The 226,445-nt window shown below is 60.8% G+C and carries 217 protein-coding genes, 1 other RNA gene, 2 pseudogenes and 1 riboswitch (1 of these 221 running past the window's edge); of the genes and pseudogenes, 92 read left to right on the top strand and 128 right to left on the bottom strand.

Going from position 1 to position 226,445, the window contains the following annotated elements; all coding sequences use genetic code 11:
• Positions 1–155 precede the first annotated feature (155 nt).
• The 6 genes from fba to tkt all read right to left on the bottom strand — a co-directional run bounded on the left by fba (position 156) and on the right by tkt (position 6,565).
• Entirely contained in the window at positions 156–1,220 is a 1,065-nt protein-coding gene (fba, locus tag AC3WN7_RS05360) for a class II fructose-bisphosphate aldolase (protein ID WP_007981624.1), read from the bottom strand.
• A 278-nt stretch (positions 1,221–1,498) separates the two neighbouring features.
• On the bottom strand, positions 1,499–1,840 hold the full coding sequence (locus tag AC3WN7_RS05365; RefSeq protein WP_095964164.1) for an MliC family protein: 342 nt from the start codon (positions 1,838–1,840) through the stop codon (positions 1,499–1,501).
• Between the two features lie 56 nt (positions 1,841–1,896).
• A complete protein-coding gene (locus tag AC3WN7_RS05370; RefSeq protein ID WP_102673433.1) occupies positions 1,897–2,118 on the bottom strand; it encodes a hypothetical protein in 222 nt (73 codons plus the stop codon).
• Positions 2,119–2,153: 35 nt separating this feature from the next.
• Entirely contained in the window at positions 2,154–3,317 is a 1,164-nt protein-coding gene (locus AC3WN7_RS05375) for a phosphoglycerate kinase (RefSeq protein ID WP_102673434.1), read from the bottom strand.
• A 12-nt stretch (positions 3,318–3,329) separates the two neighbouring features.
• Entirely contained in the window at positions 3,330–4,382 is a 1,053-nt protein-coding gene (gene epd, locus AC3WN7_RS05380) for an erythrose-4-phosphate dehydrogenase (protein ID WP_007975463.1), read from the bottom strand.
• A gap of 185 nt (positions 4,383–4,567) precedes the next feature.
• Positions 4,568–6,565: a transketolase gene (gene tkt, locus AC3WN7_RS05385; RefSeq protein WP_102673435.1), complete on the bottom strand. Its 1,998-nt coding sequence runs from the start codon at positions 6,563–6,565 to the stop codon at positions 4,568–4,570.
• A gap of 262 nt (positions 6,566–6,827) precedes the next feature.
• Here tkt and AC3WN7_RS05390 point away from each other — a divergent pair, with 262 nt between their 5' ends.
• The 4 genes from AC3WN7_RS05390 to AC3WN7_RS05405 all read left to right on the top strand — a co-directional run bounded on the left by AC3WN7_RS05390 (position 6,828) and on the right by AC3WN7_RS05405 (position 11,475).
• Complete coding sequence (locus AC3WN7_RS05390; RefSeq protein ID WP_095964166.1) at positions 6,828–7,823, top strand: ArsR/SmtB family transcription factor; 996 nt, start codon at positions 6,828–6,830, stop codon at positions 7,821–7,823.
• An 18-nt stretch (positions 7,824–7,841) separates the two neighbouring features.
• A complete protein-coding gene (gene metK / locus AC3WN7_RS05395; protein WP_008050251.1) occupies positions 7,842–9,032 on the top strand; it encodes a methionine adenosyltransferase in 1,191 nt (396 codons plus the stop codon).
• A 271-nt stretch (positions 9,033–9,303) separates the two neighbouring features.
• Positions 9,304–10,983 (top strand): NAD-dependent DNA ligase LigB, encoded by a 1,680-nt coding sequence (gene ligB, locus AC3WN7_RS05400; protein WP_102673436.1) that lies wholly within the window; start codon positions 9,304–9,306, stop codon positions 10,981–10,983.
• 96 nt (positions 10,984–11,079) lie between these two features.
• Positions 11,080–11,475: a DUF1090 domain-containing protein gene (locus AC3WN7_RS05405; protein ID WP_095964168.1), complete on the top strand. Its 396-nt coding sequence runs from the start codon at positions 11,080–11,082 to the stop codon at positions 11,473–11,475.
• Positions 11,476–11,634: 159 nt separating this feature from the next.
• On the opposite strand, the gene AC3WN7_RS05410 is transcribed toward AC3WN7_RS05405, so the two are convergent.
• Positions 11,635–12,084: a c-type cytochrome gene (locus AC3WN7_RS05410; protein ID WP_102673438.1), complete on the bottom strand. Its 450-nt coding sequence runs from the start codon at positions 12,082–12,084 to the stop codon at positions 11,635–11,637.
• Between the two features lie 128 nt (positions 12,085–12,212).
• Here AC3WN7_RS05410 and mltA point away from each other — a divergent pair, with 128 nt between their 5' ends.
• Positions 12,213–13,397 carry a murein transglycosylase A gene (mltA, locus tag AC3WN7_RS05415; protein WP_095964170.1) on the top strand — a complete coding sequence of 395 codons (1,185 nt, stop codon included), beginning with the start codon at positions 12,213–12,215 and terminating at the stop codon, positions 13,395–13,397.
• A 142-nt stretch (positions 13,398–13,539) separates the two neighbouring features.
• Here mltA and AC3WN7_RS05420 read toward each other — a convergent pair whose 3' ends face one another.
• Positions 13,540–13,923 carry an MAPEG family protein gene (locus tag AC3WN7_RS05420; protein WP_095964171.1) on the bottom strand — a complete coding sequence of 128 codons (384 nt, stop codon included), beginning with the start codon at positions 13,921–13,923 and terminating at the stop codon, positions 13,540–13,542.
• Positions 13,924–13,972: 49 nt separating this feature from the next.
• On the bottom strand, positions 13,973–14,806 hold the full coding sequence (locus tag AC3WN7_RS05425; protein WP_095964172.1) for an EamA family transporter: 834 nt from the start codon (positions 14,804–14,806) through the stop codon (positions 13,973–13,975).
• A 319-nt stretch (positions 14,807–15,125) separates the two neighbouring features.
• Here AC3WN7_RS05425 and AC3WN7_RS05430 point away from each other — a divergent pair, with 319 nt between their 5' ends.
• The gene (locus AC3WN7_RS05430; protein ID WP_102673440.1) at positions 15,126–16,295 is read left to right on the top strand and encodes an MFS transporter; all 1,170 of its coding nucleotides are present in this window, start codon (positions 15,126–15,128) and stop codon (positions 16,293–16,295) included.
• A 3-nt stretch (positions 16,296–16,298) separates the two neighbouring features.
• Here the strand turns inward: AC3WN7_RS05430 and AC3WN7_RS05435 are convergent, their stop codons facing one another.
• Together AC3WN7_RS05435 and AC3WN7_RS05440 are read right to left on the bottom strand one after the other, a co-directional pair.
• On the bottom strand, positions 16,299–17,195 hold the full coding sequence (locus tag AC3WN7_RS05435) for a formate/nitrite transporter family protein (RefSeq protein WP_095964174.1): 897 nt from the start codon (positions 17,193–17,195) through the stop codon (positions 16,299–16,301).
• Positions 17,196–17,371: 176 nt separating this feature from the next.
• On the bottom strand, positions 17,372–17,776 hold the full coding sequence (locus AC3WN7_RS05440) for an acyl-CoA thioesterase (protein WP_007975451.1): 405 nt from the start codon (positions 17,774–17,776) through the stop codon (positions 17,372–17,374).
• Between the two features lie 188 nt (positions 17,777–17,964).
• Positions 17,965–18,064: riboswitch (S-adenosyl-L-homocysteine riboswitch) on the top strand.
• Between the two features lie 23 nt (positions 18,065–18,087).
• Between AC3WN7_RS05440 and ahcY the strand changes: the two genes are divergently transcribed.
• From ahcY to rhlE2, 4 genes are all read left to right on the top strand, one after another.
• The gene (gene ahcY, locus AC3WN7_RS05445; protein ID WP_007975450.1) at positions 18,088–19,497 is read left to right on the top strand and encodes an adenosylhomocysteinase; all 1,410 of its coding nucleotides are present in this window, start codon (positions 18,088–18,090) and stop codon (positions 19,495–19,497) included.
• A 159-nt stretch (positions 19,498–19,656) separates the two neighbouring features.
• Complete coding sequence (gene metF / locus AC3WN7_RS05450) at positions 19,657–20,502, top strand: methylenetetrahydrofolate reductase [NAD(P)H] (RefSeq protein ID WP_095964175.1); 846 nt, start codon at positions 19,657–19,659, stop codon at positions 20,500–20,502.
• A 170-nt stretch (positions 20,503–20,672) separates the two neighbouring features.
• The gene (locus AC3WN7_RS05455; RefSeq protein ID WP_015097178.1) at positions 20,673–21,488 is read left to right on the top strand and encodes a substrate-binding periplasmic protein; all 816 of its coding nucleotides are present in this window, start codon (positions 20,673–20,675) and stop codon (positions 21,486–21,488) included.
• Between the two features lie 222 nt (positions 21,489–21,710).
• Positions 21,711–23,573 carry an RNA helicase RhlE2 gene (gene rhlE2 / locus AC3WN7_RS05460; protein ID WP_007975446.1) on the top strand — a complete coding sequence of 621 codons (1,863 nt, stop codon included), beginning with the start codon at positions 21,711–21,713 and terminating at the stop codon, positions 23,571–23,573.
• 179 nt (positions 23,574–23,752) lie between these two features.
• On the opposite strand, the gene AC3WN7_RS05465 is transcribed toward rhlE2, so the two are convergent.
• Both AC3WN7_RS05465 and AC3WN7_RS05470 read right to left on the bottom strand, forming a co-directional pair.
• The gene (locus AC3WN7_RS05465) at positions 23,753–24,340 is read right to left on the bottom strand and encodes a YceI family protein (RefSeq protein WP_015097179.1); all 588 of its coding nucleotides are present in this window, start codon (positions 24,338–24,340) and stop codon (positions 23,753–23,755) included.
• A gap of 32 nt (positions 24,341–24,372) precedes the next feature.
• The gene (locus tag AC3WN7_RS05470; protein WP_095964176.1) at positions 24,373–24,924 is read right to left on the bottom strand and encodes a cytochrome b; all 552 of its coding nucleotides are present in this window, start codon (positions 24,922–24,924) and stop codon (positions 24,373–24,375) included.
• Between the two features lie 539 nt (positions 24,925–25,463).
• Here AC3WN7_RS05470 and llpB (AC3WN7_RS05475) point away from each other — a divergent pair.
• Together llpB (AC3WN7_RS05475) and llpB (AC3WN7_RS05480) are read left to right on the top strand one after the other, a co-directional pair.
• Positions 25,464–25,970 carry a lectin-like bacteriocin LlpB gene (gene llpB / locus AC3WN7_RS05475; RefSeq protein ID WP_102673442.1) on the top strand — a complete coding sequence of 169 codons (507 nt, stop codon included), beginning with the start codon at positions 25,464–25,466 and terminating at the stop codon, positions 25,968–25,970.
• Positions 25,971–26,501: 531 nt separating this feature from the next.
• The gene (gene llpB, locus AC3WN7_RS05480; protein ID WP_095964177.1) at positions 26,502–26,990 is read left to right on the top strand and encodes a lectin-like bacteriocin LlpB; all 489 of its coding nucleotides are present in this window, start codon (positions 26,502–26,504) and stop codon (positions 26,988–26,990) included.
• Between the two features lie 416 nt (positions 26,991–27,406).
• On the opposite strand, the gene AC3WN7_RS05485 is transcribed toward llpB (AC3WN7_RS05480), so the two are convergent.
• Positions 27,407–29,170: a flavin monoamine oxidase family protein gene (locus AC3WN7_RS05485; RefSeq protein ID WP_102673443.1), complete on the bottom strand. Its 1,764-nt coding sequence runs from the start codon at positions 29,168–29,170 to the stop codon at positions 27,407–27,409.
• A 223-nt stretch (positions 29,171–29,393) separates the two neighbouring features.
• On the opposite strand from AC3WN7_RS05485, the gene AC3WN7_RS05490 reads away from it, so the two are divergent.
• Both AC3WN7_RS05490 and AC3WN7_RS05495 read left to right on the top strand, forming a co-directional pair.
• On the top strand, positions 29,394–30,800 hold the full coding sequence (locus tag AC3WN7_RS05490; protein WP_102673444.1) for an adenosylmethionine--8-amino-7-oxononanoate transaminase: 1,407 nt from the start codon (positions 29,394–29,396) through the stop codon (positions 30,798–30,800).
• Positions 30,801–30,944: 144 nt separating this feature from the next.
• Positions 30,945–31,664 (top strand): 16S rRNA (uracil(1498)-N(3))-methyltransferase, encoded by a 720-nt coding sequence (locus AC3WN7_RS05495; RefSeq protein WP_102673445.1) that lies wholly within the window; start codon positions 30,945–30,947, stop codon positions 31,662–31,664.
• A gap of 101 nt (positions 31,665–31,765) precedes the next feature.
• Here AC3WN7_RS05495 and AC3WN7_RS05500 read toward each other — a convergent pair whose 3' ends face one another.
• Genes AC3WN7_RS05500 through AC3WN7_RS05510 form a run of 3 tightly spaced genes read right to left on the bottom strand, consistent with a single transcriptional unit; the run spans position 31,766 to position 34,317 of the window.
• The gene (locus tag AC3WN7_RS05500) at positions 31,766–32,668 is read right to left on the bottom strand and encodes a transporter substrate-binding domain-containing protein (protein WP_095964182.1); all 903 of its coding nucleotides are present in this window, start codon (positions 32,666–32,668) and stop codon (positions 31,766–31,768) included.
• 29 nt (positions 32,669–32,697) lie between these two features.
• Entirely contained in the window at positions 32,698–33,048 is a 351-nt protein-coding gene (locus tag AC3WN7_RS05505) for a RidA family protein (RefSeq protein ID WP_007975437.1), read from the bottom strand.
• A gap of 27 nt (positions 33,049–33,075) precedes the next feature.
• Positions 33,076–34,317, bottom strand: coding sequence for a D-amino acid dehydrogenase (locus AC3WN7_RS05510; protein WP_102673446.1), 1,242 nt, complete (start codon positions 34,315–34,317; stop codon positions 33,076–33,078).
• 109 nt (positions 34,318–34,426) lie between these two features.
• Here AC3WN7_RS05510 and AC3WN7_RS05515 point away from each other — a divergent pair, with 109 nt between their 5' ends.
• Positions 34,427–35,344 carry a LysR family transcriptional regulator gene (locus tag AC3WN7_RS05515; protein WP_102673447.1) on the top strand — a complete coding sequence of 306 codons (918 nt, stop codon included), beginning with the start codon at positions 34,427–34,429 and terminating at the stop codon, positions 35,342–35,344.
• Here the strand turns inward: AC3WN7_RS05515 and trhA are convergent.
• Positions 35,341–35,958: a PAQR family membrane homeostasis protein TrhA gene (gene trhA / locus AC3WN7_RS05520; RefSeq protein ID WP_007975433.1), complete on the bottom strand. Its 618-nt coding sequence runs from the start codon at positions 35,956–35,958 to the stop codon at positions 35,341–35,343. The two genes, AC3WN7_RS05515 and trhA, sit on opposite strands and share 4 nt — an antisense overlap.
• Before the next feature lie 212 nt (positions 35,959–36,170).
• On the opposite strand from trhA, the gene AC3WN7_RS05525 reads away from it, so the two are divergent.
• The gene (locus tag AC3WN7_RS05525) at positions 36,171–37,085 is read left to right on the top strand and encodes a LysR family transcriptional regulator (RefSeq protein WP_015097186.1); all 915 of its coding nucleotides are present in this window, start codon (positions 36,171–36,173) and stop codon (positions 37,083–37,085) included.
• A gap of 111 nt (positions 37,086–37,196) precedes the next feature.
• Here the strand turns inward: AC3WN7_RS05525 and madM are convergent, their stop codons facing one another.
• The 15 genes from madM to pilG all read right to left on the bottom strand — a co-directional run bounded on the left by madM (position 37,197) and on the right by pilG (position 54,773).
• On the bottom strand, positions 37,197–37,961 hold the full coding sequence (gene madM, locus AC3WN7_RS05530; RefSeq protein ID WP_102673448.1) for a malonate transporter subunit MadM: 765 nt from the start codon (positions 37,959–37,961) through the stop codon (positions 37,197–37,199).
• A gap of 1 nt (position 37,962) precedes the next feature.
• Positions 37,963–38,379: a malonate transporter subunit MadL gene (gene madL / locus AC3WN7_RS05535; RefSeq protein ID WP_102673449.1), complete on the bottom strand. Its 417-nt coding sequence runs from the start codon at positions 38,377–38,379 to the stop codon at positions 37,963–37,965.
• 57 nt (positions 38,380–38,436) lie between these two features.
• The gene (gene mdcH, locus AC3WN7_RS05540) at positions 38,437–39,348 is read right to left on the bottom strand and encodes a malonate decarboxylase subunit epsilon (RefSeq protein ID WP_102673450.1); all 912 of its coding nucleotides are present in this window, start codon (positions 39,346–39,348) and stop codon (positions 38,437–38,439) included.
• Complete coding sequence (locus AC3WN7_RS05545) at positions 39,345–39,965, bottom strand: malonate decarboxylase holo-ACP synthase (protein ID WP_102673451.1); 621 nt, start codon at positions 39,963–39,965, stop codon at positions 39,345–39,347. The genes mdcH and AC3WN7_RS05545 overlap by 4 nt, the downstream gene beginning before the upstream one ends.
• A complete protein-coding gene (gene mdcE / locus AC3WN7_RS05550; RefSeq protein WP_102673452.1) occupies positions 39,959–40,762 on the bottom strand; it encodes a biotin-independent malonate decarboxylase subunit gamma in 804 nt (267 codons plus the stop codon). The genes AC3WN7_RS05545 and mdcE overlap by 7 nt, the downstream gene beginning before the upstream one ends.
• Complete coding sequence (locus AC3WN7_RS05555; RefSeq protein WP_102673453.1) at positions 40,759–41,610, bottom strand: biotin-independent malonate decarboxylase subunit beta; 852 nt, start codon at positions 41,608–41,610, stop codon at positions 40,759–40,761. The genes mdcE and AC3WN7_RS05555 overlap by 4 nt, the downstream gene beginning before the upstream one ends.
• Positions 41,603–41,902 carry a malonate decarboxylase subunit delta gene (locus tag AC3WN7_RS05560; protein WP_008001147.1) on the bottom strand — a complete coding sequence of 100 codons (300 nt, stop codon included), beginning with the start codon at positions 41,900–41,902 and terminating at the stop codon, positions 41,603–41,605. The genes AC3WN7_RS05555 and AC3WN7_RS05560 overlap by 8 nt, the downstream gene beginning before the upstream one ends.
• The gene (locus tag AC3WN7_RS05565) at positions 41,902–42,777 is read right to left on the bottom strand and encodes a triphosphoribosyl-dephospho-CoA synthase (RefSeq protein ID WP_102673454.1); all 876 of its coding nucleotides are present in this window, start codon (positions 42,775–42,777) and stop codon (positions 41,902–41,904) included. The genes AC3WN7_RS05560 and AC3WN7_RS05565 overlap by 1 nt, the downstream gene beginning before the upstream one ends.
• The gene (mdcA, locus tag AC3WN7_RS05570; protein ID WP_095964193.1) at positions 42,777–44,447 is read right to left on the bottom strand and encodes a malonate decarboxylase subunit alpha; all 1,671 of its coding nucleotides are present in this window, start codon (positions 44,445–44,447) and stop codon (positions 42,777–42,779) included. The genes AC3WN7_RS05565 and mdcA overlap by 1 nt, the downstream gene beginning before the upstream one ends.
• A gap of 222 nt (positions 44,448–44,669) precedes the next feature.
• The gene (locus AC3WN7_RS05575) at positions 44,670–45,131 is read right to left on the bottom strand and encodes a chemotaxis protein CheW (RefSeq protein ID WP_095964194.1); all 462 of its coding nucleotides are present in this window, start codon (positions 45,129–45,131) and stop codon (positions 44,670–44,672) included.
• Entirely contained in the window at positions 45,124–51,144 is a 6,021-nt protein-coding gene (locus AC3WN7_RS05580; protein WP_102673456.1) for an Hpt domain-containing protein, read from the bottom strand. Before AC3WN7_RS05580 ends, AC3WN7_RS05575 begins: the two co-directional genes overlap by 8 nt.
• Before the next feature lie 37 nt (positions 51,145–51,181).
• The gene (locus tag AC3WN7_RS05585) at positions 51,182–53,242 is read right to left on the bottom strand and encodes a methyl-accepting chemotaxis protein (RefSeq protein WP_102673457.1); all 2,061 of its coding nucleotides are present in this window, start codon (positions 53,240–53,242) and stop codon (positions 51,182–51,184) included.
• A 153-nt stretch (positions 53,243–53,395) separates the two neighbouring features.
• The gene (locus AC3WN7_RS05590; RefSeq protein ID WP_102673458.1) at positions 53,396–53,935 is read right to left on the bottom strand and encodes a chemotaxis protein CheW; all 540 of its coding nucleotides are present in this window, start codon (positions 53,933–53,935) and stop codon (positions 53,396–53,398) included.
• A gap of 10 nt (positions 53,936–53,945) precedes the next feature.
• Positions 53,946–54,311: a twitching motility response regulator PilH gene (pilH, locus tag AC3WN7_RS05595; RefSeq protein ID WP_007975417.1), complete on the bottom strand. Its 366-nt coding sequence runs from the start codon at positions 54,309–54,311 to the stop codon at positions 53,946–53,948.
• A gap of 57 nt (positions 54,312–54,368) precedes the next feature.
• Positions 54,369–54,773, bottom strand: a complete 405-nt coding sequence (pilG, locus tag AC3WN7_RS05600; RefSeq protein ID WP_015097198.1) for a twitching motility response regulator PilG — start codon at positions 54,771–54,773, stop codon at positions 54,369–54,371.
• A gap of 345 nt (positions 54,774–55,118) precedes the next feature.
• Here pilG and gshB point away from each other — a divergent pair, with 345 nt between their 5' ends.
• From gshB to AC3WN7_RS05645, 9 genes are all read left to right on the top strand, one after another.
• The gene (gshB, locus tag AC3WN7_RS05605; protein ID WP_102673459.1) at positions 55,119–56,090 is read left to right on the top strand and encodes a glutathione synthase; all 972 of its coding nucleotides are present in this window, start codon (positions 55,119–55,121) and stop codon (positions 56,088–56,090) included.
• A 147-nt stretch (positions 56,091–56,237) separates the two neighbouring features.
• Positions 56,238–57,137: an energy transducer TonB gene (locus AC3WN7_RS05610; protein WP_102673460.1), complete on the top strand. Its 900-nt coding sequence runs from the start codon at positions 56,238–56,240 to the stop codon at positions 57,135–57,137.
• Between the two features lie 182 nt (positions 57,138–57,319).
• Entirely contained in the window at positions 57,320–57,892 is a 573-nt protein-coding gene (locus AC3WN7_RS05615; RefSeq protein ID WP_015097200.1) for a YqgE/AlgH family protein, read from the top strand.
• The gene (gene ruvX, locus AC3WN7_RS05620; RefSeq protein WP_102673461.1) at positions 57,892–58,329 is read left to right on the top strand and encodes a Holliday junction resolvase RuvX; all 438 of its coding nucleotides are present in this window, start codon (positions 57,892–57,894) and stop codon (positions 58,327–58,329) included. Before AC3WN7_RS05615 ends, ruvX begins: the two co-directional genes overlap by 1 nt.
• A gap of 79 nt (positions 58,330–58,408) precedes the next feature.
• The gene (gene pyrR, locus AC3WN7_RS05625; RefSeq protein WP_007975411.1) at positions 58,409–58,912 is read left to right on the top strand and encodes a bifunctional pyr operon transcriptional regulator/uracil phosphoribosyltransferase PyrR; all 504 of its coding nucleotides are present in this window, start codon (positions 58,409–58,411) and stop codon (positions 58,910–58,912) included.
• 27 nt (positions 58,913–58,939) lie between these two features.
• Positions 58,940–59,959, top strand: coding sequence for an aspartate carbamoyltransferase catalytic subunit (locus tag AC3WN7_RS05630; RefSeq protein ID WP_007975410.1), 1,020 nt, complete (start codon positions 58,940–58,942; stop codon positions 59,957–59,959).
• Entirely contained in the window at positions 59,956–61,227 is a 1,272-nt protein-coding gene (locus AC3WN7_RS05635; protein WP_095964201.1) for a dihydroorotase, read from the top strand. Before AC3WN7_RS05630 ends, AC3WN7_RS05635 begins: the two co-directional genes overlap by 4 nt.
• 447 nt (positions 61,228–61,674) lie before the next feature.
• Complete coding sequence (locus AC3WN7_RS05640; RefSeq protein ID WP_146022346.1) at positions 61,675–62,664, top strand: lipid II-degrading bacteriocin; 990 nt, start codon at positions 61,675–61,677, stop codon at positions 62,662–62,664.
• A 49-nt stretch (positions 62,665–62,713) separates the two neighbouring features.
• Positions 62,714–63,118, top strand: coding sequence for a hypothetical protein (locus tag AC3WN7_RS05645; protein WP_102673462.1), 405 nt, complete (start codon positions 62,714–62,716; stop codon positions 63,116–63,118).
• 96 nt (positions 63,119–63,214) lie between these two features.
• Here the strand turns inward: AC3WN7_RS05645 and AC3WN7_RS05650 are convergent, their stop codons facing one another.
• Positions 63,215–63,634, bottom strand: coding sequence for an NINE protein (locus tag AC3WN7_RS05650; RefSeq protein WP_015097203.1), 420 nt, complete (start codon positions 63,632–63,634; stop codon positions 63,215–63,217).
• 251 nt (positions 63,635–63,885) lie between these two features.
• Here AC3WN7_RS05650 and AC3WN7_RS05655 point away from each other — a divergent pair, with 251 nt between their 5' ends.
• Positions 63,886–64,506 (top strand): C40 family peptidase, encoded by a 621-nt coding sequence (locus tag AC3WN7_RS05655; protein ID WP_095964204.1) that lies wholly within the window; start codon positions 63,886–63,888, stop codon positions 64,504–64,506.
• Between the two features lie 101 nt (positions 64,507–64,607).
• Here AC3WN7_RS05655 and AC3WN7_RS05660 read toward each other — a convergent pair whose 3' ends face one another.
• Positions 64,608–65,642 (bottom strand): type IV pilus twitching motility protein PilT, encoded by a 1,035-nt coding sequence (locus AC3WN7_RS05660; RefSeq protein WP_102673463.1) that lies wholly within the window; start codon positions 65,640–65,642, stop codon positions 64,608–64,610.
• 56 nt (positions 65,643–65,698) lie between these two features.
• Here AC3WN7_RS05660 and AC3WN7_RS05665 point away from each other — a divergent pair, with 56 nt between their 5' ends.
• From AC3WN7_RS05665 to AC3WN7_RS05710, 10 genes are all read left to right on the top strand, one after another.
• Positions 65,699–66,385: a YggS family pyridoxal phosphate-dependent enzyme gene (locus AC3WN7_RS05665; protein WP_015097206.1), complete on the top strand. Its 687-nt coding sequence runs from the start codon at positions 65,699–65,701 to the stop codon at positions 66,383–66,385.
• A 35-nt stretch (positions 66,386–66,420) separates the two neighbouring features.
• Positions 66,421–67,239, top strand: a complete 819-nt coding sequence (gene proC / locus AC3WN7_RS05670) for a pyrroline-5-carboxylate reductase (protein ID WP_102673464.1) — start codon at positions 66,421–66,423, stop codon at positions 67,237–67,239.
• A gap of 10 nt (positions 67,240–67,249) precedes the next feature.
• On the top strand, positions 67,250–67,840 hold the full coding sequence (locus tag AC3WN7_RS05675) for a YggT family protein (protein ID WP_095964207.1): 591 nt from the start codon (positions 67,250–67,252) through the stop codon (positions 67,838–67,840).
• A gap of 4 nt (positions 67,841–67,844) precedes the next feature.
• Positions 67,845–68,138, top strand: coding sequence for a DUF167 domain-containing protein (locus AC3WN7_RS05680; RefSeq protein ID WP_095964208.1), 294 nt, complete (start codon positions 67,845–67,847; stop codon positions 68,136–68,138).
• Positions 68,139–68,322: 184 nt separating this feature from the next.
• Positions 68,323–69,462 (top strand): homoserine O-succinyltransferase MetX, encoded by a 1,140-nt coding sequence (gene metX / locus AC3WN7_RS05685; protein WP_095964209.1) that lies wholly within the window; start codon positions 68,323–68,325, stop codon positions 69,460–69,462.
• A 7-nt stretch (positions 69,463–69,469) separates the two neighbouring features.
• Complete coding sequence (gene metW, locus AC3WN7_RS05690; protein ID WP_007975398.1) at positions 69,470–70,090, top strand: methionine biosynthesis protein MetW; 621 nt, start codon at positions 69,470–69,472, stop codon at positions 70,088–70,090.
• A 26-nt stretch (positions 70,091–70,116) separates the two neighbouring features.
• Complete coding sequence (locus AC3WN7_RS05695; RefSeq protein ID WP_095964210.1) at positions 70,117–70,551, top strand: DUF4426 domain-containing protein; 435 nt, start codon at positions 70,117–70,119, stop codon at positions 70,549–70,551.
• Positions 70,548–71,144, top strand: coding sequence for an RdgB/HAM1 family non-canonical purine NTP pyrophosphatase (gene rdgB / locus AC3WN7_RS05700; protein ID WP_095964211.1), 597 nt, complete (start codon positions 70,548–70,550; stop codon positions 71,142–71,144). Before AC3WN7_RS05695 ends, rdgB begins: the two co-directional genes overlap by 4 nt.
• Complete coding sequence (hemW, locus tag AC3WN7_RS05705) at positions 71,141–72,346, top strand: radical SAM family heme chaperone HemW (RefSeq protein WP_095964212.1); 1,206 nt, start codon at positions 71,141–71,143, stop codon at positions 72,344–72,346. The genes rdgB and hemW overlap by 4 nt, the downstream gene beginning before the upstream one ends.
• Positions 72,347–72,355: 9 nt before the next feature.
• Positions 72,356–72,679 carry a DUF3392 domain-containing protein gene (locus AC3WN7_RS05710; RefSeq protein WP_007987827.1) on the top strand — a complete coding sequence of 108 codons (324 nt, stop codon included), beginning with the start codon at positions 72,356–72,358 and terminating at the stop codon, positions 72,677–72,679.
• Positions 72,680–72,798: 119 nt separating this feature from the next.
• Here the strand turns inward: AC3WN7_RS05710 and trmB are convergent, their stop codons facing one another.
• The 4 genes from trmB to AC3WN7_RS05730 all read right to left on the bottom strand — a co-directional run bounded on the left by trmB (position 72,799) and on the right by AC3WN7_RS05730 (position 75,041).
• A complete protein-coding gene (gene trmB, locus AC3WN7_RS05715; RefSeq protein ID WP_057398140.1) occupies positions 72,799–73,524 on the bottom strand; it encodes a tRNA (guanosine(46)-N7)-methyltransferase TrmB in 726 nt (241 codons plus the stop codon).
• A 9-nt stretch (positions 73,525–73,533) separates the two neighbouring features.
• Positions 73,534–74,328 carry a thiazole synthase gene (locus AC3WN7_RS05720; RefSeq protein WP_102673465.1) on the bottom strand — a complete coding sequence of 265 codons (795 nt, stop codon included), beginning with the start codon at positions 74,326–74,328 and terminating at the stop codon, positions 73,534–73,536.
• Positions 74,329–74,388: 60 nt separating this feature from the next.
• Positions 74,389–74,589: a sulfur carrier protein ThiS gene (thiS, locus tag AC3WN7_RS05725; RefSeq protein WP_162130672.1), complete on the bottom strand. Its 201-nt coding sequence runs from the start codon at positions 74,587–74,589 to the stop codon at positions 74,389–74,391.
• 83 nt (positions 74,590–74,672) lie between these two features.
• Positions 74,673–75,041 (bottom strand): DUF423 domain-containing protein, encoded by a 369-nt coding sequence (locus tag AC3WN7_RS05730; protein WP_007995465.1) that lies wholly within the window; start codon positions 75,039–75,041, stop codon positions 74,673–74,675.
• 74 nt (positions 75,042–75,115) lie between these two features.
• Here AC3WN7_RS05730 and mtgA point away from each other — a divergent pair, with 74 nt between their 5' ends.
• Entirely contained in the window at positions 75,116–75,838 is a 723-nt protein-coding gene (gene mtgA, locus AC3WN7_RS05735; RefSeq protein ID WP_102673466.1) for a monofunctional biosynthetic peptidoglycan transglycosylase, read from the top strand.
• Between the two features lie 201 nt (positions 75,839–76,039).
• Here mtgA and rpoH read toward each other — a convergent pair whose 3' ends face one another.
• The 4 genes from rpoH to ftsY all read right to left on the bottom strand — a co-directional run bounded on the left by rpoH (position 76,040) and on the right by ftsY (position 80,234).
• Positions 76,040–76,894, bottom strand: coding sequence for an RNA polymerase sigma factor RpoH (gene rpoH, locus AC3WN7_RS05740; protein WP_007975386.1), 855 nt, complete (start codon positions 76,892–76,894; stop codon positions 76,040–76,042).
• Positions 76,895–77,014: 120 nt separating this feature from the next.
• The gene (ftsX, locus tag AC3WN7_RS05745) at positions 77,015–78,037 is read right to left on the bottom strand and encodes a permease-like cell division protein FtsX (RefSeq protein ID WP_095964214.1); all 1,023 of its coding nucleotides are present in this window, start codon (positions 78,035–78,037) and stop codon (positions 77,015–77,017) included.
• Positions 78,034–78,705, bottom strand: coding sequence for a cell division ATP-binding protein FtsE (ftsE, locus tag AC3WN7_RS05750; protein ID WP_007975383.1), 672 nt, complete (start codon positions 78,703–78,705; stop codon positions 78,034–78,036). Before ftsE ends, ftsX begins: the two co-directional genes overlap by 4 nt.
• Positions 78,702–80,234 carry a signal recognition particle-docking protein FtsY gene (gene ftsY, locus AC3WN7_RS05755; RefSeq protein ID WP_102673467.1) on the bottom strand — a complete coding sequence of 511 codons (1,533 nt, stop codon included), beginning with the start codon at positions 80,232–80,234 and terminating at the stop codon, positions 78,702–78,704. Before ftsY ends, ftsE begins: the two co-directional genes overlap by 4 nt.
• 343 nt (positions 80,235–80,577) lie before the next feature.
• Between ftsY and AC3WN7_RS05760 the strand changes: the two genes are divergently transcribed.
• The 5 genes from AC3WN7_RS05760 to AC3WN7_RS05780 are packed head-to-tail and all read left to right on the top strand — an operon-like array spanning position 80,578 to position 85,922.
• Positions 80,578–81,933, top strand: coding sequence for a M16 family metallopeptidase (locus AC3WN7_RS05760; protein ID WP_102673468.1), 1,356 nt, complete (start codon positions 80,578–80,580; stop codon positions 81,931–81,933).
• Positions 81,926–83,416 (top strand): M16 family metallopeptidase, encoded by a 1,491-nt coding sequence (locus AC3WN7_RS05765; RefSeq protein ID WP_102673469.1) that lies wholly within the window; start codon positions 81,926–81,928, stop codon positions 83,414–83,416. The genes AC3WN7_RS05760 and AC3WN7_RS05765 overlap by 8 nt, the downstream gene beginning before the upstream one ends.
• On the top strand, positions 83,416–84,024 hold the full coding sequence (rsmD, locus tag AC3WN7_RS05770; protein ID WP_102673470.1) for a 16S rRNA (guanine(966)-N(2))-methyltransferase RsmD: 609 nt from the start codon (positions 83,416–83,418) through the stop codon (positions 84,022–84,024). Before AC3WN7_RS05765 ends, rsmD begins: the two co-directional genes overlap by 1 nt.
• 56 nt (positions 84,025–84,080) lie before the next feature.
• A complete protein-coding gene (locus AC3WN7_RS05775) occupies positions 84,081–85,079 on the top strand; it encodes a hydrolase (protein WP_102673471.1) in 999 nt (332 codons plus the stop codon).
• A 3-nt stretch (positions 85,080–85,082) separates the two neighbouring features.
• Entirely contained in the window at positions 85,083–85,922 is an 840-nt protein-coding gene (locus AC3WN7_RS05780) for an AraC family transcriptional regulator (RefSeq protein ID WP_102673472.1), read from the top strand.
• A gap of 121 nt (positions 85,923–86,043) precedes the next feature.
• Here AC3WN7_RS05780 and AC3WN7_RS05785 read toward each other — a convergent pair whose 3' ends face one another.
• Positions 86,044–86,898 carry a sulfurtransferase gene (locus AC3WN7_RS05785; RefSeq protein WP_095964221.1) on the bottom strand — a complete coding sequence of 285 codons (855 nt, stop codon included), beginning with the start codon at positions 86,896–86,898 and terminating at the stop codon, positions 86,044–86,046.
• A gap of 34 nt (positions 86,899–86,932) precedes the next feature.
• Positions 86,933–87,604 (bottom strand): TetR/AcrR family transcriptional regulator, encoded by a 672-nt coding sequence (locus AC3WN7_RS05790; RefSeq protein WP_095964222.1) that lies wholly within the window; start codon positions 87,602–87,604, stop codon positions 86,933–86,935.
• A gap of 145 nt (positions 87,605–87,749) precedes the next feature.
• On the opposite strand from AC3WN7_RS05790, the gene AC3WN7_RS05795 reads away from it, so the two are divergent.
• The 5 genes from AC3WN7_RS05795 (at position 87,750) to AC3WN7_RS05815 (ending at position 92,529) form a co-directional block, all read left to right on the top strand.
• A complete protein-coding gene (locus tag AC3WN7_RS05795; RefSeq protein WP_102673473.1) occupies positions 87,750–89,180 on the top strand; it encodes a coniferyl aldehyde dehydrogenase in 1,431 nt (476 codons plus the stop codon).
• A gap of 28 nt (positions 89,181–89,208) precedes the next feature.
• Positions 89,209–89,754 carry a twin-arginine translocation pathway signal protein gene (locus AC3WN7_RS05800; RefSeq protein WP_102673474.1) on the top strand — a complete coding sequence of 182 codons (546 nt, stop codon included), beginning with the start codon at positions 89,209–89,211 and terminating at the stop codon, positions 89,752–89,754.
• A 127-nt stretch (positions 89,755–89,881) separates the two neighbouring features.
• Positions 89,882–91,477: a GMC family oxidoreductase gene (locus tag AC3WN7_RS05805; RefSeq protein ID WP_102673475.1), complete on the top strand. Its 1,596-nt coding sequence runs from the start codon at positions 89,882–89,884 to the stop codon at positions 91,475–91,477.
• 115 nt (positions 91,478–91,592) lie between these two features.
• Positions 91,593–92,072, top strand: a complete 480-nt coding sequence (gene coaD / locus AC3WN7_RS05810) for a pantetheine-phosphate adenylyltransferase (RefSeq protein ID WP_007975368.1) — start codon at positions 91,593–91,595, stop codon at positions 92,070–92,072.
• 205 nt (positions 92,073–92,277) lie between these two features.
• Positions 92,278–92,529, top strand: a complete 252-nt coding sequence (locus AC3WN7_RS05815; protein WP_003195146.1) for a YfhL family 4Fe-4S dicluster ferredoxin — start codon at positions 92,278–92,280, stop codon at positions 92,527–92,529.
• A 141-nt stretch (positions 92,530–92,670) separates the two neighbouring features.
• Here the strand turns inward: AC3WN7_RS05815 and mutM are convergent, their stop codons facing one another.
• Positions 92,671–93,483, bottom strand: a complete 813-nt coding sequence (gene mutM, locus AC3WN7_RS05820; RefSeq protein WP_015097228.1) for a bifunctional DNA-formamidopyrimidine glycosylase/DNA-(apurinic or apyrimidinic site) lyase — start codon at positions 93,481–93,483, stop codon at positions 92,671–92,673.
• Positions 93,484–93,525: 42 nt separating this feature from the next.
• Positions 93,526–94,395, bottom strand: a complete 870-nt coding sequence (locus AC3WN7_RS05825; RefSeq protein ID WP_095964227.1) for an HDOD domain-containing protein — start codon at positions 94,393–94,395, stop codon at positions 93,526–93,528.
• A 153-nt stretch (positions 94,396–94,548) separates the two neighbouring features.
• On the opposite strand from AC3WN7_RS05825, the gene AC3WN7_RS05830 reads away from it, so the two are divergent.
• The 4 genes from AC3WN7_RS05830 to ilvD all read left to right on the top strand — a co-directional run bounded on the left by AC3WN7_RS05830 (position 94,549) and on the right by ilvD (position 99,947).
• A complete protein-coding gene (locus AC3WN7_RS05830; protein ID WP_102673476.1) occupies positions 94,549–95,745 on the top strand; it encodes a class I SAM-dependent rRNA methyltransferase in 1,197 nt (398 codons plus the stop codon).
• Between the two features lie 170 nt (positions 95,746–95,915).
• The gene (locus tag AC3WN7_RS05835; RefSeq protein WP_102673477.1) at positions 95,916–97,133 is read left to right on the top strand and encodes an MFS transporter; all 1,218 of its coding nucleotides are present in this window, start codon (positions 95,916–95,918) and stop codon (positions 97,131–97,133) included.
• A 152-nt stretch (positions 97,134–97,285) separates the two neighbouring features.
• Complete coding sequence (locus AC3WN7_RS05840; protein ID WP_102673478.1) at positions 97,286–97,744, top strand: REP-associated tyrosine transposase; 459 nt, start codon at positions 97,286–97,288, stop codon at positions 97,742–97,744.
• A gap of 361 nt (positions 97,745–98,105) precedes the next feature.
• Complete coding sequence (gene ilvD, locus AC3WN7_RS05845; protein WP_102673479.1) at positions 98,106–99,947, top strand: dihydroxy-acid dehydratase; 1,842 nt, start codon at positions 98,106–98,108, stop codon at positions 99,945–99,947.
• 181 nt (positions 99,948–100,128) lie between these two features.
• Here the strand turns inward: ilvD and AC3WN7_RS05850 are convergent, their stop codons facing one another.
• Complete coding sequence (locus AC3WN7_RS05850; RefSeq protein ID WP_095964231.1) at positions 100,129–100,416, bottom strand: DUF6124 family protein; 288 nt, start codon at positions 100,414–100,416, stop codon at positions 100,129–100,131.
• A 474-nt stretch (positions 100,417–100,890) separates the two neighbouring features.
• Positions 100,891–101,946 carry an HAD family hydrolase gene (locus AC3WN7_RS05855; protein ID WP_015097233.1) on the bottom strand — a complete coding sequence of 352 codons (1,056 nt, stop codon included), beginning with the start codon at positions 101,944–101,946 and terminating at the stop codon, positions 100,891–100,893.
• Positions 101,947–102,188: 242 nt separating this feature from the next.
• Here AC3WN7_RS05855 and AC3WN7_RS05860 point away from each other — a divergent pair, with 242 nt between their 5' ends.
• Complete coding sequence (locus tag AC3WN7_RS05860) at positions 102,189–103,580, top strand: L-cystine transporter (RefSeq protein ID WP_095964232.1); 1,392 nt, start codon at positions 102,189–102,191, stop codon at positions 103,578–103,580.
• Between the two features lie 103 nt (positions 103,581–103,683).
• Here AC3WN7_RS05860 and AC3WN7_RS05865 read toward each other — a convergent pair whose 3' ends face one another.
• On the bottom strand, positions 103,684–104,196 hold the full coding sequence (locus tag AC3WN7_RS05865) for a dihydrofolate reductase (RefSeq protein WP_102673480.1): 513 nt from the start codon (positions 104,194–104,196) through the stop codon (positions 103,684–103,686).
• An 85-nt stretch (positions 104,197–104,281) separates the two neighbouring features.
• Between AC3WN7_RS05865 and AC3WN7_RS05870 the strand changes: the two genes are divergently transcribed.
• The gene (locus AC3WN7_RS05870) at positions 104,282–105,652 is read left to right on the top strand and encodes a DUF2868 domain-containing protein (RefSeq protein WP_102673481.1); all 1,371 of its coding nucleotides are present in this window, start codon (positions 104,282–104,284) and stop codon (positions 105,650–105,652) included.
• A complete protein-coding gene (locus AC3WN7_RS05875; protein WP_102673482.1) occupies positions 105,645–107,021 on the top strand; it encodes a GTPase/DUF3482 domain-containing protein in 1,377 nt (458 codons plus the stop codon). Before AC3WN7_RS05870 ends, AC3WN7_RS05875 begins: the two co-directional genes overlap by 8 nt.
• A 12-nt stretch (positions 107,022–107,033) precedes the next feature.
• Here the strand turns inward: AC3WN7_RS05875 and AC3WN7_RS05880 are convergent, their stop codons facing one another.
• The 7 genes from AC3WN7_RS05880 to AC3WN7_RS05910 form a co-directional block, all read right to left on the bottom strand.
• Positions 107,034–107,564: a hypothetical protein gene (locus tag AC3WN7_RS05880; protein WP_095964236.1), complete on the bottom strand. Its 531-nt coding sequence runs from the start codon at positions 107,562–107,564 to the stop codon at positions 107,034–107,036.
• 91 nt (positions 107,565–107,655) lie between these two features.
• Positions 107,656–108,222, bottom strand: a complete 567-nt coding sequence (locus AC3WN7_RS05885) for a phosphonate degradation HD-domain oxygenase (RefSeq protein WP_102673483.1) — start codon at positions 108,220–108,222, stop codon at positions 107,656–107,658.
• Between the two features lie 135 nt (positions 108,223–108,357).
• The gene (locus tag AC3WN7_RS05890) at positions 108,358–109,383 is read right to left on the bottom strand and encodes a putative 2-aminoethylphosphonate ABC transporter substrate-binding protein (RefSeq protein WP_015097240.1); all 1,026 of its coding nucleotides are present in this window, start codon (positions 109,381–109,383) and stop codon (positions 108,358–108,360) included.
• 33 nt (positions 109,384–109,416) lie between these two features.
• Positions 109,417–111,141: a putative 2-aminoethylphosphonate ABC transporter permease subunit gene (locus AC3WN7_RS05895; protein ID WP_102673484.1), complete on the bottom strand. Its 1,725-nt coding sequence runs from the start codon at positions 111,139–111,141 to the stop codon at positions 109,417–109,419.
• Positions 111,141–112,217, bottom strand: coding sequence for a putative 2-aminoethylphosphonate ABC transporter ATP-binding protein (locus AC3WN7_RS05900; protein WP_102673485.1), 1,077 nt, complete (start codon positions 112,215–112,217; stop codon positions 111,141–111,143). The genes AC3WN7_RS05895 and AC3WN7_RS05900 overlap by 1 nt, the downstream gene beginning before the upstream one ends.
• A gap of 228 nt (positions 112,218–112,445) precedes the next feature.
• A complete protein-coding gene (locus AC3WN7_RS05905; RefSeq protein ID WP_102673486.1) occupies positions 112,446–113,309 on the bottom strand; it encodes a LysR family transcriptional regulator in 864 nt (287 codons plus the stop codon).
• A gap of 9 nt (positions 113,310–113,318) precedes the next feature.
• Positions 113,319–115,586: a heavy metal translocating P-type ATPase gene (locus AC3WN7_RS05910; protein WP_102673487.1), complete on the bottom strand. Its 2,268-nt coding sequence runs from the start codon at positions 115,584–115,586 to the stop codon at positions 113,319–113,321.
• A gap of 93 nt (positions 115,587–115,679) precedes the next feature.
• Between AC3WN7_RS05910 and cadR the strand changes: the two genes are divergently transcribed.
• Positions 115,680–116,129: a Cd(II)/Pb(II)-responsive transcriptional regulator gene (gene cadR, locus AC3WN7_RS05915; protein ID WP_095964243.1), complete on the top strand. Its 450-nt coding sequence runs from the start codon at positions 115,680–115,682 to the stop codon at positions 116,127–116,129.
• 126 nt (positions 116,130–116,255) lie between these two features.
• Here the strand turns inward: cadR and AC3WN7_RS05920 are convergent, their stop codons facing one another.
• The 3 genes from AC3WN7_RS05920 to AC3WN7_RS05930 form a co-directional block, all read right to left on the bottom strand.
• Positions 116,256–117,227 carry a thymidylate synthase gene (locus AC3WN7_RS05920; protein ID WP_015097246.1) on the bottom strand — a complete coding sequence of 324 codons (972 nt, stop codon included), beginning with the start codon at positions 117,225–117,227 and terminating at the stop codon, positions 116,256–116,258.
• Between the two features lie 49 nt (positions 117,228–117,276).
• Entirely contained in the window at positions 117,277–118,083 is an 807-nt protein-coding gene (gene lgt, locus AC3WN7_RS05925) for a prolipoprotein diacylglyceryl transferase (RefSeq protein ID WP_015097247.1), read from the bottom strand.
• Between the two features lie 97 nt (positions 118,084–118,180).
• The gene (locus AC3WN7_RS05930) at positions 118,181–118,963 is read right to left on the bottom strand and encodes a sulfite exporter TauE/SafE family protein (RefSeq protein WP_033048041.1); all 783 of its coding nucleotides are present in this window, start codon (positions 118,961–118,963) and stop codon (positions 118,181–118,183) included.
• Between the two features lie 134 nt (positions 118,964–119,097).
• On the opposite strand from AC3WN7_RS05930, the gene AC3WN7_RS05935 reads away from it, so the two are divergent.
• Positions 119,098–119,844 (top strand): NRDE family protein, encoded by a 747-nt coding sequence (locus AC3WN7_RS05935; protein WP_102673488.1) that lies wholly within the window; start codon positions 119,098–119,100, stop codon positions 119,842–119,844.
• 114 nt (positions 119,845–119,958) lie between these two features.
• Here the strand turns inward: AC3WN7_RS05935 and ptsP are convergent, their stop codons facing one another.
• Positions 119,959–122,238, bottom strand: coding sequence for a phosphoenolpyruvate--protein phosphotransferase (ptsP, locus tag AC3WN7_RS05940; RefSeq protein ID WP_102673489.1), 2,280 nt, complete (start codon positions 122,236–122,238; stop codon positions 119,959–119,961).
• A 22-nt stretch (positions 122,239–122,260) separates the two neighbouring features.
• Entirely contained in the window at positions 122,261–122,740 is a 480-nt protein-coding gene (locus AC3WN7_RS05945; protein ID WP_053163553.1) for an RNA pyrophosphohydrolase, read from the bottom strand.
• A gap of 143 nt (positions 122,741–122,883) precedes the next feature.
• Here AC3WN7_RS05945 and AC3WN7_RS05950 point away from each other — a divergent pair, with 143 nt between their 5' ends.
• Positions 122,884–123,540, top strand: coding sequence for a histidinol-phosphatase (locus AC3WN7_RS05950; protein WP_102673490.1), 657 nt, complete (start codon positions 122,884–122,886; stop codon positions 123,538–123,540).
• Between the two features lie 106 nt (positions 123,541–123,646).
• On the opposite strand, the gene AC3WN7_RS05955 is transcribed toward AC3WN7_RS05950, so the two are convergent.
• Positions 123,647–124,072, bottom strand: coding sequence for a DUF2269 domain-containing protein (locus AC3WN7_RS05955; RefSeq protein WP_095964248.1), 426 nt, complete (start codon positions 124,070–124,072; stop codon positions 123,647–123,649).
• A gap of 39 nt (positions 124,073–124,111) precedes the next feature.
• The gene (ilvA, locus tag AC3WN7_RS05960; protein WP_007976404.1) at positions 124,112–125,626 is read right to left on the bottom strand and encodes a threonine ammonia-lyase, biosynthetic; all 1,515 of its coding nucleotides are present in this window, start codon (positions 125,624–125,626) and stop codon (positions 124,112–124,114) included.
• Positions 125,627–125,893: 267 nt separating this feature from the next.
• Between ilvA and rpiA the strand changes: the two genes are divergently transcribed.
• Positions 125,894–126,568: a ribose-5-phosphate isomerase RpiA gene (gene rpiA, locus AC3WN7_RS05965; protein ID WP_102673491.1), complete on the top strand. Its 675-nt coding sequence runs from the start codon at positions 125,894–125,896 to the stop codon at positions 126,566–126,568.
• A 144-nt stretch (positions 126,569–126,712) separates the two neighbouring features.
• Here the strand turns inward: rpiA and AC3WN7_RS05970 are convergent, their stop codons facing one another.
• The 4 genes from AC3WN7_RS05970 to AC3WN7_RS05985 all read right to left on the bottom strand — a co-directional run bounded on the left by AC3WN7_RS05970 (position 126,713) and on the right by AC3WN7_RS05985 (position 131,007).
• Entirely contained in the window at positions 126,713–127,627 is a 915-nt protein-coding gene (locus tag AC3WN7_RS05970) for an SdiA-regulated domain-containing protein (protein WP_095964249.1), read from the bottom strand.
• 96 nt (positions 127,628–127,723) lie between these two features.
• Positions 127,724–128,650, bottom strand: coding sequence for an SdiA-regulated domain-containing protein (locus AC3WN7_RS05975; RefSeq protein WP_102673492.1), 927 nt, complete (start codon positions 128,648–128,650; stop codon positions 127,724–127,726).
• Between the two features lie 256 nt (positions 128,651–128,906).
• Positions 128,907–129,572, bottom strand: a complete 666-nt coding sequence (locus AC3WN7_RS05980; protein WP_015097256.1) for a fumarylacetoacetate hydrolase family protein — start codon at positions 129,570–129,572, stop codon at positions 128,907–128,909.
• Between the two features lie 40 nt (positions 129,573–129,612).
• Positions 129,613–131,007: an FAD-binding oxidoreductase gene (locus AC3WN7_RS05985; RefSeq protein WP_032829505.1), complete on the bottom strand. Its 1,395-nt coding sequence runs from the start codon at positions 131,005–131,007 to the stop codon at positions 129,613–129,615.
• A gap of 206 nt (positions 131,008–131,213) precedes the next feature.
• Between AC3WN7_RS05985 and serA the strand changes: the two genes are divergently transcribed.
• Complete coding sequence (serA, locus tag AC3WN7_RS05990; RefSeq protein ID WP_007976393.1) at positions 131,214–132,443, top strand: phosphoglycerate dehydrogenase; 1,230 nt, start codon at positions 131,214–131,216, stop codon at positions 132,441–132,443.
• 122 nt (positions 132,444–132,565) lie between these two features.
• Here serA and AC3WN7_RS05995 read toward each other — a convergent pair whose 3' ends face one another.
• On the bottom strand, positions 132,566–132,991 hold the full coding sequence (locus AC3WN7_RS05995; protein WP_102673493.1) for a DUF4399 domain-containing protein: 426 nt from the start codon (positions 132,989–132,991) through the stop codon (positions 132,566–132,568).
• Positions 132,992–133,126: 135 nt separating this feature from the next.
• Here AC3WN7_RS05995 and AC3WN7_RS06000 point away from each other — a divergent pair, with 135 nt between their 5' ends.
• Positions 133,127–133,711 (top strand): transporter substrate-binding domain-containing protein, encoded by a 585-nt coding sequence (locus AC3WN7_RS06000; RefSeq protein ID WP_095964252.1) that lies wholly within the window; start codon positions 133,127–133,129, stop codon positions 133,709–133,711.
• A gap of 123 nt (positions 133,712–133,834) precedes the next feature.
• Here AC3WN7_RS06000 and AC3WN7_RS06005 read toward each other — a convergent pair whose 3' ends face one another.
• Together AC3WN7_RS06005 and AC3WN7_RS06010 are read right to left on the bottom strand one after the other, a co-directional pair.
• A complete protein-coding gene (locus tag AC3WN7_RS06005; RefSeq protein ID WP_095964253.1) occupies positions 133,835–134,320 on the bottom strand; it encodes a 2-thiouracil desulfurase family protein in 486 nt (161 codons plus the stop codon).
• A 2-nt stretch (positions 134,321–134,322) separates the two neighbouring features.
• Positions 134,323–134,955 carry a 2OG-Fe(II) oxygenase gene (locus AC3WN7_RS06010; protein ID WP_095964254.1) on the bottom strand — a complete coding sequence of 211 codons (633 nt, stop codon included), beginning with the start codon at positions 134,953–134,955 and terminating at the stop codon, positions 134,323–134,325.
• Between the two features lie 108 nt (positions 134,956–135,063).
• On the opposite strand from AC3WN7_RS06010, the gene AC3WN7_RS06015 reads away from it, so the two are divergent.
• Entirely contained in the window at positions 135,064–135,816 is a 753-nt protein-coding gene (locus AC3WN7_RS06015) for a DUF2059 domain-containing protein (protein ID WP_102673494.1), read from the top strand.
• 129 nt (positions 135,817–135,945) lie between these two features.
• On the opposite strand, the gene bipL is transcribed toward AC3WN7_RS06015, so the two are convergent.
• Positions 135,946–136,893 (bottom strand): phospholipase BipL, encoded by a 948-nt coding sequence (gene bipL, locus AC3WN7_RS06020; protein ID WP_102673495.1) that lies wholly within the window; start codon positions 136,891–136,893, stop codon positions 135,946–135,948.
• Between the two features lie 96 nt (positions 136,894–136,989).
• Here bipL and AC3WN7_RS06025 point away from each other — a divergent pair, with 96 nt between their 5' ends.
• The gene (locus tag AC3WN7_RS06025) at positions 136,990–137,571 is read left to right on the top strand and encodes a DUF6436 domain-containing protein (RefSeq protein WP_102673496.1); all 582 of its coding nucleotides are present in this window, start codon (positions 136,990–136,992) and stop codon (positions 137,569–137,571) included.
• A gap of 103 nt (positions 137,572–137,674) precedes the next feature.
• Positions 137,675–140,074: a penicillin acylase family protein gene (locus tag AC3WN7_RS06030; RefSeq protein ID WP_102673497.1), complete on the top strand. Its 2,400-nt coding sequence runs from the start codon at positions 137,675–137,677 to the stop codon at positions 140,072–140,074.
• Positions 140,075–140,190: 116 nt separating this feature from the next.
• Here AC3WN7_RS06030 and AC3WN7_RS06035 read toward each other — a convergent pair whose 3' ends face one another.
• Positions 140,191–141,156 carry a GlxA family transcriptional regulator gene (locus AC3WN7_RS06035; protein ID WP_095964259.1) on the bottom strand — a complete coding sequence of 322 codons (966 nt, stop codon included), beginning with the start codon at positions 141,154–141,156 and terminating at the stop codon, positions 140,191–140,193.
• Between the two features lie 305 nt (positions 141,157–141,461).
• On the opposite strand from AC3WN7_RS06035, the gene AC3WN7_RS06040 reads away from it, so the two are divergent.
• On the top strand, positions 141,462–142,103 hold the full coding sequence (locus AC3WN7_RS06040) for an HD domain-containing protein (RefSeq protein ID WP_095964261.1): 642 nt from the start codon (positions 141,462–141,464) through the stop codon (positions 142,101–142,103).
• A 141-nt stretch (positions 142,104–142,244) separates the two neighbouring features.
• On the opposite strand, the gene AC3WN7_RS06045 is transcribed toward AC3WN7_RS06040, so the two are convergent.
• From AC3WN7_RS06045 to AC3WN7_RS06080, 8 genes are all read right to left on the bottom strand, one after another.
• Complete coding sequence (locus AC3WN7_RS06045) at positions 142,245–143,135, bottom strand: ABC transporter permease subunit (protein ID WP_015097268.1); 891 nt, start codon at positions 143,133–143,135, stop codon at positions 142,245–142,247.
• Positions 143,132–144,013: an ABC transporter permease subunit gene (locus AC3WN7_RS06050; RefSeq protein WP_172435671.1), complete on the bottom strand. Its 882-nt coding sequence runs from the start codon at positions 144,011–144,013 to the stop codon at positions 143,132–143,134. The genes AC3WN7_RS06045 and AC3WN7_RS06050 overlap by 4 nt, the downstream gene beginning before the upstream one ends.
• A gap of 35 nt (positions 144,014–144,048) precedes the next feature.
• Entirely contained in the window at positions 144,049–145,191 is a 1,143-nt protein-coding gene (locus AC3WN7_RS06055; protein WP_095964263.1) for an ABC transporter ATP-binding protein, read from the bottom strand.
• A 72-nt stretch (positions 145,192–145,263) separates the two neighbouring features.
• Complete coding sequence (locus AC3WN7_RS06060; protein WP_095964264.1) at positions 145,264–146,361, bottom strand: polyamine ABC transporter substrate-binding protein; 1,098 nt, start codon at positions 146,359–146,361, stop codon at positions 145,264–145,266.
• A gap of 240 nt (positions 146,362–146,601) precedes the next feature.
• Complete coding sequence (locus tag AC3WN7_RS06065; RefSeq protein ID WP_095964265.1) at positions 146,602–147,714, bottom strand: polyamine ABC transporter substrate-binding protein; 1,113 nt, start codon at positions 147,712–147,714, stop codon at positions 146,602–146,604.
• Positions 147,715–147,902: 188 nt separating this feature from the next.
• Positions 147,903–149,267 (bottom strand): aspartate aminotransferase family protein, encoded by a 1,365-nt coding sequence (locus AC3WN7_RS06070; RefSeq protein WP_102673498.1) that lies wholly within the window; start codon positions 149,265–149,267, stop codon positions 147,903–147,905.
• 60 nt (positions 149,268–149,327) lie between these two features.
• Complete coding sequence (locus AC3WN7_RS06075; RefSeq protein WP_102673499.1) at positions 149,328–150,686, bottom strand: glutamine synthetase family protein; 1,359 nt, start codon at positions 150,684–150,686, stop codon at positions 149,328–149,330.
• A 38-nt stretch (positions 150,687–150,724) separates the two neighbouring features.
• Positions 150,725–151,075, bottom strand: coding sequence for a hypothetical protein (locus AC3WN7_RS06080; RefSeq protein ID WP_095964266.1), 351 nt, complete (start codon positions 151,073–151,075; stop codon positions 150,725–150,727).
• A gap of 278 nt (positions 151,076–151,353) precedes the next feature.
• Here AC3WN7_RS06080 and AC3WN7_RS06085 point away from each other — a divergent pair, with 278 nt between their 5' ends.
• The 3 genes from AC3WN7_RS06085 to AC3WN7_RS06095 all read left to right on the top strand — a co-directional run bounded on the left by AC3WN7_RS06085 (position 151,354) and on the right by AC3WN7_RS06095 (position 154,418).
• Positions 151,354–152,730 (top strand): glutamine synthetase family protein, encoded by a 1,377-nt coding sequence (locus AC3WN7_RS06085; RefSeq protein ID WP_015097275.1) that lies wholly within the window; start codon positions 151,354–151,356, stop codon positions 152,728–152,730.
• A gap of 204 nt (positions 152,731–152,934) precedes the next feature.
• Complete coding sequence (locus AC3WN7_RS06090) at positions 152,935–153,687, top strand: carbonic anhydrase (RefSeq protein ID WP_102673500.1); 753 nt, start codon at positions 152,935–152,937, stop codon at positions 153,685–153,687.
• Positions 153,688–153,779: 92 nt separating this feature from the next.
• Positions 153,780–154,418: a TetR/AcrR family transcriptional regulator gene (locus tag AC3WN7_RS06095; protein ID WP_095964267.1), complete on the top strand. Its 639-nt coding sequence runs from the start codon at positions 153,780–153,782 to the stop codon at positions 154,416–154,418.
• Between the two features lie 175 nt (positions 154,419–154,593).
• Here the strand turns inward: AC3WN7_RS06095 and AC3WN7_RS06100 are convergent, their stop codons facing one another.
• The 9 genes from AC3WN7_RS06100 to AC3WN7_RS06140 all read right to left on the bottom strand — a co-directional run bounded on the left by AC3WN7_RS06100 (position 154,594) and on the right by AC3WN7_RS06140 (position 163,593).
• Positions 154,594–154,809 (bottom strand): TOBE domain-containing protein, encoded by a 216-nt coding sequence (locus AC3WN7_RS06100; protein WP_007967989.1) that lies wholly within the window; start codon positions 154,807–154,809, stop codon positions 154,594–154,596.
• A gap of 33 nt (positions 154,810–154,842) precedes the next feature.
• Positions 154,843–155,649 (bottom strand): aliphatic sulfonates ABC transporter ATP-binding protein, encoded by an 807-nt coding sequence (ssuB, locus tag AC3WN7_RS06105; protein WP_102673501.1) that lies wholly within the window; start codon positions 155,647–155,649, stop codon positions 154,843–154,845.
• Entirely contained in the window at positions 155,646–156,428 is a 783-nt protein-coding gene (gene ssuC / locus AC3WN7_RS06110) for an aliphatic sulfonate ABC transporter permease SsuC (RefSeq protein WP_007976348.1), read from the bottom strand. The genes ssuB and ssuC overlap by 4 nt, the downstream gene beginning before the upstream one ends.
• 9 nt (positions 156,429–156,437) lie before the next feature.
• Positions 156,438–157,586 carry an FMNH2-dependent alkanesulfonate monooxygenase gene (gene ssuD, locus AC3WN7_RS06115; protein WP_102673502.1) on the bottom strand — a complete coding sequence of 383 codons (1,149 nt, stop codon included), beginning with the start codon at positions 157,584–157,586 and terminating at the stop codon, positions 156,438–156,440.
• A 25-nt stretch (positions 157,587–157,611) separates the two neighbouring features.
• Positions 157,612–158,577, bottom strand: a complete 966-nt coding sequence (locus tag AC3WN7_RS06120) for a sulfonate ABC transporter substrate-binding protein (protein WP_007976344.1) — start codon at positions 158,575–158,577, stop codon at positions 157,612–157,614.
• A 106-nt stretch (positions 158,578–158,683) separates the two neighbouring features.
• Positions 158,684–159,277 (bottom strand): NADPH-dependent FMN reductase, encoded by a 594-nt coding sequence (gene ssuE / locus AC3WN7_RS06125; protein WP_102673503.1) that lies wholly within the window; start codon positions 159,275–159,277, stop codon positions 158,684–158,686.
• A 316-nt stretch (positions 159,278–159,593) separates the two neighbouring features.
• Positions 159,594–160,232, bottom strand: coding sequence for a peroxiredoxin (locus AC3WN7_RS06130; RefSeq protein WP_015097285.1), 639 nt, complete (start codon positions 160,230–160,232; stop codon positions 159,594–159,596).
• Positions 160,233–160,523: 291 nt separating this feature from the next.
• Positions 160,524–161,864, bottom strand: coding sequence for an OprD family porin (locus AC3WN7_RS06135; protein ID WP_095964269.1), 1,341 nt, complete (start codon positions 161,862–161,864; stop codon positions 160,524–160,526).
• 397 nt (positions 161,865–162,261) lie between these two features.
• The gene (locus AC3WN7_RS06140) at positions 162,262–163,593 is read right to left on the bottom strand and encodes an OprD family porin (RefSeq protein WP_095964270.1); all 1,332 of its coding nucleotides are present in this window, start codon (positions 163,591–163,593) and stop codon (positions 162,262–162,264) included.
• Positions 163,594–163,956: 363 nt separating this feature from the next.
• Here AC3WN7_RS06140 and tauA point away from each other — a divergent pair, with 363 nt between their 5' ends.
• Positions 163,957–164,946, top strand: coding sequence for a taurine ABC transporter substrate-binding protein (tauA, locus tag AC3WN7_RS06145; RefSeq protein WP_095964272.1), 990 nt, complete (start codon positions 163,957–163,959; stop codon positions 164,944–164,946).
• Positions 164,947–165,074: 128 nt separating this feature from the next.
• Here tauA and argA read toward each other — a convergent pair whose 3' ends face one another.
• On the bottom strand, positions 165,075–166,373 hold the full coding sequence (gene argA / locus AC3WN7_RS06150) for an amino-acid N-acetyltransferase (protein ID WP_007978929.1): 1,299 nt from the start codon (positions 166,371–166,373) through the stop codon (positions 165,075–165,077).
• 261 nt (positions 166,374–166,634) lie between these two features.
• On the bottom strand, positions 166,635–167,798 hold the full coding sequence (argE, locus tag AC3WN7_RS06155; protein ID WP_102673504.1) for an acetylornithine deacetylase: 1,164 nt from the start codon (positions 167,796–167,798) through the stop codon (positions 166,635–166,637).
• Positions 167,799–167,955: 157 nt separating this feature from the next.
• Here argE and AC3WN7_RS06160 point away from each other — a divergent pair, with 157 nt between their 5' ends.
• Entirely contained in the window at positions 167,956–169,323 is a 1,368-nt protein-coding gene (locus AC3WN7_RS06160) for a CYTH domain-containing protein (RefSeq protein WP_102673505.1), read from the top strand.
• A gap of 97 nt (positions 169,324–169,420) precedes the next feature.
• Here AC3WN7_RS06160 and AC3WN7_RS06165 read toward each other — a convergent pair whose 3' ends face one another.
• On the bottom strand, positions 169,421–169,885 hold the full coding sequence (locus AC3WN7_RS06165; RefSeq protein WP_008015415.1) for an Lrp/AsnC family transcriptional regulator: 465 nt from the start codon (positions 169,883–169,885) through the stop codon (positions 169,421–169,423).
• Between the two features lie 126 nt (positions 169,886–170,011).
• Between AC3WN7_RS06165 and AC3WN7_RS06170 the strand changes: the two genes are divergently transcribed.
• The 5 genes from AC3WN7_RS06170 (at position 170,012) to AC3WN7_RS06190 (ending at position 174,074) form a co-directional block, all read left to right on the top strand.
• Positions 170,012–170,350, top strand: a complete 339-nt coding sequence (locus AC3WN7_RS06170) for an ACT-like domain-containing protein (RefSeq protein ID WP_102673506.1) — start codon at positions 170,012–170,014, stop codon at positions 170,348–170,350.
• A 90-nt stretch (positions 170,351–170,440) separates the two neighbouring features.
• Positions 170,441–172,225, top strand: coding sequence for a type IV pilus assembly ATPase TfpB (gene tfpB, locus AC3WN7_RS06175; RefSeq protein WP_095964276.1), 1,785 nt, complete (start codon positions 170,441–170,443; stop codon positions 172,223–172,225).
• Between the two features lie 84 nt (positions 172,226–172,309).
• Positions 172,310–173,230: an SPFH domain-containing protein gene (locus tag AC3WN7_RS06180; RefSeq protein WP_095964277.1), complete on the top strand. Its 921-nt coding sequence runs from the start codon at positions 172,310–172,312 to the stop codon at positions 173,228–173,230.
• An 8-nt stretch (positions 173,231–173,238) separates the two neighbouring features.
• Positions 173,239–173,688 carry an NfeD family protein gene (locus tag AC3WN7_RS06185; RefSeq protein WP_095964278.1) on the top strand — a complete coding sequence of 150 codons (450 nt, stop codon included), beginning with the start codon at positions 173,239–173,241 and terminating at the stop codon, positions 173,686–173,688.
• Positions 173,689–173,756: 68 nt separating this feature from the next.
• Positions 173,757–174,074 (top strand): DUF2388 domain-containing protein, encoded by a 318-nt coding sequence (locus tag AC3WN7_RS06190; RefSeq protein WP_085723777.1) that lies wholly within the window; start codon positions 173,757–173,759, stop codon positions 174,072–174,074.
• 187 nt (positions 174,075–174,261) lie between these two features.
• Here the strand turns inward: AC3WN7_RS06190 and gcvP are convergent, their stop codons facing one another.
• A complete protein-coding gene (gene gcvP / locus AC3WN7_RS06195; protein ID WP_102673507.1) occupies positions 174,262–177,135 on the bottom strand; it encodes an aminomethyl-transferring glycine dehydrogenase in 2,874 nt (957 codons plus the stop codon).
• A 147-nt stretch (positions 177,136–177,282) separates the two neighbouring features.
• Here gcvP and AC3WN7_RS06200 point away from each other — a divergent pair.
• Positions 177,283–177,415, top strand: a pseudogene (locus AC3WN7_RS06200) (DegT/DnrJ/EryC1/StrS aminotransferase family protein); the annotation flags it as partial.
• Positions 177,416–177,546: 131 nt separating this feature from the next.
• Here the strand turns inward: AC3WN7_RS06200 and gcvH are convergent.
• The 9 genes and pseudogenes from gcvH to AC3WN7_RS06245 form a co-directional block, all read right to left on the bottom strand.
• Positions 177,547–177,930 carry a glycine cleavage system protein GcvH gene (gene gcvH / locus AC3WN7_RS06205; protein ID WP_007978918.1) on the bottom strand — a complete coding sequence of 128 codons (384 nt, stop codon included), beginning with the start codon at positions 177,928–177,930 and terminating at the stop codon, positions 177,547–177,549.
• A gap of 49 nt (positions 177,931–177,979) precedes the next feature.
• Entirely contained in the window at positions 177,980–179,062 is a 1,083-nt protein-coding gene (gcvT, locus tag AC3WN7_RS06210; RefSeq protein ID WP_095964280.1) for a glycine cleavage system aminomethyltransferase GcvT, read from the bottom strand.
• Positions 179,063–179,218: 156 nt separating this feature from the next.
• Positions 179,219–180,835, bottom strand: coding sequence for an ABC transporter permease (locus AC3WN7_RS06215; protein ID WP_102673508.1), 1,617 nt, complete (start codon positions 180,833–180,835; stop codon positions 179,219–179,221).
• 203 nt (positions 180,836–181,038) lie between these two features.
• Complete coding sequence (locus AC3WN7_RS06220; RefSeq protein WP_015097299.1) at positions 181,039–182,043, bottom strand: extracellular solute-binding protein; 1,005 nt, start codon at positions 182,041–182,043, stop codon at positions 181,039–181,041.
• A gap of 236 nt (positions 182,044–182,279) precedes the next feature.
• Positions 182,280–183,497: a 2-octaprenyl-3-methyl-6-methoxy-1,4-benzoquinol hydroxylase gene (locus AC3WN7_RS06225; protein ID WP_172435672.1), complete on the bottom strand. Its 1,218-nt coding sequence runs from the start codon at positions 183,495–183,497 to the stop codon at positions 182,280–182,282.
• Between the two features lie 9 nt (positions 183,498–183,506).
• A pseudogene (locus tag AC3WN7_RS06230) lies at positions 183,507–183,617 on the bottom strand (tetrameric acyl-CoA thioesterase); the annotation flags it as partial.
• Positions 183,618–183,654: 37 nt separating this feature from the next.
• Positions 183,655–184,842, bottom strand: coding sequence for a 2-octaprenyl-6-methoxyphenyl hydroxylase (gene ubiH, locus AC3WN7_RS06235; RefSeq protein ID WP_102673509.1), 1,188 nt, complete (start codon positions 184,840–184,842; stop codon positions 183,655–183,657).
• Positions 184,839–186,173, bottom strand: coding sequence for a Xaa-Pro aminopeptidase (gene pepP, locus AC3WN7_RS06240; protein ID WP_095964284.1), 1,335 nt, complete (start codon positions 186,171–186,173; stop codon positions 184,839–184,841). Before pepP ends, ubiH begins: the two co-directional genes overlap by 4 nt.
• 27 nt (positions 186,174–186,200) lie before the next feature.
• Entirely contained in the window at positions 186,201–186,758 is a 558-nt protein-coding gene (locus tag AC3WN7_RS06245) for a YecA/YgfB family protein (protein WP_095964285.1), read from the bottom strand.
• Positions 186,759–186,952: 194 nt separating this feature from the next.
• On the opposite strand from AC3WN7_RS06245, the gene AC3WN7_RS06250 reads away from it, so the two are divergent.
• The 4 genes from AC3WN7_RS06250 (at position 186,953) to AC3WN7_RS06265 (ending at position 188,377) form a co-directional block, all read left to right on the top strand.
• A complete protein-coding gene (locus AC3WN7_RS06250) occupies positions 186,953–187,162 on the top strand; it encodes a TIGR02449 family protein (protein WP_007982902.1) in 210 nt (69 codons plus the stop codon).
• Positions 187,159–187,476, top strand: a complete 318-nt coding sequence (locus AC3WN7_RS06255; RefSeq protein ID WP_007978902.1) for a cell division protein ZapA — start codon at positions 187,159–187,161, stop codon at positions 187,474–187,476. The genes AC3WN7_RS06250 and AC3WN7_RS06255 overlap by 4 nt, the downstream gene beginning before the upstream one ends.
• A 30-nt stretch (positions 187,477–187,506) precedes the next feature.
• A non-coding RNA gene (ssrS, locus tag AC3WN7_RS06260) (6S RNA) lies at positions 187,507–187,685 on the top strand.
• An 86-nt stretch (positions 187,686–187,771) separates the two neighbouring features.
• Positions 187,772–188,377: a 5-formyltetrahydrofolate cyclo-ligase gene (locus AC3WN7_RS06265; protein WP_007978899.1), complete on the top strand. Its 606-nt coding sequence runs from the start codon at positions 187,772–187,774 to the stop codon at positions 188,375–188,377.
• A 35-nt stretch (positions 188,378–188,412) separates the two neighbouring features.
• Here AC3WN7_RS06265 and AC3WN7_RS06270 read toward each other — a convergent pair whose 3' ends face one another.
• Entirely contained in the window at positions 188,413–188,568 is a 156-nt protein-coding gene (locus AC3WN7_RS06270; protein WP_007978897.1) for a hypothetical protein, read from the bottom strand.
• A 195-nt stretch (positions 188,569–188,763) separates the two neighbouring features.
• On the opposite strand from AC3WN7_RS06270, the gene AC3WN7_RS06275 reads away from it, so the two are divergent.
• Positions 188,764–189,216: an EVE domain-containing protein gene (locus AC3WN7_RS06275; RefSeq protein ID WP_095964286.1), complete on the top strand. Its 453-nt coding sequence runs from the start codon at positions 188,764–188,766 to the stop codon at positions 189,214–189,216.
• Between the two features lie 157 nt (positions 189,217–189,373).
• On the opposite strand, the gene AC3WN7_RS06280 is transcribed toward AC3WN7_RS06275, so the two are convergent.
• A complete protein-coding gene (locus AC3WN7_RS06280; RefSeq protein ID WP_095964287.1) occupies positions 189,374–189,781 on the bottom strand; it encodes a flagellar basal body-associated protein FliL in 408 nt (135 codons plus the stop codon).
• Positions 189,782–189,931: 150 nt separating this feature from the next.
• Between AC3WN7_RS06280 and AC3WN7_RS06285 the strand changes: the two genes are divergently transcribed.
• Positions 189,932–190,909: an NADPH:quinone oxidoreductase family protein gene (locus AC3WN7_RS06285; RefSeq protein ID WP_095964288.1), complete on the top strand. Its 978-nt coding sequence runs from the start codon at positions 189,932–189,934 to the stop codon at positions 190,907–190,909.
• Between the two features lie 41 nt (positions 190,910–190,950).
• Here AC3WN7_RS06285 and AC3WN7_RS06290 read toward each other — a convergent pair whose 3' ends face one another.
• Positions 190,951–191,568 (bottom strand): energy transducer TonB, encoded by a 618-nt coding sequence (locus AC3WN7_RS06290; RefSeq protein WP_102673510.1) that lies wholly within the window; start codon positions 191,566–191,568, stop codon positions 190,951–190,953.
• Positions 191,569–191,895: 327 nt separating this feature from the next.
• Between AC3WN7_RS06290 and glpT the strand changes: the two genes are divergently transcribed.
• A complete protein-coding gene (gene glpT / locus AC3WN7_RS06295; protein WP_015097309.1) occupies positions 191,896–193,245 on the top strand; it encodes a glycerol-3-phosphate transporter in 1,350 nt (449 codons plus the stop codon).
• Here glpT and AC3WN7_RS06300 read toward each other — a convergent pair.
• The 6 genes from AC3WN7_RS06300 to AC3WN7_RS06325 all read right to left on the bottom strand — a co-directional run bounded on the left by AC3WN7_RS06300 (position 193,221) and on the right by AC3WN7_RS06325 (position 199,444).
• Complete coding sequence (locus AC3WN7_RS06300; protein WP_007978886.1) at positions 193,221–193,889, bottom strand: gamma-glutamylcyclotransferase; 669 nt, start codon at positions 193,887–193,889, stop codon at positions 193,221–193,223. The genes glpT and AC3WN7_RS06300 overlap by 25 nt on opposite strands.
• Before the next feature lie 314 nt (positions 193,890–194,203).
• Positions 194,204–195,172, bottom strand: coding sequence for a CDP-6-deoxy-delta-3,4-glucoseen reductase (locus AC3WN7_RS06305; RefSeq protein WP_102673511.1), 969 nt, complete (start codon positions 195,170–195,172; stop codon positions 194,204–194,206).
• Positions 195,172–196,638 (bottom strand): 4-hydroxy-3-polyprenylbenzoate decarboxylase, encoded by a 1,467-nt coding sequence (gene ubiD / locus AC3WN7_RS06310; RefSeq protein ID WP_095964291.1) that lies wholly within the window; start codon positions 196,636–196,638, stop codon positions 195,172–195,174. The genes AC3WN7_RS06305 and ubiD overlap by 1 nt, the downstream gene beginning before the upstream one ends.
• A gap of 140 nt (positions 196,639–196,778) precedes the next feature.
• Positions 196,779–198,038, bottom strand: a complete 1,260-nt coding sequence (gene rho / locus AC3WN7_RS06315; protein WP_003206716.1) for a transcription termination factor Rho — start codon at positions 198,036–198,038, stop codon at positions 196,779–196,781.
• Between the two features lie 247 nt (positions 198,039–198,285).
• The gene (gene trxA / locus AC3WN7_RS06320) at positions 198,286–198,615 is read right to left on the bottom strand and encodes a thioredoxin TrxA (RefSeq protein WP_003206727.1); all 330 of its coding nucleotides are present in this window, start codon (positions 198,613–198,615) and stop codon (positions 198,286–198,288) included.
• Between the two features lie 121 nt (positions 198,616–198,736).
• The gene (locus tag AC3WN7_RS06325; RefSeq protein ID WP_102673512.1) at positions 198,737–199,444 is read right to left on the bottom strand and encodes a FadR/GntR family transcriptional regulator; all 708 of its coding nucleotides are present in this window, start codon (positions 199,442–199,444) and stop codon (positions 198,737–198,739) included.
• Positions 199,445–199,700: 256 nt separating this feature from the next.
• On the opposite strand from AC3WN7_RS06325, the gene AC3WN7_RS06330 reads away from it, so the two are divergent.
• The 5 genes from AC3WN7_RS06330 (at position 199,701) to ppx (ending at position 204,292) form a co-directional block, all read left to right on the top strand.
• Complete coding sequence (locus AC3WN7_RS06330) at positions 199,701–200,486, top strand: transporter substrate-binding domain-containing protein (protein ID WP_007978876.1); 786 nt, start codon at positions 199,701–199,703, stop codon at positions 200,484–200,486.
• 22 nt (positions 200,487–200,508) lie between these two features.
• Positions 200,509–201,177: an amino acid ABC transporter permease gene (locus tag AC3WN7_RS06335; protein ID WP_007978873.1), complete on the top strand. Its 669-nt coding sequence runs from the start codon at positions 200,509–200,511 to the stop codon at positions 201,175–201,177.
• Positions 201,174–201,824 (top strand): amino acid ABC transporter permease, encoded by a 651-nt coding sequence (locus AC3WN7_RS06340; RefSeq protein ID WP_102673514.1) that lies wholly within the window; start codon positions 201,174–201,176, stop codon positions 201,822–201,824. Before AC3WN7_RS06335 ends, AC3WN7_RS06340 begins: the two co-directional genes overlap by 4 nt.
• Positions 201,811–202,548, top strand: a complete 738-nt coding sequence (locus tag AC3WN7_RS06345; protein ID WP_102673515.1) for an amino acid ABC transporter ATP-binding protein — start codon at positions 201,811–201,813, stop codon at positions 202,546–202,548. Before AC3WN7_RS06340 ends, AC3WN7_RS06345 begins: the two co-directional genes overlap by 14 nt.
• Before the next feature lie 241 nt (positions 202,549–202,789).
• Positions 202,790–204,292 carry an exopolyphosphatase gene (gene ppx / locus AC3WN7_RS06350; RefSeq protein WP_102673516.1) on the top strand — a complete coding sequence of 501 codons (1,503 nt, stop codon included), beginning with the start codon at positions 202,790–202,792 and terminating at the stop codon, positions 204,290–204,292.
• Between the two features lie 179 nt (positions 204,293–204,471).
• Here ppx and ppk1 read toward each other — a convergent pair whose 3' ends face one another.
• The gene (gene ppk1, locus AC3WN7_RS06355; RefSeq protein WP_095964295.1) at positions 204,472–206,694 is read right to left on the bottom strand and encodes a polyphosphate kinase 1; all 2,223 of its coding nucleotides are present in this window, start codon (positions 206,692–206,694) and stop codon (positions 204,472–204,474) included.
• Between the two features lie 18 nt (positions 206,695–206,712).
• On the bottom strand, positions 206,713–207,726 hold the full coding sequence (gene hemB / locus AC3WN7_RS06360; RefSeq protein WP_102673517.1) for a porphobilinogen synthase: 1,014 nt from the start codon (positions 207,724–207,726) through the stop codon (positions 206,713–206,715).
• Between the two features lie 207 nt (positions 207,727–207,933).
• Here hemB and AC3WN7_RS06365 point away from each other — a divergent pair, with 207 nt between their 5' ends.
• The gene (locus tag AC3WN7_RS06365; RefSeq protein ID WP_015097318.1) at positions 207,934–208,566 is read left to right on the top strand and encodes a DedA family protein; all 633 of its coding nucleotides are present in this window, start codon (positions 207,934–207,936) and stop codon (positions 208,564–208,566) included.
• Here the strand turns inward: AC3WN7_RS06365 and AC3WN7_RS06370 are convergent.
• A complete protein-coding gene (locus AC3WN7_RS06370; RefSeq protein WP_102673518.1) occupies positions 208,547–209,782 on the bottom strand; it encodes a sterol desaturase family protein in 1,236 nt (411 codons plus the stop codon). The two genes, AC3WN7_RS06365 and AC3WN7_RS06370, sit on opposite strands and share 20 nt — an antisense overlap.
• 115 nt (positions 209,783–209,897) lie before the next feature.
• Here AC3WN7_RS06370 and elbB point away from each other — a divergent pair, with 115 nt between their 5' ends.
• Positions 209,898–210,566: an isoprenoid biosynthesis glyoxalase ElbB gene (gene elbB / locus AC3WN7_RS06375; RefSeq protein WP_007978857.1), complete on the top strand. Its 669-nt coding sequence runs from the start codon at positions 209,898–209,900 to the stop codon at positions 210,564–210,566.
• A gap of 125 nt (positions 210,567–210,691) precedes the next feature.
• On the opposite strand, the gene AC3WN7_RS06380 is transcribed toward elbB, so the two are convergent.
• From AC3WN7_RS06380 to AC3WN7_RS06400, 5 genes are all read right to left on the bottom strand, one after another.
• Entirely contained in the window at positions 210,692–211,147 is a 456-nt protein-coding gene (locus tag AC3WN7_RS06380; RefSeq protein ID WP_095964297.1) for a YaiI/YqxD family protein, read from the bottom strand.
• 98 nt (positions 211,148–211,245) lie between these two features.
• Positions 211,246–213,144, bottom strand: a complete 1,899-nt coding sequence (locus tag AC3WN7_RS06385) for an FTR1 family protein (protein ID WP_095964298.1) — start codon at positions 213,142–213,144, stop codon at positions 211,246–211,248.
• A gap of 160 nt (positions 213,145–213,304) precedes the next feature.
• On the bottom strand, positions 213,305–213,937 hold the full coding sequence (rhtB, locus tag AC3WN7_RS06390) for a homoserine/homoserine lactone efflux protein (protein ID WP_015097322.1): 633 nt from the start codon (positions 213,935–213,937) through the stop codon (positions 213,305–213,307).
• A gap of 226 nt (positions 213,938–214,163) precedes the next feature.
• The gene (locus AC3WN7_RS06395) at positions 214,164–214,745 is read right to left on the bottom strand and encodes a mechanosensitive ion channel family protein (protein ID WP_095964299.1); all 582 of its coding nucleotides are present in this window, start codon (positions 214,743–214,745) and stop codon (positions 214,164–214,166) included.
• Positions 214,745–216,655, bottom strand: coding sequence for an ATP-binding cassette domain-containing protein (locus AC3WN7_RS06400; RefSeq protein ID WP_095964300.1), 1,911 nt, complete (start codon positions 216,653–216,655; stop codon positions 214,745–214,747). The genes AC3WN7_RS06395 and AC3WN7_RS06400 overlap by 1 nt, the downstream gene beginning before the upstream one ends.
• Positions 216,656–216,705: 50 nt before the next feature.
• On the opposite strand from AC3WN7_RS06400, the gene AC3WN7_RS06405 reads away from it, so the two are divergent.
• Entirely contained in the window at positions 216,706–217,170 is a 465-nt protein-coding gene (locus AC3WN7_RS06405) for a TIGR02444 family protein (protein ID WP_095964301.1), read from the top strand.
• Here AC3WN7_RS06405 and AC3WN7_RS06410 read toward each other — a convergent pair.
• Complete coding sequence (locus AC3WN7_RS06410; RefSeq protein WP_102673519.1) at positions 217,167–218,345, bottom strand: AlgP family protein; 1,179 nt, start codon at positions 218,343–218,345, stop codon at positions 217,167–217,169. The genes AC3WN7_RS06405 and AC3WN7_RS06410 overlap by 4 nt on opposite strands.
• A 192-nt stretch (positions 218,346–218,537) precedes the next feature.
• On the opposite strand from AC3WN7_RS06410, the gene AC3WN7_RS06415 reads away from it, so the two are divergent.
• Complete coding sequence (locus tag AC3WN7_RS06415; protein ID WP_095964304.1) at positions 218,538–219,203, top strand: FKBP-type peptidyl-prolyl cis-trans isomerase; 666 nt, start codon at positions 218,538–218,540, stop codon at positions 219,201–219,203.
• A 60-nt stretch (positions 219,204–219,263) separates the two neighbouring features.
• Here the strand turns inward: AC3WN7_RS06415 and AC3WN7_RS06420 are convergent, their stop codons facing one another.
• The 7 genes from AC3WN7_RS06420 to AC3WN7_RS06450 form a co-directional block, all read right to left on the bottom strand.
• A complete protein-coding gene (locus AC3WN7_RS06420) occupies positions 219,264–219,722 on the bottom strand; it encodes an Rsd/AlgQ family anti-sigma factor (RefSeq protein WP_015097328.1) in 459 nt (152 codons plus the stop codon).
• Between the two features lie 177 nt (positions 219,723–219,899).
• Positions 219,900–220,451, bottom strand: coding sequence for a disulfide bond formation protein B (locus tag AC3WN7_RS06425; RefSeq protein WP_095964305.1), 552 nt, complete (start codon positions 220,449–220,451; stop codon positions 219,900–219,902).
• Positions 220,452–220,714: 263 nt separating this feature from the next.
• The gene (locus AC3WN7_RS06430) at positions 220,715–221,953 is read right to left on the bottom strand and encodes a heme biosynthesis protein HemY (RefSeq protein WP_095964306.1); all 1,239 of its coding nucleotides are present in this window, start codon (positions 221,951–221,953) and stop codon (positions 220,715–220,717) included.
• Positions 221,950–223,113: a uroporphyrinogen-III C-methyltransferase gene (locus AC3WN7_RS06435; protein ID WP_102673520.1), complete on the bottom strand. Its 1,164-nt coding sequence runs from the start codon at positions 223,111–223,113 to the stop codon at positions 221,950–221,952. The genes AC3WN7_RS06430 and AC3WN7_RS06435 overlap by 4 nt, the downstream gene beginning before the upstream one ends.
• 16 nt (positions 223,114–223,129) lie before the next feature.
• Complete coding sequence (locus AC3WN7_RS06440; RefSeq protein ID WP_095964307.1) at positions 223,130–223,897, bottom strand: uroporphyrinogen-III synthase; 768 nt, start codon at positions 223,895–223,897, stop codon at positions 223,130–223,132.
• Positions 223,894–224,835, bottom strand: coding sequence for a hydroxymethylbilane synthase (gene hemC / locus AC3WN7_RS06445; protein ID WP_102673521.1), 942 nt, complete (start codon positions 224,833–224,835; stop codon positions 223,894–223,896). The genes AC3WN7_RS06440 and hemC overlap by 4 nt, the downstream gene beginning before the upstream one ends.
• A gap of 138 nt (positions 224,836–224,973) precedes the next feature.
• Positions 224,974–225,720, bottom strand: a complete 747-nt coding sequence (locus tag AC3WN7_RS06450) for a LytR/AlgR family response regulator transcription factor (RefSeq protein WP_015097334.1) — start codon at positions 225,718–225,720, stop codon at positions 224,974–224,976.
• A 523-nt stretch (positions 225,721–226,243) separates the two neighbouring features.
• Between AC3WN7_RS06450 and argH the strand changes: the two genes are divergently transcribed.
• Positions 226,244–226,445, top strand: the 5' portion of a protein-coding gene (argH, locus tag AC3WN7_RS06455; protein ID WP_007978825.1) for an argininosuccinate lyase. The gene runs 1,193 nt beyond the window's last position; 202 of the gene's 1,395 nt are visible here — the first part of the coding sequence; it begins with the start codon at positions 226,244–226,246; the stop codon falls past the right edge of the window.

Here is a 226,445-nt window from a genome sequence, read left to right on the forward strand (position 1 = left end):
CGCGAAGGCGTAATGTCAGGCGACATTGATGTTGAATGACACAACGCTTTCGCGAGCAAGCCCGCTCCCACACTGACCGCGTCGACGATGGATCATCGCCCACAAAAAACCCGCCTCGCGGCGGGTTCTTTATTTGTGCAGCTTAACGCCCGGTCTTAGTTGACCTTGGCGTTCAACTCACCTTTCAGGTAACGCTGATACATGCCTTCCAGCGAGATCGCCTTGATCTTCGAAGCGTTGCCGGCAGTGCCGAAGGCTTCGTAGCGAGCGATGCACACGTCGCGCATGGCGGTGACGGTGGCGCCGAAGAATTTACGTGGGTCGAACTCGCTCGGGTTGGTGGCCATCAGGCGACGCATTGCGCCGGTGGACGCCAGACGCAGGTCGGTGTCGATGTTGACCTTGCGCACGCCGTGCTTGATGCCTTCGACGATTTCTTCAACCGGTACGCCGTAGGTTTCCTTGATGTCGCCACCGTACTGGTTGATGATCGCCAGCCACTCTTGCGGAACCGAAGACGAACCGTGCATCACCAGGTGAGTGTTCGGAATGCGCTTGTGGATTTCCTTGATGCGGTCGATGGCCAGCACGTCGCCGGTAGGCGGCTTGGTGAACTTGTACGCGCCGTGGCTGGTACCGATGGCGATGGCCAGGGCATCCACCTGAGTACGTTTTACGAAGTCAGCGGCTTCTTCCGGGTCGGTCAGCATCTGGCTGTGGTCCAGAACGCCTTCGGCACCGATGCCGTCTTCTTCACCGGCCATGCCGGTTTCCAGCGAACCCAGGCAACCCAGTTCGCCTTCTACCGAAACACCGCAGGCGTGAGCCATGGCCACGGTCTGCTGGGTGACACGCACGTTGTAGTCGTAGTCGGTCGGGGTCTTGCCGTCTTCGCCCAGGGAACCGTCCATCATCACCGAGCTGAAGCCCAACTGGATGGAGCGCTGGCAGACGTCAGGGCTGGTGCCGTGGTCCTGGTGCATGCACACCGGGATGTGCGGGAATTCTTCGATTGCCGCCAGGATCAGGTGACGCAGGAACGGTGCACCGGCGTATTTGCGAGCACCGGCCGAAGCCTGGACGATCACCGGGGAGTCAGTCTTGTCAGCGGCTTCCATGATGGCGCGCATCTGCTCAAGGTTGTTGACGTTGAAGGCTGGAACGCCGTAGCCGAACTCGGCTGCGTGGTCCAGCATCTGGCGCATGCTGATAAGTGCCATTGTGTGTGTCTCTCCCGGTTGAGGGTCGTTAATCGTGCCAGCCTGCCGTAGCGGCGGCGGCTATTCAAGTTATTGCAGATCGGGGGTTGAGCCCGGGCTGCGAATTCGGGTGTTGCCAAAATTTCAACAACTGCACAGAACCCTTGTGGGAGCGGGCTTGCTCCGGGCGGCGTTCCGACGAATGCGGCTCAACATTCAACATCTATGCAAGCTGATCCACCGCTTTCGCGAGCAAGCCCGCTCCCACATTTGGATCTCTTTACGTCAAATCAATCGTGTTACCCAGCCTTACAGCCACGGCCGATCAAATCATTGGTGGCGACCCAGTAAACCAGGCCTTCCTCACCTTTTATGTGAAGCGCCAGCATGTCATTGCTGTACAGCGAACCCGATGCACCCGGTTCCTGCTTCAAGCGGTAGACCTGATCGGCACCGCCCAGGCGCACATCGACTTCGTTGCGGCTGTCGTCGGTGTAGCGCCACAGCACTTTGGCCTGGCTGTCGCAGGTCCAGGTGGTCCAGTTATCCACAGGTGCGGACGACTGGAACGGGTTCAACTGATCCATCTGAGCACAACCGGCCAACAGCGCCAGCGCCGTAACGGCGATAAAACCTTTCATCCGTGTCCCTCGACTGGCGGCGCACGCTGCCAGCCCTGAGTAATGAGTCAGACCCGTCAAGGGCAGCCATGTTCCTTGGCGGGCGTCCGGGTCTCGTATTTGTCCAGGCCTTCGGGCCCGGAACGCTTGTTGAGCACCGGGTTGGTTTCGGCCTGCCAGTCAGCCTGGTAGCAGCCTTTGTCCGACTCGGACGGCGCCGGTTCCGCAGTGGCCTTCGGGTTACTCCCGCACGCCACCAGCGAACTTGCGACGATCAACAACGCTAACGTCTTGACCATGTCAACACTCCCTTGCCTGGTCAAACGGGCGACCCTCAGGCCTTGGCCCGGCTTTCCAGGACTTCAACGGCTGGCAGCACCTTGCCTTCGACGAACTCGAGGAACGCGCCGCCACCGGTAGAAATGTAGGAGATCTGCTCGGCCACGCCATATTTGTCGATGGCAGCCAGGGTGTCGCCACCGCCGGCAATGGAGAACGCCGCGCTGTCTGCGATGGCCTGGGCCAGCACTTTGGTGCCATTGCCGAACTGGTCGAACTCGAACACGCCGACCGGACCATTCCACAGGATGGTCTTGGACGATTTCAGCAGTTCGGCGAAGTTCGCGGCGGTCTGCGGGCCGATGTCCAGGATCATGTCGTCGGCAGCGACGTCTGCGATCAGCTTGACGGTCGCAGCGGCGCTTTCAGCGAATTCCTTGGCGACCACTACGTCCACTGGCAGCGGCACGCTGACTTTGGCGGCGATGGCGCGAGCGGTGTCGAGCAGGTCCGGCTCGTACAGCGACTTGCCGACCGGGTGACCGGCAGCGGCCAGGAAGGTGTTGGCAATGCCGCCGCCGACGATCAACTGATCGCAGATCTGGCTCAGGCTGTTCAGTACGTCGAGTTTGGTCGACACCTTGGAGCCGGCGACGATGGCCGCCATCGGCTGGGCCGGGGCGCCCAGGGCCTTGCCCAGTGCGTCCAGTTCAGCGGCCAGCAGCGGGCCGGCAGCGGCGACTTTGGCGAACTTGGCCACGCCGTGGGTCGAACCCTCGGCACGGTGAGCGGTGCCGAAGGCGTCCATCACGAACACGTCGCACAGGGCAGCGTATTGCCGGGCCAGTTCATCGGCGTTCTTTTTCTCGCCTTTGTTGAAGCGCACGTTTTCGAACAGCACGATGTCGCCGGCCTTGACGTCAACACCGCCCAGGTAATCGGCCACCAGCGGCACTTCACGGCCCAGGGCACGGCTCAGGTAGTCGGCAACCGGCTTGAGGCTGTTCTCGGCCGAGAACTCGCCTTCGGTCGGACGGCCAAGGTGCGAGCAGACCATCACGGCCGCGCCTTTTTCCAGGGCCAGCTTGATGGTCGGCAGCGAGGCCAGGATACGCGCATCGCTGGTGACAACACCGTCCTTGACTGGGACGTTGAGGTCTTCGCGGATCAATACGCGCTTACCTTGCAGATCGAGGTCGGACATCTTCAACACGGTCATGGGTCGCACTTCCTACGGTTTTTTTGAAGTTGCTGTTTGCAGATAGTGTTCTGCAACGTCCAGCATTCGGTTGGCAAAACCCCATTCGTTGTCGAACCAGGCCAGGATGTTCACCAGCCGTGGGCCGGAAACGCGGGTCTGACTGGCATCGACGATCGCCGAATGTGGGTCATGGTTGAAATCACAGCTTGCGTGGGGTAACTCGGTGTAAGCCAGCAGGCCTTTGAGCGGGCCGCTGGTGGCGGCTTCGCGCAGGATCCGGTTGACCTCGGTGGCGTCGGTCGCGGTGGCGGTCTGCATCGTGATATCGAGGCAGGACACGTTGACCGTCGGCACCCGCACGGCTTTGGCCTGAATTCGTCCGGCAAGTTCCGGCAACAGGCGTTCGATACCACGCGCCAGACCGGTGGACACCGGAATCACCGACTGGAACGCCGAACGGGTGCGGCGCAGGTCTTCGTGGTGATAGGCATCGATGACCGGCTGATCGTTCATCGCCGAGTGAATGGTGGTGATCGACACGTAATCCAGGCCAATGGCCTGATTCAGCAGGCGCAACAGCGGCACGCCGCAGTTGGTGGTGCAGGATGCGTTGGACACCAGCAGTTCATCGCCGGTCAGGCAATCCTGGTTCACGCCGTAGACGATGGTCGCGTCGACGTCCGTCTCGCTGGCCATCGGCTGGGAAAACAGCACGCGCGGGGCGCCGGCGTCGAGGAAACGCTGGCCGTCTTCGCGAGTGTGATAAGCGCCGGAGCACTCCAGCACCAGATCGATGCCCAGGGATGCCCAATCGATGCCTTCGGGGGTGGCACTGCGCAGGACCTTCACGCAGTCGCCATTAATATGCAGACAATCGCCGTCGACCTTCACTTCGCCGGGGAACCGGCCATGGGTGGAGTCGAAGCGTGTCAGGTATTCGATGCTGGCCATGTCCGCCAGATCGTTGATCGCGACAATTTCAAACCCGGCCTTGTCGCCTCGCTCGAACAACGCACGCAAGACGCAACGACCAATCCGGCCGTAGCCGTTGAGTGCAACTTTGTAGGGACGCGGTTGAGGCATGGGGTTCTCGATAGGCGCAGTCAGACGAATTTTCGCTAACAACACACCCTTGTAGGAGCGAGCTTGCTCGCGATGGACTTCAGGACAACGCGTTCATCCAGACAGCCAGCGTTATCGTTAACGACCATCGCGAGCAAGCTCGCTCCTACAGGGGATCGCGGTGGCCTGGGCCACCGCGGCGTGTTTTAGTCTTCCAGCAGTTCTTCAGCCTGACCCAGGATGTTTTCCAGGGTGAAGCCGAACTCTTCGAACAAGGCCGACGCAGGTGCCGACTCGCCGTAGGTGGTCATGCCGATCACGCGGCCTTCCAGGCCCACGTACTTGTACCAGTAGTCCGCGTGAGCGGCCTCGATGGCGATACGGGCGCTGACCTGCAACGGCAGGACCGATTGCTTGTAGCCGGCGTCCTGGGCATCGAACACGCTGGTGCACGGCATGGAAACCACGCGAACCTTGCGGCCCTGCTCGGTCAGTTTGTCGAAGGCCTGAACAGCCAGGCCGACTTCCGAACCGGTAGCGATCAGGATCAGCTCAGGCTCGCCCGCGCAGTCCTTCAACACGTAACCGCCACGCGCGATCTCTTCGATCTGAATCGCATTGCGGGTTTGGTGCTGCAGGTTCTGACGGGAGAAGATCAGGGCCGAAGGACCGTCCTTGCGCTCCAGCGCGTACTTCCAGCACACCGCCGATTCAACGGCGTCGGCTGGACGCCAGGTGTCGAGGTTCGGCGTGCAGCGCAGGCTGGCCAGTTGCTCGATTGGCTGGTGAGTCGGGCCGTCTTCGCCCAGACCGATGGAGTCGTGGGTGTAGACGTGGATCACGCGCTGCTTCATCAGGGCCGACATGCGCACTGCGTTGCGGGCGTATTCCATGAACATCAGGAAGGTCGCGCCGTAAGGCACCAGGCCGCCGTGCAGGGCAACGCCGTTCATGATCGCGGTCATGCCGAACTCGCGCACGCCGTAGTACATGTAGTTGCCGCTGGCGTCTTCGGCGGTGACGCCTTTGCAACCTTTCCACAGGGTCAGGTTGGAACCGGCCAGGTCAGCCGAACCGCCGAGGAATTCGGGCAGCAGCGGGCCAAATGCGTTCAGTGCATTCTGGCTGGCTTTACGGCTGGCGATGGTTTCGCCCTTGGCAGCCACTTCGGCGATGTAGGCCGCGGCTTTTTCGCTGAAGTCAGCTGGCAGGTCACCGCTCAGGCGACGAATCAGTTCGTTGGCTTCAGTCGGGAAGGCAGCGGAGTAGGCAGCGAAACACTGGTCCCACTCGGCTTCGACAGCTTTACCTGCTTCCTTGGCGTCCCACTCGGCGTAAATGTCGGCCGGGATTTCGAACGGGCCGTGGTTCCACTTCAGCGCCGCACGGGTCAGGGCGATTTCCGCGTCACCCAGTGGGGCACCGTGGCAGTCTTCCTTGCCTTGCTTGTTCGGCGAACCGAAGCCGATGGTGGTCTTGCAGCAGATCAGGGTTGGCTGCGCGCTTTTGCGTGCAGTGTCGATTGCGGTCTTGATCTCTTCCGGATCGTGACCGTCGACGTTGCGGATCACTTGCCAGTTGTAGGATTCGAAACGCTTCGGCGTGTCGTCGGTGAACCAGCCTTCGACTTCGCCGTCGATGGAGATACCGTTGTCATCGTAGAAGGCGATCAGCTTGCCCAGGCCCAGGGTACCGGCCAGGGAAGCGACTTCGTGGGAAATGCCTTCCATCATGCAGCCATCACCCAGGAACACATAGGTGTGGTGGTCGACGATGTTGTGGCCAGGACGGTTGAACTGCGCCGCCATGACTTTTTCCGCCAGGGCAAAACCCACGGCGTTGGCCAGGCCCTGGCCCAGTGGACCGGTGGTGGTTTCTACGCCCGGGGTGTAGCCGAGTTCCGGGTGGCCCGGAGTGCGGCTGTGCAGTTGACGGAACTGCTTGAGGTCATCGATCGACAGGTCGTAGCCGGTCAGGTGCAGCAGCGAGTAGATCAGCATCGAGCCGTGGCCGTTGGACAGCACGAAGCGGTCACGGTCGGCGAACGATGGATTGCTCGGGTTGTGCTTGAGGTAGTCGCGCCAAAGTACCTCGGCGATATCCGCCATACCCATTGGGGCACCGGGATGGCCGCTGTTGGCTTTTTGCACGGCATCCATGCTGAGGGCACGAATGGCGTTGGCACGCTCACGACGGCTAGGCATCGCTGTTCTCCTGGGGGACTTGAATAAAACGAAACGGAAAAAAGGCGAGCATTTTCCCTCACCCGGACGCCTCGGGGCAATGACAGATAGTCATCTGAAGGCGTTTTTCCAATGGATAACGACGTATTCGCCTGATGAAACCTTTCCGCTGTTCGTTTGTTGACTGAAGCTAACGTCGAGAAGTGCCATCTATCGAGCAATATCAAAACTTTTTGATATTGCTCTTGCGATGCCTTCGACCCGTGACTAGACTGCCGGCCTTATGAACTTACGCGTGCCCTCCATTCAACATGACGATTGCGATGAGCTGGCGGCCCTGTGCAAGGCTGGCGGCGACCCCCTGCGGTTGAATGTTTTGCGCGCACTGGCCAACGATTCGTTTGGCGTGCTGGAACTGGCGCAGATCTTCGGCATCGGCCAGTCAGGCATGAGCCACCACCTCAAGGTCCTGGCCCAGGCCGGCCTGGTGGCAACACGCCGCGAAGGCAATGCGATTTTTTACCGTCGCGCCCTGCCCCATACCGAACTGCTGGGCGGCAAATTGCACGCAGCCCTGCTCGAAGAAGTGGACAACCTGACGCTGCCAGCCGAAGTGCAGGCGCGCATCGCCCAGGTCCACGGGCAACGAGCAGCCGCCAGCCAGGACTTTTTCTCACGGGTAGCGGAGAAGTTTCGCGCCCAGCAAGACTTGATCGCCGGCCTGCCGCAGTACCGCGAAAGCGTGGTGGCCCTGCTCGACAAGTTGAGCCTGGGCAAAGACGCCACGGCCATTGAAGTCGGCCCCGGCGATGGCGCATTCCTGCCGGAACTGGCGCGCCGCTTTTCACAGGTCACGGCGCTGGACAACAGCACCGCGATGCTCGAACTGGCGCGCCAGGTCTGCGAACGCGACAAGCTGACTAACGTCAGCCTGCAATTGGCCGATGCATTGAACGGCGTCAGCCTCAAGGCCGATTGCGTGGTACTGAACATGGTGCTGCACCATTTTGCCGCACCGGCCGATGCGCTCAAGCACATGGCCAATTTGCTGCAACCAGGCGGTAGCCTGTTGGTGACAGAGTTATGCAGCCACAACCAGAGTTGGGCCAAGGAGGCCTGCGGTGATCTCTGGCTGGGGTTTGAACAGGACGATCTGGCCCGTTGGGCCACCGCTGCGGGACTCGTTCCCGGGGAAAGCCTCTATGTAGGCTTACGTAATGGTTTCCAGATCCAGGTCCGCCACTTTCAGCGACCGGCTGGCGACACTCACCATCGGTAATTTCAGGAAAACATCGAGATGAGCGAATACTCCCTTTTCACCTCCGAGTCCGTGTCTGAAGGGCATCCGGACAAAATCGCCGACCAGATTTCTGATGCGGTGCTGGACGCCATCATTGCTGAAGACAAGTTCGCCCGTGTGGCGTGCGAGACTCTGGTGAAAACGGGCGTGGCCATCATCGCCGGCGAAGTCACCACTTCGGCCTGGGTTGACCTGGAGCAGATCGTTCGTGACGTGATCACCAACATCGGCTACACCAGCTCCGACGTCGGCTTCGACGGCGCCACCTGCGGCGTGATGAACATCATCGGCAAGCAGTCCCCTGACATCAACCAGGGTGTCGACCGTGCCAAGCCTGAAGATCAGGGTGCCGGCGACCAGGGCCTGATGTTCGGCTACGCCAGCAACGAAACAGACGTGCTGATGCCTGCGCCTATCACCTTCTCGCACCAGCTGGTGCAGCGCCAGGCCGAAGCCCGCAAATCCGGCCTGCTGCCTTGGCTGCGTCCGGACGCCAAGTCGCAAGTGACCTGCCGCTACGAAAACGGCAAGGTTGTCGGTATCGACGCGGTCGTCCTGTCGACCCAGCACAACCCGGAAGTGTCGTACAACGACCTGCGCGAAGGCGTGATGGAGTTGATCGTCAAGCACGTGCTGCCTGCCGAGCTGCTGAGCAAGGACACCCAGTTCCACATCAACCCGACCGGCCAGTTCATCATTGGCGGCCCGGTGGGTGACTGCGGCCTGACCGGTCGCAAGATCATCGTCGACAGCTACGGCGGCATGGCCCGTCACGGCGGTGGCGCGTTCTCCGGTAAGGATCCATCGAAGGTTGACCGTTCGGCGGCCTACGCCGGTCGTTACGTGGCCAAGAACATCGTTGCCGCCGGCCTGGCCGAGCGTTGCGAGATCCAGGTTTCCTACGCGATCGGTGTTGCCCAACCGACTTCGATCTCATTGAACACCTTCGGCACCGGCAAGATCAGCGACGACAAGATCGTCAAACTGGTTCGCGAAGTGTTCGACCTGCGTCCATACGCGATCACCACCATGCTCGACCTGCTGCACCCGATGTATCAGGAAACCGCTGCGTACGGCCACTTCGGTCGCACCCCGGCGACCAAGACCGTTGGTGACGACACCTTCACCACGTTCACCTGGGAGAAAACCGACCGCGCCGACGCCCTGCGTTCTGCTGCCGGCCTGTAAGACTTCCCCCGCAACACCCGAAGCCCCGCACGGTTCGCGCCTTGCGGGGCTTTTTATTGGGGATTCGCTTTACACCGCGTCGCAGCCTTCGCGAGCAAGCCCGCTCCCACAGTTGACGGCGGTGTTCCGACTAACTCATAACCCTGTGAGAGCGGGCTTGCTCGCGAAGAGGCCCGCCCAGTCACCAGAAACACTCGGTAAAAACCCCACCCGCTGCACCAACAGATACTGACCTAGCCTTCACGCACCTCACCGAGCAAGGACGCTCAAGATGCTTCCCGACCTGCGCCTGTTTTTCGCCGCCCTGCTGACCCTTGCCTGCCTGAACACCAGCGCCACCGAGTGCCCGGACTGGCCATCCGAACGCGCCCTGAAGGAAGTCGGCACACTGCAACAACAGATCGACTTATGGGACGACACCTATCACCGCCAGGGACATTCACTGGTCGCCGATGAACTCTACGACCAGTCCCGCGCGCGACTCACCCAATGGCGCCACTGCTTCAACCTGAACCCGCCCGCACACCCCTTGCGCACTGCGCGGGGCGCGCTGCCCCATCCCATCGCCCACACCGGACTGGGCAAACTGCATGATCGGCCCGCCGTCGAAAAATGGCTGCGTGACCGGGTGGACGTCTGGGCCCAGCCTAAAATCGACGGGGTGGCGGTGACCCTGGTTTACCGTAATGGTCTGCTGACCCAGGCCATCAGCCGCGGAGACGGCGAGAGCGGCCAGGACTGGACCACTCCGGCACGACAGATTCCGGCCATCCCGCAGCAGCTATCCCAGCCCCGGGATCTGCTCGTGCAAGGTGAACTGTATTGGCGCCTGACCGATCATGTGCAGGCCCGCGCTGGCAGCCTCAACGCCCGCGCCACGGTGGCGGGCCTGATGGCGCGCAAGGTCTTGAGCACCGAACAGGCCGCCGGCATCGACCTGTTTGTCTGGGACTGGCCCCAAGGGCCGACAAGCACACCCGCCCAGGCCGCAGCGCTGACGGCGCTGGGCTTCCCCAGTACCACGGCATACAGCCAGCCAATCGCCTCCGTCAGCGATGCCGAACGCTGGCGCGAACACTGGTATCGCGCCTCCCTGCCCTTTGCCAGCGACGGCATCGTCCTGCGCCAGAACCAGCGTCCGGCCGCCGAACGCTGGCAAGCCCGGCCACCCTACTGGGCCATCGCCTGGAAATATCCGTTCGCCCAGGCACTGGCCGAAGTCCGCCAGGTTCATTTCAACATCGGCCGGACCGGGCGGATCACTCCGGTGCTTGAACTGACCCCGGTGACGCTCGATGACCGGCAGATCAAACGCGTCAGCGTCAGCTCGCTGCAACGCTGGCGGGCAATGGACATACGTCCGGGCGATCAGGTCGCCATCAGCCTGGCCGGGCTGACCATTCCCAGGCTCGATGACGTCGTGTTGCGCAGCAGCGAGCGCGTCGAATTGACCGTGCCGAAGGCAGCGGACTTTCATTCATTGAGTTGCTGGCAACCGACTCCGGGTTGTGAGGGCCAATTTCTCGCACGCCTGACCTGGCTCAGCGGCAAACAGGGTCTGGCGCTGCCCTATGTCGGTCCGGGCACTTGGGAAAAACTTCTTGCAACAGGTCGCCTGAACGGTCTGCTGGATTGGTTGACCCTTGATGCCCAAGAGCTTGCTACCATTGACGGTTTCGGCGAACGCGGTGCGACTCGCCTTGCAGACAGCTTCAACCGGGCCCGGCAACGCCCGTTCGCGCACTGGCTGAAAGCCCTGGGATTGCCGCCGACAGGTCCGGTGTCTCTCGGCGATTCATGGCAGACGCTGGCGCAGCGAGACATCGAGCAATGGCGGGCCGAGGCCGGTATCGGGCCGGGACGCGCGGCGCAACTAAACGCTTTTTTCCGCAATCCGCAGGTCCTGGCCTTGAGTGAAACGTTACGTGAAACGGGGATTGACGGCTTTTAGCTGCCGGCCCTGTGCCCACCGGGAACCCCTGGGGACCGCTGGGCTCCAACAAGCCATTGCCACACCGGCCCGCTGGCCTTCTTACATGGAGCTTTTATGAAATTTCTTTCACCGCTCGCCCTCCTGGCCCTGTGCAGCATGCTGGCAACCCCGTTGATGGCGGACGAGGAAGCCCCGGGGCTGTCCGGTTGCGCCGCCAAGAAGCAAGGTATCGTCAACCAGATCGAATTGGCCAAGGTCCACGGCAACGCCGACCAGCAGGCCGGCCTGGAAAAGGCCCTGAGCGAAGTCGAAGCCAACTGCACCGACGCCTCGCTGAAGAAGGAGCGGGAAAACAAGGTGCTCGACGCCAGGCACGAAGTCAGCAAGCGCCAGGCAGACCTCGACAAGGCCATGAGCAAAGGTGACTCCGAGAAGATCAACACACGCAAAGACAAACTCGCCGATGCCCGCAAGGAATTGCAGGACGCTTTGGATGAGCTGGATAAATAAGCACTGGCAGCGAACATGGATCTTTGGTGCTACTAAAGCAGCCTTCGCGAGCAAGCCCGCTCCCACACTGGATCACCGTCGAGCACAGATTTTGTGTCCACTGAAAATCAAATGTGGGAGCGGGCTTGCTCGCGAAGGCGTCAGACCAAACAACGCCAATCAATGATCCCGAAACGCCTTATGACACGCACTGCAAGCATCTTCGACTTTCTGCACCGCCGGCCCCAGGTTGCTGGCCTTGTAGGGTTGAATCTGACTGGCAATCACCAATTCACCGGTGGCGGATTCAAGATCGCGGGCCATGCCCTGAAAGCGCGCCTGCTGCTCCCAGGCATCGCTCTTGGCGCTGGTGTGATCCTCCTCACGTGCCTGCGGAAAATGTTGCCACGGCTCACGGGACAACCCATCGAGCTTCATCGCGCCCTCGGCGAATTGCGGTCCATCGAACGGGATACGTCCGCGCAACATACCGCCCAGGTCTTCGCCGGTCTTGAGCATCTGCTTGAAAATGGCCTTGCGCTGACCGAGCGGCGAGTTGGGGTCAACACCGCCACAAGCGGACAATGTCAGGCAGGCCAGCAATACAACAGAAAGTCTTTTAAGAGTCATGGTGGCTTCAGGTCACGGGAAACGGCGGCCAGTATCCTCGCGTCATCGGCAAAGACCAATAGCCCTATTATCAATAAGGGTTGCTTGAGCGCATGGAGCGATCAGGCAACCGGCAAAGGAATCACTCCATGAACAGCCGTTTCAAGGCATGGCGTCACAGCCTGGCCTGGACCCTGCCGATGATGGCCCTGCTCGCAGGCTGCACCGGTGGCGACAAGCAACAACCGAAAACCCATGCCCTGGCCACTTACTCCAGCGCTACATGGGAAGCGCTGCCGGCGGTGTCCGACACCGACCTGGTCGCCGGTTTCGGCTCCTGGCGCAGCGCCTGCACCCGACTCAAGGCCGACCCGGTCTGGGGTGGCACCTGCGCGGCGGCGGCCAACGTGCCGCAAACCGCCAGCGACATTCGCGGCTTTCTGAAACAGAACCTCGATGTGTATGGCCTGCGCGCCGCCAACGACAACCCCAACGGCTTGATCACCGGCTACTACGAGCCGGTCTATCCGGGCAGCCTGACCCAGACCGGCATGGCCAATGTCCCGGTCTATGGCGTCCCCGAAGACATGATCATCGTCGCCCTCGACAGCATTTACCCGGAACTCAAGGGCAAACGCCTGCGCGGTCGACTTGAAGGTCGCGTGCTCAAACCGTACGACGATGCGGCAACCATCGAGAGCAAAGGGGTCAAGGCACCGGTCGTGGCCTGGCTGACCGATCCGATGAACCTGCAGTTCCTGCAAATCCAGGGTTCGGGTCGCATCCAGCTCGATAACGGCCGCCAGTTGCGCATCGCCTATGCCGACCAGAACGGCCATCCGTATCGACCGATCGGCCGCTGGCTGGTGGAACAGGGCGAGTTGAAAAAAGAAGACGTGACCATGGGCGCCATCAGCACCTGGGCCAAGGCCAATCCGTCGCGGATTCCCGAACTGCTCGGCAGCAACCCCAGCTATGTGTTCTTCACCCGTAACCCGGACAGCAACGAAGGTCCGCGCGGTTCGTTGAACGTACCCTTGACCGCCGGTTACAGCGCAGCCGTGGATCGCAAGGTGATTCCACTGGGCAGCCTGCTGTGGCTGTCCACCACCAAGCCGGACGGCACAGCCCTGGTTCGACCTGTGGCAGCTCAAGACACCGGCGGCGCGATTGCCGGTGAAGTCCGGGCGGATCTGTTCTGGGGCACCGGCGATGCGGCCGGGCAACTGGCCGGGGACATGAAACAGCAGGGGCAGATCTGGATGCTCTGGCCCAAAGGTGCGGCGTTACCGCAAGTGCCGCAGGTGGCGGATGCGGTTAAAACCAATCCTTGAGTCTCGCATCGCCTGACAGACAGCTTTCGCGAGCAAGCCCGCTCCCACACCGGATCACTGTCGAACACAGAATCTGTGTCCACTGAGGATCAAATGTGGGAGCGGGCTTGCTCGCGAAGAGGCCTTGATTAGCGCCTGAGACTCAGACGGACACCACAAAGAAACTCACGATCAGCCCCATCCCCACGAACCACATCAACGACCGCAGCGTCGCCAGGTCCGCCAGATAGAAAATGATGAAAAGCAGACGGCTGGTGATGAACAACACCGACAACACATTGATGGTCACCAATTCGGCGTTGCCCGCCAGGTGCGCCACGATCACCGCGGCTGCAAACGCCGGCGTCACTTCAAAACTGTTCAGCTGCGCCGCATTCGCCCGCTTGCCCAAACCCTCCAGGGAGTCGAGAAACCCTCGTGGATCATGATTGTCTTTCAGTCGGTACCCGCCACTGACCTTCGCGACACCCGTGCACAGATACGGCAGGAAGATCGCAATCAAAATGCACCACAGAGCAACCGTCATTACGCAGTCCCTTCTTCATGTTGTAGAAAATCGAATCCATCAACGGCGATCAAAACTTCATCACCAGTATGCCGATCAGCACCAGCCCACAGGCTAAGAGGCGTGGCCCGCCAAAAGGTTCTTTGAGGTAACGCATGCCAAACAGCACCACCAGAATGACGCTGATCTCCCGCAACGCTGCCGCTTCTGCAATCGAGCCCAATTGCATCGCCCACAGCACCAGAGCGTAGCTGAACAACACGCAAAACCCGACCGCCAGGCCCAGGCGCCACTGTTCGCGCCAGAACAGCATGAACGCGGGGCGCTTGCGCACCAATGCCAACAATGGAAACGGCCAGGCACTGAGCAAGGTGACCCAGACCAGATAATCCAGAGGATGAGACCAGCGCCGCAAGGCCTGACCGTCGATGTAGGTGTAGCAACCGATGCACAGGCCGATCAACGCCACCACCGGCAGCATCGACCACGGCAAACGCGCACCGCCACCCCCCTGCCAGAGCAGGCACAGCATGCCGACCGGGATCAGCAGGATTCCGAAAATCTGCTGATGGGTCAGCACCTCCCCGGCAAAAATCAGCGTCAGAGCCAGCACCACCAACGGTGACAGGCCGCGCATCAGCGGATAAACCAGCCCGAGGTCGCCGACCCGATAGGCCTGGATCAGCAAGTAGCGATAGAGCAACTCGAACGCTGCCGAGGCCAGGATCCACGGCCAGATCTCCAGCGGCGGCATGCTCAGGAACGGCACCATCAGCGCGACAAAGAGCAGCGCCACGCTGTCCATGCAGGCCACCACCAACAGCCGCTCCGCACTGAACTTGATCAGAGTATTCCACGCCGCGTGCAACAGCGCCGCCACCAACACCAACGCCGTCGCAAGCACGGCCCACTCCTTTTGTTGTCTACACGATCCCTGTAGGAGCGAGCTTGCTCGCGATGGACGTTAACGATAACGCGTGCTGTCTGGATAAACGCGTCGACTTGACGTCTTTCGCGAGCAAGCTCGCTCCTACAGAGAATCCGGGCAGAGAATTGATTCGCCATATGTCAGCAGCTGTTTATACTGCAAACGACCACGCCGCACTCAGTTGCGCACAGACCAATTCCAATAAAAATCCTGTCCGGCCCGCTCTCATCGAGAACGGTCGTCGGCCTGCGTATGCCTGATCACAGCGTCAAGACTACCGACAGAGACCTTGCGCATGCCACTCGCTTTGCTTGCCCTCGCTGTTGCCGCCTTCGGCATCGGCACCACCGAATTCGTCATCATGGGCCTGTTGCCCGACGTCGCCCGCGATCTCGGCGTCAGCATTCCCGATGCCGGATTGCTGATCACCGGTTACGCCCTGGGTGTGGTGTTCGGTGCGCCGATCCTCGCCGTCGGCACCGCCAACATGCCGCGCAAAGCCACCCTGCTGGGTATGACGCTGATGTTCATCCTCGGCAATATGCTCTGCGCGCTGGCACCGAATTACGCCACGCTGATGGCCGCGCGGGTGATCACGGCACTCTGCCACGGCGCATTTTTCGGCATCGGTTCGGTGGTGGCTGCAGGACTGGTTGCCCCCAACAAACGGGCCCAGGCGATTGCCATGATGTTCACCGGCCTGACCCTGGCCAACGTGCTCGGCGTGCCATTGGGTACCGCGCTCGGGCAATTCGCGGGTTGGCGCTCGACGTTCTGGGCGGTGTCGGTGATCGGTGTGCTGGCCGCGATTGCGCAATGGGTCTGGCTGCCAAAAAACATCGCGATGGATAAAGCCAACCTGGCCAGCGAGTTCAAGGTGCTGGGCAAGGCCAACGTGCTGCTGGCCCTGGGCATGAGCGTGCTGGCCTCGACCAGCCTGTTCAGTGTGTTCACTTACATCGCGCCGATCCTGCAGGACATCACTGGCGTCAGCCCCCACGGCGTCACCATCATGTTGCTGTTGTTCGGTGTTGGCTTGACCGCCGGCAGCATGCTCGGCGGTCGTCTGGCGGACAGCCGCTTGCTGCCATCGCTGGTGGGCATGGCATTGGCGGTGCTGGTGGTGCTGGCGGCATTCACACAAACCAGCCAATCGGTGATCCCGGCGGCAATCACACTGGTGCTGTGGGGGACGTTCGCCTTCGCGCTGTGCCCGATCCTGCAACTGCTGATCATCGATCAGGCCCATGAAGCACCGAACCTCGGCTCAACGCTGAACCAGAGTGCCTTCAACCTCGGCAACGCCGCCGGCGCATGGATTGGCGGCCTGGTAGTGGCCAGCGGCGCGGACCTGGCGGACTTGCCGTGGACCGGCGCACTGGTCAGCGGCTTGACCGTGCTGACCGCACTGTTCTTCATCTATCGCCAGCGTCGCGGTGCGGCTGCGCTGAATGTAGCGGGCTGAGCATCACCTTGATGGTTTTTTGATCTTCTGCGGATCAGCAGCTTCGCTCTGATCCGCTGATGCTTTCGGCGGCCCGCTTTCGCTGCGAATCTGCGCATGACTGATCAGCGCGAAAATAAAGCTGCCACCTATGATGTTCCCCACCAGCGTCGGCCCGGCGAACACCAGCCAGAAGTCCTTCCACGGCAACTCCCCGGCAAACACCAGATACGAAACCTCCAACGAGCCGACGACGATGTGGGTGAAGTCTCCCAGCGCCATGAGGTAGGTGATGAGGATGATGATCCACATCTTGGCGCTCTCCATGGACGGAATCATCCAGACCATGGTCGCGATCATCCAGCCGGAAACGATGCCCTTGGCGAACATCTGGCTGGCGTGGTTTTCCATGACCTTGCGACCGATATCGAGGAAGGCGACGTCGGTCTTGCTGTCGAAAATCGGCAGCTCCAGCATCACGTACGCCACCAGCAAGGTGCCGCAGAGGTTACCGATCAGCACCACCGTCCACAGCCGCAGCAGACGGCCGAAGTTGGCCAGGGTCGGCTTCGTCATCACCGGCAGCACGGCGGTCAGGGTGTTTTCGGTGAACAGTTGCTGACGCGCGAGGATCACCGCGAGGAAACCGGCGCAATAACCGAAACTGGCGATCACCTTGAATCCCTCGCCGTCCGGCAAACGCGAATTGAGCAGGCCCATGCCCATCAGCGACAAGCCCATGGTCAACCCCGCCGCCAGCGCCGACCACCACAAAGCGGCAATGCTGCGCTCGAGCTCCTGATCGCCCTGGGTGCGGATGATCTCGTGCAACACGGCGGCACGGGGCGGCTGGCTCTTTTCGACATCGTGCTCTTCTTGCGCCGAAAGATTCGGGGTCTTGCCGTCTTGTGCCGAGTTCATGATGTGCGCAACCAGTGGCGGGCTATTTAGCTACGACACGCGGGGTTCACGGCTGTTCAGTGCCCAGACAAATCTTCAGCGAATGCAGAACCGCTTTCGCGAGCAAGCCCGCTCCCACATTGGAATGCGTTTCAAATGTGGGAGCGGGCTTGCTCGCGAAGAAAACGACGCCGATCTTACTGAACGGCGTCATCGTCCTGGAACTGGTCTTTGACGTACTTGATCTCGGTCCGGCCGTGGGGCGCCGGCAAGCCGTCTTCACCGAGATTCACGAAGACCATTTTCTCGACCGTGAGGATGCTCTTGCGGGTGATCTTGTTGCGCACTTCGCAGGTCAGGGTGATCGAGGTACGGCCGAACTCGGTGGCGGTGATGCCCAGCTCGATGATGTCGCCCTGGCGCGAGGCGCTGACGAAGTTGATTTCGGAAATGTACTTGGTCACCACACGCTGGTTGCCCAACTGGACGATGGCGTAGATCGCCGCCTCTTCGTCGATCCAGCGCAGCAGGCTGCCGCCGAACAACGTGCCGTTAGGATTGAGGTCTTCGGGTTTTACCCATTTGCGGGTGTGGAAATTCATGGGGGGCTCCGAGGCGTTTGAACGATGGTGGTGGATGCCCCCAGCTTCAAGTCTCAAGCCACAAGCTGCAAGTAAAAACCGTCCTGCTCTCGCTTGTCGCTTGCAGCTTGCAACTTGCCGCTCAAAGAAAGCTATAATCGCCACCGTTTCAAAACGGTCATCATCACTTGATACCGTTTTCCCGCCACCTGTCCGAGGGGCGCTGCAGCAGGTTCGACCTGTCAGGCTCGGATGGGGCGTTGCCTGGCCTTAAGCCAGACACTAAACGCACAACGGCGCCCATTCGCATACATTACGAATGGAGGCTCTTCATGAGCGCTGTTATCACGCCTGCAGATTTTACCGATTACAAAGTCGCCGACATGTCCCTGGCTGCCTGGGGCCGTCGCGAAACCATCATCGCCGAATCCGAAATGCCAGCCCTGATGGGTCTGCGTCGCAAGTACTCCGAAGAGCAACCGCTCAAGGGCGCAAAGATCCTCGGCTGCATCCACATGACCATCCAGACTGCCGTGCTGATCGAAACCCTGGTTGCCCTGGGTGCCGAAGTGCGCTGGTCGTCCTGCAACATTTTCTCGACTCAGGATCAGGCCGCCGCTTCCATCGCCGCTGCCGGCATTCCGGTTTTCGCCTGGAAAGGTGAAACCGAGCAAGAGTACGAGTGGTGCCTGGAGCAAACCATCCTCAAGGATGGCCAGCCATGGGACGCCAACATGATCCTCGACGACGGCGGCGACCTGACCGAGCTGCTGCACAAGAAGTACCCACAGGTTCTGGATCGCGTCCACGGCGTGACCGAAGAAACCACCACCGGCGTTCACCGCCTGCTGGACATGCTGGCCAAGGGCGAGCTGAAAATCCCGGCCATCAACGTCAACGACTCGGTGACCAAGAGCAAGAACGACAACAAGTACGGCTGCCGTCACAGCCTGAACGATGCCATCAAGCGCGGCACCGACCACCTGCTGTCCGGCAAGCAAGCGCTGGTCATCGGCTACGGTGACGTGGGCAAGGGTTCCGCTCAGTCCCTGCGTCAGGAAGGCATGATCGTCAAGGTTTCCGAAGTTGACCCGATCTGCGCCATGCAAGCCTGCATGGACGGTTTCGAAGTGGTTTCGCCGTTCATCGACGGTATCAACAACGGTACCGAAGCCAGCATCGACAAGGCACTGCTGGGCAAGATCGACCTGATCGTGACCACCACCGGCAACGTCAATGTTTGCGATTCGAACATGCTCAAGGCTCTGAAGAAGCGCGCCGTTGTCTGCAACATCGGCCACTTCGACAACGAAATCGACACCGCTTTCATGCGCAAGAACTGGGCATGGGAAGAAGTGAAGCCACAGGTTCACAAGATCCACCGCACCGGCGCTGGCGATTTTGACCCGCAGAACGACGACTACCTGATCCTGCTGGCCGAAGGCCGCCTGGTTAACCTGGGCAACGCCACCGGCCACCCGAGCCGCATCATGGACGGTTCGTTCGCCAACCAGGTTCTGGCGCAGATCTTCCTGTTCGGCCAGAAGTACGCCGACCTGTCGCCAGCCCAGAAAGCCGAGCGCCTGACCGTTGAAGTACTGCCGAAGAAACTCGACGAAGAAGTAGCCCTGGAAATGGTCCGTGGCTTCGGCGGCGTTGTGACTCAACTGACCAAGACCCAGGCCGACTACATCGGCGTGACCGTCGAAGGTCCGTTCAAGCCGCACGCTTACCGCTACTGATACGCCCTGCTGCTCCCTTGTAGGAGCGAGCTTGCTCGCGATGGACGTCAACGATAACGCGTGCTGTCTGGATAAACGCGTTGCCTTTACGTTTTTCGCGAGCAAGCTCGCTCCTACAGGGAGCCTGCGTCCGGCTTACGTGTTTCCAAGGATATGACCATGTCCCAAGATCGTCGCTACAGCTTCGAGTTCTTCCCTACGAAGACCGATGCTGGGCAAGAAAAGCTGCTCGCCACTGCTCGCCAGCTGGCCACCTACAACCCCGATTTCTTCTCCTGCACCTACGGCGCCGGCGGTTCGACCCGTGATCGCACGCTGAACACCGTGTTGCAGCTGGAAAGCGAAGTCAAAATCCCTGCCGCTCCGCACCTGTCCTGCGTCGGCGACAGCAAGGACGACCTGCGCGGCCTGCTGGCCCAGTACAAGGCCGCCGGCATCAAGCGCATCGTTGCCCTGCGCGGTGACCTGCCTTCGGGCATGGGCATGGCCAGTGGCGAAATGCGCCACGCCAATGACCTGGTTGAGTTCATTCGTGAAGAAACCGGTGATCATTTCCACATCGAAGTTGCCGCTTACCCGGAAATGCATCCGCAAGCGCGCAATTTCGAAGACGATGTCGCCAACTTCGTGCGCAAGGCCAACGCCGGCGCCGACAGCGCGATCACCCAGTACTTCTTCAACGCCGACTGCTACTTCTACTTCGTGGAACGCGTGCGGGCATTGGGCGTGGACATCCCGATCGTGCCGGGCATCATGCCGATCACCAACTACAGCAAGCTGGCGCGCTTCTCCGATGCCTGCGGTGCGGAAATCCCGCGCTGGATCCGCAAGCAACTGGAAGCCTACGGCGATGACACCCAGAGCATTCAGCGCTTTGGCGAACAAGTCATCACCGAGATGTGCGAACAACTGCTGCAAGGTGGCGCTCCAGGGCTGCACTTCTACACGCTGAACCAGGCTGAAGCGAGCCTGGCGGTGTGGAACAACCTGAAGTTGCCGCGTTAAGCAAAGCAAAGCAAGATCAAAAGATCGCAGCCAGTGGTAGCTCCTACAGGAGCTGCCGCTGGCTGCGATCTTTTGCTTCAACGCACTATAAATGTGCAGCAATCCACGGAGTTAGAGCATCTGCGGTCAGTTTCTGGCTCTTTCCGGTTTCTCGTCGTAATCTCAAGCCCATGCCTTTGATCACGCAGTTAATCGCCGTGCTTGTCTTCACTTGCCTGAGCTTCGCCGCCCGGGGCGAGAAGTTGCGCATTGTCACCGAGCCGTGGGCGCCTTATGTGTACGAGGACAACGGCAAATCACTGGGGCTGGACTACGAAACCACCGCCATTGTCTTCAAGCGCCTGGGCATCGAAGTGGAGTGGCAGTTCCTGCCATGGAAACGCTGCCTGTCGATGCTTGAATCAGGCCAGGCCGACGGCGCGCTGGACATCTTTCACAGCGATGAGCGTGATGCGACCCTTCTCTACCCCAGCGAACCACTGTCTGAAGTGCAGTTCGTGTTGTTCTACGCCAATGAGCGGCCCCATCCGTTTCGCACCCTCGATGACTTGCGCGGCCTGACCATCGGCACCTCGCCGGGTTACCTGTACAGCAAGGACTTCAGCGACTCTACGCTGTTCACCCGCGAGCCGGCGCCCACCCACGAAGCCAACTTCGGCAAACTGCTGCGCGGGCGGATTGACCTGTTGATTACCGACCGCCGGGTCGGCCAGCATTTGCTCGATGAACTGGGCATCCGCGACAAGATCACCGAAAACCCCACGATCATCAGCCAGCAAAGCCAGTTTCTCGCGGTGCGGCGCAATGCGGGCATGGATCTGCTGGTGCAACGTTTCGGCGCCGAACTCAAACGCTTCAAGCGCGAGCCCGCCTACGCCGAACTGAGTGCCCGCTATGGCGCGGAACCGGCCGCCAGCATGAAGACTGAAAAGGCCACGGCTGCCACGGAAAAAACCGTTGAGCAGCAGGAAAGCGGCGCGCAGTGATTGCTCTGTTATACTCCGGCCTTCCCGCCAGGCTCACGCCCGGACGCCCGGAATCGTTAAAGGCATCTCAACCCCGCTACTGCGCAGCTTTCAGCCCGCGCGAGCGCTTGCAGACGAGCCTTCGAGACCCAGCAGGACCGGACGGGATTGCGTCCTCTTAAACGCCATTCGCGCCAGGCAAGACTCCCATTGGGCCAAGCCCTAACTAAAACAGGATTACTCATGTCCTTTGCTTCCCTCGGTCTCTCCGAGGCTTTAGTCCGCGCCATCGAGGCAGCGGGCTATACCGAGCCTACTCCGGTGCAACAGCGGGCCATTCCCGCCGTGTTGCAAGGTCGCGACCTGATGGTCGCGGCACAGACAGGTACTGGTAAAACCGGTGGTTTCGCCCTTCCGATCCTGGAGCGGTTGTTCCCCAACGGTCACCCGGACAAATCCCAGCGTCACGGCCCGCGCCAGCCGCGCGTGCTGGTCCTGACCCCGACTCGCGAACTCGCCGCGCAAGTGCATGAAAGCTTCAAGGTCTATGCCCGTGACCTGAAGTTCGTCAGCGCCTGCATCTTCGGTGGTGTCGGCATGAACCCGCAGGTTCAGGCCATGTCCCGTGGCGTAGACGTGCTGGTGGCCTGCCCTGGCCGCCTGCTCGACCTGGCCGGCCAAGGCAGCGTCGATCTGTCCCACGTGGAAATCCTCGTGCTGGACGAGGCCGACCGCATGCTCGACATGGGTTTCGTCCATGACGTGAAAAAGGTCCTGGCCCGCCTGCCGGCCAAACGCCAGAACCTGCTGTTCTCGGCGACCTTCTCCAAGGACATCACCGACCTCGCCGGCAAGCTGCTGCACAACCCGGAACGCATCGAAGTCACGCCGCCGAACACCACGGTCGAGCGTATCGAACAACGCGTATTCCGTCTGCCGGCCAGCCACAAGCGTGCCTTGCTGGCGCACCTGATCACCGCTGGCGCCTGGGAACAGGTGCTGGTGTTCACCCGCACCAAGCACGGCGCCAACCGCCTGGCCGAGTACCTGGACAAGCACGGCCTGAGCGCCGTCGCGATCCACGGCAACAAGAGCCAGAACGCCCGCACCAAAGCCCTGGCCGACTTCAAGGCCGGCACCGTGCGCATCCTGGTGGCCACCGACATCGCCGCCCGCGGCCTGGACATCGACCAGTTGCCACACGTGGTCAACTTCGAATTGCCGAATGTCGATGAAGACTACGTGCACCGTATCGGCCGTACCGGTCGTGCCGGTCGTTCGGGCGAGGCGATTTCGCTGGTCGCCCCGGACGAAGAAAAACTGCTCAAAAGCATCGAACGCATGACCAAACAGAAAATCGCCGACGGCGACCTGATGGGCTTCGATGCAAGCACCATCGAGGCGGAAAAGCCTGAAGTGCGCGAGCGTCCGGACATGCGCAACCCGCGCAATCCGCGTGGCCCGCGCGGCGACGGCCCGAACGGCAGCGGTGGTGGCGGCGGGCGCAAGGACAAAGGCAAGGACAAGGGCAAGGAAAAACCGGCCGGCGAACGCGGCGAGCGCCCTGCCCGTCAGCAGAAGCCACGTGAAGGCACTCCGGCTCGCGAACAGCGTCCGAGCCAACCGCCACGTGCCGCCGCTGACCGTGCCCCGGACGAGTTTCTGGACGACGATATCGATAACTTCGGTAACCGCGTCGACTACGTACCGCAGCAGAAACCCGCGCAAGGCCGTGGTCGCCGTCCGGGTGCTCCGGCACAGGGCACCGCCGCAGGCACTCCACGCTCCGGCAAGCCACAAGGTCGCCAGAATGGTCCGCGCAACAGCGATGGCGCCAGCACCGGTACCCCGCCGGCCAAGCGTAACGGTCCTCGCAGTGGCGCACCGCGCGATGGCCAGGCCCGCCGCGAAGACTCACGCAATCGCCGTCCGGCCCGTGACGACCAGCCTCGTTCGGAACCGGCTGTGCAGAACCCGCGTGGCCCGGCACCGAAGATCATGCACAAGGAATCGAAAGCCGACCGCTTCCCGACACCTGAGCAGCTGGATCAACTGCCAAGCCGTCCTCGTGGTGAGAAACCAGCGCTGCTGACCCGCAATCGCTGAGTTATCGCTGCAATAAAAAATGCCCCGGTTTGTGAGAACCGGGGCATTTTTTATGGCTGATGTAAAACCCTGTAGGAGCGAGCTTGCTCGCGATGGTCGTCAACGATAACGCTGGAAGCCTGAAACTCCGCGGCGCTCTCACGTCTATCGTGAGCAGGCTCGCTCCTACAGACTCAGCATCACTTCGCTTTGACACCTTCAAACGTCACGTACATCTCAACCGCGTCGGACGATGGGCCCAGGTCTTTCTGCTTGCCGAAATCGGAACGCTTGAGGCTGAAAGTACCCTCAAAGCCTGCACGGTAGCCGCCCCATGGATCCTTGCCTTCGCCCAGGAAAGTGGCCTTGACCACAATTGGCTTGGTCACACCGAGGATCGTCAGGTCGCCAGCCACGTCAGCAGTGTCCTTGCCAGCGGCGTTTTTGCCGGTAGGTTTGACGCTGGTGGAAACAAACGTGGCTTTGCTGGCGTTCAGGAAATCTTTGCTGGCGATGTGCTTGTCACGCTCGGCGTTGTTGGTGAACACGCTGGCGGTATTCACGTTGAACTCGATCTTGCTGTCTTCAGGCTTGGCAGCGTCGAAGCTGAACTTGCCGTCGATGTCCTTGAAAGTACCGGTGATGAAGCTGTAACCCAGGTGGCTGATCTTGAAGTCAACGAAGGCGTGCTGGCCTTCCTTGTCGACCACGTAATCAGCGGCCATTACGTTACCGGCGGACAACAGGGCCGAACCGATTGCCAGAGCGGCCAGAGTCTTTTTCAACATGCTTTGTTTTCCTTGGGAGTCGAGGTTGAACTTCAGGCTTTGCGACCCAGCATTCGCTTGAGGGTCACATCACGGTCGATAAAGTGGTGCTTCAATGCTGCCAACGCATGGAGGCCGGAAAAAATTACCAGCACCCACGCCAGATAGAGGTGAATCACGCCAGCGGTATCTGCCTGGTCCGGTAATCCGGAGACCAGAGCAGGCACTTCAAACAAGCCAAACACCGGGATACCGACGCCTTCTGCGGTGGAAATCAGGTAACCGGCAATCAACACGGCAAACAGACTGAGGTACAGGAAGCCATGACCGAACCTGGCGCCGAGGCGCGTCATGCGGCTGTAGCTGGTCAGGGTTGGCGGCGGCGGGCTGATGAAGCGCCACAGTACCCGCAGCAGCATCACACCCAGCACCACCAGGCCGATGCTCTTGTGCAGGTCCGGCGCGTCTTTGCGCCAGGTGCTGTAGTAGTCGAGCCCGACCATCCACAACCCAAGCGCGAACAAACCGAATACGGCCAGTGCCACGCCCCAGTGCATGAAGATACTGACCCAGCCGTAGCGGGAGGTAGAGTTTCGTAGCTGCATTGCCTGGATCCCTGTATGTGCCGGCTCAAGAGTATCGAGTTATCTATCGAATTAAAGCGGAAAAATTTGCTTTGAAATATCGAAAAATACGATCAACAGTCTGAAGCCTGCGAGTTAAGGAAAGATTAAAGTCGAAATTGTGAGGAAAAGTGAATACAAACCAGAGAACACCTGTATCAAAAGATTTATTCGATTCTGGTCCCGGCTTTTCTCCAGGCGAAAAAAAAGCGCGGCCCTTGAGCCGAATGCTGATCGGTAAAGGACTGTGTGGGAGCGAGCCTGCTCGCGATGGGCTCAAGAACACCGCGGGTACCCAGTGGGTCTGCAACATCGTTAACAACCATCGCGAGCAAGCTCGCTCCCACAATGAGCGACGGCACAACCTTCACCGATCCAGAGCCCTTGATGGCGCCCGTTGGCTTTCTGTTTCACGCGAACCTGTAATGTAGGTTTTAGAAAAGATATAAATATGTATAGCCACTTTCGATTTTTGACCTGATTGAATGAGAGCTCAACAACTCATTAATCAAGGAAAAAACATGGCTATTACTTACACACCCTTTCAAGCAAGCGGCTCGCCTTTGCTGCCTCCCAATCAAAGGATGTCGCCGGGGCAGTACCTTATGTCCGCGAATGGACGCTTTAGATTGATATTACAGGCTGATGGTAATCTGGTCATTAAGGATGGTGAAGCTGTAATCTGGGTTGCAGATAGCAATCAGCCTTATAGCCGAACTACCTACCCAAAAAGAATGCGAGAGCCTCTGATGTTTGTAATCAGCAATAGTGGTTTTCTCTATGATCCGTCCAGAAGGCGCTTATGGGTTGCTGAAAGCACCCACAGCATTGATAAATCGCTTTGGTACAACGCTTGTATGGCTATTCAAGACGATGGAAATTTAGTCATTTACGATCAGCGCAATGGCAGTCTGTGCTGGGCCCGCTTTGGATTCGTCCCTGGTCGCATTTCAAAGCCAAATCCGATAAAAATTTTATTTGAAGATAAGGAGATTAAAACTTGGAAGTTCTCATTAGACCCTCTTTAACCGTGTAAACCACTTACACAATTAAGAACTTTTGAAAACCGGAGGTGGTTGCAAACAATCAGGATCGTACGGATTTATCTGGCATTTATAGGCCAGTTCATGGCTATACCCCTTAGGAAACCATTCGCTACTTACACAGCCAGAAAGTGCTATCAATATGATTATTACTGCTAGTGATTTCATATACCCTCCAATTACCTGATGAGCATAAAAATAAATATCAGTATCCAGCTATCATTTAGTTCCGGATTTTTTGTGGGAAGCTTCTGATGCATCGCTGCCGCATGTAGGACCGCGCAGCAAAAACCGGATGTTTCATGTTTGATGGCAAAAAAAGGTTTTGCGCCTGAATGCGGGTGAGGTTCGCCTTCACCGAACCAAAGCGCTGGAAGACTATGGCTGCCGCTTCGTTTCGCTTCACATCAACCTGCGCTGACTACTAATAAGAAAAGCGATAAATATATATCGCCACCCATCTATTAAACATTGATTTAATCAGCTCTCACTAACTTGTTAACAAGGATTTAAAATATGGCTATTACTTACACCCCATTTCAAGCAAGTGGCTCTATGGTGCTACCGCCCAATCAAACAATGTCACCGGGACAATATCTAATGTCGCAGAGCGGGCGATTTCGATTATTGTTGCAGGCAGATGGAAACTTAGTCATTACGGACAATGGTGCTATAACTTGGATTGCAGATGCCAACCAGCCTTATAGTAGAACTTTGCATCCGAAAAAAATGCGTGAACCTCTGATGTTTGTAATCAGTAATAGCGGCTTTCTTTATGATCCAACCAGAAGGAGGACATGGATTGCTGAAAGCACTCACAGCACTGATAAATCGCTCTGGTACAACACGTGCATGATCATTCAGGATGACGGAAATTTGGTCATTTACGATCAGCGCACGGGTAATCCGTGCTGGGCTCGCTTTGGATTTGTTCCAGGTCGTTTCCCCAAGCAAAGGCAGATTTTTGTAATCCAAGGCATACCGATTTTTCATTGGGAGTGGTAATTAGCCACTCCGCTTTAAACACAGAAAAACCATCAAATTACAGCAATTAATTAACTGAGCACTCTGGCTTGTAAGCGTCCATTTGGCATTTGTGAGCCAGCTCAGCATCTCGCTTGGAAAGCATATGTATCTTTAGAGGATCTCTATAATCGCCGACTACACAGCCAGAAAACGTCATAAAAACCAAAACCATCAGAAGTAATTTCATATATCCCTCCACATTTTTGAAGAACATATGCTTCAAACTCAAGCCTATCGATCATTTAAATCTGATTATTTTGTGGGAAGCTTCTGATACATCGTAAAAACCTGTAGGACTGAAATTATGACGTTACGATTGCAGAGATGGAGTGCAAGCAAAACCAAATGAACAAAAAAAACGCGGCCCTCGGGCCGCGCTTTTTTACGCCTGAACGTTACTGAGCCTTGGTCTCAGTGGTCGCCGCCGGCTTGGCTGCTGGCTTCTTCGCCGGTTCAGTTTTTTTTGCCGGAGCCTTGGCCGGGGCTTTTTTGGCCTCGGTCTTGGCTGCCGGTTTCGCCGCGGTCTTGGCTGGAGCCTTCTTGGCTGGCTCGGCTTTTACCGGTGCCGCAGGCTTGGGTGCTTCCACCGGGGCCGGCGCGGCGGCCGGGGCTGGTGTCGGAGCAGGTGCTGGCGGTGCAACAGGCTCAGGCGTCTTGACCGGTTCCGGCTTCTTCTCGTCATCCGAGCCGCCGAACAGGTTGCTGAAGAAGTTGCCTTTTTTCGCCGCCACCGCACCAGCGCCTGCCGCAGCAGCCGCTGCCGGGACTACTTTGGCGGGTTCGAACGACTTGCCCGCCGCCAGGTCTTCAACCTGGCTGGCTGCACGTTGACCGGTGCGCAGCGCGCCTTCCAGAGTGCCCGGGTACAGGGTATCGGTGTGTTCGCCAGCGAAGGCTACGCGCTGAACCGGGCGTTCCCACAGGCGCCAGAACTTGCTGATCTGGCCCGGGCCGAAGGCCAGGTAGGCGCCGCCAGTCGATGGGTCGGTGCTGTAGCGACGGATTTCATAACCGGTGAACGAACCACGGGCCTGTGGATAGAACGCGTGCAGGCGGATCAACACCTGATCGACCATCTGCTTGTCGCCGAACGCCTGCATTACTCGCGCATTGTCGCCGGACAGGTTGATCACCACGTTGGCGCCGCCCTTTAGGGCAGGCTCGACCCACAACATGCCCAGGCCGGTGTTGCTGTAGATCTCGCCGGACATGCGCGCCTTGCTTTCCCACACCGGCGTCTTGAACTTCAGCATGATCTGGTCACGCCAGCCGTAGTTGGTGCCCTTGATCGCCGCCAGGTGCTGGGCGTCCAGCGCCGGGGTCATCTGGATCTTGTTCAGGGCGCGCAGTGGCACCGCCAACACCACGTAGTCAGCCCGATAGCCAACACCATCGACTTTGACGGCCACGCCATCCTTGTCCTGAATGATCGACGAGACGGGGGAGTTGGTCTTGATGGTTTTAAGCTGCTTGACCAGGGCCTGGGCCAGCACCGGGCTGCCACCGACCAGCCGCGAAGCGCGCAGGTCGCGATCGGAGACGCCACGGTAGACGCGGCTCTGCTGCGCGAAGTACAGCAGCGACAAGCGCGAAGGTTCGTCGTAGCGGGTACGGATCTGCTGGTTGATCAACTGACGGGCGGTGGCCGGCAGGTTCTGCTTGTCGAGCCAGCTCGACACGTTGATCTGATCCAGCGCGTGCAGCGTGTTGTTGGCGGCCGGGTTCAGCGGGTCATCGATCGAACGTGCCAGATCGTCGACGGTCTTGTCGAAGCGCTTGAGCGCCTCGGCGGTGGCCGGTTGTTTAGTCGCCAGATCGGCGGCAGAGAAATACTCGCCATCGATCAGGTAGCTTGGGGTCCGCACGAATTCAGGGGCCGGCGTGGTGCTCAGCTTGAAGTTCGATACGTACTTGTTCAGCACCGGCTGAGTCTTGTCGTTGCCGATCCACTCGCTGGTGGCCATGCCGGAACGGCCGCCCAGGCTCGACCTGGCTTCCAGCAGGGTGACCTGCCAGCCCTTGCTCTGCAGCTCGTACGCGGCAGTCAGGCCCGACAGGCCGCCGCCGATCACGATCGCGGTTTTATCCTTGGCCAGCGCAGACACGCTGAACAGCCCCAACATCACCAGCGCACAGGCGCGCAGCCAACCGACAGACATTCAGCGAACTCCGGAATTACACAAGGAAAACAGCAGTTTTTGCGAGCCAGACGGCTCAAGAGCCGCGAAGGATACGTCAGCCATCAGGCACCTGCCAGCTACGTCGATCGGCCTGAACAAAGTAGTTCATTCGACACAATGGGTTGTCCCCGTGGCACGCATTGCATAGGCTTGCCCGATTGTTTGTCCGCGCAGGTCACGGACCGCCTCCAGGAGAGTGAAAATGGGCCTGAATAATCAGTGGATGCAACGCGATCTCGCCGTGTTGTGGCATCCCTGCACCCAGATGAAAGATCACGAACAACTGCCGCTGATCCCGATCAAACGCGGGGAAGGCGTGTGGCTGGAAGACTTCGAAGGCAAACGCTACCTCGATGCGGTCAGCTCCTGGTGGGTCAATGTGTTCGGGCACGCCAACCCGCGGATCAATCAGCGCATCAAGGATCAGGTCGATCAGCTCGAACATGTGATCCTTGCCGGCTTCAGTCATCAACCGGTGATCGAGTTGTCCGAACGCCTGGTGAAAATGACGCCGGAAGGCCTGACCCGGTGCTTCTACGCCGATAACGGCTCGTCCTGCATCGAAGTCGCGCTGAAAATGAGCTTTCACTACTGGCTCAATCGCGGTCAGCCGAACAAGAAGCGCTTCGTCACCCTGACCAACAGCTACCACGGCGAAACCATGGCGGCGATGTCGGTGGGCGACGTGCCGCTGTTCACCGAGACCTACAAGGCGCTATTGATGGACACCATCAAAGTGCCGAGCCCGGACTGCTACCAGCGTCCCGAGGGCATGAGCTGGGAAGACCATTCGCGCAATATGTTCGCTGCGATGGAGCAGACCCTGGCCGAGAACCATGACAGCGTCGCAGCCGTGATTGTCGAGCCGCTGATCCAGGGCGCCGGTGGCATGCGCATGTATCACCCGGTGTACCTCAAGCTCCTTCGCGAAGCCTGCGACCGCTACGGCGTGCACCTGATCCACGACGAAATCGCCGTCGGTTTCGGCCGCACCGGGACGATGTTCGCCTGTGAACAGGCCGGTATCCGCCCGGACTTCTTGTGCCTGTCCAAGGCCCTGACCGGCGGCTATCTGCCGCTGGCGGCGTGCATGACCACAGACGAGGTCTACAGCGCCTTCTACGACGACTACCCGACCCTGCGCGCCTTCCTGCACTCCCACAGCTACACCGGCAACCCGCTGGCGTGCGCGGCGGCCCTGGCGACCCTGGACATTTTCGAAGAAGACAACGTCATCGAGAACAACAAGGCCCTGGCGCAACGCATGGCTTCGTCGACAGCGCATCTGGTGGATCATCCGAACGTGTCCGAAGTGCGCCAGACCGGCATGGTGCTGGCCATCGAGATGGTCAAGGACAAGGCCAGCAAAGAGGCTTACCCGTGGCAGGAACGCCGCGGCCTGAAGGTGTTCCAGCACGCCCTGGAGCGCGGTGCTTTACTGCGTCCATTGGGCAGCGTGGTGTATTTCCTGCCGCCGTACGTGATCACCCCGGAGCAGATCGACTTCCTGGCCGAAGTGGCCAGTGAAGGGATCGACATCGCCACCCGTGACAGCGTCAGCGTGGCGGTGCCGAAGGACTTCCATCCGGGGTTCCGTGATCCGGGTTGATTGTTTTTACCTGGACTGTTGTGGGGTCAGGGCTGACGCCTTCGCGAGCAAGCCCGCTCCCACAGTTGACCGCATTACCCTGTGGGAGCGGGCTTGCTCGCGAAGGCGCCCATAAGACCTACACACGAATTACAGAGACCCCGCATGAGACTGTCCCGCTTCTTCATCGACGCCCCCCTGAGCACCGGCGAGCACGAGTTGCCCGAAGCCCAGGCCCATTACATCAGCCGCGTGCTGCGCATGGCCGAGGGCGATGCGTTGCAATTGTTCGACGGCTCGGGCCAGGAGTTTCGCGCCAGGCTGGTCGAAGTCGGCAAAAAGCGCGTGGTGGTGCAGATCGATGAAAGCTTTGCCGGGCAGATCGAATCGCCGCTGCAGATCCATCTCGGCCAGGGCCTGTCCCGGGGCGAGCGCATGGACTGGGCGATTCAGAAAGCCACGGAACTGGGCGTCAGCGAAATCACCCCGATCTTCACCGAACGCTGCGAAGTCCGGCTCAAGGACGAGCGCGCCGACAAACGCCTGCTGCACTGGCGCCAGGTGGCGATCAGCGCTTGCGAGCAATGCGGGCGTTCACGGGTACCGGTGATTCATCCGCCACTGTTGCTGACTGACTGGTTGAAGCAGACGCAAGCCGAGTTGAAGCTGGTGCTGCATCCGGTGGCCGAGCCGCTGGTGAGCCATGCCAAACCTTCAAGCCTGGCATTTCTGATCGGTCCGGAGGGTGGTTTGTCCGATGCCGAAGTCGATCAGGCCAAAGCCGGCGGCTTCCACGCCGCCCGCCTCGGTCCACGAGTACTGCGCACCGAAACCGCGCCGGTGGTGGCGTTGGCGGTGGCCCAGCAACTCTGGGGTGACTTCTAGTGCCTCTTCGCGAGCAAGCTCGCTCCCACATTGGAACGCGTTCTGTGGGAGCGGGCTTGCTCGCGAATGGCCGCGACACGGTCTAGAGGCCGATCTGGCTGCTACTGCACCGGATCACTCACCGGTTTGGCAATGATCGCCTTGAGTTCGCTGGTCATCGGGAACTCAAGGTTCAAACCCTTCGGCGGGATCGGCTGCTCGAACCAGCGTTTGTAGATGCCATTGATCTCGCCCGAGCTGTACAGCTCCGCCAACGCACCGTTGACCAGCGCCAGAAACTGCGGATCGTCCTTGCGCACCATGCAGCTGTAGATCTCCCGCGATTGCTCCTCCCCGACCACCACCCATTTGTGCGGGTCGTTGGCCTTTGCGCGCTCGCCATAGAGCAGCGCGTCGTCCATGTAGAACGCCACCGCCCGGCCCGACTGCAGCATCTGGAAGGCTTCGCCGTGGTCCTTGGCGCTGATCACGAACATGTCGATCTTGTGATCGACGTTGTAGCTTTTCAGGAAGCGCTCGTTGGTGGTGCCGGCGGTGGTCACCACGTTCTTGCCGCGCAGGTCAGCGAAGCTCTTGATCCCGCTGTCCTTCGCGGTCAGCAACTGGCCTTTGACGTAGATGAAACCATAAGAGAACGCCACCTGCTTCTGTCGTTCGGCAGTCACGCCGGTAGAGCCGCACTCCAGGTCCACGGTGCCGTTTTGCACCAGTGGAATACGGGTCTGCGAGGTCACCAGGTTGTACTTCACCTTCAAGTCCGGTAGCGCCAGTTGCTGCTGGATGCGCTCGACGATCTTGCCCGCCAGATCCACCGAGTAACCCATCGGCGTGCCGCTGTGATCACCCACGTAGGAGAACGGCACCGAAGCATCGCGATAGCCCAGGGTGATGCTGTTGGCGCTGGCGATTTTGCTCAGGGTGCCGGTCAGCGGCGCTTCATTGGCCTGAACCTGACTGCCGAGCAACAGGCCAAGCGTACAAGCGAGCAACGTGATTTTTTGCATTGTTATTCTCCGTTGTGGGTGTTGGTTTATCAGACGCGTGCAGCGATGACGGTGATTTCCACCAGCACCTGCGGGCGGGCCAGTTCGGCCTGCACGGTGGTGCGGCTCGGTGCCTGCCCCGGCGATAGCCAGGCCGACCAGACCTCGTTCATCGCGGCGAAATCCTCGGTGATGTTCTTCAGGTAAATGGTCGCACTGAGCAGATGATCCTTGTCGCTGCCCGCCTCGGCCAGCAAGGTATCGATTTTCGCCAGCACTTCGCGGGTCTGGCCGCTGGCATCCCGGGCATCGCCCGGCACCTGCCCGGAGAGAAACACCAGGTCGCCAAAGGTCACGGCGCCAGACAGGCGCGGGTTGCTGTGCAGTCGGGTAATGGTCATTGCAGTGTCCTCTTCAGAAATCAGTATTCAGGCGGCCCGGTGGCTGAAACCCTGCAGATCAATGGACGGCTGGCGCTCGCCGATCAGCTCACTGAGCAAGCGCCCGCTGCCGCAGGCCAGGGTGAATCCCAGCGCGCCGTGGCCGAGGTTGAGCCACAGGTTGCGATACGCCGTCGCGCCCAGCAACGGCACGCCGCTAGGGGTGGCCGGGCGCATGCCAGCCCACTCGACGGCTTCGTCATAGGCGCCGGCATTTGGAAAGGTGTCATGGGCCTGACGCTTGATCAGCGCCAGGCGCTTGGGGTCCAAAGCAGGGTCGAAGCCGACAATGTCGACCATCGCCGCCACTCGTAATTGTTTGCCGATGCGGGCGTAGACGATCTTGCGGTCGTAGTCGGTGATGCTCACGTCCGGCGCCCGGTGGCCGGCGCCGATCGGCACGGTCAGGCTGTAGCCCTTGAGCGGATAAAGCGGCAGTTGCAGCCCGGGCAACGCCAACAGCGGACTGCGGTGACCGGCGGCGATCACCAGTTGATCGACCGGCAGCACTAGCTCGCCCAGTTCGATGGCGTTGACGCTGCCGTTGCTGTGACGGATGCCGGTTACCGCTTGCCCGAGACGAAACTCGCAACGGCCGGACGCTTGCAGCCGGGCGGCCAGTTGCTGGCAAAAACCGTGGCAGTCGCCCACCTCTTCGTCCGGGGTGTAGATCGCCCCGACAAAGGGCGCATCGATCAGCGCCGGTTCCAGTTGCGCGCATTCGGCCGGCGACAACACCTGCTGTTGCTGCGGGTCGGACAGGCTCAGGCGCGCATGCTCGAAGCTGCTGTTCTGACGGAAAGTCACCAGTTTGCCATTGCGCCGCCACTGGAATCCCGTCAGCCCATCGCCCTCGCGCCAGGACTCCAATGTGTCCTGGCTGAACAGCGCCAGGCGCAGCAGGTGCGCGGCGTTCTCGCGGTTGACCGAGCGGCGGCAGGCGCCGAGGAACGATGCCATCCAGCGCCACTGGGCCGGGTCAAAGCGCGGGCGCAGCTTCAATGGTGAGTCGCCGCGCAGCATCCAGCCAATGGCTTGCAAAGGCACACCGGCGTCGGCCAGGGGTGCGACATAGCGATAGGACAACTGGCCGCCGTTGGCGAAGCTGGTTTCGCTGCCCAGCGAGTCCCGCGCCTCGACCACCGTCACCTCAAAGCCGTCGCGCACCAGCGCATAGGCCGTTGCCAGGCCAATCACACCGCCACCGATGATGCACACACGCTGAGCCATTTCAGTCCTTAAAACCGTTGTGAAGACGAAGCCAAGGTTAGAGCCAGGTGACAGACGTTGAACAATGCATAAAGATGGCAAACCCATAAACAAAGGTTATGGACTTGCCATGCGCCTTCGCCATATCGAGATTTTCCAGGCCATCCGCCAGACCGGTTCGATCAGCGCTGCCGCGCAATTGCTGCACGTCTCGCAGCCAGCGGTGAGCAAGGTGTTGCAGCACGCCGAGCAACAATTGGGTTTCCCGCTGTTCCTGCGGGTACGCGGCAAGTTGCAGGCGACGCCGGAAGCGCTGGAGCTGGAGCGTGAAGTGGACAAGGTCAGTGAAAGCCTGCAAGGCGTGCGACGCTTGGCGCAGAGCCTGCGCCGCGAACCGGGCCACAGCCTGCGCATCGGCGCCACCCCGGCGCTGGCCCTGTCATTGCTGCCGCCAGCCATTCACGAATGGACCGGGCGTTACCCGGACATCGCTTGCGAACTCTCCAGTGCCCACAGTCGCGAACTGGTACAGAACCTGTTGATGCGCGAAGTGGATGTCGCCCTGACCCTGCAACGCCCGGATCACCCGGGACTCAAGGCCCAGGCGCTGGCGTCCGGCGTGCTGGTGGCGCTGGCGCCGAGTGGTTACTGGCCTCAGGAAGAGGTGGGTAAACCGTTGCCGCTGATGGCGCTGGCGGATGCGCCACTGATCGGTTTATCCAGCGCCGATCCACTGGCCGCGCGGCTCGACAGTTACCTGGAAGCGGTCGAACCGCCGCCCCGGGTACGCATCGCCGTGCAAACCTACTCACTGGCACGGGCGATGGTGGAATCCGGCGCGGGCCTGGCGGTGATCGATCCGTTCACCGCCCTTGGCGCCTCTCCCGCCAACACAATGATCCGCCCTCTGGCACCGCCGTTACCCATCACCCTGTACGCAGTGACCCGTGCCGCCGAACCACCGCCCCATACCTTGAACGACCTGTTGCAGGTGTTCAGCCGCCGAGCCCGGGAGCAACTGGATCGGTTGGCCCCGGTACGGCCTTAAAGGACATAAAAGAAAATCGCCACAAAGTGCAGCAAGCTCCCGGCGATCACGAACAGATGCCAGATCCCGTGGGCATGGCGCAGGCGATGATCAAGGGCAAAAAAGATAATCCCCACGGTGTACAACACCCCGCCCGAGGCCAACCACGCAAACCCGGCGCCGCCCAGCGCCGCGAGCAGCGGCTTGACCGCCACCAGCACAATCCAGCCCATCACCGCATAAATCACGATCGACAGAATCCGCGCCTCCGAGCGCGGCTTGATTTCTTGCAGGATGCCGATCAGCGCCAGCCCCCAGACAATCCCGAACAAGGTCCAGCCCCACGGCCCGCGCAGGGTCACCAGGCAGAACGGCGTGTAGCTGCCGGCGATCAACAGGTAGATCGAGAAGTGATCGACCTTCTGCATGATCGCTTTCTTGCGCCCGCGCACGCTGTGGTACACGGTCGATGCGCTGTAAAGCACCAGCAAGGTAAAGGCGTAGATCGCCATGCTGACAATCTTCCACGGGCTGCCGTCGAGACTGGCCAGCACAATCAGCCACACCCCGCCGATAAACGCCGCCACCGCCCCGGCCAGATGCGTCCAGGCGTTCAGTCTTTCCCCGTGATACATCGATTACCCGCCTTAAAAAATGGTTACCGCAAAACAAGGCTCAAGCCTCAAGCGTAAAAGTGCAATGTTTCCGTACGTCACGATTCCTGTAGGAGCTGCCGAAGGCTGCGATCTTTTGATCTTCAACGTCAAAAGATCGCAGCCTTCGGCAGCTCCTACAACGCTCCGTGTTTAACGGGCACAATTGACCGATACCAAAAAGAGTCCGCCCCATGCTGATCGATGAAGAGTTGACCCTGAAAAAACTCGAGGTGTTCCTGGCCTTCATGCGCACCGGCAACCTGGCACGCGCCGCCGCCGAATTGCAGACCAGCAACGTCAGCGTGCATCGGGCGATCCATTCCCTGGAAAGTGCCCTGCGCTGTCCGTTGTTCAAGCACGAAGGCCGTAGCCTGACGCCGCTGGAAAGCGCCTATGTGCTGGAAGAGCGGGCGCAGAAGCTGATTCAGGATGTCGTCGAAAGCGTGCGCCTGACCCGCGAGGCCGCTGGGTTCTCGGCCGAGCGTTTCAAGTTGGGCTCGCTGTATTCGCTGACGGTGAAGACCGTACCGCAACTGATCATGGGCCTGAAAATCCGCCGCAGCGAACTCAACATCGACCTGATTCTGGGCTCCAACATCGACCTGCTCTACAAGCTCAAGAACATGGAAGTCGATGCGATCCTGGTGTCGCTGGACGACAGCATCAACGACCCGGATTGCGAACAGATCCCGTTGTTTTCCGATGACATCTTCCTCGCCACACCCGCCGACTCGAAGTTTGCCCAGCGGACTGAAGTCGACCTGGCCGAGGTCCGCGACGAAACCTTCATCACCCTGACCCAGGGCTTCGCCACCCATCAGGACGGCAAGCGGGTATTCGAGCAGGCAGGGTTCGAGCCGAAGGTGGCGATGCAGGTCAACGACATATTCACCCTGCTGAGCATGGTCAGTTCGGGCGTGGGTTATGCGTTGCTGCCGGGACGGATTGCGGCGGTGTATGAGAATCGGGTGAAGCTGATCCCGTTGCAGGAAAAGTATCGGTTACAGCAACACATTGGCGTGGTGTTTCTGAAGGCCAAGGAGCGTGATCCAAACCTGCTGGCGTTGCTGGCGGAGTGTCGGATGTATGCCAATCGGCAGGCTTGAAACCGAGTCGCGCCCTTCGCGAGCAAGCCCGCTCCCACATTCGACCGCATTCCAAATGTGGGAGCGGGCTTGCTCGCGAAAGCGTCAGACCCGAAAACTCAGCCCCTGAACCTAGCCGACAATCCCGCGAACAATGAAGAACAACAGCGAAGGCCCGAGCAGACAGCCAAGCCCGGTGTGGAAGGTCGCGGTCAACGCGCCATAAGGCACCAGGCGTCGATCTGTCGCCGCCAGCCCCGCCGTCACACCGCTCACAGTGCCGGCCAGCCCGCCGAACACCATCGCCGAGCGCGGGTTGTCCAGGCCCATCCAGCGCGCCGCCATCGGTGTACCGACCATCACCAGGATCGCCTTGATCAGGCCGGTGGCAATCGACAGCGCCACCACATCGGAACTGGCGCCAATCGCGGCCCCGGTCACTGGCCCGACGATGTAGGTCACCGCACCAGCGCCAATGGTGGTCATGCTCACCGCATCGCGGTAACCGAATACCCAGGCCATGCACGCGCCGACGATAAACGGCAGCACCGTGCCCAACAAAAGCGCGATCACGCCGATCAAACCGGCCTTTTTCGCTTCGGTGGCCTGCACCTCGAATGCCGTGGCGACGATGGCAAAGTCCCGCAGCATGGCACCACCCATCAACCCGATACCGGAAAACAGCGTCAAGTCCGCCAGGCCCTTTTGCCCGCCGGTCATAGTTCCGCCAACCCAGGCCAGCACCAGGCCGATGACGATGGCAATCGCCGAACCGTGGATGCGTCCGAAGGTCAGGCGTTTGGAGATCACCACTGACACCCACATGATCACGCCGACGAAGGCGAATGCAGTGACCAGACCGTTGTGTTCCAGACCGTTCTTGATCAAATCCCACATATCAGCGACCTCCTGCCGGTGCGCCAACCGACGTTACATCCGCCGCTTCATCGGGCAAGGGTTCGCCTTTGTGGGTCCGGCTGATCAGGGCAATGGTGCAACCGCAAACCACCACCGAACCGATCGCCGCCAACACCGCCACCGGGCCACCGTGCAGCGCCGTGACCACGTTTTGTTGCGCCGCCATCGCCACCACCACCGGGATGTACATCGCGCCCCAGAAGCCGACGCCCATCTCGCACTCCCGGGTCATGCCGCCACGCCTGTGCATCCACAACCGTGCGCAAATCAGCAGGATCATCGCGATCCCGACGCCGCCGACGTTTGACTTCACGCCCAGCAACGCCCCGAGCATGTCACCCATGATCACCCCTGCCAGCGTACAGATCGCCAACAGCGCCACACCGTAAATAATCATTGTCGTAGTCCTCAAAGTGCATTTCGAATGTTGTTTTTGTTGTTCGAAGCCTGAGTTTCAGGAGTGGCGGCTTCCCTCCTCACGCATCAGCGCCTGCAGGGTATCGAGCCGCGCACCGTCGAAGGCAATCACGGTGCCCTGCTCGAACACCCGGCGCGCCAGCCCGGTCAGCACCGCACCGGGCGGCAGTTCGATCTGTAGACGTACGCCGCGCTCGTAGGCGCTTTGTACCGTGCCGCGCCAATCGACGATGCGGCACATGTTGAAAGCCAGGTCGTCACGCAAGGCTTCAGGCTTGATCAGCGGACGCGCACGGCTGCCGCTCAGATAGCCCACCTTCGGGGTTTGCAGCGGCACCTTGGCGAAGGCTTCGGCCAACTGTTGCGCGGGTGCTTCAAGTAATGGGCAGTGGGATGGCACGCTCACTGCCAGACGCTTGACCAGGCCAGCTCCGCAACCTTTCGCCAACTCCGCCACCGCTTTCATCGCTGCATCGCTGCCGGCAATCACTACCTGGTTATCGGCGTTGATATTGGCCAGATAGACCGGCGCATTGGCGCTGTGGACCTGCGCCAACAAATCTTCCACCAAGGCCAGCTCCAGACCGATGATCGCGGTCATGCCGTAGCCCTGTGGATAAGCCTGCTGCATCAGCTCACCGCGCAGGCTGACCAGATGCAGCGCATCGCTGAAACCCAAGGCACCCGCCACCACTGCCGCCGGATAAGCGCCGATCGACAAGCCGGCCACGTAGTCCGGGGCCATGGCCAGCTGGCGTGAAGCGGCGACGCCAGCGATCAGCAGGCAAAGCTGAACCGCCCTCGTCGACCGCAGTGCTTCGGCAGAATCCAGCTGCGTCACGTCTTCACCGAGCCAATCGCTCGCCTCGTTCAACGTTTCCCCAGGCAAACGCGCCAGCATGCCGGGTTGCTGCGCACCTTGGCCGGGGAACACCAGCAAGCTGCTCACGCTGCCTGCTCCTGTGGATGCCACGGGGCAGTGACCAGACGGGCCTGAGTGGCATTTTTCAGCAGGACCCGCGACGCAGTGCCGGCCCATTCGCGCAAGGCAACGGCGCCCAAGGGTGTCTGCAACTGCAGGTCCACACGGCACACGGCCGTGTCGAGAACGGCCACCAGCGCCTGCGCATCGGCACGACTCAACGGACGCGGTGTACGCAGGATCAGATCGAGATCGCTGCCCTCGTGCAGCGCGGCAAACCCGCTGGCCAACTCAAACCCGGCACTGCCACTGACACCCCAGACCCAGCCACTCTCATCAAGGTGCGAACGCAGTTGCGCCAAGGCACGCAGCGCCGGGAAGTCACGCAGGCCTTGAACATGGCAAAGTTCTTCCGGCCGCACCCGCCGTGTGATGGCGGCGACTTCCATCTGTGTCGCAAACCGCTGCTCGCGCAACGGTCCGCGCACACCCACCGCCACCTGCCCCGCCGCGCTCAAGGCGCGACGGACCACCACCGGCTGGCCGGCACTGATCGAGTCGATCACCCAGGTCGGGGCATCCGCAGACACCTGCCGCGGGGTCATGCCCCACAGCAGGTCGTGAGCCAGAAGCGCACTCACCACTGTGCCCTCAGCAATTGGCGAACCTTGCTCGACGCCGCACGATTGGCCGCACCGAGACGACCGCTGAGATCTGCCCCCTTCTCGGCGATATCGCCCATCGCCTGACCCAGGCACTCGGTCACCCGCGCCAGATCCGCCGCAGTCGGCTGCTCGATCTGCTCCACCGACAAGGTTTCCCACAGCAGCCCGAGGCTGGCATAGCTGTCGATGTCATAGGCCATCGGCGGCACGCTGGCCGCCAGGGCTTCGAGTTCTTCGACACTGCGCAAGGTCACCCGCGCCGCCGACGCCTTGCCCATGGCATGCACCATCACCCCCGGATCGCGCAGGGCGATCAAGCGATTGGCCTGATAGCCGTGGGCCAGGAACGCCCCGGACATCGCCTTGCCCACCAGCAAACCGATCACCGCATGGCCGGCCAGACGGGCACGGGCGTAACTGCCCGCCGCTGCGGCCAACGCCTGATGGATGCCGAGCGCTTCTTCGCGGCGACCATAGGCCTGGCTCGGCACGTCGACAATGGCGATCAGGGCGCGCTTGCGGGCCTTGTTCTGATCGGCGGCGATGACTTCATCCACAGCCTTGGCCAGGCCCCAGCCTTCGAGCAAACCCACTTCGCCATTGCGTGCACGGACGAAGCGGTTTTCCGGGTCGGCCACTACCGCGATGAAACGAACGGGCTGATCGCCCAGCGCACCGTCCGCGACCTTCAGCGAAGCCGGCAAAGCCTCGACCGCTTTCGCCCCGGCACTCAAGGCGTTGAACCAGTTCAAACCACGCAGGGAATACGAGCTCATGGGCGTTCTCCTTGGTACAGATCGCGAACCACGGACGGCTCGATTTGCGGCTCGGCGTCCAGGCGTGCCAGGCGTTGCAGGAACAGTTCGGCCTGACGACTGCGTGGTTGCGCAGGCAAACCTTGCTGGAGCAACTCACCCACCTGCTGGCGAATCTGCGCCACGTCGTCGGCCACATAGCGATCCACCAGACCACTGGCGAAGCGCTGTTCGCCACCGGTCAGGCTCCAGATGAAGGGCCGGTCGCGGGAGTCGTACTCTTCAAGCCCGGCCTCCTGTTCAATCACCTGCGGCCCATTCAGACCCAGTCGCGCTTCCTGGGTCACCAACAGGTAGCTGCACAACCCGGCAGCAATCGACATGCCGCCAAAGCAACCGACGCTGCCCGCCACGACTCCGACCACGGGTTGGTACTGCTGCAAATCGACAATCGCCGCGTGGATGTCGGCAATCGCCGCCAGGCCTAGGTTGGCTTCCTGCAAACGTACGCCGCCGGTTTCCAGCAGCAGCACGGCGCGGGTCGGGATGCCGTTGCGGTTGTCTTCGGCGGCCAGTTCCAGCGCACCGGCGATTTTTGCCCCGCCGACTTCACCGAGGCTGCCGCCCTGGAACGCGCCTTCAATGGCGGCGATCACCACCGGCAACCCATCAAGGTTGCCCTTGACGATCACCACGCCGTCGTCGGCTTGCGGCACCACGCCCTGGCGCGACAGCCATGGCGACATGATCCGTTGAAAGGGATCGAGCAGTTCGCGGAAGGTGCCGGCGTCGAGCAGGGCCTTGGCCCGTTGCCGCGCACCGAGTTCGACGAAGCTGTGCTTGTTCAGCAGGGATGCGCTGTCAGTCATGGCCGATCTCCTCGAAACCCTGTTCCAGACGCAGGCGCACCACGCCGGGGGTCGCGCCGAAATCGTGGATGTCGATGGCCATCGCCGGCGGCGTCTGGCCATCGAACATCCGTGCGAACAGATGCTGCCAGCGTTGTTCACTGCCATTGACCGAGGTCTGCACGTTGATCGTCAGCTTGCCGGCCTGACCCGGTTCGATCAGCACTTCCAGATCGCCCGAGCCGACACAACCCACCAGGGTGCGGCCACGTGGCGGCTGCCCGGCGGGGAATTCAAAAGATAAGGTTTCCATCAGAAAGCTCCCTGTTTGAGGCTGTCGCCCGACTCGATACGGTCGATGAACAGGCAGGCTGCGAGCAGGTCGGCAGCGCCGCCGGGCGAGGCATTCAACGCGATGAGTTGTTGGTCCAGCTCATGCAGGCGGCGACGTCCGGCGAGGCTGGCGCTACCCCCGGCATCGAGCACGGCCTGGGCGCCGAGTTGCATGGTGTGCAGACCTTGTTCTCCAGCGCGGTACAGCACGCAGGTGTCGGCCAGATTCGTCATGATCGCCAGCAGTGCATCGAGCCGGGCGTTCTGTTCGCCATGGCCGGCGGCGCGGCTGCATTTGAGTTGCGGCAACGCGCGTTGCAACACCGCTGGGAAGCCCAGTTGCGCTTCTTCACGGGCGCCCCTAGCGCCGTAGCGTTGGGCGACTTGAGCACCGTGGCTGAGTGAACGCGGTGCGTAACGGTCATCGAGCAGCGCCAGACGCGCCGCACGAATCGATACGCTGCTTGCAGCCGTGGATTCAGGGTCCAGCGCAGCGGCAGTGACCAACAGGCCCAAGGCCCAGATCGCCCCCCGATGAGTATTCACGCCGCCCGTGGTGTCGAGCATCGCTTGCTCGCCTTCGCGACCGATCCGGCCCACGGCTTCGCGCAAGGGCAAGCCGATCTCACCGAACGCTATCGCGGCATCGGCCATCGCCTTGAAGGCTGGCCACAGGGACAGCGCCGAAGCGTGCATCAGCCCCAAGTTCAAATCGGTGTGGGCGCCATTGCCACGACGGTCGACCAGTGCCGGCTTCGGCGACAGATCAGCCTCGTCGATCAGCGCGTCCACCGCCAGGTCCGCCAGCCGCTCGGCCAGGCTCAGGGTTTTGGGTTGCAGGTTGAGTGCGTGCATTACCAGCTCCTGAACTTGGCGGGCGGGTTGTAGAGGCCACCGGACCACTCCACCAGATCGGCCACGCTTTTCGCCGCGAGCAGTTCGCGGGTGGCGTCGGTGCGACGGATGCCGAGGTCTTCGGGCAAGGCGATCAGGCCTTCGCGGCGCATGCGCGCGGTGTCTTTGGGGTTGTGGCGCAGGCCGATGGCGGTCACCCCGGCGACGGCGGCGATCATCGCCTGGCGTTCTTCCAGCGAGCGCGCCTTGTACAGGTAGGCGATGCCTTCTTCGGTCAACAAATGGGTGACGTCGTCGCCGTAGACCATGATCGGTGCCAGCGGCATGCCGCTTTTCTTCGCCACCTCAACGGCATCAAGGGTTTCGACGAAGGTCGGTTTGCCGCCCTCCTGGAAGGTCTCGACCATCTGCACCACGAGTTTCTTGCCGCGCTCGAGCATCGGCTCGGCCACGTCGGTGTTGCGCATGTCGAGCCAGGCGGGTGTACCGTGGCGACGACCGCGCGGGTCGTGGCCCATGTTCGGCGCACCGCCGAAACCGGCCAGGCGCCCACGGGTCACGGTGGAGGAATGGCCGTCGCCATCGACCTGCAAGGTCGCACCGATGAACAGGTCCACGGCGTATTGCCCGGCCAGTTGGCTGAACATCCGGTTGGAACGCAGGGAACCGTCGCGCCCGGTAAAGAACACATCCGGCCGCGCTGCAATGTAGTTCTCCATCCCCAGTTCGGTGCCGAAGCAATGCACGCTTTCGACCCAGCCACTTTCAATCGCCGGAATCAGGGTCGGGTGCGGATTGAGCGTCCAGTTGCGGCAGATCTTGCCTTTGAGGCCGAGGGATTCGCCGTAGGTCGGCAGGATCAGCTCGATGGCCGCGGTGTTGAAACCGATGCCGTGGTTGAGGGACTGCACGTTGTGTTTTTCGTAGATGCCGCGAATCGCCATCATCGCCATCAGCACGTGCACCGGCTTGATGTGCCGTGGATCGCGGGTGAAAAGCGGTTCGATGTAGAACGGTTTGTCGGCCACCACCACGAAGTCGACCCAGGAGGCGGGAATGTCGACGCGCGGCAGGTCGCTGACGTCGTCCACCAACTGGTTGACCTGGACGATGACGATGCCGTCGCTGAAGGCCGCCGGTTCGATCAGTGCCGGGGTGTCTTCGGTGCTCGGCCCGGTGTAGATGTTGCCGGCGCGGTCGGCCATGAAGCCGGCCGAGAGCACGACGTTGGGAATCAGGTCCACCACCAGCCGTGCGTAGAGCTCGATGTAGGTGTGGATCGCGCCGATTTCCAGCAGGCCGTCTTCGAGCAACTGGCTGATGCGCAGGCTTTGGGTGCCGGCGAAAGAGAAGTCGAGCTTGCGCGCGATGCCGCGTTCGAACAGGTCCAGGTGCTCGGAGCGCCCGACGCTGGGCATGATCATGTGCAAGTCATGCAACTTCGCGGGGTCGGCCTTGGCCAGGGAACGTGAAAGGAAATCCGCCTGCTTCTGGTTGTTGCCTTCGAGCACCACGCGGTCGCCCGGCAGGATCAACGCCTCCAGCGCCGCGACGATGTTATCGGTGGGCAACACCACACCGTCGGCAAGACCTCGCACCAGCTCGAGACGCCGCTGCTTTTCGCTGCGCCGCCGCGTCCATCGCGAGTCGGGGGATATTGTTGTTGTCATGACCACTCCACGGGTTCGCTGTCGTGGGGGTCACATTAGGAGTGTTGGGTGGGGGCATCAATCAAGCAGAGTGGCTGATCGTTACGCTCAGGGTAATGGTTGTCTGGACTGACGCCTTCGCGAGCAAGCCCGCTCCCACACTGGGTCGGCGGCGAACACAAATCCAGTGTGGGAGCGGGCTTGCTCGCGAAGAGGCCAGCAAAATCTATACAAAAACCGCAATCAGTCGACCAACCCGGCATTCACAAGCAGCGCCTCCAGCGCCAGCAAATCCGGCACCTTCGCCACCTGTTCCGCCACCTGCACCGCCGCCTGCTCCAGCGCACACAACGGCACATCCACGTAACTCAACTGGCTGTCGAGCTTGCACGAGCGCGGAATCCCTTGCACCAGCAGCGCGATGAACTTCAGCTCCGGTCGCCCGCCGAGAGCGTTGAGAATGACGATCCGCGCACGCTCGCCAATGACAGTTTTCTGCCCGCAGGCCGACTCGAAACTCAGCAGCGGTATCTGCCGTTCGCGCCATGTCACCAGGCCCAGGTACCACGGCGGTGTGTCGAGATCGAAGGTCCCCGGTTGCTGATAGTCGATCAGCTCGGCCACGGCGACGTTGGGCAGGATCAGGTTGCGGTCGGCCAACGGCAGCAGCAGGCCGGTGAGGTTGCTGGTGCGGTGTTCAAGCATGGGTCTTGCTCCAAAAGGCGATGCTTTCGAGCAGCACCGATTCCTGGTACGGCTTGCCCAGGTAGTCGTTGACGCCGATGGCCATGGCGCGGTCGCGGTGCTTCTGCCCGGTGCGGGAGGTGATCATGATGATCGGCAGGTGCTGCAGGCGTTCGTCGTTGCGCACCTGGGTCGCGACCTCGAAGCCGTCCATGCGCGGCATCTCGATGTCCAGCAGCATCAGGTCGGGCATGTGCTCTTCCAGCAGCAGCATGGCATCGACCCCGTCCTTGGCGGTCAGCACGTTCATGCCGTGGCGTTCGAGCAAGCGGCTGGTGACCTTGCGCACGGTGACCGAGTCGTCGACCACCATCACCAGCAACGGCCGATGCGGTTCGACCTCGACCTCCTGCCCCGCGGGACGCTGGGGTACGCGGGCCTGCATGGCGCGAATCGGCGCCAGCAGATCCAGAATCAGCACCACCCGGCCATCGCCGAGAATCGTCGCCCCGGACACCCCTTGCACCGCCGCAAACTGCGGCCCCAGGCTCTTGACCACGATCTCGCGAGTGCCGGCCATGGCGTCCACCAGCACCGCGATGTGCCGTTCGTTGCACTGCACCAGCAGCACCGGCAATGGCAGGCTCTGGCCCAACAGTTTCGGGCGCGGGATGGTTTTCAGCAGCTCGCCCAGATAGCACAGCTCGTAACGTTGCCCGGCGTATTCGTAGGTGGGCGAATCGAAACGGAAATAGACTTCAAGCTCATTGGGCAGGACGCGAACGATGCCGTCGATGGTATTGAGCGGGATCGCGTATTGGTCCTCACCGCACTGCACCATCAGCGCCCGGTTGACCGATACGGTGAACGGCAGGCGAATGCGGAAATGCACGCCCTGCCCGGGCACCGAGTCGATGCTCATGGTGCCGCCCAGTTGCCGCACCTCTTCGTGCACCACGTCCATGCCGACGCCGCGCCCGGAGATCTGGGTGATTTTCTCGGCCGTGGAAAACCCCGGTTGCAGGATGAACTGCAACACGTCGTGATCACTGATGACGCTGTCCGGGGCGAGCAGGCCGCGCTTGATCGCCTTGCGTCGCACCGCGTCCAGCGGCACACCGGCGCCGTCGTCGCGAATGTCGAAAATGATGTCGCCGCCTTCACGCAGCAGATCGAGGGTGATTTTACCCTTGGCCGGTTTCCCCGCCGCCAGCCGCGCTTCGACAGACTCCAGGCCGTGGTCGACGGCGTTGCGCAGCATGTGCTCCAGCGGCGCGGCCATGCGTTCGAGGACGTTGCGATCCATCTCGCCTTCGGCGTTATCGACGATGAAATCCACGTCCTTGCCCAGTTCGCTGGACACCTGCCGGACGATGCGCTGCAAACGCGGGAGCATCCGTTCGAACGGCACCATGCGCGTGCGCATCAGCCCTTCCTGCAACTCGGTGTTGATTCGGCCCTGCTGTTGCAGCAGGTTTTCCGTGTCGTGATTGCGTCGTTCGAGGGTTTCCTTGAGGTCGAGCAAGTCAGAGGCCGATTCGAACAGCGCGCGGGACAGTTGCTGCAATTGAGAGTGGCGGTCCATTTCCAGCGGGTCGAACTCTTCATAGCCCAGGCGTTCGGCGTCGACTTGCTGGCGGCTGAGGATCCGCCCCTGGGTTTCGGTATCGAGGCGGCGCAACTGGTCGCGCATGCGCTCGATGGTGGTTTCCATCTCGCTCAGGGCGATGTGCGCATCGTTGACCTGCTGTTCGATCCGACCACGGAAGATCGATGTTTCACCAGCCAGGTTGACCAGATCGTCGAGCAGCTCCGCCGAGACCTTGACCATGTCGGCGCCGACATCGGACGGCGGCGTCAGTGGCTCGGCCTTGGGCGTGGCCGGCGACGCAACCGGCGTGGGCGCTTCGGGCACGGCCGGGTGGCTGAAGTTCTTGATCGCATCGATCAAGCGGTCGGCGGGCGGCATCGGCTCACCGGCGCGGGCCGCGTCGAGCATCTGCGCCAGGCGGTCATGGCTGCGTTGCAACAGCGCGAACAACGGCGCCGTCGGTTGCAGCACGCCGGTGGACAAGCCTTCGTAGAGGAATTCCAGCTCATGGGCCAGGTCGCCAATCGCGGCGATTTCCACCATGCGCGCGCCGCCCTTGAGGGTGTGCAGGTCGCGCAGCAGGGTTTCCACTTCCTGGCGACTTGAAGGCTGGGCCTGCCAACGCTCAAGCGCCGCACCGGAGCTTTCGATGATGTCGAAGCCTTCCTCGAGGAAGATCTCCAGCAACTCCGGATCATGGGCGGCCGAGTCATTGGTGGCCGCCAGTTCGCTGACCTCGGCGGCACCCGAGTGGCCCTGCCGGTAGACGCGAATGGCCTCGATCAGCTCAGCGCAATCGCCCAGGGGCTGGTTGTGCTGTAACTGTTCAAGGTATTGCGCCAAGCGGTCATGGCTCTGCTGCAACAGCACCGCCAATGAGTCGCTGTAGGCGTAGCGACGATCCACCAGGCCTTCGTAAAGGCTTTCCAGTTCATGGGCCAGATCGCCAACCGGCCCGACCTCGGCCATGCGCGCGCCGCCTTTGAGGGTGTGCAAGTCCCGTTGCAGGGACGACAGCGGCGCGGCGTTGTCCGAGTCACGCAACCAGCGTTGCAGGGCCTGACCGGCGCTTTCGAGGATATCCACCGCTTCTTCAAGGAAGATCGCAACGATTTCATCGTCCAGTTCGCGCCCCTCTCCTGTAGGAGCGAGCTCGCTCGCGATGGGCGTTAACGATGACGCGTTGTCATTGGATAAGCGCGGCGCATTTGAGTCCATCGCGAGCGAGCTCGCTCCCACAGGGGCAGGGGGTAGCGTGTGCTCTAGATCGGCGGTGGCTGCGCCCAATTCGCGGATGCTCAGGGTGCGGCTGCCATCACTGCGGATCAGGCCCATGGCCGACGGGTCGAGGCTCTCGTCGAGCAGCTCGCGCAAGGCCCTGATCCGTTGCGGCTGCGGGCTGACTTCCTGACCGGCGGCCAGTTCGTCGAGCATGTTGATCAGCGCTTCGTGGGCACCCTGAGCCTCATGGAAAAACCGCTCGCTGACCGCCAGGCTGCTTTCTTCCACGGCACCGTAGAGGTCGAGCAACGCCTCGCACAGCTCATCCACCGGGTGCAGGTCGGCCAGGTGGGCGCCTTCGCCGAGGGTGGTCAATTCATCCAGCAGCGCGCTGAGTTCCTGGCGCTCGCCGGGGTGTTGCTGCCAACGTTGCAGCAGGCTCTCGGCGTCCAGCAGGATGTCCATGCCCTGGGCGAGAAAGTTGTTGATCAGTTGCGGATCGCGCTTGATCCGTAGCCCGGTGTTCGGAGTGTTCAGGAGGTTTTCCAGGCGCTCGGCCAGCAGCGCTCTGGCTCGCTCAATCAAATGCAGGGCGCCGGGAATTTCCGCCAGCGGATCGGTCTTGAGCTGGCGCAGACCGAGGCGGAACAGCCCTTCTGCCTCCAGCAGCAATTCCACTTCGTCCAGGTCCAGCGCGATCAGGTGCGCCTTGTACTCCCGGGCCAGTTGATCCAGTGGCGCGGCCAGCTCGGCAATCGGCAAGACACCGGCCATATAGGCACTGCCCTTGAGGGTGTGCAAGGCGCGCTGCAATTCGTCACTGGCCTGCAACGGCACGTGCTCGGCAGCCTGATCAAGGAAGCGATTGAGGCTGCCCAAGTGGGTTTGCGCCTCTTTGCGGAAGATCTCCAGCAACAGCGGGTCGAGGGCCGCGACATCCTGCGTATCCTCATCGGACACCGGTTCGTCGCCCTTGGCCAGGGCATGGGCGCGGGCGGCCAAGTGGTCGACATCGTTGCGCTGACGCTGGGCATTGGCGGCGTATTCAGCCACCAACTCCGGCAGCAGATGCAGCACATCGCCGATGAGTTGCTGCACCGTAGCCCCCGGTTCCACGCTGTTTTCCAGTACGCGGTTAAGCAGGTTCTCCACGGCCCAGGCCAGCTCGCCCAGCACCAGGGCACGCACCATGCGACCACTGCCCTTGAGGGTATGAAAGGCGCGGCGCAGTTCGCTCAGGGCCGAGCGGCTGTCAGGATTGGCTGACCAGCGCGGCAAATACTCGCGCAGGATTTCCAGGACTTCGTCGGTCTCTTCAAGGAACACCTCGCGCAGTTCCTCGTCCACCGGTTCTTCGCCCGGGGGTGGCGGCAGCAGGCTGCCCGGGGTGTCCAGGGCGGGCGGGTTCAGGCTCGAAACCGGGCTGGCGAGCACATCGGCCAGGGTCTGGACGATCTGCGGGTCATCCAGCTCCTGCATCCTCTGCATGACCTGCGCTTCGCTCGGGTTGAGCACTTCGTCCAGCACGGGCACCTGCTGCTCACTGGGGAAAAACCCGAGGCTCGCCAGGCTTTTTTCCGCGACATCGAGCAGGTTTTCACCCTGCGCCTGCGGGTCATCGCCGAGGCGCTCGAGGTAGTACTCGATGCTGGTGATCACGTCGGCCAGGCTGTCCAGTTCCTGCCAGCCCGGTTGACCCGGCTCGAGCAACAGGTGCTCGCGAATAAAGTGATTGCAGGTGTCGACCAGGCTCGCCGCCCGGCTCAACGGAATCATCGCCAGCGCGCCGCGTACCTGGGTCAGCAAGGCCGGCAGCGCCTGCAAATGCTGGCGGTCCCAATCGGCGTCGATGTAGTCGACGATCATGTCCTTGGCCTGCTGCAAACAGATGCGGGCCTCCTTGATCACGATCTGATGGATCTGCGTCAGGTCGGTGGTCGGCAGGCGATTGTCATCCTGGCTCTCCGGCTCCACGGTGCCGACCATGCCGGCCAGTGTCGCTTCGACGTACAGCAAGGCCCCGGCAACGTCCATGAGGATCGCATCGTTGGGTTCGCGCTGGCCCTGGGCGAGGCTGAGCACCACCGCCAATTGATCGATGATCACCTTGCGCGGCTGGCCGAAGCCCAGGACCGCCAGGGTATCGGCGATTTGCCGTAGCGGTGCCAGCAGGCTGTCGAGGTCAGCGGTGTGCTGGCGGTCACTGCGCACGAACAGATCCAGGCGCTCCTTGACCCGCACCAGCTCTTCGCACAGCGCTGCCAGCACCGAGCGCATGGCGTCACGGTCGGGGCCGGCCAGCCGCGCGCGTTCTTCATCGACCATCGCGCTGTCGGGCAGCGCGTCGTCCAGTGAGTAGCGTTCTTTCATGGTCAGCATCTGCCCGGTGGGATGTTCGGCCTTGGCTATGTAGAACAGCAAACTCTTGAGCAGCTCCGGTGGCGCCGGTTGATTGATGCCGCGCATGCCTTCTTCAAGCAGGCGCTTGAGCTCCTTGTCGGCATCCTTGAACAGGCTGCGCAAGGCCGGGCTGTTGGCGATCGCACCGCCCTGCATGCCTTCGACCAGCGCCGAGGCCACCTGCCATAGCGGGCTCAGGGGGGCATTGGCGCACAGTGCTTCGAGGCGGACGAATACCTTGGCCAGGTAATCGAGGTTGGTTTCGTTGTCCTGCTCACGCAGGAACCCGACCAACGCCATTTGCAGCATCTGCCGCAGCTTGCGCAGCACATTGGGCAATTCGGCCGGCTCAAGCTGCGCCAGCGTTTCTGCGTCCAGTGCAGGCAACTCGGGTAATTGCGGGCTGAACAGGCTGGTTTCCGACAGCAGGCTTTCGCCACGGGCGCTGCGCAGGTCGTTGATCAGGGGCAACACCACCAGTGGCAAGTCGCGGCGCGCACCTTGCACCCGGTCCAGGTAGATCGGCAACTGCCCGAGGGCCTGCATCAACAGGTGCAACGCCTCGTCGCGATGGCTGACACGGTTGCCCTGCAAGGCCATGGCCAGTTGTTCCATCTCTTCGGCGAGCAACGCCGCACCGTAGAATTCGACCATCTGCAAACTGCCGTGGACCTGATGGATGCACGCAAGGCATTCATCCAGCGCGTGCGTCGCCTGCGGGTCATCGAGCAGGTTTTCAATCGCGTGATGAGCCTGTTTCAGCGTTTCGGCAATCTCGCCCTTGACCCACTCGAGGGCCACATAGTCGTGCCGATCACCCATAACCACTCCAATCACAATTCAGATACCCATGGGCGGTTCAAGCTTTGTCCACAACCTGCGCCTTGGCATCCGGCAAGGTGAAACCGGACACCGAACGGCGCAACTGACTGGCCATTTTAGCCAGGTTGCCGATGCTGTCGGCCGTGGCGGTGGAACCCGACGACGTCTGCGAGGTGATCTGCTGGATCACGTTCATCGTCAGGGAAATCTGGCCGGCCGACGACGTCTGCTGTTGCGCGGCATTGGAGATGCTCTGGATCAGCGCCGCGAGCGTCTTCGACACACCCTCGATTTCTTCCAGGGCCACACCGGCATCCTGCGCCAGACGGGCGCCGCGCACCACTTCGGTCGTCGTCTGCTCCATGGAGATGACCGCTTCGTTGGTGTCGGTCTGGATCGCCCGCACCAGAGTCTCGATCTGCCGGGTGGCGGCGGAGGAGCGCTCGGCCAGCCGCTGCACCTCATCGGCCACCACGGCGAAACCGCGACCGGCGTCGCCAGCCATGGACGCCTGGATGGCCGCGTTGAGGGCGAGGATGTTGGTCTGGTCGGCAATGTCATCGATCAGGCTGACAATGTCGCCGATTTCCTGGGACGACTCGCCAAGGCGTTTGATGCGCTTGGCGGTGTCCTGGATCTGCTCGCGAATGTTGTCCATGCCGTGGATGGTGTTGTGCACCACCTCGTTGCCCTTGTTGGCAATTTCCACCGAGCGCTCGGCAACCGCCGAAGATTCAGCGGCATTGGCCGACACCTGGTCGATGGACTCGGCCATGTCGTTGATCGCCATCGAGGCCTCGGAAATCTGCTGGGCCTGATGTTCCGAAGCCTGAGCCAGGTGCATGGCGGTGGCCTGGGTTTCCTGCACGGCGGCGGCGACCTGGCCGGCGGTGAGGTTGATGGTCGCGACCAGATCGCGCAACTGGTCGACGGAGTAATTGATCGAGTCGGCGATGGTGCCGGTAAAGTCTTCCGTCACCGAGGCCGTCACCGTGAGGTCGCCGTCGGCCAGGTCTTCGATCTCGTCGAGCAAACGCATGATCGCGTTCTGGTTACGCTCGTTTTTCTCGGCGGTTTCGCGCAGCTGGCGATTGGTTTCGCGCACCATCACCAGGCCGATCAGGATGATCGAAGTCAGCGCCAGCAAGCCCAGCACATAACCGCCTATGGTGTCGGTGGTGCGCCCGCCGACCATGTTTTCAAAACCGCTGGCCAGGTGTGAGGCTTCGTCGAGCAGGGTTTGCGAGAGACTGAAAATGTTCGAGGCCGATTCACGGACCTTGAACAGCTCGGGCGAGGTTTCGAGGATCTCGTCCACCGAGCCCGAGACGAACTCGAACAGCTCGGCAATTTCCGCCAGTCGCGCACGGGCGTCGCGGTCTTCGACCTGACTGACCTTGAGCGCCGGGTCGCCCTGGAGCATGCCGTTGAGCACCTTGCCGAACTGCGTCGCGTCACGCCCGAACGCATCGGCGGCCTGCTGTGAGTTTTCGTCGCCGGCCAATACCGTATTGACCGCACCGAGGATCCGCTCGGCCAGCAGCGATTGGCGCTGGGCCATGGCCACCTGGGCCGCCGGGGCGCCCCGTTGCAGGAGGATCTCGACGACTTTTTCGTACTCGACCTGCAACTGCGGCACGGTTTCGGCCAGCGTCGCGGCGACCTGATGCAGGGACAGTACGGTTTGCTCGCTGGAGAGAATCGCGTCGGTGTTTTTCAGCAGGCGTTCCCAGTCCTGTTGCACCGCGCGCATCTCTGGACGCACAGTGGCCGGGGCCGGTGGCAGGCTGGTGGCCGGGTCGCCCTTCTTCAGATAGCCCCAGCGCCGGGCAAAATCGTTACGCGCATCGCTGAGCAACTTGAACGCGGCAGCCTTGCCGGCGGCCGCTTCAGTGGCGTTCTTGGCGATACGCTGGGACAACACGCGCAGTTCGCCGGCGTGGCCGATGTACTGTTTGTCGTAGGTCGCCTGGGTGTTGAGGTACGCGAAGTTGGCGAACAGCAGCATGATGAAGACGATCAGCGCGATAAACAGCACGATGATCTGCGACCGGCTGCGCGACCCCTCCATTGGCTTGCCTGCTTTTGTTTTTGTCATCGGTCCTCGCCTGTTAACCCACTTCCTGTCCTGCCCGGGACCCTGTGGGAGCGGGCTTGCTCGCGAAAGCGGTAGATCAGCCAAAATCAATGTTGAATGGACTGCCGCCTTCGCGAGCAAGCCCGCTCCCACATTGGATCGCTGTTGTTCCGTTTACACCGCGACGTTCATGAACCCCTGAGACCGCGTCAACGCAAACGGGCTGAACACCTGCCAGCACTGCCCGCGCTGAAACCGGCCCTGGACGAATGCCGCCACCGGCCCCTTCAACTCGTCTGTCGGCACCGGCTCCAGGCTGTCCCGGGCAAAGTGCTGGAGGCCGAAGACTTCATCGACCAGCAACCCGGCAAACACCTCATCGTGGTCCACCACCAACACCCGGCGCTGGCGGCGCACCGCCGAAAGTTCGTGCCCGAAGAAACCGCTCAGATCCATGACCGGCAGCAATCGCCCGCGCAGGTTGGCGACACCCTTGACCCAGGATTTGACCCCCGGCAGCTGAGTGAGTCGCGGCTCATGCAAGACTTCGCTGACTTCACTCATGGGCGCGACGTACCAGTGCTCGCCCAGGCGAAAACCGATACCGCTCCAGCTGTCCCGACGGGTCGGCTGGGACGGCAAGTCCGCCGCCAGCAAACGACAGCGCTGGTCGATCTGCAGCAGCAGTTCGAAAGCCGTCAGCGACTCGTTCATGGCCTGACGATCAACCGGCCAGCACGTTGTTCAGGGTCTTGATCAGGGTCTCTTCATCGACCGGTTTGGTCAGGTAGTCCTTGGCGCCCTGGCGCGTGCCCCAGACCTTGTCGGTGTCCTGGTCCTTGGTGGTGATGATGATCACCGGGATGTGTCCGGTTTCCGGGTCCTTGGTCAACTGGCGTGTTGCCTGGAAACCATTGAGGCCGGGCATGACGATGTCCATCAGGACGGCGTCGGGCTTTTCCTGGCGGGCCAGGGCCACGCCGTCGGCGCCGTTTTCGGCTTTCAACACTTCATGACCATGCTTTTCCAGCATGCCGGTCAGTTTGTACATTTCGGTCGGCGAATCATCGACGATCAGAATACGTGCCATGGTCTTCCCCATTCTTGTCGACGCGGGGCCCGATGGCCTAGCGTCACTGTGCGTGTCCTACTGCGGCAAAACGGCGGCGAATCCAGGCACATGGGCCTGGATCGCATCCAGCAATTCTTCCTTGCTGAAAGGCTTGGTCAAAAACTGGTCGGAGCCGACGATGCGCCCCTTGGCCTTGTCGAACAGGCCATCCTTGGATGACAGCATAATCACCGGGGTGGACTTGAACGCACTGTTGTTCTTGATCAGGGCGCAGGTCTGATAGCCATCCAGGCGCGGCATCATGATGTCGACAAAGATGATGCCGGGGTGGTTGTCGGCAATCTTGGCCAGGGCATCGAAGCCGTCGATGGCCGTAATGACCTCACAACCCACGTTCTTGAGCAGCGTTTCGGCGGTGCGACGGATTGTCTTCGAATCGTCGATCACCATGACCTTCAAGGCGCTGGGGGGCTGTTCCATAAGATGCTCTGCGTCGCCTTTACGAATCAAATTGTCCGTTTGCGGGTAATTGGCGGCTCGAAACCCTTGATACTCAAGGGCCAGCACGGCATGGCAGCCTTTTTAGCACAGTCTCCAGAACCAATCTATCGGCCGACCGGGGCGATGGTTTTTCCTTGACCGCAAACACACTCAGCGCCACTCTGACGCCACTTTTATACGGGTCATTTGTAGGAGCGAGCTTGCTCGCGATGATCGTCAACGATGACGCGCAAAGCCTGACACCCCGTGGGCTCCTCAGGTTTATCGCGAGCGAGCTCGCTCCTACAGAGATCAACATAGCCCCCCATTTTCGAGGAAAACCCAATGAGCGTTCGCGTCGGGATTGTCATGGACCCTATCGCCAGCATTTCCTATAAAAAGGATAGCTCGCTGGCCATGCTGCTGGCCGCGCAGAAGCGTGGCTGGGAGCTGTTCTACATGGAACAGCGCGACCTGTATCAGGGCGAAGGTGAGGCCCGGGCGCGGATGCGTCCGCTGCAGGTGTTCGCCAACCCGGAAAAATGGTTCGAACTGGGTGCCGAAAGCGACGCACTGCTGAGCGATCTGGACGTGATCCTGATGCGCAAGGATCCGCCGTTCGACATGGAGTTCGTCTATTCCACCTACTTGCTGGAACAGGCCGAGCGCGCCGGTGTGCTGGTGGTCAACAAGCCGCAGAGCCTGCGCGACTGCAACGAGAAGCTGTTCGCCACGTTGTTCCCGCAGTGCACGCCGCCGACCGTGGTCAGCCGCCGCGCCGACGTGTTGCGTGAGTTCGCCGCCAAACACGGCGATGTGATCCTCAAGCCTCTGGACGGCATGGGCGGCACGTCGATCTTCCGTCACCGCGCGGGTGACCCTAACCTGTCGGTGATCCTCGAAACCCTCACGGCCCTCGGCGCCCAGCAGATCATGGGCCAGGCCTACCTGCCGGCCATCAAGGACGGCGACAAGCGCATCCTGATGATCGACGGTGAGCCTGTGGATTATTGCCTGGCCCGGATTCCGGCCCAGGGCGAAACCCGTGGCAACCTCGCCGCCGGCGGTCGTGGCGAAGCCCGTCCGCTGACCGAAAAGGATCGCTGGATCGCCGCACAAGTCGGCCCGACCCTGCGTGAAAAAGGCCTGTTGTTCGTTGGCCTGGACGTGATCGGCGAGCACCTGACCGAGATCAACGTCACCAGCCCGACTTGCATCCGCGAAATCGACAATGCCTTTGGCACCGATATCGGCGGCCTGCTGATGGAGGCCATAGAAAAGCAGCTACAAGCTGCAAGCCTCAAGCGGCAAGCTTGAAGCACGCGCACTTGCTTTTCGCTTGAAGCTTGAAGCTTGAAGCTGATCCTCTAACAGCTTGTCGCTTGCAGCTTGAAGCTTGAAGCTAAAAACCAACATTGCGTTATCATGCCGGGCCCGTAAAAACGCGATGTTGGTTTTTTTGTCATGACCCTCCCGTCCGATCTGCCTGCCGAACTCGCCCACCGTGGTGTGCGCCCGGCCGATCGCCTCGGTTTTACCCTGTTCCTGGCAGCGCTGATCCACCTGGCCTTGCTGCTGGGTGTCGGGTTTGCCGTGGTCGAGCCCAAGCAGATCAGCAAAACCCTGGAAATCACCCTCGCCACCTTCAAAAGCGAAAAGAAGCCCGCGAAAGCCGATTTCCTGGCCCAGGAGAATCAGCAAGGCAGCGGCACCCTGGATAAAAAGGCGATTCCCAAGACCACCGAGGTCGCGCCCTTCCAGGACAACAAGGTACAGAAAGTCTCGCCACCGCCGGCCGCCAAGCCTGAAGTGCAGGAAGCCCCGCCGAAGGCTGCCGTGACCACCGTGGCGCCGAAGCCGAAAAAGGCCCCCGCCAAGACCGAGGAGCCCAAGACCGAGGTCAAACCCCAGGTCCAGGCGCCGACGTTCGACAGCGAGCAACTGTCCAGCGACATCGCCAGCCTCGAAGCGGAACTGGCCGCCGAACAACAACTGTACGCCAAGCGCCCGCGCATCCACCGCTTGAGCGCCGCCTCGACCATGCGCGACAAGGGCGCCTGGTACAAGGACGAATGGCGCAAGAAAGTCGAGCGCATCGGCAACCTCAATTACCCCGACGAAGCACGGCGCAAACAGATCTACGGCAATTTGCGCCTGATGGTGTCGATCAACCGTGACGGCTCGCTGTATGAGGTGCTGGTGCTGGAATCTTCAGGCCAGCCGCTGCTGGACCAGGCGGCGCAACGGATCGTCCGGCTGGCGGCGCCGTTTGCACCCTTTACCGGGGATCTGTCGGATGTTGACCGGCTGGAGATCATCCGGACCTGGAAGTTTGCCCGCGGCGATCGCCTCTCAAGCAACTGACCCGCACAAATCCCCCTGTAGGAGCGAGCTTGCTCGCGATGGTCGCCAACGATAACGCTGCAAGCCTGACACCCCGCAGTGTTCTCAGGTTCATCGCGAGCAAGCTCGCTCCTACAGAATTACGGCATTTCCTGCGCATCCCCGACTTGTCAGTTCGCCCCTCGAACGCCACACTAGCGCACATGAAAAACGTCAGCCCCAGCTACCTCAAGCATCAATTCCTGATCGCCATGCCGCACATGGCCGACCCGAACTTTGCGCACACCTTGACCTACATCGTCGAGCACACGGCCAATGGTGCCATGGGGCTGGTGGTCAACCGTCCGCAAGAGCTGAACCTGGCCGATATCCTTGAGCAATTACGCCCGGAAATCGAACCGCCAGCGCTCTGCCAGCATGTGCCGATCTTCATCGGCGGCCCGGTGCAAACCGATCGCGGCTTCGTCCTTCACCCCAAGGGGCAGAGTTTCCAGGCGACCGTTGATCTGGAAGATGAGTTGTCCCTGTCGACGTCCCAGGACGTCCTGTTCGCCATCGCTGACGGCGTCGGCCCGGCAAAAAGCCTGATCGCCCTCGGTTATGCCGGCTGGGAAGCCGGGCAACTGGAGGCTGAGCTGGCCCAGAACGCCTGGCTGAACTGCCCGTTTGACGCCGACATCCTGTTCAACACCAGCAGCGAACTTCGCCTGGAAGCGGCCGCCAGACACCTGGGTGTCAACCTCAGCCTGCTGACCAGCCAGGCGGGGCACGCCTGATGGCCCTGAAGCTGATTCTGGGTTTTGACTACGGCACTAAACAGATCGGCGTTGCGGTCGGCCAGGTGATTACCGGCCAGGCTCGTGAGCTGTGCACCCTGAAAGCGCAGAACGGCATTCCTGACTGGAACCAGGTCGAAGCCCTCATCAAAGAGTGGAAACCCGATGCCGTTGTGGTCGGCCTGCCGCTGAACATGGATGGCACGCCCAGCGACATGTGCGCCCGCGCGGAAAAATTCGCCCGGCGCCTGAACGGCCGCTTCAACCTGCCCTTCTATACCCACGATGAACGCCTGACCACCTACGAGGCCAAGGGCGAACGCCTGGCTCGTGGCGGTCAGAAAGGCAGTTACCGCGACAACCCGGTCGACGCCATCGCCGCCGCCCTGCTGCTGCAAGGCTGGCTCGACGAAAATGGCGCACTGTTCGAATCCTGAAGAGCCGCGATGCGTCTCTCTTAGCTACAACCCGAGCCGCCTCGCGTGAAACCCGGCTCGGGCCCAAGAAGGAGCAACCATGAGCCTGCCCAATCCCGCCGAACTGATCAGCCAGATGGCCACGCGCCTGAAGGCCCACCTGGAACACCGTGGCATCAGCGACCCGCGCTTCATCGGCATTCGTACCGGCGGCGTCTGGGTGGCCCAGGCCCTGCTCAAGGAGCTGGGCAGCAATGAGCCCCTCGGCACTCTCGACGTGTCCTTCTACCGCGACGATTTCAGCCAGAACGGCCTGCACCCGCAGGTTCGCCCTTCGGCGCTGCCGTTCGAGATCGAAGGCCAGCACCTGGTGCTGATCGACGACGTGCTGATGAGCGGCCGGACCATCCGCGCCGCCATGAACGAACTGTTCGACTACGGCCGCCCGGCCAGCGTGACGCTGGTGTGCATGCTGGACCTGGACGCCGGCGAACTGCCGATCCGCCCGAACGTGGTGGGCGCGACCCTGTCGCTGGCCGCCCACGAACGGGTGAAGCTGTCCGGTCCGGAGCTCGCGCTCGAACTGCAAGACCTCGCCCTTTAATTCGCCCTATTGAGAGTCCCCCTTGCGATGACGCCTCTAGACACCAAGCGCCCGCTGCAGCTCAATGATCAGGGCCAGCTGCGCCACTTCCTCTCGCTCGACGGTTTGCGCCGCGAGCTGTTGACGGAAATCCTCGACACCGCCGACTCCTTCCTCGAAGTCGGCGCCCGGGCCGTGAAAAAAGTCCCGTTGCTGCGCGGCAAGACCGTGTGCAACGTGTTCTTCGAGAACTCGACCCGTACCCGCACCACCTTCGAACTGGCGGCCCAGCGGCTCTCGGCGGACGTGATCACCCTCAACGTGTCCACGTCGTCGGCGAGCAAGGGCGAGACCCTGCTCGACACCCTGCGCAACCTGGAAGCCATGGCCGCCGACATGTTCGTCGTGCGCCACGGTGACTCCGGCGCCGCGCACTTCATCGCCGAGCATGTCTGCCCGCAAGTGGCGATCATCAACGGTGGTGACGGCCGGCACGCGCACCCGACCCAGGGCATGCTCGACATGCTGACCATTCGCCGGCACAAGGGCGGTTTCGAAAACCTTTCGGTGGCCATCGTCGGCGACATCCTGCACTCGCGGGTGGCGCGTTCGAACATGCTGGCCCTGAAAACCCTCGGCTGCCCGGACATTCGCGTGATCGCACCGAAGACCCTGCTGCCGATCGGCATCGAGCAATACGGCGTGAAGGTCTACACCGACATGACCGAAGGCCTGAAGGACGTCGACGTGGTGATCATGTTGCGTCTGCAGCGTGAACGCATGACCGGCGGCCTGCTGCCGAGCGAAGGTGAGTTCTACCGCCTGTTCGGCCTGACCACCGCGCGCCTGGCCGGCGCCAAACCCGATGCCATCGTGATGCACCCGGGGCCGATCAACCGCGGCGTGGAAATCGAGTCGGCAGTGGCCGACGGTCCGCACTCGGTGATCCTCAACCAGGTGACCTACGGGATCGCCATTCGTATGGCCGTGCTGTCCATGGCCATGAGCGGGCAGACTGCGCAGCGTCAATTCGAGCAGGGCCAATTCGAACAGGAGAGCGCACAGTGAAGCTCAGCATTCTCGGCGCCCGCGTGATCGATCCGGCCAGCGGCCTGGATCAAGTGACCGATATCCACATTGAAGCCTGCAAAGTCGTCGCCCTTGGCGCGGCGCCCGCCGGTTTTGTCGCCGTCGACACGATCGACGCCAAAGGCCTGGTGGCCGCTCCCGGCCTGGTCGACCTCAACGTTGCCCTGCGCGAGCCGGGTTACAGCCGCAAAGGCTCGATTGTCAGCGAAACCCGCGCGGCGGCGGCTGGCGGTGTGACCAGCCTGTGCTGCCCGCCGAAGACCAAACCGGTGCTGGACACCTCGGCGGTGGCCGAACTGATCCTCGACCGCGCCCGTGAGGCCGGCAACACCAAAGTCTTCCCGATTGGCGCCCTGAGCAAAGGCCTGGACGGTGAACAGCTGGCCGAGCTGGTTGCCTTGCGCGACGCCGGTTGTGTGGCCTTCGGCAACGGCCTGGAGAGTTTCCGCAACACCCGCACCCTGTGCCGGGCACTGGACTACGCGGCAACGTTCGACCTGACGGTGATTTTCAACTCCCAGGATCACGACCTGGCCGAAGGCGGCCTGGCTCACGAAGGCCCGACCGCCAGTTTCCTTGGCCTGCCAGGCATCCCGGAAAGCGCCGAAACCGTCGCCCTGGCCCGGGATCTGTTGTTGGTTGAACAGACCGGCGTGCGCGCGCACTTCAGCCAGCTCACCAGTGCCCGCGGCGTGGAACTGATCGCCCAGGCCCAGGCCCGGGGCCTGAAGGTGACCGCGGATGTCGCCCTGTACCAGTTGATCCTGACCGACGAAGCCCTGATCGACTTCAGCAGCCTGTATCACGTCCAGCCGCCGCTACGCACCCGCGCCGACCGCGATGGCCTGCGCGCAGCGGTGAAATCCGGCGTGATCTCGGCCATCTCCAGCCATCACCAACCCCATGAACGTGACGCCAAGCTGGCACCGTTCGGCGCCACCGAGCCAGGCATCAGCAGCGTCGAACTGCTGCTGCCACTGGCAATGACCCTGGTCGAAGACGGCTTGCTGGACCTGCCGACGTTGCTGAAACGCCTGAGCACCGGCCCTGCCGAGGCCTTGCGCCTGCCGGCAGGCAAACTGGCAGTGGGTGGTGCTGCGGACATCGTGCTGTTCGACCCGGCGGCCTCGACCGTCGCAGGTGAAACCTGGTTGTCGAAGGGCGAGAACTGCCCGTTCATTGGCCACAGCCTGCCGGGTGTGGTGCGTTACACCCTGGTGGATGGGCGGATCAGCCACCAGGCGTAAGACCGCGTCGCCTGCCTTCGCGAGCAAGCCCGCTCCCACATTAGTTCTGTAATGAACACAGCATTTGTGAACACCAAAGATCAAATGTGGGAGCGGGCTTGCTCGCGAAGGCTTACTGGAAGGCGCCTCTGTTCTGTCCGTTACCCAGCGAAACCTGATCATTCAACGTCCAGAAGTCATATCGCCCTCCTGCCCTGCCCTCCACTGCCTTTCCCCAAACAGCACAGCCGCATCAAGAACATTTCTACAAACGATGGCGAATAAAACTACCCAACGAACAGAAACTTCTGACTTCTCATCATCTGTGCGAAAGAAACTTCGCAACATACAGAATCAGCCTACAAAGTTATTGAATGCAGATTCAACCCCCATCATTTAGCATAAAAACAGAACAAGGAAAAACCACTACCCCCCGAATACAATGACTGTACAAACAAGGAGCAATACATGAAAAATGGACTTAGCCTACCTCCTATCGTAACGAAAGGAACAACGGGAAACTCAGGCGGTTTTACAGTTAATCCCGGATTCAGCTGGGGAGTCTATGCGACGGCAGATTGGCAGGGAGCCGGTGAAGCCATCATCACCAACGACGGGCAAACTTACTCTTTACCACTGTGCGATGGCCCCGTCATTTCCTCAGCCGAAATGGATATGTTCCATACCTGGTTAGAAATGAAAAGTGGTATAAAAGCCTTTACCTATGAACTGCAAATGGTGGGTAGAGCAGTTAACAACGACGCCTTTGGCGCCATTCAAAACCTTTGGGAAATAACGGAGAGCGACAACTACCTACTAAATAACTCCTCGATCGTTACTCATGCCTACTTCAAAAACAAACTCGTAAACTTCAGTCTTGCCGACACCTTCGCTGCGCAACAAAAACTAAGCACCCTGGACGCCCTGATCAAAGTAGCATCGACAAGTCTGTACAACATCAAATATGAAACACAAACAACCGAGCTATCAGGGGGAACATTTAGCCCTGTCAAAGCATTTGCTCACTACCTATGGGGCAATGGAGAGAAGCTGCGAATCGACATAAACAATATAGGCCTTAACGTAAAGGCGGATGAAATTCCGCTACTAGCCAACACCATAGCCAGCACCAGAGAATCGGGAAGGTATTATTTATCTGACCCCAAAGTACCTTATGCCACTATTGACGACAGTAATGTCACAGGAGCCTATCTGGGACGGATAACATTGAAAATCGAAGGTGACTTCACTAGAGAAGAAAACGGGTCCTGGGTTTTTGATGGAACTGCGAAAGCTTATACAGATATATACGACTTCGACAAAAGCAACAGATCAACACTACTCGAAATTCTAACCACAGCAGGCAGGGTGTTCTCAGGAACGAGTTATGAAATCGACATAACTGGAGAACAAAAAATAAGACTGACTGGAATTGGCTTTCAGTCGGGCCCGAACTAAAAAATCCTTTAGAGTTTTCGACTATAGACTGCACTCAGGAAGAGCCAACATGAAGCCCCTCTACAAACACCTGAACCACATCTATCCAGTGCTTTTGGTGATCACATCCAGCGTAGCGATATTTACAATACTTAAAAATTTGAGTGCAGGCATTTACAACACTGATCGAGACTCAATCGGAATACCAATAGGTGCAATCCTGATTGCGGGCTTAATGTTATTTATATTTCACCTGATGCAAATATTTTTATACAGAAAATCCCGCACACACCACACCAATGACATCCTCACAAAAACAGCAGCATTAATAATTGCAATTGCATCGTTTGTGATTCTCGCCGACAGCATAAATTACTGGGCCACTCCAAATCACCTCATCATTTCCATCTTCTACAGCATCAGTACAATTGCGTTTGCAATACTTCAACTTCAATTGCTGAAAATATTTCAGTAACCATTCATAGACCGAAACTCAAACAGACGGATAGCTGGATCAGTCACCAGACTTGAAACCCTGCGGCGAGAGGGTTTGCCCCCCTCACCGCAGAAATCAACGACGCTGCGCGTTACGCACCGACACCTGGTCATTCAACGTCCAGAAGTCATACAGCACCCCGAGAAAGAACAACCCGCCGGTGAGCAGGTACAGCAGCCCGCTGATCCATTTCCCCTGATACATCCGGTGCACACCGAACACCCCGAGAAACGTCAGCAGAATCCACGCCACGTTGTATTCGATGGGCCCTGCGGTAAACCGCAGGTCAGCCTCGCGATCCATGGACGGGATCAGGAACAGGTCGATCAGCCAGCCGATGCCCAGCAAACCAAAGGTGAAGAACCAGATCGTCCCGGTCACCGGCTTGCCGTAATAGAAGCGGTGAGCGCCGGTAAATCCGAAAATCCACAGCAGATAACCGATCACTTTGCTGTGGGTGTCTTGCTGCGGATAAGTCTGTTGATAGGGGTTCATGAATGACCTCGATTCACGCGATAGATAAATATTCTTCATTTCTTTGTGACTTTTTTACAGGCACCCGACGTATGGCAAATGCTACCTTCACTCCCGTCAAAGCCTTGTAACACCGGACTTCTGTCCGACAATTGCGCCATTCTGCCGCTTTTTTGCCACCATTGTCCCCCAGGTTGAATCGACCAACGGCCTCGGAAGCGGCAAAAAAGCTGTTATAAAGTTGCGCGCTAACTTATTAAGAGCCTTGCCTAATGCGTTCATTTTTCAAGACATGGCTAACCATTTGCCTTTTGATGCCACTGGCCGCCCACGCCACCAATCGTGAGCAACGTCTTCCTAACGTTAATGGTTACACCCCAAAATCCCATGTCTCTGCTCCTTCGAGCAAAGACAAAAAAACCACTAAATATGCTCCAAGCCTGGCCAACAGCAAAAGCGGCCTGGTTCCACCGATGGGCACCAAGGAAAGCAGCGACGTGCTGAGCCGCGCCGTGAACGTCCTTGGCACCCCCTATCGTTGGGGCGGCAGCAGCCCAAGCAAAGGCTTCGATTGCAGCGGCCTGGTGAAATACGCGTTCAATGACGCCACGTTCGACCTGCCACGCACCTCCAACGCCATGGCCAGCGGTCATGGGGAGAAAGTCGATCGCAACGACCTGAAGCCGGGCGACCTGATTTTCTTCAACATCAAGAGCCGCCGGGTCAATCACGTCGCCATTTACCTGGGCAACGACCGCTTCATCCACGCGCCACGTCGCGGCAAGTCGGTGAGCATCGACACCCTGAAGAAACCGTACTGGGAAAACCACTACGTGGTTGCCAAGCGGGTTCTGCCGAAAGAGCCGAATCAGATGCGGGTTGTTCAGCGCTGATGTGAAATTTCCACCGCGATCCGGTATCGCGTTGAACACGATGGCCCCTTCGCGATCCGACTTGCTCGCGAAGAGGCCCTTGAAAGCACCACAAATCCTCCTCAAAACCCATCCGGCGACCGCGCTTTCTCCAGCGCATGATCACGACTGATCAACCCCCTGTTCACCAGGTTTTTCAAGCTCATATCCAGCGTCTGCATGCCCAACGCCCCTCCCGACTGAATCGCCGAGTACATCTGCGCCACCTTGTCCTCGCGGATCAGGTTGCGGATCGCCGACGTCCCCAGCATGATCTCGTGGGCCGCGATGCGCCCGCCGCCGACCTTCTTCACCAGCGTCTGGGACACCACCGCCAGCAGCGACTCGGAGAGCATCGAGCGCACCATTGACTTCTCGTCCCCCGGAAACACGTCCACCACCCGGTCAATGGTCTTGGCCGCCGACGTGGTGTGCAGCGTGCCGAACACCAGATGGCCGGTTTCGGCGGCGGTCAACGCCAGACGTATGGTTTCCAGATCGCGCATCTCCCCCACCAGAATCACGTCCGGATCCTCCCGCAACGCCGAGCGCAAGGCCGTGGCGAAGCTGCGGGTATCGCGGTGGACCTCACGCTGGTTGATCAGGCACTTGCGTGGCTCGTGGACAAACTCGATAGGGTCTTCAATGGTGAGGATGTGGTGATGGCGATGGTTATTGAGGTAGTCGATCATCGCCGCCAGCGTGGTGGATTTGCCGGAACCGGTCGGGCCGGTCACCAGCACCAGGCCACGGGGAGCGTCGGTCATTTTGCGAAACACCTCTCCCATGCCCAGTTCGTCCATGCTCTGCACTTTCGCCGGAATTGTGCGAAACACCGCACCCGCGCCACGGCTCTGATTGAACGCATTGGCCCGAAAACGCGCCACACCGGGCACTTCAAAGGAAAAATCGATTTCCAGATGCTTCTCAAAGTCCGCCCGCTGGGTGTCATTCATGATGGCATCGATCAGCGCCCGCACCTGTTGGTGGTCCAGGGCCGGCAGGTTGATGCGCCGCACATCGCCATCCACCCGAATCATCGGTGGCAGGCCAGCAGACAAATGCAGATCCGATGCCCCCTGTTTGGCGCTGAACGCCAGCAGCTCAGTGATATCCATAGCGCCTCTCAATTCCAGTAGAATGCCGCGAACCTTCAAACCGCTGGCGCCTCTTGATGTCCACCATAGCAGACAACATTCTCGAAGTTAGTTCGCGCATCCATGCCGCAACACTTGCCGCCAATCGCGCCGAAAACAGTGTCCATCTGCTGGCCGTGAGCAAGACCAAACCTGCACAGGACCTGCGTGAAGCCTACGCCGCCGGCCTGCGCGACTTTGGCGAGAATTACCTGCAGGAAGCGCTGGGCAAACAGCTTGAACTGGCCGACCTGCCCTTGATCTGGCACTTCATCGGCCCCATTCAATCGAACAAGACTCGTGCTATCGCCGAGCACTTCGACTGGGTGCACTCCGTGGATCGTCTGAAAATCGCACAACGCCTGTCCGAACAACGTCCTGCCGATTTGCCGCCCCTGAATATCTGCATTCAGGTCAACGTCAGCGGTGAAGCCAGCAAATCCGGCTGCACCCCGGCCGACCTGCCGGCCCTGGCCAGTGCCATCAGCGCCTTGCCGCGCCTGACGTTGCGCGGGCTGATGGCCATCCCTGAGCCGACCGAAGATCGCGCCGCCCAGGACGCCGCGTTTGCGGCCGTGCAAAGCCTGCAAGCCAGCCTGAATCTGCCACTCGACACACTTTCCATGGGCATGAGCCACGACCTTGAGTCGGCCATTGCCCAGGGCGCCACCTGGGTCCGTATCGGTACGGCCCTGTTTGGCGCCCGCGATTACGATCGGCCATAACCCATGACCGACTCTCTTCTTTATAAGGACCTGACATGAGCAAGACGCGTATTGCCTTTATCGGTGCCGGCAACATGGCCGCCAGCCTGATCGGCGGCCTGCGGGCCAAGGGTCTGGAAGCCGCGCAGATCCGCGCCAGCGATCCGGGCGAAGAAACCCGCGCCCGCGTGAGCGCTGAACACGGCATCGAAACCTTCGCCGACAACGCCCAGGCCATCGACGGCGCCGACGTCGTCGTCCTTGCGGTCAAGCCGCAGGCGATGAAAGCCGTGTGCGAAGCGATTCGCCCAAGCCTCAAGCCCCATCAACTGGTGGTGTCGATCGCCGCAGGCATCACCTGCGCCAGCATGAACAACTGGCTTGGCGCCCAACCGATCGTACGCTGCATGCCCAACACCCCGGCGCTGGTGCGTCAGGGCGCGAGCGGCCTGTTCGCTACCGCTGAAGTGACCGCCGAACAGCGTCAGCAAGCCCAGGAGCTGCTGTCCGCAGTCGGCATCGCCTTATGGCTCAATGAAGAGCAGCAACTGGATGCCGTCACCGCCGTTTCCGGCTCAGGCCCGGCGTATTTCTTCCTGCTGATCGAGGCCATGACCGCCGCCGGCGTGAAACTTGGCCTGCCGGCAGATATCGCCGCGCAACTGACCTTGCAAACTGCACTGGGCGCTGCGCACATGGCGGTCTCTAGCGACGTCGACGCGGCCGAGCTGCGCCGCCGTGTCACCTCCCCTGCGGGCACCACGGAAGCTGCAATCAAGTCGTTCCAGGCCAATGGCTTTGAAGCCCTGGTCGAAAAAGCACTCGGCGCTGCCGCGCATCGCTCGGCCGAGATGGCCGAACAACTGGGTCAATAAGGAGCTTTTCATGATTGGATTGAACACCGCAGCGGTCTACGTGCTGCAAACCCTCGGCAGCCTGTACCTGCTGATCGTGCTGATGCGCTTCGTGCTGCAACTGGTGCGGGCGAACTTCTACAACCCGATCTGCCAGTTCATCGTCAAGGCCACCCAGCCGCTGCTCAAGCCGCTGCGCCGGATCATCCCGAGCGTGTTCGGCCTGGACATGTCCTCGCTGGTGCTGGCGATCCTGGTGCAACTGGCCCTGATGGCCCTGACCCTGTTGTTGACCTACGGCACCACCGGCAATCCGCTGCAACTGCTGATCTGGTCGCTCATCGGTGTGACCGCGCTATTCCTGAACATCTTCTTCTTTGCCCTGATCATCAGCGTGATCCTGTCCTGGGTCGCACCGGGCAGCCATAACCCGGGCGCCGAACTGGTGAACGACATCTGCGAGCCGGCCCTGGCGCCGTTCCGCAAGTTCCTGCCGAACCTGGGCGGGCTTGATCTGTCGCCGATCTTTGCGTTCCTGGCAATCAAACTGGTCGACATGCTGGTGATCAACAACCTCGCCGCCTTGACCATGATGCCGGAAATCCTCCGCGTGTTGATCTGACCCGGTGAGCTGGTTTCGCTGGGACGGTGACGACCTGATTCTGGAGTGTCACCTGCAACCGGCAGCCCGTAGCGATGACTTCGCCGGGCTGCACGGTGATCGCCTTAAGATCCGCCTGACCGCGCCGCCAGTCGAGGGCAAGGCCAACGCGTATCTGATGGCGTTTCTGGCCAAGGCGTTTGGCGTGTCCAAAAGCCAGGTCAGTTTGATCAGTGGCGAGTTGAACCGGCAGAAACGGGTGCGAATTTGCTCGCCGAAGAAGTTGCCGGCCCTACCTGATCTGGTGCGTCCAGCCTGATCCACCGAGTCGCCTCATTCGCGAGCAAGCCCGCTCCCACAGGGGAATGCGTTCCTCTGTGGGAGCGGGCTTGCTCGCGAATGACGCACCTCGGTCTTACTGAAAGAAATCAGGCCCGGCCTTTGCTTGCCGCTAACCCCAGCGGTCTTTAGACTTACGCCTCATTTCAATGAGAGCAGGGTCGATGCCAGCTGCCTTTCCCCCCGATTCTGTTGGTCTGGTGACGCCGCAAGTGGCGCACTTCAGCGAGCCGCTGGCTTTGGCCTGTGGGCGTTCGCTCCCGGCCTATGACCTGATCTACGAAACCTACGGCACGCTCAACGCCAGGGCGAGCAACGCCGTGCTGATCTGCCACGCCTTGTCCGGGCACCACCACGCTGCTGGCTACCACAGCGCCGACGACCGTAAACCCGGTTGGTGGGACAGCTGCATCGGCCCCGGCAAGCCAATCGACACCAACAAATTCTTCGTGGTCAGCCTGAACAACCTCGGCGGCTGCAACGGCTCCACCGGCCCGAGCAGTATCAACCCGGACACCGGCAAGCCGTTCGGCGCCGATTTTCCGGTATTGACCGTCGAAGATTGGGTGCACAGTCAGGCGCGCCTGGCCGATCGTCTCGGCATCGCCCAGTTCGCGGCCGTGATCGGCGGCAGCCTCGGCGGCATGCAAGCGATGCAATGGAGCATCACCTACCCCGACCGCATCCGTCACTGCCTGGCCATTGCCTCGGCCCCCAAGCTGTCGGCACAGAACATCGCGTTCAACGAAGTGGCACGCCAGGCGATCCTCACCGACCCTGAATTCCACGGCGGTTCGTTCCAGGAACAAGGCGTGATCCCCAAGCGCGGCCTGATGCTGGCACGCATGGTCGGGCACATCACTTACCTGTCCGACGACTCCATGGGCGAAAAATTCGGCCGTGGGCTGAAGAGCGAGAAGCTCAACTACGACTTCCACAGCGTCGAATTCCAGGTCGAAAGCTACCTGCGCTATCAGGGCGAAGAGTTCTCCGGGCGCTTTGACGCCAACACGTACCTGTTGATGACCAAGGCGCTCGATTACTTCGATCCGGCGGCGAACTTCGACGATAACCTGGCGAAAACCTTTGAAGGTGCCAAAGCCAAGTTCTGCGTGATGTCGTTCACCACCGACTGGCGCTTCTCCCCTGCCCGCTCGCGGGAACTGGTGGACGCGCTGATGGCCGCGCGCAAGGACGTCTGCTACCTCGAGATCGACGCACCGCAAGGCCACGACGCCTTCCTGATTCCGATCCCGCGCTACCTGCAGGCGTTCGGCAATTACATGAACCGCATTACGTTGTGAGAAAGCCATGAGAGCTGATCTGGAAATCATCCAGGAATGGATCCCCGCCGGCAGCCGCGTGCTCGACCTCGGGTGCGGCGATGGCGAACTGCTGACCTGGCTGCGCGACAACAAGCAGGTCACCGGTTACGGCCTGGAAAACGACGCCGACAACATTGCAGAGTGCGTGGCCAAGGGCATCAACGTCATCGAACAGGACCTGGACAAGGGCCTGGGCAACTTCGCCAGCAACAGTTTCGACATCGTGGTCATGACCCAGGCGCTGCAAGCCGTGCATTACCCGGACAAGATCCTCGAAGAAATGCTGCGCGTCGGCCGTCAGTGCATCATCACCTTCCCGAATTTCGGTCACTGGCGCTGCCGCTGGTACCTGGCGAGCAAGGGCCGGATGCCGGTTTCCGAGTTCCTGCCGTACACCTGGTACAACACGCCGAACATCCACTTCTGCACCTTCGCGGACTTTGAAGCCTTGTGTCGCGAACGTGAAGCGAAGGTCATTGATCGGCTTGCCGTGGATCAACAGCATCGGCACGGGTGGGCCAGTAAGCTATGGCCTAATCTGTTAGGTGAGATCGGAATCTACCGCGTCAGCAGTCCGGGACTTTCCGACCACAAGGTCGCGGTCTGATCCACCCTACTTCAAGGAGAACGATCATGGGTCGTCTTGCTTTGTTTCTACTCACTGCCTGCCTGAGCGTCACCGCCATGGGCGCCGAAGCCATCAAGGGCGAACGCCAGGAAACCTTCGGTGACGTGACGGTGCACTACAACACCTTCAACTCCACCTACCTGACCCCGGACATTGCCAAGTCCGCCGAACTGGTCCGCAGCAAGAACCAGGGCGTGATCAATATCTCGGTGCTCAAGGAAGGCAAGCCACTGATGGCCCAGGTGAGCGGTTCGGTCAAAGACCTGACCAGCCAGACCGTGCCACTGAAGTTCAAACAGATCACCGAACAAGGCGCGATCTACTACATCGCGCAATATCCGGTGGATCAGCAGGAAGTCCGCACCTTCGAGATCAAGGTGCAGACCGGTGACAAAATCAACACCATCAATTTCAACCAAGAGCTTTTCCCTGGCCAATGATCAACTTCACGCAACTCGTATTGGCCAGCCATAACGCCGGCAAACTCAAGGAACTCCAGGCCATGCTCGGGGAGGCGGTGCATCTGCGCTCGATCGGCGAGTTCAGCAGCGTCGAGCCTGAAGAAACCGGTCTGTCGTTCGTCGAGAACGCCATCCTCAAGGCCCGTAATGCCGCGCGCATTTCCGGTTTGCCGGCGCTGGCCGACGATTCCGGGCTGGCGGTGGATTTCCTCGGTGGTGCGCCTGGCATTTATTCGGCGCGCTATGCCGACGGCAAGGGCGATGCAGCGAACAACGCCAAGCTCCTCGACGTGCTGAAAGACGTACCTGAAGCCGAGCGTGGGGCGCAGTTCGTCTGCGTGCTGGCACTGGTACGTCACGCCGACGATCCGTTGCCGATCCTGTGCGAAGGTTTGTGGCACGGGCGAATCCTGAACCAGGCCAGCGGCGAACACGGTTTTGGCTACGACCCGCTGTTCTGGGTGCCGGAGCGCAATTGCTCCAGCGCCGAACTGAGCCCTGCCGACAAGAACCAGATCAGCCACCGCGCCCGTGCAATGGATCTGCTGCGCCAGCGTCTGGGCTTGAAATGACCCGTGAATCATCCGCGTCGCCGCTGATCTTCGGCGGCGATGCTTCATCGCCCCGGGCGGCACTGCCTGTGTTGCCGCCCCTGGCGCTGTACATCCACATCCCGTGGTGTGTGCGCAAATGCCCTTATTGCGACTTCAACTCCCACACCGCCAGCCCTGTGCTGCCGGAAGAAGAGTATGTCGACGCGTTGCTGGCCGATCTCGACCAGGACCTGCACGCCGTCCATGGCCGTGAACTGAGCTCGATCTTCTTTGGTGGTGGCACGCCCAGCCTGTTCAGTGCCGATTCCCTGGGTCGCTTGCTCAAAGGCGTCGAACAACGTATCCCCTTTGCCAGCGACATCGAAATCACGTTGGAAGCCAATCCGGGGACGTTCGAGCAAGACAAGTTCGTGGCGTACCGGAAGCTGGGGATCAATCGCCTGTCGATCGGCATCCAGAGTTTTCAGCAGGAAAAACTCCAGGCCCTGGGCCGGATCCACAACGGCGACGAAGCCGTACGCGCCGCCGGCATGGCGCGGCAGGCCGGCTTCGATAACTTCAATCTGGACTTGATGCATGGCCTGCCGAATCAGTCCCTGGACGATGCCTTGGCCGACCTGCGCACAGCCATCGCCCTGAAACCGACACACCTGTCGTGGTATCAACTGACCCTGGAACCGAACACGGTGTTCTGGAACCAGCCGCCGACATTGCCGGAAGACGACACGCTGTGGGACATCCAGGAGGCCGGGCAAGCGCTGCTGGCCGAACACGGTTACGCACAGTACGAAGTCTCGGCCTATGCCCTGCCCGGTCGCCCGGCGCGACACAACCTCAACTACTGGAGTTTTGGCGACTTCATCGGCATCGGTGCCGGTGCCCACGGCAAGCTCAGTCACCCGGACGGGCGCATTGTCCGCACCTGGAAAACCCGCCTGCCGAAGGATTACCTGAATCCGGCGAAAAGCTTCAAGGCTGGCGAGAAAGCGCTGACCAACGACGAAATGCCGTTCGAATTCCTGATGAACGCGCTGCGCCTGACTGAAGGCGTCGAATCGCGGCTGTACCCTGAACGTACCGGCATGCCCCTGGAAAGCCTTGCTGAAGGCCGACGTGAAGCCGAACAAAGCGGCCTGTTGCAGGTCGAACCGTCACGTCTGGTAGCCACGATGCGCGGACAACTCTTCCTCAACGACTTGCTGCAGAAATTTCTGACATAAGGAAATCGAATGGATTTGGTACTCGACCTGCTTGCCACCGTGTCTCGCTGGAGCCGCAGCAACCTCTCGGAAATCGCCCTGGCCCTGGTGGGCTGCCTGCTGGTGCTGTTTGGTGCGGATTTCAAAGGCTGGGTCGAGCAGCGCCTGGGCAGCATCGCCGGCGCCTTGCGCGTGCCGCTGATGTCCCTGCTGTGCATGATCGGCAGCGGCGCGGCGCTGATCTACGCCACGCCATGGGTCGTACGCGGCTTGAGCCAGTTCAACAACTACAGCCTGGCGCCGGTGTTGTTGGTGGTGTTGGTGCTCATCGGCGTCGTAGCAGACCGCCGCTGACTCTTTTGCCGAATACAAAACAACTGTGGGAGCGGGCTTGCTCGCGAAGGCGGTGTATCAGACAACATTAATGTCGACTGACACGACGCCTTCGCGAGCAAGCCCGCTCCCACAGGTTTTTACGCCAGTTTTTCGAACTTCAAATCCCAAACGCCATGCCCAAGACGCTCACCACGGCGTTCGAACTTGGTGATCGGGCGCTCGGCCGGGCGCGGTACGCACTTGCCGTCTTCGGCCAGGTTGCGATAGCCCGGGGCAACGTTCATCACCTCCAGCATGTATTCGGCGTACGGTTCCCAGTCGGTGGCCATGTGCAGAATGCCGCCGACCTTCAACTTGCTGCGCACCAGTTCGGCGAAGGACGCCTGGACGATACGGCGCTTGTGGTGACGGCTCTTGTGCCACGGATCCGGGAAAAACAGCATCAGGCGATCAAGGCTGTTATCGGCCACGCAGCGGTTGAGCACTTCGATCGCATCGCAATCGTAGACCCGCAGGTTGGTCAGGCCTTGCGTCAGCACGCCATTGAGCAGCGCCCCGACACCCGGACGGTGAACCTCGACGCCGATGAAGTCCTGGTCCGGCGCAGCCGCTGCCATTTCCAGCAACGAATGGCCCATGCCGAAACCGATTTCCAGCGAGCGCGGTGCCGAGCGACCGAACACCTGGTCGAAATCCACCGGCGCGTCAGCCAGCGGCAGTACGAACAGCGGCGCGCCCTGCTCCAGGCCGCGTTGCTGGCCTTCGGTCATGCGCCCGGCGCGCATCACGAAACTCTTGATGCGGCGGTGTTGGCGCTCGTCGCCTTCTTCCGTCTGGATTGGCGTGTCGTTCGATTCAGTCATCAATGGCTCTTACTTGATCAGACCATCCAGCGGCGAAGAGGCGCTGGCATAGAGTTTTTTCGGCATACGGCCGGCGAGGTAAGCCAGGCGGCCTGCGACGATCGCATGTTTCATGGCTTCAGCCATCATGACCGGCTGCTGGGCGTGAGCGATGGCCGAGTTCATCAGCACAGCATCACAACCCAGTTCCATGGCGATGGTGGCGTCGGAAGCGGTACCGACGCCGGCATCCACCAGTACCGGGATTTTGGCTTCTTCGAGGATGATCTGCAGGTTGTATGGATTGCAGATCCCCAGACCCGAACCAATCAAACCCGCGAGCGGCATGACGGCGATGCAGCCGATTTCCGCCAGTTGCCGGGCGATGATCGGGTCATCACTGGTGTAGACCATCACGTCGAAGCCTTCCTTGACCAGCGTTTCGGCGGCCCTGAGGGTTTCGATCACGTTGGGAAACAGGGTTTTCTGGTCGGCCAGCACTTCCAGCTTCACCAGGTTGTGTCCATCGAGCAGCTCACGGGCCAGGCGGCAGGTGCGCACGGCTTCGATGGCGTCGTAGCAACCGGCAGTGTTCGGCAGGAAGGTGTAGCGATCCGGCGACAGCACTTCGAGCAGGTTCGGCTCGCCCTCGATCTGGCCGAGGTTGGTACGGCGCACGGCGAAAGTCACGATCTCGGCACCCGAGGCTTCGATGGCCAGGCGGGTTTCTTCCATGTCCCGGTACTTGCCGGTACCGACCAGCAAACGCGACTGGTAAGTACGACCGGCCAGGACGAAAGGCTTGTCGCTACGAACGATGCTCATGGGAAATCCTCTGTAGGGGTGAGGTACTTGCAGAATTCTGTGGCCACTCGGCCGAGGCTACTAGCCGCCACCGATGGCGTGCACCACTTCGACGGTATCGCCGTCGTTCAACGCGGTGTCTGCATGCTGACTGCGCGGGACGATATCCAGATTGAGTTCGACCGCCACCCGGCGTCCGGTCAGGTCCAGACGGGTCAGCAGGGCCGCAACGGTTTCACCGTCGGGCAGTTCAAAGGATTCGCCGTTCAACTGAATGCGCATGCCGGATGCCGCCATCATTTTTAGGGGCAGGCATTCTAGCTTGATCATGACCTAAAGGTCAGCAACAAGCGTCAAGCGGTAGGTTACAAACGCCAGGCGGCCAGGCCCAGGCAAAACCAGCCCACCAGGAAGGCCAGGCCACCGAACGGGGTGATGATGCCGAGCTTGCTGATGCCCGTCAGCGTCAATACATACAGGCTGCCGGAGAACAGCAGGATACCGATGGCAAACGATGCGCAGGCCCAAGTGGCGAGTCGACCGGGAATTTGCGTGGCCAGCGCAGCGACACCGAGCAGCGCCAGGGCATGCACCAGTTGATAGGTGACGCCGGTATGGAAGATCGCCAGGTACTCGGCGCTCAAGCGGCTTTTCAGGCCGTGGGCGGCAAAGGCCCCGAGACCGACACCGGTGAAGCCGAAAAAAGCGGCCAACATCAGAAAGCCACGCAGCATGCAGAACTCCAGTCAGTTTCGATCCAAAGGGTCTGTATAATGGCCCGCTCAACGGGTTCGGCCAAGCCATCTCTATGCTGCGTATCTATTTCCGTCATTTCTCAAAGGCCGTGCTCTGGTTCATGGGTGGCAGCGTATTGCTGGTGCTGATCTTTCGCGTGGTGCCGCCTCCGGGGACGACGCTGATGGTCGAGCGCAAGATCGAATCCTGGTTCGATGGCGAGCCCATCGACCTGCAACGCGACTGGAAACCCTGGGACGAGATCTCCGACGACCTCAAGGTGGCGGTGATTGCCGGCGAAGACCAGAAATTCCCGGAGCACTGGGGCTTCGATATCGGCGCGATTCAGGCGGCGTTTGCCCACAACGAGCGCGGTGGTTCGATCCGTGGCGCCAGCACCCTGAGCCAGCAAGTCTCGAAAAACCTGTTCCTGTGGTCTGGCCGAAGCTGGCTGCGCAAAGGCCTGGAAGCCTGGTTCACCGGGCTGATCGAAGTGTTCTGGCCCAAGCAGCGGATTCTTGAGGTGTACCTCAACAGTGTCGAGTGGGATGACGGTGTGTTTGGCGCAGAGGCTGCGGCACGGCATCATTTTGGGACCAACGCGAAAAACCTCAGCCGACAGCAATCGAGCTTGTTGGCCGCCGTACTGCCAAACCCTCGGGTCTGGAGCGCAAGCCATCCGACTTCCTACGTTTCACGCCGGGCTGGCTGGATCAGGCAGCAGATGAGCCAGTTGGGTGGGGACAGTTACCTGGTGGGCCTGAACGATTCGCGTCGGGCGCCCTGGGCCGAATAACACTGAAGACCCCCTGTGGGAGCGGGCTTGCTCGCGAAAGCGGTGTATCAGACAACTTTTAATGTCGACTGACAGGACGCCTTCGCGAGCAAGTCGAATCGTCGCACCGCCGCTCCCACATTTGCTCTGGGGTGTATCAGGGATCATCAGCACAAACAAAAACGCCCCGATCAATGATCGGGGCGTTTTTTTGATCGCCAGTTACGCAGCGATCGACAACTTGAGCTTGTTCATCGCGCTCTTCTCGAGCTGGCGAATACGCTCGGCCGACACGTTGTACTTCTGCGCCAGGTCGTGCAGCGTGGCTTTTTCTTCCGCCAGCCAGCGCTGGTAGAGAATGTCACGGCTACGGTCGTCCAGCACTTCCAGGGCTTCGTGCAGGTTGTGGTTGGAGTTGTCGCTCCAGTCGGCATCTTCCAGTTGACGCGCCGGGTCGTACCGGTGGTCTTCGAGATAGTTGGCCGGCGACTGGAAAGCACTGTCGTCGTCCGCTTCGGCAGCCGGGTCGAAGGCCATGTCATGGCCGGTCAGGCGGCTTTCCATCTCGCGCACTTCCCGAGGCTCTACGCCCAGGCTTTCAGCGACGCGATGAACTTCCTCGTTATTCAACCAGGCCAGGCGTTTCTTCTGGCTGCGCAGGTTGAAGAACAGCTTGCGCTGGGCCTTGGTGGTCGCGACTTTCACGATGCGCCAGTTGCGCAGGATGAACTCGTGGATTTCCGCCTTGATCCAGTGCACGGCAAAGGACACCAGGCGCACGCCCATTTCCGGGTTGAAGCGCTTCACGGCCTTCATCAGGCCGACGTTGCCTTCCTGGATCAGGTCAGCCTGAGCCAGGCCGTAGCCGGAATAGCTACGGGCGATATGTACGACAAAACGCAGGTGGGCGAGCACCATCTGCCGAGCCGCCCCCAAATCCTGCTCATAATAGAGACTCTCGGCCAGTTCACGCTCCTGCTCCGGCGACAGCAATGGAATGCTGTTGACGGTGTGCACATAGGCCTCCAGGTTCGCACCCGGGACCAGAGCATATGCAGGTTGCAAAGAATTGGTCATACGAAAAAACCTCCGACTTACAAACTCGTGCAGTTCAGCACTGCGAAAATTGACCGGAAACCGAAAGACAAGTTCCCTAAAACCCATAAACACTGAAAGGTCAATACGAGCAAAATGATACTACTTAGGCGCAAGCTCCCTCAGGTGGCGTGCGACTGCAATCCATGCACCGATATACCCCAACAGCACCGCGCCAAGCAAGAGAGACAGACCGTCGGCAACTGGCACTCCAGCCAGCGCAAAATCACTGCCGTACAAACCGGCCAGCCCTACCACCGCGTCGTTCAGCCAATCAAGGCCGAACGCAAGCACGCCCCAGGACAGAATCCCCGCACCGAAGCCATACAGCGCCCCCATGTACAGGAAGGGCCTGCGGACATAGCTGTCAGTGCCGCCGACCAGTTTAATCACTTCTATCTCTGTGCGGCGGTTTTCAATATGAAGACGAATGGTATTGCCTATCACCAAAAGTAATGCAGAAACCAGAAGCACGGTCAGACCGAAGACAAAACGGTCACCCAGCTTGAGGATGGCTGCCAGACGCTCGACCCAGACTAAATCAAGTTGCGCCTGCTGTACCTTCGGCAGCTCGGATAGTTTTTGTCTTAATGCTTCAAGGGCCGGCTTGTCGACTTCGGTCGGCGTTACCAACACCACGCCTGGCAACGGGTTCTCCGGCAGTTCCTTGAGCGCCTCGCCCAGCCCCGACTGTTGCTGGAACTCTTCCAGCGCCTGATCCCGGCCAACGTATTCGGCGTCGGCCACGCCCGGCATGCCCTTGATCTGATCGCGCAGCGATTCGCCTTCGGCCGGCTTGGCCTCAAGGTCCAGATACAGGGAAATCTGCGCCGCGCGCTGCCAGGAACCACCCAGGCGCTCGACGTTACTTAGCAAAAGTGACAGCCCCATGGGCAAGCTCAGGGCCACCGCCATTACCATGCAGGTGAAAAAGCTGCCGATGGGCTGCTTGCCCAGGCGACGCAGGCTGTCGACCATGCTGGCGCGATGGCTTTCGATCCAGGCACGGAACAACGTGGCGAAGTCCGGCCCGTCGTCATCGTCGTGCTTTTTCTTTTGCGGCTGCGGATCGGCGGCTTTCGGGGCCACGCGCTCGGAAACCTTGGGGCTACGTGTTGCACTCATACCGCGGCCTCCCCGTCACCGATCAATCGACCGCGCTGCAACGTCAGCATGCGATGGCGCATGCGGGCGATCAGGGCCAGGTCGTGACTGGCGATCAGCACGCTGGTACCCAGGCGATTGATGTCTTCGAACACACCCATGATCTCGGCGGCCAGACGCGGGTCGAGGTTACCGGTCGGTTCATCCGCCAGCAGCAAGGCCGGACGGTGGACGATGGCGCGGGCGATGCCGACGCGCTGCTGCTGACCGGTGGACAGGTCACCCGGGTACAGATCGGTTTTATCCGACAGCGCCACGCGCTCCAGTGCCGAGTCCACGCGCTTGGCGATCTCGGCCTTGGACAGGCCCAGGATCTGCAAAGGCAACGCGACGTTATTGAACACCGTGCGATCGAACAGCAATTGGTGATTCTGAAACACCACGCCGATCTGCCGACGCAGGAAAGGAATCTGCGCATTGCTGATGGTGCTCAGGTCTTGCCCGGCGAGCAGCAGCTTGCCGCTGGTCGGGCGCTCCATCGCCAGCAACAGGCGCAACAGCGTGGATTTACCGGCGCCGGAATGGCCGGTGACAAACAAGAACTCGCCACGACGGACTCGAAAGCTCAGCTCATGCAAGCCGACGTGACCGTTCGGGTAGCGCTTACCGACCTGTTCGAAACGAATCATGAACGCTCCCGCTCGGCAAACAATGCCTGGACAAAGGGTTCTGCTTCAAAGGTACGCAAATCGTCGATGCCTTCGCCGACGCCAATGTAGCGGATCGGCAAGCCGAATTGCTTGGCCAGGGCAAAAATCACCCCGCCTTTGGCGGTGCCGTCGAGCTTGGTCAGCGCCAGGCCGGTCAGTTCGACGGTCTGGTTGAATTGCTTGGCCTGGTTGATGGCGTTCTGGCCTGTACCGGCGTCAAGCACCAGGAGCACCTCGTGAGGTGCGTCGGCGTCGAGCTTGCCGATCACCCGGCGAACCTTTTTCAGCTCTTCCATCAGGTTGTCTTTGGTGTGCAGGCGGCCGGCGGTGTCGGCGATCAGTACATCGATGCCACGGGCCTTGGCGGCCTGCACAGCGTCGAATATCACCGAGGCCGAGTCGGCGCCAGTATGCTGGGCGATCACCGGGATCTTGTTGCGCTCGCCCCAGACCTGCAACTGCTCTACCGCCGCCGCACGGAAGGTATCGCCGGCGGCGAGCATGACTTTCTTGCCTTCCAGCTGCAGTTTCTTCGCCAGCTTGCCGATGGTGGTGGTCTTGCCGGCACCGTTGACGCCGACGACCAGAATCACGAACGGCTTGTTCTGCGAGGTGATTTTCAGTGGCTGCTCGACGGGTTTGAGCATGGCCGCCAGCTCGGCTTGCAGGGATTTGTACAGGGCATCGGCGTCAGCCAGTTCCTTGCGCGCAACCTTCTGCGTCAAACGCTGAATGATCACCGAGGTGGCTTCGACACCGACGTCGGCAGTCAGCAGACGGGTCTCGAGGTCCTCGAGCAGTTCGTCATCAATAACCTTTTTGCCCAGGAACAGGCTGGCCATGCCTTCGCCGATACTGGCGCTAGTCTTGGACAGGCCCTGCTTGAGGCGGGCGAAGAAACCGGCTTTGGTTTCTTCGGTGCGTACGGGTTCTACCGGGGTTTCGACGGGCGTCGCGATCGGCGCAGGAATCGGAGCGGGTGCCGGTGCTTGAGCAACCGGAGCAACCGGAGCAACCGGAGCAACCGGAGCATCGAATACCGGAACCTCTGGCTGGCTGACAACGGAAACAGGCTCGGCCACGACGACGGGTTCAACAATCGCTTCGACCACAGGCGCATGAACCGGTGCAGGCGCAAACGCTGCCGGGGCCGGAATCGGCGGGGTCACATGGGGGGCCAGGTCATTTTCGACCAACGCCACGGGCTCTTCGGCTACCGGCAGGGTCAACCACGGTTCAGCCGTCGGGGCCAGCGGCTGTTCGATGACGATTTCGCTGACAGGTTCGGGAGCGGCTTCAACCTTGGGCTGCAGCAACGGCTCGGCAACCGGCAGAACAACCGGCGCGGGCGCTTCTTCTATTACCGGAACCGGCGTCGGTGCTGGCTCAGGAATGGCTTGTGGCTGTTCGACGACGGGTTCCTGCGGCTTTTTGCGCAGCCATCCGAACAGGCTTTTCTTCTCGCCAGCCGCAGCTGGGGTCTTCTTGTCGTCGTTGGAACCAAACATGGAGGACGGCTATCTCACGGTAGCGACGCGCCAATGGCGCCCCGGCAAATAAATAATCGATGCAGAACAGACTGTGATTGACCCAGCTTGTTCACGCGCAACATTTTGTCGAGGTGCCAACGGCGCCTCAAAGGTCGACTAATACGAAGGACTGAAACGGCATCGTCGGCGAAAACGCAGAGTTTAGCTGACAAACTCAAAGTTTCTGCCGGTAACCCATACAACCCGCAGGCCAATCAAAGGCCTGATAGGCGTGGCCGCCAGTAAAACGGATCAGTATCCTAGCACCCTCTCGCCCGCTGACGCTAAGAACAAGCGGGCAGCCCCAAAGGTTTGAAAACGAATGAATGCTCTTGCCCGCCGCGCCGCAGGCCTGCTGCTCAGCACAGTTTGCCTGCCCCTTTCGGCCCTGGCTGCCGACCCGCAACCCACCCACGAATTCACGCTCGACAATGGCTTGAAGGTGGTCGTGCGCGAAGACCATCGTGCACCTGTTGTGGTTTCCCAGGTCTGGTACAAGGTCGGCTCCAGCTACGAGACGCCGGGCAATACCGGCCTGTCCCACGCTCTGGAACACATGATGTTCAAGGGCAGCGAGAAGGTCGGCCCCGGTGAAGCCTCGCTGATCCTGCGCGACCTCGGCGCCGAAGAGAACGCTTTCACCAGCGACGACTTCACCGCGTATTACCAGGTGCTGGCCCGGGATCGCCTGGGCGTGGCCTTCGAACTGGAAGCCGACCGCATGGCCAGCCTGCGCCTGCCGGCCGACGAGTTTGCCAAGGAAATCGAGGTCATCAAGGAAGAACGTCGCCTGCGCACCGACGACAAGCCGATGTCCAAGGCCTATGAGCGCTTCAAGGCCATGGCTTACCCGGCCAGCGGCTATCACACGCCGACCATCGGCTGGATGGCCGATCTTGAGCGGATGAAGGTCGAAGAACTGCGCCACTGGTACCAGACCTGGTACGTGCCGAACAACGCCACGCTGGTGGTGGTCGGCGACGTGACGCCGGACGAAGTCAGGGCTCTGGCCCAACGCTATTTCGGCCCGATCGCCAAGCGTGATGTGCCGGCCGCGAAAAAGCCGCTGGAGCTGGCCGAACCGGGCGAGCGCCAGATCACCCTGCATGTGCAAACCCAACTGCCCAGCCTGATGCTGGCCTTCAACGTGCCGAGCATTGCCACCGCCGAAGACAAGCGCCTGGTCAACGCCCTGCGCCTGATCTCGGCGCTGCTCGATGGCGGCTACAGCGGGCGCATCCCGACGCAACTGGAGCGCGGAGAAGAACTGGTGTCCGGCGGCTCGTCGAGTTACGACGCCTACACCCGTGGCGACAGCCTGTTTACCCTGTCGGCATCGCCAAACTCGCAGAAACACAAGACCATCGCCCAGGCAGAAGCCGGATTGTGGAAGCTGCTCGATCAGTTGAAAACCACTGCGCCGACGGCCGAAGAACTCGAACGGGTTCGTGCACAAGTCATCGCCGGCCTGGTCTACGAGCGCGACTCGATCACCAGCCAGGCCACCGCCATCGGCCAACTGGAAACCGTCGGCCTGTCATGGCAACTGATGGACACCGAACTGGCCGACCTGGAAAGCGTGACTCCGGAAGATATCCAGAAAGCCGCCAAGCTGTATTTCACCCGCGAACGTCTCAGCGTCGCCCATGTACTGCCTCTGGAGACGACTCATGAGTGAGCGTAAACCCTCCCGCCTGGCCCTGATCGGGCTGATCGCTGCCGCCGTTATCGGCTCTGCCGCGTTCTATCTGTCGCGCTCCGGCGAAACCAGTGCCAGTGAAGCCCTGGACAAAGCCAAGGCCAGCCAGAAACTGCAATCGCTGACCGAACTCAACGGCAAGGAGCCGGACCACCGCAAGCTGGACGTGCAGACCTGGAACACGGCCGAAGGCACCAAGGTGCTGTTCGTCGAAGCCCATGAGCTGCCGATGTTCGACATGCGCCTGATCTTCGCCGCCGGCAGCAGCCAGGACGGCGATGCACCGGGCCTGGCGCTGTTGACCAACGCCATGCTCAACGAAGGCGTGGCCGGCAAGGACGTCGGCGCCATTGCCCAGGGCTTCGAAGGCCTGGGCGCCGATTTCGGCAACGGTGCTTACAAAGACATGGCAATCGCTTCACTGCGCAGCCTGAGTACCAAGGACAAGCGCGAGCCGGCCCTGAAGCTGTTTGCCGAAGTCATCGGCAAGCCGACCTTCCCGGCCGACTCACTGCTGCGCATCAAGAACCAGATGCTCGCCGGTTTCGAATACCAGAAACAGAACCCCGGCAAACTGGCGAGCCTGGAACTGATGAGCCGCTTGTACGGTGATCACCCGTACGCGCATTCCAGCGACGGCACGGCGAAAAGCGTACCGGCGATCACCCAGGCACAACTGCGTGCTTTCCACGAGAAAGCCTACGCAGCAGGTAACGTGGTGATCGCGCTGGTTGGCGACCTGTCCCGCGCCGAAGCCGAAACAATTGCCGCACAGGTTTCCGCCGCCCTGCCCAAAGGCCCGGCACTGCCAAAAGTCGCGCAGCCGACTGAGCCGAAGGCGAGCATCGGCCACATAGAGTTCCCGTCCAAGCAGACCAACCTGATGCTCGCGCAATTGGGCATCGATCGCGACGATCCGGACTACGCGGCGTTGTCCATGGGCAACCAGATTCTCGGTGGCGGTGGTTTCGGCACCCGGTTGATGAGCGAAGTGCGCGAGAAGCGTGGCCTGACTTACGGCGTGTATTCGGGCTTCACCCCGATGCAGGTGCGCGGCCCGTTCATGATCAACCTGCAGACCCGCGCCGAGATGAGCGAAGGCACCCTGAAACTGGTGCAGGACGTCCTGGCCGACTACCTTGAAACCGGCCCGACCGAAAAGGAGCTCGACGACGCCAAGCGCGAACTGGCCGGCAGCTTCCCGCTGTCCACCGCCAGCAACGCCGATATCGTCGGCCAACTGGGCGCCATCGGTTTCTACAACCTGCCGTTGAGCCACCTGGAAGACTTCATGCAACAGTCCCAGGCCTTGACCGTCGAACAGGTCAAAGCCGCCATGAACAAACACCTGGGCACGGACAAAATGGTCATCGTCAGCGCTGGCCCGACCGTGCCGCAAAAGCCGTTACCGGCCCCTACTGATAAACCTTCCGAGCAGCCGCTCGGGGTTCCGGAGCATTAATGGCCAGTCCCAAGAAACCCGCCAAAAACGTCCATAACGGCGTGAACCAGTTGCGCATCATCGGTGGCGAATGGCGCAGCCGTAGGTTGAGCTTCCCCGACGCCCCGGGCCTGCGCCCGACGCCGGACCGCGTGCGTGAAACCCTGTTCAACTGGCTCGCGCCTTACGTGCCGGGCGCCAAGGTGCTCGACCCGTTCACCGGCAGCGGCGCGCTGTTCCTCGAAGCCCTGTCCCGTGGCGCGTCCATGGGCCAGGCGCTGGACGCCAGCAGCATCGCGGTGTCCAGCCTGAAGGAGCACCTGGGCACCCTGCGGTGCACCAACGGCCAGGTCCAGACCGCCGATGCCCTGCGCTACCTGGAAACCCAGACCGCAACGGCCTACGACCTGGTGTTCCTCGACCCGCCGTTCAACCAGAACCTGCTACCCGCCGTTTGCAAGTTGCTCGAAGAGCGCCAATGGCTGGCCGAAGATGCCTGGGTGTACACCGAAAGCGAGTCCGCGCCGTCGACCCTGGGCCTGCCGGAGAACTGGCGCCTGCACCGCGAGCAGAAATCCGGGCGCGTCTACTACTCGTTGTGGCAACGTATGGCAGAGATCGCCGGTTAATCGACCGGCCTGAAAAAGGTGCGTACCCGCTACGCACCGCTGCATCGAGAAAGAACGTGCCCCATCCGCCAGAACGCTTCACCCCGGCCTTCGGCCTCGGTAACCCGCACTTGCAAACCTTGTGGGGGCCGCTGTGGCGTAAAACCGTGCACATCGGCCGCGAACGCGAACGCCTGTGGCTTGAAGATGGCGACTTTCTCGATCTGGACTGGCATGGTCCGCACAGCGTCGACGCGCCTTTGGTGCTGGTGCTGCACGGGCTCACCGGGTCCTCGAATTCACCTTATGTCGCTGGGTTGCAAAAAAACCTGGGTGACCGGGGTTGGGCCAGTGTCGCGCTGAACTGGCGCGGTTGCTCGGGCGAACCCAATCTGCTGCCACGCAGTTACCACTCCGGTGCCAGTGAAGACCTGGCTGAAGCGATCAAACACCTGCGGGCCAAACGACCCCTCGCGCCACTGTATGCGGTGGGTTACTCCCTCGGGGGTAATGTCCTGCTCAAGCATCTGGGTGAAACCGGCAGCGACAGCGGCGTGACGGCAGCCGTGGCGGTATCGGTGCCATTCCGCCTGGACCAGTGCGCCGACCGCATCGGCCAGGGTTTCTCCAAGGTTTACCAGGCACATTTCATGCGCGAGATGGTCGCCTACATCAAGAACAAACAGCGACAGTTCCAGCACGACGGACGCGAGGATGGACTGGCAGCCCTGGCGGCCCTCGGATCACTGGAAAACATGCGCACGTTCTGGGATTTCGATGGCCGCGTCACCGCGCCACTGCACGGGTTCGCCGATGCCGAGGATTACTATCGCCGAGCATCAAGTCGCTATTTCCTTGGTGAAATTCGTACGCCGACCTTGATGATACAGGCCGCCGACGATCCCTTCGTGTTTCCCCACAGCCTGCCGCACGCCGATGAGTTGTCCGCATCCACGCAATTCGAACTGCAAGCCAAGGGCGGGCATGTCGGCTTCGTCGACGGCACGCTCAGGCAACCGGGTTACTACCTTGAACGGCGCATCCCCGAGTGGCTGGCCCTCAAAGGGCGCGTTTGAATCATGGACGCCGACCAGGGCGAGTCAATCCACTTCTGGCAAACCCCGCCACTAGCCGGGGTCGAGTTATTGTCCGCCCGCTACATCGATCATCGTTTCGCCCCGCACGTGCATGACGGCTATGTGATCGGCATGATCATGGCCGGCGCCCAGCGTTATCGCTATCGCGGCGCCGAACACCTCGCGGGCAGCGGCACGCTGGTGCTGATCAACCCTGATGAATTGCACACCGGCCACAAAGGCACCGAGGATGGCTGGCTTTACCGGGCGTTTTATCCGGACAGCGGGCAGATAACCTCGCTGCTGGCCGAACTCGAACTGCCGACCCACCACCTGCCGGCCTTCGGCGCCACGCTGTATCGCGACCAGGATCTGGTGAACGGCTTCTGCCAACTCCATCGCCTGCTGGAAAGCCCCGCCACCGCGTTGCAGCAACAAACGGTCTGGCGCGAACTGGTGCTGTCGCTGTTGCAGCGTCATGCGGCGGTGCCCGATGCCGGTAAACCCGGCAAGGAACACCGGGCCGTGAGCCTGGCCAAGGAGTTGCTGCACGCGCAACTGGCAGCGCCGCCCTCACTGGAGACGCTGGCGGCGGCGGTCAACCTCTCACCCTTCCATTTCGCCCGGGTGTTCCGCCGGGCCACCGGCATGCCGCCGCACACCTGGCTGATGCAACAACGCATCGCCCGGGCGCGGGCGTTGCTGCAGAATGGTTGCCTGCCGCTGGAAGTCGCCATGCAACTGGGGTTTGCCGACCAGAGCCACCTGAGCCGGCAGTTCAAGCAGGTGTATGGGGTTGGACCGGGAGCGTATCGCACAGCCCGGCAACTGCCCGGATCTTGATGACGATATAAATCCAATGTGGAAGCGGGCTTGCTCGCGAAAGCGTCGTGTCAGTCGACATCAATATTGAATGATCCACCGCTTTCGCGAGCAAGCCCGCTCCCACAGGGTTGTGTGGTGTTCATTCGCCTGTGGCAATGCCCCGCGCAGGCTCGTTGATCCACTCACTCCACGAACCGGCATACAACGAACCCAACGGATAACCGGCCAGACACAACGCAAACAGGTTGTGGCACGCCGTCACGCCGGAACCGCAGTACGCCACCAGATCCTTCGGCGAACGATCGCCCAGTTTTGCGGCAAAACGCTGTTTGAGCTGATCGGCCGGCAGAAAACGCCCGTCACTGCCCAGGTTGTCGGTAAACGCCGCACATTGAGCGCCAGGAATGTGCCCGGCAATCGGATCGATCGGTTCCACTTCCCCCTTGAAACGCGGCAGTGCGCGGGCATCGAGCAGGGTCAACTCCGGCCGGGAGAGGCGCTTCTGCAGCCGTTCGGCACTGATCAGCAACGCCGTGTCAGGACTGCCGGTGAAGGAACCACGAGTGATCGCCGGCGCATCCAGGCTTAGCGGCAAACCGGCCGCGTGCCAGGCCTTGAGACCGCCATCGAGGATAAATACACCGTCGCGCTTACCCAACCAGGCCAGCAACCACCAGGCCCGCGCCGCATAGGCACCCGGGCCGTCGTCGTACAGAACCACTTCGCTATCGGCGTTGATGCCCCAGGCCTGCAGGCGCTCGATCAGTTGCGCCGGCTCGGGCAGCGGATGGCGCCCGGTCACGCCCTTGACCACCGCGCCACTCAAATCACGCTCGAGGTCGGCATAGCTCGAACCGGCGATGTGCCCTTCGGCATAGCTGCGCTGACCGTAATCCGGGTCTTCAAGGGCAAAACGACAATCGAGAATCACCAGCCCCGGCTGATCCTTTTTCAGGTCCAGTGCTTGCGGGCTGATCAATTGCGCAATGGGCATAACGGGCTCCTGTGATTTTTATCAGACGTCGATCCTACGACACTTCCTCGAGCGCCTGGGCCAGAGGCACGTAAAACTCTTCGAACAAGGCTTTGACCGCATCGCGGGACTGATCCGTGACGAACCCGGCTTCCAGTACCAGCACCTGATAAACCCCGCGTTTAATGGCCTGTTCGCTCAAGTGGCTGGAGTTCTCCCGCGTGGTGCACAGGAAGCGCACCCAGGACGTGAGGATGATCCAGGCATTGAGGGTCAGGGATTCGATCTGCACCTTGTCCATCTGCAAAATGCCGGCGGCGACAAAACCTTCATAGATCGCCCCACCCTGGATCAGGCAGCGCTGGGAAAAGCGTCGATAGCGGTCGGCCAGCTCGGGGTCGCTGTCGAGCAAATGTTCGAGATCGCGATGCAAAAACCGGTAGCGCCACATCGCCGACAGCAGCTCCTTGAGGTAGAAGCGCTTGTCTTCCACCGTGGCGGCACGCCCTTGGGGCGGGCGCAGGAAGCTGTCCACCAGGCTTTCGTACTCGCTGAACAGCACGGCGATGATCGCCTGCTTGTTAGGGAAGTGGTAGTACAGATTGCCCGGGGAAATTTCCATATGGGCAGCAATGTGGTTGGTACTGATGCTGCGCTCGCCCTGCTGGTTGAACAGCTCCAGGCTGTTCTGCACGATGCGCTCGCTGGTTTTGATCCGTGGGGCCATGGCTTGAGCTTTAATTCAGAGTGCGTTGACGGGCATCTTAGATCTATCCGCGAGCGGATAAAACAAAGCGGTTACAGGATGTCATTTGACTTTTTAGAGCATACACTCTAAAAAGTGCTTCATTACAATAAATCCGGAGCCGACCATGACTGCTGATATTTCCTACCTGCAAAACCTACAGCAGCCGCTGGAAGAGCTTCATGCCCTGTTCGACGCTCAACGTGCCGCCTACGCCGCCAACCCTATGCCGCCCGCCGCGCAGCGCCAGCAATGGCTCAAGGCCCTGAAGGATTTGTTGAACAGCGAACGCCAGGCCTTGATCGATGCGATCAGCCAGGACTTCAGCCATCGCAGCGCCGATGAAACCCTGGTCGCCGAACTGATGCCCAGCCTGCACGGCATCCATTACGCCAGCAAACACCTCAAGGGCTGGATGCGAGCTTCGCGGCGCAAGGTCGGTGTCGCTTTCCAGCCCGCCTCTGCCAAAGTCGTTTACCAACCGCTGGGCGTGGTCGGGGTCATCGTGCCGTGGAACTACCCGCTGTACCTGGCCGTCGGTCCGTTGGTCGGCGCGCTGTCGGCGGGCAACCGGGTGATGCTCAAGCTCAGTGAGTCGACCCCCGCGACCGGCCTGCTGATGAAGCAACTGCTGGCGCGCATCTTCCCCGAAGACCTGGTGTGCGTGGTCCTTGGCGAGGCAGACATTGGCGTGGCGTTTTCACGTCTGCCGTTCGATCACCTGCTGTTCACCGGCGCCACCAGCATTGGCAAACACGTGATGCGCGCCGCTGCGGAAAACCTGACCCCGGTGACCCTTGAGCTGGGCGGCAAGTCCCCGGCCATCGTTTCCCGCGATGTACCGCTCAAGGACGCCGCCGAGCGCATCGCCTTCGGCAAGACCCTGAACGCCGGCCAGACCTGCGTAGCCCCGGACTATGTGCTGGTGCCGGAAGATCGCGTGGGAGGTTTCGTCGAAGCTTATCGCTCCGCCGTCCGTGGGTTTTATCCAACGCTGGTCGACAATCCGGACTACACCGCGATCATCAATGAGCGACAACTGGCGCGCCTCAATGGCTATATCAGCGACGCCACCAGCAAGGGTGCGCTGCTGATGCCGCTGTTCGACCAGGGCCAGGGCCGCCGCATGAGCCATAGCCTGCTGCTCAATGTCACTGACGAGATGACGGTGATGCAGGACGAAATCTTCGGGCCGCTGCTGCCGATCGTGCCGTACAAGGATCTGGACCAGGCCTTTGCCTACATCAATCAACGCCCGCGCCCACTGGCGCTGTACTACTTCGGCTACGACAAGCGCGAACAACAGCGCGTGCTGCACGAAACCCACTCCGGCGGCGTGTGCCTGAACGACACGCTGCTGCACGTTGCCCAGGACGACATGCCGTTCGGCGGCATCGGTGCCTCGGGCATGGGTCACTACCATGGCCATGAAGGCTTCCTGACCTTCAGCAAGGCCAAGGGGGTCTTGATCAAGCAGCGGTTCAACGCGGCGAAACTGATTTACCCGCCGTATGGCAAATCGATCCAGAAGCTGATCCAGAAGCTGTTCATCCGCTAACGATCATCACCGCCGGGAAATAACAAGAATGAATCCCAGTCTGTCCGATACACCCGCGCTGTCACGGCGCGGGTTGCTCAAATTCAGCCTAGGCGCCAGCGCCTTTCTCGCCACTGCCGGGTTGGGCGCCAGCCTCAGCGGCTGTTCTGGGAGCGTCCCGGCCAGTGGCTTCGTCACGCTGCGCAGCGGCGACCTGCTGTTCTTGCGAGCGTTGATTCCAGTCATGCTCGATGGCGCCGTGACCTCCGAACGGATGCCCGAGGCTGTCGAAGGCACACTTGAAAGCCTGGATTACAACCTCGCGCGTCTGTCGCCGGAAATGCTCAAACTGACCCGCCAACTGTTCGATGTGCTGAGCATGGCCGTCACCCGCGGACCGTTGACCGGGATCTGGGGCAGCTGGGAAAACGCCAGCGCCGACGATATCCGGCAATTCCTCGATCGTTGGGAAAACAGCTCGCTGAGCCTGTTGCGCATGGGCCACAGCTCTATGCTGCAACTGGTGATGATGGCCTGGTACGGCCGCAAGGAATCGTGGGCGCATTGCGGGTATCCCGGGCCGCCCACTGTCTGATACCGAGTCGCCCCCTTCGCGGGCAAGCCCGCTCCCACATTGACCGCGTGCCCCTGTGGGAGCGGGCTTGCCCGCGAAGGCGCCAGCCGCCACACCACATTCCCAACAATAAAAAGAGAACCCGAAGATGCCCGTACCCGATCCGTTTCGCGAAGGCATGGCCCGAGGCTGGAAAACCTACAACGGCTCACAACTGACCCAGGACCTGACACTCGAAGCAGACGTGGCGATCATCGGCAGCGGTGCCGGCGGCGGCACCACCGCCGAAATCCTCAGCGCGGCCGGTTACAAAGTGCTGCTGATCGAGGAAGGTCCGCTCAAGACCAGCAGCGACTTCAAGCTGCTTGAAGACCAGGCCTACAGCAGCCTCTATCAGGAAGGCATCGGCCGCATGAGCAAGGATGGCGCAATCACCATCCTCCAGGGCCGGGCGGTGGGCGGCACCACGCTGATCAACTGGACCTCCAGTTTCCGTACCCCGGAACCCACCCTGGAACACTGGGCCAAAGAGCACAACGTCAAGGGTCACAGCCCGGCGGACATGGCGCCGTGGTTCGAGAGAATGGAGCAGCGCCTGGGCGTCGCGCCGTGGATGGTGCCGCCCAACGCCAATAACGATGTGATCCGCAAGGGCTGCCAGGAACTGGGATACAGCTGGCACGTCATCCCGCGCAACGTTCGCGGCTGCTGGAACCTCGGCTACTGCGGCATGGGCTGCCCGACCAACGCCAAGCAATCGATGATGGTCACCACCATTCCGGCGACCCTGGAAAAAGGCGGCGAGCTGCTTTACCTGGCCCGCGCCGAAAAACTCATGATCAGCGACGACAAAATCACCGGCCTGCACTGTTCGGCGATGGATGAGCGCTGCGTCGCACCGACCGGGCGCACCATCACGGTCAAGGCGCGGCATTTCGTGCTGGCCGGTGGCGGCATCAACAGCCCGGCCTTGCTGATGCGTTCCGGGGCACCCGACCCGCACAAGCGCCTGGGCAAACGTACGTTCCTGCACCCGGTGAACATGTCCGCCGCATTGTTCGACGAAGTGGTCAACCCCTTCTACGGCGCGCCGCAGTCGATCTATTCCGACCATTTCCAGTGGCAGGACGGCACCACCGGCAAGATGTCCTTCAAGCTGGAGGTCCCGCCATTGCATCCGGCGCTGGCCGCCACCTTGCTCGGCGGTTTCGGGCAGGAGAATTCGCAACACATGGCCAATCTGCCCCATACCCACGCCATGCTGGCGTTGCTGCGGGACGGTTTTCACCCGGACAGCCCCGGTGGCAACGTCGAATTGCGCAGCGACGACACGCCGGTGCTGGATTACCAGCTCTCGCCTTACGCCTGGGATGGCTTGCGCCGGGCATTCCACAGCATGGCCGAGATCCAGTTTGCCGGTGGCGCCAAGGCCGTCATGCCGATGCACGCCGACGCCCGTTACGTGAAGACCCTCGCTGAAGCCCGCACGCTGATCGACGGCCTGAGCCTGGAGTTGTATCGCACGCGCCTGGGCAGTGCCCATGTGATGGGCGGCTGCGCCATGGGTGAAGACCCGGCAAACGCAGTGACCGACAGCCTCGGCCGGCATCATCAGTTGGGGAATCTGTCGATCCACGACGGCTCGCTGTTCCCCACCAGCATTGGCGCCAATCCGCAATTGTCGGTCTACGGACTGACGGCACAACTGGCAACTTCCCTGGCCGAGCGTTTAAAAAACCCATGAAAATGACGATTATTCCCATCGTCTATAGTGCTTTCTTACCCAACAGGCGACTTGGCCGACCGGGAAGGCTGCGATACCATCCGACTCCCCAACGGATTCCCGCCAGGACGACGCGATGAACCGAGTGTTGTACCCAGGTACCTTCGACCCTATTACCAAGGGCCATGGCGATCTGGTCGAACGCGCCTCGCGCCTGTTCGATCACGTGATCATCGCCGTCGCCGCCAGCCCGAAGAAAAACCCGCTGTTTCCTCTGGAACAACGGGTGGAACTGGCGCGCGAGGTCACTAAACATCTGCCGAACGTTGAAGTCGTCGGTTTCTCGACGCTGCTGGCGCATTTCGCCAAAGAGCAGAATGCCAACGTGTTCCTGCGTGGTTTGCGCGCGGTGTCGGACTTCGAATACGAATTCCAGCTGGCCAACATGAACCGCCAACTGGCGCCGGATGTGGAAAGCCTGTTCCTGACCCCGTCCGAGCGTTATTCGTTCATTTCCTCGACGCTGGTCCGTGAAATTGCGGCCCTGGGTGGCGATATCACCAAGTTCGTACACCCAGCGGTGGCGGACGCCCTGACCGAGCGCTTCAAGAAGTAAATCTAGCAACTGTGGGAGCGAGCTTGCTCGCGATGGACGTTAACGATAACGCGGGAAACCTGACACCCCGCGGCGTTCTCGGCTTCATCGCCAGCAAGCTGGCTCCTACAGTGCGTCGCACCTGCGTGCAACACGGGCGCCAATGCGGCACAATTGTACGCATTGGTTTATTGCGCCCGGGCCTGCCGCCCCGGCTGGAGTTAGCATGTCCCTGATCATCACCGACGATTGCATCAACTGCGACGTCTGCGAACCCGAGTGCCCGAACGCCGCCATTTCCCAAGGCGAAGAGATCTACGTGATCGACCCGAACCTGTGCACCCAGTGTGTCGGCCACTACGACGAACCGCAGTGCCAGCAGGTCTGCCCGGTGGATTGCATTCCACTGGACGAAGCCCATCCGGAGACTGAGGAACAGTTGATGGAGAAATACCGGAAGATTACCGGTAAGGCTTGATTTTCAGGCTTTCAGCGCTCTTTCGGGCCTCTTCGCGAGCAAGCCCGCTCCCACAGGGGATCTGCGCCGTACACAAATCCCCTGTGAGAGCGGGCTTGCTCGCGAAAGCGTCATCAGCCTCACTGAAGCTATAACTCACGATCAGCTCTGACAACGCGGGCAAAAAACACTGGCGCGCTGCCCCAGCTTCACTTCCCGCAGCCCCGTGCCACAGACCTTGCAGTGTTCGCCGCCACGGCCGTACACGAACAGTTCCTGCTGGAAATAACCAGGCTGACCGTCACCGCCGATAAAGTCCCGCAACGTGGTACCGCCGCGCTCGATGGCGGCCGCCAGGATGCGCTTGATCTCGATGGCCAGTTTCAAATACCGCGCGCGGGAAATGCTCTTGGCTTCGCGGCGCGGGTCGATTCCAGCGGCGAACAACGCTTCGGTCGCATAGATATTGCCGACGCCCACCACCACCGCGTTATCCATGATGAACGGCTTGACCGCCATCGAACGGCCACGGGACTGCTGGAACAGGCGCTCGCCGTCGAACAGGTCGGTCAGCGGCTCCGGTCCCAGGCGGATCAGCAATTCGTGATTGAGCGGATCGAGGCTCCAGAGCATGGCGCCAAAGCGCCGCGGATCGGTGTAACGCAGGGCCAGGCCCGACTCCAGTTCGATGTCCACATGCTCATGCTTGGCCGCCGGCAACCCGGCCTCCACCAGACGCAAGTTGCCTGACATGCCCAAATGGCTGATCAAGGTGCCGACTTCGGCGTTGATCAGCAGGTACTTGGCGCGCCGCTCCACCAATACGATGCGCTGGCCGGACAGGCGCACATCGAGGTCCTCGGGGATCGGCCAGCGCAGACGGCGATCACGCACGATCACCCGGCTGACGCGCTGGCCTTCCAGGTACGGCGCGATGCCGCGACGGGTGGTTTCGACTTCTGGCAATTCAGGCATGGTGCTCTCGGATCAGGCGCATGGCCTGGAAAGGTCCGACACTCAGCGATGAGTGCTGAGGTCGCGGATCGTCTGCTTGAGGGTCTCGAAGTCGTAGTCCGAGAGGCCGACATAATCGAGCACCAGCGGCGCGATGCTGTTCCACTCGTGATCTTCGGCCTGATTGCCCAGCACCCGATGCGACGCGCAAATGTGCTCGGCCATTTTCAGGATCGCCAACAGGTTCTTCAACGAACTGTTGCGCGAAGTCTCATCGCTGAATACCGCCAACGCATTGTGGTGATTGGCGATCGCCGCGCTCACGTGCTCCGGCAGACGCCAGGACTTGGCCGTGTAATAGCCGACCACCGAGTGATTGGTATTGAACACCTGATTCTCCGTGTCCACCACCCGGCATTCGGCGCTGGCATTGGCATAGGCCTGCTCCAGAACCCGCATATAGTCGGGGAAACGCTGGAGCATCAAGGGCACGCCGCAGTCGTGGAACAGGCCCAGGGCATAGGCTTCATCGCCATTTTCAACGCCGATGCGCTTGGCCAGGGTCAGGCAGGTCATGGCCACGTCCTGAGCGGTGTCCCAGAAACGGTTCAGGGTGACAATGGTGTCGTCATTCATCTCGCCCTTGATCGACATCGCATTGATCAGGTTGATGACCGAGCGGCTGCCCAGCAGATTCACCGCGCGCTGGATCGAGGCAATCTTGTTGCTCAGCCCGTAATACGGCGAATTGACGATCTTCAGCAGGGAACCGGAAAGGCCCGGATCCTGGGATATCAGCTTGGCAATGACTTCCAGATCCGGGTCGGGCATGTACTGCTCCATCTGCAAATCCACCATGATTTGCGGCTGGGCCGGTACGCTGATGCCCTGCAGGGCTTGTTGGATCTGTTCGGAAGTCAGCTCTTGGGACATGTGCACACACTCTGGGTCAGACGGCGATTCTAACCTTTATGAAGTTGGATCCGACATACCAAATCGCAAGACAACCCTCGCCACATGTCCACTTGCAGGCCAATCCGGGGTCTCAACACGCTATACTCCCGCTCTTTTTTCCGGAGCGACGACATGTCCCTGCCTAGCCTGCGCCTCAAAGCCAACGCCGACCGTCGTCTGCGCAACGGTCACTTGTGGGTCTACAGCAACGAAATCGATGTAGCCGCTACGCCTTTGCATGGTTTCAAGGCCGGCGACCAGGCGATCCTCGAAGCTGCCGGCGGCAAGCCGCTGGGCATCGTTGCCATGAGCCCGAACAACCTGATCTGCGCCCGAGTGCTGTCGCGCGACATCAAGCTGCCGCTGGACAAGTCGCTGCTGGTGCACCGCCTGAACGTGGCCCTGTCCCTGCGCGAGCGCCTGTTCGACAAGCCGTTCTATCGCCTGGTCTACGGCGACTCCGACCTGCTGCCAGGCCTGGTGGTCGACCGTTTCGGCGACATCCTGGTGGTGCAGATCGCTTCGGCGACCATGGAAGCCCATAAAGACGACGTGATCGCGGCACTGACCCAAGTGCTCAAGCCAAGCGGCATCCTGTTCAAGAACGACTCCGCCGCCCGTGACGCCGAAGGCCTCACCCGCTACGTCGAAACCGTGTTCGGCCTGGTGCCGGAGTGGGTCGCACTGGAAGAGAACGGCGTGAAATTCGAAGCGCCGGTCATCCAGGGCCAGAAAACCGGCTGGTTCTACGACCACCGTATGAACCGCGCCCGCCTGGCGCCGTACGCCAAAGGCAAACGCGTGCTGGACCTGTACAGCTACATCGGCGGCTGGGGCGTGCAGGCTGCCGCGTTCGGCGCCAGTGAAGTGTTCTGCGTCGATGCCTCGGCCTTCGCCCTTGACGGCGTCGAGCGCAACGCCGCGCTGAACGGCTTCGCCGACAAGATGACCTGCATCGAAGGCGACGTGTTCGAAGCCCTCAAAGAGCTGAAAGCCAGCGAAGAACGCTTCGACGTGATCGTGGCCGACCCACCGGCGTTCATCAAACGCAAGAAAGACATGAAAAACGGCGAAGGCGCCTACCGCCGCCTGAACGAGCAAGCCATGCGCCTGCTCACCAAGGACGGCATCCTGGTCAGCGCATCGTGCTCGATGCACCTGCCGGAAGACGACCTGCAGAACATCTTGCTGACCAGCGCCCGTCACCTGGACCGCAACATCCAGATGTTGGAACGCGGCGGCCAGGGACCGGATCATCCGGTGCATCCGGCGATTGCTGAAACCCGCTACATCAAGAGCATTACTTGCCGCTTGCTGCCAAACAGTTAAGACGCTGGCGCTCCCGTACTGGGCTGAGCCAGTGCGGGAGCGGTGCCCCGCTCAATACAGACAAGAACATTCCTACAACTGATCAGGAACGTTCCCACCGCCCTGCAGATTGACTTCGCCCGCCATCAAACCAATCCTCGATTCCTCGCAAAGTTCGAGTAAATGGGCTGATGACACACTCAGAAGACACTGCAAAAAAATCATCAGCCATTCTATTGCTGCTGACCATGACGCTGCTGAGCGTCTTTCCCCTTGATGTTTTGCTCCCTTCCTTTCCCGCTCTGGCCAAACACTTTCGGACCACGCCTGCGGATATTTCCCTGTCCATCAGCCTCTTCGCTGTCGGCATCTCCCTGTCTCAGCTACTGATCGGCCCCCTGTCCGATGTTATCGGCCGAAAAGGGCTATTACTGGCGGGTATGGCGGTATCGATTGTCGGTGCAACTGGGTGCATCCTGACCACCGAATACGTCTGGTTCCTGTTTTTCCGGATGCTCCAGGCCATCGGCTGCGGTTGCTTCGTGCTGTCGCAGGCGCTGGTCCAGGATCTGTTTGAAGGCAAGGAGCGGGATCGGCTGCGGATTCTGATGGTCACGGCCAGCGGGGTATTCATTTCCGTCTCGCCGTTGTTGGGCAGTGTCTTGCAGCAAGCACTTGATTGGCCCGGTAGCTTTTTCCTGTTTATAGCCTTGGCCGTCGTCGTGTTTCTGAAGGCGTGTTTCATGCTGGAAGACCAGCGACCTGCCGTGACCTCACGCCAAAACATTTTCCACGCCTATCGTCGGGTGTGTGGCAATGCGAGCTTCTTGGGCTATTGGTTGATCGCGGCCATCGCTTTTACCTGCCATTTTTCCTTTATCGTCGTTTCGCCGTTGATCTTCATGGATCAGCTACGCATGTCGCCCTACGCATTCTCCCTGACCCTTCTGCTCTATGGCGCGGCTTATATCATTGGAGGCATCGCCGCCCGGGTGCTTTCCAGCCGGATAACACCCAATACTCAAATCATTGTCGGCTTGGGCCTGATTTTCTTCTCGGGAGTGGTGATGCTTTTAATCTCAAGCAGGCTTGGACTCTCGATCCTGACCGTATTGGTGCCGATGATCATCTGCACCGCCGGCACGACCATTGCCCGCCCCATTGCCACATCCAAAGCGATGGACGTGTTTGCGGACAACGCCGGCACTTCGGCGTCGGCCGGGAACACACTGGTTTTCATTTTTGGCGGCTTGACCAGCGCATTGATCAATCTAAGTGGTATAGATCTGCAAACGACCCTGGCACTCGCGTTCCTGCTGCTCAGCGCGGTGGCGCTCGGCCTTAATACCCTGATCAATCGCCGCCCTTCCTGTAGGAGCGAGCTAGCTCGCGATGGTCGTCAACGATAACGCGGGGGAGTCTGGCGCCCCGCGGCGCACTCGGATTCATCGCGAGCAAGCTCGCTCCTACATTACATGACATATCCAGAACCACTGTCACTGCGACAAGCACCCATTGCATACCTATCGTTTCTCTTCACATCTCAGAAGAGGACAACGGAATGTCCAGCACGCCGAAAGCCCATCAATTACGTACCGGTCGTCATTCAGAGCCTGGTCGCATCTATCTACTGACCGCAGTCACCCATGAACGGCAACCGATCTTCAAGGATTGGCGCATGGGTCGTCTGGTGGTGCAGGAATTCAGAAAAGCTCAGGAAACCGGCATTGCCACCTCTGTAGCCTGGGTGGTGATGCCAGACCATTTTCACTGGCTGGTGGAACTGCATAACGGTGATCTGCCGAAACTGATGCAAGCCACTAAATCCCGCTGTGCACGACACATCAATAAGCAGCGAAGTCTGTGTGCACCTGTATGGCAAAAGGGCTACTTCGACCGGGCCTTGCGTCGCGAGGAGGATTTGAAAGCAGCAGCGCGATACATCATCGCCAACCCATTGCGCGCCGGGCTTGTCGCTCATGTAGGTGATTACTCGCTGTGGGATGCCATTTGGCTCTAATACGTATCCCTTGTAGGAGCGAGCTTGCTCGCGATGAACGCGAGAACGCCACGGGGTGCCAGCCTTCCAGCGTTATCGTTGACGACCATCGCGAGCGAGCTCGCTCCTACAGTGATTCAGTCCGCACGTCTCGTGAATGCCAAGTCCATGCTTCCCGGCATTCCCAACTGACGCCAGCCGTGTAGAATCGCGAACATTCATCGCCAGTCATCCCCGGCGGGTTTATGAGCTCAAGCTGAAGCGCGCGGCGATCCCGCAAAGTTATCGGCAACTTCCGGACACGCGGCCATTTCTGAGTGTTCCAGACGTCAATAGAAGCTCACTTCCCTTTTGATACCTGATTAGCCGCCCGGAGTGCTTCATGCCTGATTACCGCTCGAAAACATCCACCCACGGCCGCAACATGGCCGGCGCCCGCGCACTGTGGCGCGCCACGGGGATGAAAGATGACGACTTCAAGAAGCCGATCATCGCCATTGCCAACTCGTTCACCCAGTTCGTACCGGGCCACGTGCACCTCAAGGACCTGGGGCAACTGGTCGCCCGCGAGATCGAACGCGCTGGCGGCGTGGCCAAGGAATTCAATACCATCGCCGTCGATGACGGCATCGCCATGGGCCACGACGGCATGCTCTATTCGCTGCCGAGCCGCGAGATCATCGCCGACTCCGTCGAGTACATGGTCAACGCCCACTGCGCCGACGCGATCGTGTGCATTTCCAACTGCGACAAGATCACCCCTGGCATGCTGATGGCGTCCCTGCGCCTGAACATCCCGGTGATCTTCGTCTCCGGCGGCCCGATGGAAGCCGGCAAGACCAAACTCGCTTCCCACGGCCTCGACCTGGTCGACGCCATGGTGATCGCCGCCGACTCCAGCGCTTCTGACGAGAAAGTCGCTGAGTACGAGCGCAGCGCCTGCCCGACCTGCGGTTCGTGCTCCGGCATGTTCACCGCCAACTCGATGAACTGCCTGGTTGAAGCGCTGGGCCTGGCCTTGCCGGGCAACGGTTCGACCCTGGCCACCCACAGCGACCGCGAGCAGCTGTTCCTGCAGGCCGGCCGTACCATCGTTGAGCTGTGCAAGCGTTACTACGGCGAGAACGACGAGTCGGTGTTGCCGCGCAACATCGCCAACTTCCAGGCCTTCGAAAACGCCATGACCCTGGACATCGCCATGGGCGGTTCCACCAACACCATCCTGCACTTGCTGGCCGCTGCCCAGGAAGCCGAGATCGATTTCGACCTGCGCGACATCGACCGTCTGTCCCGTCACGTGCCGCAACTGTGCAAGGTCGCGCCGAACATCCAGAAGTACCACATGGAAGACGTGCACCGTGCCGGCGGGATCTTCAGCATCCTCGGTTCGCTGGCCCGTGGCGGCCTGCTGCACACCCAGCTGCCGACCGTGCACAGCCGCAGCATGGAAGAAGCCATCGCCAAGTGGGACATCACCCAGACCGACGACGAAGCCGTGCACCACTTCTTCAAGGCCGGTCCGGCGGGCATTCCGACGCAAACCGCGTTCAGCCAGTCGACCCGTTGGGAAACCCTGGACGACGACCGTGAAAACGGCTGCATCCGCAGTGTCGAGCACGCTTACTCGAAAGAGGGCGGCCTGGCTGTTCTTTACGGCAACATCGCCCTGGACGGCTGCGTGGTGAAAACCGCTGGCGTCGACGAGTCGATCCACGTCTTCGAAGGCAACGCCAAGATCTTCGAAAGCCAGGACAGCGCCGTACGCGGCATCCTCGCCGACGAAGTGAAGGAAGGCGACATCGTCATCATTCGCTACGAAGGTCCGAAAGGCGGCCCGGGCATGCAGGAAATGCTCTACCCGACCTCGTACCTGAAATCCAAAGGCCTGGGCAAAGCCTGCGCCCTGCTCACCGACGGCCGTTTCTCCGGCGGCACCTCGGGCCTGTCCATCGGCCATGCTTCGCCTGAAGCGGCTGCCGGCGGCGCAATCGGCCTGGTGCAGGACGGCGACAAAGTGCTGATCGACATCCCGAACCGCTCGATCAACCTGTTGGTCAGCGATGAAGAACTGGCGGCACGCCGGGTCGAGCAGGACAAGAAAGGCTGGAAGCCGGTGGAAGTGCGTCCACGTAAAGTGACCACCGCACTGAAAGCCTACGCCCTGCTGGCCACCAGTGCCGACAAGGGTGCTGTGCGTAACAAGGCGATGCTTGACGGGCTGTAAGCCTCAAGCATCGAACATAAAAATGCCCCGCCAAGTGCGGGGCATTTTTGTTTGCACAGATCCACTGTAGGAGCGAGCTTGCTCGCGATGGAAGCAAGGACGACACGTTAAACCAGAAAGAACGCGTCATCGTTAACGACCATCGCGAGCAAGCTCGCTCCTACAGTTAACAGCGTTTCCATTATTCCTGCGGGTCGAGGTTATCCAGCGCCTGGTTCACCGCCAACTCGCCCAGCATGATGACCTGCGCGATCCCCAGCATCGTGCTGCGTTGAGAGCCTTCCAGCAATCCGGCGAAGTCGCTGGCCATGACATTGGCCGAGGCGAGGGATTCGCAGGCGTGGGCCAACAGGGTTTCGGTGTCGAGGCCCGGTGCGATGACGAATGTTCGGCTGGGTTTACGCGGGGTGGCGTTGATGTGGGCAGAGAGGTTGTCGCAATCGGGAGGATCGGGGGTAACTTTCAACATTTGATGGAACTCCGGGTGAGAAAAATGGAGCCATCACCCTCGCTACCAAACGAGGGTGGCGGCCATACGCAGGTTGGTAGACCGGTCACCAGGAACCCGGCGCGTCCGAAGATGCCCTGCGCATGGCCACCATATGAGCAGAGACAGAAACGAACCCTGCAAAGGGTGGCGCAATGCGCCGAGGTGAACACGGGCTACCAAACCCGATCACTGATGTTCAGTGACGCGGAAACGATAGAAGCCGCCCCCCAGGCGCACAAGCCGGCGGATTCTGGCGTAGTCGTAGTCCCTTACGCAAGAATGCGTAGGTTGCGACTGTCAGGAGATGTCGTTCAAGCGGAGTCTTTCATTGCACCGACTGGCCTCATCGCGAGCAAGCTCGCTCCCACAGGAGATCTACGGTGTTCACACAGTCTGTGTTTCACCCGAGATCTTTGTGGGAGCGGGCTTGCTCGCGAAGGCAGCGACTCGGTCTTACTGGATTTCTTCGGGTTTGACGACCACCCAGTTCTTGTCGGCAGTCACCGTCAAGCCTTCCTTGGCCTGGGCCGCGGCGTTCTTGGCCATCATGCCCTGGATCTGGGTCATGTACTTGTCCTTGCGGTTGACCCACAGGTGGATGCCGCCCTTGGCCACGTCAACACTGTGGAACAGCATGTAGCCGTCGCTGCTCGGGGTATCGCCGCCCACCAGCACCGGTTTTTTCCACTGATCGATGTAGGTCAGGATCGCCGCCTGTTTGCCCGCCATCCAGGTCGCCGGGGTCCACAGGTACGGGGTCAGTTCGAGGCCGAGGTTGGCCTTTTCGTCATATTTGCCGTCAGTGATCTGCTTGCGCGCGGTGGTCAGTTCGCCCGTCTTCGGGTCCTTGAGCAGCAGCGACACGCCAATCACGTTCTGCGGTTTGACGTTGTAGCCGTACTTCGGATCGGCCGCGACCATGCGCACCAGCTCTTCGGAGGCGGCGGTCATCACGTAGACCTCGATGCCGTTCTCCATCAACTTGTTGTACAGCTCTTGCTGGCCGGTGAAGATTTTCGGCGGGTTGACGTCGAGTTTCTTGACCACGTCGCCTTCGTAATAAGTCGCCGGCACCGGCTTGCCGGACGCCATCATCTCGTCGACATAGCCCTTGAGTTCCTTGAGGGTAAAGCCGGAGAAGACCTGGGCGACCCATGGATAGCAAACCATGTCGTCGAGTTCGCAGAGGCGGTAGTAGTAGCTGAACAGGCTTTCCTTGTGGTCGGCGGTGTCCTTGAACGGCATCAGTTTCAGGGAGGGATCGAGCTTGTCGCGGGTGATCAGGCCCTTGTTCTCCATGAACGGCAGCAACGACTCTTCGAGGTCGTAGCGGTAACTGGTGTTGTCCATGTCGAACACCGCGTAGTTACCCTTGTTGGCGTTGGCAGCGATCATCGCGTCCAGCGCCTTGGCCTGATCGGCTGGCCAGTGTTTCAGATCCGTTGCGAAAACCTGGCCGGCAAGGCCCAGGCAAAGTGCTGCAGCCAGTAATTTCGGTGCGAACTTCATTGGCGTTTCTCCCTGAATGTGAAAGAGATCGACGCTAACAAATAAGTGTGACAGTCCTCGTCTGTCAGCGACCGCCCGCGTCCCTTTCGCGCCAGTTGCATTTCTGACAGCGACATCCGCTTATTCCAAAAGCGACGGATATCATACGTTTTTGATATTAATTCATTAGTTTTCAAGCTGTTAGGCTTGCCGGTTCGCGGTTGCCCAAGGGTGCAACCGGCACAAGTCTTATCGGAGTCTTCATGAATCTGCCGCTGATCCTCAATCTGCTGGTGTTCCTCGCCCTGCTCTTCGGCCTGGCGCAAACCCGCCACACCACCTGGAGCCTGGCGAAAAAAGTCCTGCTCGCGCTGGTGCTGGGCGTGGCGTTCGGTGTGGCGTTGCACACGGTCTACGGTGCCGGCAACCCGGTACTGAAAGCCTCGATCGGCTGGTTCGATCTAGTGGGCAATGGTTATGTGCAATTGCTGCAAATGATCGTGATCCCGCTGGTGTTCGCCTCGATCCTCAGCGCCGTGGCCCGTCTGCACAACGCGTCGTCGTTGGGCAAGATCAGCTTCCTGACCATCGGCACGCTACTGTTCACCACGGCCATTGCGGCGCTGATCGGCATCGGCCTGACCAACCTGTTCGGCCTGACTGCCGAAGGCCTGGTGGCCGGCACCCAGGAAATGGCGCGCCTGCAGACCATCCAGACCGATTACGCCGGCAAGGTTGCCGACCTGAATGTGCCGCAGCTGCTGCTGTCGTTCATCCCTCAAAACCCCTTCGCCGATCTGGCGCGGGCCAAGCCGACGTCGATCATCAGCGTGGTGATTTTCGCTGCGTTCCTGGGGGTCGCGGCGCTGCAACTGCTCAAGGATGATGCCGAGAAAGGTCAGAAAGTGATCAACGCCATCGACACCCTGCAAGCCTGGGTGATGCGCCTGGTGCGCCTGGTGATGAAGCTGACCCCGTACGGCGTGTTGGCGCTGATGACCAAAGTGGTCGCCGGTTCCAACCTGCAAGACATCATCAAGCTCGGCAGTTTCGTGGTGGTGTCCTACATCGGCCTGGGCCTGATGTTCGTGGTGCATGGCGTGCTGGTGTCGGCCGCCGGGATCAACCCACTGCGGTTCTTCCGCAAGATCTGGCCGGTGCTGACGTTTGCGTTCACCAGCCGTTCCAGCGCAGCGACGATTCCGTTGAGCATCGAAGCGCAGACCAGCCGCCTGGGCATCCCGCAGTCCATCGCCAGTTTCGCCGCTTCGTTCGGCGCGACCATTGGCCAGAACGGCTGTGCCGGTCTGTACCCGGCGATGTTGGCGGTGATGGTGGCGCCGACCGTGGGCATCAACCCGCTGGACCCGCTGTGGATCGCGACGCTGGTGGCGATTGTGACGCTGAGCTCGGCCGGTGTGGCCGGTGTCGGTGGGGGCGCGACCTTTGCCGCGTTGATCGTGCTGCCGGCGATGGGCTTGCCGGTGTCACTGGTGGCGTTGCTGATTTCGGTCGAGCCGCTGATTGATATGGGGCGTACGGCGCTGAATGTGAGTGGTTCGATGACGGCCGGGGCGATCACCAGTCAGGTGATGCAGCAGACCGATAAGGCGCTGCTGGATGCGGATGAGCATTCGGCGTTGGCGCAGGCTTAAATCCTCAAGCGACTGAGGGGCCCCTTCGCGAGCAAGCCCGCTCCCACATTGGATCTGTGAACGACACACATCCCCTGTGGGAGCGGGCTTGCTCGCGAAGCTCTTAAGCTTTTTCCCAGACTTCGAAGTTGTACGCGGGCTTATCGCCCTCAGCCGGGTTCGGCACATCCGACACCAGTTTCCACTGGTTCAAATCAAACTCCGGAAACCAGGCATCCCCTTCCGGGCTCAGCGCCACGCGAGTCAGGTACAACCGGTCAGCCTGCGCCAGCCCTTGCGCATACAACTGCGCGCCACCAATCAGCATCAACTCATCGACGCCCTGTTCCTTCGCCCATGCTTCGGCGCGAACGACGGCGGCTTCCAGCGACGGATATACCTCCGCGCCTTCGAGCTGCAGATCCGCCTGGCGACTGACCACGATGTTCAGGCGGCCCGGCAGCGGACGACCGAGGGAATCCCAAGTCTTGCGACCCATGATGATCGGCTTGCCGAGGGTGGTGGCCTTGAAATATTTGAAGTCCCCCGGCAAGTGCCAGGGCATGCTGTTGTCGACGCCGATCACACGGTTTTCACCGAGGGCTGCAATCAGGCTGAGGGGGAGTGATTTAGTCATGCCGGCGAGGATACCAGAGCCTCGCTTTCGCCGATAAGCGCCACAGCGGTTATGCTCACAGCTCATTTAAGCGACGGGATGCCGCGTGACTGAACTCAATACCCTCTGGCTGACAGAGACCATCCGCCTGCGCGAAGAACATGCAGGCCCTCTGGAAGACCTTGAAGCCAACCGACTGGCCCGCAGCGCCGGCGGCGATTTGCCGGCGCGCATTCAACGCCGCGCCCTGTGGCTGGCTGAACGCGATGGCCTGACTACAGCCCTCAAACACTGGCTGCAAGGCGCACGACTGGCGCTGATCGTAATGGCCGTGCTGGCGGTGATCAGCGGCGCCGGCCTGGCATTGGCCGCAATGGGTGATGGCCTGCACCCGGTGAATGTATTCTGGGCCTTGGGCAGCCTGCTCGGGCTCAATCTGGTCCTGCTGCTGAGTTGGGCCCTGGGGCTGGTGTTTGCCGGCGAACACGGCGCCAGCCTCGGACGCCTGTGGCTATGGCTCAGCGAAAAACTCGCTCGTGACGCCAAAGCCGCGCAGTTGGCCCCCGCCCTGCTCCTGTTACTGCAACGGCAGAAACTCAATCGCTGGGCCATCGGCGTGCTGGTCAACAGCCTGTGGTTGTTGGCGATGCTCAGCGCGCTGGTGATCCTGCTGATGTTGATGGCGACCCGGCGCTACGGCTTCGTCTGGGAAACCACGATCCTCGGTGCCGACACCTTTATCGCCGTCACTCAAGCGCTGGGTGCGTTGCCGGCCCTGCTTGGCTTCAGTGTGCCGACCGTGGAGATGATCCGCGCCAGTGGCGATGCCGCACTGAACATCGAAAGCGCTCGCCAGGCCTGGGCCGCCTGGCTGGTGGGCGTACTGCTGGTCTACGGCGTTTTGCCGCGCCTGCTGCTCGCGCTGTTTTGCCTGTGGCGCTGGAAGACAGGGCAAACGGCGCTGCGTCTGGATTTGAACCTGCCCGGTTACGCGCAATTGCGTGAACGCTTGATGCCCACCAGCGAGCGCCTCGGTGTCAGCGATGCGGCACCGGCGCAACTGCACCGCATGGAAAACGGTGTCACCGAGCAGCAAAGCGACGGTGCGCTGTTGGTCGCCATCGAACTGGACGACCAACGCCCGTGGCCACCGCAGTTGCCGAAAAACGTGAATAACGCCGGGATCCTCGACAGTCGCGAATCGCGGCACAAACTCCTCGAACAACTGAGCCGCTTTCCCCCGGCACGCCTGGCCATCGCCTGCGATCCACGGCGCTCGCCGGATCGCGGCAGCCTGGCCTTGATTGCCGAGCTGGCCCGCAGCGCCAGCGCCACCCGCGTGTGGTTGTTGCAGGCGCCGCCCGGTGAAGCGCTGGACGCCGAGCGCCTGGGCGACTGGCACATGGCGCTGCAACAGCTTGAGTTGCCGTTTGCCGATTGTGCACCGATGAACTGGCTGGAGACGGGTCATGACTGACACCAGGAAGCAGCCTCTGAAACTTGCCGTGGTCGGTCACACCAACGTCGGTAAAACCTCGTTGTTGCGCACCCTGACCCGCGACGTCGGTTTCGGTGAAGTGTCCCATCGTCCCAGTACCACGCGGCACGTCGAAGGCGCCCGCCTTTCGGTGGACGGCGAGCCACTGCTCGACCTCTACGACACCCCCGGCCTGGAAGACGCCATCGCCCTGCTCGATTACCTCGAACGCCTGGAACGCCCGGGTGAACGCCTCGACGGTCCGGCACGCCTGGCGCGTTTCCTGGAGGGCAGCGAAGCCCGGCAACGCTTCGAACAGGAAGCCAAGGTGCTGCGCCAGTTGCTGGCGTCGGATGCCGGTCTCTATGTGATCGACGCCCGTGAGCCGGTGCTGGCCAAGTATCGCGACGAGCTGGAAGTGTTGGCCAGTTGCGGCAAACCCTTGCTGCCGGTGCTGAACTTCGTCAGCAGCGCCAACCACCGCGAACCGGCCTGGCGTGAAGCGCTGGCGCGGCTGGGCTTGCATGCCCTGGTGCGTTTCGACAGTGTCGCGCCGCCGGAAGACGGCGAGCGTCGACTCTATGAAAGTCTGGCCCTGTTGCTGGAAACGGCCCGGCCGCAACTCGAACGCCTGATCGCCGATCAGCAAGCCCAGCGTCTGGCTCGCCAGCAAAGCGCGGAGCGACTGATTGCCGAATTGCTGATCGATTGCGCGGCTTGCCGGCGTAGCGTGGTCAGTGAGGCCGAGCAAGAACAACAGGCGATCAGCGAATTGCGCAAAGCCGTACGCCAGCGTGAGCAGCGTTGCGTCGAGGCCCTGCTCAAGCTCTACGCCTTCCGCCCACAGGATGCCGCGGCCAGTGATTTGCCGCTGCTCGATGGCCGTTGGGGTGATGATTTGTTCAACCCGGAAACCCTCAAGCAACTGGGTGTGCGCGTCGGCGGTGGAATTGCCGCAGGCGCCGCTGCCGGGGCCGGGGTCGATTTGCTGGTGGGCGGGATTACACTCGGCGCCGCTGCACTGGCCGGCGCCATCGCCGGTGGCGCCCTGCAAACCGCACGCAGTTATGGCAGCCGCTTGCTGGGCAAGATCAAGGGCCAGCGCGAACTCACGGTGGATGACAACGTGCTGCGCCTGTTAGCGCTGCGCCAGCGGCAATTGCTGCAAGCGCTGAACACCCGTGGGCATGCGGCGATGGATAGCATCCAGGTGGCCACGCCTCAGGAAAAGAGCTGGCGCGAAGGCAAACTGCCCGAGGCTTTGAACAAGGCTCGGGCACATCCGCAGTGGTCGTCGTTGAATCCGCATCCGAAGTTGAATCAGGCGGAGCGGCAGGAGCAGGTTGAGGTGTTGGCGCAGCAGTTGTGAACTTGCTGATCGTCAGCTCCAGTTGAACTGCAGATACGCAGTGCTGAGCTGTGAGACGCGCTGCTGATCCACCGCATCCTGGTCACCGTCGTTATCCATATCGAAGTGGATCAGCCAGTCCATCTTCCCGTCGTTGTTGGTGTCATAGGCGGACGCGGTGTAAACGATAGTTTGATCCGACGGTTTGCCGACGCCTTCATGAAAGTGCAGGCGCACGGTGTCTGGCGAACCGTCGTTGGCGAAATCTTCGGTGAATATCTTCAGATAGCGATCCCAGGTATCGCCGCGGTTGAACCATTTGAGCTGCAAGTAGGCGTTGGCAAACGACCTGAGCAACCGCTCGTCCTTGGTGTTTTCCTTACCATCGTTGTTCACATCACCGACCTGGAAATCAACCTTGCCATCAGCCGTGATATCCAGCGCATAGGCCTTATGGATGAGCCTGTCCTCTGCCCCGCTACTCTCCTCGAAAAAATGCAGGAGGACGGTGTCGGCCTTGCCGTTCGCGCTGCGGTCCTGGGCAGTCACTTTCAAATAACGCATGGTGGAGTGTCTCATTGAATAAGGGCCGATCAAGCTAGCCCGTCTCGCCGGAACTCTCTGCGCGAACAGTTTCATTTACTTGTAGGGCGTTTCAGCAGGCTTCGAGAGACAAGACTCTGATGGCTTTGCGCTTCAACACCTCCAGATCCGTCACCGGCACATGCATCTCCTTGGCCTGTTCATCCCACTGGCGCATGCGCAAACTGACTTTGCACAACGGGTCCTGCTCGAAGGCATCAGCTTCGGCTTCGGTCATCACGCCCCCCTGATATTCCAGGGTCCGGCGACTGGCTTCGCTCAGGCGTTCGTAGTACCCGGGCTCCCTGAGTGTCAGATAGCGCTTGGCCTGGACGTGGTACTCCACCAACCGGGCCATGCGTTCGCTGAAGCCGGCCTTGCGCAAATAATCGGCGCCCAGCCGTTCGTGGCTGACCACGCCGTAGCCGCCCATGTTCTCGGCACCCTCGGTGCAGATGTGCCCGATATCGTGGAAGAACGCCGCCAGCACGACTTCGTCGTCGAAGCCTTCGGCCATCGCGCATTGGGCGGCTTGGGACATGTGCTCGATCTGCGACACCGGCTCGCCGATGTAGTCGCTGTCGCCAAAGCGTTCATAGAGGGCGAAGACCTTGGCGACGGTTTGTTCATGGCTGTGCATCAGAAGTCTCCCGATCAGTGAGATTTGTGGTGAATGGTAGACCGCTTTCGCGAGCAAGCCCGCTCCCACATTGGAACGCATTTCCCTGTGGGAGCGGGCTTGCCCGCGAAGAGGCCCCTTCAGCCGATAAAGATCTTACTTGGCCGCCACTTTCTCGGACTTGCCATCATAACGCTTGCGCCATTCGGTCAGGATCTCGTCGCGGTTCTTCGAGGCCCAGGCAAAGTCGTTCTTGATCAGGCGCTGTTCGTAGTCGGCTGGCAGTTCGGTCTGCGGCTTGGCGATACCAGGCTGGGCAAGCACTGCGAAGTTTTCTTTGTACAACTCCATCGCTTCCGGGCTGGCGGAGAAGTCAGCCAGTTTCTTCGCGGCTTCCTCGTGGGCAGTGCCCTTGATCACGGCAGTCGCTTCGATTTCCCAGCCCAGACCTTCCTTCGGCAGGATGATGTCCAGCGGTGCACCCTGGCGTTTCAGTTGAACGGCCGGGTATTCGAAGGAAATACCGATCGGGAATTCACCCGCAGCCGCCAGTTTGCAAGGCTTGGAACCGGAGTGAACGTACTGGCCGATGTTCTGGTGCAGGCCGTCCATGTAGGCCCAGCCCTGCTTCTCGCCGAAGGTTTGAAGCCAGGCGCTGACGTCGAGGAAGCCGGTGCCGGACGATGCCGGGTTCGGCATGACGATCTTGCCTTTGTACTCAGGCTTGGTCAGGTCTTGCCAGCTCACGGGCTTGGTCAGGCCCTGCTTTTCGGCTTCGACGGTGTTGAAGCAAATGGTCGCGGCCCAGACATCCATGCCGACCCAGGCTGGCGGGTTGGCGGCGTCGCGGTAGTTGGCGCCGATCTTGCCAAGGTCCTTGGGTGCATAGCTTTGCAGCATGCCCTGCTGGTCGAGGATCGCCAGGCTGGAAGCCGCCAGGCCCCACACGGCGTCAGCCTGCGGGCGGGCTTTTTCGGCAAGCAACTTGGCCGTGATGATGCCGGTGGAATCACGCACCCATTTGATTTCGACGTCCGGGTTGGCCTTTTCGAAAGCTTCTTTATAGGTTTTCAGCTGTTCGGCTTCGAGGGCGGTGTACACCGTCAACTCGGTTTTCGCCGCAAAGGCGTTCAGGCTGAAAGCGGTGAGGACAGCGGCGGCCAGGGCCATAGGCTTGAACATGATCTTTTCCTGTATTTGAGTTGAGGGTGTGAATCAATGACCGGGCGCGGTCTGCCGCCAGGCCTGGGAGCGGCGCAGCAAACCGCGCGAGGCCCCGGCCAGCAGCAGGGACACGCCCGCCGAGGTGAACAGAATCAGGGTCGACATCGCCGCCGCGCCGCCGACGTTGCCGGCGTCGTCCATGTTCAGCACCGCCACCGCCGCGAGGATGGTGTCGGGGCTGTAGAGGAAGATCGCCGCCGAGACGGTGGTCATGGCCGAGACGAACAGGTAGCGCACGATGTCCAGCAAAGCCGGCAGGCAGATCGGAACGGTGACGCGCAGGTAATGGCGGTACAGCGGCGCCTTGAGCGACAACGCGGCGGCTTCGAACTCGGCATCGAGTTGACGCAACGCGGTGGTGGCGGTCATTTGCGCGGTGGTCAAATAGTGCGCAATGGTGCAGACGATCAGCAGGGTCATGGTCCCGTACAGCACGTGCAGCGGGTTGCCGGTGAGGTTGAAGAAGAAGACGTAACCCAACCCCAACACCAGGCCCGGCACCGCCATCGGTACGAAGCTGAGCATGCGCAAGGTCAGGTTCAGGCCGCGCTGCCCCCTGGTTTTTTCCATCAGGTAGGCGCCGGTGAAAATCAGCAGGCTGCCGATCAACGCCGTGCCCAAAGCCATCTTCAAGCTGTTGCCGTAGGCCAGCCAGCCACCGCCGGCGGTTTCATTGAACTGGTAGTGGTTGAGCGACAGCGACAGGTTGTACGGCCAGAATTTCACCAGGGACGAGAACACCGCCATGCCGAACACCAGCAGCAACGCAGCACTGATCAACAGGACGATGGCCAGGTAGCAAGCGTCGCGCAGTTTCGATGGCGCAGGCTTGAACACCTGGGCACGACCGCTCATGGAGTCGCCGTGACGCCGACGCAACCAGGCATCGACGCCAAAGCTGAACAGCGCCGGCAGCAACAACACCATGCCGATCAGGGCACCGCGGCCGAATTGCTGTTGGCCGACCACGGCTTTATAGGCTTCCAGTGCCAGCACCTGATAGTCGCCGCCGACCACCACCGGAACCCCGAAATCAGTGATGGTCAGGGTGAACACCAGGCAGAACGCTGCGAAAACCGCCTGACGGGTCGCCGGCCAGGTGATGCTGCGGAACGCTTTCGCCGGACTGGCGCCCATGCTTGAAGCCGCATCGAACAATCGCGCATCAGCCAGGGACAAGGCCGACAGAAGAATCATCAAGGCGTGCGGGAAGGTGTAGATCACCTCACCCAGAACAATGCCCCAGAAGCCGTAGATGTTGTCCGAGAGCAGGCCACGCAGCATGCCCTGGTTGCCGAACAGGTAAACCAGCGCAATCCCGGGCAGCATCGACGGTGCCATCAATGGCAGCAGGGAAATGCCACGCCAGATACCTTTACCTGCAATCAGGGTGCGTTGCAGCGCGTAGGCAAACAGATAAGCCAGGGGTAAGACAATCGTCGCGACGCTGAGGGAAACCTTCAGACTGTTGCCGAGCAACCAGTGGAAGTTCTCGCTGGTCACCAGTTCTTTCGCTGCAACCCAACCACCACCCTGCCCGGCTTCAGCGCTGAAACCACGCCAGAAGATCGCCAGCAACGGCATCAATACGGCAACGCTCAACAGCACCAGCAGAAGCACTTTGCCGCCGACCACGAACAGCCGGTCACCGATCTCGGCACGGGAAGTCTGCCGAACCTGCTTGTGTGGCAGCGGCAGCGCAATGTTCGCGCTCATCAGGCAAACACCTGCAGGCTGCGCGGCGGCAAGGCGACCATGATCTGCCGGGCGCCAAGGCGCGGCATGGCTTCCGGTGCCAGTTCCGCCAATAGCGCATGGCCCGGCAAATGATCGAGCTCGAAGCTCATGCGGCAGCGGTTGCCGAGGAAGGTGATCTCGCGAACCTTGGCCGGGAACAGGTTTTCCTCGTGCACCAGCGGATTGACGTTGATCGCTTCGGGGCGGCAGAACAAGCGGCCCGAGGCGGTCTTGGCGCTGCCTTCGGCCAGGCGCATGTTCATCCCGCCGACCTGGGCGTGGCTGTCGCTGCTGCGCTGGAACGGCAACCAGTTGCCCTGGCCGACGAACTCCGCCACGAACGGCGTGGCCGGGCGGTTGTAGATTTCCTGCGGCGTGGCGTACTGCTCGACCTTGCCGTTGTTCATCACGGCGATACGGTCGGCCATCAGCATGGCCTCGTCCTGATTGTGGGTCACCATCAAGGTGGTGATGCCGAGGTTGCGTTGCAGCTGGCGCAGTTCGGTACACAGATGCTCACGCACCCGGGCATCGAGGGCCGACATCGGCTCGTCGAGCAGCAGCAGCGAAGGTGCCGGGGCCAGCGCGCGGGCCAGTGCAACCCGTTGCTGCTGGCCACCGGACAACTGACCGGGATACTTTTTCTCGCTGCCGCCCAGGCCGACCAGTTCCAGCATCTGACCGACACGCTGGCGAATCTGGTCGCGACCATTGCCGGCGAGGCCGTAGGCAATGTTCGCTTCGACGGTGAGATTGGGGAACAACGCGTAGGACTGGAACAGAATGCCGTAGTCCCGCGCCTGGGGAGCCAGGAGGGAAACGTCGCGATCCCCCAGGTACAACTCGCCGCTGTCCTGTTTTTCCAGGCCGGCGATGCAGCGCAGCAAGGTGGTCTTGCCACAGCCCGACGGCCCCAGCAGACACACCAGCTCACCGGCCGCCACGTCGAGTGAAACGTTATCCAGCGCGGTGAAAGCGCCAAAACGTTTCTGTATGCCACGCACCTTCATCGGGGCGCCGGGGTTGGTCAGGGCAGTTGCGATCGAGTTGTTCATGGACGGACCTCATCTGGCAGATGAAGGCCATCCTAGGGTTGTAATGAGTCCGTCATGTGGCAGTAAGGCAAAAACTGCCGATAGTGGTATTCGGGATTTTTGGTTATGCCTTCACAGCAGGCGCTGACTGGACTGACGCCTTCGCGAGCAAGCCCGCTCCCACTGGGATTGCAGTCAACTGTGGGAGCGGGCTTGCTCGCGAAGAGGTCATCACTGGCAGCACAAAAATCAAGCCGGCGCCATTTCCTGCGCCAACCCGAGAAACGCCGCCGGCAACCGCGCGCTTTTGCGTTCCTTGAGGCAATACAGGTATTCGGGGATCTGCGGTGCATTTTCGATGGTCAGCACCCGCAGTTGCGGATCATGGGGGACTTCCTGGCGGGCGATGATGCTGATGCCGATGTTGCGCAGCACTGCTTCGCGGATCGATTCGCGGCTGCCGATCTCCAGCAGCGGCCCGAAACTCACTCCGGCGCTGGCCAGCAACTCTTCGGTCAGGCGTCGAGTGGTCGAGCCCGGTTCGCGCATCAGCAGGGTATGCCCGGCCAAGGCGCCAAGTGGTACGTGATCATGAACCGCCAGTGGATGATTGCGATGCACCGCCAGCACCAGCGGATCGCTGCCGAGCACCCGGCGAATCAAGCGCGCGTCATCGAGCAGCTGCGACGATGCCGCAACATCGACCCGGTACTCTTCCAGCGCTTCGAGCACTTGCTGGGAATTGCCGATTTCCACCGACACCTCCACCTGCGGCAAACGCTCGCGAAAGGTTTTCACCAGGTCGAGGATGTAATACGGCGCCGTGGCGGCAATGCGCAAAGTGCCCTGGACCTGGCCGCAGTTACGCAGGAAAAACTCGATGTCGGCTTCCTGCTGCATCAGCACCTTGACCATCGGCAGCAGTCGCGCCCCCTCCTCGCTGACGCTGAGACGCCGACCGCCACGGTAGAACAGCTCGACTGCATACTGGCTTTCGAGGTTGCGGATCTGCGTCGTCACCGTCGGCTGGCTCAGGCCAAGCTTTTTGGCAGCCTGGGTAATGCTGCCCAGGCGGGCCACCATGTAAAACGCCTTCAGCTCGGCACTCAGCACAACCGTCCCTCATCCTTTATTGCGCAGCAGGCGCAAACCGTTGAACACCACCAGCAAACTCACGCCCATGTCGGCGAACACTGCCATCCACATGGTAGCGACCCCGGCGAAGGTTACCCCAAGAAAGATCGCCTTGATGACCAACGCCAGGGCGATGTTCTGTTTGAGGATGCTCGACGTCTGCCGCGACAGGCGAATGAATGCCGGGATCTTGCGCAGATCGTCGTCCATCAGGGCGACATCGGCGGTTTCAATCGCGGTATCGGTGCCTGCGGCGGCCATGGCGAAACCGATCTCGGAACGCGCCAGCGCAGGCGCGTCGTTGATGCCGTCGCCAACCATGCCGACCCGGTGCCCCTGGGCATAAAGGGCCTCGATAGACTGCAATTTGTCCCCCGGCAACAGGTCGCCCCTGGCTTCATCGATGCCGACCTGCGCGGCAATGGCTTGCGCGGTGTGGACGTTGTCGCCGGTGAGCATCAGGGTTTTGATGCCCAGGTCATGCAGTTGCTCGATGGCTTCGCGACTGGAGGCCTTTACCGTATCGGCGACAGCGAACAGTGCCAAAGGACCGGACGAATCAAGCAGCAGCACCACCGACTTGCCCTGCTTTTCCAGGGCAAACAGTTTTTCTTCCAGCGCCGGCGAACACAGGCCCAGATCCTCCACCAGACGATGGTTGCCCAAGTGGTAGAGCTGGCCGTTGATCTCGCCGCGCACACCGCGCCCGCCCAGGGCTTCGAAGTTATCCACAATCAGCGTCGTGCTGTGGTTATCCACAGCCGCTTTGGCGATGGCCAGGGAAACCGGGTGATCCGAACGCCCGGCGAGCGCGGCGGCAATGGCTGGCGCCGATGCATCGGCGGTCGGGTCCAGCGACAGGTAATCGGTCTGCACCGGCTTGCCGTGGGTGATGGTGCCGGTCTTGTCCAGGGCCAGGTAGTCAAGCTTGTAACCACCCTCCAGATAGACGCCGCCCTTGACCAGGATCCCTTTGCGCGCCGCCGCCGCGAGGCCGCTGACGATGGTCACCGGCGTGGAAATCACCAGTGCGCACGGGCACGCCACCACCAGCAGCACCAGCGCCCGATAGATCCAGTCGAACCACAACTCACCCATGAACAGCGGTGGGATGACCGCCACGGCCAGCGCAAGGACAAACACTGCAGGGGTGTAGATTTTCGAAAATTGATCGACGAATCGCTGGGTCGGCGCCCGCGCGCCTTGCGCCTGTTCAACAGCGTGGATGATGCGTGCCAGGGTCGAATTACCCGCAGCGGCAGTGACCGCGTACTCAAGGGAACCGGCCTGATTGATGGTGCCGGCGAACACTTTGTCGCCGACCGTTTTCTCCACCGGCAGGCTTTCCCCGGTAATGGGCGCCTGATCGATGGTCGAACGCCCGGACAGCACTTCGCCGTCCAGACCAATGCGCTCGCCGGGACGCACACGCACCCGCGCACCGATTTCGATGATTTTGACATCCTGCTCGACCCAACTGCCGTCGGCCTGCAACACCGTCGCCTGCTCCGGCGCCATCTGCATCAGCCCGCCGATGGCATTGCGCGCGCGATCCAGGGAGCGAGCCTCGATCAGCTCGGCCACGGTGAACAGGAACATCACCATTGCCGCTTCCGGCCATTGTCCGATCAGGACGGCGCCGGTGACGGCAATGCTCATCAGTGCGTTGATGTTCAGATTGAGGTTCTTGAGCGCGATCCAGCCCTTTTTATAGGTGCCGAGACCGCCGCTGAGGATGGACACCAGCGCAATGACCGCTACCACCCAATCAGGCGCGGTCGCGGTGAAGTGGATGACTTCCGCCAGCAATGCGCCCACACCGGACAACGCCAATGGCCACCAGTGTTTCCTATCGGGTTTCGCGGCCGGTGTTTCAGCCCCCTGCTCCAGCGGTTCGGCGTGCATGCCCAGGGACTTGATCGCCTCGATGATTGGCTCGGTGCCTGGCAAATCGTGGGTCACGCCGAGCACCCGGTTGATCAGATTGAACTCCAGTTGCTGCACGCCTGTCAGCTTGCTTAGCTTATTCTGGATCAGCGTCTGCTCGGTCGGGCAGTCCATCGCCTCGATGCGAAAGCTGCTCAGACGGGCACCCGCCGTCGGCGATTCGCTCAGCGTGACCCGCGCAGGCGCTGCCGTTCTTGATGAACAGCAAGCGTCGCCGTGACCGCCATGGTCATGCTTGGGCAAGGGTCGAAGCTTAACGCCGATTTCATGTTCGGCCACAGGTTTGTGGGTATGCTGAGAATCGCTCATTGGTTGCGTCCATAAGAGTGCCTGTTGCCCAGTAAAGACCCTGTAGCCACTACAGGGTCAAGCACCCATTTTGGAGTTATGGAGATTGTCGTCATGAAGATTGGAGAATTGGCGAAACTCACGGACTGCGCCGTAGAGACGATCCGTTACTACGAGCGCGAGAACCTTCTGCCGGAACCGGCCCGCAGTGACGGCAACTATCGCGTCTACACCCAGGCCCACGCCGAGCGCCTGACCTTCATCCGCAACTGTCGCACCCTCGACATGACCCTCGAGGAAATCCGCAGCTTGCTGGCATTTCGCGACAGTCCCCAGGACCAGTGCGAAAGCGTCAACGCACTGATCGATGAGCACATCCACCACGTCAAGGCGCGGATCGACGGCCTGCTGGCCTTGCAGGCACAACTGCTCGACCTGCGCCAACGCTGCAGCGAGAGGCCGGGTGTCGATCAATGCGGGATTTTGCAGCGGCTGGAAGTGAGCGGCGGGGTTGTGGCGACAGAGGCTGAGCATTCACATGTCGGCCGCAGTCACGGCCACTAACACGATCCCCTGTAGGAGCGAGCTTGCTCGCGATGAACTCAAGGACGACGCATGTTTTCAGATAAAACGCGTCATCGTTCACGTACATCGCGAGCAAGCTCGCTCCTACAGAGGGATGCGTAAGCTTTAGACCGCCATCGGTGCGGTCATTGGCGCGTGGTGCTCGTAGCCTTCCAGTGAGAAGTCGCCCGGTTCGACCAGTTCCAGCCACTCCGGCTGGTAAACGCCTGTCTTGGCAAACTCCGGCACACGGTCGGAAATTACCAGTTTCGGCATCGGGAACGGTTCACGCTTGAGCTGTTCGTTGAGCATGTCCAGGTGATTTTCGTAGACGTGCGCATCACCGATGAAATAGGTGAACCAGCGTGGCGTGTAGCCGGTCAGGCGACCGATCAGGCTCAGCAGCGCGGCGCCTTCGGTGAGGTTGAACGGCGTGCCCAGGCCCAGGTCGTTGGAGCGGATGTAGAGGGTCAAGGAGATCTCCCTGGTCTCGACATTCGGGTGGAACTGGTACAGCAGGTGGCACGGCGGCAAGGCCATTTCATCAAGCTGGGCGCAGTTCCAGCCGTGGAACAGGATGCGACGGCTGCCCGGGTCCTTGATGATGGTGTCGACGCACTGGCGAACCTGGTCGATGGCCTTGTACAGCACCACATAGGCCTGGCCGTTTTCTTCGCCTTCGGCAATCTGGCGGTAGCCTTGCTTGAGGGTCTGCTCGATGGCGGCCGGGTTGCTGAGCGGAATCTGCTTGTATGCCGGCCATTTGCGCCATTGCACGCCGTAGATTTCGCCAAGGTCGTCTTCGCCCTGGCGGAACGGGTTGGCCAGCCACTGGGCGTTTTCGTTGGCGTTCTGGTCCCAGACCTTGCAGCCCAGGGCGCGGAATTCGGCAGCGTTGTTCACGCCACGGAGGAATCCGCACATTTCGCCGATGGCCGATTTGAAGGCCATCTTACGCGTGGTGATCGCCGGAAAACCTTCCTGCAGGTCGTAACGCAGCATCGCGCCGGGAAAACTGATGGTGTTCACGCCGGTACGGTTGGCCTGTTTGGTGCCGTTCTTGATGACGTGGGCGACCAGTTCGAGATATTGCTTCATGAGTTACCTGTGTCCTTGAACCCGCAGCCATCGCTGCGGGGTTCGAATTTTATACGGCTGCCGCTGGCGTTGCCGGGGCGCGGTGATACGCCAGCCAGATCAGGACCAGGCCGCCGACGATCATTGGCAGGCACAGCACCTGGCCCATGGTCAGCCAGTTCCAGGCCAGATAGCCCAGTTGCGCGTCCGGTACGCGGACGAACTCGACGATGAAACGGAAGATGCCATAGAACAGCGCGAACATGCCCGATACCGCCATGGTCGGCCGCGGCTTGCGCGAGAACAGCCAGAGGATCAGGAACAGCGCCACGCCTTCGAGGGCGAACTGGTACAGCTGCGAGGGGTGACGCGCCAGTTGCGCCGGATCGGTCGGAAAGACCATCGCCCACGGCACATCGGTTGCCTTGCCCCACAACTCGGCGTTGATGAAGTTGCCGATACGCCCGGCCCCCAGGCCAATCGGCACCATCGGCGCAACGAAGTCCATCAGCTGGAAGAACGACTTGTTGTTCTTTTTGCCGAACCACAACGCCGCCAGCATCACGCCGATGAAACCGCCATGGAACGACATGCCACCCTTCCACACTTCGAAAATCAGCGTCGGGTTGGCCAGATAAGCGCTCAGGTCGTAGAACAGCACATAACCCAGGCGTCCGCCGACGATCACCCCCATCGACATCCAGAACACCATGTCGGAGAGCTTCTCCTTGGTCCAGGTCGGGTCGAAGCGGTTCAACCGGCGGGAGGCCAGCAGCCACGCGCCGCCGATGCCGATCAGGTACATCAGGCCGTACCAGTGGATTTTCAGCGGACCGATGGCCAGGGCCACCGGGTCGATCTGCGGGTAAGGCAGCATTGCGACTCCTCGTTAGAGTTCAAATCTTAAAAATTCCCGGGCGACGCTGCCACCTCAGGATTAAGCCAGGATTGCGCTGTGCGTCAGAGCAGATGCTTCAGACTAGAAAGTTCAGACCGACGCAGAACAGCAAAGCGGCAAACAGCCTTTTCAGCAACCTCGGCGACAACCTGTGGGCCAGTCGCGCGCCCAAACGGGCGAACACCATGCTGGTCAGGGCAATGCCCAGCAGCGCCGGCAAATAAACAAAACCGAGACTATGGGCCGGAAGCAACGGATCGTGCCAGCCCAGAATCATGAAACTTAATGCACTGGCCAGGGCAATCGGCAGCCCGCAGGCCGATGAAGTGGCCACGGCTTGCTGCATCGGTACGCTGCGCCAGGTCAGGAATGGCACGGTCAACGAACCGCCGCCAATGCCGAAAATCGCCGAGGCCCAGCCAATCACGCTGCCGGCCACGGTCAGACCGAGTTTGCCCGGCACGGTTCGGCTGGCCTTGGGTTTGACCTCCAGTGCCAATTGAGCGGCGATCACCAGGGCAAATACACCAATGAGTTTCTGCAGGTTGGGGCCGGAAATCGCTTCCGCCGTCAAGGCGCCGAACCCGGCACCGATCAGAATGCCGACGGTCATCCACATGAAAATCGGCCAACGCACGGCGCCACGGCGGTGATGTTCGCGTACCGCGTTGACCGAGGTAAAGATGATCGTCGCCAGGGACGTCCCCACCGCCAGGTGCGTGAGGATCGATGGATCGAAGCCTTGGGCCTTGAAGCTGAACACCAGCACCGGGACGATGATGATCCCGCCACCCACGCCAAACAGCCCGGCGAGCACACCTGCACAGGCGCCGAGCGCCAGATAGAGCAGAAATTCCATGGTTGTCCCGCCCGCATCCCCAAAACCGGAGCGGCATGGTAACGGATGCATAGCCTCAAGCTCCACTGTGCAAGGCGATGGATCGATGAGCGATGTCTGCGTAGAGTGGGCAAAAAACACACAAGGACTCCCTTATGTGCCTGATTGTTTTTGCCTGGCGCCCGGGCCATGCCCAGCCGCTGGTCGTGGCGGCCAATCGCGATGAATTCTACGCCCGCCCCAGCCTCCCACTGGCGCCATGGCCCGAAGCACCCCAGGTATACGCCGGACGCGACCTGGAGGCCGGTGGCACCTGGCTCGGTGTCGGTGCCAACGGACGCTTTGCCGCGCTGACCAACATTCGCGACCCCCATCGACCGCCAGGGCGCAAGTCTCGTGGGGAGCTGGTCGCGCGATTTCTCACCGGGGAAATGCCAATTGACGACTATTTAGCCGACGTTGTCGACCGTTCGCTGGAATATGGTGGCTTTAACCTGCTGGTCGGCAATCCCCATGAGCTCTGGCACTTCAATCAACGGGAATCGGAAGCCGTCATGCTGGCCTCGGGGGTCTACGGGTTATCCAATGCCGGGCTGGATACACCCTGGCCGAAACTGCTCAAGGCCAAAGCGGCGTTGAGCGAGGTGCTGGATGATCCGCAGCCTCAGGCACTGCTGGCGCTATTGAGCGATGCGCAGACCGCGCCATTTGCCGAGTTGCCGGACACGGGAGTGGGGTTGGCGACCGAGACGCTGCTGTCGAGCGTGTTCATTGCCAGCCAGAGTTATGGGACACGGGCGAGTACGGCGTTGATTGTGCAGGCGGATGGCACGCGGCATATCGTGGAACGCAGTTTCGGGCCGTATGGCGGGCATCTTGGGGAAGTGGAGATCAGAATTTAGTTTTGCGCTGTTCGTTCGGGCCCTTTCGCGAGCAAGCCCGCTCCCACAGGGGATTTGCGTCGTTCACAAATCCAGTGTGGGAGCGGGCTTGCTCGCGAAGAGGCCGCTACAAGCTCAGAGGGGCTTGATCGCCGCCGGATTGATCATCCGCGCCAACCCGAGGTTCTTCAGCGCCAGTTGCAGCGAGCTGTGGATAACCTGCGGGTTGTCGATGGTCATCAGCTCGGCCAGTAATTCCTTGGCCTTGCTCAGGTTGATCTGGCGCAGCATCCACTTCACCTTCGGCAAGTTGGTGGCGTTCATCGACAGGCTGTCGAAACCCATCGCCATCAACAGCACGGCCGCCGCCGGGTCACCGGCCATTTCACCGCAGATGCTCACCGGTTTGCCTTCGGCATGGGCGTCACGCACGACGTTCTGCAATGCCTGAAGCACCGCCGGGTGCAGGTAGTCGTAAAGATCGGCAACCCGCGGGTTGTTGCGGTCCACGGCCAACAGGTATTGGGTCAGGTCGTTGGAGCCGACCGACAGGAAGTCCACCTGCCGCGCCAGCTCCTTGGTCTGGTACACCGCCGCGGGGATCTCGATCATCACGCCAATCGGCGGCATCGGCACGTCACAGCCTTCGTCGCGCACTTCGCCCCAGGCGCGGTGGATCAGGTGCAGCGCTTCTTCCAGTTCATGAATGCCGGAGATCATCGGCAGCAGAATGCGCAGGTTGTTCAAGCCTTCGCTGGCCTTGAGCATGGCACGGGTCTGCACCAGGAAGATTTCCGGGTGGTCGAGGGTAACGCGAATGCCGCGCCAGCCGAGGAACGGGTTGTCTTCCTTGATCGGGAAGTACGACAGTGACTTGTCGCCACCGATGTCCAGGGTGCGCATGGTCACCGGTTGCGGGTGGAACGCGGCCAGTTGTTCGCGGTAGATCGCCAGTTGTTCCTTTTCGCTCGGGAAACGCTGGTTGATCATGAACGGCACTTCGGTGCGGTACAGGCCCACGCCTTCGGCACCGCGCTTCTGCGCCCGCGCCACGTCCGCCAGCAGGCCGGTGTTGACCCACAGCGGCATGCGGTGGCCATCGACCGTGATACACGGCAGATCACGCAGTGCATCCAGCCCGAGGGCCAGTTGCTTCTCTTCCTCGACCACTTCGGCGAACTGCTTGCGCAGCACGTCACTCGGGTTGGTGTAGACCTCGCCGTGGTAGCCGTCGACAATCATCTGGATGCCGTCGACCTTGGAGTACGGCAGGTCGACCAGGCCCATCACGGTCGGGATGCCCATGGCGCGGGCGAGAATCGCGACGTGGGAGTTACCGGAACCGAGCACCGACACCAGGCCGGCCAGCTTGCCTTCCGGCACCTCGCCGAGCATTGCCGGCGTCAGCTCTTCGCTGACCAGAATGGTGTTGTCGGGGTAGACCAGGGTTTGCTGGCGCTCTTCCTGCAAATAAGCCAGCAGGCGCCGGCCGAGGTCCTTGACGTCCGAAGCGCGCTCACGCAGGTAGGCGTCGTCCATCAACTCGAAACGGTTGACGTGATCGGTGACCACCTGGCGCAACGCGCCCTGGGCCCACTGACCGGTCTTGATCACGGTGGTGACTTCGCTGCCCAGCGCGGCATCGTCGAGCATCATCAGGTAGACGTCGAACAGGGCCCGTTCTTCCGGGCGCAACTGCGTGGCGAGCTTGGCCGACAACGCGCGCATGTCGGCGCGCACGCCTTCGATGGCGGTCTTGAACAGCCCGAGTTCGGCGTCGATGTCGGTGATGGTCTTGTCCGGCACCACGTCCAGGTCGGCCGGTGGCAGCATGACCACCGCCGTACCCACTGCCGCACCCGGCGAACCCGGTACGCCAACGAACTTGGCCTCCTGGATGCCTTTGCCCTGACGACCGAGGCCACGGATCGAACCGGTGGCTTCGGCGTGGGCGATAACGCCGGCGAGCTGCGCGCTCATGGTCACGAGGAAGGCTTCTTCACCTTCATCGAACTGACGACGTTCTTTTTGCTGAATGACCAACACGCCGACAACGCGGCGGTGGTGAATGATCGGCGCCCCGAGGAATGAGGCGAAGCGCTCTTCACCGGTCTCGGCGAAGTAGCGGTAGCGCGGGTGGTCCGCAGCGTTTTCGAGGTTCAGGGGTTCTTCGCGCGTACCGACCAGGCCAACCAGACCTTCGTTGGGTGCCATGCTGACTTTGCCGATCGAGCGCTTGTTCAAGCCCTCGGTGGCCATCAGCACGAAGCGGTTGGTCTCGGGGTCAAGCAGGTAGACCGAGCAGACCTGGCTGCCCATGGCCTCTTTGACGCGCAACACAATAATCCCCAACGCCGCCTTGAGATCCTTGGCGGAGTTAACTTCCTGGACGATCTTGCGCAGCGTATTGAGCATGGCTCGGGGTCGAACTCCGTCGTCAGTCGCGCGCTAAAAGGCGCGGGGCAAGCTCTTTGAGAGCGCGTCGATACACCTCGCGCTTGAATGTCACCACCTGGCCCAACGGATACCAATAGCTGACCCAGCGCCAGCCATCGAATTCCGGTTTACCGGTCAAATCCATCCGCACCCGCTGCTCGTTGGAGACCAGGCGCAGGAGAAACCATTTCTGTTTCTGGCCGATGCACAGCGGTTGGCTGTGGGTACGTACCAGACGTTGCGGCAAACGATAGCGCAACCAGCCCCGGGTGCAGGCGAGAATTTCAACATCTTCGCGCTCCAGGCCTACTTCTTCGTTCAGCTCGCGGTACAAGGCGTCTTCCGGCGTCTCTTCGGGGTTGATTCCACCCTGCGGAAACTGCCAGGCATCTTGATTGATTCGGCGAGCCCATAGCACCTGGCCGGCGTCATTCGTCAGAATGATCCCGACATTGGGGCGAAAACCATCGGGGTCGATCACGGCAACAACCTCGCAAACGCATGTCGCCGCATTGTTCCACAAAGGTTGTTAAGGCGGCAACGAAGGTTCCTACCTTATGTGCACTCTTGTGAAAAGACCGTATTCTTGTCGCCTTTTTACTGACTTTTCAGCGGGTAACTGCAATGCGCCTGGCTTTATTCGATTTGGACAACACCCTCCTGGGCGGTGACAGCGATCACGCTTGGGGCGATTACCTGTGCGAGCGCGGCTTTCTCGACGCCGTCGCCTACAAGGCACGCAACGATGAGTTCTACCAGGATTACCTGGCCGGCAAACTGGATAACGCCGCTTACCTGAACTTCTGCCTGGAAGTCCTCGGGCGCACCGAAATGGCTACGCTGGATCAGTGGCACAGCGACTACATGCGCGACTGCATCGAACCGATCCTGCTGCCCAAGGCTATCGAGTTGCTGGCCAAGCACCGTGCTGCCGGCGACAAACTGGTGATCATCACCGCCACCAACCGCTTCGTCACCGGGCCGATTGCCGAGCGCCTGGGGGTCGAAACCCTGATCGCCACCGAATGCGAAATGCTCGACGGCCGCTACACCGGGCGCAGCACCGATGTTCCATGCTTCCGCGAAGGCAAGGTGACGCGGCTGAATCGCTGGCTGGAAGAAACCGGGTTTACGCTGCAAGACAGCTACTTCTATAGCGACTCGATGAATGATCTGCCGCTGCTGGAGCAGGTGACGAATCCTGTCGCTGTCGATCCTGATTCGAACCTGCGGGCCGAGGCCGAGAAGCGTGGCTGGCCGGTGATTTCGTTGCGCGACTGATATCGCTTTACTGTAGGAGCGAGCTTGCTCGCGAAAAACTCAAGGTCGCTGCGGGGCTTCAGGCGCCCCGCGTTTTCGTTAACGCCCATCGCGAGCAGGCTCGCTCCTACACGGGTTTGGCACCCATCAACCCGGCAATGGCGACAAAACAGACAAAACTGAACAACGCCAGGGCAAAGGTGAACTTCCCCACGCCACCCGGCGCCTTGCGCAGCTTGTTCAGCCGCACCAGCAGCCAGAACCACGCCAGTGCCGCCACGGTGTACAGCACACTGGAGACTAGCAACCAGGTATGTCCCAACGGCCAGCCCACCAGGTGCACCATCCACCAGCCGGTAAACGGCATGCTCAGCAGCGCCAGCCCCATCAACAGCCAGACAAATACACGTGGCCGTTGCAGGGTGCGGCTTCCCGCCGTTGCATCACCCTTGCGCCGCGCAAGCAAAACCCAGACGCCCAGACCCAGCGCACAGGCCAGCAGTACAACCGTTGCCACCATGTGCGCCGCTTTCAGGGCAGTTAACGTTTCCATTGCTCGACTTCCTTATGACCTGCCCATCAGCGTAGTCCCTCAGCCAAGAAACAGCTGATAGGCCGGATTGTCGCTTTCGTCCCAGTACGGGTAACCGATTTCTTCCAGCGCCGCCGGCACCAGGTGGCGTTCATCGTGCGGCACTTGCAGGCCCGCGACGACACGGCCATCCGCCGCGCCATGGTTGCGGTAATGGAACATCGAGATGTTCCAGCGCCCACCGAGCTTGTTGAGGAAGTTGAAAAGCGCCCCCGGACGCTCCGGGAATTCGAAACGCAGGATCACTTCGTCGACCACATGCGCCGCACGCCCGCCGACCATGTGGCGGATGTGCAACTTGGCCAGTTCATTGTCGGTCAAGTCCAGCACCGGGAAACCTTGCTCGCTCAGGCTGGCGATCAGGGCGCTGCGCGGGTCGTTTTCCGGGTGGGTCTGCACGCCGACAAAGATGTGCGCTTCGCTGCCAGTGTTGTAGCGGTAGTTGAATTCGGTGATCTGGCGCTTGCCGATGGCTTCGCAGAACGCCTTGAAGCTGCCCGGCTTCTCGGGAATGGTCACGGCGATGATCGCTTCGCGGCCCTCGCCCAGTTCCGCACGCTCGGCGACGTGGCGCAGGCGGTCGAAGTTGACGTTGGCCCCGGAGTCGATGGCGACGAAAGTCTGGCCGCTGACACCGCGCTGCTCGACATACTTCTTGATCCCGGCCACGCCCAAAGCGCCGGCAGGTTCGGTGATCGAGCGGGTATCGTCGTAGATATCCTTGATGGCGGCACAGATTTCGTCGGTGCTCACGGTAATCACTTCATCGACATGGTCCTTGCAGATGTCAAAGGTGTGCTGACCGATCTGAGCCACCGCAACCCCGTCGGCGAAGATGCCCACGGTCGGCAACACCACACGCTCGCCCGCCGCCATGGCGGCTTGCAGGCAATTGGAGTCATCCGGCTCGACGCCGATGATCTTGATGTCCGGGCGCAGGTACTTCACGTACGCCGCAATGCCGGCAATCAGGCCGCCACCGCCCACCGGGACGAAAATCGCATCCAGTGGCTGCGGGTGCTGGCGCAAAATCTCCATCGCCACGGTGCCCTGCCCGGCGATGGTGTGGGGATCGTCGTACGGGTGAATGTAGACGTAGCCTTTTTCATCGACCAGTTTCAGCGAATAAGCCAGGGCTTCCGGGAACGAATCGCCGTGCAGCACCACTTTACCGCCGCGCGAGCGCACGCCTTCGACCTTGATCTCCGGGGTGGTCTTTGGCATGACGATGGTCGCTTTCACACCCAGCACCTTCGCCGCCAGGGCCAGGCCTTGCGCATGGTTGCCCGCCGAAGCCGTCACTACGCCGCGGGCGCGCTCCTCGTCGCTCAACTGGGTCAACTTGTTGTAGGCGCCGCGAATCTTGAAGGAGAACACCGGCTGCAAGTCTTCGCGCTTGAGCCAAATGCTGTTGCCCAGCCGCTCGGAAAGCTGGCGGGCAGACTGCAGCGGGGTTTCTACGGCAACGTCATAAACGCGCGAGGTGAGGATCTTTTTGACGTACTGTTCAAGCATCGGAAAGCATCACTGAGCGGGTTGGGCGGGACCAAGGAGTCTAACCCGGCTTTCAGTTACACGACCACCTGTTGTAGGAGCGAGCTTGCTCGCGAAAAACGCAATGGCACCGCTGCACATCTATTTTCACGCGTTATCGTTCACGACCATCGCGAACAAGCTCGCTCCTACAAGGAACGATTGACCTGCCAATCGGGCAATGACCTTCCCCGCCCCGAAGCCTATAATGCCGGCCTTTCGTTCCCTCCTCGGCACTCCGGAGCCCGCATGAACCAGGATCAACTCAAACAGGCAGTGGCCCAGGCCGCCGTCGACTTCATCCTTCCGAAACTCGACGACAAGAGCATCGTCGGGGTCGGCACCGGCTCCACCGCCAACTGCTTCATCGATGCCCTGGCCCAGCACAAGGGCGCATTCGATGGCGCCGTCGCCAGCTCCGAAGCCACCGCCGCGCGCCTCAAGGGCCACGGGATTCCGGTGTACGAGCTGAATACCGTCAGCGACCTGGAGTTCTATGTCGACGGCGCCGATGAAAGCGACGAGCACCTGAACCTGATCAAGGGTGGCGGCGCCGCCCTGACCCGCGAGAAGATCGTGGCGGCCGTGGCCAAGACGTTCATCTGCATCGCCGATGCCAGCAAACTGGTGCCGGTCCTCGGTACTTTCCCGCTGCCGGTGGAAGTCATCCCGATGGCCCGCAGCCATGTGGCCCGCGAACTGGTGAAGCTCGGTGGCGACCCGGTCTACCGCGAAGGCGTGCTGACCGACAACGGCAACATCATCCTCGATGTGTTCAACATGCAGATCACCAACCCGGTGGAACTGGAGACACAGATCAACGCGATCGTCGGCGTGGTCACCAATGGTTTGTTCGCGGCACGTCCGGCGGATCTGTTGTTGCTGGGTACCAACGAAGGTGTGAAGACCCTGCGCGCGGAATAAGCCAGACTGCCCAAATTCTCTGGGCAGATGAATGACCTGTGGGAGCGGGCTTGCTCGCGAAGGGGCCGTGTCAGTCAATAGAGATGTCAACTGACAGATTGCCTTCGCGAGCAAGCCCGCTCCCACAGGGTTATGCGTTGTTTGTCAGGGCTGTGGCTTCTTGAACACGTAGAACAGGTTCGGCTCGCTGACGAGGTACAGCGTACCGTCATCGTCCACGGCGATCCCCTCCGCTTGCGGCACGGTTTTCTGCAGGCCCTGGCGCCCCTTGCCCAATGACATTGTGCTCAGCGGACGCCCGCTCACATCCAGCTCCAGAATCAACCGCGATTCATCCGACAGCGCCAGCAAATGCCCGCTGCGCTCGTCGTATTGCAGGCTCGACAGATCCCGCACGAACATCCCGGCATCACGCTTGGGGTCGTTGATCACGTGTATCGAGTAGGATTCTTCAGGATTGAAACGCGGGAATCCGTGCACCTCGTAGATCAACATCGGGTTGCGCTCCTTGGCGACAAACAGGCGCTTGCCCACAGAATCGTAAGCCAGGCCCTCGAAACCCTTGTTGCCGCCCATGTGGACGCCAATGGTCATCTGCTCGGCGTCTGCCGCATCGACAAAAGTGGTGTCCTGCTCCAGACGGATCTTGATCAGCCGCTGCTGGCTTTCATCAGTGACCACATAGATGTCCTCACTGATGAACTCCACCGCCTCCGGATCACCGAAACCGACCAGCGCCACACGGCGCAAAATCCTGCCGTCGAGGGACAACTCGATCAGCTCGCTGTGTTTGTTGGTGACGGTGAACAGGCTTTTGCGCACCGGGTCGTAGGTCAACGCTGAAACGTTGTCCGCCAGGCCATCGATCACCTGCGCTTCGGTCACGACCCGGTATTGATCAAGGCCCATGGTCTGGGAACTCACCGGCTGCCACAGCGTATGCAGATTGAACCAGGCACGCTCGAACAGACGCAGGTATTGGCCGAGCGCAACCACGGTGATCAGCAAGATCACCGACAGGATCAGAATCAGGGATTTGGGGCGGGCAAATCGACGCATTCGGGTGGGCTCTGGGTCAAAACAGGCGGATGAAATATCACGCCCGTCTGAACTGAAGCTTAATGGTCGCGGGCCTTTTACGCACACACAGAGGCATTACCTCTGTTTTTCGAAGCGATAAAACAGGTTCGGCTCACTCACCATGTACAGCGTGCCCGCTTCATCCATGGTTACGCCTTCGGCGCGCGCAATGGTGTTTTTCAGGCCGTTGAAGCCACGCAACAGGGTGATGAAACTGACCTGCTCGCCCTTCTTGTCCAGCTCCAGCAACAGGTGCGAGTCGGCGGACAGCGCCAGCATGTGGCCGGTCCGCGGATCGATGGCCAGCGCCGACAGGTTGCGCATGTCCAGTGCATGGCTGGCCAGCTTCAGCTTGTCGCCGGTCAGGACCTTACCGTCACCCTTCCAGGCAAATAATGCCGGCGGGCGCTCTTCACCCAGCACCAGTTGCTGATTGCGCGGATCCCAGATAACAGCCTCAAAGGCTTTGTTCTGGTCTTTGGAAGGGCCGAGGTCGTATTTCGGGAAGTCGGCGATGTTCAGTTCGCGGGTGTCGGCATCGACCTTGACGATAGCGATCAGATGCTCGCGCTCATCGACAATGGCCAATCGGCCGTCGCCCAGCACGGTGACGCCCTCAGGGTTGCTCCAGCCAACCAATGGCATTTTGCGCAGCACATCACCCTGCAGGTTCAACTCGACCAGGAACGGGTTCTTGCCCATGACCGAAAACAGGGTCTTGGTCTGAGGGTCATAGGCCACGTCCGATGCTTCGTCCTTCTCCATGCCCGGCAACGGCTTGGCATCGATCACCGCGTGATAGTCCGGCAGCCAGATACTGGCCTGACGCTCGTCCGGGCTTTTGAATTGCTCTTTCACCCAGAGCACGCCCCGCGAATCCCAGTGCATGGCAAATGCAACGCCGTAGGCGACAACGGCCACCAACAAGAGCCAGGTGTGCCAACGCAGGGCGAAGCGTGAGCGGCGGGCAGGATTAAGCGTGGATAGCGGAGGAGTGGCCATTGGGGAATGCGTTCCAGAAATTCAGGCTAGGGGTAATAGCACAGTTTGGGGCCGGTTCAGAGGCCGAAAGCCCTGAAATTATCCAGACAGGATGTGAAAAAAACGGGAAATGACAGGGTGAGCCATCTACAGACCACAACAAAACCAATGTGGGAGCGGGCTTGCTCGCGAAGAGGGCGTGACAGTCGACAAAAGTGTTGTCTGACACACCGCTTTCGCGAGCAAGCCCGCTCCCACAACAGGGTACAGCGGCGAACTAACGAACGCTGCTGGTGAAGCGGCTGGCGCCCGGCAGTTCCAGGACGATCTCGTCACCGACATTCAGCGGACCGACGCCCACAGGTGTGCCGGTGAGGATCACATCCCCGGCCTGCAACGAGAAACAGCCGGCCATGTGCTGGATCATCGGCACGATCGGGTTGAGCATTGCGCTGCTGTTGCCGTCCTGGCGCACTTCGCCGTTGATGGTCAGGCGGATGCCGATGTCGGTCAGGTCGGCAAAGGTGCTGCCGGACACGAACGGAGCAATCACCGCCGCACCGTCGAAGGACTTGGCGATTTCCCACGGCAGGCCCTTGGATTTCAGCTCGGCCTGCTTGTCGCGCAGGGTCAGGTCCAGGGCCGGGGCGAAGCCGGAGATGGCGTCGAGCACTTCTTCACGGCTCGGTCTGGTCGACAACGGCTTGCCGATCAACACCGCGATTTCCGCTTCGTAGTGCACCGAGCCGCGCTCGGTGGGAATGCTGAAACCACCTTCCAGCGGCACCACGCAACTGCCCGGCTTGATGAACAGCAGTGGCTCGGTCGGCACCGGGTTATCCAGTTCCTTGGCGTGTTCGGCGTAGTTGCGGCCGATGCACACGACTTTCCCCAACGGGAAATGAATGCGCGTACCGTCGACATACTGGTGCTGATAGCTCATTTACCGTCTCCTGCCTTCAAGGGTGCGTAAGGTTTGCAGCTCAAACCGCGAAGATCTTGCCCGGGTTCATGATGCCGTTCGGGTCAAACACTGCCTTGACCGCTTTCATGTACTCGATCTCGACCGGCGAACGGCTGTAGGTCAGGTAATCCCGCTTGGTCATGCCCACGCCATGCTCGGCGGAGATCGAACCGTTGTACTTCTCGACGGTTTCGAACACCCACTTGTTCACGGTGGCGCACTTGGCGAAGAACTCGTCCTTGCTCAGGTTATCCGGCTTGAGGATGTTCAAGTGCAGGTTGCCGTCGCCGATGTGGCCGAACCAGACGATTTCGAAATCCGGGTAGTGTTCGCCGACGATCGCGTCGATTTCCTTCAGGAACGCCGGGACTTTCGACACGGTGACCGAGATGTCGTTCTTGTAAGGCGTCCAGTGGGAGATGGTTTCGGAGATGTATTCGCGCAGCTTCCAGAGGTTCTGCAGCTGGGTTTCGCTCTGGCTCATCACGCCGTCCAGCACCCAGCCCTGCTCGACGCAGTGCTCGAAGGTTTCCAGGGCGTGGTTGGCCACTTCTTCGGTGGTCGCTTCGAATTCCAGCAGCGCGTAGAACGGGCAGTCGGACTCGAACGGCGCCGGCACGTCGCCACGGGCCATGACCTTGGCCAGGGCCTTGTCGGAGAAGAATTCGAAGGCGGTCAGGTCGAGCTTGCTCTGGAAGGCGTGCAGCACCGGCATGATCGAGTCGAAATCGGCGGTGCCGAGGACCATCGCGGTCAGGTTTTTCGGCGCACGATCGAGGCGCATGGTCGCTTCGACCACGAACCCGAGTGTGCCTTCAGCCCCGATGAACAGCTGGCGCATGTCGTAGCCGGTGGCGTTCTTGATCAGGTCGCGGTTCAGTTCCAGCACGTCGCCCTTGCCGGTGACGACCTTCATGCCAGCGACCCAGTTGCGGGTCATGCCGTAGCGAATCACCTTGATCCCGCCGGCATTGGTGCCGATATTGCCACCAATCTGGCTCGATCCTGCCGAAGCGAAGTCCACCGGGTAGTACAGGCCGTTTTCTTCGGCCACGTTCTGCAGGTGCTCGGTAACCACGCCCGGCTGACAAACGGCGGTGCGGTCAGTGAGGTTCACGTCGAGGATCTGGTTCATGTAGTCGAACGACACGACCACTTCGCCATTGGCCGCTACCGCTGCGGCGGAAAGGCCGGTGCGACCGCCGGAAGGCACCAGCGCGACCTTGTGTTTGTTGGCCCACAGGACAATGGCCTGGACCTGCTCGGTGGTCTTGGGGAACACGATGGCGGTCGGAGCGGGGGCGAAATGCTTGGTCCAATCCTTACCGTAAGCATTCAGGGAGTCGGCATCGGTCAGCACCTTGCCAGGCTCAACCAGGGTCTTCAGCTCTTCAATCAGGGCAGGATTGGTCATCGACAGAACTCTCGAACAATTCATGGTCATCCTGAGAACGCTTCACGTCGCAGGAATGAGTGTTTAGCGGGGTGCATATGCTAGCATACCGACCCCGCAGGGTAGTGCCCAAAGGCTGTTCTGCGGTGACGGCATTCCTGCCGTTCGGGTCAGCTCCGGGCTGCTCCCTTCCCTGCCATTTTTCTCCGGGATACAGGTTTACGCAGATGAGCAAGACTTCTCTCGATAAGAGCAAGATCAAGTTCCTTCTTCTCGAAGGCGTCCACCAATCGGCTGTCGACGTCCTCAAGGCGGCGGGCTACACCAGCATCGAGTACCTCACGGGTTCTCTGCCGGAAGCCCAGCTCAAGGAAAAGATCGCTGACGCTCACTTCATCGGCATTCGCTCGCGCACTCAACTGACCGAAGAGATCTTCGATCACGCGAAGAAGCTGGTTGCGGTCGGCTGTTTCTGCATCGGCACCAACCAGGTTGACCTGGACGCTGCCCGCGAACGCGGTATCGCGGTGTTCAACGCGCCCTACTCCAACACCCGCTCCGTAGCGGAGCTGGTGCTGGCCGAAGCGATCCTGCTGCTGCGCGGCATCCCTGAGAAGAACGCTTCCTGCCACCGTGGCGGCTGGATCAAGAGCGCGGCCAACTCCTTCGAGATCCGTGGCAAGAAGCTGGGCATCGTCGGTTACGGCTCGATCGGTACTCAACTGTCGGTCCTGGCGGAAGGCCTGGGCATGCAGGTGTACTTCTACGACACCATCACCAAGCTGCCATTGGGTAACGCTACTCAGGTAGGCAACCTGCACGAGCTGCTGGCGATGTCCGACATCGTTTCGCTGCACGTACCGGAAACCGCCGCCACCCAGTGGATGATGGGCGAGAAAGAAATCCGTGCCATCAAGAAAGGCGGCATCCTGATCAACGCCGCCCGCGGCACCGTGGTCGAACTGGACCACCTGGCGGCTGCCATCAAGGACAAGCACCTGATCGGCGCGGCCATCGACGTATTCCCGGTGGAGCCACGCTCCAACGACGAAGAGTTCGAAAGCCCGCTGCGTGGCCTGGACAACGTGATCCTGACCCCGCACATCGGTGGCTCTACCGCTGAAGCCCAGGCCAACATCGGTCTGGAAGTCGCGGAAAAACTGGTCAAGTACAGCGACAACGGTACTTCGGTATCGTCCGTGAACTTCCCGGAAGTGGCCCTGCCGGCTCACCCTGGCAAGCACCGCCTGCTGCACATCCACGAAAACATTCCGGGTGTACTCAGCGAGATCAACAAAGTCTTCGCCGAAAACGGCATCAACATCTCCGGTCAGTTCCTGCAGACCAACGAGAAGGTCGGCTACGTAGTGATCGACGTCGACGCCGAGTACTCGGACCTGGCGCAAGAGAAGCTGCAACACGTCAAAGGCACCATCCGTAGTCGGGTGTTGTTCTAAAAGCAGCTACAAGCGGCAAGCTTCAAGCGGCAAGTTGAGTTCGCTTTTGCTTTGACTTGAGGCTTACAGCTTGAAGCTTGCAACTGTAAAAAAGGGAGCCCCAGCGAAGCGGGCTCCCTTTTTTATTTCACATTGACGGTGATCTTCTCGGAAACGATCGGCGGATCGAACGGCATGTGGTTGCTATCGCCCAGTTCCAACTGCAAGGTGTGCTTGCCCGGCGTGAGCGTTACTTCGGCCTGGGTCTGCGCGGCACCGAAATGCTGGTGGTTGGCATCTTTGGGGATCGGCGCCCCGGCGGCCGGCAACTCATCGACATCGATCAGCAAATGGTGATGACCGGTGTTCTTGGTGGTATCGCCCGCCGGTGCCAAGGCAATATTTTCAACAGCGAACTTGACGACGACAGTCTGTGGAACATTTGCGCCGTCCTTGGGAGACACGATGGACACTTCGGCGCCTTTCGGAGCCGGCGTTGCAGCACTGGCCAGCACCGAAACACCCATCAACAGGCCCGCCAAAGCAGCACGTGACATAAAGGTTTTCATTCTCTTCTCCAGTTTTTTCGTAAAATCCGCGTGGCCATGACAACTTCATGGCCATTTGTTGTCGAAGGCACTCGACAACCATAGCAAAGCGAGCCTGAATCAGAGGGTCGCGATAAAAAATTCAAAGGAGTGACCATGCGCTTTCTGCCTGGCCTGATCTGCCTGCTACCCCTTCTGAGCCCTTTGGCTCATGCCGAACTGATTGATGACGTCAACGACCGGGGCGAGTTGCGCATAGCCGTTGAAGCCAACACTCCCCCATTCAACTTCAAGGATGGCGACAAGCTCGCCGGCTTCGAAGTCGAACTGGGCCAACTGCTGGCAAGTGAACTCGATGTCCGGGCCGACTTTGTCGTCACCGACGGCAGCGATCTGCTGACCGGCGTCGAAAGCGGCAAATACGACATCGCTATCAACCACATAGCAGTGACCCCGGATCTCAGGGATCGTTTCGATTTCAGCGAACCTTACGTTCAAGCCCGTGCGCAATTGATCGCGCAAAAAGAAGAACCGCGTTCCATTCTGCTGGTGCAGTCGTTGACCGAAGAGAAGCCCAAAACCGACCCGGTCGTGAGCCTGGCGATTCCTTTTCAGAAGGGAAATCCGGCGTTCCATGCCAGCCTGGAAAGCGCCCTGCAGCGAATCAAGGATGATGGGCGACTGCGAGCGCTGGAGCAGAAGTGGTTGGGGGCGGATGCGGGCGAAGTGCCGAAACCTTGATGAGGGGTGAGATCCTTTGTGGGAGCGGGCTTGCTCGCGAAGGCGGTGTGTCAGACAAGATTAATATCGACTGACCCGGCGCATTCGCGAGCAAGCCCGCTCCCACCGGGGGGGGTGTGTTGGTCAGTCCTGCGCAGCCAATGCCTGAGCCGCTTCAGCCAGTTCCAACTCACTGAACACCTGCACGCCGTGACGCTTGAGCAGCGCCGCCGTTACGCCCTCACCATCGACCTTCACCCCGCTGAACGTCCCGTCATAGGTCAGCAGATTGCCGCAGGACGGGCTGTTGGCCTTGAGGACGGCAATGCGGATGCCGTGATTTTGCACCAGTTCCAGTGCCTGATACGCCCCCGACAAAAACTGCGCACTGACATCCTCGCCCTCGGTGGTGATCACCGCAGCCTGCCGATCGAGGACTTGCGCGCCTTGCCCGCCTGGAATTTCCGCTGCCGCCCGAGGCGTTGGCAAGCCACCGGCGACCTCCGGGCACAACGGTACGATCCGACCTTCGTCGAGCCATTGCTGAAGCTGATCGAACGGCCCGCTGGCCCCGCCGTCGTAACGAACGCGGTGGCCCAACAGGCAGCGGCTGACGAGAATTTTCTGCATGATCAGAACGGCTCGTTGCCGCGCCGCCGGAACCAGCCCGTCAGCGACAGGCGATCGCGGGTCGCGGGCAGGACTTCGTGGGGAACCTCTCCGGAAAGAAACACCACCAGGCAACCGCCGGTAGGCTGCACGTCGTGGACGCGATCGTTGTCGAGGTACATGCGCAACGAGCCGCCGTGCTCGGGAAGCCAGCCATCATTGAGGTAAACCACCGCTGAAACCATGCGCCGGTCGTCATCGCGAAAGCGATCGACATGCTTGAGGTAGAACGCCCCGGGTGGGTACATCGCAAAATGGCTTTCGAAATCCTCAAGGCCGAGAAACAAACCACGATTGATCGCCTCGCGCAGGCTATCCATCAAACTCAGATAGTTGTCGCAAGCCTCGGCCTGGCCGGGGTCGATCCACTGAATATGGTCACCACGAATCCCTTCGCGGATTTCCGAAAACGGTCCACGGCCCACGGCGGCCGGAGCCAGTTCACCCTCGGCAGCACGTTTGCGACACTCGGCCGCCAGCGCTCGGGTCAGGTCCTGAGGCAGGAAAATATTCTGCTGCGACCAGCCGTGCTCGGCCAGGTCGTCGACGATTCGTAACAGCAGCGGGTGATCAGAGGATATTTGCATGCCGCGCATAGTATTCCTGTGCCCGAAAATCCGACAGAGCCGCGCAGCGGGTTGATACGAATTCTCGACAAGTACGGATGCCACACGGAGAATAGTCGCCTGCTGACTGGAGTCCCTATGCGCCGTTTGCTTTTATCACTGCTGATGTTCTGCGTTTTGCCCGCCTGGGCAGACGGCCACGACCAGTTGTACAAGGTCGCCGGCTGGCCGGAACAACGCGCGCATTTCAACGACGCCCTCTCGGCTGCCCAGCAACGCTACCAGGGCAGCCTGCCTCCGGCGGTGTATCAGGCTCTGGTCAATAACAGCAATCAGCGATTTTCCGCCCAGGCCGTGGACCAGCGCGCCGAAGCGCAATTGCGCAAGAACCTCGCCGATCCAAAACCTGCACTGACGTTTTTCCAGTCGCCTCTGGGCAAGAAGATCGTCGCTGCCGAGTTGCTGGCGACCCGTCGCGACCAACTGGCAAAAAATGCCAAGGGCTTGCCAAAGATGCAGGCCAGCGACAGCCGCCTGCTGATCATCGGCCATCTGGCACAAGCGCTGCCTGCTCGCGAGGCCGGCGCGGAAGTCAGCCTGGCGATTGCCGGTGTGGCCGCCGACAGCCTGAGTTCGATGATCCCGGGATTGCTCGGTGCCGGTCAGGCCCAGGGCATGCTCAACGGCCAGCGCCAGCGCCTGATGGACCAGATTGGCAGCGACCTGAACAACACACTGCTGTATGTCTATCGCGACCTGTCGGACGACGAGCTGGAAGAGTTCGCGACCTTTGCCGAATCGACGCAAGGCCAGGCTTACTATCGGGCGGCACTGGCGGCGATTCGCGCGGGGTTGGCGGTGGGGCAGAGCAATTCGAACCTGAGCCAGTGATTTTCGGGGCCTGACAGATCGCTATCGCGGGCAAGCCCGCTCCCACAGTGTTTTGAGTCAATCCACTATTTTGTGATCACTGCGAAACCTGTGAGAGCGGGCTTGCCCGCGATGGGGCCATCACTGTCGCTAAGGATTCCGACCCTTGATCCGCTTGGTCAAAAACCCTAAATACTCCTGCCGCATCACCAACGTCTCATTCGCCAGATGATGCCGCGCCTCAGGCAACATCAGCACCTGAGGCCGATCAAACTTGCCCCGCAACACTTCAAGGTTATGTTCCCAATCCACGGTCATGTCCGCCTGCCCCTGCACGATCAGCGGCCGCCTGGTGCTGACCGGCGCCGCTTCAACGCGTTTGATCCAGCGTGCCAGCGCACCCACCCAGGCTGTCGGCAGACGCAGCGGCTGCAATGGATCGGCCTGCAGGAACGGCAGAAAGGCCGGGTCGTTGGAGTTCTCGCTGAAGCGCCGGGCGATGGCTTTGACGAAAGGCCTGAGCAAGTAATAGCTCAGATGCGACCAACCCCACGCTCGCGGCCGCACCAACGGTGCCAACAGGATCACCTGACCCTGGGCCGGGCTGCTCGCCCCCGCATTCAGTACATGGTCGATCACGATCGCCCCACCGGTACTTTGCCCGCACAGGTGCCACGGTTGCGGCAATTCGAGGGATTGCGCCTCGCTGAACAACCCTTGCAGCGTGTCCTGGTATTCGGCGAAATCCTTGATGCTCGCCCGCTCGCCACTGGACAAGCCATGGCCCGGCAAGTCGCAGGCAATCACCGCAAAGCCTTGGTCCAACGCCCATTCGATCACATGCCGGTAGAGCCCGGTGTGGTCGTAGAAACCATGGATGACAAACAGCGTCGCCTTCGCCCGCTCGGGCCACCAGAACTGGCTGACCAGCTCATATCCATCGACCTCGAAGCGCCCAAGACCGCTGCGCAACTGACGCGGTGCAAAATCCAGCCCGTAGAACTGCTGGTAGACCTTCGCCTGCGCCGACAACGGCTGTCCGGCCGCCAGTGGCAGCAAGCTTGCACGTAGAAGATCGGGGTCGAAAGTGGCCGGCATGGACGATTCCAGAGCGTGAAACGGACTTTATAAGCCTGCGATATTCTTCTGTCGCGCCAAGCATGGCAAGCTAGCCGGCCTTCGAGGACTGAACCGATGCACCCGCCCTTTCGCGCCACCCTGTTTGCCAGCCTGCTCGCCGTGGTGTGTGCCGGCGTATTGTGGGCGGCCTACGACTGGTTCCAGGGGCGTTACCTGCGGGCGTTCAGCGAGCACACGGCGATGTTTTCGGGGGATCCGCTGCGCCTTCCCGATGACCTCGCAGGCCCTGGCGCTATCCGCCTGGTGCATTTCTGGGACCCGGCCTGCCCGTGCAACGTCGGCAATCAACAACACCTGACCGAACTGGTCGAGCGCTATGTCTCCCATGGCGTGGAATTCTATGCCGTGCAAAAACCCGGTAGCCATGGCCAGTTACCGGGCACCTTGAGCCGCCTGAAAACCATCGACGTCCTGCCCGGTTCCGAACAGATCCCCGCCAGCCCGGCCGTGGCGATCTGGGACCGCAGCGGCAAACTGGCCTACTTCGGCCCCTACAGCGAAGGCCTGACCTGCAACTCGAGCAACAGTTTTATCGAACCAATCCTGCAGGCGCTGGATGAGGGCCGTGCGGTGAGTGCCACGCACACACTGGCCGTGGGGTGTTACTGCCCGTGGCCTGCCGATCCGGCGAAGTAGGCAAAGACACACCAATACGAATCCCTCCTACGGGCGATGCGCCAAACCGGCGCGTCGTGTTAAACAGTGCCACCTGGAATCACAATAACAACAAGGAGTCCCCATGAAACGCAGCTTGACTGCTCTCGCGCTGTTGATCGTCGTGCTGGCCGCCGGAGCCGGCTGGTACCTCTACAGTAAGCAGCCGTCACGCCAGGGCATGGTGGAACTGCAACACCTGCAAGGCTCAGTCACCGTGCGCTACGACGAGCGCGGCGTTCCGCACATCCGCGCCGACAACGAAACCGACCTGTATCGCGCACTCGGCTACGTACATGCCCAGGACCGCTTGTTCCAGATGGAAGTCCTGCGTCGTCTGGCCCGTGGCGAACTGGCCGAGGTGCTCGGACCGAAGCTGCTCGACACCGACAAACTGATGCGCAGCCTGCGCATTCGCGAACGCGCCGAAACCTACTTCGCCAATCTCGACAAACAGTCACCCTCTTTCATCGCCATGCAGGCCTATCTGGACGGCATCAACCAGTATCAGGACAGCCACGCCAAACCCGTGGAGTTCGATGTGCTGGGCATTCCAAAACGCCCGTTCACCGCCCAGGACACCATCAGCATCGCCGGTTACATGGCCTACAGTTTTGCGGCAGCATTTCGTACAGAACCCTTGCTGACATTCGTGCGCGATCAACTGGGCCCTGACTACCTGAGCGTTTTCGATCTCGACTGGCAGTCCAAAGGCGTGCTCGACGGGACCGCACCTTCCCTGGCCAGCGCCGACTGGAAAGACCTCAACGCCCTCGCCCGCCTGAGCGAACAGGCCTTGGCTGACAACGGCCTGCCCCAGTTCGAGGGCAGCAACGCCTGGGTCGTCGCGGGCAGCCGGACCCAAAGCGGCAAGCCTCTGCTGGCGGGCGATCCGCATATCCGTTTCTCCGCGCCGTCGGTGTGGTACGAAGCCCAACTCTCCGCGCCGGGCTTTGAACTCTACGGGCATTACCAGGCCTTGATGCCATTCGCCTCCCTGGGCATGAACAACGACTTCGGCTGGAGCATCACCATGTTCCAGAACGACGACCTCGACCTGATCGCCGAGAAGGTCAACCCGGACAATCCCAATCAGGTCTGGTATCGCGGCAAGTGGGTGGACATGGTCACCAGCGAACAGAAGATTGCGGTCAAGGGCCAGGAACCGGTGACGCTGCTACTGCGTCAATCGCCCCACGGTCCAATCGTCAACGATGCCTTGGGCAACGGCGTCGGCAAAACGCCGATTGCCATGTGGTGGGCGTTTCTCGAAAGTCAGAACCCGATTCTGGACGGGTTCTACCAACTCAACCGCGCCGACACCCTGGCCAAGGCCCGCAGTGCCGCAGCAAAAATCCAGGCACCGGGCCTGAACGTCGTATGGGCCAATGCCAAGGGTGACATCGGCTGGTGGGCGGCGGCGCAACTGCCGAAACGTCCGGCGGGTGTACGCCCATGGTTCATCCTCGACGGCAGCACCGCCGAGGCCGACAAGGATGGCTTCTACCCGTTCAGCGCCAACCCTCAGGAAGAAAACCCGGCGCGGGGCTACATCGTCTCGGCCAACTTCCAGCCAGTGTCACCGACCGGCATGGAGATTCCCGGCTATTACAACCTTGCCGATCGCGGCCAGCAGCTCAATCGCCAGCTCAGCGACAAAGCCGTGAAATGGGACCTGGAAAACAGCCAGAAACTGCAGTTGGGCACTACCACCGCCTACGGCCCGCGCTTGTTGGCGCCGCTGCTGCCGGTGTTGCGCGAAGTGCTGAGCGACCCCGCCGAACTCAAACTGGTGGAGCAACTGGCCCAGTGGAAAGGCGACTACCCGCTCGATTCCACCAGCGCCACGCTGTTCAACCAGTTGCTGTTCAACCTGGCTGACGCGACGATGCATGACGAACTGGGTAACGACTTTTTCGAAACACTGCTCTCGACCCGGGTGATCGACGCCGCGCTCCCCCGCCTGGCTGCCAGCGCCGATTCACCGTGGTGGGACAACCGCAGCACCCTCGGCAAGGAAACCCGTGCCGACACGGTGAAGGCCACCTGGCAAGCCAGTCTCGCACACCTCAGGAGCACCCTCGGCGCAGACGCCTCGCAATGGCAGTGGGGTCGCGCGCACACCTTGACCCATGGTCATCCGCTGGGCCAACAAAAGCCGCTGGACCTGGTCTTCAACGTCGGCCCCTTCGCCGCACCCGGCAGCCATGAAGTGCCGAACAATCTCTCGGCGAAGATTGGCCCGGCACCCTGGCCCGTCACCTACGGCCCCTCGACCCGCCGCCTGATCGACTTCGCCGACCCGGCCCACAGCCTGACCGTCAACCCGGTTGGCCAGAGCGGTGTAGTGTTCGACAGTCACTATGATGATCAAGCCGAGGCCTACATCGAAGGGATGTATTTCCAGGCGCATCTCAATGATGAAGAAGTCACGGCCAATACGCGCAGTACGTTGAAGCTGTTGCCGGCGCGGGCGACGCCATAGACTTTTGCTGACTGGACCGGCCCCTTCGCGAGCAAGCCCGCACAGTTGAAATGCGTTCCCCCTGTGGGAGCGGGCTTGCTCGCGAAGAGGCCCTCACAGGCAACAAAGATGTCAGCTCAAACCATCGCCGCAAAATTCAACCTGAACTGCTGCGGCGTCACCCCCAGCCTGCGATTGAACACACTGCGCATGTGCTGGGCATCGCGAAATCCACATTGATAGGCCACGGTCTTGAGCGGCGCACGCGTGCTTTCGAGCATCACCCGCGCCGCATCGACCCGCGCGCGTTCGACGAACTCGGCCGGGGTGATTTTCGCCTCCCTGGCAAACACCCGGGAAAAATTACGCGCACTCATGTTGGCGGCATTGGCCAGGTCGGCGATGGCTAAATCGCCCGTCAGGTTGGCCAGCACGTAATGCTGGACCATCGCCACCGCCGAGTCCGGTTCGGCGTGGGGCGTGAGGAACGGGCTGAACTGCGACTGCCCTCCTGAACGCTGGGTGAACACCACCAGCCGCTTGGCGACATTCAGTGCCACTTCCGGTCCGTGATCCCGGCCCAATAGATACAACGACAGATCGATCCCCGCTGTGACCCCGGCCGAGGTGAACAGGTCGCCGTCCTCAACGTACAGTCGATCCGCTTCCACCCGGGACGAGGGACACAGCGCCGCCAGATCCGATGCGTCCTGCCAATGCGTGGTGATCGTGCGCCCCTCCAGCAACCCGGCGCGGGCGAGCATGAAGGCGCCGTTGCAGATCGAGCCGAACCGTTGCGCCCGCCCGCAGGCCCCGCGCAGCCAGGTGTCGAACGCCACGCCGAAACTCATGAACGGCAATTGCGGCCCGCCAGCCACCAATAACAAGTCGTACGCCTCGAGTGCTTCGCTGAAATGCCGATGGGCATTGAGTGCCAAACCGTTGGAGCACGCCATCATCCCGTGCTCGACACCGATTACCTCCAGCCGATAGTGATCCTGCGGAGCAAGGAATCGATTGGCCTCGGAAAACACATCCATGGGGCCGGTGACATCCAGCGACTGGACGCCGGCGAAGACCACGATGGCGATGGTTTTACTCATGACGTGAATCGCCTCCTTTGGATCTGATTGCACCTTCCCTTTGTAGGAGCGAGCCTGCTCGCGATGAAATCAAAGACGCCGCGGGGTATCAGGCTCCCCGCGTTATCGTTGACGACCATCGCGAGCAAGCTCGCTCCTACAGGGTTTGCATGCACCCTAGCCAAACCAGGCGCAACAAGCGAGGTTGGCGCGATATGCATGCTCATTGGCCGGGATCGCAGCCATGGCGCGATTGTCCGGTTTCGGGGGCCGGAACAGACTGAAACCCTCAGCGCCACCCAGGCGTTCACGACGAGGAAAACTCCATGAGCACCACCATCGCCGGCATCAGGATCCCCGACAGCGCGCTGGCCAAGGCCACCACCGAATACATCCGTGACATCGAATCGGACCTGCTCTACCACCACTCGCGTCGGGTATTCCTGTTCGGCGCCCTGAGCGGTGAGCGCAAGCAATTGGCCTACAACCCGGAATTGCTGTACGTCGGCGCGATGTTCCATGACCTGGGCCTGGTGGTGGGTCACCGCAGCGACAACGAGCGCTTCGAAGTCGATGGCGCCAATGCGGCAGCCGCATTTCTCAAGCCTTACGGGCTGAGCGACGACGATATCGAGCAGGTCTGGCTATCGATTGCCCTGCACACCACACCGGGCGTTCCTCAGCATTTGCGGCCCACCGTGGCGCTGGTAACGGCTGGAGTCGAGATGGACGTGCTGGGCATGGACTACGCGGCGTTCTCCACCGTGCAGCGTGAAGCGGTGGTGCATGCGCATCCACGGGGCGAGGGGTTCAAGGAGTGCATCATCTGCGCGTTTGCCGATGGCTTGCGTCATCGTCCGCAGACTACGTTCGGGAATGTGAAGACGGATGTGCTGGTGGATCAGGAACCGGGATTCAAGCCGATGAACTTCGTCGAGGTCATTCGCCAATCCCCATGGATCGCATAAACAAATGTGGGAGCGGGCTTGCTCGCGAATGCAGTGTGTCAGGCGACTATGATGTCGGCTGACACTCCCTCTTCGCGAGCAAGCCCGCTCCCACATATGGACCGGGTTGGCCACAAGGTTGTGGTCAACCCGGCATCAGGCTCAGGCCGCTTCCGGTGCCTGCGCGCGACGCACGTCCGGTTGCTTCCACGAATCGGCTGCCGCTTCTTCGATCGCTTGCTGGATCGCACGCTTGCGGCTTTCTTCGGCGCGACGGCTGAAGAACCAGACCAGGAAGGTCACAATGGACACCGCCAGCAGGATCAGGCTGGCCACGGCGTTGATCTCGGGCTTCACGCCCAGACGTACCGCCGAGAACACTTCCATCGGCAGGGTCGTGGACCCCGGGCCCGACACGAAGCTCGCCAGCACCAGGTCATCCAGCGACAGGGCGAACGACATCATGCCGCCCGCTGCCAGCGACGGCGCGATCATCGGGATGGTGATCAGGAAGAACACCTTCCACGGCTTCGCGCCCAGGTCCATGGCCGCTTCTTCGATGGACAGGTCCAGCTCGCGCAAGCGTGCCGAGACCACCACCGCCACATAGGCCGCACAGAAGGTGGTGTGGGCGATCCAGATGGTGACGATGCCGCGTTCCTGCGGCCAGCCGATCATCTGCGCCATGGCCACGAACAGCAGCAACAGCGACAGACCGGTGATCACCTCAGGCATCACCAGCGGCGCGGTCACCAGGCCACCGAACAGGGTGCGGCCCTTGAAGCGCGTAATACGCGTCAGGACGAACGCCGCCAGGGTACCCAGCGCCACCGCCGCCACCGCCGTGTAGCAGGCGATTTCCAGCGAGCGCACCACCGAGCCCATCAGTTGCGAGTTGTCGAGCAGGCCGACGTACCACTTGATCGACCAACCACCCCACACCGTCACCAGTTTCGAGGCGTTGAACGAGTAGATCACCAGGATCAGCATCGGCAGGTAGATGAACAACAGACCCACTACCAGCATCAGGCTGGAGAAACGGAAGCGCTTCATTCTTTACCCTCCATTTCCTTGGCCTGACTGCGGTTGAACAGGATGATCGGCACAATCAGGATCGCCAGCATCACCACCGCCAGGGCAGACGCCACCGGCCAGTCACGGTTGTTGAAGAACTCTTGCCAGAGCACTTTACCGATCATCAGGGTTTCCGGGCCGCCAAGCAGTTCCGGAATCACGAACTCACCCACCACCGGGATGAACACCAGCATGCAGCCGGCGATGATGCCGTTTTTCGACAGCGGCACGGTGATTTTCCAGAAGCTGTTGAAGGTGCTCGAGCCCAGGTCGGACGCAGCTTCCAGCAGGCTCTGGTCATGCTTCACCAGGTTGGCGTACAGCGGCAGGATCATGAACGGCAGGTAGGAATAAACCACACCGATGTAGACCGCCAGGTTGGTGTTGAGGATCTGCAGTGGCTCGCTGATCCAGCCCATGCTCATCAGGAAACCGTTGAGCAGGCCGTTGTTGCTGAGGATGCCCATCCACGCATACACGCGGATCAGGATCGCGGTCCAGGTCGGCATCATGATCAGCAGCACCAGCACCGTCTGCACTTCCTTGCGGGCAATGGAGATGCCGTAGGCCATCGGGTAGCCGATCAGCAGGCAGAGGATGGTGCTGAACAGCGCCATCTTCAACGAGCCCAGATAAGCGGCGATGTACAGTTCGTCACCGGCCAGCATGGCGTAGTTGCCCAGGTTAAGCAGCAACTGCAGCTTCTGCTCGGCGTAGCTGTAGATTTCGGTGTAGGGCGGAATGGCCACGTCCGCTTCGGCGAAGCTGATCTTCAAAACGATGAAGAACGGCAGCATGAAGAACAGGAACAGCCAGATGAAGGGAACCCCGATGACCATCTGACGGCCACCGGGAATTATTCGATTGAGTCGACGCTTGAATTTGCGCATGTTCATGAGCGGAGCACCACGCCGCTGTCGTCTTCCCAGTACACGTAGACCTGATCACCCCAGGTCGGACGCTGCCCGCGACGTTCGGCGTTGGCCACGAACGACTGCACCAGCTTGCCGCTTGGCAGTTCGACGTAGAACACCGAGTGCCCGCCCAGGTAGGCGATGTCGTGCACCTTGCCGCTGGACCAGTTGTACTGGCAGGTCGGCATGTCGGCGGTGACCAGCAGTTTTTCCGGACGGATCGCGTAGGTGACCGACTTGTCCTGCACCGAAGTGCTGATGCCGTGGCCGACGTAGATCTGACGATCCAGGTCTTTGCAGGTAATGATCGCGTGGCCTTCGGCATCGTCGATCACTTCGCCTTCGAAGATGTTCACGTTACCGATGAATTCACAGACCAGGCGGCTGGTCGGGGTTTCGTAGATGTCGATCGGGCTGCCGATCTGGGCGATCCAGCCCAGGTGCATGATTGCGATACGCTCGGCCATGGTCATGGCCTCTTCCTGGTCGTGGGTCACCATGACGCAGGTTACGCCGACACGCTCGATGATCTCCACCAGCTCCAGCTGCATTTGCGAGCGCAGTTTCTTGTCCAGTGCGCCCATCGGTTCGTCGAGCAGCAGCAGCTTCGGTCGCTTGGCCAGGGAACGGGCCAGGGCCACACGCTGACGCTGACCACCGGACAACTGATGCGGCTTGCGCTTGGCGTACTGGCTCATCTGTACCAGCTTGAGCATGTCGGCCACCCGCGCATCGACTTCGGCGGCAGGCAGTTTGTCCTGCTTGAGGCCGAACGCGATGTTCTGCGCCACGGTCATGTGCGGGAACAGCGCGTAGGACTGGAACATCATGTTGATCGGCCGCTCGTAGGGCGGCATGTCAGTGATGTCTACGCCATCGAGGAAAATGCGCCCCTCCGTGGGCCGTTCGAAACCTGCGAGCATGCGCAGCAACGTGGACTTGCCCGATCCCGAGCCGCCGAGCAGGGCGAAGATCTCACCCTTCTTGATTTCCAGGGACACGTCGTCCACGGCAATCGTCTCGTCGAACTTCTTCGTGACCCGGTCGATTTTGACCAGCACCTGTTTAGGTTGCTGGTCGCCCTCGAGGGCTTTCTTATAGGCGCCGGAGGCAACTGCCATTTACGAAACTCCCAAAAAAAAGAGTGCAGTTCGCTCAAGGTGAGCCAACCTTGGATAGTTTGAGCCTTGAAGCTATTTGCCCGACTTGACCTTGGTCCAGCTGCGGGTCATCAAACGTTGAATGTTCGGCGGTAACTCGACCGACACGTAGGTCTTGTCGAGTACCGCTTGCGGTGGATAAACCGCTTCATCGGTGCGAATGGACTGTTCCATCAGTTTGTCCGACCCGGGGTTCGGGTTGGCGTAGCCGACGTAATCACTGACCTGAGCGATGACCTCAGGCTTGAGCAAATAGTTGATGAAGGCGTGAGCCTGCTTGACGTTGGCCGAGTCCTTCGGAATCGCCAGCATGTCGAACCAGAGCGCGCCGCCTTCTTTCGGGATCGAGTAGGCGATGTTCACGCCTTTCTTGGCTTCTTCGGCGCGGTTCTTGGCCTGGAAGATGTCGCCGGAGAAACCGATCGCCACGCAGATATCGCCGTTGGCCAGGTCCGCGATGTACTTGGAGGAGTGGAAGTAGGTCACGTAAGGGCGCACGGCAAGCAACTTGGCGGTGGCCTTTTCGTAATCCTTGGGATCAGTGCTGTTAGCGTTCAGGCCCATGTAGTTGAGCACTGTCGGCATCATTTCATCGGCGGAATCGAGGAACGCGACGCCACAGCTTTGCAGCTTCTTGATGTTCTCCGGCTCGAACAGCACGCCCCACGAATCAATCGTATCGACGCCCAGCACAGCCTTGACCTTGTCGACGTTGTAACCGATGCCGTTGGTGCCCCACAGGTACGGCACGGCGTACAGGTTGCCCGGATCGTTCTGCTCCAGGCGCTTGAGCAGCACCGGGTCGAGGTTCGAATAATTCGGCAGCTGCGACTTGTCGAGCTTCTGGAATGCCCCGGCCTTGATCTGTTTGCCGAGGAAGTGGTTCGACGGCACGACCACGTCGTAGCCGGTACGCCCGGCCAGCAACTTGCCTTCCAGGGTTTCGTTGGAATCGAAAACGTCATAAACCGGTTTGATCCCGGTCTCTTTCTGGAAGTCGGCCAGGGTGGTCTCGCCGATGTAGTCCGACCAGTTATAAATATGCACGGTACCGGCGGCCTGGACACTGACGGCCATCGTCAGCCCGGCGCCCACCAGCATGGCATTGCGCAACAAAGAAAAAACAGGCACGTGGAGGTCCTCTGAAATTAGTTGGGCCCAAGTTGCCCCGCGTTACATGACAACCGTGGTTGCCCGGCAACAAAACCGGCGCGCAACTTACCCTCGAAAAACCGTTCCAGCAAAACTTTTATGCAGATACCTGTAGGAGCGAGCTTGCTCGCGATGAAGCTGTGAGCACCGCGGGGTGTCAGGCACCCAGTGTCATCGTTGACGACCATCGCGAGCGGGCTCGCTCCTACAGGGTTTTACTCACTTGCCCGATTTGATCTTGGTCCAGCTGCGGGTCATGATCCGCTGGGTCGCGGCCGGCAAGTCGGCAATCGCGTACAGCTTGGCCAGCACGTCCGCCGGCGGGTAGATGCCTGGGTCGGCAGTGATTTCTTTATCGACCAACGGCGTGGCGGCCGCGTTACCGTTCGGGAAGCGTACGGCGTTGGTGATTTCAGCCATGATTTCCGGCTTCTGCAGGAAGGTCATGAACTTGTAGGCGCCTTCGACGTTTTCGGCATCTTTAGGGATGGCGACCATGTCGTAGAAGCTGCCGGCACCTTCTTTCGGAATGTTGTAGCTGACTTTCACCTTGTCACCGGCTTCGGCAGCGCGTGCCTTGGCCTGGTAGATGTCACCCGAGTAACCCACGGCCACACAGATGTTGCCGTTGGCCAGGTCCGAGATGTACTTGGACGAGTGGAAGTAACCTACCGAAGGACGGATTTTCAGGAACAGCGCTTCGGCTTCGGCCAGTTGTTTCTTGTCCTGGCTGTCGGTTGGATAGCCCAGATAGTGCAACGCCACCGGGATCATCTCGGTTGGCGAATCGAGGAAACTGATACCGCAGGCTTTCAACTTCGCGGCGTTTTCAGGTTTGAACAGCAGGTCCCAGGAGTTGGTCGGTGCGTCGGCACCCAGTGCTGCCTTGACCTTCTCGGCGTTGAAGCCGATACCGATCGAACCCCACATGTACGGGAAGGCGTGCTCGTTGCCCGGGTCGCTCACGGAAACGGCCTTGAGCAGGTCGGTGTTCAGGTTCTTCCAGTTAGGCAGCTTGGACTTGTCCAGCTTCTGGTAGACGCCAGCCTTGATCTGCTTGGCCAGGAAGTTGTTCGACGGTACAACGATGTCGTAACCGGACTTGCCTGCCAGCAACTTGGCTTCCAGGGTTTCGTTGCTGTCGAAGACGTCATAGACAACCTTGATCCCCGACTCGTCTTCAAACTTCTTGACGGTGTCCGGTGCGATGTAGTCGGACCAGTTGTACACGTGCAGTACTTTGTCATCGGCCTGAACCGCGCCCGCCATCAAACCCATCACGGACATGGCAAGCAGAGTCTTGCCAGCGAGCTTTTTACCTAGTGCCTTCATGCGTAATGCTCCAAATTTTTCTTTTTTGAACCACTTGTTCAGCGGCCGAACCCGGGCAACTGGAACCGCGGCTAGTCTGGCAAGATCCACATCGGTCTTTCAAGGAAACGGTCACGCTTTCTGACAGTTCTGAGCGAAAGTTCCAACTTCATATGCAGAACTTCGGACTTCCGCTCAGAGCCTAGCACTTAGCCCTGCAATGCACTCAGGGTCAGGTCAAGACACTTGCGAGCCTTGGTCACCAGTTCATCGATTTCCGCCGGTGTAATCACCAGTGGCGGAGCGATGATCATGGTGTCGCCGACGGCGCGCATGATCAGGCCGTTGTCGAAGCAGAACTGGCGGCAGATCATGCCGACGCCCTTGCCCTCATAACGCTTGCGCGTGGCCTTGTCCTGGACCAGTTCGATGGCCCCCAACAAACCGACCCCGCGAACTTCACCCACCAGCGGGTGATCGTTCAGTTCCCGCAGACGCTTTTGCAAATACGGTGCCGTTTCTGCATGGACGCGCTCGATAATTTTCTCGTCGCGCATGATGCGGATGTTTTCCAGCGCCACCGCAGCCGCCACCGGGTGACCGGAGTAAGTGAAGCCGTGGTTGAAGTCGCCGCCTTCGTTGAGCACGTCCACTACTTCGTCACGCACGATCAGGCCGCCCATCGGGATGTAGCCCGAGGTCAGGCCCTTGGCGATGGTCATCATGTCTGGCTTGAGGCCGTAGAAATCGCTGCCGAACCACTCGCCGGTACGACCGAAACCGCAAATCACTTCGTCAGCCACGAACAGGATGTCGTACTTGGCGAGGATTTCCTTGATGCGCGGCCAGTAGGTGTCTGGCGGAATGATCACGCCACCGGCGCCCTGGATCGGCTCGGCAATAAAGGCACCGACGTTGTCGACGCCGACTTCCAGAATCTTTTCTTCCAGCTGATTGGCCGCCCACACACCGAATTCTTCCGGGGTCATGTCGCCGCCTTCGGCGAACCAGTACGGCTGGGCAATGTGGACGATGCCCGGGATCGGCAAGTCGCCCTGTTCATGCATGTACGTCATGCCACCCAGGCTCGCGCCGGCCACGGTGGAACCGTGATAGCCGTTCTTGCGGCTGATGATGACTTTCTTGTTCGGCTGGCCCTTGATCGCCCAATAGTGACGAACCATGCGCAGCATGGTGTCGTTGCCTTCAGAGCCGGAGCCGGTGAAGAACACATGGTTCATGCCTTGCGGCGCGATGTCGGCGATGGCCTTGGCCAGTTCCAGTACCGGCGGGTGCGCTGTCTGGAAGAACAGGTTGTAGTAAGGCAGCTCGCGCATCTGTTTGCTGGCGGCATCGGCCAGTTCATCGCGACCATAACCAATCGCGACACACCACAGGCCGGCCATGCCGTCGAGGATCTTGTTGCCTTCGCTGTCCCAGAGGTAAACGCCCTTGGCGTTGGTGATGATCCGCGGGCCTTTCTCTTTGAGCTGCTTGAAGTCGCTGAACGGAGCCAGGTGGTGATCGTTGCTCAGGGTTTGCCATTCACGGGTTTGCGGGTTGTTGCTGGTCATGTGAATCTCCTAAAAAAAATCAGGTGAAGGCGCCGCTCGACTGCGGCGGCGCCCGGCGCATCAGACGGCAAAGAGCAGGAATTCCCTTTCCCACGAACTGATCACGCGCTTGAAGTTTTCATGCTCGGCCCGCTTGACCGCGACGTAGCCAGTGATGAAATTTTTACCAAGGTAACGCTCGATGGTCGCGCTGTTTTCCATGCGTTCCAGCGCGTCTTCGATGGTCAGGGGCAGGCGCAGGTTGCGGCGTTCATAGCCACGCCCTACCACCGGCGCACTCGGATTCAGGCCTTCGACCATGCCGATGTACCCGCAGAGCAGGCTCGCGGCAATCGCCAGGTACGGGTTGGCATCGGCGCCCGGCAGGCGGTTTTCCACCCGACGGTTCTGCGGCCCGGCATCCGGAACCCGCAGGCCCACGGTGCGGTTCTCTTCGCCCCACTCCACGTTCACCGGCGCCGAGGTATCGGGCAGGAAGCGGCGGAACGAGTTGACGTTCGGAGCGAACAGCGGCAACAGTTCGGGAATGAGTTTCTGCAAGCCACCGATGTGGTGCAGGAACAACTGGCTCATGGTCCCGTCGTCATTGGAGAAGATGTTCTTGCCGGTCTCGATGTCGATGATGCTCTGGTGCAAGTGCATGGCACTGCCCGGCTCGCCGGTCATCGGCTTGGCCATGAAGGTCGCGGCCACGTCGTGCTTGAGCGCGGCTTCGCGCATGGTGCGTTTGAACACCAGGATCTGGTCGGCCAGGGACAGGGCATCGCCGTGACGGAAGTTGATTTCCATCTGCGCCGTGCCGTCCTCGTGGATCAGCGTGTCGAGGTCCAGGTCCTGCAGTTCGCACCAGTCGTAGACGTCTTCGAACAGCGGGTCGAATTCGTTCGCAGCTTCAATGGAGAACGACTGGCGACCGGTTTCCGGGCGACCGGAGCGGCCGATCGGCGGCTGCAGCGGGTAATCCGGGTCGTCACTGCGCTTGGTCAGGTAAAACTCCATTTCCGGCGCCACGATGGGCTGCCAGCCTTTGTCGGAATAGAGCTTCAGGACTTTCTTGAGTACGTTGCGCGGCGACAGCTCGATCGGGTTGCCTTGCTTGTCGTAGGTATCGTGGATAACGATGGCGGTCGGCTCGATGGCCCACGGCACCACGTAGACGGCGTCGGCGTCCGGCTTGCAGACCATGTCGATGTCAGCCGGATCGAGCAGTTCATAATAGATGTCGTCTTCGACGTAATCGCCGGTCACGGTCTGCAGAAGAACGCTTTCTGGCAGGCGCATGCCTTTTTCGGCGATGAATTTGTTGGTCGGCGAAATCTTGCCCCGGGTAATCCCGGTCAAGTCGGCGATCATGCATTCGACTTCTGTGATCTTGTGGTTTTTCAACCAATCGGTGAGCTGGTCGAGGTTGTTACTCATAAATGCCTCTAGGCTTGAGTTGTCTGACCCTTTCAAGGTCAGGCGTTGTTTGACGCATCGGCGTCGCGTTGTAGAGCGTTTCTGCGGCAGATTATGGTGTTTGCCAACACTGCCGCAGAGGCCGGGCGTGCAGAATCACGAGCGATGCCCCGAACGATGGTCAGGCCGCTATTGTGAATCGGTTCTATATTGAATGGAGTAACCGTAATGGGGGTGCCATCGCGACCGTCCAGAATATCGGACGGGGACGGTTGAACCGTCGCGGATGGGAGGATCACCGCAAGCGCCGAGACCACGGAACGGACGGTCGTGTCATCACTGATGTGATAAACATGCCGACCGAGCTGTCTTGAGCAGTCGGTGACGCCGATTATCGGCAGGCGAGACATGAAGCACCCCGGTATTATTGCTGTTATGGGTTTGATTCGAGCTTAGCCTTGTTCATTTTTTTACACAACACCCCCGTAAAAAATACAACACGGCCCGCTCAAGCTCGCGGCCGCCGCTACGTCCTGCGGAGTAAAATCGCCCCAAAGTGCCTCAAAAAAGCCACACGAGCGCTTTTTTAGGGCAAAAAAGGCCTCGCTTGACTTCAGCATGCCGTTCGGGTTGACTGAAACCAGAAAAGATCAATGATTGATATTTTTAACAACAAAGGTGTTGCATCATGTCGGTACCCCCGCGTGCCGTTCAGCTTAACGAAGCGAACGCGTTCCTTAAGGAACATCCTGAGGTTCTGTACGTTGACCTTCTGATTGCGGATATGAATGGTGTGGTGCGCGGCAAGCGCATCGAACGCACCAGCCTCCACAAGGTTTACGAGAAAGGCATCAACCTGCCGGCCTCTCTATTTGCTCTGGATATCAACGGCTCGACGGTGGAAAGCACCGGCCTGGGCCTGGACATCGGTGATGCTGACCGAATCTGCTATCCAATCCCCGATACCCTGTGCAACGAGCCATGGCAGAAGCGCCCGACCGCGCAACTGTTGATGACCATGCACGAACTCGAAGGCGAACCCTTCTTCGCCGACCCGCGTGAAGTGCTGGCCAATGTGGTGCGCAAGTTCGACGAAATGGGCCTGACTATCTGCGCCGCGTTCGAACTGGAGTTTTACCTGATCGACCAGGAGAACGTGAACGGTCGTCCGCAACCACCTCGTTCGCCGGTTTCCGGCAAACGTCCGCACTCGACCCAGGTCTACCTGATCGACGACCTCGACGAATACGTCGACTGCCTCCAGGACATTCTGGAAGGTGCCAAAGAGCAAGGCATTCCGGCCGACGCCATCGTCAAGGAAAGTGCCCCGGCGCAGTTCGAAGTGAACCTGCACCACGTGGCCGACCCGATCAAGGCCTGCGACTACGCGGTCCTGCTCAAGCGCCTGATCAAGAACATCGCCTACGACCATGAAATGGACACCACCTTCATGGCCAAGCCTTACCCAGGCCAGGCGGGTAACGGTCTGCACGTCCACATCTCGATTCTCGACAAAGACGGCAAGAACATTTTTGCCAGTGAGGATCCCGAGCAGAACGCCGCACTGCGTCACGCGATCGGCGGTGTGCTCGAGACCCTACCGGCGCAGATGGCTTTCCTCTGCCCGAACGTCAACTCCTACCGTCGTTTCGGCGCACAGTTCTACGTGCCGAACTCGCCGTGCTGGGGCCTGGACAACCGTACCGTAGCGATTCGCGTGCCGACCGGTTCTGCCGATGCCGTGCGCATCGAACACCGTGTGGCCGGCGCCGATGCCAACCCGTACCTGCTGATGGCTTCGGTCCTGGCAGGCGTGCACCATGGTCTGGTCAACAAGATCGAGCCTGGCGCTCCGGTCGAAGGCAACAGCTACGAGCAAAACGAGCAAAGCCTGCCGAACAACCTGCGTGATGCGCTGCGCGAGCTGGACGACAGCGAAGTCATGGCCAAGTACATCGATCCGAAATACATCGATATCTTCGTGGCCTGTAAAGAGAGCGAGCTGGAGGAGTTCGAACACTCCATCTCCGACCTCGAGTACAACTGGTACCTGCATACCGTGTAAGCGACTGCAGTAAACACAACGCCGCCGGCCCCACAGCCTGCGGCGTTTTTTTTACTCGCGATTTGTTGTGGAACGCTCACTGTCGGAACCAATGAAAATTCCTACGCACCAACCAGATACTGACTACAGCCACATCCTCACCACAACCTCACACTCCGGCCACCGGGAGCCTTCCCGTTTTCCTGCCTACGTGTGAGAACGACCATGAAAAAACAGCTATTGGGCGCAACCATCACTCTGATCGCCGCCGGTTTGTGCACAACCGCCTGGGCGGGTGCCGACGATACGGCCGCATGGAGCTATTCGGCCCCCAACGGTCCGCAAAACTGGGGCGAACTGAAAAGCGAGTACAGCCTCTGCTCATCTGGCAAAACACAATCGCCTATCGATATCCGTGACGCGATCAAGACTGACATTGAACCTCTGAACGTTGCTTATCAGCCAAGCAAAGCCACGGTGTCGAATAACGGTCATACGATTCAGGTAACACCGGTCGACGCTGGCGGGATCACCCTGGACTCCGGCCGCTACTCGTTCGTACAAATGCACTTCCATACGCCAAGCGAAGAAATGATCCAGGGCCGTACCTTTCCACTGGACGCGCATCTGGTTCACCGCAACGCCGCAGGCGAACTGGCCGTGGTGGCCCTGCTGTTTGAAGAAGGCGCACACAACCCGGCCCTGGAACCCATCCTGGCAGCCATGCCAAAGCACACGGGCGGTATTGCGCATCTGGACACGGTAAACGTTGCACAGCTACTACCTGCGAGCCTCAATGCCTATTTCTACATGGGGTCTCTGACAACACCTCCTTGTACCGAAGGCGTGCGCTGGAATGTACTGACCACGCCAGTGCAATTATCCCGAGCGCAACTGGAGGCGTTCCAGGCGCTGTATCCAATGAATGCACGCCCGGTTCAACCCTTGAACGGCCGGAGTGTGCACGTCGGTGGTTAAGCGATCCTGATCGCCGGATTTGGGCAGCGGTGCCCATACAGACAAGGTGCCACCCGCCTCGTACAATGCCCGCTGCCCCGCAGGAGACTTCAATGACACGCGTAGCCACCCCCCGCAAACCCCGCGCACGCAGCCAGGCGCGGATCGATTCGATACTCGATGCGGCCCGCACATTGCTGGCGGCCGAGGGCGTGGCCAGTCTGTCGATCTACAGCGTCGCCGAGCGTGCGGAGATCCCGCCTTCCTCGGTCTACCACTTTTTCGCCAGCGTCCCGGCGTTGCTCGAAGCCTTGACCGCCGACGTCCATGCGGCCTTCCGCGCGTGCCTGCAAGCACCCATCAATCATCACGCCCTCGGCAGCTGGCGCGACCTGTCGCGCCTGGTGGAACAACGCATGCTGGACATCTACGCAGAGGACGCCGCCGCGCGCCAACTGATCCTCGCCCAGCACGGCCTGACCGAAGTCACTCAAGCTGACCGCCAGCACGACCTCGAACTGGGCGAGCTGATGCACAAGCTGTTCGATCACCACTTCGAGCTGCCGACGCTACCGGATGATGTCGATGTGTTCGCCCTGGCCATGGAGCTTGGCGACCGGGTGTATGCACGCTCGGTGCAGCAGCACGGGCAGATTACGCCGCGCATGGCCGAGGAAGGGATGCGGGTGTTTGATGCTTATGTGGGGCTTTATCTGCCGCCGTATTTGCCCAAGCGCGGCATTCCAGCCTGAGATATTTCTTGGTCACGCCGGCCTCTTCGCGAGCAAGCCCGCTCCCACAGGGGAATGCATTCCAGATGTGGGAGCGGGCTTGCTCGCGAAGGCCGCGCCGCGAATACCGCTGATACACATGCACAAAAACCCCGAAGGGCTCAATCCCTTCGGGGTTGTTGTTTACGCATGTGACTTACAACTTGGCGATCGACACCTCAGTGGATTTCACAAACGCGATCACTTCACTGCCCACCGCCAGTTCCAGCTCTTTCACCGAGCGCGTGGTGATCACCGAAGTGACGATGCCGGAAGCGGTCTGCACGTCGATTTCCGACAGCACGTCGCCGAGGACGATTTCCTTGATGGAGCCTTTGAACTGGTTGCGAACGTTGATGGCCTTGATAGTCATGATGTTGATTCCTGTCGTTGGGTAAGACTTGAGTTATTGAGCCCAGCGCAATTGCGTAGGCAAGGGTGAAACAGGTTCCGGCTCCGGTGGTTGGCCGGGCAGCGCCAGCACGCGATTGAGGACTTCGGTTTCCAGCGCCGCCAGCCGGTGGGAGCCGCGCACTCGAGGGCGCGGCAGTTCCACGTGCAGGTCGAGGCCGACTTCACCGTCTTCGATCAGGATCACCCGATCGGCAATCGCCACCGCTTCACTGACGTCATGGGTCACCAGCAACACCGTGAAGCCGTGCTGCTGCCAGAGCCGTTCGATCAGTTGCTGCATTTCAATTCGGGTCAGGGCATCCAGCGCACCCAAGGGTTCGTCGAGCAACAGCAGGCGCGGCTGATGAATCAACGCACGGGCCAACGCCACGCGTTGCTTCTGTCCACCGGACAACGCTGCCGGCCATTCGTTGGCGCGGTCGGCCAGGCCCACCGCGTCCAGTGCTTCCAGCGCTTGCGGCCGCCAGTTGCCCTTGAGGCCCAGACCGACGTTGTCGATGATCTTTTTCCAGGGCAGCAAACGCGCTTCCTGGAACATCAGCCGTGTGTCCTCCCGAGCGTCGCTCAAGGCCGCGGCACCGGCGAGTAACTCGCCGCCGGTTGGTTGATCGAGGCCGGCGAGCAAACGCAGCAAGGTACTTTTGCCGCAGCCACTACGACCGACCACGGCGACAAACTGGCCCGCCGGAATGTGCAGGTCGATTTCGCGCAGCACCTGCCGCGAGCCAAAGGTTTTTTGCAGCTTGCGCACCGCCAGCGGAATGCCGCGCAGCAGGCGTGGAGGTTGTTCCGCGATCATGCCGCACCTCCCTTGGCAACCTGATACGCCGGGTGCCAGCGCAGCCACACACGCTCAAGTCCACGGGCCGCGAGATCGGCCAGTTTGCCGAGCACCGCGTAGAGCAAAATCGCCAGCACCACCACGTCGGTCTGCAAGAACTCCCGGGCATTCATCGCCAGATAACCGATACCGGAACTGGCGGAGATGGTTTCCGCGACGATCAACGTCAACCACATGAAGCCCAGGGCGAAGCGCACGCCAACCAGAATCGAAGGCAGCGCCCCCGGCAAGATCACCTGCCAGAACAGGCTGAAACCCGTCAGGCCATAGCTGCGCGCCATCTCCACCAATGCCGGGTCGACGTTGCGGATGCCGTGATAGGTGTTGAGGTAAATCGGGAACAACGTGCCCAGCGCCACCAGGAAAATTTTCGCCGACTCGTCGATGCCGAACCACAGGATCACCAGCGGAATCAGCGCCAGATGCGGCACGTTGCGGATCATCTGCACCGAACTGTCGAGCAGGCGTTCGCCCCACTTCGACAGGCCGGTGATGAAGCCGAGCGTCAGGCCGATGCCGCCGCCGATAGTGAAGCCCAGCGCGGCACGCCAGCCACTGATCGCCAGGTGCGTCCAGATTTCGCCGCTGCGCACCAGGCTCACGCCAGCTTCGATCACGGCAACCGGCGCCGGCAGAATCCGTGTCGACAACCAGCCCGCCGACACACTCAACTGCCACACCGCCAGCAGCAACACCGGCAACGCCCAGGGCGCGAGACTGTGGATGATTTTCTTCATGGCCGCGCCTCAGCTCTGGGACGCGGCTTTGGGCAGAATGTCGTTGGCGACCATCTCGCCGAACGGACTCACGTAGCCCGCACTTTTCGGCAGTTCAGGACGCTCGACATCGAGGTGCGGGAACAGCAGTTCGGCGACTCGGTACGACTCTTCCAGGTGTGGATAACCGGAGAAAATAAAGGTGTCGATGCCGAGGTCCGCGTACTCCTTCACGCGGGCGGCCACGGTCGGACCATCGCCCACCAGCGCCGTACCGGCACCGCCACGCACCAGGCCGACACCGGCCCACAGGTTCGGGCTGACTTCCAGGTTGTCGCGGTTGCCGCCATGCAATGCGGCCATGCGTTGCTGACCGACCGAATCGAAGCGCGCCAGCGACGCCTGGGCACGCGCGATGGTGTCGTCGTCGAGATGGGAGATCAGTCGATCCGCGGCTTTCCAGGCTTCATCGTTGGTTTCGCGCACGATCACATGCAGGCGAATGCCAAAGCGCACGGTGCGACCGAGTTTCGCGGCCTTGGCGCGGACCTGTTCGATTTTTTCCGCCACGGCGGCCGGCGGCTCGCCCCAGGTCAGGACCATTTCCACCTGTTCGGCAGCCAGGTCTTGCGCGGCATCCGAAGAGCCCCCGAAGTACAGCGGCGGGCGCGGCTGCTGGATCGGTGGATAGAGCAGTTTCGCGCCCTTCACGCTGATGTGCTGGCCGTCGTAATCAACGGTTTCGCCTTCCAGCACGCGGCGCCAGATACGGGTGAACTCCACAGAAGCCTGGTAGCGCTCTTCGTGGCTGAGGAACAGACCATCGCCCGCCAACTCTTCCGGATCACCGCCGGTCACCAGGTTGAACAGCGCACGGCCGCCGGACAGCCGATCCAGGGTCGCGGCCTGACGCGCCGCCACCGTCGGGGAAATGATCCCGGGGCGCAGGGCGACAAGGAATTTCAAACGCTGGGTCACCGGGATCAGCGACGCCGCCACCAGCCACGAATCTTCGCAGGAGCGCCCGGTGGGAATCAGCACGCCGCCGAAACCCAGTCGGTCCGCCGCTTGCGCGACTTGTTGCAGGTAACCGTGGTCAACGGCGCGTGCGCCTTCGGCGGTGCCAAGGTAATGGCCGTCGCCGTGGGTAGGCAGGAACCAGAAGATATTGAGGCTCATGGAGTGGTCTCCTTGGGGGATCGAATTATTGGGCTTTCGCAACGGCGGCCGGCGGCGTCCAGATCACGTCTTTGATGCTCAATTGCTTTGGAATCAGCTTGAGCTGGTAGAAGGTGTCGGCGATTTTCTGCTGCGCCGCGACCACTTCCGGAGTCAGGAACAACGCGCCGTAGCCCTGGCGTTTCACCGAAGTGCGGGTGATGTCTGCCGACAGGCCGAGCAGTGGCGAGACTTGCTGGGTCACGTCTTCAGGATTGGCCCGTGACCAGTCGCCCACTGCGCGCACTTCTTCGACCAGGGTCTTGATCACCTCGGGATTTTTTTGCGCGTAGGGTTTGGTCGCCAGGTAGAACTGATGGTTGTCGACGATGCCTTGGCCATCGCGCAGGGTGCGCGCTTGCAACTGTTGTTCGGCGGCGGCCTGGTACGGGTCCCAGATGACCCAGGCGTCGACACTGCCACGCTCGAACGCAGCGCGGGCATCGGCCGGCGGCAGGAAGACGGTCTGGATGTCGGTGTATTTGAGGCCGGCGTCTTCCAGCGCACGCACCAGCAGGTAGTGAACGTTGGAGCCCTTGTTGAGCACGACCTTCTTGCCCTTGAGCTCTGCCACCGACTTGATCGGCGAGTCCTTCGGCACCAGGATCGCCTCACTGTGCGGCGCTGGCGGTTCGTAGGCTACGTAGAGCAGATCAGCGCCAGCCGCTTGAGCGAACACGGGAGGGGTTTCGCCGGTAACGCCGAAGTCGATGGAGCCGACGTTCAAGCCTTCAAGCAGTTGCGGGCCACCGGGGAATTCAGTCCATTGCACGTCCACGCCTTGGGCAGCGAGGCGTTTTTCCAGGGTGCCTTTGGCTTTGAGCAGCACCAGAGTGCCGTATTTCTGATAGCCGATTCGTAACGTCTCGGCCTGGGCTTGAGTAATGGCGCCGAAGGTGACAGCCGCAGCAAACAGAGCGACCAGACCACGACGCAAAATGACAGGGCGCATGGCGCTCTCCTTTTTGCAGTTGGGTTTTGGCTGCACCTGCTTGCCCGTTGGCGGGCGAGTAAGGCCAGTACTTCAATTTTCGGGTGGGGCTAATGTTCAGTGGCGCTCATATGCTCCAGCGAGCAGTCAACAAACGTTCATTCAACAGGTTCGGATCGAGCGGCTTGGGCCGTCGTGCCATGGCGCTGAGAAACAGCTCCAGCGATTCGTCCAGGCGCTGTTCCAGCTCGGGCGCCAACTGCGCCAGGGCGCTGCCTTCGCCGTAAGCGATCTGGCTGTCGACGGCGAAAATCCCGTGGAGCATTTCCTGGGCTTTCAACGCCGACAGCACCGGCTTGAGCGCGTAGTCCACCGCCAGCATGTGGGCGATGCTGCCGCCGGTTGCCATCGGCAACACCACCTTGTGGCTCAGGGCGCGTTCGGGCAGCAGATCCAGCACGGTTTTCAACGCGCCGGAGAACGAAGCCTTGTACACCGGCGTAGCGATCAGCAGGCCATCGGCGTTTTCTATCTGTTGCAGCAGGTCAATGACCTTCGGGCTGTCGAAGCGTGCATGCAGCAAGTCTTCGGCCGGGAAGTCCCGTACCTGATAACTCACCACCTCCACGCCCTGTTCTTGCAACCAACGCTTGGAGCGGTCCAGCAGCACCCCGGAACGGGAGCGCTGACTGGGACTGCCTCCGAGTGAGACGACCAACATTCAGACGATTCCTTGAGCGGTGTTGGCGATTCGCGGTTTGCGATCTCGCTTCGATGGAGTGACCTTAACAGCTGATTTATATATCCATAAATCATATTTATTCATTTGGTTATTCTTTAAAGAAATATACAAATCGACTTCATTCGAGCAAAAAAAAGGCCGTCGAAACGGCCTGAAATCCCCTGCTTTGTGGGTGCTTGTGGTGTCTGACCCGACGCCTTCGCGAGCAAGCCCGCTCCCCCAGATGGACGCGGACAAATGTGGGAGCGGGCTTGCTCGCGAAGACGGCATCAGCCACACCGCCGATACCGGTGACTTACCGATTGGGCTGCGGCGTCAGGCGCAAGTAAGGCTTGACCGCCCGATAGCCCTTGGGAAAGCGCTGTTTGATTTCCTCTTCATCCTTGAGCGACGGCACGATCACCACTTCATCACCGTCCTGCCAGTTGGCCGGCGTGGCCACCTTGTAGTTGTCGGTGAGTTGCAGCGAGTCGATCACCCGCAGGATTTCGTTGAAATTACGCCCGGTGCTCGCCGGGTAGGTAATCGTCAACCGAACCTTTTTGTTCGGATCGATCACGAACAGCGAACGCACGGTCAGGGTGTCGTTGGCGTTGGGATGGATCAGGTCGTAGAGGTCCGAGACCTTGCGGTCGGCGTCATCCAGGATCGGAAAGTTGACCACGGTACTCTGCGTCTCATTGATGTCCTCGATCCATCGGTGATGCGACTCCACAGGGTCCACGGACAGTGCGATAGCCTTGACACCGCGTGCCGCGAACTCATCCTTGAGCCTGGCGGTGAAACCCAGTTCGGTGGTGCATACCGGCGTGAAATCCGCCGGATGGGAAAACAGCACGCCCCAGCTATCGCCCAGCCACTGGTGGAAACGGATGATGCCGGCGCTGGAGTTCTGTTCGAAATCGGGGGCGATATCGCCAAGTCTGAGACCCATGGTGCTGCTCCTTGTGAGTGCTTGATGGGTTCAACTGTGCCTGTGTTTTTTATCTATTAAAAAGAATAAATATCGATTTATTTAGATCATTAAGAAATATTAAAGATCTGTTCACTGGACGTTCATGCACAACCCGTCGAAGATCGACCACGAGGTTCGAGAAGGCCTTGAGTTGCTGCAAAGAGGGAACTTCAGGACGGGATTACGGGGGTGAACCCGTCCTGAACATGTAAAAGCCCCGCCCGGTGCAATACCGGGCGGGGCTTTTTTGCATCGGTTACGCGAGCGCTATTACAACAGCGGGATCGAGTAGCTGACGATCAGGCGGTTTTCGTCCTGCGAACGGGTGTTCGGCAGATCGGTGCGCCAGGTCGCGTTTTTCCACGCCAGGCCCAGGTTCTTCAACGGACCTTCCTGCACCACGTAGGCAACACTCAGGTCACGCTCCCACTCGGAAGCACCGTTGGCCGCCTGGCCACCCTTGGCGTTGACGGTATCGATGCTGTCGCCGTGCAGGTACACCAGACCCGCGGTCAGGCCAGGCACGCCGACCTTGGCGAAGTCGAACGAGTAACGTGCTTGCCAGGTTTTCTCGCCCGCACGGCCGAACTTCTGGATTTGCGAATCGGTGATGGTGTAGTTCGACGAACCGTCACCCTGGTTCAGCCAAGGGAAGTCGCTGCTGCCGTTGCTGACCTGATAACCGCCACCGAAGGTATGACCGGCAACCGAATACAGGAACAGGCCGCTGTACAGGTTGTTGTCGACCTTGCCTTTACCGTTTGGCGCGTTGTAATTGCCAGTGGTGTAATACAGCGGGTCGTGACCGTTGGCACCATCATCAGAGCTGTTGAAATAACGGAAATCCGACTTCAACACGCCCGGGCCGATTGCCCAGTTGTGAACCAGACCCAGGAAGTGCTGCTTGTAGAACTCTTCCAGCTTGCCGTAGTAGTACTGGGCCGTCAGGTCCTTGGTGATCTTGTAGTCGCCACCGGCATAGATGAACTTGTTGCTGTCGCGGAACTTGGTACCGCGAGTGTTCGCACCGGAAATCGACATTTGATCGTTGTTGCTGGAGTTACGGCCTTTAACGGCTTCGATCTGACCACCGACCAGCGACAGGTCCTTGATCTCGGCGGAAGTGATCTGGCCACCCTGCCAGGTTTGCGGCAGCAGACGACCATCGTTGGTCACGATCACCGGGTTTTTCGGCTGCAGGGTGCCCAGCTTCAGTTCAGTCTGGGAAACCTTGGCTTTGGCGGTCAGGCCCAGGCTGGAGAAATCATCTACCGCCTCGCCATTGGATTTGCTCGGGAAAACCGTGCCGCCGTAAGAGGTCGCCGTGGCACCGTTGGTACCGCCGCCCGAATCCAGCTTGACGCCCAACAGGCCGATCGCATCGATACCGAAACCGACGGTGCCTTGGGTGTAACCGGAGATGAAACGCAGATCGAAGCCTTGGCCCCACTCTTCATTTTTGTTGGGACCGGTACCGTCGCGGTAGTCGGTGTTGATATAGAAGTTACGCAGCCCCAACGTTGCCTTGCTGTCTTCGATGAAACCCGCGGCGTTTGCCTGCTGGGCCAATACCCCGACGGCCACAGCCATGGCCAAGGTGGATTTGTTCATGTTTCGCTCCTCTCGTTTCTAGTTCTGATGTTCCTGGTCCCGAATCGATTGCCCGGGATCCTGAGGCAAACCGTCTAGGCCGGTCGTTTGGCGGGCCGCAGGATACATGGCCTTAAATCCAAAAAGAATTTTTTTGGTTTTTTTTATATCACTGTGGAATATGACTTCCCACGGCAGATCCGAGGTATCGGCGGCAAGGCCGATTCCTGAAACTGATCAATTGTCGAGGGATGAAACTGCCAAATCCGAGCTCAGGATGAGTGTCGGACAGGCGCACTTTAAGCGGAATGAATAAAAACTAAAAAGAATAATAAATAATCAACAAAGATCATTATGGAATATAAAAATCAGCTCAAAAAAAACCCCGCCAACCGGCGAGGCTTTTTCACAAGGCTTGTTACAGGAAGCTGTAGGTGTAGTTGAAGATCAGGCGAGTCTGGTCAACATCAGGGTTGTTGGAAACTTCACTGCCACGGTAGACGCCATTACGCAGCGTTACGCCGAAACCTTTGAGAGCACCCTGCTGGATGGTGTAGTCGATCCGCATGTCGCGCTCCCACTCGGAGCTGTCAGGACCACTGCCGTTGGTCGCCTTGATGTCATCGCCGTGCAGGTAGGCGATCGAAGTTTTCAGGCCCGGCACACCCAGCGCTGCGAAGTCATAGGAGTACTGGCCGAAAGTGGTGTTTTCACCGGCACGAACAAATCCGTTGATCATGGAGTCGGTGAACAGGTAGAAGCTGGCGCCGCCGTTCCCTTCCGGACGGCCATTGCCATCGACCACGTTGCCCTGGTTCAGGTAGACAAAACCACCGTCATCGCTGACGCGCTGATGACCGAGCAGGAAAGCGTTGCCGCCCAGGGTGTAGGTGAACATGGCGCTCCAGGTCTTGTTATCGACCTCGCCCGGATTCTTGGCGAAACCGTTGTTGTTGTTGAAACGGAAACCCGGATCACCGTTCCTGCCGTCGGAGCTGCTGTCGAAGTAACGAATATCCGTCTTGAAGGACTGGTTGGCGCTGATCGGTAGCACGTGGATCAAGCCCAGGAAATCCTGCTTGTAGTAGTCCTTCAGATTCGAGTGGTAGTACTGCAGGGTCAGGTCCTTGGTGACCTTCCAGTCAGCACCACCGTAGTAGAACTTGTTGCTGCCCTCTGTACCGCCAGCCACGGCCAGGCCGGTGGAGTTCGAAGAGGCGCGACCTGCCGAATGCTCCAACTGGCCTGCGTTGAAGGTTACGTTGTCGATTTCTTTCGAAGTGATGGTGCCACCGTCAAAGGTCTGTGGCAGCAGACGGCTGTCGTTCGCGACCAGGATCGGCAAGTTGGGTGCCAGAGCGCCACCCAGGTGGGCTTCGGTCTTCGAGAAGCGCGCCTTGACGTTAGCGGCTGCACGGCTCCATTCGGACACGGCCGAACCATCGCTGTCGCTTGGGAAGAAGGTGTTGTTGTCTGGGTGGTGACCCTTGCCGCCGTCCAGGTGGATACCCAGCAGTGCCTGGGCGTCGATACCGAAACCGACTGTGCCTTGGGTGAAACCGGACAGATAATCGAATTTCAGGCCTTCTGCGGACTCTCTCTGATCCGCACCGCCTTCACGGTTATCGTTGTTGTAATACATGGTCCGGGAACTGATGGACGCCTTGCTGTCTTCCAGGAAACCTGCTGCGCCTGCCTGCTGCGCCACTACCCCTACGGCCACGGCCAAAGCCAAGGTGGACTTGTTCATTGTGAAGCTCCTCTCGATTCTAATTCTTGTATTCCTGGTCTCGAGTCGTCGCCCGAAATCCTAAGATGCGCGATTAGCGCCAGACCGTGACCCACAAGTCAATCGTAACCATGTGTGTCTACGACCATAGTCTAACCCCCGGTTTTTTGGTCCCTGCAGGGTCATGAACTCGTCATGAACCTGAAAAGAATTACTCGATTCTTTTCTAATACCGTTTAGGAATTTAGCTCCCAATTTCGAGAAACCCCCTGAATAGAGGGTTTGGCTCATAAGCTAATTCCTAATAGGTATTTATTTTTACTTTTTTATATCGTTTAGTTTTGACGCAATTCGGAAACAAATCCTTTACCGAAAGGCGGCCCCATGACGACCAAACGCGCACTATCCGGATCAATTGTTACAGTCTGTGTATCTCTCGCACTTTCTTTCACCGCTCAGGCGGCGAACCTCACCGTCGGTTATCAAACCGGAATCGACCCCAGCAAAGTCCCCCAGGCCGATGGCCTTTATGAAAAAACCATCGGCCAGCCCATCGACTGGCGGCGCTTCAACAGCGGCCCGGAAGTGGTCACGGCGATTGCCTCGGGCGATGTGCAAATCGGCAATCTCGGCTCCAGTCCGCTGGCCGCTGCCGCCTCGCGCAACCTGCCGATTGTCGCGTTCATCGTCTCGGCCCAGATCAATGCCGCCGAAGCGCTGGTGGTACGTAACGGCAGCGGCATCGAAAAACCGCAAGATCTGATCGGAAAGACCATCGCCACGCCTTTCGTTTCAACCTCCCACTACAGCCTGCTCGGTGCGCTGAAGCACTGGGGCCTGGACAGTTCGAAAGTCAAAGTGGTGAACCTGCAGCCGGCGGAAATCGCGGCAGCCTGGAAGCGTGGTGATATTGACGGCGCGTTTGTCTGGTCGCCCGCACTGGGAGAAATCCGCAAGACTGGCAAGACCCTGACCGACGCTGCGCAGGTCGGCCAATGGGGCGCGCCAACCTTTGAGGTCTGGGTGGCGCGCAAGGATTACGCAGAGAAGCACCCAGAGGTGGTAGCCAAATTCGCCAAGGTCACCCTGGATTCGTTCGCCGACTACGCCGCCCATAAGGACCAATGGACCGTTGATTCGGTGCCCGTCCAGAAAATCGCCAAACTGACCGGTGCTAACGCCGCCGATGTGCCGGAGTTACTGGCCGGTTCCGCATTCCCCGATGCCAAGGCGCAACAGAGCACCGCGCTGCTGGACGGCGGCACGGCCAAGGCCATTGGCGAGACGGCGAAATTCTTGAAGGAGCAAGGGAAAGTGGAGACGGTGCTGCCGGATTATTCGCCGTATGTCAGCGCGAAGTTTGTCACTGAGTAACACCACCGACCTCTGTAGGAGCGAGCTTGCTCGCGAAAAACCCAAGGACGCCACGGGACATCTGGTTTTACGCGTTATCGTTCACGATTTTCGCGAGCGAGCTCGCTCCTACAGGGACCGCATCCTGATCAAAGGGCTTTTTCGAAGATCTTGGAATTACGCTGATAGTTGTACAGCGACGCCCGCGCCGACGGCAGCCGGTCGACGCTGCTAGGTTCAAAGCCACGCTCGCGGAACCAGTGCGCGGTGCGGGTGGTGAGGACGAACAAGGTTTTCAATCCCTGCGCCCGCGCGCGGGTTTCAATACGCTCCAGCAGCTCATCACCGCGACCGCCATGACGGTACTCTGGATTCACCGCCAGACACGCGAGTTCACCCGCGTCCGAATCGGCGATCTGATACAGCGCCGCACAGGCGATGATCATGCCTTCGCGTTCAACCACACTGAACTGCTCGATTTCGCGCTCCAGCACCTCGCGGGAACGGCGCACCAGGATGCCCTGCTCTTCCAGCGGACTGATCAAATCCAGCAAACCACCGACGTCTTCAATGGCCGCTTCGCGTACCACTTCGAACTGTTCCTGGGCCACAAGGGTGCCGCCGCCGTCGCGAGTGAACAGCTCGGTCAACAACGCACCGTCTTCGGCGTAACTGACGATATGGCTGCGGGCCACGCCGCCACGGCAAGCCTCGGCAGCGGCATCGAGCAACTCTGCCTGATAGTTACTGCCCAGGCGTTGCAGATGCGCCGGCACTTGCTGCGGACGCAGTTCGCGCACCAGGCGCCCGTGTTCGTCGATCAGGCCCAGGTCGGCACCGAACAGCAGCAGCTTGTCGGCACCCAGGTCGATGGCCGCTCGGGTGGCGACGTCTTCGCAGGCCAGGTTGAAAATCTCACCGGTCGGCGAATAGCCCAGCGGCGACAGCAGCACGATCGAGCGCTCGTCCAGCAGACGGTTGATGCCCTTGCGGTCGACCCGGCGCACTTCGCCGGTGTGGTGATAGTCGACGCCTTCAAGCACGCCGATCGGCCGTGCCGTCACCAGGTTGCCGCTGGCCACCCGCAGGCGCGAGCCCTGCATGGGCGACGAAGCCATGTCCATCGACAGGCGAGCCTCGATGGCAATGCGCAACTGGCCAACCGCGTCGATCACGCACTCCAGGGTCGCGGCATCGGTGATACGCATGCCGTGATGGTAATGCGGGGTCAGGCCACGGGCCGCGAGGCGCGCTTCGATCTGCGGGCGGGAGCCGTGAACCAGCACCAGGCGCACGCCCAAGCTGTGCAACAGCACCAGGTCGTGGACGATATTGCCGAAGTTCGGGTGTTCAACGCCGTCGCCGGGCAGCATGACGACAAAGGTGCAATCGCGGTGGGCGTTGATGTAAGGCGAAGCGTGACGAAGCCAATTGACGTATTCGGGCATGAACCTGGGCCTGTAATAAATAGCAGCCGAAAAAAGGGCGAAACTGAAAACGCACAGCGGGCTGATGGTTATCGTCGGAACAGGCTTGGCGACACGCGCGCTCTCCTCATGAATACGGGTTGGGACATCGGCAATTTATACGGCTTGTCAGGCAAATCACAGCCCCTGTAGGAGCGAGCTTGCTCGCGATGGACTTCAACGATTACGCGACCTGTCTGAATGGACGCGTGGCCCTTGCGTTCATCGCGAGCAAGCTCATTCCTACAGGGCCTCAGTTTGGGCCGGTGTCAGGCAATAGTGTTCGATCAGTTGCCTTAATAGATGCACCGTAGGCTGCAAACGTGACATTTCGAGGTATTCCCCCGGCTGATGGGCGCAAGCGATATCACCCGGGCCAAGCACCAGCGTTTCACAGCCAAGGCGCTGAAGATAAGGTGCTTCGGTGCCAAACGCCACTGCTTCGGCGCTGTGACCGGTGAGCTTTTCGGCAAGGCGCACCAGCTCGGCGTCCTCGGCCTGTTCGAACGACGGCACGTCGGGGAACAACGGCGCGTAATCGATCTTGACCTGATGCCGCTCGGCAACCGGCTTGAGCTTCTGCAGGATCTCGGCACGCAGGACCTTGGGGTCCATGCCGGGCAACGGTCGCAAATCGAATTCCAGCGAACACTGGCCGCAGATGCGGTTGGGATTGTCGCCGCCATGGATGCAGCCGAAATTCATCGTTGGCATCGGCACGCCAAACTGTGGATTGCGGAATTCGCGCTGCCATAACAAGCGCAGACCACGCAGTTCGCCGATGGCATCGTGCATGGCCTCCAGAGCGCTGTGGCCCAGGCGCGGGTCGGAAGAGTGACCGCTCTGCCCGAGGATGTCGATGCGTTCCATCATGATGCCTTTGTGCATGCGGATCGGCTTGAGCCCGGTCGGCTCGCCGATCACCGCTGCCCGTCCCAGCGGCCGCCCCGCTTCGGCCAGCGCGCGGGCACCGGACATCGAGCTTTCTTCATCGCAGGTGGCGAGAATCAGCAACGGCTGTTTGAACGGCTGATCGAGCAGCGGTATGACCGCCTCGATCGCCAGGGCAAAAAAGCCCTTCATGTCGCAACTGCCCAGGCCGACCCAACGACCGTCGACTTCCGTCAGCTTCAGCGGGTCGGTTTGCCACAGCGCACCGTCGAACGGCACGGTGTCGCTGTGCCCGGCCAGCACCAGGCCGCCGGGGCCGGAACCGAAACTGGCCAGCAGGTTGAACTTGCCGGGGTTGACCTGCTGGATCTCGCAGGTAAAACCCAGCTCACCGAGCCACGTCGCCAGCAGATCGATGACCGGGCGGTTGCTTTGATCGAGTCTGGGTTGGGTGCAACTGACGGACGGCGCGGCGATCAGCGCAGCGAACTGTTCTTTCATCGACGGCAATGGCATCGCTGACTCCCGGCACCCGAATTGAGGTTCATCATAGAACCAACCGATGACAGGAATAAACCGTCTCGGCGCGTACTAACCTTGAGTCCTGTACACTGCACGACCTTGGCAGCCACACATTCCCCCGGCTGCGCTCCCGATCCTGGATTTTCCGGCCATGCAGAAAGAAACCGAAATCAAACTCCGCGTCAGCCGCGAAACCCTCGCCGCCCTGCGCGAGCACCCCTTACTGAAAAAGCGCAACAAAAGTGGCTGGGAACGCCGTGAGTTGATGAATCAGTACTTCGACACCCCAGAGCGCGATCTGGCCCAGGCCAAAGTCGCCCTGCGCCTGCGCAAGGATGGCGAAGAAGTGATCCAGACCCTCAAGACCCGCGGCCAGAGCGTCGCCGGCCTGTCGGTGCGTAACGAATACGACTGGAATCTGCCCAAAGCCAAGCTCGACCTGAAGAAACTCGACGGCGAATGCTGGCCCGATGAACTGGCCGAGCTCGACAAGAAGACCCTGAAACCGATCTTCACCACCGACTTCGTCCGCGAACGTGCGGAAATCGCCTGGGGTCGCGGCAAGACCAAAGTGGTCATCGAAGCCGCCCTGGACCTCGGCCACGTCGTGGTCGGCAAGCAGAAAGAAGAAATCTGCGAGCTGGAGCTGGAGCTGCGCGAAGGCGAGCCGGCCGCATTGCTGGAGCTGGCCGCCGAGCTGGCCGAAAAACTGGCGCTGATGCCATGCGATATCAGCAAGGCCGAGCGCGGTTATCGCCTGTACGACGCCCATAGCTATTCATTGAGCCTGCCGGCGCCGCAGATCTCTGCTGAAACGCCGCTGGACGACGCGTTCGCCGCGCTGAGCTGGCACTTGCTCGGCAGCAGCCAGCGCCTGGCCGAGCAATATCGCTTCAACGGTCACTGGCGCTTGTTGCAGGACTGGGTCGAGTGCCTGGCCGAAATGCGCGCGCTGATCAGCAGCCTGGGTCAAGCCGCACCACGTCAGTCAACTCACGACCTGCGCATCGCCCTTGATGCCTTGCTGGAAGACTGGCGTCCGCTGGTCCAGGCCGGCCTGGACGATGAAGACGTGCGCAAAGCCGCGCCCGAGCAGTTCCTTGAAGAACTCGAAGACCCGCGCTGGGGCCTGTTCTCACTGACGACCTCACGCTGGCTGCTGGCCCGCACCTGGGCTGCCGACCGCAACACCCGTGGCAATCGCCAGGGCGCTGCGCAACTGGGCAGCTGGTTGCCGCGCCTGCTGGGCGAAGAAGCCAACTCGCTGCAATTGCAACGCTATCAGCAACAACCGGAAGACCTGGCCGAGCAACTGCCGCGCATCGAACGCATCCAGGTCTGGCTGCACCATGCGCGTAACGTGCTAGAGATCCCGGAAATGGATCGCCTGTACGGCGAGCTGAACAAACTGGCGCAACTGGCCAACGAATCGATCACCGACGAAGTCCTGGATGCGCGCAAGCAGCAGGCGATTGCGGTGTATCAGAACCGTGCCTGGAAAATGCTGCTGCGTCTGTAACACCGCCTTCGCGGGCAAGCCCGCTCCCACAGGGCATCACCGAAACCCTGTGGGAGCGGGCTTGCCCGCGAAGAGGCCAGCACATTCACTACACATTTCAGACTGGCAAACTGGTGGTCGACTTGATCTCCGACAACGCCACGATCGAGTTGACCTCCTGAATCCCCGGCACCATCGACAGCTTCTCGAAGAAGAAGCGCTCGTACGCCTCGATGTCCGCCGTGACAATCCGCAGCAGAAAATCCACCGCCCCCATCAGCACATAACACTCCAGCACCTCCGGAAAGCCGCGAATCGCCTCGGTGAATTCGGTGAAGTTCGAACGCCCGTGGGCATTGAGTTTCACCTCCGCGAAGATCTGCGTGTTCAGGCCGATTTTCTTGCGGTCGAGCAAGGTCACCTGGCCGCGAATGATGCCCTCCTCTTTCATCCGCTGAATCCGCCGCCAGCAAGGCGATTGCGAGAGCCCCACCTGCTCGGCGATCTGCGCGCTGGAGAGCGAAGCGTCCTCTTGCAGCAAGGCGAGGATCTTGCGGTCGTAGCTGTCCAGTTCGCTTTGCATAAAAAAACCTTTAATATCTAAATAGGTGAATTGATTAAGTCTGCATGCCTGCCATTTGACCAATCATAGAGAAGAAATACCCGGCACAGGATGTAAATATTTCTCCAGTAATTCTGGAGCCTGACCATGCCGTATCTCGAAGCCCTGAACACCCCACCTGCCCGCGCCGATGTCTGGAGCGTCAGCAATGCCCATTGCCGTGTTCACTATCAAATGCTGGCCGAGGCCGAACCGGACCTGCTGTGTCGCGCCCTCAATCTGTTCGCCTTGCAATTGCTCACGCCGGAACAGGTCAACGTGCAGCGCCAGGACGACTGGCTGACTATCGATATCATCATCGACGGTTTGAGCTGGCACCGCGCGCAAGTGATAGCGGAAAAACTTCGTAACCTGATCTGCGTCTGCTCGGTTGAGCTGCAGGAAGCTGACTCTGCCTGGGCCGAGACGCTACAGGCGGCGGGCTGAAAAACGCCGAAACGGCTTCGTCGGGTAGTGGCCCAGCGGTCAGCCGGGCCACGGCTATCCTTTGCGCACTGTCGTTCAAAAGGAGCCCGCATGTCCGTACAACTCGCCTTTCAGGACCGCTGGCTGGATCTCAATGATGTGCTGCGCGAACTGGTTGCGCAGGGCTTTATCAGCCAGGATTCAGCCGAACACGCGCTCAATGCCCGCCGCCGCAACGCTACCCATGGCCAAATGCATCCGCTGGAGTTCATTGCCAGCCAACAGTTGGGCGACCTCAGCCGCCCCGGCAAACTGCTGGACCTGGAAAGCCTGACCCTGTGGCTGTCCCGGCAGGCCGGACAGCCTTATCTGCGCATCGATCCGTTGAAAATCAACGTCGCGGCCGTGACCCCGCTGATGTCCTATGCCTTCGCCCAGCGCCACAAGATCCTCGCGGTAGCGATCGACCGTGATGCGGTGACCGTGGCCAGCGCCCAGCCTTATGTCAGCGGCTGGGAGGCTGACCTGACCCACGTGCTCAAATTGCCGATCAAGCGCGTGGTGGCCAACCCGGTGGACATCCAGCGCTTGAGCGTCGAATTTTTCCGTCTGGCCAAGTCGGTCACCGGGGCCAACAGCGCCGACCCGCACGTCAGCACCCTCGGCAATTTCGAACAGTTGCTCAACCTCGGCGCCAGCGACCAGGAGCCGGACGCCAACGATGCCCACATCGTCAACATCGTCGACTGGCTGTTCCAGTACGCGTTCCAGCAACGCGCCAGCGACATCCACATCGAGCCCCGTCGCGAGCAAGGCACGGTGCGCTTTCGCATCGACGGCGTGCTGCACAACGTCTATCAATTCCCGCCCCAGGTCACCATGGCCATCGTCAGTCGCCTGAAAACCCTGGGGCGCATGAACGTCGCGGAGAAACGCAAACCCCAGGACGGTCGGGTGAAAACCAAGACCCCGGACGGCGGCGAAGTTGAACTGCGTTTGTCGACTCTGCCCACCGCCTTCGGCGAAAAAATGGTCATGCGGATCTTCGACCCGGACGTCCTGCTCAAGGACTTCGACCAGCTCGGCTTCTCCACCGACGACCTGCGCCGCTGGCAGGACATGACCCGCCAGCCCCACGGCATCATCCTCGTCACCGGGCCGACGGGGTCGGGCAAGACCACCACCCTCTACACCACCCTGAAAAAACTGGCGACGCCGGAGGTCAACCTCTGCACCATCGAAGACCCGATTGAAATGGTCGAGCCGGCCTTCAACCAGATGCAGGTCCAGCACAACATCGACCTGACCTTCGCCGCCGGCGTGCGTGCGCTGATGCGGCAAGACCCGGACATCATCATGATCGGCGAAATCCGCGACCTCGAAACCGCGGAAATGGCGATCCAGGCGGCGCTCACCGGGCACCTGGTGCTATCGACCCTGCACACCAACGATGCGCCCGGCGCCATCAGCCGCCTGCTGGAACTCGGCGTGCCGCATTACCTGATCAAGGCCACAGTGCTTGGCGTCATGGCCCAGCGACTGGTGCGAACCCTGTGCCCGCACTGCAAGGCGCCACTGGCGCTGGGCGAAGACGACTGGCAAACCCTGACCCGCCCCTGGCAGGCACCGCTGCCAGGCAATGCCCAGCGCGCCGTCGGTTGCGTGGAATGCCGCGATACCGGTTATCGCGGCCGCGCCGGGGTCTACGAAATCATGCAACTCAGCGATGGCATCAAAGCGTTGATCAGTCCCGATACCGATCTGCTGGCCGTGCGACGCCAGGCATTCAAGGAAGGCATGCGCAGCCTGCGGCTGTCGGGGGCGCAAAAGGTCGCCGCCGGGCTGACGACCATCGAGGAGGTTCTGCGCGTGACGCCCCAGAGCGAGCAGAACTGAGCCCGGCTGTTCTTATCCGCCATCGGCACCGCTACACTCCAACGATTGCTACTCCACAGATCCACACATCAACAAGGAATCGTTATGCAGATCGGTAGTGTGCTTTTGCTTTTTGTCGGCCTGGTGGTCGCCATTCTGTTCATGGGCTTCAAGGTCGTGCCCCAGGGTTTTGAATGGACCGTCGAGCGTTTCGGGCGCTACACCAACACGCTCAAGCCGGGGCTGAACGTCATCGTTCCGGTCATGGACCGCATCGGGCGCAAGATGAATGTGATGGAAAGCGTGCTGGATATTCCACCACAGGAAGTCATCACCGCCGACAACGCCACGGTGCAAATCGACGCCGTGTGCTTCTTCCAGGTGGTCAACACGGCCCAGGCTGCCTACGAGGTCAACAACCTCGAGCACGCCATTCGTAACCTGTTACAAACCAACATCCGCACGGTGCTCGGCTCGATGGAGCTCGACGCCATGCTCAGCCAGCGCGACGGCATCAACGAAAAACTGCTGCGCACCGTCGATGAAGCGACCGCGCCGTGGGGCATCAAGATCACCCGGATCGAGATCAAGGACATCAGCCCACCCGCCGACCTGATGGCGGCGATGAGTGGGCAGATGAAAGCCGAACGAATCAAGCGTGCACAGATCCTCGAGGCCGAAGGCCTGCGTGCCGCAGCGATCCTGACTGCCGAAGGCAAGAAGCAGGCGCAGATCCTCGAAGCCGAAGGCAGTCGGCAGGCCGCCTTCCTGGAGGCCGAAGCCCGGGAGCGGCAAGCCGCGGCAGAAGCCCAGGCCACCAAAGTGGTGTCCGAAGCGATTGCCAGCGGTAACGTGCAAGCGGTCAACTACTTCGTGGCGCAGAAGTACATCGACGCGCTGGGCAACCTGGCTTCGGCCAACAACAGCAAAGTGATCCTGATGCCGCTGGAAGCCAGTTCGATGATCGGCGCGGTGGGCGGCATTGGCGAAATCGTCAAAGCCACTTTCGATAACAAGAAAGCCTGAGGCGCGCCATGTGGGCATTTTTGCAGCATCTTTCGTTCTGGGACTGGTTGGCGCTGGGCACGGTGTTGTTGATTCTTGAAGTGTTCGGCGCCGGCGGCTACCTGCTGTGGATCGGTATGGCAGCGGCTGCCGTGGGTGTCCTGACCTTCTTCCTGCCAGGCCTGTCGTGGGAATGGCAATTTCTGTTGTTCGGCCTGCTGTCGATCGCCACCGCCTTGTACTGGTGGCGGCGTCAGCGCACAGCGACTCGCCTGAGCGATCAGCCGCACCTGAACCTGCGTGGCCAGGAACTGATCGGCAAGACCTTCGTGGTGCATGAAGCAATTGTCGACGGTCGCGGCAAAATCAAGGTGGCCGACGGCGTGTGGATGGCCCGCGGGCCGGACGCTGCCATTGGCAGCCGCGTGCGAGTGGTCGGCCAGCAAGGCGCGATCCTGCTGGTCGAAACGACGGAATAGGCAGTCACGGAACTCGATTGGGGGTTGGCAATCCAACCGCGTAGTCAACCCAGTGGAGTCACCCTGTCATGCGTTTCAAACTTGCTGTCGCTACCGTCGCGCTGTTGTCCCTGCCTGTCGGTTCGGCGATGGCCGATACTTTTTGGCGTAACGTTCTTACGTCCGGTGCAACCACCGGTTCGAGCTATCTGACATCCAAGGATCACAAGCTGGTCGTCGCAGCCCAGGACGATGCCAGCAGCTTCGTCGCCAGTGATGGCGGTATCCGCGGCCCGTACCTGGAAGCGGCCATGCAGAAAGTCCGCGCCGACAACCCGGGCCTGCAAGCCACGGACATGGAGTTGGCGAACGCGATCCTGGCGAAGAATGCCGTGGCGTCTGAATAAGCGTTGCGAATGAAAAATGCCGCTCACATGAGCGGCATTTTTTTGTCCCACACAAAACCCTGTGGGAGCGGCGGTGCGGCGATCCGACTTGCTCGCGAATGCGGTGGATCAGTAAAAACTTCATTGACTGTCACACCGCATTCGCGAGCAAGCCCGCTCCCACAGGGGTTATGTATTGCCTGGGAGGTCAGCGGTAGTCGTCGACCGGCACACACGCACAAAACAGGTTCCGATCCCCATACACATTGTCCACCCGGTTCACCACCGGCCAGTATTTGTGAGCCTTGGTATGCGCGTCCGGCGTGACGGCTTGCTCGATGCTGTACGGCCGCTCCCACACGCCGGTGATATCGGCCAGCGTATGCGGCGCACCTTTCAACGGGTTTTCTTCCGCCGGCCAGTTACCGTTCTGCACCTCGTTGATTTCCGCGCGGATGCTCAGCATCGCCCCGATAAACCTGTCCAGCTCCGCCTTCGATTCACTTTCGGTCGGCTCGACCATCAGCGTCCCCGGCACCGGGAACGACATGGTCGGGGCATGGAAGCCGTAGTCCATCAGGCGCTTGGCGACGTCCTCTTCGGTGATGCCGGTCAACACCTTGAGCGGTCGCAGGTCGAGGATGCATTCGTGGGCCACCCGTTCGTTGCGCCCGGTGTAGAGCACCGGAAAGGCACCGGACAAATGCCGCGCCAGGTAATTCGCAGCCAGGATCGCCACTTCGCTGGCGTCCGCCAGTTGCGGCCCCATCATGGCGATGTACATCCAGCTGATTGGCAGAATGCTTGCGCTGCCCCAGGGCGCTGCGCTGACGGCGCCATTTTGCGGCTGCGGCCCGTCGATCGGCACCACCGGATGGTTGGCCACGAACGGCGCCAGATGTGCCCGAACACCAATCGGGCCCATGCCAGGACCGCCGCCACCATGGGGAATGCAGAAGGTCTTGTGCAGGTTCATGTGCGAAACATCGGCGCCGATATCCGCCGGCCGCGCCAGCCCGACCTGGGCGTTGAGGTTGGCGCCATCCATGTACACCTGACCGCCATGCTGGTGGATCACTTCACAGATTTCGCTGATGCCTTCCTCGTACACGCCATGGGTCGAAGGATAGGTCGCCATCAGGCAGGCGAGTTTGTCGGCGGCCTGCGCGGCTTTTTCCTTGAGGTCGTCCAGGTCGACGTTGCCCGCCTCGTCACACTCGACGATCACCACGCGCATCCCGGCCATTTGCGCCGACGCGGGATTGGTGCCGTGCGCCGACGAAGGAATCAGGCAGATATCGCGGCCGCCCTGTTGCCGGCTCTCATGGTATTTGCGGATCGCCAGCAGCCCGGCGTATTCGCCTTGGGCACCGGAGTTGGGCTGCATGCAGATGGCATCGAAACCGGTGATCGCGCACAACCAGCGTTCCAGTTCCTCGATCATCAGCCCGTACCCGGCGGCCTGCTCTTTCGGCACGAACGGGTGCAGGTTGGCGAACTGCGGCCAGGTGATCGGGATCATCTCGCTGGTGGCGTTGAGCTTCATGGTGCAGGAGCCCAGCGGGATCATCGATTGATTGAGCGCCAGGTCCTTGTTTTCCAGTTGCTTGAGGTAGCGCAGCATCTCGGTTTCGCTGTGATGGGCGCTGAATACCGGATGGCGCAGATAAGGCGAAGTTCGCACCAACCCTTGGGGAATTCCGCCAGGCAGGACTTCGGCATCCAGGTCCTCGATACTGAGCCCGTGATCGGCCCCCAGAAACACGTCGAACAGCCTCTCCACGGTGGTTTCGTCGCAGGCCTCGTCGAGGCTCAAGCCCAGTTGGCCGCGCCCGAGAATGCGCAGGTTGATCTGCGCGGCCCGGGCACTTTCGATGATCGCAGTCTGGGTTCCGCCGACTTCCAGCGTCAGGGTGTCGAAGAAGTGCCGGTTGACCCGGGTGATACCCTTGCGCTCAAGCCCGGCGGCCAGGATGCAGGTCAGCCGGTGAACCCGCTGGGCGATCCGCTTGAGCCCTTCCGGGCCGTGGTAGACCGCATAGAAACTGGCGATATTGGCCAGCAGCACCTGGGCCGTGCAGATGTTGGAGTTGGCCTTCTCCCGGCGAATGTGCTGCTCGCGGGTTTGCAGGGCCATGCGCAGGGCGGTGTTGCCTCGCGCATCTTTGGAAACACCGATGATGCGCCCGGGAATCGCCCGTTTGTACTCATCGCGGCTGGCAAAAAATGCCGCGTGCGGCCCACCGTAGCCCATAGGCACACCAAACCGCTGGGACGAGCCGAACACCACATCGGCGCCCAGTTCACCCGGCGGGGTCAGCAGCAACAGGCTCAGTAAATCCGTGGCGACACAGGCCAGGGCCTGTTGCGCGTGCAGGTGATCGATCAGCGGCCGCAGGTCGTGGATCTCGCCGTGGGTGTCAGGGTATTGCAGCAGCGCGCCGAACACCTGGTGCTGCTTCAAGTTATCCACAGCGTCGACGATCAGCTCGAAGCCGAAACCTTCGGCGCGGGTCTGCACTACGGAAATGGTTTGCGGGTGGCAGTTTTCGTCGACAAAGAACAGGTTGCTTTTGGACTTGGCGACCCGCTTGGCCAGGGCCATGGCTTCCGCCGCGGCGGTGGCCTCATCGAGCAGCGAGGCGTTGGCCAGCTCCAGACCGGTCAGATCGATGGTCAATTGCTGGAAGTTCAGCAGCGCTTCGAGCCGCCCTTGGGCGATCTCCGGTTGATAGGGTGTGTACGCGGTGTACCAGCCGGGATTTTCCAGCACGTTACGCAGAATGACCGCCGGAGTGAGGGTACCGTGGTAGCCCATGCCGATCAGGCTGGTCCAGACCTGGTTCTGCTCGGCATACCCACGCAGCCTGGCCAGGGCGGCCTCTTCATCGAGGGCCGGGGGCAGGTCCAGCGCCCGGTTGAGGCGGATGCCCGGCGGCACGGTTTGCTCGATCAATTCGACCCGGCTGCCCAGGCCAAGGCTGTCGAGCATCGCCTGTTGCTCGGCGGCATCGGGTCCTAGGTGGCGGCGCAGAAAGGCATTGGGGTCGTGTAACTGGCTCAGGGACGGCAACTGGGACATGACGGGCTCTCTCTTGACTGGCGCTCAGCGTCGATGCAACACGGTCAAACCAGCATAGCAGTCGATCTTCGCGTGGATGGCGTGGCGTCGTCAGCCAATCCGGCTCCGCCACCCTGGTGTTTGCCGACATCGACCCGGTGACGCGCAAAGGATACGGCCCAGGCACGCGCGACTTTCATGGCGCAGATGCAGGCATTGGGGGGTCGGGATCGGCTATCACTACCCACCGATTCACCTGTTGAGCCTTTACCGCGAGCGCGGTTTTAAGGAGGGCATGTTCGCGGCGATGAGCAAAGCCGTCTTGCGGTCTTGACTCAGCCTTTGCAGGCGCTGCCGCAGGCTGCGATCTTTTGATTTTAAAAACAAAAGCAAAAGATCGCAGCCTGCGGCAGCTCCTACGGGGGGCGAGTATTACTCGCCGATGGCGGCCTTGTAGCCGGCGGCATCCAGCAGTTTTTCCAGATCGGCGGTGTTGCTTGGCTTGAGCTTGAAGATCCACGCGCCGTACGGGTCGCTGTTGAGCAGTTCCGGCGAAGCGCTCAGATCTTCGTTGACCGCGATCACTTCACCGGCAATCGGGGAGTAGATATCGGAAGCGGCTTTAACCGATTCAACGACACCAGCCTGATCTTCAGCGGCAAACACGTTACCGACTTCAGTCAGCTCGACGAACACCACATCACCCAGCGCTTCCTGCGCGTGATCGCTGATGCCCACGGTGACGGTGCCATCGGCTTCCAGACGTGCCCATTCGTGACTTTCGGCAAAACGCAGGTCGGCAGGGATATTGCTCATGTTCTGTGTCCTCAGGAAATTGTCAGCGGTCGTTAACCGCTGGAAAAGATTAGATCAAGGTTTTGCCGTGGCGTACGAAGGTCGGTTTGACCACCCGGACCGGGTACCACTTGCCACGAATTTCCACTTCAGCGCGGTCTGCAGTTGCCATCGGCACGCGCGCCAGTGCTATCGACTTGCTAAGCGTAGGAGAGAAACTACCACTGGTGATCTCCCCTTCGCCAACATCGGCGATGCGCACGACCTGATGAGCGCGTAAAACACCGCGTTCCTCAAGGACCAGACCGACCAGTTTGTGCTGTACACCAGCGGCTTGCTCGGTTTCCAGGGCCTTGCGCCCGATGAACTGCCGGGTGGCAGGTTCCCAGGCGATGGTCCAGGCCATATTGGAGGCCAGGGGTGAAACATCCTGCTGGATATCCTGACCGTAAAGGTTCATGCCGGCTTCGACCCGCAAGGTATCCCGCGCGCCAAGACCGATGGGAGAAATCCCGGCACCGACCAGATCGTTGAAGAACCCGGGTGCCTGATCCGCCGGCAGAATGATTTCCAGGCCGTCTTCGCCGGTATAACCGGTGCGCGCGATGAACCAGTCACCATCGGGCAGGCCTTCGAAGGGTTTGAGGAGCTGGATCAGATTGCCGCGGGACTGGTTGACCAGCTCGGCAATTTTTTGCCGGGCGTGAGGCCCCTGGATGGCCAGCATCGCCAACTCGGAACGCTCGCGAAGCTGCACGTCGAAACCGTCGAGATGCGCTTGCATCCAGGCCATGTCCTGATCGCGGGTGGAGGCATTGACCACCAGGCGATAGCCCTCGTCGAGACGGTAGACGATCATGTCGTCGACGATGCCGCCCTGTTCGTTGAGCATGGTGCTGTATAACGCACGGCCGGGGCTGTGCAGGCGTTCGACATCATTGGCCAGCAAATGCTGAAGCCAGGCTTTGGCCTGGGGGCCGCCGACGTCGATAACGGTCATGTGGGATACATCGAAGACACCGCAATCGCGGCGCACCTGATGGTGTTCCTCGACCTGCGATCCATAATGCAGAGGCATGTCCCAACCGCCAAAATCGACCATCTTTGCGCCGAGCGCGAGATGAAGGTCATACAGAGGCGTACGCTGTCCCATGGGTTTCTCCTTCCGGGCGTGGCGAAGGTGCGGGCAAGTGCTGCACGGACTGAATGCCTTGAAACAAAAGGCCTTTAGCCGATTTCAGCTACCTGGTCTGTCAGACGGACCGCACCGAATGCCGCGCATTGTAGCCGCAAGGTGTAGGACTGACACCTAGCTGTTTCGATGCGCTGAGCGCCGGATCAATCCGATGACCGGCAGCAGCCCGACCAGCACCAGGGTCAACGCTGGCAAAGATGCCCTCGCCCATTCTCCTTCGCTGGTCATTTCAAAGATCCGCACCGCCAGCGTGTCCCAGCCAAACGGGCGCATCAGCAGGGTCGCGGGCATTTCCTTGAGCACGTCGACGAACACCAGCAGCGCCGCGCTCAAGGTGCCGGGCAACAACAACGGTAGATACACTTTGAAAAACAGTCGCGGCCCACTGACGCCAAGGCTACGTGCCGCTTCGGGCAAAGATGGCCGTATACGCGCCAGACTGCTTTCCAGTGGTCCGTAGGCCACCGCAATGAAGCGCACCAGATAGGCCAGCAACAACGCTGACAGACTGCCCAGCAGCAGCGGCTTGCCCGCGCCACCGAGCCAGCTCGAGAGCGGGATCACCAGCTCGCGATCCAGGTAACTGAACGCCAGCATGATCGACACCGCCAGCACCGAGCCCGGCAAGGCGTAACCCAGGTTGGCCAGACTGACCCCGGAACGAATGACCCGGGTGGGCGCCAGGCGTCGGGCAAACGCCAGCAACAAGGCGACGCTGACGGTGATCAACGCCGCCATCGCCCCCAGGTACAAGGTATGGACGATCAACCCGGTGTAGCGCTCGTCGAGATCGAAGCGCCCGCGCAGCCAGAACCACACCGCCAATTGCAGCATCGGGATAACAAAAGCGCAGGCAAACACCAGACCGCACCAGGTCGAGGCCGCCAGTGCCTTGAAGCCCCGCAGGTGATACAGCGCCTTGACCCGTGGCCGCTCGTTGCCCGCCCGGTTGGCCCCGCGAGCACGCCGTTCGCCGTAGAGCACGAGCATCACCACCAGCAGCAACAAGCTGGCCAGTTGCGCGGCGGAAGACAGACTGAAAAAACCGTACCAGGTCTTGTAGATGGCCGTGGTGAAGGTATCGAAGTTAAACACCGACACTGCGCCGAAATCCGCCAGGGTTTCCATCAGCGCCAATGCCACGCCCGCACCGATGGCCGGCCGCGCCATGGGCAATGCCACACGCCAGAACGCTTGCCAGGGCGATTGACCCAGGACCCGCGCCGCTTCCATCAGGCCTTTGCCCTGGGCGAGGAAGGCCGTGCGGGCCAGCAGATACACATAGGGATAGAAAACCAGCACCAGCACCACAATCACCCCGCCCGTGGAGCGCACGCGCGGCAGTCGCAGACCGCTGCCTAACCATTCGCGCAGCAGGGTTTGCACGGGCCCGGCAAAATCCAGCAGGCCGACGAAGACGAAGGCCAGCACATAGGCCGGAATCGCGAAGGGCAACATCAGCGCCCAGTCCAGCCAGCGCCGGCCGGGGAATTCGCAAAGGCTGGTAAGCCAGGCCAGGCTGACACCCAGGACTGTCACACCGACACCGACGCCTAGCACCAGGGTCAGGGTATTACCCAGCAAACGCGGCATCTGTGTGTCCCATAGATGGGACCAGATCTGTTGATCGATGATTTGCCAGGAAAGCAGCAGGACGCTCAGGGGCAACAGGACCAGCGCAGCAATGGCGAAGACGACGGGATACCAGCGGCGTTGGGCAGGGTGGGCCACAGGCTTGGTTCTCTACTATTAATGGGTGAAATCGACACTGTAGGAGCGAGCTTGCTCGCGAAAAACGTCAACGATAACGCGGGGAGTCTGACGATCCGCGGTGCCCTGACGTTCATCGCGAGCAAGCTCGCTCCTACAGAGTCAGAAGCGCGCAACAAAAAAACAAACGCCCCGCATAGGCGGGGCGCAGTATATCGGGCAAATCAGTTCCAGCCAGCCTTGTCCATCAGGCGAATCGCCTCAGCCTGGCGTTTGCCGGCGATTTCCACAGGCAAGGTATCAGCGATGAACTTGCCCCATGCGGCGACTTCAGCCGATGGCTGTACGGCCGGGTTGGCCGGGAACTCCTGGTTCACGTCGGCAAAGATCTTCTGCGCTTCAGGCGTGGTCATCCACTCCACCAGGGCCTTGGCCGCTTCCGGGTGTGGCGCGTGTTGGGTCAGGCCGATACCCGACAGGTTGATGTGTACGCCACGGTCGGCCTGGTTCGGCCAGAACAGTTTCACCGGCAGATCCGGCTTCTGCTTGTGCAGGCGGCCGTAATAGTAGGTGTTGACGATGCCGACATCGCACTGGCCGGCATTGATCGCTTCGAGCACCGCGGTGTCGTCGGAGAATACGTCAGTGGACAGGTTTTTGACCCAGCCCTTGAGGATTTCCTCGGTCTTGCCGGCGCCGTGCACTTCGATCATGGTCGCGGTCAGGGACTGGTTGTAGACCTTCTTCGCCGAACGCAGGCACAGGCGGCCTTCCCATTGCTTGTCGGCCAGTGCTTCGTAGGTGGTCAGTTCGCCCGGCTTCACACGGTCAGTGGAGTAGGCAATGGTCCGCGCCCGCAGGCTCAAGCCGGTCCAGGCGTGGGAAGCTGCCCGGTACTGCAGCGGAATGTTGGCGTCGATGGTTTTCGAGGTGAACGGCTGGAGGATGCCCATCTGCTCGGCTTGCCAGAGGTTGCCGGCATCGACGGTCAGCAGCAGGTCGGCCGGCGTATTCGCGCCCTCGGCCTTGAGCCGCTGCATCAGCGGCGCTTCCTTGTCGGTGATGAACTTCACCTTCACGCCGGTCTTGGCTGTGTAGGCATCGAATACTGGCTTGATCAGCTCGTCGATACGCGAGGAGTAGACCACCACCTCGTCAGCAGCCTGGGCGGCGGTGCTGCCAATCAGGGTCAGGGCCAGTGCAGTCAGTAGACGCTTCGGTGCCAACATGGGAGCGGTCTCTCGATTGGAAAATGAGATCAAATGATAAGGACTCACATTTAGCTTCTCAATCGAAGCTGTTCGCGGAGGAGTTACCGGATGTTGCACCGCCTGGAATTTGTGGTGCTTGTGCTGACACCTTCGCGGGCAAGCCCGCTCCCACAACGTTCACAATTCCCGTGCCCAAAGCGATACCTGTGGGAGCGGGCTTGCCCGCGAAGAGGCCAGTAGCCGCTATGCAGAACTCAGGGCTTGGCCAGCGCCGGCAAATCCCCGGTCAACCCCAGCGCTTCACGCACGAACAAGGCCTTGGCCTCGGGCATCTTCTCAACCATTTTCAACCCGGTATTACGCAACCAGCGCACCGGTAACGGATCCGCCTGGAACAAGCGCTCGAAGCCCTCCATCGCTGCCATCAGTGCCAGGTTGTGGGGCATGCGCCGACGCTCGTAACGGCTGAGGACTTTCACATCCGCCAGGCGTTCGCCACGGGTTGCCGCTTGCAGCAACACTTCGGCCAGCACGGCGGCATCGAGGAATCCGAGGTTCACACCCTGCCCGGCCAACGGGTGAATGGTGTGGGCCGCGTCGCCGATCAACGCCAGGCCTTGCGCCACATAACGCTTGGCATGCCGCTGGCGCAGGGGCACACACAGGCGCGGGTCGGCGCTGAGCACTTCACCGAGCCGCCCCTCAAAGGCTCGCTCCAGTTCCTTGCAGAAACCCTGGTCATCCATCGCCATCAAGCGTTCGGCTTCGCCGGGCGTGGTCGACCAGACGATCGAGCACCAATCCTGTTCGCCGTCGCGCTCCAGTGGCAGAAACGCCAACGGACCGTTGTCGGTGAAGCGCTGCCAGGCCGTCATCTGATGCGGCTTGGCGCAACGCACGCTGGTGACGATGGCATGATGCAGATAATCCCATTCGCGGGTCGCGACCCCGGCCAGGCGCCGCACGGCCGAGTTGGCGCCATCCGCTGCGATCACCAGCGGTGCACGCAGGGTGCGGCCATCGGCCAGGGTCAGCAGCCAGTCATCGCCGGAGCGGCGCATCTGTTCCAGCCGTGCATTGGCCAGCAACCCCAGGTCACAGTCGTGCAGGCGCTCGAGCAAGGCATCCTGGACCACTCGGTTTTCGACGATATGCCCCAGCACCTCGGCATGCACGCTGGTCGCCGAGAAGTGGATTTGCCCGGTGCCGCTGCCATCCCAGACCTGCATGTCGGTGTAGGGGCTGCTGCGCCGCCCGGCGATGCCGTCCCAGACGCCAAGGCGTTCGAGGATCCGTTGGCTCGCAGCCGACAAGGCGCTCACCCGCGGCTCAAAAGCGGCCTGAGCGTTGAAGGGTTTGACACTCATGGGGCTGCCGTCCAGCAGCAGGACTTCCAGCCCGCTGTTCTGCAACGCCAGCGCCAGGGCGCTGCCGACCATTCCGGCCCCGACAATCAGCAGATCTGCGCGCATTTCCATGCTTTAAGCCTGTCTCTCTTGCGGCTTGAGCCGCACGTAAAGGGTTTTCCCGACTCGCGCCACCAGGTGGCCGACGCCGTCATGAATGTCGACCTGCAAGTGCGGCAGGTTTTTTATCAATCGTGCCTTGCCAAATCGGCGGTTCAACCAGCTAGGCATCCGGTCGCGTCCCCAGCCCCATCGCCTGTCGGGCAAACCAGCGTTTGGCCGGTGGCAGCAGGTCGAGGCCGAGCAAGCCGATGTTGCGACCCAGGGACACCAGCGGCTGGGTACTGCCGAACAGGCGCGTGACCTGATCGGAGAAGCCCACGGTGAGGTCCTGGTCGAGACGCTGACGTTCGCGATAGGCCTGCAAGGTGGCAAAGTCGCCCAAGGGCTTTTCGCTGGCGAGCAAGGCATCGGCCAGGGCCTGGGCATCGCGCAGGGACAGGTTGAACCCCTGGCCGGCAATCGGATGCAAGCTGTGCGCCGCGTTGCCGAGAATCGCCAGATGCGGGCGCACCTGTTCCTCGGCCTCGACCAGTGTCAGCGGATACAGGTGTCGTGCACCGACCTGCTTCAACGTACCAAGGCGATAACCGAAGACACCCTGCAATTCACTGAGGAAACTGCGCTCATCGAGGGCCGCCAGGCGTTGCGCGTCCATGCCCAGACGGGTCCAGACCAGAGCACAGCGGTTTTCCGGCAGCGGCAGCAACGCCATTGGGCCTTCGTCGGTGAAACGCTCGAAGGCCATGCCGTTGTGAGCCTCGCTCGGGGTGATGTTGGCGATCAGCGCGCTCTGGTTATACGGACGCTTGCGGATGCCGATCCCCAGTTGCTCGCGCAGGCCGGAGCGGCCGCCGTCAGCGAGTACCGCGAGGTCGCACTCAAGGGTGGTTTCATCATTGAGGGTCAGGCGATAGCCATCGGTCAGCGGCTCCATGCGGGTGACTTCCGCCGGGCAACGCCAGCTGATCACGTCCTTGTCCAGGCCTTGCCACAGGCATTGGCCGAGCCAGGCGTTTTCAACGACATAACCCAGCGCTGGAACCCCCTCTTCCATCGCCGACAACCGCGCCGTCGAGAATCGACCACGGTCGGAAACATGAATCTGCTTGATCGGCTCGGCGCGGCGGGAAACTTCCTGCCAGACGCCCAGGCGTTGGTAAATCTGCCGCGAGCCAAAGGACAGCGCCGAAGAACGAGCGTCGTAACTCGGTTGATACGTATCCCCCGGGGCGAACGGCTCGATCAGCACGATCTTCCAGCCTCGGGCCTTGGCGCCGGCCTGCAAGGCCAGCGCCAGACTCGCACCGACCAGCCCGCCACCAATGATTGCCAGGTTGACTCGACTCATGCCGCCTGTGTCCGTGCTTGCGCCATCAGGGCCTCGATTTCGCTGACGGTTTTCGGCACGCCGCCCGTCAATATTTCACAGCCGGTTCTGGTGACCACTACGTCGTCCTCGATGCGCACGCCAATGCCGCGCCATTTCTTCGCCACACTCTGGTTGTCCGGAGCAATGTAGATCCCCGGCTCCACGGTCAACGCCATGCCGACCTCCAGTACGCGCCACTCGCCGCCGACCTTGTATTCGCCGACATCGTGCACATCCATACCCAGCCAATGGCCGGCGCGGTGCATGTAAAACGCCTTGTAGGCTTCACTGGCGATCAGTTCGTCAACCTCACCCTGGAGCAACCCCAGCTTGACCAGCCCGGTCGTGATGACCCGGACCGTGGCCTCGTGCGCCTGGTTCCAGTGTTTGTTCGGGGCGATTTCGGCAAAGGCGGCTTCCTGAGAGGCCAGCACCAATTCGTAAATCGCTTTCTGTTCCGCTGAATACTTGCCGCTGACCGGAAAGGTCCGGGTGATGTCGCTGGCGTAGCAGTCGATCTCGCACCCGGCGTCGATCAGCACCAGGTCACCGTCCTTGAGCAGCGCGTCATTCTGCTGGTAATGCAGGATGCAGCTGTTGCGCCCCGCCGCGACGATCGACCCGTAGGCCGGCATCTTCGCCCCGCCCTTGCGGAATTCGTAATCGAGCTCGGCTTCCAGGCTGAATTCGTGCAACCCGGCGCGACAGGCCTGCATTGCCCGTACGTGCGCCTGGGCGGAAATCCGCGCCGCCTCGCGCATCACTTTCACTTCTGCCGCCGATTTATACAGGCGCATGTCGTGCAGCAGATGATCCAGGGCAACGAATTCGTTCGGCGGCTGGGCACCGAGGTTGGCCTTGGAGCGGATCACGTTGATCCATTCCATCAGGTGGCGGTCGAATTCGGGGTTGCTGCCCATGGCCGAATACACCCGGTCACGGCCTTCGATCAGGCCCGGCAGGATGTCGTCGATATCGGTGATGGGAAAGGCGTCGTCGGCGCCGAAGTCGCGAATCGCGCCTTCCTGCCCGGCACGCAGACCATCCCACAATTCGCGCTCGGCGTTGCGCTCGCGGCAGAACAGGATGTATTCGCCATGCACGCGACCCGGCATCAGCACCAATACCGCCTGAGGTTCAGGGAAGCCGCTGAGGTACTGGAAGTCGCTGTCCTGGCGGTAGACGTGCTCGACGTCGCGGTTACGAATGGCCACCGCGGCGGCGGGCAGGATGGCGATGCTGTTGGGTTCCATCTGCGCCATCAGGGCCTTGCGGCGACGGCTGTATTCCGATTTAGGGATGTGGATCATGGGCAGATGGCGTTCCCTGGCAAACGATTAGTGCAGCGACGGTTTGGCGGCGGCCGGCACGTCTTTCTTGGTCTCGGAGAACAGCAGCAGCGGCGCGACGCGCAGGTACTCCATGACTTCCATATAGTCGTTTTCGCCGTCGTCGGACTCTTCCAGCGCATCTTGCACCTGGGAGATGGCCGCCAGATCCTGAAGCACTTCAGTGGCCTCGGTGCTCAGGGCGCTGCTGTCACGGCAGTTCAAGCCGAAACCGCTGAGGAAACCCTGGCACCATTGGCCCAGTGCGGCGGCACGTTCGGTGAGCGGGGCGTCGTCGGTCGGCAACAGCAGAACGACGGTCACGTCATCGCCGGTGAGCTCGCCTTTTACCATCTCTTGCAAGCCGATCAGGGCGTTGCGAACGTTGTCCTGCGGCTCGCTTTCGAGCAATTCGGCGGCATCGATCAGCCAGCCTTCGGCATCGAAACCGGCGCCGGCGCAACTGCGGCCGAGCAGCAGGCCGTGCAGTTCAGCAGGCGAGACGTTGTGGCCGCTGGAAGTCAGCAGGGTGGCGAAGCCTTGGTACGGGGAATTCTGAATGGTCATGGGCAGCTAGGCGCCAGACGGCGCTATGTCTAGAATGAAGGCCTTGTATCCTACATCGACTACCCCTGTAGGAGCGAGCTTGCTCGCGATGAACCCGAGAGCGCCGCGGGTTGTCAGGGACCCAGCGTTATCGTTGGCGACCATCGCGAGCAAGCTCGCTCCTACAGTCCAACACCCATCAGACAGTGAAGACAATGGAAGACACCGACCTGCAAGCGCTGATGGCCAGACTCGAATTGCTGATTACCCGAGTCGAGCAACTTAAGAGTCAAAATGGACTCTTACTAGCTCAGGAAAAGACCTGGCGCGAGGAACGCGCGCATCTCATTGAAAAAAACGAAATCGCCCGGCGTAAGGTCGAGTCGATGATTTCGCGCCTCAAGGCCCTGGAGCAAGACTCATGAGTTCAAGCAATAGCGTCACCGTGCAGATTCTCGACAAAGAGTATTCGATCATCTGCCCTCAGGAAGAGCGCAGTAACCTGGTCAGCGCCGCCCGTTATCTGGACGGCAAGATGCGCGAAATCCGCAGCAGCGGCAAAGTCATCGGCGCCGACCGTATCGCCGTGATGGCTGCGCTGAACATCACCCACGACCTGCTGCACAAGGAAGATCGCCCGGACGTTCAAGTCAGCGGCTCGACCCGTGAGCAAGTTCGCGACCTGCTCGATCGCGTCGATCTGGTCCTCGCGACCGATCCGGACGTCACCAAAGGCTGATTCGCGTCGCCGCTTGCGGTATACTGCCCTCACTCCCTGGGGTGTTTGCCAGTTGGCGATGTCCCTGAGCCGATTTGCTATACCCTGGAGGTTGCACGTTGGGCTGGTGTGCATGTCCGCTAGACGGAAAGCCTTAAAGCCTACTGCATCTTCCACCTTGAACTTTCGGGTTCAAGGGCTAAGTCGACAGCGACACATTCGGGGAGCCTGATTCCAGTCCAATGCCGGTTTAAATACCGGCATTGGCGTTTTTGCGGGTACGCTTTGTGTACCCGTCCTGCCGAAGTCCGAATCCATGACCGAACCTGCGCTGCTTCCCCGCCCGCAACTTCGACGCATGCTGCGCAAGGCCCGTCGCGCACTGACACCCAGTCAGCAGCGCCAGGCCGCTCGCGGGCTGTACAAGCAATTGGCCCAGCAACCGCTGTTCCGCCGCGCCAGACACATCTCGCTTTATCTGCCGACCGACGGTGAAATCGATCCGCGCCTGTTGCTGCGTGCCGCACAGCGCCGGGGCAAGGCCACGTATCTGCCGGTGCTGAGTGCCTGGCCGCGAACCAAAATGGTGTTCCAGCGCATCCGGCCAGGGGAAAAACTCAAACCCAACCGCTTCCGCATTCTCGAACCTCGGGCCAACCTCGCCCGGCAACGCAGAATCTGGGCGCTGGACCTGGTGTTGTTGCCATTGGTGGGGTTTGACGATGTTGGCGGACGCCTGGGGATGGGCGGCGGCTTCTACGATCGGAGCCTGGCCTATCTGGCGCGTCGCAATGACTGGCGCAAGCCGACGCTGTTGGGGCTGGCCCATGAGTGTCAGAAGGTGGAACGATTGGCTCAGGCGAGCTGGGATGTGCCGCTGCAGGGAACGGTGACAGACAAGGCCTGGTATTACGCAGGCTAGGCGTCACTTCGATCAGCGACGCCGGGACAACAGGATCAGCGCTTGAAGGCGGTCGACTGTTGCTGCAACTGGGCGAGCTCGACCGGTGCATCGGTCTTGCTGGCCCACAGGCTTTGGGCATAGCCGGTGGTCACGACGCCAAGGCCAAATAAAATGACCAAAATCCATAGTAAATCCGGTTTGCGTTTCATCGATTGCCCCCCAAAGGCAGATCTACACGATGACAGCAGCGGTTTCCGTTTGTAGGCCGTGCAGCAGCGTCAAGCTTTAAAGGCCGGCATTTTGCGACAACGTGAACCGCTGCGCAAATGCTGACGTCAACCGACTGTCGGTTTGTCATAAAATTGCCGACAAGTTGCTCAATCACCACGCAAGGAGCAAAAGACATGGCCTATTGGCTGATGAAATCCGAGCCCGACGAACTCTCGATCAAAGGGCTGGAAAAGCTCGGCAAAGCGCGCTGGGACGGGGTTCGCAACTATCAGGCACGCAACTTCCTGCGGGCCATGGCAGTGGGGGATGAGTTCTTTTTCTATCATTCCAGCTGCCCGGAGCCGGGCATCGCCGGTATCGGCAAGATTGTCGAAGCCGCGTATCCGGACCCGACGGCGCTGGAACCTGAAAGTCATTACTACGACCCAAAGGCAACGGCGGAGAAAAACGCCTGGAGCGCGATCGATGTCGCCCATGTCGAGACGTTTGCCCGGGTGCTGAAACTGGATTACCTGAAGCAGCAGACGGCGCTGGTCGAATTGCCGCTGGTGCAGAAAGGTTCGCGACTGTCGGTGATGCCGGTGACGCCGGAGCAGTGGGCGGCGGTGATTGCTTTAAAGCCTTGAGTCGTTCACCGCCCGGACTGGCCTCTTCGCGAGCAAGTCGAATCGTCGCACCGCCGCTCCCACAGTGGATTTGTGTTGAAGCACAATCACATGTCCACCACAGAACCCTGTGGGAGCGGGCTTGCTCGCGAAGAGGCCGGTACAGGCGCCAGAAGACTTACTGGATGATCAGGTTGTTGAACAACAAATCCTCAACCACCGGCTTGCCGGTTTCGTCGCTCATCACCTGCTGGGTCTGTTTCAGGGCTTCCTGACGCAGCTTTTCCTTGGCCTCGACATTGTTCATCGTCTCGGTGGTCTGCTGGGCGAACAGCGCGACCAATTGATTGCGAATCAACGGTTCATTGGCCTTCACCGCCTTGGCAGCCTCGTCACCGGTCACCCGCAACGCCACATCAGCCTTGTAGACTTTCAGTTTCGGCGTGCCGTCCAGGCCGTAGTTGCCCACGAACGGCGGGCTCAGGGTGATGTAACTGACCTTCGGAGCGGTATCTTCTTTGGCTTCTTCGGCCACCGCTGCCACAGGCAGGGACAGGGCCAGCAACAACATGATCCACGCTTTCACAATTCACTCCTTATCCGGTTTGCGGCCTAGCATAACGACCCGCCATGCAAGCACAAGCTTATGGCTGACTATCAGGGCCGGGCATGCTCGTTGACCCTTCGACCCACACACCTACACTTATCGGCCATCACTCCCAAAGGAATAGCCCTGATGAAAGCCGTGCTGTGCAAAGCCTTCGGCCCTGCCGAATCGCTGGTGCTGGAAGACGTCGCCAGTCCTGTCGCGAAGAAGAATGAAATCCTGCTGGAGGTGCACGCCGCCGGGGTCAATTTCCCCGACACGCTGATCATCGAGGGCAAGTACCAGTTCAAGCCGCCCTTCCCGTTTTCTCCGGGTGGCGAAGCGGCCGGCGTGGTCCGCGAAGTCGGCGAGAAGGTCAGCCACCTGAAAGTCGGTGACCGGGTCATGGCCCTGACCGGCTGGGGCAGCTTTGCCGAACAGGTTGCCGTGCCGGGCTACAACGTGTTGCCGATTCCGCCCTCCATGGACTTCAACACCGCTGCCGCCTTCAGCATGACCTACGGCACCTCGATGCACGCCCTCAAGCAGCGCGGCAACCTGCAACCGGGCGAAACCCTGCTGGTGCTGGGTGCCTCCGGCGGTGTCGGCCTGGCGGCGGTGGAAATCGGCAAAGCCATGGGCGCCCGGGTGATTGCCGCGGCCAGCAGCGCGGAAAAACTCGCCGTGGCCAAGGCCGCCGGCGCCGATGAACTGATCAACTACAGCGAAACCAGCCTCAAGGACGAAATCAAGCGCCTGACCGACGGCCAGGGCGCCGACGTGATCTACGACCCGGTGGGCGGCGACCTGTTCGACCAGGCCATCCGCGCCATCGCCTGGAACGGCCGCCTGCTGGTGGTCGGCTTCGCCAGCGGGCGCATCCCCGAACTGCCGGTCAACCTGGCGCTGCTCAAAGGCGCGGCAGTGCTCGGCGTATTCTGGGGCTCCTTCGCCCAACGCCAGCCGCAGGACAATGCCGCGAACTTCCAGCAACTGTTTGGCTGGTTTGCCGAAGGCAAGCTGAAGCCGCTGGTGTCGCAGGTGTATCCACTGGGCAATGCAGCGCAGGCGATCAATGATCTTGGCCAGCGTAAAGCCGTCGGGAAAGTGGTGGTGCAGGTTCGCTGACCCCGGCAAAGAGCCCGGACCTCTGAGTCCAGGCTCTTTCCCTACAGTAACTGGCGGATATCTTCCGGCAAAAACCTTACATACCTGGAACCCGGGTTGTTCGAGCATTGCCTGATAATGATCGGCACCTTCCTGTTCATATCGGCGATCAATGACAGACGCCGTTCGGTCGGCAGTGTTGCCGTGGAAAACGCGTTCGACAGATAAGCCCGGATGTAATGGAAGGCGGCGGAATCAATCCACTTGTGCTCCGGGGCACGCGCCAATGCCTCATTGAGATCGCGGCATCTCAATGCCTTGAGCCACTGGTTGAGATGCAGCGGTAGATGCACATCGAACCTGAACATCATCGGCGCAACGACTTCCTGCTCCTCAGGCTTGTCACCCTCAACGGTCCATGGCTTGAACCGCCACTGCGCTATGGCGACTCTGGTCGCCTCGGCGAAATCAGGGTGATCGCTTTGCAAAATGCTCACCTTGCTGACCGAGCCGTTGGCATGTGCCATGAACCTGACCCGGACATTACCGGTGACTCCAGCCCGATGCAGCGCCGGTGGGTAAATCGGCTTGGGGTTGTTTTCCGGTATCAGGAACACCTCCCCTGCGCTGCTTTCAACAGACACAACAAACAACAGCACCACAAACAAAAACCACCGCATCCTCCTCTCCCTCGCACCTGAAACGCCACAACTGGCTGTACGGCAAAGGTTAAAGCTCAAGGGTGCTGCACTGAAGGTCACGGCTTCCGGTAACAGAGCAGGACATTTCCTAAAGAATTGCCCTACCCGGGACGGATCAGTCGCGTAAAGCATGGGTGGGTGATGCTTCCTACAACGCCCTTCACTTTCACCTGAGCGACATGTTCATAAAGGAATGCGCGATATCCAACATTTCCGCTGTTTTGCCGATGAGAACCGGTGCTATTTTCGGTAACGAAACTGTAACATTCGCAACCGCAGTCAAAACAAGAAATCTGGAGCTCTTGAATGTTTGCTTTCTTTCGTCCTGCCGCACATCAGGCTCCATTGCCTGAAGAAAAAATAGACAGCACCTACCGACGCCTGCGCTGGCAGATCTTCGCCGGCATCTTCATTGGCTATGCCGGTTACTACCTGCTGCGCAAAAACTTCTCCCTGGCCATGCCGTACCTGATCGACGAGGGTTACTCCCGCGGTCAGCTGGGTCTGGCGATGTCCGCCATCGCGATTGCCTACGGCCTGTCGAAGTTCCTCATGGGCCTGGTGTCCGACCGTTCCAACCCGCGTTTCTTCCTGCCGTTCGGCCTGTTGGTGTCGGCTGGCGTGATGTTCATTTTCGGTTTCGCGCCATGGGCGACGTCCAGCGTGACCATGATGTTCATTCTGCTGTTCATCAACGGCTGGGCGCAGGGCATGGGTTGGCCGCCGAGTGGCCGGACCATGGTGCACTGGTGGTCGCAGAAGGAACGTGGCGGCGTGGTGTCCGTGTGGAACGTGGCGCACAACGTCGGCGGCGGCCTGATCGGCCCGTTGTTCCTGATCGGCATGGGCCTGTTCAATGACTGGCATGCGGCGTTCTACGTGCCGGCAGCGGTGGCACTGGCGGTAGCGGTGTTTGCCTTTGTAACCATGCGCGACACCCCGCAATCGGTTGGCCTGCCGCCGATTGAGCAGTACAAGAACGACTACCCGGAAGGCTACGATGCCAGCCACGAAGAGGAATTCAGCGCCAAGGAAATCTTCGTCAAATACGTGCTGCGCAACAAAATGCTCTGGTACATCGCCCTGGCCAACGTCTTTGTCTATCTGCTGCGCTACGGCGTGCTGGACTGGGCACCAACCTACCTCAAGGAAGCCAAGGGCTTCACCGTGGATAAAACCTCGTGGGCGTATTTCTTCTACGAGTGGGCAGGTATCCCGGGCACCCTGCTGTGCGGCTGGATGTCGGACAAGATCTTCCGTGGCAACCGCGGCCTGACCGGCATGGTGTTCATGGCGCTGGTGACGGTCGCGACACTGGTTTACTGGCTCAACCCGGCCGGCAACCCGATGATCGACATGATCGCGCTGCTTTCAATAGGCTTCCTGATCTACGGCCCGGTCATGCTGATCGGCCTGCAGGCGCTGGAGTTGGCACCGAAGAAAGCGGCCGGTACGGCGGCGGGCTTCACCGGCCTGTTCGGCTACCTGGGCGGTTCGGTCGCGGCCAGTGCAGCGATGGGCTACACCGTGGACCATTTTGGTTGGGACGGCGGTTTCGTGCTGCTGGTGGGCGCCTGCCTGCTGGCGATGGCCTTCCTCGCCCCGACGCTACGCCACAAACAAGTCGCCAGTCAGGGCCGCGAAGCACTCGCTTGATCAGCCTTTGACTTACAGCGCTTGAGCCGCGCCTCCAGATTCCGGTCTGGCATGGCGTGGCTACGCAGGGCGTGCGCGGTCTGCTCGACATAATCGCGAGTGGTGCCGTAACGCCCGCAAGCGTTTTCGAACACATGGCTCAGCACATGGTCCGGCAGGTTGCCGGCATAACTGGGCAGATGTCGCTCCAGCACAAACCCCAAGGCCTGAACCTGGCTGCCATCTTCGAGTCGGCAGTTAAGCCAGTGCGGGCGGTAGGAAGGAAATGGCATCTCGCGCTGCCAAAGCGCGTACAGCGACGCTTCGAGTTGCTCTTCGGGCAAGCGATAGGCAAAACCGCTGCAAGAGCCACCGCGATCCAGGCCGAACACCAGGCCGGGCATTTCCGGAGTGCCGCGATGTTCGTGGGACCACAGATACAACCCGCGATGGTAGCCATGCACCCGGCCGCGAACCCGTTCAACCGCCGTGCATTCAGGCCGCCAGATCAGCGAGCCGTAGGCAAACAGCCACACCGGCCCACCCTTGTGACGGGCCATGGTCGACTGCATCGAGCTGAGCAATTGTTCGTGAGTGAGCTGCGGCCCCAGGTCGAGCCGCGGAGGGTAAGCCAGATTCAAAAAAGCAGATTCGATGGCGCTCATGGCGAATAGCGTTCAGCTCCCCGCGGGTGAAGAATTACTTAATAGAACGCACAGCTGTAACAATAAGGCACATATGTTTTAAGGCAATTTGAATGCCATGGCACAGTTCTTAATTAATTGCCTGACTGGAATATAACCTACCGGCATTTATATAAATTTATAAATACCGATGGGCTATATAGCGGGTTATAAACCTATAACCCTGTAGGAGCGAGCTTGCTCGCGATGGACTCAAGAACGCTGCGGGCAACCTGACTTCCCGCGTAATCGTTAACGACGATCGCGAGCAAGCTCGCTCCTACAGGGGGGTAGCATCAGGATCTGGGGGCGTAGGCAAACACATCGGCGCGCATCTGGTGGGCGTCCATTCCCGCTTCCACCAGCGCATCCAGCGTGCCGTAGACCATGGCCGGAGAACCACTGGCGTAAACGTGCAGTGGCTTGAGGTCCGGGAAATCTTCACAGACCGCTTCATGCAACATGCCGCAGCGCCCTTCCCAACCGCATTGATCACTGACGACCTTGTGCAGGAACAGGTTGGGTAGTTTCAGCCATTCGTTCCAGTGCTCGACTTGATAAAAGTCTTCCGGACGACGCACGCCCCAATACAAATGCACCGGATGCTTGAAACCCGTGGCCCGGCAATGTTCGATCAGGCCGTGGATCTGGCCCATGCCGGTGCCAGCGGCGATCAGCACGAGAGGGCCGTCCGGCAACTCCTCCAGGTGGGTATCGCCAAACGGCAACTCAACCCGCACCATGCTGTTGCGCTGGAGCTGCTCGATCAGGCTCAGCGCACTGGACTCGCGCGCCAGTACGTGGATTTCCAGATCGCGCCCCGCATGCGGTGCCGAGGCGAGGGAAAAGGCGGACTTTTCGCCGTTCTCGCGCTCGATCATCAGGTACTGCCCGGCGTGGTAGCGCGGCGGTTTGCCGGCCGGAGCCCGCAGACGCACGCGCCAGGTATCGCCGCCCACGTCCTTGCACTCAATGACCTGACACGACACGCTGCGCACCGGCAGTTCTCCCAAGGCGAGCACGCCATCCCACAGCACAATGCAGTCTTCCAGCGGCTCCGCTATGCAAGTGTAGAACTCGCCATGATCACGCACATTGCCGGCCTGCTCGACCCGACCTTCCACCAGCAGCGCCGCGCACACGTGGCAATTGCCGTTGCGGCAACTTTGCGGGCATTCGTAGCCCAGTCGTCGCGCGCCATCGAGAATCCGCTCGCCGGGCAATATCTCAAGCACTGCTCCGGAGGGCTGCAAGGTTACACGCATCAATCTATTCCTAACTGATTCCAGATGGCATCGATCCGCTGGGTCACCGCATCGTCCTTGACGATGACACGGCCCCACTCACGGGTGGTTTCGCCCGGCCATTTATGCGTGGCATCAAGGCCCATTTTCGACCCCAGGCCGGACACCGGCGAAGCGAAGTCCAGGTAGTCGATCGGCGTGTTGTCGATCATCACCGTGTCGCGCTTGGGGTCCATGCGCGTGGTGATGGCCCAGATCACGTCGTTCCAGTCCCGGGCGTTGATATCGTCGTCGGTGACGATAACGAACTTGGTGTACATGAACTGTCGCAAAAACGACCAGACACCCAGCATTACCCGCTTGGCATGGCCCGGATACGACTTCTTCATGGTCACGATGGCCATGCGGTACGAGCAACCTTCGGGCGGCAGGTAGAAGTCGGTGATCTCCGGGAACTGCTTCTGCAGGATCGGCACGAACACTTCGTTCAGCGCGACGCCGAGGATCGCCGGCTCATCCGGCGGACGGCCGGTGTAGGTGCTGTGGTAGATCGGTTTGATCCGGTGGGTGATGCGCTCGACGGTGAATACCGGGAAGCTGTCGACTTCGTTGTAGTAACCGGTGTGGTCGCCGTACGGGCCTTCATCGGCCATCTCGCCCGGATGGATCACGCCTTCGAGGATGATTTCGGCGGTGGCCGGCACTTGCAGGTCGTTGCCGCGGCACTTCACCAACTCAGTGCGGTTACCGCGCAACAGGCCGGCGAAGGCGTATTCGGAAAGGCTGTCGGGCACCGGGGTCACGGCGCCGAGGATGGTCGCCGGGTCTGCGCCCAATGCAACGGCAACAGGAAAGGGCTGGCCCGGATGCTTTTCGCACCACTCGCGATAATCCAGCGCACCGCCACGGTGGCTCAGCCAGCGCATGATGACTTTATTGCGGCCAATCACCTGCTGACGGTAGATACCGAGGTTCTGTCGGTCCTTGTTCGGCCCCTTGGTGACGGTCAGGCCCCAGGTGATCAGCGGCGCGACGTCGCCTGGCCAGCAGGTCTGTACCGGCAACTTCGAGAGGTCAACATCGTCGCCTTCGATGACCACTTCCTGGCAGATCGCGTCTTTGACCACCTTGGGCGCCATCGAGATGATCTTGCGGAAGATCGGCAGCTTGGACCAGGCATCCTTCAGGCCTTTCGGCGGCTCGGGCTCCTTGAGGAACGCCAGCAGCTTGCCGATCTCGCGCAATTCGCTGACCGCTTCCGCGCCCATGCCCAGTGCTACGCGCTCAGGCGTACCGAACAGGTTGCCGAGCACCGGAATGTCAAAACCCGTGGGCTTTTCGAAAAGCAGGGCCGGGCCTTTGGCGCGCAAGGTGCGGTCGCAGACCTCGGTCATTTCCAGTACTGGGGACACCGGAACCTGAATGCGCTTGAGTTCGCCGCGCTGTTCCAGCCCGCTGATAAAGTCGCGCAAGTCGCGATACTGCATGCGTAAGCCTCGTGTTGGCCGTGGCGTTCGGGGCAGGCAGTTTAGCGCCGAACCCTTCGGTTCAGAACCACGAACTGCCACCTGATCAAAAATCGGATAGCAAAAAGCCGGGTTTCCCCGGCTCTCTTTGCCTGCTCGACTTACTTGCGTTTCATCGACAGGAAGAACTCATCGTTGGTCTTGGTCGTTTTCAGCTTGTCGACCAGGAACTCGATGGCAGCCACTTCATCCATCGGATGCAGCAGCTTGCGCAGGATCCACATGCGCTGCAGCTCGTCGTCGGCGGTCAGCAACTCTTCGCGGCGGGTGCCGGAACGGTTGATGTTGATGGCCGGGAATACGCGCTTTTCAGCGATGCGGCGATCCAGAGGCAGCTCCATGTTGCCGGTGCCTTTGAATTCCTCGTAGATCACTTCGTCCATCTTCGAGCCGGTTTCAACCAGCGCGGTGGCGATGATGGTCAGCGAGCCGCCTTCTTCGATGTTCCGCGCGGCGCCGAAGAAACGCTTCGGTTTCTCCAGGGCGTGGGCATCGACACCACCGGTCAGTACCTTGCCGGAGCTCGGGATCACGGTGTTGTAGGCACGGGCCAGACGGGTGATGGAGTCGAGCAGGATCACCACGTCTTTCTTGTGCTCGACCAGGCGCTTAGCCTTCTCGATCACCATTTCGGCAACCTGCACGTGGCGGGTTGGCGGCTCGTCGAACGTCGAGGCAACCACTTCGCCGCGCACGGTGCGCTGCATTTCGGTTACTTCTTCCGGACGTTCGTCGATCAGCAGCACGATCAGGTGAACTTCAGGGTTGTTACGCGCGATGTTCGCAGCAATGTTCTGCAGCATGATCGTCTTGCCCGCTTTCGGCGGAGCAACGATCAGACCGCGCTGGCCTTTACCGATCGGGGCGCACAGGTCGATGACACGACCGGTCAGGTCTTCGGTGGAACCGTTACCGGCTTCCATCTTCATGCGTACGGTCGGGAACAGCGGGGTCAGGTTCTCGAAGAGAATCTTGTTTTTCGCGTTTTCCGGACGGTCGAAGTTGATCGTGTCGACCTTGAGCAGCGCGAAATAACGCTCGCCTTCCTTAGGAGGGCGGATCTTGCCAACGATGGTGTCACCGGTGCGCAAGTTGAAACGACGGATCTGGCTCGGCGAGACGTAGATATCGTCTGGACCGGCGAGATAGGAGGCGTCAGCGGAGCGCAGGAAGCCGAAGCCGTCCTGGAGAATCTCCAGCACGCCATCACCGGAGATTTCCTCACCGCTTTTCGCGTGCTTCTTGAGCAGGGAGAAAATCACGTCCTGCTTGCGCGAACGGGCCATATTTTCTATGCCCATCTGTTCGGCCAATTCGAGCAGTTCGGTAATCGGCTTTTGCTTGAGTTCAGTCAGATTCATATAGGAATGACGTAATCATTTATGGAGGGGGGAAATTAAGCTTTTGGCTTAATGAGGCCGCGCCGCAGAGAAGGCGACAGGATCGCGTACTTATTCGAAAAGGAGTGCGTCGGCGACGGCTAGCAGGGGGCAATGGAGAAACCAGTGCGGGGCCGAATGTACCACCTGAGTTTGGGAGCGTCTAGCCCTGAATACGCAAAAAGCCCCGCTATTTGCGAGGCTTTTTCAGGACACTTTGCAGCGACGCTTAGATGTTGGCGTCGAGGAAAGCAGCCAGTTGCGACTTCGACAGTGCGCCGACCTTGGTCGCTTCAACGTTGCCGTTCTTGAACAGCATCAGGGTCGGGATACCACGCACGCCATGCTTGGCCGGGGTTTCCTGGTTTTCGTCGATGTTCAGCTTGGCGACGGTCAGCTTGCCTTTGTAGGTCTCGGCAATTTCGTCCAGAACAGGAGCGATCATTTTGCAAGGGCCGCACCACTCAGCCCAGTAATCGACCAGTACAGCGCCTTCAGCCTTGAGTACGTCGGCCTCGAAGCTAGCGTCGCTAACGTGTTTGATAAGATCGCTGCTCATGGAATTCTCCAGGGTTGTAAGCAAAAAAACGTGGCCCATCATAGCTGCCCTTCCCTCGTTCAGGAAGCTGCAGATGATTGAGTCTCGCTATGGTGTTCCATGAGTTTGGGTATAGCCCGGGTCACACCGTAGCGGGAGCGATGAAGGCGATTCCGGTGCGCAACGCCGCGTTGCGCACGTGCTCGTGCATGGCTTTTTGCGCGGCGCCAGAGGCACGGCGGGCCAGCGCGCGAAGGATCTTGCGGTGCTCCTGCCAGGTTTCCATGGCCCGCTCGGCCCGGATGAACGGTAGTTTCTGGCTTTCCAGGAAGATATCGGCGCTGGCGGTGAGGATACTCAACATTGCCTGATTGCCGCTGGCCAGCAGGATGCGCCGGTGGAATTCGAAGTCCAGGCGCGCCGCCGCTTCGAAATCAGCGGCTTTGAGTTCGTTGCGCATGGCGGCGACATTGTCTTCCAGCGCATCGAGTTCCTCGGTGCTCAAGGTCACGGCCGCCAGCCCCGCGGCAAACCCCTCCAGCGCGTAGCGCAACTGGAAGATATCCAGCGGCGAAGCCTGCGCCGCAAACGGCCAGCCCGGTGCGGCCTCGCCTCGCGGCAACTCCACCGGCGCCTGCACGAATACGCCTTTGCCCGGCTGGATGCTGATGACACCCAGCGCACTCAGGGACGACAACGCCTCGCGCAAAGAAGCCCGGCTTACGCCCAGCTGTACCGCCAGGTCCCGTTGCGAGGGCAAGGCATCCCCCGGCCCGAAACCCTGTTCGGTAATCAGTTTGCGGATGGCTTGCAGCGCCACTTCGGGTACGGCGCGGGAGATCGAGTTCATGGTTTTCCAGACGAACCAGGCCAATGTGCGCTCAGTTGTAAAGCTATTCGCGACGCCCGGCAAGTCGTGCCCCATGGGGGTTCGGTGATTTCCCCGGCTGCGCCATCGGGGTGCGAAACACAACCTGACTGTTCAGACCAGTAAGACCGTTCGACGCCAGCAAAACCGCGCTCTGGCGCCCCCAAAACCCTATGTTGGCATGGCCCATGCTCTGTCGATCGGCAGAAATCACTTCTTGCCGATTTGGAGATTTGCCATGACCCAGCGTTTCAGCGCCCTCCTCGCCGCCCTGTTTGCCAGCCTGATGCTGACCCAGGCACCCGCCCACGCCGACGGTCTGGAGGAGGTGGTCAAGCGCGGCGTCCTCAAGGTGGCCGTGCCCCAGGACTTCCCGCCCTTCGGCTCGGTCGGGCCGGATATGAAGCCCCGTGGCCTCGACATCGACACCGCGAAACTGCTGGCCGACCAGCTCAAGGTCAAACTCGAACTGACCCCGGTCAACAGCACCAACCGCATCCCGTTTCTCACCACCGGCAAGGTCGACCTGGTGATTTCCAGCCTCGGCAAGAACCCGGAACGTGAGAAGGTCATCGACTTCTCCCGCGCCTACGCGCCCTTCTACCTCGCCGTGTTCGGTCCGCCAGACGCCGACATCAAGACCCTGGACGACCTCAAGGGCAAGACCATCAGCGTCACCCGCGGCGCCATCGAAGACATCGAGCTGACCAAGGTCGCCCCCGAAGGCGTGACCATCAAGCGCTTCGAAGACAACAACTCGACCATCGCCGCGTATCTGGCCGGGCAAGTCGACCTGATCGCCAGCGGCAACGTGGTGATGGTCGCGATCAGCGAGAAGAGTCCAAAACGCGTACCGGCGCTGAAAGTGAAGCTCAAGGATTCGCCGGTCTACGTCGGTGTGAACAAGAACGAGCCGGCGCTGCTGGACAAGGTCAATCAGATCCTGGTGACCGCCAAGAGCGACGGCGCGCTGGAGAAAAACGCCCTGACCTGGCTGAAAGAACCACTGCCGGCCGACCTCTGATCTCGCGTGCAGGAGAGACGTTATGGCTTATCAATTCGACTTCTTGCCGGTAGTGAACAACACTGATCTGTTGCTGCGCGGTGCGTTGTTCACCCTTGAGCTGACCGCCATCGGCGCTGTGCTCGGCGTGGGGCTGGGCATCGTCGGGGCGCTGGTGCGGGCGTGGAACATCCGGCCTTTCGCGGGGATTTTCGCGGTCTACGTCGAGTTGATCCGCAACACGCCATTCCTGGTGCAGCTGTTTTTCATCTTCTTCGGTTTGCCGTCCCTGGGCGTGCAGATTTCCGAATGGCAGGCGGCGGTGCTGGCGATGGTGATCAACCTCGGCGCCTATTCGACCGAGATCATCCGCGCCGGCATCCAGGCGATCCCCCGGGGTCAGCTGGAAGCTGCGGCGGCACTGGCGATGACGCGCTTCGAAGCGTTCCGCCATGTGGTGCTGCTGCCGGCACTGGGCAAAGTCTGGCCGGCCCTGAGCAGCCAGATCATCATCGTCATGCTCGGCTCGGCGGTGTGCTCGCAGATCGCCACTGAAGAACTGAGCTTCGCCGCCAACTTCATTCAGTCGCGCAACTTCCGCGCCTTTGAAACCTACGCCCTGACGACCTTGCTCTATCTGTGCATGGCGCTACTGATCCGCCAGTTGCTGAACTGGATCGGCCAACGGTTCATCGCAAGGAGCAGCCGATGAGTGATTTCACCTTCTGGGACATCGTGCGCAACCTGCTCACCGGCCTGCAATGGACGCTGGCGCTGTCGCTGGTGGCGTTCGTTGGCGGCGGGCTGATCGGCCTGCTGATCATGGTCATGCGCATCTCGAGTAAATCCCTGCCGAGCAGCTTTGCCCGCACCTACATCGAACTGTTCCAGGGCACGCCGCTGCTGATGCAGCTGTTCCTGGTGTTTTTCGGCGTGGCCCTGGCCGGGGTGGAAATCTCGCCGTGGATGGCAGCGGCGATTGCCCTGACGCTGTTCACCAGCGCCTACCTGGCGGAGATCTGGCGCGGCTGCGTCGAGTCGATCCCCAACGGCCAGTGGGAAGCCTCTGCGAGCCTGGCGCTCAATCCGCTGGAGCAACTGCGCTACGTCATCCTGCCACAAGCCCTGCGCATCGCCGTGGCGCCGACCGTGGGCTTCTCGGTGCAAGTGGTCAAAGGCACCGCCGTCACCTCGATCATCGGCTTCACCGAACTGACCAAGACCGGCGGCATGCTCGCCAACGCGACCTTCGAACCCTTCATGGTCTACGGCCTCGTCGCCCTCGGCTACTTCCTGCTCTGCTACCCCCTGTCGCTCAGTGCGCGCTACCTGGAAAGGAGACTGCATGCCTCTGCTTAGAATTTCCTCCCTGCATAAATACTATGGCGACCATCATGTGCTCAAAGGCATCGACCTGAGCATCGAGGAAGGCCAGGTGGTGGCGATCATCGGCCGCAGTGGCTCGGGAAAATCCACCTTGCTGCGCACCCTCAACGGCCTGGAGTCGATCAACGACGGTGTGATCGAAGTCGACGGCGAATACCTCGACGCCGCCCGCGCCGACCTGCGCAGCCTGCGACAGAAAGTCGGCATGGTGTTCCAGCAATTCAACCTGTTCCCGCACCTGACCGTGGGTGAGAACGTCATGCTGGCGCCGCAAGTGGTGCAGAAGGTGCCAAAGGCCAAGGCCGCCGAATTGGCGCGACAGATGCTGGAGCGGGTCGGCCTGGGGGAAAAGTTCGATGCTTTTCCGGATCGGCTGTCCGGCGGCCAGCAACAGCGGGTGGCGATTGCCCGCGCCCTGGCGATGTCGCCGAAAGTGTTGCTGTGCGATGAAATCACCTCGGCCCTGGACCCGGAGCTGGTCAATGAAGTGCTGAGCGTGGTCCGGCAACTGGCCAGGGAAGGCATGACACTGATCATGGTCACTCACGAAATGCGCTTCGCCCGGGAGGTTGGGGACAAGTTGGTGTTCATGCACCAGGGCAAGGTGCATGAGGTGGGGGATCCGAAAGTTTTGTTCGCCAATCCGCAGACGGCGGAGCTGGCGAACTTCATTGGGATGGTTGAAGCGGCGGTCTGAAGATCTGCGGTGCTATTGACGCCGTCTTCGCGGGCAAGCCCGCTCCCACAAGGTCTTCTGCTGGAATACGATTGCGTATTCGCTGCAAAAACCTGTGGGAGCGGGCTTGCCCGCGAAGAGGCCAGTGGCCGCACCACTAGAGCCCCGTGGTAAAAGATCGCAGCCTTCGGCAGCTCCTACGCGTTGGCGGCAGCCTTTGATCGTGGCACGATGTCGAGGTTATCGACCGAGACCCCCGACCATGCCGCAATCCCAAGCCAAGAATCTGTCCCTGATCGCCGCAATCGACCTGGGCTCCAACAGCTTTCACATGGTCGTGGCCAAGGCCCAAAACGGCGAAATCCGTATTCTCGAGCGTCTCGGGGAGAAGGTTCAGCTGGCCGCCGGCATCGACGAAGAGCGCCATCTCAACGAAGAATCGATGCAACGCGGGCTCGACTGCCTCAAGCGCTTCGCCCAACTGATCAGCGGTATGCCCACGGGGGCCGTGCGCATCGTCGGCACCAACGCCCTGCGTGAAGCCCGCAACCGCGCCGAATTCATCCATCGCGCCGAAGAAATTCTCGGCCACCCGGTGGAAGTCATTTCCGGCCGTGAAGAAGCGCGCCTGATCTACCTCGGCGTGTCCCATACCCTCGCCGACACCCCGGGCAAGCGCCTGGTGGCCGACATCGGCGGCGGCAGTACCGAATTCATTATTGGCCAGCGCTTCGAACCACTGCTGCGCGAAAGCCTGCAGATGGGTTGCGTCAGCTACACCCAGCGCTATTTCAAGGACGGCAAGATCACCCCGGCCCGTTACGCCCAGGCGTACACGGCGGCGCGGCTGGAGATCATGAGCATCGAGCACGCCCTGCACCGCCTGACCTGGGATGAAGCCATCGGCTCCTCGGGCACCATCCGCGCCATCGGTCTGGCGCTGAAGGCTGGCGGCCACGGCACCGGCGAGGTCAACGCCGAAGGCCTGGCCTGGCTCAAGCGCAAACTGATAAAGCTGGGCGACGTCGAGAAAATCGATTTCGAAGGTATCAAGCCGGATCGCCGGGCGATCTTCCCGGCGGGCCTGGCGATCCTCGAAGCGATCTTCGACTCCCTCGAACTGCAGCGCATGGATCACTGCGAAGGCGCCCTGCGCGAAGGCGTGCTCTATGACTTGCTGGGCCGCCATCATCACGAGGACGTGCGCGAACGCACCCTCACCTCGCTAATGGAGCGCTACCACGTCGATCAGGAACAGGCGGCACGGGTCGAGCGCAAGGCGTTGCACGCGTTTGACCAGGTGGCCGAAGACTGGGACCTGGAAGACGGCGTCTGGCGCGAACTGCTGGGCTGGGCGGCCAAGGTCCATGAAGTGGGCCTGGACATCGCTCACTACCAGTACCACAAGCACGGCGCCTACCTGATCGAGCACTCGGACCTCGCCGGATTCTCCCGCGAAGACCAGTTGATGCTCGCGCTGCTGGTACGCGGCCACCGGCGCAACATTCCCAAGGACAAGTTCGCCGATTTCGGCGACGACGGCGTCAAATTGATTCGTCTGTGCGTGCTACTGCGCTTTGCGATCCTGTTCCACCACATCCGCGGCACCCAGCAAATGCCCCAGGTGGAACTGAACGCTTATGGCAACAGCCTGGAAGTGGTGTTCCCGGAGAACTGGCTGGACGAAAACCAGCTGACCCAGGCCGATTTTGAAATTGAAGCGCAGTGGCTGACCCGGGTCGACATCGTGTTGACCGCCCGCTAAGCCACCGCCCCCCCGTAGGAGCGAGCTTGCTCGCGAAAAACCTGAGGGCAACGCGTTTATCCAGGCAGTACGCATAATCGTTCACGTCCATCGCGAGCAAGCTCGCTCCTACAGGGAACGGCGCCGATACAAAAAAGGGCGATCCACATGGATCGCCCTTTTTTCACCCGCGAGTCCCGTTACCGGACCGTGAGGATCGGACTGCCCAAACGCTCCAGCAATGTCGCCTGGGCGCTGCGCGGGTTCTGGTTGCCGGTCGGCGTGTTACGGACGTAACGACCGTCCGGCTGCAGGCTCCAGCTGTGGGTGTTATCGGTCAGATACAGCTCCAGCTCTTTCTTGACCCGCATGATCAGTTTCTTGCCTTCCACCGGGAAGCAAGTCTCTACGCGTTTGTCGAGGTTGCGCTCCATCCAGTCGGCACTGGAGAGGAACATCTGCTCATCGCCGCCGTTGAGGAAGTAGAAGACCCGGGTGTGCTCCAGGAAACGGCCGATGATCGAACGCACATGGATGTTGTGGGAAACCCCGGCGATGCCCGGCCGCAGGCAGCACATGCCACGCACCACCAGATCGATGCGCACGCCTGACTGGCTGGCCTTGTACAGCGCGCGGATGATCTTCGGATCGGTCAGCGAGTTGAACTTGGCGATGATGTGCGCCGGTTTGCCGTCGAGGGCGAACTGGGTCTCCCGGGCAATCATGTCGAGCATGCCCTTTTTCAGGGTGAACGGCGCGTGCAGCAACTTCTTCATGCGCAGCGTCTTACCCATGCCGATCAACTGGCTGAACAGTTTGCCGACGTCTTCGCACAGGGCGTCGTCGGAGGTCAGCAGGCTATAGTCGGTGTACAGGCGGGCGTTGCCGGCGTGGTAGTTACCCGTGCCGAGGTGCGCATAACGCACGATCTCGCCCGCTTCGCGACGCAGGATCAGCATCATCTTGGCGTGGGTCTTGAAGCCGACTACGCCGTAGATCACCACCGCACCGGCTGCCTGCAGGCGGCTGGCCAGTTGCAGGTTGGATTCTTCGTCGAACCTCGCACGCAATTCGATCACCGCCGTGACTTCCTTGCCGTTACGCGCCGCATCCACCAGCGCATCGACGATTTCCGAGTTGGCGCCGGAGCGGTACAGCGTCTGGCGCACCGCCAGTACGTGTGGATCCTTGGCGGCCTGGCGCAGCAGGTCGACCACCGGGGTGAACGACTCGAATGGGTGCAGCAGCAGGATGTCCTGCTTGCTGATCACGCTGAAAATGTTCTCGCTGTTCTGCAGCAGTTTCGGGATCTGCGGGGTGAACGGCAGGTATTGCAGCTCGCGCTGGCTGTCCAGGCCGGTGATGCTGAACAGCCGCGTCAGGTTCACCGGACCGTTGACCTGGTACAACTCGGTCTCGCTCAGGTTGAACTGTTTGAGCAGGTAGTCGGACAGGTGTTTCGGGCACGTGTCGGCCACTTCCAGGCGTACTGCGTCACCGTAGCGACGGGAGAACAGCTCGCCGCGCAAGGCGCGGGCCAGGTCTTCGACGTCTTCGGAGTCCAGCGCGAGGTCGGCGTTACGGGTCAGGCGGAACTGGTAGCAACCCTTGACCTTCATGCCCTGGAACAGGTCATCGGCGTGAGCGTGGATCATCGACGACAGGAATACATAGTTGTCGCCGGCGCCGCCGACCTCTTCCGGCACCTTGATGATGCGCGGCAGCAGACGCGGTGCCGGGATGATCGCCAAACCGGAGTCGCGACCGAAGGCGTCGATACCTTCGAGCTCGACGATGAAGTTCAGGCTCTTGTTCACCAGCAAGGGGAACGGGTGCGTAGGGTCGAGGCCGATAGGGGTGATGATCGGTGCGATCTCGTCGCGGAAATAGCGGCGCACCCAGGTCTTGAGTTTGGTCGTCCAATTGCGGCGACGGATGAAGCGGACCTGATGCTTCTCCAGCTCCGGCAACAGAATGTCGTTGAGGATCGCGTACTGACGGTCGACGTGACCGTGTACCAGTTCGCTGATGCGCGCCAGCGCCTGATGCGGTTGCAGGCCATCGGCGCCCGCCTGTTCACGGGCGAAGGTGATCTGCTTCTTCAGGCCGGCAACGCGAATTTCGAAGAACTCGTCCAGGTTGCTGGAGAAGATCAGCAGAAACTTCAGCCGCTCCAGCAATGGGTAGGACTCGTCCAGCGCCTGCTCCAGCACGCGGATGTTGAACTGCAGTTGCGACAGTTCGCGGTGAATGTACAGGCTGCTGTCATCCAGACCGGGAATGGCCACCGCCGGTGCTGTCGCAGCGGGTTCGACGACCGCCGCGGGCGGAGCTGGCTCCAGCTCCGGCGGGGTCTCGTCGACTTGCTCCACCACCGGTTGAGCGTCTTTTACGGCAACTTCAGTGAGTACTTCGGTATTCATCGAATGTTCCTGGGAGGGCTATTTTTGCTCTCGTAACAATTGAGCGGCACGAACGGCAAAGTACGTCAGGATGCCATCGGCGCCTGCACGTTTGAAAGCGGTCAGCGACTCGAGGATAACCCCTTCGCTCAACCAGCCATTCTGGATCGCCGCCATGTGCATGGCGTATTCGCCGCTGACTTGATAGACAAACGTCGGCACTTTGAATTCTTCTTTGACCCGGCACAGGATGTCCAGGTACGGCATGCCTGGCTTGACCATGACCATGTCCGCACCTTCTGACAAGTCCGCCGCGACTTCGTGCAGGGCTTCGTTGCTGTTGGCCGGGTCCATCTGATAGGAGGCCTTGTTGGCCTTGCCCAGGTTCAGCGCCGAACCGACCGCATCGCGGAACGGGCCGTAGTAGGCACTGGCGTACTTGGCCGAGTAGGCCATGATCCGCACATTGACGTGACCGGCCACTTCAAGGGCTTCGCGAATCGCCTGGATGCGACCGTCCATCATGTCCGATGGGGCCACGACCTGAGCGCCGGCTTCGGCGTGGGACAGGGCTTGCCTGACCAGTGCATCGACGGTGATGTCGTTCTGCACGTAGCCTACTTCATCAAGAATGCCGTCCTGGCCGTGGGTGGTGAACGGATCCAGGGCCACGTCGGTGATCACACCCAGCTCAGGGAATTGCGCACGCAGGGCGCGGGTGGCGCGCTGGGCGATGCCCTCCGGGTTCCAGGCCTCTTCAGCATCCAGAGACTTGAGTTCCGAAGGCGTCACCGGGAACAGCGCCAGCGCCGGAATCCCCAGTTCGACCCACTTGGCCGCCTCTTCCAGCAACAGGTCGATGGTCAGGCGTTCGACACCCGGCATCGAAGCCACTGCTTCGCGACGATTTTCACCGTCCAGAACGAACACCGGCAGGATCAGGTCATCGACGGTCAGGACGTTTTCACGGACCAGTCGACGCGAGAAGTCGTCACGACGGTTGCGGCGCAGGCGGGTTGCGGGGAACAGACGATTGGCGGGGGTAAAGCTCACGGCAGACTCCTGAGCCCGCGCAGACGGGCGAGCGTGACAGTTATAAGTGCCCATTATGACGAACGTATGACAGTTATGTGCACCCTGCGACGTGTAGCCGCATTCCATTGTCGTTGTAGGAAATGTTCACGTCGAGACACATTTGGACACTTTCCTGAATGTGTCCGAAGGGTTAGGCTGCGCGTTCATTTCGCCAGCACCCAGACAATGCTCCAACAATTTCTGCATGACTTCGGCTACTTTGCCCTTTTTCTAGGCACGTTCTTCGAAGGCGAAACCATCCTGGTACTCGCGGGCTTCCTCGCGTTCCGTGGATATATGGACATCAACCTGGTGGTGGTCGTGGCCTTCTTCGGCAGCTATGCCGGCGACCAACTGTGGTATTTCCTGGGACGCAAGCACGGTCGAAAACTGCTGGCACGCAAGCCGCGCTGGCAGATGATGGGTGACCGGGCGCTGGAGCACATTCGCAAGCATCCGGATATCTGGGTACTGAGCTTCCGCTTCGTCTACGGTTTGCGTACGGTCATGCCGGTGGCCATCGGGTTGTCGGGCTATCCGCCGGGGCGTTACCTGCTGCTCAACGGCATTGGCGCGGCGATCTGGGCCGCCGCCCTAGCGGCGGCCGCTTACCATTTCGGCGCAGTGCTCGAAGGCATGCTCGGCAGTGTGAAGAAGTACGAACTTTGGGTGCTCGGCGCCCTGCTGGTCCTGGGCCTCGTGCTGTGGCTGCGCCGGCGCTTCAAGAATGCCCGCCTGGCCAAGCAGGTCTATGCCGACGAGCAGGCCCTGAAAGCTGCGCGGTCCAATACCGAAGGCCCTACGACGCCAACCGAGTGATGCGGTTTCTGCAACAGTAGAGGCCGATGCCGCTCAACAGGCTGTAACTGAGCAGGCCGACCCAGCCCACGGCGCTGGCCGGCCACAGCCCCACCATCGGGGCCAGCCATGCCAATGGCAGATTCGATGCCAGCCGCACCAGTTCCAGCTTCAACGCCCACGGGCGATTCTCCAGGGCCACGCCCAGCACAAACAGACCGAACGCCACCACTCCCCAGCCCAGCACCAGGGCGGCGACTGACAGCTTCGGCTCGAGATTCATCAAGTAGCTGCCCAGTGCGATATAGACGCAGAACTGCAACACGACGTAGAGCTGCTGACGCCCTTCCAGCGGCACCTCGAATTTGCGGAACTGGTTCAGGTCCGGCTTGTTCATCGGGTATCTGGCCGCCACGTCCGCCGGGCGCCAGCCCGTGCGCATGAACCATATCCGCAGCTTGTCCCAGGTGCTTTCGGCACGCCGCGCATCGGCCCACAACTGCGCGTAGAACTGCACGTTCGCCCACAGGGGATTCCAGCTCGCCAGCGGCGTGGTCACGCCGAAGACCACCGGCTCGTTGTCGTCTTCTTCCTGGAACGAACCGAACAGACGGTCCCAAATAATGAACACGCCGCCGTAGTTGCGATCCATGTAGAGAGCGTTCTGTGCATGGTGAGCCCGATGATTGGATGGCGTGACAAAAAACCATTCGAACCAGCCAAGCTTGGGAATGTGCCGCGTATGCACCCAGAACTGATACAGCAGGTTCAGCGCCGCGACACTGACGAATACCAGCAGCGGCACGCCAAACACCGCCATCGGCAGATAGAAGATCCAGCCCAGGAGGAATCCGGTGCTGGTCTGGCGCAACGCCGTGGACAGGTTGTAGTCCTCGCTCTGGTGATGCACCGAATGCGCGGCCCAGAGAATGTTGCGCTCGTGGCCCAGGCGATGCAGCCAGTAGTAGCAGAAATCGTAGAAGACGAAGGCAAACACCCAGGTCCAGACGCTGTCGGCCGACAACTCGAACAACGCCAGATGCTTGAAGGCGAACGCGTAGGTCACCAGTCCAATGCCTTTGGTCAGCAGTCCCGTGGTGGTCGACAGCACGCCGGTGCTGATGCTGTTGATCGCGTCAGCCACCCGATAGTTGCTCACCCCGCGCCGACGGTCGGCCAGCAGTTCGAGGGCGATCAGTGCAAAGAAGAACGGCACCGCGTACAGAATGAAGTCCATGACGCGCCCTGATCGGAATCCTGAAGACAAATGCTATGTGTAACTGCGAATTAACCCTATGGCAACGAGTGACAAATTAGTGGACATTTAACGCCATGAATCTGGAGAAAAGCCCATGAGCAAAAAAGTTGCAGTGATCCTTTCCGGTTGTGGCGTGTACGACGGCGCCGAGCTCCACGAGAGCGTCATCACCCTGCTGCGCCTGGATCAACGCGGGGCGCAGGTGCAGTGCTTCGCACCGAACATCGCGCAATTGCATGTAATCAATCACCTGACCGGCGAAGAAATGCCCGAATCGCGCAACGTGCTGGTCGAGTCGGCGCGGATTGCCCGGGGCAACATCCAGGACATTCGTGACGCGAACGTCGATGACTTCGACGCGTTGATCGTGCCCGGCGGCTTCGGCTCAGCCAAGAACCTGTCCAACTTCGCCATTGAAGGCGCCGGCTGCACCGTTCAACCGGATGTCCTGGCACTGACCGAAGCCTTTGCCGAGGCTGGCAAGCCGGTGGGGTTGATGTGCATTTCCCCTGCCCTGGCCGCCAAGATCTACGGTCCCGGCGTCACCTGCACCATTGGCAATGACACCGACACCGCTGCCGCGATGAACAAGATGGGCGCGACCCATACCGATTGCGCGGTCAGTGACATCGTCGAAGACAAGGCACGCAAACTGGTGAGCACCCCGGCCTATATGCTGGCGCAATCGATCAGTGAAGTGGCGTCGGGGATCAACAAGCTGGTAGACCGGGTGCTGGAACTGACCCACGAAAACGACGCCTGACACAACTGTAGGAGCGAGCTTGCTCGCGATGGATGTAAGCGCACCGCGTTCATCCAGCCAGCACTCGTCATCGTTGACGTCCATCGTCGGATCGCCGCCCGGAGCAAGCTCGCTCCTACAGGGGTTCAGGCTTTTCGGGTGAGCCGAGTCAAAATCCGGTCCAGCGCATTGGCAAACGCCTGTTTCTCACGCTCGCCAAACGGCGCTGGCCCCCCCCCCATCTGCCCCTGTTCGCGCAAATCGGTGAACAGGTTGCGCACCGCCAGCCGCTCCCCCATGTTCTGCGCATCAAATTCCTTGCCCCGTGGGTCGAGCGCTGCCACGCCCTTCTTCACCAGACGATCGGCCAGCGGCACATCGCTACAGATCACCAGCTCACCGGGCACCGCGTACTCCACCAGGTAATCGTCCGCCGCATCCGGGCCGCTCGGCACCACGATCAGCTTGACCAGCGCCAGCCCCGGCTTGGTCTGCGGCTGCCCGGCCACCAGCACCACTTCAAACTGGCGCTTGAGGGCGAACTTCACCACCAGATCCTTGGCCGCCCGCGGACAGGCATCGGCATCGATCCATACACGCATTGGTTTTTCCTCTCTTGAAAAACATCACGGGCAAGCCACGCGCCGCTAAACCTGAGGGAGCGTGGCTCGCCCGCGAAAGTGAGCGAAGCGAATGCGGTTTAAGAAACCTGCACCCGCTGCTTCTCAACCACCCGACTACGACCATACAACACGACAATCGCAATGATCGCCACGGCCTGGGCGCTCAACGAATACGCATCGGCATGGATCCCCAGCCAGTCAAAGTCAAAGAACGGCACCGGCCGCGTGCCGAAAATCCCGGCTTCCTGCAGCGCTTTCACGCCATGCCCGGCAAACACCACCGACAAGGCGCACAGCAGACCCGCGTTGATGCTGAAGAACAGCGCCAGCGGCAACTTCGCCGAACCGCGCAAAATCACCCAGGCCAGGCCGACCAGCAGCACCACCGCCGTGGCCCCACCGGCCAACACGGCGTTGTGCCCTGCGGGACCTGCCTGCAGCCACAGGGTTTCGTAGAACAGAATCACTTCGAACAGTTCGCGATACACCGAGAAAAACGCCAGTGTCGCAAAGCCGAAACGCCCACCGCCACCCACCAGGCTGGTCTTGATGTAATCCTGCCAGGCCGCCGCGTGACGACGGTCATGCATCCACACGCCCAGCCACAGCACCATGACACTGGCAAACAACGCCGTCGCGCCTTCCAGCAACTCGCGCTGCGAACCGCTGACATCAATCACATAGGCTGCCAGCGCCCAGGTGCCTAACCCGGCCAGAAATGCCAGGCCCCAACCGACGTTGACGCTGCGCACCGCCGCCTGTTGGCCCGTGTTACGCAAGAAGGCCAGGATCGCCGCCAGCACCAGGATCGCTTCCAGACCTTCGCGCAGCAGAATCAGCAAGCCGGAAATGTAACTCAGCGACCAGCTCAAACCGTCGCTACCCAGCAAGTCGGCCGATGCTTTCAACTTGTCCTTGGCCACGTCCAGGCGCTGCTCGACCTCGCTCACCGACAAGCCGTCCTGCAACGACTGACGGTAGGCCATCAGGGATTTTTCCGTGTCTTTACGCACGTTGGCGTCAATGTTATCCAGCGAGCTCTCGACCAGCTCGAAGCCTTCCAGATACGCTGCTACCGATAAGTCATAAGCCTGATCATGCTCGCCGGCACGATACGCCGCGATGCTCTTGTCCAGGGTGGCCGCCGTGTAGTCAAGCAGTTGTGCCGGGCCACGCTTGACCTGGGGCGGTTGCGCCCGCTGGGCACGGAACGTCGCGGCGGCTTGCGGGCCTTCGACGGCCTGCACTTCGGCCGGAGTCTGACGGGCCAGGTCGGCAATGTTGTAGGTTTTGTCAGCACTGGCCGTCGCCGGGGTGCTGCTGAAGCTGGCGATATAGGTGGCAAGGTCCCAACGCTGACGATCATCCAGCTGGTCGGCGAAGGCCGGCATATCAGTGCCTTCAATGCCTTGACCGAGGGTGCTGTAGATCGCGTAGAGGCTCAGGCGGTCCAGCCGTGAAGCATCACGCAGATCGGTCGGCGCTGGCGTCATGCCGACACCCGCCGGGCCGTCGCCGGCCCCTGTATCGCCATGGCAGACCGAGCAATGCTGAGCGTACAGCGGTGCGCCACGCGCCGGGTCCGGCGTAATGACCGGGGCCTGGCTGACTTCATAGGCCACGGCCAGCTTCGCACCCAGTTGCCGGGCCTGGCGCGCAACTTCGGCACCGTCCTGATGGGCGCCGATGGAATTTCCCAGCGCGACCAGGCTTTGCTCCAGCGCGGCTTTTTCCGATGTGTCCGGCAGGGCTGCAATCAGGCTTCCCAGCGTCTTGACCGAGTCTTGCTGCGCGCGAAATCCGGCCTGGTCCGTGATGCTGCCCGCCTGCACCGTGTCCGGGTAATCCGCGCCGATGAAATCGAGCAAGTGCAGCGCCTGCGGCGCACCTTCGGCGGGTGCGGCCAGCAACTGAAAGCTGCACGCCGCCAACAGCGGCAACACCAGCCAGGCCAGGAAACGGGAGGGGGCAATCATGAATGAATCTCAATTGGAAATACGAAGTTACACATTGTTAACGCCTGACGGGTTTCGCTCAAGCTTTGTTGATACTTCTTCGTAATTGCATTGGTTTCTGGAATTGCCCCCACAAACGAAAAAGGCGACCTCCAGGGTCGCCTTTTTTGTAAGTCGCCGTTTACACGGCGGCCCTGCGCAACGTCGCCATGAAAGCCGCCGCCCCGATGAACAGCCCGGCAAAGGTGCGGTTCATGCGCTTTTGCTGTTTCGGTGTGCGCAACAGACGCAGCACCTTGGACGCCAGACCGGTGTACCCGGCCATGACGATCAGGTCGACGCAGACCATGGTCACGCCAATCACCAGATACTGGATCAGGAGCGGAGCATGGGGGTCGATGAACTGCGGCAGCACCGCCAGCATGAACACCAGCGCCTTGGGGTTGCTGATGTTCACCAGAAAACCACGGAACACCAGGGCCATCGGCTTGCCGATCTGGCGCATTGAGGCGTCATCGCTCATATCGCTGGGCAGCGCGCGCCATTGCTTGATCGCGAGGTAAACCAGATACGCCACGCCAAACCATTTGATGGCGTAAAAGGCCGTGGCCGAAGCCGTGAGAATGGCGCCGACACCGGCACCGACGATGGCGATCTGCAAAGCCAGGCCCAGTTGCAGGCCCAAGGCGTTCCAGTAGCCGCGCCAGAAGCCGTATTGCAGACCGCTGGACATCGACGCAATGGCGCCGGCACCGGGGGACAGGCTGATCACCCAGCAGGCGGCAAAAAACGCCAGCCATGTTTGAAGCTCCATTGCACACCTCGACTCGGACTCGTGACAGATGTCTAAGCTAATGCGGCTTTGATTGGATGACTACCGATTTTTTGCAGGACATGGCGACGGCCGACCAGCGCTCAGTGCTTGAGGGCCCCTTCGCGAGCAAGCCCGCTCCCACATCAGACCGATGTCGCTAATAAGAACGCGATCACCTGTGGGAGCGGGCTTGCTCGCGAAAGCGGTGTATCAGGCAGCAGAAGGTTTACTTTTCAAACCCGCTGGAAGGAAACACATCCGTCCCGCGCCAGCGCCGCACCGAACGCTGGAAGAACAAACTGTTGGGCACCTGCACCATGGCGCTGCCAGTGCCAAGTTCTTCGGCCTCGAGCAACGTGGTGTAAAGAAGATTGATCGCCACCACCCGACCTTTGACGCCGGGCTTGTCGGTGGTGTCCACCAACTCGACCACGTCACCGATGCGGAACGGGCCGACGGTAAAGATCAGGATCGCGCACAGCAGGTTCGAGAGCACGCTCCACATGGCAAAAAACGCCACCGCCGCGACTGCGACGAAACCGGACAACGCGGTCCAGAGCACCGTGGCCGATACACCGAGTCGCTCCAGCACGAAAATCAGCGCGCTGCCCATGATCAGCCAGCGCAAGCCACCCCGCAGCGGCATCATCAATTGCGGCGGAAACGGGTAACGCTCACCAAGACGGGTCAGGCCTTTGGCGACGAAGCGCTGGGTGAAGTAGCCGGCGAGCAGGATCAACAGGATTTGCACGCCAAGCCAGATCGGCTCGACCCACACCGCCGGCAACGGCAGCTTGAAGGCGTCCATCAGGACAGCGCCTCCAGCTCCGCCTGCATGCTTTCCAGCAATTCCAGGGCCTCCATCCACGCCTCTTCCAGCTCCGCTTCACGCACTTTCAGCCTGGCCTGCTCGGCCAGCAGATCACGCAATTCGTTCTTGCGTGCGGGCTCGTAGATGTCGCTGTCGCCGAGGCTGGTATCGACCTTCGCCAGTTTTTCGTGGAGCTTGCCCAGTTCGGCTTCGAGCTTGTCAGCCTCACGCTTGTGTGGGGCCAGTTGCTGACGCAACGCCGCTGCGGCCTGACGCTGGGCTTTCTTGTCGGTCTTGTCCGGATTGACCGGGGTGCTGCTGACCGGGGCATTGCGCTGGCGATACTCCACCAACCAGCGGGTGTAGTCCTCCAGGTCGCCGTCGAACTCTTCGACCTTGCCATCCGCCACCAGATAGAAATTGTCGGTGGTGCTTTTGAGCAAATGACGATCGTGAGAGACCACCAGTACCGCACCACTGAACTCCTGCAGGGCCATAGTCAGCGCGAGGCGCATTTCCAGGTCCAGGTGGTTGGTCGGTTCGTCGAGCAGCAACAGGTTCGGCCGGTCCCAGGCAATCAATGCCAGGGCCAGGCGCGCCTTTTCACCACCGGAAAAATTCAGCACCGGCTCGTCGATCCGCGCGCCACGGAAGTCGAAACCGCCGAGGAAGTCGCGCAGAGTCTGTTCGCGCTCGGTCGGTGCCAGGCGCTGCAAGTGCAACAACGGGCTGGCTTTGGAATCCAGAGAGTCGAGCTGATGCTGGGCGAAGTAACCGACCACGGTGTTCTCGCCACGGGTCAAGCGACCGGCCAATGGCGAGAGCTCACCGGCAAGGTTCTTGATCAGGGTCGATTTACCGGCACCGTTAGGGCCGAGCAGACCGATTCGCGCTCCCGGGGTCAGTTGCAGCTTGACCTTCTCCAGCACGGCTTTGTCGCCGTAACCCAGGCGGGCGTCGGACAGGTCGATCAGCGGGCTGGAAATTTTCTGCGATTCGCGGAAGACGAAGTCGAACGGCGAATCGACGTGGGCAGCAGTCAGCTCTTCCATCCGCTCCAGGGCCTTGATCCGGCTCTGAGCCTGACGGGCCTTGGTGGCCTGGGCCTTGAAGCGGGCGATGTAGCTTTCCATGTGCGCACGTTGCGCCTGCTGCTTCTCGTAGGCTTGCTGTTGCTGGGCCAGGCGTTCGGCACGGGCGCGCTCGAAGGCGCTGTAGCCACCGCGGTACAGGGTGATCTTGCGCTGATCGACGTGGGCCACGTGGTCGACCACGGCATCGAGGAAGTCCCGGTCGTGGGAGATCAGCATCAGGGTGCCCGGATAGCTCTTGAGCCATTCCTCAAGCCAGATGATGGCGTCGAGGTCCAGGTGGTTGGTCGGTTCGTCGAGCAGCAGCAGGTCCGACGGGCACATCAAGGCCTGTGCCAGGTTCAGACGCATTCGCCAGCCACCGGAGAAGTCCCCGACCTGACGATCCATCTGCTCGTTGGTGAACCCAAGACCGGCCAGCAGCTTGCGCGCCCGGGCGTCGGCGGTGTAACCGTCGGCGCTGTCGAGTTCCGAATGCAGGCGGGCCTGTGCGGCACCGTCATGGGCCGCTTCGGCTGCCGCCAGGTCGCGTTGCACCTGGCGCAGGCGCAGGTCGCCATCGAGCACGTAGTCGACCGCCAGGCGTTCGAGGGTGTCGACCTCCTGGCGCATGTGGGCGATACGCCAGTCGGCCGGCAGGAAGCAATCACCCGAGTCCGGGTGCAGCTCACCCCGAAGCAAGGCGAACAGGCTCGATTTGCCGGCGCCATTGGCACCGATGAGGCCGGCTTTCTGGCCGGCGTGCAGGGTCAGCTCGGCGTCTTCTAGCAGACGTTGCGGGCCACGCTGTAAAGTCAGGTTCTGAAGTCGAATCATAATGGCGGCGGAGTCTACCAGCTTCGCTCGCAACTGGCGCGAGTAGCACTATGTCCTCTGACCTGTGGAGCTTTTCCCTGACCACTTACGCCCGCCCCGGTGTAGAGCAGGCATGCCTGCAATTGCAGTCGGCGGGGGTCAATGTGTGTCTGCTGCTGTGTGGTGCGTGGCTGGGACAACGAGGCGTGGCTTTCGATGAGCAGCGCTTGCAGCAACTGCGCGGTGTGGCCACCTCGTGGGACATCGATGTCGTGCGGCCGTTGCGCATCTTGCGCACACAGTGGAAAGCCGCGGCCACGGAAGACGCCGACTTGCATACCTTGCGTGAACAAGTGAAGGGACTCGAACTGGAAGCCGAACGGCATCTGTTGTTGCGGCTGGAGAGAGCGGCGCAGAGTTGGCCGCAAAATGCCGGGACCGATCTGGCGGCCTGGCTGGAAGGTGCGGCGACCGAGGCCGCCCACCTGCACCGCGACGCGCTGCATCAGCTGCGCGTCGCGGTAACCGGCACTTAGGAAGCGCTGGTTGGGGTGGTTGCTGCGATCGATGCGGCGGCCGGCGTTGGCGCTGGCGTGGCTGTCGATGTGGCCGCGGCTAAAGCAGACGTTGCTACCGGAGCCGGGTTGGCTGGCTTGGCAGCCGGTGCGGTGGCTGGCTTTGCAACCGGAGCGGTGGCTGGCTTGGCGGCAACCGGCTTCTTCACAGCAGGTTTGGCTGCGGGTTTTGCAGCAGGTTTGGCAGCAGCAGGTTTGGCAGCTGGTTTAGCCGCAGCTGGTTTAGCAGCTGGTTTAGCAGCTGGTTTGGCCGCTGCTGGCTTGGCGGCAACGACTGGTTTTGCTGCAGCTGGTTTGGCAGCCGCTTTTACAGCAGGTTTTGCCGCTGGTTTGGCTGCTGGTTTAGCGGCCGGTTTTGCAGCGACAGGTTTTGCAGCCGGCTTGGCAGCAGGTTTCGCAGCAGCGGTGCGGGCAGCTGGTTTAGCGGCTGGTTTTGCAGCTGGTTTTGCAGCCGGTTTAGCAGCAGCGGTTTTAGCCACGGCTGGTTTGGCAGCAGCGGTTTTTGCAGCAGCAGGACGTGCAGCGGCAGGTTTGGCAGCCGTGGATTTAGCAGCCGGTTTTGCGGCGCTGGCAGCGGCTGGTTTTCTCGCTGCAGGTTTTGCAGCAGGTTTGGCTGCGGCGGTTTTAGCTACCGGTTTGGCAGCGGCCGGTTTTGCAGCAGCAGGCTTGGCCGGTGCTTTTGCAGCAGCCGGTTTGGCAGCGGCTTTCTTCGCAGGTGCCGCAGCAGGCTTGGCCGCGCGCAGGGACAACACCTTGCCGACAGCCTCTTGTACACGACCGACGCCCTGGGCCAGTTTCAGGCTTTCCTGAGCATCGCGCTTGAGTTGCAGAATGTAGCCGCGGGTTTCCGATTGACGATCCTTGAGGGCATCGAGCAGTTCCTCAAGATCGCTTACTGCGCCCTTGGCCTTGGCTTGCGCCTTGGCTTTTCCGGCCGCCGCAGCGTCCTGCAATTTGGTGCGGGACTTGTGCAGTTTTTCTTGCGCTTTTCCGCGCTGCTTTTCCAGTTTGGCGAGCAGTTTTTCAGCATCAGCCAAGGCTTCGGAACAAGCGGTTTCCAGATGCTCGAGCAGGCTGCCCGAGAGTTGTTGGAGCAGGTGCAATGGAGTGCTTACTGGCTTCTTGGTGGCCGACATGGTTTACCTCCTGGCTGAAGTGAGTGCGGCTCATACTAGACCTCTGCAGCAACCGCCGCTAGGGCATGTTGACACTATCGAAAGCGTTGCGTTGCAAAGGACTGAAAAACTTCTGCGTCGGCGTGAAAGCAGTTCACCGTTGTGCGCATTCTCACTGGCATAATCGCCCGCAATTCAGGTCGGAGAGTGCCCATGTCGCGCCACCTTTTTTTATCGCTGTGCGTGTTTTTTTCGGTCGCCCAGGCCGCCGAAAAAACACAGGAAAATGAAGCCCACGATCTCGCTTATAGCCTGGGTGCGAGCCTTGGCGAACGCTTGCGCCAGGAGGCTCCCGATCTGCAACTTCAGGCACTCGTCGAGGGATTGCAACAGGCCTATCAGGGCAAGCCGCTGGCGCTGAAAGACGAGCAGATCCAGCAGATATTGACCGAGCATGAAGCGCGGATTGCCATGCAGTCAGCTGAGCCGCAAAGCGAATTGGCACTGGAAAAGGAACAGCGTTTTCTCGCCGCCGAGAAAGCCAGGCCTGGCGTGCGCGAACTGGCTGACGGCGTGCTGCTGACCGAGTTGACGCCGGGCGCTGGCGCCAAGGCAGGACCCAACGGCAAGGTGCAGGTGCTGTACATCGGTCGCTTGCCCGACGGCACGGTGTTCGATCAGAACAGTCAGCCTCAATGGTTCAGTCTCGACAGCGTGATCGCCGGATGGCGCAGCGCCTTGCAAAACATGCCGGTCGGGGCGAAATGGCGACTGGTGATTCCATCGGCCCAGGCCTATGGCGCCGAGGGTGCCGGTGACGTGATCGCACCGTTCACACCACTGGTGTTTGAAGTCGAATTGCGCGGTGCCACCGGCTGACGACACAAACGAAAAACGGCGTGCCTTGGCACGCCGTTTCGAGATCTTGCAGAAAGCGCTTCAGGCCTGAACCGAATCGGCTTCCTTGTGGGCTGTGTGCAGCACTTCGATCAGGCAGTCTTCCAGCTCGAAGCGTTCATGCAGCAGGCCACCCAGTTCCTTGAATTTCTCGGCGACGCATTTACCTTCATCGCACAGGTCATTGAACGCGAGCAGCTTCTCGGTGATGACGTCGATGCGCGGGTAGATCGTCTCGGCGAGCTCCAGGCCACGCGTGTCGTTGAAGGCCTTGGCCTCCCCCGTCAGCTGCTCGTAGATCTCGAAGTGCCCGGCCGATACATAATCGACCAGCACGCCGCAGAACTCCTGCAAAGGCTTGCGGTTCTCACCCAACGCCTCAGGCTTTGCGCCAAGAGCGTCATAGGCCCCGATCAGTTCGTGTCGTTCCTGCAACCAGCGATCGATCAGCAGGTGCACTCCACCCCAGCGTTCCTGAGCATTCTGACAACTTTCGAGCATGGTGATCTCTCTTCCCTTGTGGGTCAGCTGCTCTATGCCCGCACGCCTCTTGTAACATCGGTGGGCGGTCAGGCAGAGCGTCATCGAGCAACATAATTCCAATGACACGTGCGGGCCAGATTATGCCCGCACGACACTGGCTTCAAGGTACGCAGGCGATAAAGTTCATACAAGTGTTTAATCGCCGGCAAAGGCCCGGTGCGACGACTCGTCGCTGAGTGGTCGCTGATAGCTGATCCAGACCAGTCGCAACGACTGGTAAACAGCCAGAATCATCATCGCGACGAAGAACAGCAGACTCCACTCCGTGAGACTCAGATCGAACAGCGTCCAGGAAATTTCCACACAATCGACAGCGCCCTTGAACACTTGCTGCAGGACGGAGAGCAGCGCAGAACCGGCGAACAGATCCGCCAGATGGGTCGAGCACGCCGCTGCTTGTTCCATCGGAAGGCTTTGCAGCAAAACCTGTCGCCACGCCGTGACAGTGCCGGCCAGGCTGAAACCAAGACAGAGCAGCCAATACAGAGCGGTTCCGATGCGACCTGGACCATGGACCGAAGCCATCAGGCAGACACCGGTCAGGAGCGCCAGACAAAACCGCTGCACCAGACACAAGCCGCAAGGCCGCAGGCCGACCGCATACTCCAGGTAGTAGGAAACGCCCAACGCCAGGGCACCCGCAATGAAAGCCATGAAAAACAAGGAGCGTGAGCAGGCCAAAGACATGGCTTATCCGTAAAAGTAGTGACAGTCCGTTACGGTAGAGGAAAGCGCGGCGGCCTTTCAAGGCAGGCGCCCAAGGAGACTTCAGCAGAAGTGTAGGGAAATCCCGACGTAGACGAGAGGATAAAAAGTAGTCCTCTGTAGGACTTTACCTGCGACGAGAATGGGTAACCGAATTTCAGCGAATCATCTCACTGCGACGAGGAAGATTGCTTCCTCGCCGCAGCTCATCACACAGACGCCGGTGCCTGGCGCCAGCGAATCGGTCAAGCGCGAACTGCCACTGGCAGAGGGGCAGCGAGCAAGCGTTCATCCAGCAATCCCAGGCCTTCCTGAAACAGCTGGTTGCTGCGCTCGGCATCACCCATTTGCGCCAACAGCCGCGCCAGCTCTGCACAGGCTTCCGGATTGCGTTGTACACGCAGGCTGCTTTCCAGATAGTCCCGGGCCTTGCCCCACAAACTGTTTTGCAGGCACAGACGGCCCAGTGTCAGCAGCAGGCCCGGATCGGCCGGATGGTCCTTGAGCCAGCCTTCAGCGGCCTGCAACTGGCGGGCCGGATCATTGCCGCGCACCAGCCCGTAGAGACGAGCCAGATGACTGTCGTAGCTACGCTTGAGCGCGGTGCGCAGGACTTCCTCGGCTTCGACCTGAGCCCCCAATTGCCGCAGTTGCTCGGCATAGGCGAGCACCAGTTGCGGCTCCTGGCGTTGCGCCGAGGTCAGTTGCTGCCAGGCACGTTCGAGCGCTTGCTTGCCCACCGTTCCGTCTTCTTCCCGTTGCGCCGCCAGAGACAGGTTCGCCCCCCAGGCCCGACGCTCCAGTTCGGTGAGTTCGGCCGCCGGCAGAACTTTGTCCTTGCGCAGCTCCGGCAGCAGGCGAATGACTGACGACCAGTCACCACGTTGCTGAAGCAGGCGCTGCAACTGACGCAGGGTCTGTGCGTTATGAGGATGGCGCTCACGCATGGCTTGCAAGGTGGCGAGGGCGCCGTCGGTATCACCGCGGTCGGTCTGCAACTGGGCGTGGTTCAAGGCGATAGCCAACTCGGCCTGAGGCTGACGCTCCAGGGCGCGCTCCAGCAAGTTGTCGCTTTCTTCGTAATTGCCTTGTTCGTTTGCGGCACGGGCTGCACCGAGGTAGTAAAGCAACGGCTGGCGCTCGGCCTCGGCAGCCCGATGCAAGTGACGTTGCGCGCTGGCCCAGCGCCCCTCGGCCAGGTCCAGTTGACCGTGCTCGATCGCCACCTGCACCCGACGGCTGCGGTTACGCCGGGACCAAGGGTTGACCACCCCGCTGGAAGCCATCACCAGTTCGACCAGCGCCTTGATACCCCAGATCACCAGCCACAGCACAGCCACCAGTGCCAAAGTAGCCCACAAGCTCGACTCATAGCGGAAGGTCTTGTAGGCAATCAGCACGTAACCGGAATGTTCGGCAATCGCCAGCCCCAGCGCAGCGGCAGCAGCAATCACGAGGAACACGATCACATAGAGGCGCTTCATGGCGTGGCCTCCGGCGCGGTGTTCGCAGCAGGCCTGGCCATTGGCTTGACCGAATCTTCGGCGTTGACGTTGCGCCGCTCCAGGTATCCCTGCACCGCGCTCAGGGTGCCGCTCATGTCCGGGGTGACTACGGTGACAGGTTGCCTGCTCAGCTCGGCTACCTGCTCAAGCATGACTTTGCTTTGCGAGTTGTCCGGGTTGAAGTTGCCCTTGAGGATGTCCCGCGCTTCGTCCAGTACCTGGGAGTACACCGCAGCCTGACCATTGAGTGCGGCCCACTGTGCCTGCTCCAGCGCCAGGCTCAGGGCCAGGCGCACCTGAATCAGGCTCTGGCCGGCCAGCAATGGGCGAACGTTTTTATCGGCATTGAAATCGATACGGATGTAACGCGAAATCTGATCCCACCATTGCGCCCAGCGACTGGCACCATCGCCATCGGCAGTCAGGCCCAGCAGCGAATCGCCACGGTCCTTGTACTCCGGTGCCAGCTCGGTGAGGCTGGCCACTTGATCGCGCAGTGCGCCCAGACGCAGAAACAGCCCGGTGCGGTCCGGTTGCTCGGTACTGCGCAGGGCTATCAGGGTCTTGGCCACCTGCTCGCGCGCGGCAAAGGCACCCGGATCGTTCTGCTCACGCAATATCTCGTCGGCACCCTGGACCAATGCCTGGGCGCTGCTGATGTCTTGCAAGGCAGACAGTCGCAGACTGGCCAGACGCAGCAAGTGCTCGGCCTCGGCCAGACGCCAGTCCTTGCGACTGGCGCCGAGTACGGTTTCCAGACGCTGGTTCAAACGCTGCTGATCACCTTGCAGCTGGATCACCAGGCGACTGCGCGCTTCCAGCTCATCGGCGGGGGGCAATTGCGCCAGGCGTGCGCTCAGGCGCTCCTCATTGAGCTTGAGGTTTTGCGCCTGGTCATTCAACGCCTGTACCTGGCTCAGTTGCTGCTGACTATTGGCTTGCAGGTGACGCACCTGCCAGACACCCCAACCGCCCACCGCTACACCGGCCGCACCCAACATCAGCGCGAGGATTGCCAGACCATTGCCTCGACGCTGCTCGGCAGCTGGTGGTGGCAGCGGCATTTCATCTACAGGTGCATCAACAGGTGCATCAAGCACCGGTCGCGAGTCATCTTTAGGCAAGGCTGTTTCGCTCACGTATCCATCCTTTGCATCAGAAAACGGGTACGGGTTGCTCCCGTAACGCCGTCAGCAAGGCCGCGGCACTCGCGCCGCGACAATCCACAACTGTTTTGGCCCCGGCGACACGCGCCAGCTCGGCAACCCTGGGGCTTGGTACAAACAACGGCAACCGCGCCAATTGCGGCCAGGCATCGCCGGCCAATTGATGCAGGTGCTCAAAACCTTGTCCACTGCTGACCACCAGCCCGTTCAGGCGTTCCGCCTGGATCCGTTGCGGTAGCACTTGCGGCGGGTAAATCGGCATTGCCCGGCGGTACAGCTCCAGATACTCGACACTAGCACCAAGCTCACGCAAACGCTCAGCCAGCAATTCGCGCCCACCCTCCCCGCGCAGGATCAGTACCCGCCCATCGGGTTGTGCGATCGCCTCGCGCAGGCGGGAAAGTTCGAGCAAGGCCTCACTGTCATCGCCTTCTGCCGGGAAGCTCACATCCAATCCGTGAGACTGGAGGATCTGCGCTGTCGCCGCGCCGACGCTGAACCACTTCACAGCGGGCGGCGCGGGCCGAAACCGCTCAAGCAGTTCGACGCCGATCCGGGCGGCCGGCTTGCTGACCACGATGATTGCGCAGAACGTTTCCAGCGTCTGAATCAGCTGGCGCATTGTGTCAGTCGCCGCAATCGGCACGATGTCCAAAAGCGGCAGACTGCTGCTGAAAATCCCCTGTTCGGCCAAAAAGCTGCCCAGCGCCGCCGCCTCATCGGCGGGACGCGTCAGCAGCAAGCGCCAGCCGATCACTCGTGACCTGCCTCGCCGTAGACCGCTTTGAGAATGGCGTCGGCACCCTGGCTTAGAAGGTCTTCAGCGACACGCACACCCAGTGCCTCGGCATCGCCGCGAGGGGCACGGGCTTGTGCGCTGAGCAGCAGGCCACCGGCTGGATCACCCACCAGTCCGCGCAACCAGAGCTGTTCACCCTCCAGCACGGCGTAGCAGGCAATCGGTACCTGGCAACCGCCATTGAGGTGCTTGTTGAGGGCTCGTTCGGCGGTCACGCGGGTGGCGGTGTCCTGGTGATGCAGGGGCGCCAGCAGCGCATGGATCTCACTGTCGGCGCTGCGGCATTCGATACCCACCGCGCCCTGGCCACCGGCCGGAAGGCTGTCGTCGACACTGATGGCCGAAGTGATGCGATCTTCAAAGCCCAGCCGGATCAAGCCGGCAGCGGCAAGGATGATGGCGTCGTATTCACCGGCATCGAGCTTGGCCAGGCGCGTGTTGACGTTGCCACGCAGGAAGCGGATTTCCAGATCAGGGCGACGGGTCAGCAACTGCGCCTGGCGGCGCAGGCTGGAGGTGCCGACGATACTGCCCTGAGGCAACTCATCCAGGCTGGTGAAGGTGTTGGAAACGAAGGCGTCGCGCGGGTCTTCCCGTTCGCAAATGCAGTACAGGCCGAGGCCTTCGGGGAAGTCCATCGGCACGTCCTTCATGGAGTGCACGGCGATGTCGGCTTCATTGTCCAACAGCGCGGTTTCGAGTTCCTTGACGAACAGGCCTTTGCCACCGATTTTCGACAGCGGAGAGTCAAGCAGCTTGTCACCACGGCTGACCATGGGGACGAGAGTCACCAGCAGGCCCGGGTGAGCCGCTTCAAGGCGGGCTTTGACGTATTCGGCCTGCCACAGGGCGAGTGCGCTTTTGCGGGTGGCGATGCGGATCTGGCGAGAGGACATGGATCAATCCGTACTGAATAGATACGGCGGATAATAACAGCTCAGCCAAATCCACTTTGACTTGTATCAGATACTACTCGGCCTCCCTGGCCCCGGATGTCCGGCAATCGGGTGTGAAATTCGCCTGCAAACAGCTGTTTAAAGCTGTTGCATCATCTTGCGCACGCCAGCCACATGGCGCCGACTGACGATCAGCGCATCACCATTGAGGCCTTTGAGGAACAGCTGGAAATGCCCCAGGGGTGTGCGTTGCAGTCGCTCGATACGCTCACGGGCGACCAGTGCGTTGCGATGGATACGCACGAAACGGTCACCGAACTCGTCCTCGAGGGCCTTGAGTGGCTCATCGAGCAGTACTTCACCGCTTTCGTGACGCAAGGTTACGTATTTGTGGTCGGCAATGAAGTACACCACCTGATCCAGCGGAATCAGCTCGATCCCTTTACGGGTTCGGGCGCTGATATGGCTGCGCGGTCCGCTGCCGCTTTCGGCAGCAGGGCGGGTCAGGGCGGCGAGCTGGGCACGATTGGGGCGCTCGGCTCTCTTTAATGCGTCATGTAACTGTTCAGTTCTCACAGGTTTCACCAGATAGCCTACGGCGCTGGCCTGTAAGGCTTCCACGGCAAATTCATCGGGCCCGGCGCAGAACACCACGGCGGGCGGAGTTTCGCGTTCGCATAACCGTGCAGCCACTTGCAGGCCATCGAGGCCGGGCATGCGGATATCAAGCAGCACGATATCCGGCTTGTGGCTGTCGATCAGTGCCAACGCCTCTTCGCCATTCGTGGCATTAGGCTCCAGGACACTGTATCCCTCGAGTTCGCCAACCATTCGGCACAGGCGCTCGCGGGCCAAGGGTTCGTCATCAACGATCAGGACATTCATATTGCGCTGGATTCCTGCGTGAGTCTCGCACAAGGATAGCGTAGACAGGTGAAGTGACGTCCGTCACCGCGATCCACGCTAAGACTAGCCCGAGCGTCAAAAAGTGCCGCTGGTCCGGCGGCTAAATTTTCATCTGCCGGGCGATTGGCGGCCCGGGCCCGCATTGGCGACACATCGCCACAGGGTTTGCTGATATGCAATATGAACACCCCCCCTCTACTTATGATCAGCGGCTGCACCGAGAAGTGCGCTGATCCTACTGTCCAACTGTAGACGTTTGCCGGGACGTTATTGCTCAAATGAAAAATATCGTTGCGCTAATGCAGGAGCGAGCTTGCTCGCGATGAACCTGGCGTCGACGCGTTTATCCAGAAAGTACGCGTTATCGTTAACGCCCATCGCGAGCAAGCTCGCTCCCACACAAAAAACGTATCGACCAGTGTCAGCGACAGGGTTGGCAACCCTGTTATTATCCGCGCCAGCGTTCCACGCCTTCTTTCTTCAAGCCGATACGAGCGAATTCATGAGCACTGACAAGACCAATCAGTCCTGGGGCGGCCGCTTCAGTGAACCCGTCGACGCCTTCGTCGCCCGCTTCACCGCCTCCGTCACTTTCGACCAGCGCCTGTATCGCCACGACATCATGGGTTCGATCGCCCACGCCACCATGCTGGCCAAGGTCGGCGTGCTGACCGATGCCGAGCGCGACAGCATCATCGATGGCC

It is taken from the genome of Pseudomonas sp. FW305-70 (assembly GCF_058783925.1).

Coding starts and splice junctions, on each gene's coding strand:
- metX (WP_095964209.1), top strand. CDS start 68,323: ATGCCAGCTGCCTTTCCCCCCGATTCTGTTGGTCTGGTGACGCCGCAA.
- AC3WN7_RS05410 (WP_102673438.1), bottom strand. CDS start 12,084: ATGACTCTTAAAAGACTTTCTGTTGTATTGCTGGCCTGCCTGACATTG.
- AC3WN7_RS06245 (WP_095964285.1), bottom strand. CDS start 186,758: ATGACCATTCAGAATTCCCCGTACCAAGGCTTCGCCACCCTGCTGACT.
- coaD (WP_007975368.1), top strand. CDS start 91,593: ATGAACCGAGTGTTGTACCCAGGTACCTTCGACCCTATTACCAAGGGC.
- AC3WN7_RS06345 (WP_102673515.1), top strand. CDS start 201,811: ATGCCTCTGCTTAGAATTTCCTCCCTGCATAAATACTATGGCGACCAT.
- AC3WN7_RS05730 (WP_007995465.1), bottom strand. CDS start 75,041: ATGCTGCGTGGCTTTCTGATGTTGGCCGCTTTTTTCGGCTTCACCGGT.
- AC3WN7_RS05580 (WP_102673456.1), bottom strand. CDS start 51,144: ATGGGTGATCGGCACGACTATGTGGCCCTCGAGTGGGTCAAGGGCGAG.
- AC3WN7_RS06090 (WP_102673500.1), top strand. CDS start 152,935: ATGAAAAAACAGCTATTGGGCGCAACCATCACTCTGATCGCCGCCGGT.
- argA (WP_007978929.1), bottom strand. CDS start 166,373: ATGCCCGAATACGTCAATTGGCTTCGTCACGCTTCGCCTTACATCAAC.
- rhlE2 (WP_007975446.1), top strand. CDS start 21,711: ATGTCCTTTGCTTCCCTCGGTCTCTCCGAGGCTTTAGTCCGCGCCATC.
- AC3WN7_RS05840 (WP_102673478.1), top strand. CDS start 97,286: ATGTCCAGCACGCCGAAAGCCCATCAATTACGTACCGGTCGTCATTCA.
- AC3WN7_RS06130 (WP_015097285.1), bottom strand. CDS start 160,232: ATGGGTCTCAGACTTGGCGATATCGCCCCCGATTTCGAACAGAACTCC.
- ssuE (WP_102673503.1), bottom strand. CDS start 159,277: ATGTTGGTCGTCTCACTCGGAGGCAGTCCCAGTCAGCGCTCCCGTTCC.
- AC3WN7_RS06365 (WP_015097318.1), top strand. CDS start 207,934: ATGCTCCAACAATTTCTGCATGACTTCGGCTACTTTGCCCTTTTTCTA.
- AC3WN7_RS06330 (WP_007978876.1), top strand. CDS start 199,701: ATGACCCAGCGTTTCAGCGCCCTCCTCGCCGCCCTGTTTGCCAGCCTG.
- AC3WN7_RS05515 (WP_102673447.1), top strand. CDS start 34,427: ATGCGCCTTCGCCATATCGAGATTTTCCAGGCCATCCGCCAGACCGGT.
- tfpB (WP_095964276.1), top strand. CDS start 170,441: ATGTCCGTACAACTCGCCTTTCAGGACCGCTGGCTGGATCTCAATGAT.
- AC3WN7_RS05490 (WP_102673444.1), top strand. CDS start 29,394: ATGGGCCTGAATAATCAGTGGATGCAACGCGATCTCGCCGTGTTGTGG.
- serA (WP_007976393.1), top strand. CDS start 131,214: ATGAGCAAGACTTCTCTCGATAAGAGCAAGATCAAGTTCCTTCTTCTC.
- AC3WN7_RS05695 (WP_095964210.1), top strand. CDS start 70,117: ATGGGTCGTCTTGCTTTGTTTCTACTCACTGCCTGCCTGAGCGTCACC.
- AC3WN7_RS05610 (WP_102673460.1), top strand. CDS start 56,238: ATGACCCTCCCGTCCGATCTGCCTGCCGAACTCGCCCACCGTGGTGTG.
- AC3WN7_RS05375 (WP_102673434.1), bottom strand. CDS start 3,317: ATGACCGTGTTGAAGATGTCCGACCTCGATCTGCAAGGTAAGCGCGTA.
- ilvA (WP_007976404.1), bottom strand. CDS start 125,626: ATGCTTGAACAGTACGTCAAAAAGATCCTCACCTCGCGCGTTTATGAC.
- AC3WN7_RS05720 (WP_102673465.1), bottom strand. CDS start 74,328: ATGAGCATCGTTCGTAGCGACAAGCCTTTCGTCCTGGCCGGTCGTACT.
- AC3WN7_RS06265 (WP_007978899.1), top strand. CDS start 187,772: ATGACCGAACCTGCGCTGCTTCCCCGCCCGCAACTTCGACGCATGCTG.
- cadR (WP_095964243.1), top strand. CDS start 115,680: ATGAAGATTGGAGAATTGGCGAAACTCACGGACTGCGCCGTAGAGACG.
- ftsX (WP_095964214.1), bottom strand. CDS start 78,037: ATGAGTGCAACACGTAGCCCCAAGGTTTCCGAGCGCGTGGCCCCGAAA.
- metW (WP_007975398.1), top strand. CDS start 69,470: ATGAGAGCTGATCTGGAAATCATCCAGGAATGGATCCCCGCCGGCAGC.
- AC3WN7_RS06170 (WP_102673506.1), top strand. CDS start 170,012: ATGCCGTATCTCGAAGCCCTGAACACCCCACCTGCCCGCGCCGATGTC.
- rho (WP_003206716.1), bottom strand. CDS start 198,038: ATGAATCTGACTGAACTCAAGCAAAAGCCGATTACCGAACTGCTCGAA.
- AC3WN7_RS05860 (WP_095964232.1), top strand. CDS start 102,189: ATGAATCTGCCGCTGATCCTCAATCTGCTGGTGTTCCTCGCCCTGCTC.
- pilG (WP_015097198.1), bottom strand. CDS start 54,773: ATGGAACAGCCCCCCAGCGCCTTGAAGGTCATGGTGATCGACGATTCG.
- hemC (WP_102673521.1), bottom strand. CDS start 224,835: ATGTCCTCTCGCCAGATCCGCATCGCCACCCGCAAAAGCGCACTCGCC.
- AC3WN7_RS05980 (WP_015097256.1), bottom strand. CDS start 129,572: ATGAGCTATCAGCACCAGTATGTCGACGGTACGCGCATTCATTTCCCG.
- AC3WN7_RS06190 (WP_085723777.1), top strand. CDS start 173,757: ATGCGTTTCAAACTTGCTGTCGCTACCGTCGCGCTGTTGTCCCTGCCT.
- AC3WN7_RS05805 (WP_102673475.1), top strand. CDS start 89,882: ATGCCCGTACCCGATCCGTTTCGCGAAGGCATGGCCCGAGGCTGGAAA.
- AC3WN7_RS05765 (WP_102673469.1), top strand. CDS start 81,926: ATGAGTGAGCGTAAACCCTCCCGCCTGGCCCTGATCGGGCTGATCGCT.
- llpB (WP_102673442.1), top strand. CDS start 25,464: ATGGCTATTACTTACACACCCTTTCAAGCAAGCGGCTCGCCTTTGCTG.
- AC3WN7_RS05800 (WP_102673474.1), top strand. CDS start 89,209: ATGAATCCCAGTCTGTCCGATACACCCGCGCTGTCACGGCGCGGGTTG.
- ahcY (WP_007975450.1), top strand. CDS start 18,088: ATGAGCGCTGTTATCACGCCTGCAGATTTTACCGATTACAAAGTCGCC.
- AC3WN7_RS06380 (WP_095964297.1), bottom strand. CDS start 211,147: ATGCGTGTATGGATCGATGCCGATGCCTGTCCGCGGGCGGCCAAGGAT.
- AC3WN7_RS06395 (WP_095964299.1), bottom strand. CDS start 214,745: ATGGACGCCTTCAAGCTGCCGTTGCCGGCGGTGTGGGTCGAGCCGATC.
- ilvD (WP_102673479.1), top strand. CDS start 98,106: ATGCCTGATTACCGCTCGAAAACATCCACCCACGGCCGCAACATGGCC.
- AC3WN7_RS06095 (WP_095964267.1), top strand. CDS start 153,780: ATGACACGCGTAGCCACCCCCCGCAAACCCCGCGCACGCAGCCAGGCG.
- AC3WN7_RS06030 (WP_102673497.1), top strand. CDS start 137,675: ATGAAACGCAGCTTGACTGCTCTCGCGCTGTTGATCGTCGTGCTGGCC.
- AC3WN7_RS05455 (WP_015097178.1), top strand. CDS start 20,673: ATGCCTTTGATCACGCAGTTAATCGCCGTGCTTGTCTTCACTTGCCTG.
- pilH (WP_007975417.1), bottom strand. CDS start 54,311: ATGGCACGTATTCTGATCGTCGATGATTCGCCGACCGAAATGTACAAA.
- mltA (WP_095964170.1), top strand. CDS start 12,213: ATGAACAGCCGTTTCAAGGCATGGCGTCACAGCCTGGCCTGGACCCTG.
- rpiA (WP_102673491.1), top strand. CDS start 125,894: ATGAACCAGGATCAACTCAAACAGGCAGTGGCCCAGGCCGCCGTCGAC.
- AC3WN7_RS06120 (WP_007976344.1), bottom strand. CDS start 158,577: ATGCGCCCTGTCATTTTGCGTCGTGGTCTGGTCGCTCTGTTTGCTGCG.
- gcvT (WP_095964280.1), bottom strand. CDS start 179,062: ATGGGACAGCGTACGCCTCTGTATGACCTTCATCTCGCGCTCGGCGCA.
- AC3WN7_RS06140 (WP_095964270.1), bottom strand. CDS start 163,593: ATGAACAAGTCCACCTTGGCTTTGGCCGTGGCCGTAGGGGTAGTGGCG.
- AC3WN7_RS05890 (WP_015097240.1), bottom strand. CDS start 109,383: ATGTTCAAGCCTATGGCCCTGGCCGCCGCTGTCCTCACCGCTTTCAGC.
- proC (WP_102673464.1), top strand. CDS start 66,421: ATGAGCAAGACGCGTATTGCCTTTATCGGTGCCGGCAACATGGCCGCC.
- AC3WN7_RS06160 (WP_102673505.1), top strand. CDS start 167,956: ATGCAGAAAGAAACCGAAATCAAACTCCGCGTCAGCCGCGAAACCCTC.
- AC3WN7_RS06275 (WP_095964286.1), top strand. CDS start 188,764: ATGGCCTATTGGCTGATGAAATCCGAGCCCGACGAACTCTCGATCAAA.
- AC3WN7_RS05590 (WP_102673458.1), bottom strand. CDS start 53,935: ATGAACGAGTCGCTGACGGCTTTCGAACTGCTGCTGCAGATCGACCAG.
- AC3WN7_RS05645 (WP_102673462.1), top strand. CDS start 62,714: ATGAAGCCCCTCTACAAACACCTGAACCACATCTATCCAGTGCTTTTG.
- AC3WN7_RS06335 (WP_007978873.1), top strand. CDS start 200,509: ATGGCTTATCAATTCGACTTCTTGCCGGTAGTGAACAACACTGATCTG.
- AC3WN7_RS06415 (WP_095964304.1), top strand. CDS start 218,538: ATGTCGCGCCACCTTTTTTTATCGCTGTGCGTGTTTTTTTCGGTCGCC.
- argE (WP_102673504.1), bottom strand. CDS start 167,798: ATGCCATTGCCGTCGATGAAAGAACAGTTCGCTGCGCTGATCGCCGCG.
- mdcA (WP_095964193.1), bottom strand. CDS start 44,447: ATGACAACAACAATATCCCCCGACTCGCGATGGACGCGGCGGCGCAGC.
- AC3WN7_RS06005 (WP_095964253.1), bottom strand. CDS start 134,320: ATGCAGAAAATTCTCGTCAGCCGCTGCCTGTTGGGCCACCGCGTTCGT.
- AC3WN7_RS05825 (WP_095964227.1), bottom strand. CDS start 94,395: ATGTCCCAAGAGCTGACTTCCGAACAGATCCAACAAGCCCTGCAGGGC.
- epd (WP_007975463.1), bottom strand. CDS start 4,382: ATGCCTCAACCGCGTCCCTACAAAGTTGCACTCAACGGCTACGGCCGG.
- ftsE (WP_007975383.1), bottom strand. CDS start 78,705: ATGATTCGTTTCGAACAGGTCGGTAAGCGCTACCCGAACGGTCACGTC.
- AC3WN7_RS05370 (WP_102673433.1), bottom strand. CDS start 2,118: ATGGTCAAGACGTTAGCGTTGTTGATCGTCGCAAGTTCGCTGGTGGCG.
- AC3WN7_RS06425 (WP_095964305.1), bottom strand. CDS start 220,451: ATGTCTTTGGCCTGCTCACGCTCCTTGTTTTTCATGGCTTTCATTGCG.
- rdgB (WP_095964211.1), top strand. CDS start 70,548: ATGATCAACTTCACGCAACTCGTATTGGCCAGCCATAACGCCGGCAAA.
- AC3WN7_RS05440 (WP_007975451.1), bottom strand. CDS start 17,776: ATGAATTTCCACACCCGCAAATGGGTAAAACCCGAAGACCTCAATCCT.
- AC3WN7_RS05505 (WP_007975437.1), bottom strand. CDS start 33,048: ATGACCATTACCCGACTGCACAGCAACCCGCGCCTGTCTGGCGCCGTG.
- AC3WN7_RS05630 (WP_007975410.1), top strand. CDS start 58,940: ATGACGCCTCTAGACACCAAGCGCCCGCTGCAGCTCAATGATCAGGGC.
- AC3WN7_RS05875 (WP_102673482.1), top strand. CDS start 105,645: ATGACTGACACCAGGAAGCAGCCTCTGAAACTTGCCGTGGTCGGTCAC.
- elbB (WP_007978857.1), top strand. CDS start 209,898: ATGAGCAAAAAAGTTGCAGTGATCCTTTCCGGTTGTGGCGTGTACGAC.
- AC3WN7_RS05430 (WP_102673440.1), top strand. CDS start 15,126: ATGCCACTCGCTTTGCTTGCCCTCGCTGTTGCCGCCTTCGGCATCGGC.
- AC3WN7_RS05895 (WP_102673484.1), bottom strand. CDS start 111,141: ATGAGCGCGAACATTGCGCTGCCGCTGCCACACAAGCAGGTTCGGCAG.
- AC3WN7_RS06080 (WP_095964266.1), bottom strand. CDS start 151,075: ATGTCTCGCCTGCCGATAATCGGCGTCACCGACTGCTCAAGACAGCTC.
- AC3WN7_RS05855 (WP_015097233.1), bottom strand. CDS start 101,946: ATGAAGTTCGCACCGAAATTACTGGCTGCAGCACTTTGCCTGGGCCTT.
- AC3WN7_RS05920 (WP_015097246.1), bottom strand. CDS start 117,227: ATGAAGCAATATCTCGAACTGGTCGCCCACGTCATCAAGAACGGCACC.
- AC3WN7_RS06015 (WP_102673494.1), top strand. CDS start 135,064: ATGCGCCGTTTGCTTTTATCACTGCTGATGTTCTGCGTTTTGCCCGCC.
- AC3WN7_RS05885 (WP_102673483.1), bottom strand. CDS start 108,222: ATGCACAGCCATGAACAAACCGTCGCCAAGGTCTTCGCCCTCTATGAA.
- AC3WN7_RS06035 (WP_095964259.1), bottom strand. CDS start 141,156: ATGAGTAAAACCATCGCCATCGTGGTCTTCGCCGGCGTCCAGTCGCTG.
- AC3WN7_RS05390 (WP_095964166.1), top strand. CDS start 6,828: ATGAACTTACGCGTGCCCTCCATTCAACATGACGATTGCGATGAGCTG.
- AC3WN7_RS05790 (WP_095964222.1), bottom strand. CDS start 87,604: ATGGCCCCACGGATCAAAACCAGCGAGCGCATCGTGCAGAACAGCCTG.
- AC3WN7_RS05565 (WP_102673454.1), bottom strand. CDS start 42,777: ATGCACGCACTCAACCTGCAACCCAAAACCCTGAGCCTGGCCGAGCGG.
- AC3WN7_RS05975 (WP_102673492.1), bottom strand. CDS start 128,650: ATGGCCACTCCTCCGCTATCCACGCTTAATCCTGCCCGCCGCTCACGC.
- AC3WN7_RS06045 (WP_015097268.1), bottom strand. CDS start 143,135: ATGAAGCGCTTCCGTTTCTCCAGCCTGATGCTGGTAGTGGGTCTGTTG.
- AC3WN7_RS06100 (WP_007967989.1), bottom strand. CDS start 154,809: ATGACTATCAAGGCCATCAACGTTCGCAACCAGTTCAAAGGCTCCATC.
- AC3WN7_RS05795 (WP_102673473.1), top strand. CDS start 87,750: ATGACTGCTGATATTTCCTACCTGCAAAACCTACAGCAGCCGCTGGAA.
- tauA (WP_095964272.1), top strand. CDS start 163,957: ATGACGACCAAACGCGCACTATCCGGATCAATTGTTACAGTCTGTGTA.
- AC3WN7_RS05485 (WP_102673443.1), bottom strand. CDS start 29,170: ATGTCTGTCGGTTGGCTGCGCGCCTGTGCGCTGGTGATGTTGGGGCTG.
- AC3WN7_RS06220 (WP_015097299.1), bottom strand. CDS start 182,043: ATGTTGGCACCGAAGCGTCTACTGACTGCACTGGCCCTGACCCTGATT.
- AC3WN7_RS05640 (WP_146022346.1), top strand. CDS start 61,675: ATGAAAAATGGACTTAGCCTACCTCCTATCGTAACGAAAGGAACAACG.
- ptsP (WP_102673489.1), bottom strand. CDS start 122,238: ATGCTCAATACGCTGCGCAAGATCGTCCAGGAAGTTAACTCCGCCAAG.
- AC3WN7_RS06135 (WP_095964269.1), bottom strand. CDS start 161,864: ATGAACAAATCCACCTTGGCCATGGCTGTGGCCGTCGGGGTATTGGCC.
- AC3WN7_RS06430 (WP_095964306.1), bottom strand. CDS start 221,953: ATGAAGCGCCTCTATGTGATCGTGTTCCTCGTGATTGCTGCTGCCGCT.
- AC3WN7_RS05835 (WP_102673477.1), top strand. CDS start 95,916: ATGACACACTCAGAAGACACTGCAAAAAAATCATCAGCCATTCTATTG.
- AC3WN7_RS05850 (WP_095964231.1), bottom strand. CDS start 100,416: ATGTTGAAAGTTACCCCCGATCCTCCCGATTGCGACAACCTCTCTGCC.
- AC3WN7_RS06270 (WP_007978897.1), bottom strand. CDS start 188,568: ATGAAACGCAAACCGGATTTACTATGGATTTTGGTCATTTTATTTGGC.
- AC3WN7_RS06400 (WP_095964300.1), bottom strand. CDS start 216,655: ATGATTCGACTTCAGAACCTGACTTTACAGCGTGGCCCGCAACGTCTG.
- hemW (WP_095964212.1), top strand. CDS start 71,141: ATGACCCGTGAATCATCCGCGTCGCCGCTGATCTTCGGCGGCGATGCT.
- bipL (WP_102673495.1), bottom strand. CDS start 136,893: ATGCCGGCCACTTTCGACCCCGATCTTCTACGTGCAAGCTTGCTGCCA.
- AC3WN7_RS05405 (WP_095964168.1), top strand. CDS start 11,080: ATGAAATTTCTTTCACCGCTCGCCCTCCTGGCCCTGTGCAGCATGCTG.
- AC3WN7_RS05760 (WP_102673468.1), top strand. CDS start 80,578: ATGAATGCTCTTGCCCGCCGCGCCGCAGGCCTGCTGCTCAGCACAGTT.
- AC3WN7_RS06185 (WP_095964278.1), top strand. CDS start 173,239: ATGTGGGCATTTTTGCAGCATCTTTCGTTCTGGGACTGGTTGGCGCTG.
- AC3WN7_RS05495 (WP_102673445.1), top strand. CDS start 30,945: ATGAGACTGTCCCGCTTCTTCATCGACGCCCCCCTGAGCACCGGCGAG.
- rsmD (WP_102673470.1), top strand. CDS start 83,416: ATGGCCAGTCCCAAGAAACCCGCCAAAAACGTCCATAACGGCGTGAAC.
- AC3WN7_RS06165 (WP_008015415.1), bottom strand. CDS start 169,885: ATGCAAAGCGAACTGGACAGCTACGACCGCAAGATCCTCGCCTTGCTG.
- AC3WN7_RS06300 (WP_007978886.1), bottom strand. CDS start 193,889: ATGAGCGCCATCGAATCTGCTTTTTTGAATCTGGCTTACCCTCCGCGG.
- AC3WN7_RS05655 (WP_095964204.1), top strand. CDS start 63,886: ATGCGTTCATTTTTCAAGACATGGCTAACCATTTGCCTTTTGATGCCA.
- AC3WN7_RS05815 (WP_003195146.1), top strand. CDS start 92,278: ATGTCCCTGATCATCACCGACGATTGCATCAACTGCGACGTCTGCGAA.
- ftsY (WP_102673467.1), bottom strand. CDS start 80,234: ATGTTTGGTTCCAACGACGACAAGAAGACCCCAGCTGCGGCTGGCGAG.
- gcvH (WP_007978918.1), bottom strand. CDS start 177,930: ATGAGCAATATCCCTGCCGACCTGCGTTTTGCCGAAAGTCACGAATGG.
- AC3WN7_RS05985 (WP_032829505.1), bottom strand. CDS start 131,007: ATGACCAATCCTGCCCTGATTGAAGAGCTGAAGACCCTGGTTGAGCCT.
- gcvP (WP_102673507.1), bottom strand. CDS start 177,135: ATGTCCCAGTTGCCGTCCCTGAGCCAGTTACACGACCCCAATGCCTTT.
- AC3WN7_RS05970 (WP_095964249.1), bottom strand. CDS start 127,627: ATGCGTCGATTTGCCCGCCCCAAATCCCTGATTCTGATCCTGTCGGTG.
- ssuD (WP_102673502.1), bottom strand. CDS start 157,586: ATGAGCCTCAATATCTTCTGGTTCCTGCCTACCCACGGCGACGGCCAT.
- AC3WN7_RS06325 (WP_102673512.1), bottom strand. CDS start 199,444: ATGAACTCGATCTCCCGCGCCGTACCCGAAGTGGCGCTGCAAGCCATC.
- AC3WN7_RS06285 (WP_095964288.1), top strand. CDS start 189,932: ATGAAAGCCGTGCTGTGCAAAGCCTTCGGCCCTGCCGAATCGCTGGTG.
- fba (WP_007981624.1), bottom strand. CDS start 1,220: ATGGCACTTATCAGCATGCGCCAGATGCTGGACCACGCAGCCGAGTTC.
- lgt (WP_015097247.1), bottom strand. CDS start 118,083: ATGCTGCCTTACCCGCAGATCGACCCGGTGGCCCTGGCCATCGGTCCG.
- ssuC (WP_007976348.1), bottom strand. CDS start 156,428: ATGAAGAAAATCATCCACAGTCTCGCGCCCTGGGCGTTGCCGGTGTTG.
- AC3WN7_RS06180 (WP_095964277.1), top strand. CDS start 172,310: ATGCAGATCGGTAGTGTGCTTTTGCTTTTTGTCGGCCTGGTGGTCGCC.
- AC3WN7_RS05710 (WP_007987827.1), top strand. CDS start 72,356: ATGGATTTGGTACTCGACCTGCTTGCCACCGTGTCTCGCTGGAGCCGC.
- ruvX (WP_102673461.1), top strand. CDS start 57,892: ATGGCCCTGAAGCTGATTCTGGGTTTTGACTACGGCACTAAACAGATC.
- AC3WN7_RS05950 (WP_102673490.1), top strand. CDS start 122,884: ATGCGCCTGGCTTTATTCGATTTGGACAACACCCTCCTGGGCGGTGAC.
- ssuB (WP_102673501.1), bottom strand. CDS start 155,649: ATGATCGCGGAACAACCTCCACGCCTGCTGCGCGGCATTCCGCTGGCG.
- rpoH (WP_007975386.1), bottom strand. CDS start 76,894: ATGACCAATTCTTTGCAACCTGCATATGCTCTGGTCCCGGGTGCGAAC.
- AC3WN7_RS06040 (WP_095964261.1), top strand. CDS start 141,462: ATGAGCACCACCATCGCCGGCATCAGGATCCCCGACAGCGCGCTGGCC.
- AC3WN7_RS05585 (WP_102673457.1), bottom strand. CDS start 53,242: ATGACAAAAACAAAAGCAGGCAAGCCAATGGAGGGGTCGCGCAGCCGG.
- mutM (WP_015097228.1), bottom strand. CDS start 93,483: ATGCCTGAATTGCCAGAAGTCGAAACCACCCGTCGCGGCATCGCGCCG.
- AC3WN7_RS05900 (WP_102673485.1), bottom strand. CDS start 112,217: ATGAACAACTCGATCGCAACTGCCCTGACCAACCCCGGCGCCCCGATG.
- madL (WP_102673449.1), bottom strand. CDS start 38,379: ATGATTATTTACGGTGTGGCGCTGTTGGCGATCTGTACGCTGGCAGGG.
- AC3WN7_RS06250 (WP_007982902.1), top strand. CDS start 186,953: ATGGAAGACACCGACCTGCAAGCGCTGATGGCCAGACTCGAATTGCTG.
- rhtB (WP_015097322.1), bottom strand. CDS start 213,937: ATGGAGCTTCAAACATGGCTGGCGTTTTTTGCCGCCTGCTGGGTGATC.
- AC3WN7_RS05880 (WP_095964236.1), bottom strand. CDS start 107,564: ATGCGTTATTTGAAAGTGACTGCCCAGGACCGCAGCGCGAACGGCAAG.
- AC3WN7_RS06000 (WP_095964252.1), top strand. CDS start 133,127: ATGCGCTTTCTGCCTGGCCTGATCTGCCTGCTACCCCTTCTGAGCCCT.
- AC3WN7_RS05995 (WP_102673493.1), bottom strand. CDS start 132,991: ATGAAAACCTTTATGTCACGTGCTGCTTTGGCGGGCCTGTTGATGGGT.
- pepP (WP_095964284.1), bottom strand. CDS start 186,173: ATGATCCACATCCCTAAATCGGAATACAGCCGTCGCCGCAAGGCCCTG.
- AC3WN7_RS06410 (WP_102673519.1), bottom strand. CDS start 218,345: ATGTCGGCCACCAAGAAGCCAGTAAGCACTCCATTGCACCTGCTCCAA.
- AC3WN7_RS05465 (WP_015097179.1), bottom strand. CDS start 24,340: ATGTTGAAAAAGACTCTGGCCGCTCTGGCAATCGGTTCGGCCCTGTTG.
- AC3WN7_RS05660 (WP_102673463.1), bottom strand. CDS start 65,642: ATGGATATCACTGAGCTGCTGGCGTTCAGCGCCAAACAGGGGGCATCG.
- AC3WN7_RS06065 (WP_095964265.1), bottom strand. CDS start 147,714: ATGAAGGCACTAGGTAAAAAGCTCGCTGGCAAGACTCTGCTTGCCATG.
- AC3WN7_RS05510 (WP_102673446.1), bottom strand. CDS start 34,317: ATGGCTCAGCGTGTGTGCATCATCGGTGGCGGTGTGATTGGCCTGGCA.
- AC3WN7_RS06070 (WP_102673498.1), bottom strand. CDS start 149,267: ATGACCAGCAACAACCCGCAAACCCGTGAATGGCAAACCCTGAGCAAC.
- AC3WN7_RS05555 (WP_102673453.1), bottom strand. CDS start 41,610: ATGACTGACAGCGCATCCCTGCTGAACAAGCACAGCTTCGTCGAACTC.
- AC3WN7_RS05560 (WP_008001147.1), bottom strand. CDS start 41,902: ATGGAAACCTTATCTTTTGAATTCCCCGCCGGGCAGCCGCCACGTGGC.
- AC3WN7_RS06450 (WP_015097334.1), bottom strand. CDS start 225,720: ATGAATGTCCTGATCGTTGATGACGAACCCTTGGCCCGCGAGCGCCTG.
- AC3WN7_RS06405 (WP_095964301.1), top strand. CDS start 216,706: ATGTCCTCTGACCTGTGGAGCTTTTCCCTGACCACTTACGCCCGCCCC.
- AC3WN7_RS05470 (WP_095964176.1), bottom strand. CDS start 24,924: ATGCAGCTACGAAACTCTACCTCCCGCTACGGCTGGGTCAGTATCTTC.
- AC3WN7_RS06420 (WP_015097328.1), bottom strand. CDS start 219,722: ATGCTCGAAAGTTGTCAGAATGCTCAGGAACGCTGGGGTGGAGTGCAC.
- AC3WN7_RS06075 (WP_102673499.1), bottom strand. CDS start 150,686: ATGAGTAACAACCTCGACCAGCTCACCGATTGGTTGAAAAACCACAAG.
- mdcE (WP_102673452.1), bottom strand. CDS start 40,762: ATGAGCTCGTATTCCCTGCGTGGTTTGAACTGGTTCAACGCCTTGAGT.
- AC3WN7_RS05675 (WP_095964207.1), top strand. CDS start 67,250: ATGATTGGATTGAACACCGCAGCGGTCTACGTGCTGCAAACCCTCGGC.
- metF (WP_095964175.1), top strand. CDS start 19,657: ATGTCCCAAGATCGTCGCTACAGCTTCGAGTTCTTCCCTACGAAGACC.
- AC3WN7_RS05420 (WP_095964171.1), bottom strand. CDS start 13,923: ATGACGGTTGCTCTGTGGTGCATTTTGATTGCGATCTTCCTGCCGTAT.
- ubiH (WP_102673509.1), bottom strand. CDS start 184,842: ATGAGTCGAGTCAACCTGGCAATCATTGGTGGCGGGCTGGTCGGTGCG.
- AC3WN7_RS05935 (WP_102673488.1), top strand. CDS start 119,098: ATGTGCCTGATTGTTTTTGCCTGGCGCCCGGGCCATGCCCAGCCGCTG.
- gshB (WP_102673459.1), top strand. CDS start 55,119: ATGAGCGTTCGCGTCGGGATTGTCATGGACCCTATCGCCAGCATTTCC.
- AC3WN7_RS05930 (WP_033048041.1), bottom strand. CDS start 118,963: ATGGAATTTCTGCTCTATCTGGCGCTCGGCGCCTGTGCAGGTGTGCTC.
- pyrR (WP_007975411.1), top strand. CDS start 58,409: ATGAGCCTGCCCAATCCCGCCGAACTGATCAGCCAGATGGCCACGCGC.
- AC3WN7_RS05615 (WP_015097200.1), top strand. CDS start 57,320: ATGAAAAACGTCAGCCCCAGCTACCTCAAGCATCAATTCCTGATCGCC.
- AC3WN7_RS06370 (WP_102673518.1), bottom strand. CDS start 209,782: ATGGACTTCATTCTGTACGCGGTGCCGTTCTTCTTTGCACTGATCGCC.
- llpB (WP_095964177.1), top strand. CDS start 26,502: ATGGCTATTACTTACACCCCATTTCAAGCAAGTGGCTCTATGGTGCTA.
- ppx (WP_102673516.1), top strand. CDS start 202,790: ATGCCGCAATCCCAAGCCAAGAATCTGTCCCTGATCGCCGCAATCGAC.
- AC3WN7_RS06290 (WP_102673510.1), bottom strand. CDS start 191,568: ATGCGGTGGTTTTTGTTTGTGGTGCTGTTGTTTGTTGTGTCTGTTGAA.
- trhA (WP_007975433.1), bottom strand. CDS start 35,958: ATGTATCACGGGGAAAGACTGAACGCCTGGACGCATCTGGCCGGGGCG.
- AC3WN7_RS05865 (WP_102673480.1), bottom strand. CDS start 104,196: ATGACTAAATCACTCCCCCTCAGCCTGATTGCAGCCCTCGGTGAAAAC.
- AC3WN7_RS06025 (WP_102673496.1), top strand. CDS start 136,990: ATGCACCCGCCCTTTCGCGCCACCCTGTTTGCCAGCCTGCTCGCCGTG.
- AC3WN7_RS05955 (WP_095964248.1), bottom strand. CDS start 124,072: ATGGAAACGTTAACTGCCCTGAAAGCGGCGCACATGGTGGCAACGGTT.
- AC3WN7_RS06085 (WP_015097275.1), top strand. CDS start 151,354: ATGTCGGTACCCCCGCGTGCCGTTCAGCTTAACGAAGCGAACGCGTTC.
- AC3WN7_RS05365 (WP_095964164.1), bottom strand. CDS start 1,840: ATGAAAGGTTTTATCGCCGTTACGGCGCTGGCGCTGTTGGCCGGTTGT.
- AC3WN7_RS05785 (WP_095964221.1), bottom strand. CDS start 86,898: ATGCCCATTGCGCAATTGATCAGCCCGCAAGCACTGGACCTGAAAAAG.
- trmB (WP_057398140.1), bottom strand. CDS start 73,524: ATGACTGAATCGAACGACACGCCAATCCAGACGGAAGAAGGCGACGAG.
- ligB (WP_102673436.1), top strand. CDS start 9,304: ATGCTTCCCGACCTGCGCCTGTTTTTCGCCGCCCTGCTGACCCTTGCC.
- AC3WN7_RS06305 (WP_102673511.1), bottom strand. CDS start 195,172: ATGCGTGTAACCTTGCAGCCCTCCGGAGCAGTGCTTGAGATATTGCCC.
- AC3WN7_RS06340 (WP_102673514.1), top strand. CDS start 201,174: ATGAGTGATTTCACCTTCTGGGACATCGTGCGCAACCTGCTCACCGGC.
- AC3WN7_RS05575 (WP_095964194.1), bottom strand. CDS start 45,131: ATGCTTGAACACCGCACCAGCAACCTCACCGGCCTGCTGCTGCCGTTG.
- AC3WN7_RS06055 (WP_095964263.1), bottom strand. CDS start 145,191: ATGGCAGTTGCCTCCGGCGCCTATAAGAAAGCCCTCGAGGGCGACCAG.
- AC3WN7_RS05665 (WP_015097206.1), top strand. CDS start 65,699: ATGTCCACCATAGCAGACAACATTCTCGAAGTTAGTTCGCGCATCCAT.
- AC3WN7_RS06225 (WP_172435672.1), bottom strand. CDS start 183,497: ATGCGCGCAGATCTGCTGATTGTCGGGGCCGGAATGGTCGGCAGCGCC.
- glpT (WP_015097309.1), top strand. CDS start 191,896: ATGTTTGCTTTCTTTCGTCCTGCCGCACATCAGGCTCCATTGCCTGAA.
- tkt (WP_102673435.1), bottom strand. CDS start 6,565: ATGCCTAGCCGTCGTGAGCGTGCCAACGCCATTCGTGCCCTCAGCATG.
- AC3WN7_RS05830 (WP_102673476.1), top strand. CDS start 94,549: ATGTCCCTGCCTAGCCTGCGCCTCAAAGCCAACGCCGACCGTCGTCTG.
- AC3WN7_RS06010 (WP_095964254.1), bottom strand. CDS start 134,955: ATGCGCGGCATGCAAATATCCTCTGATCACCCGCTGCTGTTACGAATC.
- AC3WN7_RS05435 (WP_095964174.1), bottom strand. CDS start 17,195: ATGAACTCGGCACAAGACGGCAAGACCCCGAATCTTTCGGCGCAAGAA.
- thiS (WP_162130672.1), bottom strand. CDS start 74,589: ATGCGCATTCAGTTGAACGGCGAATCCTTTGAACTGCCCGACGGTGAA.
- metK (WP_008050251.1), top strand. CDS start 7,842: ATGAGCGAATACTCCCTTTTCACCTCCGAGTCCGTGTCTGAAGGGCAT.
- AC3WN7_RS05650 (WP_015097203.1), bottom strand. CDS start 63,634: ATGAACCCCTATCAACAGACTTATCCGCAGCAAGACACCCACAGCAAA.
- AC3WN7_RS05500 (WP_095964182.1), bottom strand. CDS start 32,668: ATGCAAAAAATCACGTTGCTCGCTTGTACGCTTGGCCTGTTGCTCGGC.
- AC3WN7_RS06385 (WP_095964298.1), bottom strand. CDS start 213,144: ATGATTGCCCCCTCCCGTTTCCTGGCCTGGCTGGTGTTGCCGCTGTTG.
- ppk1 (WP_095964295.1), bottom strand. CDS start 206,694: ATGAATACCGAAGTACTCACTGAAGTTGCCGTAAAAGACGCTCAACCG.
- AC3WN7_RS05910 (WP_102673487.1), bottom strand. CDS start 115,586: ATGAGCGATTCTCAGCATACCCACAAACCTGTGGCCGAACATGAAATC.
- mtgA (WP_102673466.1), top strand. CDS start 75,116: ATGCTGCGTATCTATTTCCGTCATTTCTCAAAGGCCGTGCTCTGGTTC.
- ubiD (WP_095964291.1), bottom strand. CDS start 196,638: ATGCAGTATCGCGACTTGCGCGACTTTATCAGCGGGCTGGAACAGCGC.
- AC3WN7_RS06255 (WP_007978902.1), top strand. CDS start 187,159: ATGAGTTCAAGCAATAGCGTCACCGTGCAGATTCTCGACAAAGAGTAT.
- AC3WN7_RS05525 (WP_015097186.1), top strand. CDS start 36,171: ATGCTGATCGATGAAGAGTTGACCCTGAAAAAACTCGAGGTGTTCCTG.
- madM (WP_102673448.1), bottom strand. CDS start 37,961: ATGTGGGATTTGATCAAGAACGGTCTGGAACACAACGGTCTGGTCACT.
- AC3WN7_RS05780 (WP_102673472.1), top strand. CDS start 85,083: ATGGACGCCGACCAGGGCGAGTCAATCCACTTCTGGCAAACCCCGCCA.
- trxA (WP_003206727.1), bottom strand. CDS start 198,615: ATGAGCAGCGATCTTATCAAACACGTTAGCGACGCTAGCTTCGAGGCC.